Source organism: Christiangramia sp. OXR-203 (assembly GCF_034372165.1).
In the GTDB taxonomy this organism is placed as follows: domain Bacteria; phylum Bacteroidota; class Bacteroidia; order Flavobacteriales; family Flavobacteriaceae; genus Christiangramia.
Genome location: NZ_CP139698.1, coordinates 173014 through 403699 on the forward strand (window position 1 = coordinate 173014; position 230686 = coordinate 403699).

The 230686-nt window shown below is 39.4% G+C and carries 211 protein-coding genes, 1 tRNA gene, 2 pseudogenes and 1 riboswitch (2 of these 215 running past the window's edge); of the genes and pseudogenes, 129 read left to right on the plus strand and 85 right to left on the minus strand.

Going from position 1 to position 230686, the window contains the following annotated elements; translation table 11 throughout:
• The 9 genes in view from T8I65_RS00835 to T8I65_RS00875 are tightly spaced (at most 55 nt apart) and all read left to right on the plus strand, a layout consistent with a single transcriptional unit that may run on beyond the window.
• Positions 1 to 70: the end of a hypothetical protein gene (locus T8I65_RS00835; protein WP_322301629.1), read on the plus strand. 377 nt of this gene lie to the left of the window's left edge; 70 of the gene's 447 nt are visible here — the last part of the coding sequence; its start codon lies off the left edge, out of view; its stop codon occupies positions 68 to 70.
• A 55-nt stretch (positions 71 to 125) separates the two neighbouring features.
• A complete protein-coding gene (locus T8I65_RS00840) occupies positions 126 to 1577 on the plus strand; it encodes an oligosaccharide flippase family protein (protein ID WP_322301630.1) in 1452 nt (483 codons plus the stop codon).
• Between the two features lie 3 nt (positions 1578 to 1580).
• A complete protein-coding gene (gene dut, locus T8I65_RS00845) occupies positions 1581 to 2015 on the plus strand; it encodes a dUTP diphosphatase (RefSeq protein WP_322301631.1) in 435 nt (144 codons plus the stop codon).
• Positions 2016 to 2049: 34 nt separating this feature from the next.
• Positions 2050 to 3060, plus strand: coding sequence for a sugar nucleotidyltransferase (locus T8I65_RS00850; RefSeq protein WP_322301632.1), 1011 nt, complete (start codon positions 2050 to 2052; stop codon positions 3058 to 3060).
• Positions 3061 to 3065: 5 nt separating this feature from the next.
• Entirely contained in the window at positions 3066 to 4430 is a 1365-nt protein-coding gene (locus tag T8I65_RS00855) for a tetratricopeptide repeat protein (protein ID WP_322301633.1), read from the plus strand.
• Positions 4430 to 5203: a DUF4292 domain-containing protein gene (locus T8I65_RS00860; protein ID WP_322301634.1), complete on the plus strand. Its 774-nt coding sequence runs from the start codon at positions 4430 to 4432 to the stop codon at positions 5201 to 5203. Before T8I65_RS00855 ends, T8I65_RS00860 begins: the two co-directional genes overlap by 1 nt.
• Positions 5204 to 5208: 5 nt before the next feature.
• Positions 5209 to 6423 carry a murein hydrolase activator EnvC family protein gene (locus T8I65_RS00865; RefSeq protein ID WP_416173222.1) on the plus strand — a complete coding sequence of 405 codons (1215 nt, stop codon included), beginning with the start codon at positions 5209 to 5211 and terminating at the stop codon, positions 6421 to 6423.
• 52 nt (positions 6424 to 6475) lie between these two features.
• Positions 6476 to 7177: a hypothetical protein gene (locus T8I65_RS00870; RefSeq protein WP_322301636.1), complete on the plus strand. Its 702-nt coding sequence runs from the start codon at positions 6476 to 6478 to the stop codon at positions 7175 to 7177.
• Positions 7161 to 7781, plus strand: coding sequence for a hypothetical protein (locus tag T8I65_RS00875; protein WP_322301637.1), 621 nt, complete (start codon positions 7161 to 7163; stop codon positions 7779 to 7781). The genes T8I65_RS00870 and T8I65_RS00875 overlap by 17 nt, the downstream gene beginning before the upstream one ends.
• On the opposite strand, the gene T8I65_RS00880 is transcribed toward T8I65_RS00875, so the two are convergent.
• Both T8I65_RS00880 and T8I65_RS00885 read right to left on the minus strand, forming a co-directional pair.
• Positions 7778 to 8293, minus strand: a complete 516-nt coding sequence (locus T8I65_RS00880) for an acyl-CoA thioesterase (RefSeq protein WP_141876468.1) — start codon at positions 8291 to 8293, stop codon at positions 7778 to 7780. The genes T8I65_RS00875 and T8I65_RS00880 overlap by 4 nt on opposite strands.
• A 61-nt stretch (positions 8294 to 8354) precedes the next feature.
• A complete protein-coding gene (locus T8I65_RS00885) occupies positions 8355 to 9284 on the minus strand; it encodes an SPOR domain-containing protein (protein WP_322301638.1) in 930 nt (309 codons plus the stop codon).
• A 99-nt stretch (positions 9285 to 9383) separates the two neighbouring features.
• On the opposite strand from T8I65_RS00885, the gene dprA reads away from it, so the two are divergent.
• Positions 9384 to 10487: a DNA-processing protein DprA gene (dprA, locus tag T8I65_RS00890; protein WP_322301639.1), complete on the plus strand. Its 1104-nt coding sequence runs from the start codon at positions 9384 to 9386 to the stop codon at positions 10485 to 10487.
• A 2-nt stretch (positions 10488 to 10489) separates the two neighbouring features.
• On the opposite strand, the gene trpS is transcribed toward dprA, so the two are convergent.
• Positions 10490 to 11458 (minus strand): tryptophan--tRNA ligase, encoded by a 969-nt coding sequence (gene trpS, locus T8I65_RS00895; RefSeq protein ID WP_322301640.1) that lies wholly within the window; start codon positions 11456 to 11458, stop codon positions 10490 to 10492.
• Between the two features lie 73 nt (positions 11459 to 11531).
• Between trpS and T8I65_RS00900 the strand changes: the two genes are divergently transcribed.
• Positions 11532 to 12275 carry a lysophospholipid acyltransferase family protein gene (locus tag T8I65_RS00900; protein WP_322301641.1) on the plus strand — a complete coding sequence of 248 codons (744 nt, stop codon included), beginning with the start codon at positions 11532 to 11534 and terminating at the stop codon, positions 12273 to 12275.
• Here the strand turns inward: T8I65_RS00900 and T8I65_RS00905 are convergent.
• The 4 genes from T8I65_RS00905 to recA form a co-directional block, all read right to left on the minus strand.
• Entirely contained in the window at positions 12272 to 13834 is a 1563-nt protein-coding gene (locus T8I65_RS00905) for a hypothetical protein (RefSeq protein WP_322301642.1), read from the minus strand. The two genes, T8I65_RS00900 and T8I65_RS00905, sit on opposite strands and share 4 nt — an antisense overlap.
• Positions 13831 to 14373, minus strand: a complete 543-nt coding sequence (locus tag T8I65_RS00910) for a sigma-70 family RNA polymerase sigma factor (protein ID WP_322301643.1) — start codon at positions 14371 to 14373, stop codon at positions 13831 to 13833. Before T8I65_RS00910 ends, T8I65_RS00905 begins: the two co-directional genes overlap by 4 nt.
• A 21-nt stretch (positions 14374 to 14394) precedes the next feature.
• On the minus strand, positions 14395 to 14829 hold the full coding sequence (locus T8I65_RS00915; protein WP_322301644.1) for a hypothetical protein: 435 nt from the start codon (positions 14827 to 14829) through the stop codon (positions 14395 to 14397).
• A gap of 84 nt (positions 14830 to 14913) precedes the next feature.
• Positions 14914 to 15930 carry a recombinase RecA gene (recA, locus tag T8I65_RS00920; RefSeq protein ID WP_322301645.1) on the minus strand — a complete coding sequence of 339 codons (1017 nt, stop codon included), beginning with the start codon at positions 15928 to 15930 and terminating at the stop codon, positions 14914 to 14916.
• Between the two features lie 197 nt (positions 15931 to 16127).
• Between recA and T8I65_RS00925 the strand changes: the two genes are divergently transcribed.
• From T8I65_RS00925 to T8I65_RS00950, 6 genes are all read left to right on the plus strand, one after another.
• Positions 16128 to 17159 (plus strand): rhodanese-related sulfurtransferase, encoded by a 1032-nt coding sequence (locus T8I65_RS00925; RefSeq protein WP_322301646.1) that lies wholly within the window; start codon positions 16128 to 16130, stop codon positions 17157 to 17159.
• 205 nt (positions 17160 to 17364) lie between these two features.
• Entirely contained in the window at positions 17365 to 18540 is a 1176-nt protein-coding gene (locus T8I65_RS00930; RefSeq protein ID WP_322301647.1) for a regulatory iron-sulfur-containing complex subunit RicT, read from the plus strand.
• Positions 18533 to 19015, plus strand: a complete 483-nt coding sequence (locus T8I65_RS00935; RefSeq protein WP_322301648.1) for a gliding motility lipoprotein GldH — start codon at positions 18533 to 18535, stop codon at positions 19013 to 19015. Before T8I65_RS00930 ends, T8I65_RS00935 begins: the two co-directional genes overlap by 8 nt.
• A 14-nt stretch (positions 19016 to 19029) precedes the next feature.
• Entirely contained in the window at positions 19030 to 21339 is a 2310-nt protein-coding gene (locus T8I65_RS00940; protein WP_322301649.1) for a penicillin-binding protein 1A, read from the plus strand.
• Between the two features lie 108 nt (positions 21340 to 21447).
• Positions 21448 to 22149 carry a CoA transferase subunit A gene (locus T8I65_RS00945; protein WP_322301650.1) on the plus strand — a complete coding sequence of 234 codons (702 nt, stop codon included), beginning with the start codon at positions 21448 to 21450 and terminating at the stop codon, positions 22147 to 22149.
• Between the two features lie 3 nt (positions 22150 to 22152).
• Complete coding sequence (locus T8I65_RS00950) at positions 22153 to 22809, plus strand: CoA transferase subunit B (RefSeq protein ID WP_295180284.1); 657 nt, start codon at positions 22153 to 22155, stop codon at positions 22807 to 22809.
• 47 nt (positions 22810 to 22856) lie between these two features.
• On the opposite strand, the gene T8I65_RS00955 is transcribed toward T8I65_RS00950, so the two are convergent.
• The 11 genes from T8I65_RS00955 to hemA all read right to left on the minus strand — a co-directional run bounded on the left by T8I65_RS00955 (position 22857) and on the right by hemA (position 32506).
• Positions 22857 to 24005 carry a serine hydrolase gene (locus T8I65_RS00955; protein ID WP_322301651.1) on the minus strand — a complete coding sequence of 383 codons (1149 nt, stop codon included), beginning with the start codon at positions 24003 to 24005 and terminating at the stop codon, positions 22857 to 22859.
• Positions 24006 to 24023: 18 nt separating this feature from the next.
• Positions 24024 to 24494, minus strand: coding sequence for a methylated-DNA--[protein]-cysteine S-methyltransferase (locus tag T8I65_RS00960; RefSeq protein ID WP_322301652.1), 471 nt, complete (start codon positions 24492 to 24494; stop codon positions 24024 to 24026).
• A complete protein-coding gene (locus T8I65_RS00965) occupies positions 24475 to 25605 on the minus strand; it encodes a CNNM domain-containing protein (RefSeq protein ID WP_322301653.1) in 1131 nt (376 codons plus the stop codon). The genes T8I65_RS00960 and T8I65_RS00965 overlap by 20 nt, the downstream gene beginning before the upstream one ends.
• Before the next feature lie 119 nt (positions 25606 to 25724).
• On the minus strand, positions 25725 to 26195 hold the full coding sequence (locus tag T8I65_RS00970; RefSeq protein WP_322301654.1) for a hypothetical protein: 471 nt from the start codon (positions 26193 to 26195) through the stop codon (positions 25725 to 25727).
• Positions 26196 to 26275: 80 nt separating this feature from the next.
• Positions 26276 to 26620 (minus strand): hypothetical protein, encoded by a 345-nt coding sequence (locus T8I65_RS00975; protein WP_322301655.1) that lies wholly within the window; start codon positions 26618 to 26620, stop codon positions 26276 to 26278.
• Positions 26621 to 26682: 62 nt separating this feature from the next.
• Positions 26683 to 27651: a porphobilinogen synthase gene (gene hemB / locus T8I65_RS00980; protein WP_295181584.1), complete on the minus strand. Its 969-nt coding sequence runs from the start codon at positions 27649 to 27651 to the stop codon at positions 26683 to 26685.
• 38 nt (positions 27652 to 27689) lie between these two features.
• The gene (hemF, locus tag T8I65_RS00985; RefSeq protein ID WP_322302815.1) at positions 27690 to 28592 is read right to left on the minus strand and encodes an oxygen-dependent coproporphyrinogen oxidase; all 903 of its coding nucleotides are present in this window, start codon (positions 28590 to 28592) and stop codon (positions 27690 to 27692) included.
• A gap of 52 nt (positions 28593 to 28644) precedes the next feature.
• Complete coding sequence (hemE, locus tag T8I65_RS00990) at positions 28645 to 29670, minus strand: uroporphyrinogen decarboxylase (RefSeq protein ID WP_322301656.1); 1026 nt, start codon at positions 29668 to 29670, stop codon at positions 28645 to 28647.
• Entirely contained in the window at positions 29667 to 30332 is a 666-nt protein-coding gene (locus T8I65_RS00995) for a uroporphyrinogen-III synthase (protein ID WP_322301657.1), read from the minus strand. Before T8I65_RS00995 ends, hemE begins: the two co-directional genes overlap by 4 nt.
• Before the next feature lie 3 nt (positions 30333 to 30335).
• Complete coding sequence (gene hemC / locus T8I65_RS01000) at positions 30336 to 31253, minus strand: hydroxymethylbilane synthase (RefSeq protein WP_322301658.1); 918 nt, start codon at positions 31251 to 31253, stop codon at positions 30336 to 30338.
• Complete coding sequence (gene hemA / locus T8I65_RS01005; protein ID WP_322301659.1) at positions 31250 to 32506, minus strand: glutamyl-tRNA reductase; 1257 nt, start codon at positions 32504 to 32506, stop codon at positions 31250 to 31252. The genes hemC and hemA overlap by 4 nt, the downstream gene beginning before the upstream one ends.
• A 199-nt stretch (positions 32507 to 32705) precedes the next feature.
• Here hemA and T8I65_RS01010 point away from each other — a divergent pair, with 199 nt between their 5' ends.
• The 13 genes from T8I65_RS01010 to T8I65_RS01070 all read left to right on the plus strand — a co-directional run bounded on the left by T8I65_RS01010 (position 32706) and on the right by T8I65_RS01070 (position 46834).
• Entirely contained in the window at positions 32706 to 33596 is an 891-nt protein-coding gene (locus T8I65_RS01010; RefSeq protein WP_141876493.1) for an AraC family transcriptional regulator, read from the plus strand.
• An 87-nt stretch (positions 33597 to 33683) separates the two neighbouring features.
• The gene (gene hemH / locus T8I65_RS01015) at positions 33684 to 34721 is read left to right on the plus strand and encodes a ferrochelatase (protein WP_322301660.1); all 1038 of its coding nucleotides are present in this window, start codon (positions 33684 to 33686) and stop codon (positions 34719 to 34721) included.
• Positions 34721 to 36061 carry an MATE family efflux transporter gene (locus tag T8I65_RS01020; protein ID WP_322301661.1) on the plus strand — a complete coding sequence of 447 codons (1341 nt, stop codon included), beginning with the start codon at positions 34721 to 34723 and terminating at the stop codon, positions 36059 to 36061. The genes hemH and T8I65_RS01020 overlap by 1 nt, the downstream gene beginning before the upstream one ends.
• Positions 36062 to 36122: 61 nt before the next feature.
• Positions 36123 to 39221, plus strand: coding sequence for a VPS10 domain-containing protein (locus T8I65_RS01025; RefSeq protein WP_322301662.1), 3099 nt, complete (start codon positions 36123 to 36125; stop codon positions 39219 to 39221).
• Entirely contained in the window at positions 39222 to 39770 is a 549-nt protein-coding gene (locus tag T8I65_RS01030) for a CopD family protein (protein WP_322301663.1), read from the plus strand. It begins immediately after the preceding gene.
• A gap of 41 nt (positions 39771 to 39811) precedes the next feature.
• Complete coding sequence (locus T8I65_RS01035; RefSeq protein WP_322301664.1) at positions 39812 to 41266, plus strand: sensor histidine kinase; 1455 nt, start codon at positions 39812 to 39814, stop codon at positions 41264 to 41266.
• A gap of 5 nt (positions 41267 to 41271) precedes the next feature.
• The gene (locus tag T8I65_RS01040) at positions 41272 to 42054 is read left to right on the plus strand and encodes an enoyl-CoA hydratase/isomerase family protein (RefSeq protein ID WP_322301665.1); all 783 of its coding nucleotides are present in this window, start codon (positions 41272 to 41274) and stop codon (positions 42052 to 42054) included.
• Positions 42055 to 42160: 106 nt separating this feature from the next.
• Entirely contained in the window at positions 42161 to 43234 is a 1074-nt protein-coding gene (locus T8I65_RS01045; protein ID WP_322301666.1) for a PA0069 family radical SAM protein, read from the plus strand.
• Between the two features lie 63 nt (positions 43235 to 43297).
• Complete coding sequence (locus tag T8I65_RS01050) at positions 43298 to 43678, plus strand: hypothetical protein (protein WP_322301667.1); 381 nt, start codon at positions 43298 to 43300, stop codon at positions 43676 to 43678.
• 11 nt (positions 43679 to 43689) lie between these two features.
• On the plus strand, positions 43690 to 44445 hold the full coding sequence (locus tag T8I65_RS01055) for a PoNe immunity protein domain-containing protein (protein ID WP_322301668.1): 756 nt from the start codon (positions 43690 to 43692) through the stop codon (positions 44443 to 44445).
• A 47-nt stretch (positions 44446 to 44492) separates the two neighbouring features.
• Positions 44493 to 44840, plus strand: coding sequence for a hypothetical protein (locus tag T8I65_RS01060; protein ID WP_322301669.1), 348 nt, complete (start codon positions 44493 to 44495; stop codon positions 44838 to 44840).
• 11 nt (positions 44841 to 44851) lie between these two features.
• Positions 44852 to 45538 (plus strand): PoNe immunity protein domain-containing protein, encoded by a 687-nt coding sequence (locus T8I65_RS01065; protein WP_322301670.1) that lies wholly within the window; start codon positions 44852 to 44854, stop codon positions 45536 to 45538.
• A 48-nt stretch (positions 45539 to 45586) separates the two neighbouring features.
• Positions 45587 to 46834, plus strand: coding sequence for an IS256 family transposase (locus tag T8I65_RS01070; protein WP_322300584.1), 1248 nt, complete (start codon positions 45587 to 45589; stop codon positions 46832 to 46834).
• Between the two features lie 126 nt (positions 46835 to 46960).
• Here T8I65_RS01070 and T8I65_RS01075 read toward each other — a convergent pair.
• Positions 46961 to 47152, minus strand: a pseudogene (locus tag T8I65_RS01075) (HD domain-containing protein); the annotation flags it as partial.
• 195 nt (positions 47153 to 47347) lie between these two features.
• Here T8I65_RS01075 and T8I65_RS01080 point away from each other — a divergent pair.
• Positions 47348 to 48130 (plus strand): Fpg/Nei family DNA glycosylase, encoded by a 783-nt coding sequence (locus tag T8I65_RS01080; protein ID WP_322301671.1) that lies wholly within the window; start codon positions 47348 to 47350, stop codon positions 48128 to 48130.
• Positions 48131 to 48364: 234 nt separating this feature from the next.
• Entirely contained in the window at positions 48365 to 50311 is a 1947-nt protein-coding gene (locus T8I65_RS01085; protein ID WP_322301672.1) for a S9 family peptidase, read from the plus strand.
• A gap of 50 nt (positions 50312 to 50361) precedes the next feature.
• Here T8I65_RS01085 and T8I65_RS01090 read toward each other — a convergent pair whose 3' ends face one another.
• The 3 genes from T8I65_RS01090 to T8I65_RS01100 form a co-directional block, all read right to left on the minus strand.
• Positions 50362 to 51015 (minus strand): HD domain-containing protein, encoded by a 654-nt coding sequence (locus tag T8I65_RS01090; RefSeq protein WP_322301673.1) that lies wholly within the window; start codon positions 51013 to 51015, stop codon positions 50362 to 50364.
• A 2-nt stretch (positions 51016 to 51017) separates the two neighbouring features.
• Entirely contained in the window at positions 51018 to 51749 is a 732-nt protein-coding gene (locus T8I65_RS01095; protein WP_322301674.1) for a lysophospholipid acyltransferase family protein, read from the minus strand.
• Positions 51750 to 51844: 95 nt separating this feature from the next.
• Complete coding sequence (locus T8I65_RS01100) at positions 51845 to 52255, minus strand: BrxA/BrxB family bacilliredoxin (protein ID WP_141876506.1); 411 nt, start codon at positions 52253 to 52255, stop codon at positions 51845 to 51847.
• 182 nt (positions 52256 to 52437) lie between these two features.
• Here T8I65_RS01100 and T8I65_RS01105 point away from each other — a divergent pair, with 182 nt between their 5' ends.
• On the plus strand, positions 52438 to 53172 hold the full coding sequence (locus T8I65_RS01105) for a TerB family tellurite resistance protein (protein WP_141876507.1): 735 nt from the start codon (positions 52438 to 52440) through the stop codon (positions 53170 to 53172).
• On the opposite strand, the gene T8I65_RS01110 is transcribed toward T8I65_RS01105, so the two are convergent.
• Both T8I65_RS01110 and T8I65_RS01115 read right to left on the minus strand, forming a co-directional pair.
• Positions 53169 to 53642, minus strand: a complete 474-nt coding sequence (locus T8I65_RS01110) for a thioredoxin family protein (RefSeq protein ID WP_322301675.1) — start codon at positions 53640 to 53642, stop codon at positions 53169 to 53171. The two genes, T8I65_RS01105 and T8I65_RS01110, sit on opposite strands and share 4 nt — an antisense overlap.
• Position 53643: 1 nt before the next feature.
• Positions 53644 to 55944, minus strand: coding sequence for a TonB-dependent receptor (locus tag T8I65_RS01115; RefSeq protein ID WP_322301676.1), 2301 nt, complete (start codon positions 55942 to 55944; stop codon positions 53644 to 53646).
• A gap of 96 nt (positions 55945 to 56040) precedes the next feature.
• Between T8I65_RS01115 and T8I65_RS01120 the strand changes: the two genes are divergently transcribed.
• From T8I65_RS01120 to T8I65_RS01130, 3 genes are read left to right on the plus strand one after another with little or no spacing between them, the layout of a single operon-like run.
• Positions 56041 to 56697, plus strand: a complete 657-nt coding sequence (locus tag T8I65_RS01120) for a metal-dependent transcriptional regulator (protein WP_322301677.1) — start codon at positions 56041 to 56043, stop codon at positions 56695 to 56697.
• A 1-nt stretch (position 56698) separates the two neighbouring features.
• Positions 56699 to 57520, plus strand: coding sequence for a ZIP family metal transporter (locus T8I65_RS01125; RefSeq protein WP_295180601.1), 822 nt, complete (start codon positions 56699 to 56701; stop codon positions 57518 to 57520).
• A gap of 49 nt (positions 57521 to 57569) precedes the next feature.
• Positions 57570 to 58016 carry a hypothetical protein gene (locus T8I65_RS01130; RefSeq protein WP_322301678.1) on the plus strand — a complete coding sequence of 149 codons (447 nt, stop codon included), beginning with the start codon at positions 57570 to 57572 and terminating at the stop codon, positions 58014 to 58016.
• Here the strand turns inward: T8I65_RS01130 and T8I65_RS01135 are convergent, their stop codons facing one another.
• From T8I65_RS01135 to T8I65_RS01150, 4 genes are all read right to left on the minus strand, one after another.
• Positions 58017 to 58175, minus strand: a complete 159-nt coding sequence (locus T8I65_RS01135) for a hypothetical protein (RefSeq protein WP_322301679.1) — start codon at positions 58173 to 58175, stop codon at positions 58017 to 58019.
• Between the two features lie 35 nt (positions 58176 to 58210).
• Positions 58211 to 60313: a ferrous iron transport protein B gene (gene feoB / locus T8I65_RS01140; protein WP_322301680.1), complete on the minus strand. Its 2103-nt coding sequence runs from the start codon at positions 60311 to 60313 to the stop codon at positions 58211 to 58213.
• 1 nt (position 60314) lies between these two features.
• A complete protein-coding gene (locus tag T8I65_RS01145; RefSeq protein ID WP_026914792.1) occupies positions 60315 to 60545 on the minus strand; it encodes a FeoA family protein in 231 nt (76 codons plus the stop codon).
• A 74-nt stretch (positions 60546 to 60619) separates the two neighbouring features.
• Positions 60620 to 61291, minus strand: coding sequence for an SCO family protein (locus T8I65_RS01150; RefSeq protein WP_322301681.1), 672 nt, complete (start codon positions 61289 to 61291; stop codon positions 60620 to 60622).
• Positions 61292 to 61442: 151 nt separating this feature from the next.
• Here T8I65_RS01150 and rseP point away from each other — a divergent pair, with 151 nt between their 5' ends.
• The 16 genes from rseP to T8I65_RS01230 all read left to right on the plus strand — a co-directional run bounded on the left by rseP (position 61443) and on the right by T8I65_RS01230 (position 77013).
• Positions 61443 to 62759 (plus strand): RIP metalloprotease RseP, encoded by a 1317-nt coding sequence (gene rseP, locus T8I65_RS01155; RefSeq protein ID WP_322301682.1) that lies wholly within the window; start codon positions 61443 to 61445, stop codon positions 62757 to 62759.
• A 232-nt stretch (positions 62760 to 62991) separates the two neighbouring features.
• Positions 62992 to 63065, plus strand: a tRNA-Asn gene (locus T8I65_RS01160).
• A gap of 133 nt (positions 63066 to 63198) precedes the next feature.
• Positions 63199 to 63873, plus strand: a complete 675-nt coding sequence (locus tag T8I65_RS01165) for a hypothetical protein (RefSeq protein ID WP_322301683.1) — start codon at positions 63199 to 63201, stop codon at positions 63871 to 63873.
• Positions 63874 to 63996: 123 nt separating this feature from the next.
• Positions 63997 to 64287, plus strand: a complete 291-nt coding sequence (locus T8I65_RS01170; RefSeq protein ID WP_051119612.1) for a helix-turn-helix transcriptional regulator — start codon at positions 63997 to 63999, stop codon at positions 64285 to 64287.
• A 32-nt stretch (positions 64288 to 64319) separates the two neighbouring features.
• Positions 64320 to 65531, plus strand: a complete 1212-nt coding sequence (locus T8I65_RS01175; RefSeq protein ID WP_322301684.1) for a primase-helicase family protein — start codon at positions 64320 to 64322, stop codon at positions 65529 to 65531.
• A 254-nt stretch (positions 65532 to 65785) separates the two neighbouring features.
• On the plus strand, positions 65786 to 66649 hold the full coding sequence (locus T8I65_RS01180) for a toprim domain-containing protein (RefSeq protein WP_034920060.1): 864 nt from the start codon (positions 65786 to 65788) through the stop codon (positions 66647 to 66649).
• Positions 66637 to 66798 (plus strand): hypothetical protein, encoded by a 162-nt coding sequence (locus T8I65_RS01185; RefSeq protein ID WP_157480502.1) that lies wholly within the window; start codon positions 66637 to 66639, stop codon positions 66796 to 66798. Before T8I65_RS01180 ends, T8I65_RS01185 begins: the two co-directional genes overlap by 13 nt.
• Before the next feature lie 7 nt (positions 66799 to 66805).
• On the plus strand, positions 66806 to 67102 hold the full coding sequence (mbpA, locus tag T8I65_RS01190) for a mobilization protein MbpA (protein ID WP_034920058.1): 297 nt from the start codon (positions 66806 to 66808) through the stop codon (positions 67100 to 67102).
• Positions 67099 to 67965, plus strand: coding sequence for a relaxase/mobilization nuclease domain-containing protein (locus tag T8I65_RS01195; protein ID WP_322301685.1), 867 nt, complete (start codon positions 67099 to 67101; stop codon positions 67963 to 67965). The genes mbpA and T8I65_RS01195 overlap by 4 nt, the downstream gene beginning before the upstream one ends.
• Positions 67966 to 67984: 19 nt before the next feature.
• Positions 67985 to 68431 carry a DUF6730 family protein gene (locus tag T8I65_RS01200; protein ID WP_034920055.1) on the plus strand — a complete coding sequence of 149 codons (447 nt, stop codon included), beginning with the start codon at positions 67985 to 67987 and terminating at the stop codon, positions 68429 to 68431.
• A 701-nt stretch (positions 68432 to 69132) separates the two neighbouring features.
• The gene (locus T8I65_RS01205) at positions 69133 to 70473 is read left to right on the plus strand and encodes a TolC family protein (protein WP_034920053.1); all 1341 of its coding nucleotides are present in this window, start codon (positions 69133 to 69135) and stop codon (positions 70471 to 70473) included.
• Between the two features lies 1 nt (position 70474).
• Positions 70475 to 71530 carry an efflux RND transporter periplasmic adaptor subunit gene (locus tag T8I65_RS01210; protein ID WP_322301686.1) on the plus strand — a complete coding sequence of 352 codons (1056 nt, stop codon included), beginning with the start codon at positions 70475 to 70477 and terminating at the stop codon, positions 71528 to 71530.
• Positions 71531 to 71546: 16 nt separating this feature from the next.
• Positions 71547 to 74705 carry an efflux RND transporter permease subunit gene (locus T8I65_RS01215; RefSeq protein WP_322301687.1) on the plus strand — a complete coding sequence of 1053 codons (3159 nt, stop codon included), beginning with the start codon at positions 71547 to 71549 and terminating at the stop codon, positions 74703 to 74705.
• A 110-nt stretch (positions 74706 to 74815) separates the two neighbouring features.
• Positions 74816 to 75424 (plus strand): TetR/AcrR family transcriptional regulator, encoded by a 609-nt coding sequence (locus T8I65_RS01220; RefSeq protein ID WP_034920044.1) that lies wholly within the window; start codon positions 74816 to 74818, stop codon positions 75422 to 75424.
• A 129-nt stretch (positions 75425 to 75553) separates the two neighbouring features.
• The gene (locus T8I65_RS01225; protein ID WP_322301688.1) at positions 75554 to 75832 is read left to right on the plus strand and encodes a hypothetical protein; all 279 of its coding nucleotides are present in this window, start codon (positions 75554 to 75556) and stop codon (positions 75830 to 75832) included.
• 71 nt (positions 75833 to 75903) lie between these two features.
• Entirely contained in the window at positions 75904 to 77013 is a 1110-nt protein-coding gene (locus T8I65_RS01230) for an adenylate/guanylate cyclase domain-containing protein (protein ID WP_051119611.1), read from the plus strand.
• A gap of 139 nt (positions 77014 to 77152) precedes the next feature.
• On the opposite strand, the gene T8I65_RS01235 is transcribed toward T8I65_RS01230, so the two are convergent.
• On the minus strand, positions 77153 to 78361 hold the full coding sequence (locus T8I65_RS01235) for a site-specific integrase (RefSeq protein WP_034920038.1): 1209 nt from the start codon (positions 78359 to 78361) through the stop codon (positions 77153 to 77155).
• Between the two features lie 487 nt (positions 78362 to 78848).
• On the opposite strand from T8I65_RS01235, the gene T8I65_RS01240 reads away from it, so the two are divergent.
• The 5 genes from T8I65_RS01240 (at position 78849) to pncA (ending at position 85374) form a co-directional block, all read left to right on the plus strand.
• Positions 78849 to 80057, plus strand: coding sequence for a porin (locus T8I65_RS01240; protein WP_322301689.1), 1209 nt, complete (start codon positions 78849 to 78851; stop codon positions 80055 to 80057).
• Between the two features lie 70 nt (positions 80058 to 80127).
• Positions 80128 to 82371, plus strand: a complete 2244-nt coding sequence (locus tag T8I65_RS01245) for an inorganic phosphate transporter (RefSeq protein WP_322301690.1) — start codon at positions 80128 to 80130, stop codon at positions 82369 to 82371.
• 351 nt (positions 82372 to 82722) lie between these two features.
• Positions 82723 to 83217: a hypothetical protein gene (locus T8I65_RS01250; protein WP_322301691.1), complete on the plus strand. Its 495-nt coding sequence runs from the start codon at positions 82723 to 82725 to the stop codon at positions 83215 to 83217.
• 136 nt (positions 83218 to 83353) lie between these two features.
• Positions 83354 to 84763 (plus strand): nicotinate phosphoribosyltransferase, encoded by a 1410-nt coding sequence (locus tag T8I65_RS01255; RefSeq protein ID WP_322301692.1) that lies wholly within the window; start codon positions 83354 to 83356, stop codon positions 84761 to 84763.
• Positions 84763 to 85374 (plus strand): bifunctional nicotinamidase/pyrazinamidase, encoded by a 612-nt coding sequence (gene pncA, locus T8I65_RS01260; protein WP_322301693.1) that lies wholly within the window; start codon positions 84763 to 84765, stop codon positions 85372 to 85374. Before T8I65_RS01255 ends, pncA begins: the two co-directional genes overlap by 1 nt.
• Here pncA and T8I65_RS01265 read toward each other — a convergent pair.
• On the minus strand, positions 85371 to 86147 hold the full coding sequence (locus tag T8I65_RS01265) for a THC0290_0291 family protein (RefSeq protein ID WP_322301694.1): 777 nt from the start codon (positions 86145 to 86147) through the stop codon (positions 85371 to 85373). The genes pncA and T8I65_RS01265 overlap by 4 nt on opposite strands.
• A gap of 201 nt (positions 86148 to 86348) precedes the next feature.
• Between T8I65_RS01265 and gdhA the strand changes: the two genes are divergently transcribed.
• The 7 genes from gdhA (at position 86349) to T8I65_RS01300 (ending at position 96134) form a co-directional block, all read left to right on the plus strand.
• A complete protein-coding gene (gdhA, locus tag T8I65_RS01270) occupies positions 86349 to 87692 on the plus strand; it encodes an NADP-specific glutamate dehydrogenase (RefSeq protein WP_322301695.1) in 1344 nt (447 codons plus the stop codon).
• A 75-nt stretch (positions 87693 to 87767) separates the two neighbouring features.
• Positions 87768 to 88487 (plus strand): DNA repair protein RecO, encoded by a 720-nt coding sequence (gene recO / locus T8I65_RS01275; protein WP_322301696.1) that lies wholly within the window; start codon positions 87768 to 87770, stop codon positions 88485 to 88487.
• The gene (locus T8I65_RS01280; protein WP_322301697.1) at positions 88488 to 90890 is read left to right on the plus strand and encodes a TonB-dependent receptor; all 2403 of its coding nucleotides are present in this window, start codon (positions 88488 to 88490) and stop codon (positions 90888 to 90890) included.
• A gap of 124 nt (positions 90891 to 91014) precedes the next feature.
• Positions 91015 to 94416 (plus strand): isoleucine--tRNA ligase, encoded by a 3402-nt coding sequence (gene ileS / locus T8I65_RS01285; RefSeq protein WP_322301698.1) that lies wholly within the window; start codon positions 91015 to 91017, stop codon positions 94414 to 94416.
• A gap of 3 nt (positions 94417 to 94419) precedes the next feature.
• Positions 94420 to 94803, plus strand: a complete 384-nt coding sequence (locus tag T8I65_RS01290; protein ID WP_322301699.1) for a TraR/DksA family transcriptional regulator — start codon at positions 94420 to 94422, stop codon at positions 94801 to 94803.
• A 105-nt stretch (positions 94804 to 94908) separates the two neighbouring features.
• Positions 94909 to 95490, plus strand: coding sequence for a hypothetical protein (locus T8I65_RS01295; RefSeq protein ID WP_322301700.1), 582 nt, complete (start codon positions 94909 to 94911; stop codon positions 95488 to 95490).
• Positions 95491 to 95528: 38 nt separating this feature from the next.
• The gene (locus T8I65_RS01300) at positions 95529 to 96134 is read left to right on the plus strand and encodes a lipoprotein signal peptidase (RefSeq protein ID WP_322301701.1); all 606 of its coding nucleotides are present in this window, start codon (positions 95529 to 95531) and stop codon (positions 96132 to 96134) included.
• A gap of 2 nt (positions 96135 to 96136) precedes the next feature.
• Here T8I65_RS01300 and T8I65_RS01305 read toward each other — a convergent pair whose 3' ends face one another.
• From T8I65_RS01305 to T8I65_RS01330, 6 genes are read right to left on the minus strand one after another with little or no spacing between them, the layout of a single operon-like run.
• Positions 96137 to 96553: a response regulator gene (locus T8I65_RS01305; RefSeq protein WP_322301702.1), complete on the minus strand. Its 417-nt coding sequence runs from the start codon at positions 96551 to 96553 to the stop codon at positions 96137 to 96139.
• 9 nt (positions 96554 to 96562) lie between these two features.
• A complete protein-coding gene (locus T8I65_RS01310; protein ID WP_322301703.1) occupies positions 96563 to 98017 on the minus strand; it encodes a PAS domain-containing sensor histidine kinase in 1455 nt (484 codons plus the stop codon).
• Between the two features lie 53 nt (positions 98018 to 98070).
• Positions 98071 to 98643, minus strand: a complete 573-nt coding sequence (locus T8I65_RS01315) for a 5-formyltetrahydrofolate cyclo-ligase (protein WP_322301704.1) — start codon at positions 98641 to 98643, stop codon at positions 98071 to 98073.
• Positions 98630 to 99625: a succinylglutamate desuccinylase/aspartoacylase family protein gene (locus tag T8I65_RS01320; RefSeq protein WP_322301705.1), complete on the minus strand. Its 996-nt coding sequence runs from the start codon at positions 99623 to 99625 to the stop codon at positions 98630 to 98632. Before T8I65_RS01320 ends, T8I65_RS01315 begins: the two co-directional genes overlap by 14 nt.
• 3 nt (positions 99626 to 99628) lie before the next feature.
• Entirely contained in the window at positions 99629 to 100501 is an 873-nt protein-coding gene (gene rimK / locus T8I65_RS01325; RefSeq protein ID WP_295178420.1) for a 30S ribosomal protein S6--L-glutamate ligase, read from the minus strand.
• Between the two features lies 1 nt (position 100502).
• Complete coding sequence (locus T8I65_RS01330; RefSeq protein WP_322301706.1) at positions 100503 to 100922, minus strand: ATP-dependent zinc protease; 420 nt, start codon at positions 100920 to 100922, stop codon at positions 100503 to 100505.
• Positions 100923 to 101075: 153 nt separating this feature from the next.
• Between T8I65_RS01330 and uvrC the strand changes: the two genes are divergently transcribed.
• The 12 genes from uvrC to T8I65_RS01390 all read left to right on the plus strand — a co-directional run bounded on the left by uvrC (position 101076) and on the right by T8I65_RS01390 (position 119503).
• Positions 101076 to 102875 carry an excinuclease ABC subunit UvrC gene (gene uvrC / locus T8I65_RS01335; RefSeq protein WP_322301707.1) on the plus strand — a complete coding sequence of 600 codons (1800 nt, stop codon included), beginning with the start codon at positions 101076 to 101078 and terminating at the stop codon, positions 102873 to 102875.
• Entirely contained in the window at positions 102868 to 105096 is a 2229-nt protein-coding gene (locus T8I65_RS01340) for a patatin-like phospholipase family protein (RefSeq protein WP_322301708.1), read from the plus strand. Before uvrC ends, T8I65_RS01340 begins: the two co-directional genes overlap by 8 nt.
• Before the next feature lie 171 nt (positions 105097 to 105267).
• Complete coding sequence (locus tag T8I65_RS01345; protein ID WP_322301709.1) at positions 105268 to 106434, plus strand: homogentisate 1,2-dioxygenase; 1167 nt, start codon at positions 105268 to 105270, stop codon at positions 106432 to 106434.
• 103 nt (positions 106435 to 106537) lie between these two features.
• A complete protein-coding gene (hppD, locus tag T8I65_RS01350) occupies positions 106538 to 107680 on the plus strand; it encodes a 4-hydroxyphenylpyruvate dioxygenase (protein WP_322301710.1) in 1143 nt (380 codons plus the stop codon).
• A gap of 294 nt (positions 107681 to 107974) precedes the next feature.
• Positions 107975 to 108751, plus strand: a complete 777-nt coding sequence (locus T8I65_RS01355) for a DUF3108 domain-containing protein (protein WP_322301711.1) — start codon at positions 107975 to 107977, stop codon at positions 108749 to 108751.
• Between the two features lies 1 nt (position 108752).
• A complete protein-coding gene (locus T8I65_RS01360; RefSeq protein WP_322301712.1) occupies positions 108753 to 109721 on the plus strand; it encodes a tryptophan 2,3-dioxygenase family protein in 969 nt (322 codons plus the stop codon).
• A gap of 4 nt (positions 109722 to 109725) precedes the next feature.
• The gene (locus T8I65_RS01365) at positions 109726 to 110958 is read left to right on the plus strand and encodes a peptidoglycan DD-metalloendopeptidase family protein (RefSeq protein ID WP_322301713.1); all 1233 of its coding nucleotides are present in this window, start codon (positions 109726 to 109728) and stop codon (positions 110956 to 110958) included.
• Positions 110959 to 112590 carry a glucose-6-phosphate isomerase gene (gene pgi, locus T8I65_RS01370; protein WP_322301714.1) on the plus strand — a complete coding sequence of 544 codons (1632 nt, stop codon included), beginning with the start codon at positions 110959 to 110961 and terminating at the stop codon, positions 112588 to 112590.
• Between the two features lie 447 nt (positions 112591 to 113037).
• Complete coding sequence (locus T8I65_RS01375; RefSeq protein WP_322301715.1) at positions 113038 to 115572, plus strand: TonB-dependent receptor; 2535 nt, start codon at positions 113038 to 113040, stop codon at positions 115570 to 115572.
• A gap of 10 nt (positions 115573 to 115582) precedes the next feature.
• On the plus strand, positions 115583 to 117301 hold the full coding sequence (locus T8I65_RS01380) for a hypothetical protein (RefSeq protein ID WP_322301716.1): 1719 nt from the start codon (positions 115583 to 115585) through the stop codon (positions 117299 to 117301).
• A 96-nt stretch (positions 117302 to 117397) separates the two neighbouring features.
• Complete coding sequence (locus T8I65_RS01385; RefSeq protein ID WP_322301717.1) at positions 117398 to 119035, plus strand: Ig-like domain-containing protein; 1638 nt, start codon at positions 117398 to 117400, stop codon at positions 119033 to 119035.
• 33 nt (positions 119036 to 119068) lie between these two features.
• Positions 119069 to 119503, plus strand: a complete 435-nt coding sequence (locus T8I65_RS01390) for a hypothetical protein (protein WP_322301718.1) — start codon at positions 119069 to 119071, stop codon at positions 119501 to 119503.
• 45 nt (positions 119504 to 119548) lie between these two features.
• Here the strand turns inward: T8I65_RS01390 and T8I65_RS01395 are convergent, their stop codons facing one another.
• Entirely contained in the window at positions 119549 to 120604 is a 1056-nt protein-coding gene (locus T8I65_RS01395) for an endonuclease/exonuclease/phosphatase family protein (protein ID WP_322301719.1), read from the minus strand.
• 286 nt (positions 120605 to 120890) lie between these two features.
• Between T8I65_RS01395 and T8I65_RS01400 the strand changes: the two genes are divergently transcribed.
• Together T8I65_RS01400 and T8I65_RS01405 are read left to right on the plus strand one after the other, a co-directional pair.
• Complete coding sequence (locus T8I65_RS01400; protein ID WP_322301720.1) at positions 120891 to 123485, plus strand: TonB-dependent receptor plug domain-containing protein; 2595 nt, start codon at positions 120891 to 120893, stop codon at positions 123483 to 123485.
• A gap of 3 nt (positions 123486 to 123488) precedes the next feature.
• The gene (locus T8I65_RS01405) at positions 123489 to 124868 is read left to right on the plus strand and encodes a DUF5689 domain-containing protein (protein WP_322301721.1); all 1380 of its coding nucleotides are present in this window, start codon (positions 123489 to 123491) and stop codon (positions 124866 to 124868) included.
• Between the two features lie 32 nt (positions 124869 to 124900).
• On the opposite strand, the gene T8I65_RS01410 is transcribed toward T8I65_RS01405, so the two are convergent.
• A complete protein-coding gene (locus tag T8I65_RS01410; protein WP_322301722.1) occupies positions 124901 to 126793 on the minus strand; it encodes a hypothetical protein in 1893 nt (630 codons plus the stop codon).
• Positions 126794 to 126949: 156 nt separating this feature from the next.
• Complete coding sequence (gene mfd / locus T8I65_RS01415) at positions 126950 to 130327, minus strand: transcription-repair coupling factor (RefSeq protein ID WP_322301723.1); 3378 nt, start codon at positions 130325 to 130327, stop codon at positions 126950 to 126952.
• 139 nt (positions 130328 to 130466) lie between these two features.
• On the opposite strand from mfd, the gene T8I65_RS01420 reads away from it, so the two are divergent.
• On the plus strand, positions 130467 to 130868 hold the full coding sequence (locus T8I65_RS01420; protein WP_322301724.1) for a DoxX family membrane protein: 402 nt from the start codon (positions 130467 to 130469) through the stop codon (positions 130866 to 130868).
• A gap of 26 nt (positions 130869 to 130894) precedes the next feature.
• On the plus strand, positions 130895 to 132250 hold the full coding sequence (locus tag T8I65_RS01425) for an NAD(P)/FAD-dependent oxidoreductase (protein ID WP_322301725.1): 1356 nt from the start codon (positions 130895 to 130897) through the stop codon (positions 132248 to 132250).
• Here T8I65_RS01425 and T8I65_RS01430 read toward each other — a convergent pair.
• The 6 genes from T8I65_RS01430 to T8I65_RS01455 form a co-directional block, all read right to left on the minus strand.
• Positions 132247 to 133044, minus strand: coding sequence for a tryptophan-rich sensory protein (locus T8I65_RS01430; RefSeq protein WP_322301726.1), 798 nt, complete (start codon positions 133042 to 133044; stop codon positions 132247 to 132249). The genes T8I65_RS01425 and T8I65_RS01430 overlap by 4 nt on opposite strands.
• Positions 133045 to 133056: 12 nt before the next feature.
• A complete protein-coding gene (pdeM, locus tag T8I65_RS01435) occupies positions 133057 to 133692 on the minus strand; it encodes a ligase-associated DNA damage response endonuclease PdeM (RefSeq protein WP_322301727.1) in 636 nt (211 codons plus the stop codon).
• A gap of 1 nt (position 133693) precedes the next feature.
• On the minus strand, positions 133694 to 134836 hold the full coding sequence (locus tag T8I65_RS01440) for a methionine aminotransferase (protein ID WP_322301728.1): 1143 nt from the start codon (positions 134834 to 134836) through the stop codon (positions 133694 to 133696).
• A gap of 86 nt (positions 134837 to 134922) precedes the next feature.
• Positions 134923 to 135666, minus strand: a complete 744-nt coding sequence (locus T8I65_RS01445) for a succinate dehydrogenase/fumarate reductase iron-sulfur subunit (RefSeq protein WP_322301729.1) — start codon at positions 135664 to 135666, stop codon at positions 134923 to 134925.
• A 59-nt stretch (positions 135667 to 135725) separates the two neighbouring features.
• A complete protein-coding gene (locus T8I65_RS01450; RefSeq protein ID WP_322301730.1) occupies positions 135726 to 137729 on the minus strand; it encodes a fumarate reductase/succinate dehydrogenase flavoprotein subunit in 2004 nt (667 codons plus the stop codon).
• Between the two features lie 3 nt (positions 137730 to 137732).
• Positions 137733 to 138449, minus strand: a complete 717-nt coding sequence (locus tag T8I65_RS01455) for a succinate dehydrogenase cytochrome b subunit (protein ID WP_322301731.1) — start codon at positions 138447 to 138449, stop codon at positions 137733 to 137735.
• 266 nt (positions 138450 to 138715) lie between these two features.
• Between T8I65_RS01455 and T8I65_RS01460 the strand changes: the two genes are divergently transcribed.
• Genes T8I65_RS01460 through T8I65_RS01470 form a run of 3 tightly spaced genes read left to right on the plus strand, consistent with a single transcriptional unit; the run spans position 138716 to position 140433 of the window.
• A complete protein-coding gene (locus T8I65_RS01460) occupies positions 138716 to 139225 on the plus strand; it encodes a DinB family protein (RefSeq protein ID WP_322301732.1) in 510 nt (169 codons plus the stop codon).
• Positions 139226 to 139228: 3 nt separating this feature from the next.
• Entirely contained in the window at positions 139229 to 140146 is a 918-nt protein-coding gene (locus T8I65_RS01465; protein ID WP_322301733.1) for a J domain-containing protein, read from the plus strand.
• Positions 140143 to 140433 (plus strand): chaperone modulator CbpM, encoded by a 291-nt coding sequence (locus T8I65_RS01470; RefSeq protein ID WP_322301734.1) that lies wholly within the window; start codon positions 140143 to 140145, stop codon positions 140431 to 140433. Before T8I65_RS01465 ends, T8I65_RS01470 begins: the two co-directional genes overlap by 4 nt.
• A 1-nt stretch (position 140434) precedes the next feature.
• On the opposite strand, the gene T8I65_RS01475 is transcribed toward T8I65_RS01470, so the two are convergent.
• Together T8I65_RS01475 and T8I65_RS01480 are read right to left on the minus strand one after the other, a co-directional pair.
• Positions 140435 to 140953: a GNAT family N-acetyltransferase gene (locus tag T8I65_RS01475; protein ID WP_322301735.1), complete on the minus strand. Its 519-nt coding sequence runs from the start codon at positions 140951 to 140953 to the stop codon at positions 140435 to 140437.
• 12 nt (positions 140954 to 140965) lie between these two features.
• Positions 140966 to 143824: a VPS10 domain-containing protein gene (locus T8I65_RS01480; protein ID WP_322301736.1), complete on the minus strand. Its 2859-nt coding sequence runs from the start codon at positions 143822 to 143824 to the stop codon at positions 140966 to 140968.
• Positions 143825 to 143941: 117 nt separating this feature from the next.
• Between T8I65_RS01480 and T8I65_RS01485 the strand changes: the two genes are divergently transcribed.
• Complete coding sequence (locus tag T8I65_RS01485; RefSeq protein WP_322301737.1) at positions 143942 to 145234, plus strand: aminopeptidase P family protein; 1293 nt, start codon at positions 143942 to 143944, stop codon at positions 145232 to 145234.
• 87 nt (positions 145235 to 145321) lie between these two features.
• The gene (locus tag T8I65_RS01490; RefSeq protein ID WP_322301738.1) at positions 145322 to 146101 is read left to right on the plus strand and encodes an alpha/beta hydrolase; all 780 of its coding nucleotides are present in this window, start codon (positions 145322 to 145324) and stop codon (positions 146099 to 146101) included.
• 483 nt (positions 146102 to 146584) lie between these two features.
• On the opposite strand, the gene thiL is transcribed toward T8I65_RS01490, so the two are convergent.
• On the minus strand, positions 146585 to 147640 hold the full coding sequence (thiL, locus tag T8I65_RS01495) for a thiamine-phosphate kinase (RefSeq protein ID WP_322301739.1): 1056 nt from the start codon (positions 147638 to 147640) through the stop codon (positions 146585 to 146587).
• A 216-nt stretch (positions 147641 to 147856) separates the two neighbouring features.
• Between thiL and T8I65_RS01500 the strand changes: the two genes are divergently transcribed.
• From T8I65_RS01500 to hflX, 12 genes are all read left to right on the plus strand, one after another.
• Positions 147857 to 148186, plus strand: a complete 330-nt coding sequence (locus T8I65_RS01500) for a HesB/IscA family protein (protein WP_141876569.1) — start codon at positions 147857 to 147859, stop codon at positions 148184 to 148186.
• Between the two features lie 51 nt (positions 148187 to 148237).
• Positions 148238 to 149683 carry a Fe-S cluster assembly protein SufB gene (sufB, locus tag T8I65_RS01505; RefSeq protein ID WP_322301740.1) on the plus strand — a complete coding sequence of 482 codons (1446 nt, stop codon included), beginning with the start codon at positions 148238 to 148240 and terminating at the stop codon, positions 149681 to 149683.
• A gap of 24 nt (positions 149684 to 149707) precedes the next feature.
• On the plus strand, positions 149708 to 150088 hold the full coding sequence (locus T8I65_RS01510) for a hypothetical protein (protein ID WP_322301741.1): 381 nt from the start codon (positions 149708 to 149710) through the stop codon (positions 150086 to 150088).
• Between the two features lie 52 nt (positions 150089 to 150140).
• Positions 150141 to 150890: a Fe-S cluster assembly ATPase SufC gene (gene sufC, locus T8I65_RS01515; protein ID WP_322301742.1), complete on the plus strand. Its 750-nt coding sequence runs from the start codon at positions 150141 to 150143 to the stop codon at positions 150888 to 150890.
• A 46-nt stretch (positions 150891 to 150936) separates the two neighbouring features.
• Complete coding sequence (gene sufD / locus T8I65_RS01520; RefSeq protein ID WP_322301743.1) at positions 150937 to 152250, plus strand: Fe-S cluster assembly protein SufD; 1314 nt, start codon at positions 150937 to 150939, stop codon at positions 152248 to 152250.
• A gap of 20 nt (positions 152251 to 152270) precedes the next feature.
• Positions 152271 to 153509, plus strand: coding sequence for a cysteine desulfurase (locus T8I65_RS01525; protein ID WP_322301744.1), 1239 nt, complete (start codon positions 152271 to 152273; stop codon positions 153507 to 153509).
• A gap of 91 nt (positions 153510 to 153600) precedes the next feature.
• On the plus strand, positions 153601 to 154032 hold the full coding sequence (locus T8I65_RS01530; protein WP_322301745.1) for a hypothetical protein: 432 nt from the start codon (positions 153601 to 153603) through the stop codon (positions 154030 to 154032).
• 37 nt (positions 154033 to 154069) lie between these two features.
• Positions 154070 to 154492, plus strand: coding sequence for a SufE family protein (locus T8I65_RS01535; RefSeq protein WP_322301746.1), 423 nt, complete (start codon positions 154070 to 154072; stop codon positions 154490 to 154492).
• A 1-nt stretch (position 154493) separates the two neighbouring features.
• Positions 154494 to 154817, plus strand: a complete 324-nt coding sequence (locus T8I65_RS01540; RefSeq protein WP_026914726.1) for an iron-sulfur cluster assembly protein — start codon at positions 154494 to 154496, stop codon at positions 154815 to 154817.
• A gap of 9 nt (positions 154818 to 154826) precedes the next feature.
• Positions 154827 to 155339 carry a DUF2480 family protein gene (locus tag T8I65_RS01545; RefSeq protein WP_322301747.1) on the plus strand — a complete coding sequence of 171 codons (513 nt, stop codon included), beginning with the start codon at positions 154827 to 154829 and terminating at the stop codon, positions 155337 to 155339.
• 2 nt (positions 155340 to 155341) lie between these two features.
• Complete coding sequence (locus T8I65_RS01550; protein ID WP_322301748.1) at positions 155342 to 156238, plus strand: DUF3078 domain-containing protein; 897 nt, start codon at positions 155342 to 155344, stop codon at positions 156236 to 156238.
• A gap of 116 nt (positions 156239 to 156354) precedes the next feature.
• On the plus strand, positions 156355 to 157578 hold the full coding sequence (gene hflX, locus T8I65_RS01555) for a GTPase HflX (RefSeq protein ID WP_141879154.1): 1224 nt from the start codon (positions 156355 to 156357) through the stop codon (positions 157576 to 157578).
• On the opposite strand, the gene T8I65_RS01560 is transcribed toward hflX, so the two are convergent.
• On the minus strand, positions 157579 to 158493 hold the full coding sequence (locus T8I65_RS01560) for an oxidoreductase (protein WP_322301749.1): 915 nt from the start codon (positions 158491 to 158493) through the stop codon (positions 157579 to 157581).
• A gap of 75 nt (positions 158494 to 158568) precedes the next feature.
• Here T8I65_RS01560 and T8I65_RS01565 point away from each other — a divergent pair, with 75 nt between their 5' ends.
• Complete coding sequence (locus T8I65_RS01565; RefSeq protein ID WP_322301750.1) at positions 158569 to 159300, plus strand: hypothetical protein; 732 nt, start codon at positions 158569 to 158571, stop codon at positions 159298 to 159300.
• Here T8I65_RS01565 and T8I65_RS01570 read toward each other — a convergent pair.
• Together T8I65_RS01570 and T8I65_RS01575 are read right to left on the minus strand one after the other, a co-directional pair.
• A complete protein-coding gene (locus T8I65_RS01570; protein ID WP_322301751.1) occupies positions 159290 to 160096 on the minus strand; it encodes an NAD(P)H-binding protein in 807 nt (268 codons plus the stop codon). The two genes, T8I65_RS01565 and T8I65_RS01570, sit on opposite strands and share 11 nt — an antisense overlap.
• Positions 160097 to 162385 carry a M20/M25/M40 family metallo-hydrolase gene (locus tag T8I65_RS01575; protein WP_322301752.1) on the minus strand — a complete coding sequence of 763 codons (2289 nt, stop codon included), beginning with the start codon at positions 162383 to 162385 and terminating at the stop codon, positions 160097 to 160099.
• A 155-nt stretch (positions 162386 to 162540) separates the two neighbouring features.
• On the opposite strand from T8I65_RS01575, the gene T8I65_RS01580 reads away from it, so the two are divergent.
• A complete protein-coding gene (locus tag T8I65_RS01580) occupies positions 162541 to 163008 on the plus strand; it encodes a CBS domain-containing protein (protein ID WP_322301753.1) in 468 nt (155 codons plus the stop codon).
• On the opposite strand, the gene T8I65_RS01585 is transcribed toward T8I65_RS01580, so the two are convergent.
• From T8I65_RS01585 to T8I65_RS01610, 6 genes are all read right to left on the minus strand, one after another.
• The gene (locus T8I65_RS01585; protein WP_322301754.1) at positions 163002 to 163433 is read right to left on the minus strand and encodes a DUF4174 domain-containing protein; all 432 of its coding nucleotides are present in this window, start codon (positions 163431 to 163433) and stop codon (positions 163002 to 163004) included. The two genes, T8I65_RS01580 and T8I65_RS01585, sit on opposite strands and share 7 nt — an antisense overlap.
• A gap of 47 nt (positions 163434 to 163480) precedes the next feature.
• The gene (locus tag T8I65_RS01590; RefSeq protein ID WP_322301755.1) at positions 163481 to 163828 is read right to left on the minus strand and encodes a hypothetical protein; all 348 of its coding nucleotides are present in this window, start codon (positions 163826 to 163828) and stop codon (positions 163481 to 163483) included.
• Between the two features lie 49 nt (positions 163829 to 163877).
• Positions 163878 to 164816, minus strand: coding sequence for a hypothetical protein (locus T8I65_RS01595; RefSeq protein WP_322301756.1), 939 nt, complete (start codon positions 164814 to 164816; stop codon positions 163878 to 163880).
• Between the two features lie 36 nt (positions 164817 to 164852).
• Positions 164853 to 165365 (minus strand): hypothetical protein, encoded by a 513-nt coding sequence (locus tag T8I65_RS01600; protein ID WP_322301757.1) that lies wholly within the window; start codon positions 165363 to 165365, stop codon positions 164853 to 164855.
• A gap of 190 nt (positions 165366 to 165555) precedes the next feature.
• The gene (locus T8I65_RS01605) at positions 165556 to 165954 is read right to left on the minus strand and encodes an ExbD/TolR family protein (protein ID WP_322301758.1); all 399 of its coding nucleotides are present in this window, start codon (positions 165952 to 165954) and stop codon (positions 165556 to 165558) included.
• 182 nt (positions 165955 to 166136) lie between these two features.
• The gene (locus T8I65_RS01610) at positions 166137 to 166808 is read right to left on the minus strand and encodes a hypothetical protein (RefSeq protein WP_322301759.1); all 672 of its coding nucleotides are present in this window, start codon (positions 166806 to 166808) and stop codon (positions 166137 to 166139) included.
• 176 nt (positions 166809 to 166984) lie between these two features.
• On the opposite strand from T8I65_RS01610, the gene T8I65_RS01615 reads away from it, so the two are divergent.
• Positions 166985 to 167317 (plus strand): single-stranded DNA-binding protein, encoded by a 333-nt coding sequence (locus tag T8I65_RS01615; protein WP_141876589.1) that lies wholly within the window; start codon positions 166985 to 166987, stop codon positions 167315 to 167317.
• Between the two features lie 10 nt (positions 167318 to 167327).
• Here T8I65_RS01615 and T8I65_RS01620 read toward each other — a convergent pair whose 3' ends face one another.
• Positions 167328 to 168230, minus strand: a complete 903-nt coding sequence (locus T8I65_RS01620) for a histone deacetylase (protein WP_322301760.1) — start codon at positions 168228 to 168230, stop codon at positions 167328 to 167330.
• 40 nt (positions 168231 to 168270) lie between these two features.
• Entirely contained in the window at positions 168271 to 170346 is a 2076-nt protein-coding gene (metG, locus tag T8I65_RS01625; protein WP_322301761.1) for a methionine--tRNA ligase, read from the minus strand.
• Positions 170347 to 170468: 122 nt separating this feature from the next.
• Here metG and T8I65_RS01630 point away from each other — a divergent pair, with 122 nt between their 5' ends.
• Positions 170469 to 171050 (plus strand): hypothetical protein, encoded by a 582-nt coding sequence (locus T8I65_RS01630; protein ID WP_322301762.1) that lies wholly within the window; start codon positions 170469 to 170471, stop codon positions 171048 to 171050.
• A gap of 8 nt (positions 171051 to 171058) precedes the next feature.
• On the plus strand, positions 171059 to 171418 hold the full coding sequence (locus T8I65_RS01635; protein ID WP_322301763.1) for a YraN family protein: 360 nt from the start codon (positions 171059 to 171061) through the stop codon (positions 171416 to 171418).
• Between the two features lie 79 nt (positions 171419 to 171497).
• Here the strand turns inward: T8I65_RS01635 and T8I65_RS01640 are convergent, their stop codons facing one another.
• The 3 genes from T8I65_RS01640 to T8I65_RS01650 all read right to left on the minus strand — a co-directional run bounded on the left by T8I65_RS01640 (position 171498) and on the right by T8I65_RS01650 (position 174842).
• Positions 171498 to 173570: a M13 family metallopeptidase gene (locus tag T8I65_RS01640; RefSeq protein WP_322301764.1), complete on the minus strand. Its 2073-nt coding sequence runs from the start codon at positions 173568 to 173570 to the stop codon at positions 171498 to 171500.
• 146 nt (positions 173571 to 173716) lie between these two features.
• Entirely contained in the window at positions 173717 to 174247 is a 531-nt protein-coding gene (locus tag T8I65_RS01645; protein ID WP_322301765.1) for a nuclear transport factor 2 family protein, read from the minus strand.
• Positions 174248 to 174263: 16 nt separating this feature from the next.
• The gene (locus tag T8I65_RS01650; RefSeq protein ID WP_322301766.1) at positions 174264 to 174842 is read right to left on the minus strand and encodes a hypothetical protein; all 579 of its coding nucleotides are present in this window, start codon (positions 174840 to 174842) and stop codon (positions 174264 to 174266) included.
• A gap of 150 nt (positions 174843 to 174992) precedes the next feature.
• On the opposite strand from T8I65_RS01650, the gene T8I65_RS01655 reads away from it, so the two are divergent.
• Positions 174993 to 175952, plus strand: coding sequence for an NAD-dependent epimerase/dehydratase family protein (locus tag T8I65_RS01655; protein ID WP_322301767.1), 960 nt, complete (start codon positions 174993 to 174995; stop codon positions 175950 to 175952).
• Positions 175953 to 176005: 53 nt separating this feature from the next.
• Here the strand turns inward: T8I65_RS01655 and T8I65_RS01660 are convergent, their stop codons facing one another.
• From T8I65_RS01660 to aspS, 4 genes and pseudogenes are all read right to left on the minus strand, one after another.
• Positions 176006 to 176200, minus strand: coding sequence for a cold-shock protein (locus tag T8I65_RS01660; protein WP_141876598.1), 195 nt, complete (start codon positions 176198 to 176200; stop codon positions 176006 to 176008).
• Between the two features lie 86 nt (positions 176201 to 176286).
• On the minus strand, positions 176287 to 176520 hold the full coding sequence (locus tag T8I65_RS01665; protein WP_322301768.1) for a hypothetical protein: 234 nt from the start codon (positions 176518 to 176520) through the stop codon (positions 176287 to 176289).
• Positions 176521 to 176533: 13 nt separating this feature from the next.
• A pseudogene (locus T8I65_RS01670) lies at positions 176534 to 178302 on the minus strand (chloride channel protein).
• Between the two features lie 56 nt (positions 178303 to 178358).
• Entirely contained in the window at positions 178359 to 180107 is a 1749-nt protein-coding gene (aspS, locus tag T8I65_RS01675) for an aspartate--tRNA ligase (RefSeq protein ID WP_322301769.1), read from the minus strand.
• Between the two features lie 229 nt (positions 180108 to 180336).
• Here aspS and T8I65_RS01680 point away from each other — a divergent pair, with 229 nt between their 5' ends.
• Positions 180337 to 180702 (plus strand): nicotinic acid mononucleotide adenyltransferase, encoded by a 366-nt coding sequence (locus T8I65_RS01680; RefSeq protein ID WP_322301770.1) that lies wholly within the window; start codon positions 180337 to 180339, stop codon positions 180700 to 180702.
• 73 nt (positions 180703 to 180775) lie between these two features.
• Here T8I65_RS01680 and T8I65_RS01685 read toward each other — a convergent pair whose 3' ends face one another.
• Genes T8I65_RS01685 through T8I65_RS01700 form a run of 4 tightly spaced genes read right to left on the minus strand, consistent with a single transcriptional unit; the run spans position 180776 to position 187502 of the window.
• Positions 180776 to 184285, minus strand: coding sequence for an efflux RND transporter permease subunit (locus T8I65_RS01685; RefSeq protein ID WP_322301771.1), 3510 nt, complete (start codon positions 184283 to 184285; stop codon positions 180776 to 180778).
• Positions 184286 to 184291: 6 nt separating this feature from the next.
• Positions 184292 to 185458 carry an efflux RND transporter periplasmic adaptor subunit gene (locus T8I65_RS01690; protein ID WP_322301772.1) on the minus strand — a complete coding sequence of 389 codons (1167 nt, stop codon included), beginning with the start codon at positions 185456 to 185458 and terminating at the stop codon, positions 184292 to 184294.
• 15 nt (positions 185459 to 185473) lie between these two features.
• Complete coding sequence (locus tag T8I65_RS01695; RefSeq protein ID WP_322301773.1) at positions 185474 to 186907, minus strand: TolC family protein; 1434 nt, start codon at positions 186905 to 186907, stop codon at positions 185474 to 185476.
• On the minus strand, positions 186897 to 187502 hold the full coding sequence (locus T8I65_RS01700) for a TetR/AcrR family transcriptional regulator (RefSeq protein ID WP_322301774.1): 606 nt from the start codon (positions 187500 to 187502) through the stop codon (positions 186897 to 186899). The genes T8I65_RS01695 and T8I65_RS01700 overlap by 11 nt, the downstream gene beginning before the upstream one ends.
• A gap of 138 nt (positions 187503 to 187640) precedes the next feature.
• Here T8I65_RS01700 and T8I65_RS01705 point away from each other — a divergent pair, with 138 nt between their 5' ends.
• The 3 genes from T8I65_RS01705 (at position 187641) to odhB (ending at position 192903) form a co-directional block, all read left to right on the plus strand.
• Entirely contained in the window at positions 187641 to 188615 is a 975-nt protein-coding gene (locus T8I65_RS01705; RefSeq protein ID WP_322301775.1) for a polyprenyl synthetase family protein, read from the plus strand.
• A gap of 175 nt (positions 188616 to 188790) precedes the next feature.
• Complete coding sequence (locus T8I65_RS01710) at positions 188791 to 191562, plus strand: 2-oxoglutarate dehydrogenase E1 component (protein WP_322301776.1); 2772 nt, start codon at positions 188791 to 188793, stop codon at positions 191560 to 191562.
• Between the two features lie 48 nt (positions 191563 to 191610).
• Positions 191611 to 192903, plus strand: coding sequence for a 2-oxoglutarate dehydrogenase complex dihydrolipoyllysine-residue succinyltransferase (gene odhB / locus T8I65_RS01715; protein ID WP_322301777.1), 1293 nt, complete (start codon positions 191611 to 191613; stop codon positions 192901 to 192903).
• A 238-nt stretch (positions 192904 to 193141) separates the two neighbouring features.
• Here odhB and T8I65_RS01720 read toward each other — a convergent pair whose 3' ends face one another.
• The gene (locus T8I65_RS01720) at positions 193142 to 193576 is read right to left on the minus strand and encodes a retropepsin-like aspartic protease (RefSeq protein ID WP_322302816.1); all 435 of its coding nucleotides are present in this window, start codon (positions 193574 to 193576) and stop codon (positions 193142 to 193144) included.
• A 107-nt stretch (positions 193577 to 193683) separates the two neighbouring features.
• Between T8I65_RS01720 and T8I65_RS01725 the strand changes: the two genes are divergently transcribed.
• The gene (locus T8I65_RS01725) at positions 193684 to 195261 is read left to right on the plus strand and encodes an NAD(P)/FAD-dependent oxidoreductase (RefSeq protein WP_322301778.1); all 1578 of its coding nucleotides are present in this window, start codon (positions 193684 to 193686) and stop codon (positions 195259 to 195261) included.
• 24 nt (positions 195262 to 195285) lie between these two features.
• Here T8I65_RS01725 and T8I65_RS01730 read toward each other — a convergent pair whose 3' ends face one another.
• Both T8I65_RS01730 and dinB read right to left on the minus strand, forming a co-directional pair.
• Positions 195286 to 198267 carry a DNA polymerase III subunit alpha gene (locus T8I65_RS01730; RefSeq protein ID WP_322301779.1) on the minus strand — a complete coding sequence of 994 codons (2982 nt, stop codon included), beginning with the start codon at positions 198265 to 198267 and terminating at the stop codon, positions 195286 to 195288.
• A 35-nt stretch (positions 198268 to 198302) separates the two neighbouring features.
• A complete protein-coding gene (gene dinB / locus T8I65_RS01735) occupies positions 198303 to 199523 on the minus strand; it encodes a DNA polymerase IV (protein WP_322301780.1) in 1221 nt (406 codons plus the stop codon).
• A gap of 366 nt (positions 199524 to 199889) precedes the next feature.
• Between dinB and T8I65_RS01740 the strand changes: the two genes are divergently transcribed.
• Positions 199890 to 200123 (plus strand): hypothetical protein, encoded by a 234-nt coding sequence (locus T8I65_RS01740; protein ID WP_322301781.1) that lies wholly within the window; start codon positions 199890 to 199892, stop codon positions 200121 to 200123.
• A 209-nt stretch (positions 200124 to 200332) separates the two neighbouring features.
• Here the strand turns inward: T8I65_RS01740 and T8I65_RS01745 are convergent, their stop codons facing one another.
• Positions 200333 to 201352: a hypothetical protein gene (locus T8I65_RS01745; RefSeq protein ID WP_322301782.1), complete on the minus strand. Its 1020-nt coding sequence runs from the start codon at positions 201350 to 201352 to the stop codon at positions 200333 to 200335.
• Between the two features lie 197 nt (positions 201353 to 201549).
• Positions 201550 to 202866 carry an adenosylhomocysteinase gene (gene ahcY / locus T8I65_RS01750; protein WP_322301783.1) on the minus strand — a complete coding sequence of 439 codons (1317 nt, stop codon included), beginning with the start codon at positions 202864 to 202866 and terminating at the stop codon, positions 201550 to 201552.
• Positions 202867 to 202929: 63 nt separating this feature from the next.
• On the opposite strand from ahcY, the gene T8I65_RS01755 reads away from it, so the two are divergent.
• From T8I65_RS01755 to T8I65_RS01800, 10 genes are all read left to right on the plus strand, one after another.
• Complete coding sequence (locus tag T8I65_RS01755; RefSeq protein WP_322301784.1) at positions 202930 to 203574, plus strand: 4'-phosphopantetheinyl transferase family protein; 645 nt, start codon at positions 202930 to 202932, stop codon at positions 203572 to 203574.
• On the plus strand, positions 203574 to 204275 hold the full coding sequence (locus T8I65_RS01760; protein WP_322301785.1) for a geranylgeranylglyceryl/heptaprenylglyceryl phosphate synthase: 702 nt from the start codon (positions 203574 to 203576) through the stop codon (positions 204273 to 204275). The genes T8I65_RS01755 and T8I65_RS01760 overlap by 1 nt, the downstream gene beginning before the upstream one ends.
• A 355-nt stretch (positions 204276 to 204630) precedes the next feature.
• Positions 204631 to 204807: a hypothetical protein gene (locus T8I65_RS01765; RefSeq protein ID WP_322301786.1), complete on the plus strand. Its 177-nt coding sequence runs from the start codon at positions 204631 to 204633 to the stop codon at positions 204805 to 204807.
• 98 nt (positions 204808 to 204905) lie between these two features.
• The gene (locus tag T8I65_RS01770) at positions 204906 to 205166 is read left to right on the plus strand and encodes a YkoF family thiamine/hydroxymethylpyrimidine-binding protein (protein ID WP_322301787.1); all 261 of its coding nucleotides are present in this window, start codon (positions 204906 to 204908) and stop codon (positions 205164 to 205166) included.
• Positions 205150 to 205782 carry a nicotinamide riboside transporter PnuC gene (gene pnuC, locus T8I65_RS01775; protein WP_322301788.1) on the plus strand — a complete coding sequence of 211 codons (633 nt, stop codon included), beginning with the start codon at positions 205150 to 205152 and terminating at the stop codon, positions 205780 to 205782. Before T8I65_RS01770 ends, pnuC begins: the two co-directional genes overlap by 17 nt.
• Positions 205743 to 206315 carry an ATP-binding protein gene (locus tag T8I65_RS01780; RefSeq protein ID WP_322301789.1) on the plus strand — a complete coding sequence of 191 codons (573 nt, stop codon included), beginning with the start codon at positions 205743 to 205745 and terminating at the stop codon, positions 206313 to 206315. Before pnuC ends, T8I65_RS01780 begins: the two co-directional genes overlap by 40 nt.
• Complete coding sequence (locus tag T8I65_RS01785; protein WP_322301790.1) at positions 206312 to 207850, plus strand: DUF4301 family protein; 1539 nt, start codon at positions 206312 to 206314, stop codon at positions 207848 to 207850. The genes T8I65_RS01780 and T8I65_RS01785 overlap by 4 nt, the downstream gene beginning before the upstream one ends.
• Complete coding sequence (gene arfB / locus T8I65_RS01790) at positions 207850 to 208251, plus strand: alternative ribosome rescue aminoacyl-tRNA hydrolase ArfB (protein WP_322301791.1); 402 nt, start codon at positions 207850 to 207852, stop codon at positions 208249 to 208251. The genes T8I65_RS01785 and arfB overlap by 1 nt, the downstream gene beginning before the upstream one ends.
• A 455-nt stretch (positions 208252 to 208706) precedes the next feature.
• Positions 208707 to 209045 carry a hypothetical protein gene (locus tag T8I65_RS01795; protein ID WP_322301792.1) on the plus strand — a complete coding sequence of 113 codons (339 nt, stop codon included), beginning with the start codon at positions 208707 to 208709 and terminating at the stop codon, positions 209043 to 209045.
• A 303-nt stretch (positions 209046 to 209348) separates the two neighbouring features.
• The gene (locus T8I65_RS01800; RefSeq protein ID WP_322301793.1) at positions 209349 to 210707 is read left to right on the plus strand and encodes a sigma-54 dependent transcriptional regulator; all 1359 of its coding nucleotides are present in this window, start codon (positions 209349 to 209351) and stop codon (positions 210705 to 210707) included.
• Here T8I65_RS01800 and T8I65_RS01805 read toward each other — a convergent pair.
• Entirely contained in the window at positions 210697 to 213132 is a 2436-nt protein-coding gene (locus tag T8I65_RS01805; protein ID WP_322301794.1) for a hybrid sensor histidine kinase/response regulator, read from the minus strand. The genes T8I65_RS01800 and T8I65_RS01805 overlap by 11 nt on opposite strands.
• 85 nt (positions 213133 to 213217) lie before the next feature.
• Positions 213218 to 213307, plus strand: a riboswitch (TPP riboswitch).
• A 105-nt stretch (positions 213308 to 213412) separates the two neighbouring features.
• Between T8I65_RS01805 and T8I65_RS01810 the strand changes: the two genes are divergently transcribed.
• On the plus strand, positions 213413 to 215794 hold the full coding sequence (locus T8I65_RS01810; RefSeq protein ID WP_322301795.1) for a TonB-dependent receptor: 2382 nt from the start codon (positions 213413 to 213415) through the stop codon (positions 215792 to 215794).
• A gap of 67 nt (positions 215795 to 215861) precedes the next feature.
• Here T8I65_RS01810 and T8I65_RS01815 read toward each other — a convergent pair whose 3' ends face one another.
• A complete protein-coding gene (locus tag T8I65_RS01815; RefSeq protein ID WP_322301796.1) occupies positions 215862 to 216290 on the minus strand; it encodes a hypothetical protein in 429 nt (142 codons plus the stop codon).
• A gap of 250 nt (positions 216291 to 216540) precedes the next feature.
• On the opposite strand from T8I65_RS01815, the gene greA reads away from it, so the two are divergent.
• The 3 genes from greA to T8I65_RS01830 all read left to right on the plus strand — a co-directional run bounded on the left by greA (position 216541) and on the right by T8I65_RS01830 (position 217923).
• The gene (gene greA / locus T8I65_RS01820) at positions 216541 to 217017 is read left to right on the plus strand and encodes a transcription elongation factor GreA (protein ID WP_141876630.1); all 477 of its coding nucleotides are present in this window, start codon (positions 216541 to 216543) and stop codon (positions 217015 to 217017) included.
• A gap of 100 nt (positions 217018 to 217117) precedes the next feature.
• Entirely contained in the window at positions 217118 to 217513 is a 396-nt protein-coding gene (locus T8I65_RS01825; protein WP_298526621.1) for an HIT family protein, read from the plus strand.
• Positions 217510 to 217923 (plus strand): thioesterase family protein, encoded by a 414-nt coding sequence (locus tag T8I65_RS01830; RefSeq protein ID WP_322301797.1) that lies wholly within the window; start codon positions 217510 to 217512, stop codon positions 217921 to 217923. The genes T8I65_RS01825 and T8I65_RS01830 overlap by 4 nt, the downstream gene beginning before the upstream one ends.
• Here T8I65_RS01830 and T8I65_RS01835 read toward each other — a convergent pair.
• Positions 217920 to 219068 carry a HAMP domain-containing sensor histidine kinase gene (locus T8I65_RS01835; protein WP_322301798.1) on the minus strand — a complete coding sequence of 383 codons (1149 nt, stop codon included), beginning with the start codon at positions 219066 to 219068 and terminating at the stop codon, positions 217920 to 217922. The genes T8I65_RS01830 and T8I65_RS01835 overlap by 4 nt on opposite strands.
• Positions 219069 to 219180: 112 nt before the next feature.
• Between T8I65_RS01835 and T8I65_RS01840 the strand changes: the two genes are divergently transcribed.
• From T8I65_RS01840 to aat, 3 genes are all read left to right on the plus strand, one after another.
• On the plus strand, positions 219181 to 220053 hold the full coding sequence (locus T8I65_RS01840; protein WP_322301799.1) for a flavin reductase family protein: 873 nt from the start codon (positions 219181 to 219183) through the stop codon (positions 220051 to 220053).
• A 7-nt stretch (positions 220054 to 220060) separates the two neighbouring features.
• Positions 220061 to 220432: a DUF3127 domain-containing protein gene (locus T8I65_RS01845; protein ID WP_295178663.1), complete on the plus strand. Its 372-nt coding sequence runs from the start codon at positions 220061 to 220063 to the stop codon at positions 220430 to 220432.
• Between the two features lie 78 nt (positions 220433 to 220510).
• Positions 220511 to 221149, plus strand: coding sequence for a leucyl/phenylalanyl-tRNA--protein transferase (gene aat, locus T8I65_RS01850; RefSeq protein WP_322301800.1), 639 nt, complete (start codon positions 220511 to 220513; stop codon positions 221147 to 221149).
• A gap of 3 nt (positions 221150 to 221152) precedes the next feature.
• Here aat and T8I65_RS01855 read toward each other — a convergent pair whose 3' ends face one another.
• Genes T8I65_RS01855 through T8I65_RS01880 form a run of 6 tightly spaced genes read right to left on the minus strand, consistent with a single transcriptional unit; the run spans position 221153 to position 225145 of the window.
• Positions 221153 to 221755: a DNA-3-methyladenine glycosylase I gene (locus T8I65_RS01855; RefSeq protein ID WP_322301801.1), complete on the minus strand. Its 603-nt coding sequence runs from the start codon at positions 221753 to 221755 to the stop codon at positions 221153 to 221155.
• A 3-nt stretch (positions 221756 to 221758) separates the two neighbouring features.
• A complete protein-coding gene (locus T8I65_RS01860; protein ID WP_322301802.1) occupies positions 221759 to 222472 on the minus strand; it encodes a hypothetical protein in 714 nt (237 codons plus the stop codon).
• Between the two features lie 20 nt (positions 222473 to 222492).
• Positions 222493 to 223209 (minus strand): tRNA pseudouridine(55) synthase TruB, encoded by a 717-nt coding sequence (gene truB / locus T8I65_RS01865; RefSeq protein ID WP_322301803.1) that lies wholly within the window; start codon positions 223207 to 223209, stop codon positions 222493 to 222495.
• Positions 223199 to 223993 (minus strand): undecaprenyl-diphosphate phosphatase, encoded by a 795-nt coding sequence (locus tag T8I65_RS01870; RefSeq protein WP_322301804.1) that lies wholly within the window; start codon positions 223991 to 223993, stop codon positions 223199 to 223201. Before T8I65_RS01870 ends, truB begins: the two co-directional genes overlap by 11 nt.
• 6 nt (positions 223994 to 223999) lie before the next feature.
• Positions 224000 to 224263 (minus strand): DUF3098 domain-containing protein, encoded by a 264-nt coding sequence (locus tag T8I65_RS01875; RefSeq protein ID WP_322301805.1) that lies wholly within the window; start codon positions 224261 to 224263, stop codon positions 224000 to 224002.
• Positions 224264 to 224266: 3 nt separating this feature from the next.
• Positions 224267 to 225145: a cell division protein FtsX gene (locus tag T8I65_RS01880; RefSeq protein ID WP_322301806.1), complete on the minus strand. Its 879-nt coding sequence runs from the start codon at positions 225143 to 225145 to the stop codon at positions 224267 to 224269.
• 167 nt (positions 225146 to 225312) lie between these two features.
• Between T8I65_RS01880 and T8I65_RS01885 the strand changes: the two genes are divergently transcribed.
• From T8I65_RS01885 to ald, 3 genes are all read left to right on the plus strand, one after another.
• Complete coding sequence (locus T8I65_RS01885; protein WP_322301807.1) at positions 225313 to 226242, plus strand: 2-dehydropantoate 2-reductase; 930 nt, start codon at positions 225313 to 225315, stop codon at positions 226240 to 226242.
• 144 nt (positions 226243 to 226386) lie between these two features.
• Positions 226387 to 229200 carry a leucine--tRNA ligase gene (leuS, locus tag T8I65_RS01890; RefSeq protein WP_322301808.1) on the plus strand — a complete coding sequence of 938 codons (2814 nt, stop codon included), beginning with the start codon at positions 226387 to 226389 and terminating at the stop codon, positions 229198 to 229200.
• A gap of 102 nt (positions 229201 to 229302) precedes the next feature.
• Positions 229303 to 230403, plus strand: coding sequence for an alanine dehydrogenase (ald, locus tag T8I65_RS01895; RefSeq protein ID WP_322301809.1), 1101 nt, complete (start codon positions 229303 to 229305; stop codon positions 230401 to 230403).
• On the opposite strand, the gene rimM is transcribed toward ald, so the two are convergent.
• Positions 230400 to 230686, minus strand: the 3' portion of a protein-coding gene (gene rimM / locus T8I65_RS01900) for a ribosome maturation factor RimM (RefSeq protein ID WP_322301810.1). It continues 241 nt past the right edge of the window; only the last 287 of its 528 coding nucleotides appear in the window; its start codon lies beyond the right edge, outside the window; it ends in the stop codon at positions 230400 to 230402. The genes ald and rimM overlap by 4 nt on opposite strands.

Here is a 230686-nt window from a genome sequence, read left to right on the forward strand (position 1 = left end):
TCTGGTATTTGGACAGAATGAGAAAACCAAATTCTACAAGCTTACTGGAATTGTGGAAAAGGAAGAGTAGCCAGAGCGGTTTTGTTATTTAAATTCAGATATTTGTAGCAAACCAACCGGCTCCTTTGAGTACTATAAAAAATCTCTTTAAGCAAACTTTCGTTTACGGCCTTGCTACTGTCTTGCCGAGGATGGTAAGTTTCCTTTTAGTTCCCTTATATACCGATATTTTACCGAAAGAAGAGTACGGTGAAATATCGGTTATTTTTGCTTATTTCGTTTTGATCAATGTCATCCTTGCCTATGGTATGGAAACGGCATTTTTCAGATTTTATAATAAGAGCGAAAATCCCAATAGTGTTTTAAGCACCTCTGGATGGTCCCTGGTGATCACTTCACTGCTGTTTACGTTAGTAGCTTATCTTACCCGCGATCTTATTGTAGAGGTTACCAATATTCCTCTGAAATACATAGAACTTGCGATCTGGATCCTACTTCTGGACGCCCTGGTAATAATTCCGTTTGCCTGGCTGCGTGCTGTGGAAAAACCAATGAGATACGCGATTATCAAGATATTCAATGTTGCTGTTAACCTTGGTCTGAATGTCTTTTTCCTGGTGTACCTTAAAGATCTGGCAGAAGAACATAGCTTCTTCCGAAGTATTTATGTAGAGGATTTTAAGATCAGTTATGTATTTATTTCCAACCTGGTAGCAAGCGGACTTACGCTTTTGCTCATGCTGCCTTTTTACTTCAGAATCTCTTTCACTTTTGATTCGGTACTCTGGCGTAAGATGCTGTCTTATGGATTTCCTATTCTGATCGCAGGAATTGCCTTTTCAGTAAATGAAGTTTTTGATAGAATTCTGCTTGACCGGCTATTACCACAGGATATAGCACGTGAACAAATTGGAGCGTATTCGGCCTGTTATAAGCTTGCCATGTTCATGACTTTATTTGCAACCGCATTTAGATTGGGAATAGAGCCATTCTTTTTCAGCCATTCCGGAGAAGAGAATGCTACTACAACGTATGCCCGTATCACCAACTATTTTGTCATTCTTGGATCCTTGATCCTGCTGGGCGTGATCGTTTTTGCCGATCTTTTAAAGATTTTGATCATTAAAGATTCAGCTTACTGGGAGGCTATGGAAATCGTTCCCTTAATTTTATTGGCGAACCTTTTTCTTGGTATCTACCACAATCTTTCAGTTTGGTACAAGGTAACAGATCGCACGAAATTTGGAGGCTATATTTCTCTGGCTGGAGCTGCCGTGACGATTACTCTCAACCTATACCTTATTCCGAAGATAGGTTATACCGGTTCTGCCATCGCAACACTTGCTGCGTATGGTTTGATGATGATACTTTCTTATTACTACGGAAGAAAATATTATAAGGTTCCTTACGATATGACTCGAATAGGAGCTTACCTTCTGGTATCCATTACCTTCTCAATAATCTCATTTTACTTTTTCCGGGGAAATTATTTCGTGGGAATCCCGTTATTATTGATATTTATGGGTGTCATTTACTATTTTGAAAAAGACCAGATTTTAAGAATTATACAATCCTAAGACATGGAAGTAAGAGTGATCAATAAGTCGGCACACAAGTTGCCGCATTATGAAACCGATTTTTCTGCAGGGATGGATCTTCGAGCTAATATCGATGAGCCGGTAACGCTGAAACCTTTAGAAAGGACCATTGTAAAAACAGGACTTTTTATTGAACTTCCTTTGGGTTTTGAAGCCCAGGTGAGACCAAGAAGTGGTCTTGCGGCCAAAAAAGGGATTACGGTACTCAATGCACCAGGAACAATCGATGCCGATTATAGAGGTGAAATTGGTGTCATCCTTGTAAATTTGTCCAATGAAGCATTTGAGATCCAGAATGGAGAGCGTATTGCTCAAATGGTCATCGCTAAACACGAACAGATCTCCTGGGAAGAAGTAGACATTCTTGGAGAAACTTCCCGGGGCGCAGGAGGTTTTGGAAGCACAGGAAATAACTAGCCCATATTTAAAGAATAATTAAAAAAGCTATAAAATGAAAATTATTGTACCAATGGCAGGTCGTGGTTCACGACTTCGTCCACATACTTTGACTGTACCAAAACCTTTAATTCCTATCGCAGGAAAACCAATCGTTCACCGACTGGTAGAAGATATTGCAAAGGTTCTTGATGAGAAGATCGACGAGGTTGCATTTATCATTGGAGAAGATTTTGGAGAAAAGGTGGAGGAAGATCTTAAAAAGATTGCCGAAAGTCTGGACGCTAAAGGAACGATCTATTACCAGGATAAACCACTTGGAACCGGACACGCGATTATGTGTGCGAAGGAATCTCTTAGCGGTCCTGCGGTGGTTGCATATGCCGATACACTTTTTAAAGCCGACTTTAACCTGGATAAATCTGCAGATGCAGTAATGTGGGTGAAGAAAGTTGAGAATCCATCAGCTTACGGTGTGGTGAAGCTGAATGACAATAACGAGATCACAGATCTTGTCGAAAAACCTGAGGAATTTGTTTCAGATCTTGCGGTTATTGGGATATACTATTTCAAGGATGTAGCAGTTTTAAAAGATGAACTTCAGAATGTTCTGGATGCAAAGCTAACCCGAGGTGGGGAGTACCAGATCAACGATGGGATTGAAGCAATGCGTAAAAACGGACTCCGTTTTGTTCCAGGGAAAGTAGATGAATGGATGGACTGTGGAAACAAAAATGTTACCGTGGAAACCAATGGTAGAATGCTGAATTTCCTTCATCAGGATGGAGAGAAATTAATGGCAGACTCAGTTAAGATCAAAGATTCTGAAATTACCGAACCTTGTTATATTGGTGAAAATGTTGAATTGATCAATGCTAAAATTGGACCTAATGTATCTATTGGGGATGGAACCAAAATTGAAAACAGTACTATCAAGAACAGTCTTATCCAGACCTTTGCTGAAGTAAAAAATGCAAAACTTGATAACGCAATGATTGGAAACTTTGCCAGATTTGATGGTGAATTTACCCAGATCAGCATCGGTGATTACTCCGTTTTAGAATAACTTTTATGCGTACATCCGGGAGCCTACTTCTTATGTTATGGTTTATACTTTCTGTGCAGGCACAGGATGATAAACGTCCATTTGAAGATGTGAACCAGGATGATCTCGGTCTTGTGAATGATGAGTTTCAGGAGCTGTTCTTTGAAGCCCTCAAACAAAAAGGCATCGAGAATTATGAAAAAGCGATCATAGCACTGCGTAAAGCTTCAGAAATTTCTGAAGACAACGCGGTGCTTTATTTTGAACTTGGGAAGAATTATCGGGAACTTCAGCAATTTCCGGCAGCTATTGAAAATTTTCAGAAGGCTACAGCATTAGAACCCAAACGGGAAGCTATACTTGTTTCACTTTTCGAGACTTATGCCGCTACTCGTGATTTTGATAGTGCAATTTCCACAGTGCAAAAGCTTATTAGTTTTGATTCTGATTATAAAGAGGACCTGGCTAATTTGTATTTGCTCAATGAAGATTACGACAATGCATTACAACTTATCGATCAACTGGATCAGGACTTAGGTGCAAATTCCTATCGAAACTCGTTACGCCGGCAGATCTATGCGAGGACCAATAATACCGATGCTCAAATTCAGAATTTAAGGCAAAGTATTGCCGCTAACCCTGAGCTGGAAAAAAATTATCTCAACCTAATTTACATGTATAGTGAGCAGGGTGAGGATGAAGAAGCGTATAATGTTGCCAATGAACTTTTGGAAAGTAATCCCGGTTCTTCTCTGGCTCATCTTGCACTCTATAAATTTCAGCTCGAAAAACAGGAGCCTGAAGCTGCTATTGCTTCCATGGAAATTGTATTTGAAAGTGAAGAAATCGATGCTGAGTCTAAATTCAAAGTGCTCAATGACTTCCTGATTTTTGTACAGGATAATCCTCAATATGAAAACCGTCTGGTAGAAGTTGCTCAAAAACTCACTCAAATCGAGAATACACCGGGTTTGTATGAAAAACTGGGACAATTCTATCTAAAAAAAGCTGATCGGAAAAATGCACTTCGGTATTTTGAACTGGGAATAAAGAAGAATTCTACCAATTTTGAACTTACCAGGAATACACTGTTGTTACAAATTGATCTTCAGAAATATGAAGACGTTAGAGAATTGAGCGCACAGGCGTTGGAAAATTTTCCTTCTCAACCTGTTTTATACCTATTTCAAGGGGTTGCTCTTAACAAACTTGAAAAGTTTGAGCAGGCTGAAAGCAGCTTGAAGGATGGGCTGGATTACCTGGTCGATGATATTAGAATGGAAGCCGATTTCTATGCACAGCTTTCTTTTAGCTATCATGGTATGAATAATGCAGGATTGGCGAATGAATATCGCGCTAAAGCGGAGGAATTACTTAAAGAAATAAATTGATGATTAGAAGAATAGTAACACTGGTATTTATGGCGGTAATTATAGCTTCCTGCGGAAGTTCCCGTCGTGCCGGAAAAATCGTTACAAAGAACACAGAAGCTGTTTCCATTATTAAAAAGCACTATGCTGAAGAAGCCGATTATAAGACCGCTTCCGGGAAATTAAGAGCAGTGTACCAGGACGATGAAAAAACACAATCTGTAAACCTTAGTTTTAGAATGGAAAAGGACAAGGCGATCTGGATGAGTGCGAGTATTCTCGGTTTTCCTGTTGCTAAAGTTTATATCACACCAAATAGTGTGAGCTATTATGAAAAGGTGACTCAGAGTTATTTTGATGGTGACTTCAGGTTAGTTAGTGATTTCCTTGGGACTCCGCTGGATTTTCAAAAACTTCAGAATCTGCTGATCGGGCAGGCGATCTATGATCTTCGTACTGAAGAATATGATTTCACACAATCTCCAAGAGGGTTTCAGTTCGTTCAGGAAGAAGAATCTGCTGATATGAAAAAAATGTTCCTGCTGGATAGTCGTACTTTGAAAGCAGCGGCTCAGCAACTGGCACAGGTTTCAGAAAACAGAAGTCTTACGGTTACCTATTCAGATTACCAGGTGGTAGATGGTATTGTCTTTCCTGAGGAGATTCGTATTATCGCCAATGAAGGAGGAAGCAGCACCAATATTGAAATTACCTACAGAAGCATCAATTTCAATGAGGAAGTTAGTTTTCCTTTCGATATCCCCTCTGGTTACGAAGAAATAAGCTTGAAATGATTAGAATGAAGGCTTCAAATGTATTGATTATTCTACTGCTTTGCTTAGGTGGTATGCAGTTTAGCTATGCCCAAACAGATCGTGAAGAACTGGAAAAAAGGCGTATTCAGCTTAGAAATGAGATCACCAGGATCAATGAGCTTAGAATTTCCAACCAGAAGAAGCAACGCTCGGTGCTTGTACAGGTGGAAGATCTTGGACAACAAATAAAAAGCACCGAAGATCTTATAAAACTAACCAACCAGCAGGCGAATTTGCTCACAAGGGAAATTACGACCAATACGAATAAAATTGGTGCGCTTAGAAAGGAACTGGAACAGCTTAAGGAAGATTATGCCCGAATGATCGAGAAAAGCTACAAGAGCAAGTCTCAGCAAAGCAGGGTGATGTTCTTGCTGTCTTCTCAGAACTTCCTGCAGGCATATAAACGAATTCAGTATATGAAGCAGTATACCAATTATCGTAAACAGCAAGGAGAAGAGATCAAGGCTAATACGATAGAATTGCAACAATTGAATTCCAGGTTGGTTCAGCAAAAAGAAGAAAAGCAGAAACTAATTGCTGAAAATAGAAAAACCAGGGCTCAGTTAGAACAAAATAGAAAATCTCAGCAAGAACTTGTTTCCACGATCAAAAAACGTGAAGGTGAATTTGCGAGTCAGTTAAAAAGCAAACAGAGAGAGATCGACGAAATCGACAGGGCGATCGATCGAATGATTCGCGAATCCATTGCCAATGCAAATAAAGAGAGCGGTTCAAGCTCAAGAAGTACTTATGAACTTACTCCGGAAGCGAAAGCACTGGCGACTGATTTCAATAATAACAAGGGAAAATTGCCTTGGCCGGTGAAATCTGGTGTGGTGACGATGAAGTTTGGAAAACAGCCACATCCTGTAGTAAGTTCGGTAATGGTTAATAACAATGGAGTACGAATTGATACTGATAAAGGTGGAAAGGCGCGTGCTGTTTTTAATGGAACTGTTAGCGAAGTGCAGGCGGTGAAAGGTGCGAATAAAGCGGTGATGGTTAGACACGGTGATTTTATTACGATCTATAACAACCTTGAGAACGTTTTTGTGAAAAAAGGGGACACGGTAAGGACAGAGCAGGAGATAGGAGAGATCGCAACCAGTAGAACTACCGGGAAAACGACTCTGCATTTTCTATTGTATAAGAACGATCAAAAAATGGATCCGGCAGGATGGATCTATAGAATGTAATTTCAACGCAACCTTATGGGTTTGAAAGCATCTAGTGAATAGAATCTAACCTATGAGTTCAGAAAAATTTGGTTACACGCGTGCGTTTATAGTGTTTATGCTACTGTTACTACAGGGATGTACACCTGTTTCTATAGAAAATAATAAACGAATTCTGGTACAGGGAAAATTTGTAACTCCTGAAGGCAATGCTTTACAGGGAATCCGGGTAAGTACAAAAACAGATATCAATGGTTTTTTAAGCCGGGGACAGGGCACACTTTCTGAAGTTGTAAGTGATGAAAACGGTGATATTTCTATGGTCTCTCTGGATGTTGATCCTGAAATTTTGTGCCTGGATATTAAAAATACTTCTAATGATCGAAGGTTGCAGAGTTTTACAGTTTGTGATTCTTCATTCAGCAGGAAGGAAACATTGTTGGATCTTGGTGAATTTGAGCTGAAAGAAATCATAGAAACGAGCATAATCATTCGGCATAATTCAGATGTTTATTATACGTTGAGGTCTGAAGCATCTTCAGTACGAATTGGTATTGAAGATTGGAATGAATTAAGCTCTTACGATGATTTAGACCTGGCTTCGAAATATACAACCCGGGAATCCTTTCTGAGTTCTGAAAATCAGATTGATACTTTAAGAGTCACCACCACTAATAATTCTACTGTTTATTTAAAATTACAAAGCGCTCAGGAAGAATATATTTATGAATTTGAGGTGAACGAAATCGATGAAAGCTATGAGATCGATCTTTAGGCTCATAATAGTGCTGGTTGTTTGTTCAACTGTTTCTTTGAAAGCACAGGAGCAGGACAGCACAAAATTTTCTCCACATCATTTCAATCGTATACAGTTGGATCCGGAACTTAGCATGTTTACAGCAATAGGAGATAACTTTTTAAAGGATGCTTATGATCTCAAAACCGGAACCGGCCTTACTGCCGACTTTTATCTCCATAAGAACTGGTACATAGGAACTCGATTTTTGAATATAAATACGCAGATAGTCAAGCCTGAAAATATTGGTGACATCAAGAACACAAAAATCTTTACATTCGGTGTTCAGGGTGCTTATGTTTATGAATTTACCGAGCGTCTATATCTGGATCTAATTGCTGGATTTGGTTCTACCGGCTATTATCATGATTCAAAATTTGGAACGAACTTTAGAGATTCGGCCACCAGTATTTGGGGGGGGCCAAAAATCAGTTATCGCATCAATAATTTCTTCGGAATATTCCTGGGAAGTGAATTTAGAAGAGATTTTATGAATATTAAAGTCACCGAACAGCTGAATGATTATTTTGGTAACGCAAACTTATTGAGTATAAGAGCAGGGGTGCGGTTTATCACGCACTAATCTTTGTCAAAAAGAGCCTTAAGTTCAGTAGCATCACTAGGTTTCATTTTACCAGCAAGCACAAGACTTAATTGCTTTCTGCGCAAGGCAGCGGCAAATCTTTCTTTTTCAAGATCAGTTTCCGGCTCTAGCTGTGGGATTTGAATTGGAGTTCCGGTTTCGTCTACCGCTACAAAAGTATAAATTGCTTCATTTGCTTTTGTTCTACGACCACTTTCACGGTCTTCCACCCAAACATCAATGAAGATCTCCATGGAACTCTTAAAAGCTCTTGAAACAGCTGCCTCAACGGTTACAACACTTCCTAAAGGAATCGCTTTATTAAAAGCTACGTGATTGACTGAAGCAGTTACTACGATCCTACGACTATGACGTCTTGCGGCGATACTGGCTGCACGATCCATTCTTGCCAGTAGTTCACCACCAAAAAGATTGTTCAGCGGATTCGTTTCACTGGGTAAAACAAGATCTGTAAGTGTAGTACGAGATTCATTAGGTGATTTAGCCTCCATGTAAGATTTTTTGCAAAAATAGGGAGGTTAGCGGTAATTTCGCAGTTAACGAACTATTAAATTACAGTTCCTGAACCAATAACCAGGCTGCATCATTCGTTTTCTTAACCGCATAAAGTTTATTGATCGCCTCTCTTCTGGTTTGATGACTGGAATAAACTACCTGGTGAAGGCCATATTTATTAGATCCTAGTAATCGGGCTTTGAAACCTTCTGCTCTAAGTTCATCAACTTTGGTTTGTGCGTTTTCTTCAACTCGAAATGCTCCTGCAACAACATGATAGTTCCCAGATTGTTTTTCTACTTCGAAAGTAACCGCTGGTAGTGGGTTGTCTATTACAAAGGTTGCCTGTTGTATTTGTTCCTGAAGCTGAGTTTCTGCCTCCTGCTGTTCAGCAATATTATGTTTTGTAACCTGGCTGCTGTAAATGTTAAGTCCGGCAAAACTTGAAACTCCAAGGGCTATTAGGCCAATCGCGGCATATTTCCAAATGGATGATCGCTTGCTTTCAGGAGTGAAAGTAATAGGGGCTTTTTCCTCAAGTTCTGATACCTGTTGTTTGTAAGCCTCTCTATTAACCGGCAAGGCTTTGTAAGTATCCAGACCAAAGGACTGCGTGAGAAAGTTTACATTCGTAACAGGTTCAAATTGCAGTTTATCCTCACTATCCAGGTAAAGCTCTCCAATATTCTCGAGCCTGGCTTTAGAAGCATTTTGTAAAGAAGATTCCAGGTCATATACGTACTCCTGGATCATGTTATTTGCAGTCTGATATTTTACATTCTCGACCTCAGCAATATAATTTGCAAGTAGCCCATCATTTTTGATAAGCTGCCTGTTGAATGAGATCACCTTTTTTGGAGGAAAGAACTCATTGGAATTTTCATCGATAAAAGCTGATTGCTTCTGGGCCAGGAAGGCACCAAAACCGGGAAGAACTACACATTCATAACGGTAAAGCAGGTCCTGTATGTAATTGGAAATATTCATCGAGTGCAAAAATATAGGTTAAAGACAGTTAGTTAAAGTTACCTAAACAAATTTTATTAACAAATGTTTTTTTCTGTAAATTTCGTCAAATTATCCTGAATGGAACCTGATCAACTTTTGTATACCCTGGCACTGCAACATGTTCCAAATCTGGGAGATAGCACAGCTAAAAAATTAATAAGACATTTTGGTTCTGCGGAAAACGTTTTTAAAGAAAAAAAGTCTAGTCTATTGAAAATTGATGGTATTGGGAAGACCAGGATCAGTGAAATTGAGAACCCAATGCATCTGAAGGAAGCTGAAAAGGAACTTGGTTTTATTCACAAGAATAAGATTAGCGTAAGCTATTTCAAAGAAGATAGCTATCCTGAAAAGCTCAAACATTGCCAGGATTCGCCCCTGCTGTTATTTAGCCGTGGAACCATAAACCTCAACAGGAAGCGAATTCTCAGTATCGTTGGGACTCGACAGATCAGTTCACATGGAATCTCCTATTGCGAACAGCTTATAGAAGATCTCGCACCTTTAGAACCGGTTATTATCTCAGGATTTGCATACGGAACCGATATTACGGCTCATAAAGCAGCCATCAGGAATAATCTACAAACCGTAGCCTGCCTGGCTCACGGACTGAACCAGATCTATCCAAAAGCTCATAAAAAGTATATGACCGAAATGGAGGAGAACGGAGGGTTTTTTACCGATTTCTGGAGTAGCGATACTTTTGATCGTAATAATTTCCTGAAAAGAAACCGGATCATTGCCGGCTTGAGCGAAGCTACTGTAGTAATTGAGAGTGCCGAAAAAGGAGGAGCATTGGTAACGGCCGATATTGCTAATTCCTATGATAGAGAGGTTTTTGCTGTGCCGGGTAGACCGGGAGACAAGTCAAGTATAGGCTGTAATGAACTAATTAAAAGTCAGAATGCTAGAGTACTTACTTCCGCAGCAGATATTGCATATATGCTTAACTGGCGGAATAATGAAAATGATCTAAAACCAGTTCAGAAGAAATTATTTATTGATCTTGGAGCAGAAGAACAACTCTTATATGACCAGTTGCAACTTCAGGGAAAAACTGAATTGGATCTGCTGGCACTTCAGTGTAAAATACCAACTTTTAAAACGGCGTCATTATTACTGAGTATGGAATTGAAGGGAGCGGTAAGACCACTCCCTGGTAAGTTATTTGAGATCGCGTAGGCTTAGTAACCTAATTTGGTTCTAACTTTAGCCAGTACTTCATTCGCTACATTTTTAGCTTTTTCTGCTCCAATCGATAGTGCTTTGTCAACTTCTTCCAGATTATTGATATAGTATTCGTACTTCTCACGTGGTTCAGCGAATTTATCCCGAACAAGTTCGAACAATGCCTGTTTGGCGTGACCGTAACCATAGCCACCTGCTTCGTAGTTCTTCCTCATTTCAACTATTTGCTCTTCAGAAGCCATAATCTTATAAAGGGCAAATACATTACAGGTATCAGGATCTTTTGGTTCTTCCAGCGGAGTACTGTCTGTAGCAATTCCCATGATCTGCTTTCTTAGCTTCTTATCGGTCTGGAAAATATTGATCGTATTTTCTTTTGATTTGCTCATTTTCGCACCATCAGTTCCAGGAATGTACATGGTCTCTTCCTGTACATTACCTTCAGGAATTACAAATACATCGCCCATTTTTGCGTGGAAGCGGGAAGCAACATCCCGGGTCATCTCGATATGCTGCAATTGATCTTTCCCTACCGGAACAATTTCAGCGTCATAAAGAAGAATATCGGCCGCCATAAGCATAGGATAGGTAAATAAACCACTATTCACATCTTCAAGACGATCTGCCTTATCCTTAAATGAATGCGCAAGGGTTAGCCTCTGAAACGGAAAGAAACAACTTAGATACCAGGAAAGTTCAGCAACCTGCGGGATATCAGACTGGCGATAAAAAACACTTCTTTCAATATCTAGTCCACAGGCAAGCCATGTCGCTGCTACAGAATAAGTGTTTTGACGTAGGGTCTCGGCATCTTTGATCTGGGTAAGCGAATGCAGATCTGCAATAAAAATAAAGGAATCATTTTTAGGATCATTCGCCATATTAATGGCGGGCATGATGGCACCTAGTAAATTCCCCAAATGCGGGGTTCCTGTACTCTGTACTCCTGTAAGTATTCTTGACATGGACTTTTCGAATTTTCCTGCAAAGGTAAATTTTTTATAGAACTCCTTCCTTTCATTTTACTACTTTTGACGCATGCGATACATCAAAATGGCAGGCATCCTTTTATGGAGAATCTGGTTCTATATTCTCCTGATCGTACCAATTGTGATAATGCTTCCCGTTTTGATCGTTTTCACCACTTCTGAAAAGTTTTACCCTCAGTATTTCGTTTGCTCCCGTATATGGGCAAAATGTATCCTCTACGGAATGGGTTTCTGGGTTAAAGTTAAAGCTGAAGAAATTCCTGAAAAACATAAAAGCTATATGCTGGTGGCGAATCATACCAGTATGCTTGATATTATGCAGATGCTGGTCATTATGAAGCAACCTTTCGTTTTTATAGGAAAAAAGGAACTGAGTAAAATCCCTGTATTCGGATTCTTCTATAAGCGTACCTGTATCCTGGTGGATCGGAAGAACCAGCAAAGCCGGAAAGCTGCATTTCTGGAAGCACAAAGAAGATTAAAACAAGGAAATTCAATTTGCATATTTCCTGAAGGTGGAGTGCCAGATGATCATTCGGTCGTGCTGGATCAATTTAAAGAAGGAGCTTTTAGACTGGCCATTGAACATCAGATTCCAATCGTTCCCATCACATTTCATGATTCGAAAAGAAGATTTTCATATAGATTCCTTTCGGGCAGCCCCGGGAAGTTAAGAGTCAGGATCCATCATTTTATCCCTACCCTTGGCCTTGAAATGACCGATAGAAAGGAAATCAAAAACTCGACTTTCAATATTATTCATGATGAGCTGGTAGATCCTTCGGTTTATTAGAAAGTATAGCTAATCCCTGAGTAAACCCCGAAATTAACTGGACGTACATTATCAACATTATTAAAAGTGTTGACCTGGTATTTCATCATAGGTTCTACGCTAAGGCTTATTTTGTTGCTAATTTCATAATCCACCCCAATCCCAACATTCGTACTAAAACTTGTTTTATTGATATTGGAAGCTGTTCCAAGTTTGGTCCTGGACTCAGCCGTTACAAGATCCACACTGTTCTGGTCAAGGAAAAGTCCACTTGCACCACCAATGAGATTTAGTCCAAAGCGTTCGTCAACCAAAGCGTATTCCACTTCCAGCGGAACTTCGATAAACCCAAATTGCTGATTGATCTCTCCAGGAGTGAATACAGTTGGAGAAATAATACTTCCGTTGCTGTTATCACTATTTCCGCCAAAACTAGGTAGACCACTATCATTAGGAGACTCAACCCTAATTTCGATGTTGTCTTCCGTAGAATTTATATTTTCAAAGCCTGGATTCATTGCCGTTGGGCTATAAGATACATTGGCAATGTTCTGACTCATATTCACTTTGCTGATTCCAGTTCTAATCTTGATATTTTTCGCGATATCATAAGCCAGCTTAACACCGTATGAAAAGGTAACTTCAGCATTCGTGGAATTGTTTGAAAACTGGTTTGAAAGTTCATTTCCATCCCCAAGATTAGCATAGAAAACGGGTGCGGCAAATGTTGACAGACGAAGATTTTTCTGGTTGAGGTTTTCATCCTCCTCGTTTTCTTTATTTTCTTCGGAAGTTTTTGCAGCTAATAACTCTTCGAGTTGGTTTAAGGAAGTATCCTGTAAAATAGCAGTACTTAGCAGTTCATCAGAAAGTTCAGGATTTCTTTCATTCCAGTAGTTTTCGAATATACTTTCTACGGTATTTCTCTTTGCATCTTCATCGGTCAAAGTTATTGCTTCGTTGGTGAGAGATGTAGTTGCTGAGGTACGATATTTATTATTTAAATTATTTTCTTCTGAATTGTTATTACCATTTTCGTGATGAGTATAACGGGAATCTTCTTTTGATCTTTGATTGGTCTGGGATTCATTTCTTCCCGAATCATCTAGATATTCTTGATCTTCAGCTGTGGTATTGCTGTTTTTATCAGCAATTGCTGCATTAGAACTGCTTGTTTCTTCAGAGTTGTTATTAGTTTTTTGTCCGTTATGGTAAGCGGCACCAGATTGTTCTTTTTGATTGTTCTTATCCTCATTCACTATTCTTTCTTCTGAAGGAGATTCCTGATCAATACTTTCATTGTTTTCTGCTCCCGTTTCAATCGATTCGTTCACAAATCCAGGTTCTGAAACTTCCGTAGTGGAAAGATTCATTTTCCAGATTCCCGTGGCTACTAAGGCTAAAATTGCAGCTGCAGCACTAAATTTAAGCCAGAGTGGAATTACCGGCTTTTTAGCAACCGGTGGTGTTCCGGCATCCAGCCGTGCCGATATTTTCTCCCAGTTTCTAGGAGATGGTTCTTTCTCGAAGTCCTTGAACTTCTCCTGAAAGATCCTGTCTATGTTCTTTTTCTCTTTCATGATGATTTCACCGCTTTTGAGTTCTGTACCAATTCAATTTTCTCCTTTAAAGAAGTTCTGGCTCTGGCCAGGTTTGATTTCGAAGTTCCCTCAGTGATACTTAATAAATCTGAAATTTCTTTATGAGAATAGCCGTCCAGCACATACAGGTTAAATACCTGTCTATATCTGTCTGGTAATTCCTGTACACATTGTAAGAGGAAGTCCACGGAAATATTTTCTGTTTCAATTTCTATTTCATCTTCCTGCAGATCTTCTTCGTTGGTAATGCCGTAAACTTTTTGTTGTCTGTGTTGTTGCAGTGATGTGTTGATAAGAATACGTTTCATCCAACCCTCAAAAGATCCTTTATCCTGAAACTGACCAATCTTTTCGAAAATGGTCACAAACCCGTCCTGCAAATTATCTTCCGCCTGTTGATAGTTATCAGAATATTTCAGGCATACCCCAAACAACTTGGGGGAATAGAGCCTGTAAAGCTCTTCCTGAGCTTTTCTTTCGTTTTGCTTACAACGGTAGATGAGGTCTTTAGAACCCACGTATTCATTTTAGGTTAGTAGTTATGACTGCTCCATTACAACAGGAATGGTAACTTCTTCATATATCGCTTCATCTCCATCCTGTCCCTTCCAGAATCTAAAAGTGTAATCTCTTTCTTCATCAATGGTCACCACAAACTTTGTACTTGAAGATGTTCCAATAACATCTCTGGTACAGGAACTATTTTCGACAACAGCGGTAACAACCGAAATGTAAATCTGGCTTCTTTCTTCTGAAGTAGTGCCTGCTCTTCGAGCGTCCACTGCCTGAAAGTTATTACAATCTGATGGAAAGACGAAATCTACTCTTACATCGTAAGTATTACCTAATACGAATTCATCTGGTAGATCGTGACTTGTAATACTTGCTAATTCGTAGGAGGTGATTTGGGAATCATTGTCTACTGAACAATTTATTAGCAGTAATGTTAGGGCTATTACAACCAATTTTCTCATATTCTTATTGCTTTTATAGTAGATGCAATAATTGAGAAATGGTTGCGTAGGTATCAAAAAAAATCCCCGGATGGGGATTTTTAATTAAGCTTCTCTAGCGACCTTGATCGCATCTTTAATTTTGACTTCCAGTTCTTCCATAAGATCTGGATTGTCTTTTAATAAAGTTTTGACTGCATCACGACCCTGTCCAAGTTTCGTGTCTTCATAGCTAAACCATGATCCACTTTTCTTAACGATCTCGTAATCCACACCAATATCAATAATCTCACCGATCTTAGAAACACCTTCACCATACATAATATCAAATTCGGCAGTTTTAAACGGTGGAGCAACTTTGTTCTTCACTACTTTAACCCTAGTCTTATTACCCATTACGTTATTTGCACTATCCTTGATCTGGGTAGATCTTCTAATATCCAAACGAACGGAAGCATAGAATTTCAATGCATTACCACCGGTAGTAGTTTCCGGATTTCCGAACATTACCCCGATCTTCTCTCTTAGCTGGTTGATAAAGATCACCGTACAATTTGTTTTGCTAATAGAAGAAGTAAGTTTTCTAAGTGCCTGCGACATTAATCTCGCATGAAGTCCCATTTTAGAATCACCCATTTCACCTTCGATCTCACTCTTTGGTGTAAGTGCCGCTACAGAGTCAATCACAATAATATCTATCGCACCAGAGCGAATAAGATTATCTGTTATTTCAAGAGCCTGTTCACCGTTATCTGGTTGAGAGATGATCAGGTTATCAATATCAACATCAAGCTTTTCGGCATAAAAACGATCAAAAGCATGTTCTGCATCAATAAAAGCAGCAATACCGCCTTTTTTCTGAGCTTCAGCAATTGCATGTAAAGTAAGTGTGGTTTTACCAGAAGATTCAGGACCATAGATCTCGATCACTCTTCCTCTTGGGTATCCACCTACTCCTAAAGCAAGGTCCAATCCAAGTGAACCTGTAGAAATTGCGTCCACATCTACGACCACCTGGTCGCTCATTTTCATCACGGTACCCTTTCCGTAGGTTTTATCCATTTTGTCAAGGGTAAGCTTTAAGGCTTTTAGTTTCGCTTCTTTCTCTTTATCGTTGCTCATGTATATGTATTAAAATATATCCAATTAAGGTGTGCTAAAATAATATAAGTTTTGTTGTAATACAATAAAAATGTAGGTACAATTATGGAATTATTCCAAATTCTTGGATAAGTTTTGGAATAAGCTCAAATTTTCTCACCTCAGTTAAAAATGTATCTTTGCCGAAATTTTTCTTAACCCTTAAATATTAGTATAGCATGCAACTGTACAATAAATTGAGCGCTAAGGAAAGAGAAGCACTATTAGAAGAAGCCGGTGAAGACAGGCTTACGCTCTCTTTCTATGCTTACGCAAAAATCGGAAACCCCGAACTTTTCAGAAATCATCTTTTTATCGCCTGGGACCAGATGGATGTTCTCGGTAGGATCTATGTGGCTCACGAAGGCATTAATGCCCAGCTTTCAGTTCCTGCCAGAAGGTTCAATGAATTCAAGAAATTTCTGGATGAAATCTATTTCCTGGAGAATGTTCGATTGAACATCGCCATAGAGCATGATATTAAATCCTTTCTAAAATTGAAGGTGAAAGTGCGTAAGAAGATCGTAGCAGATGGTCTTAATGATGATACTTTTGATGTAACCAATAAGGGTGTTCACGTAGATGCTGCGAGATTCAATGAACTAATAAATGATCCAAACACGGTGCTGGTAGATATGAGAAATCATTACGAGAGCGAAATTGGTCATTTTCAGGGAGCGATCACACCAGATGTGGATACCTTCCGGGATTCACTGGATATTATCGAAGAAGACCTAAAAGATCATAAGGAGGACAAGAATCTGGTGATGTACTGTACTGGAGGGATACGTTGTGAAAAAGCAAGTGCTTACTATAAACACAAAGGATTTCAGAATGTTTATCAACTTGAAGGCGGAATTATCGAATATACCCGTCAGGTAGATAATCAGCAACTGGAAAATAAGTTTATAGGTAAGAACTTTGTTTTTGATCATCGACGTGCCGAGCGAATTTCAGAGCATGTGATCGCACAGTGTCATCAATGCGGAAAAGCTTGCGATACGCATGTAAATTGTGCGAACGAAGCTTGTCATCTGCTATTTATTCAGTGTGAGGAATGTGCTGAAAAAATGGATAACTGTTGTTCTATAGATTGTAAAGAGATCCATGCCTTGCCTTATGAAGAACAGAAAGCATTGCGAAAAGGAAAAGGAGCCAGCAACAAGATCTTCAAAAAAGGAAGATCTGAAGTTTTGCGTTATAAGCAATAGCTTCTTCTAAATGGTAGAGCCAATTAATATTGGTATATTTACTGTTGAAAATTTTTATGAACCTCAAGGAGGTACTTTAGGGAATGCCGAATGCCCGGTATAAGGGCTGTGAAGATGAAGGAGATCCTGCACCAGAAAGCAAAGCGCTTAGACAGGATGATGTTTTACAGGCTATCTAAAGCTACGCCCTCAATATATATAACATATGGCTTGCACAAGTTGCTCGACCGGCAAAGACGGTCAGCCGAAAGGATGTAAGAACAACGGAACCTGTGGAACAGACAGTTGCAATAAACTGAGCGTTTTCGACTGGCTTTCAAATATGTCTCTTCCGGGAGGCGTGGAACCTTTTAATATCGTAGAAGTACGTTTCAAAAACGGCCGTAAACACTTTTATAGAAATACTGAAAATCTAAGTCTTAGTATTGGCGATGTAGTTGCTACGGAAGCCAGTCCGGGTCACGATGTAGGACAGGTTAGTCTTACCGGTGAGCTCGTTCGCGTACAGATGAAGAAGAAAAAAGTTGCGCAGGATTCCGAAGAAGTTCTGAAAATCTACCGTAAAGCTTCTCAAAGAGATATCGATGTCTGGCAGGAAGGAAGAGAGCGTGAGGAAAAGATCAAACAACGATCAAGACAGATCGCTATCAGGCTAAATCTTAGCATGAAAATTAGCGATATCGAGTTCCAGGGAGATGGTTCCAAAGCTACTTTTTACTACACTGCGGAAGATCGTGTGGATTTCAGACAATTGATTAAGGAATTTGCACGGGAATTCAATACCCGTATTGAAATGAAGCAGATCGGGCTTCGACAGGAAGCAGCCAGACTAGGAGGAATTGGTTCCTGTGGACGTGAACTATGTTGTTCTACCTGGCTTACAGACTTTAGATCTGTTAGCACTTCAGCAGCGAGATATCAGCAATTATCCCTTAATCCTCAAAAACTTGCAGGACAATGTGGGAAATTGAAATGCTGCCTGAACTATGAATTGGATACTTATCTGGAAGCACTAAAATCTTTTCCAAAAACCGACGTTAAGTTAAAGACCAAGAAAGGAACTGCCGTATGTCAAAAAATTGACATTTTTAAAGGTGCTCTTTGGTATGCTTATGAAGGAGAATGGATGAACTGGCACCAGTTGAGTCCGGAACAGGCCAATAAGATCGTAGCACTGAACAAAAAAGGTGAAGCAGCTACAAGCCTGGAAGAATATGAAACAGAAGTGATCCTGAGCGAAGAAAAATCGAAAGGATTCAATAATTCAGGAGGTGAAGATAGTCTTACGCGTTTTGATAAACCAAAACAGCAACAAAGTAAGAAACGAAATAAGAAAAGAAAGAAACGCAAACCAAACCCTACAAAGTCTAAGAATGCGTAAAGTTTTTTGCCTATTAATTTTTTTTTCAGCACTTGTAGTTGGCTGTGATGAAAAACGGGTTTTTGATGAATACCAGGCGGTACAGAAATGGCATAAAGATTCACTGGTCACCTTTGAACTGGAGGAACTGGACTCTACAAAGGTGTATGATCTTTTTATCAATGTGCGGAACAATAACCAGTACGCTTACAGTAATTTGTTTTTAATAACTGAAATCAGGTTCCCGCAGGGAAAGGTGATTAGCGATACTCTCGAGTATGAAATGGCTCAGCCAGATGGGAAATGGCTAGGTGAAGGTTATGGAGATATCAAGGAAAGTAAACTCTGGTATAAGGAAGATGTGAAATTTGAAGAATCGGGTAATTATAAAGTGAGCATACAACAGGCGATGCGCAAGAATGGTGATGTGGACGGAATCGAAGAACTGGAAGGAATTACCGATATAGGATTCAGAATTGAAATGAACGACAATTAATTTTTAGCATATAAATGGCCGCTACTACCAAGAAAACAAAGAAACCAGCGCATAGTAATCGCAAGTATATCGTAGGTTTCTGGACATTATTCGGAATTGGAATTCTAGCCGGAATTCTAATTTTTCTTTTTGCAGGTTGGGGATTCTTCGGAAAGATGCCTTCTTTTGATGAACTCGAAAACCCTGAAAACAACCTTGCTACCGAGATCTTTTCCGCAGATGGAGAAACCCTTGGGAAATATTACAGTGAGAACAGAACCCCGATCAAATATGAAGATCTGCCAGATCATTTGGTACAGGCTTTAATCGCAACTGAAGATGAACGTTTTTATCAGCATGCAGGAATTGATGCGAAAGGAACCGCCAGAGCTGCGGTTTACCTGGGAACAAGAGGTGGTGCAAGTACTATTACTCAACAGTTAGCAAAACAATTATTTACTGAAGATGTTGCGCAAAATGATGTGGAACGGGTGTTTCAGAAAGTAAAGGAATGGGTAATTTCAACGAGACTGGAGCGACAGTATACGAAGGAAGAGATCATTACAATGTACTTCAATAAATACGATTTTATCTACCAGGCGGTGGGAATTCGTTCCGCTTCCAAGATCTATTTTGATAAGGAACCTTCAGAATTGAAAATAGAAGAGTCGGCAGTTTTAGTAGGAATGCTTAAGAACTCGGCACTTTACAACCCAATGCGAAGACCGGAACTGGTTAAATCCAGAAGAAACCAGGTTTTTGAGCAAATGAATCGTAACGGTTTTATTTCTGAACAGGAAACAGATTCTCTGCAGAAGTTACCAATGAAAATTGAATTTACGCCGGAAGGACATGATGAAGGAATGGCCACTTATTTTAGAGCTTACCTTCAGGGTTTCATGAAAGAATGGATCGAAGAAAATCCAAAACCTGATGGATCTGAGTACAGTTTATATCGCGACGGACTAAAGATCTACACCAGCATTGATTCTAAAATGCAGGAATATGCAGAGAATGCAGTTACCAGCCACATTGCTAACCTTCAGAAATCATTTGATCGCCAGAACGAAAAGAACCCAACAGCGCCTTTCCGCGATATTACAGAAGATGAGGTAGAGTCAAGTATTCAGAATGCAATGAGAGTTTCTGCACGCTGGAAGAAAATGAAAGCACAGGGAAAATCTGATGCTGAGATCAAGAAATCCTTCAAAGAGAAAGCGGAAATGAGAGTTTTTAGCTGGAAAGGAACTATCGATACAGTGATGACTCCGCGTGATTCAATCCTTTACTATAAAGCATTTTTGCAAGCAGGTATGATGTCTATGGTTCCTCAAACCGGCGAAGTAAAAGCCTGGGTAGGAGGAATTGACTTTAAGCATTTCAAATATGAGCACGTTAAGCAGGGGAAAAGGCAGGTAGGTTCTACCTTTAAGCCTTTTGTGTACGCAACTGCAATAGATCAGCTTAAATTTTCACCCTGTGATACCTTACCAAGATCTAAATTTACGATCGAGGCCGGTAAACATGGGAACATGAAAGACTGGGCACCCAGAAACAGTGATAATGAATATTCAGGAATGCTTTCGCTCAAACAGGCGCTGGCGAGATCTGTAAATACCATTACTGCGCGATTGATCGATAAAACCGGTCCAGGACCCGTGATCGATCTACTTGGAAAACTGGGTATTGATACTGAAAATGTTCCTGCAGTACCTTCGATCGCACTGGGAACAGCAGATATCAGTCTTTTTGAGATGGTTTCTGCATACAGCACTTTTGCGAACCAGGGAGTTTATATCAAACCAGTAATGGTAAATCGTATTGAAGATAAAAACGGAACTGTGCTTTATCAAAATGTTCCAGAAACCAGGGATGTTCTTAGCAAAGAAGCGGCTTACGTGACTGTAAACCTATTGGAGGGCGTAACTCAGGGAGGTTCAGGGACCAGACTCCGTAATACCTGGGGAACCACCAATGCATTTTATAAGGATGTGATGACCGGTTATCCTTACGATTTTAAAAATCCGATTGCAGGTAAAACAGGGACCACTCAAAACCAAAGTGATGGTTGGTTTATGGGAATGGTACCAGACCTTGTCACAGGAGTATGGGTTGGAGCAGAAGATCGCGCAGTGCATTTTCCAGGAATACAGTATGGTCAGGGAGCCACCATGGCACTACCAATCTGGGGAATGTATATGAAAGACGTATATGCAAATCCAGATCTTAAAGTTTCCAAAGAAGCTTTTGAAAGACCGGAGAATTTGAGCATAGCAACAGATTGTGATAGCTATAATTCAGATAGTTCAAATGATGATTCGGTTCCAGACGAGCTTGATTTTTAAATAATCTTCAGTAATTCAGTATAATAATTCTGAAATATTCAGGTAAGCCAACTTCAGTCGTTGTATTGACCTTTTAAATTTTGTATTTTCGGATTAAATTCTGAAAAAATGATCATAAAAACGGTTGATAGCGTACAGAAGGCTACAGAAGGTGTAGAAGACGGAATGACTTTTATGCTAGGTGGTTTTGGACTCTGCGGAATTCCGGAGAACGCCATTTCTGAACTGGTACGCCTTAATATTAAAAATCTAACCTGTATTTCTAATAATGCGGGTGTAGATGATTTTGGACTTGGGCAATTACTTCACAAGAAACAGATCGATAAAATGGTCTCCTCATATGTAGGAGAAAATGCTATTTTCGAAAAACAAATGCTCAGCGGTGAACTTGATGTGGAATTAATTCCGCAGGGCACGCTTGCAGCAAGATGTCAGGCAGCACAACAAGGTTTTCCTGCGATCTATACACCAGCAGGTTATGGAACTGAAGTTGCAGAAGGTAAGGAAACCAGAGAGTTTGATGGAAAAATGTACGTACTTGAGGAAGCTTTCAAGGCAGATTTCGCTTTCGTAAAAGCCTGGAAAGGGGATAGAGCTGGGAACCTTATTTTTAAAGGAACAGCCAGAAACTTTAATCCGGTTATGTGTGGTGCGGCGAAGATTACCGTAGCTGAGGTGGAAGAACTTGTCGAGCCTGGAGAACTGGATCCTAACCATATCCATATTCCTGGAATTTTTGTACAAAGAATTTTCCAGGGAAAGGATTACGAGAAGAGAATTGAACAACGTACGGTTAGACAAAAAGATTAAGCGATGGCACTAGATAAAAACGGAATAGCACAACGAATTGCTAAAGAAGTAAAGGATGGGTATTATGTAAACCTTGGAATAGGAATTCCAACATTAGTGGCAAATTTTGTTCGCGATGATATTCAGGTAGAGTTCCAGAGTGAAAATGGAATACTTGGAATGGGTCGTTTTCCCCTGGATGGAGAAGAGGATGCTGATCTTATAAATGCCGGGAAACAGACGATCACTGCCAGACCCGGAGCAAGTTTCTTCGATTCTGCCACGAGTTTTGGTATGATTCGAGGGAAGCATGTAGATCTTACGATCCTTGGAGCTATGGAAGTAGCTGAGAACGGAGATATCGCCAACTGGAAAATTCCGGGGAAAATGGTCAAAGGAATGGGAGGAGCGATGGATCTGGTCGCTTCAGCAGAAAATATTATTGTGGCAATGATGCATACTAATAAGGCTGGAGAGTCTAAGTTGTTGAAGAGATGTTCTCTGCCGCTTACAGGCGTTGGTTGCGTTACTAAGATCGTAACTAACCTTGCGGTGATAGAAGTAACCGATAATGGCTTTAAATTGCTTGAAACGGCACCGGGTGTAAGTGTGGAAGACGTTCAAAATGCTACGGAAGGAAAACTCATCGTCGAAGGCGATATTCCTGAAATGCAGTTATAAAAAAAGCCGGATTTATTCCGGCTTTTTTTATGTTCTAATCGTGAATATCACTGTTTACGATTCCCGATCATCTTGTAGGTCTCGTCTATATAGCGATAGAAATCTTCATAATGTTTATCATCATCTTTGCGAATGAGCTTTTCACCCAGCCTCACGATTACTAGCCTATCTTCAGGAATTATGATCACATACTGTCCTAAAATACCCCGCATATAATAGATATCTTTTCCATTATAATCGCTTAGCCAGAAGCCGTAGCCGTAGTATGGTGAATCTTCGAACCTGGGTTTAGAAAGCTGTTCGATATAGGCAGAATCCAATAGTTGCTCGCCATTCCAGTGGCCGTTATTTAGTAATAATTTTCCAAATTTCCCAAAGTTTCTCGCATTGGTAGCGATACAGCAATATGCTTTCTCCATGGCAGATTCTTTACTGTCCAGTTGCCAGAGCGCATTATCCTTCATTCCCATTGGTTTCCAGAAACTTTCACTCAGGTAATTACTTAGTGTTTTGCCGGTAGCTTTTTCAATGACCATAGCGAGCAATTGTGTATTCCCGCTTAGATATTCAAATTTCTCTCCTGGATTTTTGACTACTTTCAAATCCAAAACCTGCTCCCGAATATCTTTCCCAAAGTAGGCACGGGCAGTTGATGCAAATGGATTGTAATAATTTTCATCCCAGTTTAGCCCGGAAGCCATTGAGGAAAGATCTCCAATTTTAAGTTTCTTGTCAAATTGAGGAAAAAAGTTTTCTACAGGCTGCTCAATATTTTCAAGGTATCCATCCTGAATTGCCTTGTACATAAGTAAGGTAACCACACTTTTAGCCATGGAAAAAGAATTCGTCTGGCTCGCAGCACCATATGCCTGATAATAATTTTCATAGACCAGGCTATCATTTTGAATGATCAAAAATGCCGCGGTCTCCAGTTCTTTGTGCAGACTATCCAGACTTCTGGTTGCTTTGATACTATTATAATCTTTTGCCAGCGGCCATTCCTGAATGTCTTCACCATTTTCTATAATGGCGTTTTCAAAGTAGGGATGATCATCGATAAAAGCAGTTTTGTGTCCGTTCAAATAAGTGGTTTGTACTGCACGCAAAATATATCCATAACCTGTCAAATAGAGGCCTATGGATAGAACAACGATAAATAATGCGATATAAAGGAGGAGCTTGAAAATCTTTTTCATGCTCTGAAAATAGCAAATTTAGAACAGACTTTGCTGTAAAGGTGGGTTTTCCAGATCCAGCAACCATTTCTTACGATGCAAACCGCCAGCGTAACCAGTGAGAGAACCATCACTTCCAATTACGCGATGACAGGGAACAACGATCCAGAGCGGATTCTTTCCATTTGCAGAGGCCACGGCTCTAATTGCTTTCTCATCGCCTAGTTTACGGGATAGTTCAAGATATGATATTGTAGTTCCATAGGGTATATTTCTGAGTTCTTCCCAAACTTTCTTCTGAAAGTCGGTTCCCTTCGGATTCAGTTTTAGATCAAATTGCTGTCTTCGTCCTGAAAAATACTCCTGAAGTTGTAAAATTGCTGTCTGAAGGATTTCAGGTGTTTCGGAAGATTCATCGGTAGAATCATCAACTTTTATTTCCTGAACTCCATTTTCATCTCCTGTGATCGTTGCGATACCAAGTGGTGTTCTAATGCTTACCTGTTTCATCCACATCAGGTTCATCACTATTATCTGAAGTAGAAGAGGTCTCCTGGTCCTGTTTTCTCTGGATGAGTCCGAGGCGTTTTGCGCGTCTTTCCCAGTTCTTTCTGGCAAGTACCTGCATGTCTTCCACACTATCGCTTTCGTCCATGATCTCCAGCCCTAAGAGTGTTTCGATAATATCTTCCATGGTTACAATTCCGGTGGTATTACCAAATTGATCTACGATCATGGAAATATGAGCGCGTTTTTCAACGAAGATCTCAAACAATTCAGGAATAGGCGTATTGTCATTCGTAACCAGAATATCCCTTTTTATGTTACTTAAGGGTTGCTCACCATGTTCATCGATCATCGCTTCAAGAACATCATCTTTCAGAATAAATCCAGAAACGTTATTTGATTTCTCCTTATAGACAGGGATTCTTGAGAATTTCAGGTTCTTATGGTTAGAATAGAAATCGCTTAGACTCATACTTTCGTCCTCTACGATCGCTACTGAAAATGGGGTCATCACATCTTTAGCTTCAATAGATTTAAATACGAGTAAGTTCTTGATAACTGTCGTTTCGCTTTCCTCAAAAACACCTTCTTCTTCTGCAGCATCGGTGATTGCAGCGAATTCTTCACGGCTCATCGTACTTACATGCGCAGATTTTCCGATCAATTTTGTAGTAAGCATCATTAGCCACAAAATTCCCGTGTACTTAAGTGGGAAGATCATGATATTAAGTGCTTTGGCGGTGAAATTACCTAATGATTGCCAGTAGGTAGCTCCAATGGTCTTCGGAATAATTTCAGAAAGTACAAGAATGGCCAGGGTCATGAGCGCTGAAACGATCATCACAGAATTTCCGCCATCACCAAAAGTCTTTTCAGCCTGAACACCCACAAGAATAGCTCCCACGGTATGTGCAATGGTATTTATGGTAAGAATTGCGATAAGCGGCTTATCTATATCCTTCTTTAGATTTGCCAGATCTTTAGCGTAACTCTTTCCTTCCTTTTTCCTAATTTTTATATATGATGGTGTAATACTTAGTAATGTGGCTTCCAGAATGGAGCACATAAAGGAGAAAAATATTGATAATACGGCAAAAATGATCAGTAATCCCATGCACTTTAATAAGTTAGAATGGCTAATTTATGTATTCTCAATTCAAATATTTAAAAAGAAATTATAAAACAAAAAGGTCTTTCGTACTGGAAAGACCTTTCTGGATTTTTGCTGATGGTTTAAGCAGCGATCAAAGGAGTTATTTTCGTTTCCCATTTTCGTGCCTGCTGTAATCGTATTTCAGGAGCAATAATGTCACTACCGGCTTCATCGTAGAAGCATATAGACTTTGTACTTTGCTTTTGCCTGGCAGCGAAATTTAAAGCCAGAAACTGAATTTTCTCTGAATTCCCTGCCTGTAGATCCTGATGCAACTGTATTGTAGCATATTGATTAAGATCAATGATCTCAAAATGATTCTCACTTCCAGCTTTGCCGAAAATTATTTTTTTATTGCTCACGTCCAGTGCTATAATCGTGTTGCCAATCTGTTCAAACTCGTCAATTTTCAGTTTATTTTGAGTAGCAAAATCATAAGCTCGTTGCTTCACTTTTGAGGTTTGAGCGTTACTTTTTAAAATAAGGTATATAATAGGTATTGCGAAAAGAGCCAGAAGTCCCAGCCCTAATATTAGAGATATAGTATCCATATTGATTTAGTATTTAAAATGAAATAAATGGTGCTTTTCAGGTATACAAACCTGAATTAGCGTGATGTAATTCATTCTATTTACCAGAAACTATGGAATGGATAGAGAATTTTCTTCAGGTGAAACTGAAACCTGAAATTTGTGAAAATCTGTAGACCTTCTTTTGCTTCTGAAGGTACCTCATCAAAACTATCATGGCTTCCGAAGAATTTTGAAAAATCGGACTCTTCAGCATTTACTTTTTCAGAGTAAGAAAAAGCTTCATCCGGCAGATATGCATTCTTGTTACTATGCGCCTGATTAAACTGAAATTCATCAGTAGGCTTTATTTCCGAAGAAACTCCGGTAGCATAAACATTCGTACCGCCTAGCAGGAATACCTGAAGCAGTAGTAAGCTTATCCATAAAAATTTACTGGATTTCATATAACAATGTTAAGCCAAAAACTGATTGCAGAAACAGAAGCAGTCTCATATTTTTCTAAAAATCAGGAAATTAATTTCACGGCATCTTTTGCGAAATATGAGGCGATCATATTCGCTCCGGCACGCTTAATAGCAGTTAACTGTTCCAGGATCACAGCGTCGTGGTCCAGCCATCCTTTCTCTGCCGCAGCTTTGATCATGGCATATTCACCACTTACCTGGTAGACGGCAACAGGTACATTTACAGCATTCTTAATGTCACGAACAATGTCCAGATAACACAGACCCGGCTTCACCATCACGATATCTGCACCCTCCTCGATATCCATCAAAGTTTCCTTGATAGCTTCATCCCGATTGGCAGGATCCATCTGGTAGGTTTTCTTATCACCAAAACCTGGAGCAGAATCCAGAGCATCCCTAAACGGGCCATAAAACGCGGAAGCGTATTTCGCAGAATAGCTCATAATGCCTGTGTCATGAAAACCTTCATCCTCGAGTAAAGTTCTCATCTCAAAGATTCTGCCATCCATCATATCACTGGGCGCTACAAAATCTGCACCTGCCTTAGCGTGAGATAAAGCCATCTCTGCCAGGATCGCGGTAGTATCATCGTTCAGGATCTTCCCATCATTTACAATCCCATCGTGGCCATAAGAGGAATATGGATCCAGGGCAACATCTGTCATGATAACCATCTCTGGCGCTACATCTTTCACGGTTTTCACGGCTCTTTGCATCAATCCATCTGGATTTATAGCTTCAGTACCCGCATTGTCTTTTAATTCATCCGGAACCTTTACAAATAGCAAAACCGACTTTAAACCAAGGCTCCATAGTTCTTTTATTTCCTGCTTTAAAAGATCAAGACTATATCTATAATATCCTGGCATCGAAGCGATCTCTTCCTTAACCTGTTTTCCTTCTACCACGAAAATTGGCACCAGGAAATCGTTTGGAGAAATAAAAGTTTCTCTAACCAGTGATCTTACAGATTCGTTCGTACGTAGTCTTCGGTTTCTTCTAAGCATTGTTTCAATTTTTAGTGTTGCTGCAGGCGCAGTATATTTTAAACCCAGTCCACAGGTCTTTCAAGCACCTGAATGAGTTTCTCTTCTTCACTTCCAGGTTCAGGATGATGATCATAAACCCATTGCACGTGCGGTGGAAGACTCATCAGGATACTTTCTATTCTTCCGTTGGTCTTTAGTCCAAATAAAGTTCCTTTATCATGTACAAGATTGAACTCTACGTAGCGTCCACGTCGAATTTCCTGCCATTTTCTATTCTCTTCAGAATAAGGCAAATTCTTACGTTTCTCCACGATCGGGACATAAGCCTGCAAAAATGAATCACCTACATCGGTCACAAAATCATACCAGTCGGCTATTTTCATACGATCATTTTCTTTCAAATAATCGAAGAAAAGTCCGCCTATTCCCCTGGCTTCATTTCTATGTCCATTCCAGAAATATTCATCGCACTTCTTCTTAAAATCGGAATAGAAAGAAAACCCATGAGGATTGCAAGCTTTCTTACAGGTATAGTGAAAGTGTTTAGCATCTTCTTCAAATAGATAATAAGGAGTGAGATCCTGTCCACCACCAAACCACTGGTCGATCACAGTACCGTCTTTCTCATACATTTCAAAATAGCGCCAATTGGCATGAACCGTTGGAACCATTGGATTTTTAGGATGAAGTACAAGGCTGAGTCCGCAGGCAAAAAAGTCAACATCCCCAACTTTGAAATAACTTTGCATGGCCGGAGCCAGTGGACCGTGAACAGCAGAAATGTTCACACCTCCCTTTTCGAATACATTTCCATTTTCGATCACACGGGTTCTACCGCCCCCGCCTTCATTTCTTTTCCAGATATCTTCTTTGAATTTGGCGCCGCCATCGATCTCCTCCAGTTTTGAAGTGATCGAATCCTGCAATTGTTCAATATATCTGTAAAATTGCTCTTTCATGCTCATGAAGACTTTTCTGCTTGGGTTAGATTCTTGTAATTTTTGTATTGGCTTATACACTATATTCCTTAACAGCGTCTACGAAAGCTTTCGCATTATCCACGGGAATATTTGGTAAAATACCATGTCCAAGGTTAGCGATATAACGATCTTTTCCAAAGGCTTTGATCATATCGTTCACCATGTATTTAATTTCGATTGGTTTGGAATAAAGCCTGGCAGGATCAAAATTCCCTTGCAAAGTGATCTGTCCGCCACTTAAATAACGAGCATTTCGCGCATCACAGGTCCAGTCTACTCCAAGAGCAGCTGCTCCAGATTGTGACATATCTTTCAAGGCAAACCAACACCCTTTTCCGTAAGCAATTACAGGAACTTCATCTTTTAAAGCATCGATGATCTGTTGCATATATTGCCATGAGAATTCTTTGTAATCATTAGGCTCCAGCAATCCTCCCCAGGAATCGAAAAGCTGCACGGCATCTACACCGGCTTTTACTTTTTCTTTCAGGTAAGCGATGGTAGTATCAGTAATTTTCTGAAGTAATTTATGCGCAGCGATAGGTTCCATGAAACAGAATCTTTTTGCCTTATCAAAGGTTTTAGATCCCTGTCCCTGTACACAGTAACATAGAATGGTCCATGGAGAACCGGCGAATCCTATAAGTGGTACCTCATCATTTAATTCCTGTTTTGTAAGCTTGATCGCGTCAAAAACATAGCCGAGAGTTTCTTGCACATCTGGTACGATTACCTGTTCCACTTTTGCGGGAGTATCTACTGGATTTGGCAACCACGGGCCAACACCAGGCTTCATCTCCACCTCGATGCTCATTGCCTGTGGAACTACAAGAATATCACTAAAAAGTATTGCTGCATCCGGACCTACCTGGCGAATAGGCATTACCGTAATTTCAGTAGCAAGTTCAGGAGTACGGCAACGGGTGAAAAAGTCGTATTTCTCTTTAAGCTTCATGAAATCAGGAAGATATCTTCCTGCCTGTCTCATCATCCAAACTGGTGGACGTTCTACGCTTTCACCTCTAAGTGCTTTTAAAAAAAGGTCATTCTTGATCATTGCTGATGTTTTAAGTCTTTTCTAAATGTTTTTGCTACCACGGCGATCAGGTTTTCAATGCCGGGAGTTCCCGGAGTCACGATGCTGGTAGTATGTTTTTTAGCTTCGGAAGCTGTAGTATCTCCAATACAAAACGCAATGGAGTCAATCGTATTTTTGCTGGTATAGCTTTTCACACCACTTGGGCTGTAAAATAGAATTCCGTCGTAATCTGAATGAAATTCCTGGATATTCAACGTAGTTTTATAAACCTTAATTTCCTGAAGAGCTATATTTTGCTGCTGAAGTATCTTCGGAAGTTCATCAAGTCTCGAGTGCCCACAGAAAAACTGAAATTCCCGATCAGGATAATTGTGGATGATGTTATTTGCCAGTTCATGAGCATAGGCTGTAGTTTCCAGAACATTATAACCCATCTGCTTCGCCAACATTGCAGTTTTCTTCCCCACACAAAAGCAATTGATGATATTCAAATTTTTTGATCTAATTGCTTTTAGTGAATTCTTGCTGGTAAAAATGGCATTCTGGATAGTAAGTTCTGGTAGATCAAAATTCAGAAATTCTATTTCGATAGCATCATACTCCGCGAATCCAATCCCACTATTTAAAAGTAGTTCCTTCTGGTTGAGTGCTAGTTTTTTCGTGGAAAGTACGGTAGGCATTCATCAATTATTTAAAGCAGTTTTAATATGCTGCATCAATTCACGACCTCCATTATTCAATACCTCCTGAGCGCAGATCGTTCCTAATCCATTTATTTTTGAAACCGGAACGCTTTTTTCGACTTCTATTTTCTTTGAACCATCAAGGCTGAAAAGTGCTCCATGAAAATGAATATGATCATCATGGATTCTGGCTAAGGCTCCAATAGGAGCGGTACAACCACCTTCAAGAACTTTGAGAAATTCACGTTCAATGTGTACACAGATTTGAGATTCCTGGTGGTTTAAAAGAGCTAGTGCTTTACGACTTTCTTCGTCTTTCTCCATGGCCACAATAAGCATCGCACCCTGGGCCGGCGCAGGGATCATCCAGTTTAGGTCAATAAAGTTCTCTGGTTTAATCTCGATACGCTCCAGTCCGGCAGCTGCGAATATGGCACCATTCCAGTCATTATCCTCCAGTTTTTGCATTCGGGTATTAACATTCCCCCGAAGATCCACGACCTCATGATCTGGATATTTGTGCAGCCATTGCGCTTTTCGGCGTAGGCTACCTGTAGCGATCTTTCCTTTCTTGCTTTCCAGAAATTCAGTTCCTTTATGAATTAGAATATCCTTATTGCTCGCTCGTTTCATCACTGCTGCTTCCACAATTCCCTTTGGCAGAGCTGTAGGAACATCTTTCATGGAGTGAACCGCAATATCTACTTCGCCTTTGATCATGGCAACATCCAGAGTTTTTGTAAAAATCCCGGTGATTCCCATTTCATATAAAGGTTGATCTAGATTAAGGTCGCCAGTAGATTTTACAGGAACTAACTCACTTTTATGGCCAGTTCGTTCCAGTGCATTCTGTACGGTGCGGGCTTGCCACATCGCTAATTCACTATCGCGAGTGCCAATTCGAATTACTTTGCTCATTTGCTAACTTCTTCGAGTTGAAAGACTTTGTGGATCAATTCCAGACTTTCATTCGTGGTTTCAGTATCTCCTTTGAGGTGATTTGCAAAATGTTTCATGATCTTCTGGATGATACGATTGCTTACAATTTCAGCATGTTCATCATTAAAATCTGACATTTTTTTGCGCTGGAAATCCAGTTCATCATCCTTCATAGATCTTAGCTTTTTCTTCAAAGCTTTGATCGTTGGTGCAAACTTTCTTGTTTCCAGCCATTGATTGAAGTCGTTTTCAACTTCAGCAATGATCTCTTTTGCCTGCGGAATGAATTGTTTTCTTCTTTCCAGGGTTTCATCGGTCATTTGCGATAAATGATCAAGATGAATCAATTGCACGTTCGGCAATTCTTCAACATCTTCTGAAACGTTCTTCGGAATAGAAAGATCAAGGATCAAAAGATCTTTTTTAGAATAGATAAGTTCTTTGGAAACGGTAGGATTCTGAGCTCCGGTAGCAACGATCAAAATATCACTATTTCTTATCTCTGCCTGGAGATCTGCATAATCCTTAACGATAAGATCAAATTTACCGGCAACCTTCTCAGCTTTATCTTTTGTTCTGTTGATTAAGGTAATATGGTTATTCCGGGTATGTTTAACCAGATTTTCACAGGTATTACGTCCTATTTTCCCTGTTCCAAAGAGAAGAATGTTCTTATCTGAAACGTTCTCTAAATTCTTTAATATATATTGTACAGAGGCAAATGAAACTGAAGTCGCTCCACTTGAGATCTCTGTCTCATTCTTAATTCTTTTACTGGCCTGGATCACAGCATTTACCAATCTTTCCAGGAATGCATTTACCAGTCCGAGCTTTTTGGAACGTACAAAAGCAACCTTTAACTGACTTATAATCTCAAAATCACCTAGGATCTGGCTGTCCAGTCCTGTTCCAACCCTGAACATATGAGTAATCGCCTGTTTGTTCTTATAAACGTAGGCAACCTTCTCAAATTCTTCAACCGTTCCATGAGTATGCTCACAAAGCAATTTGATCAACTGGAATGGATGTTCTGCGAAACCGTAAATTTCAGTACGATTACAGGTGGAAGTTAAAAGAATACCATCGATACCTTCGCGGCCAGCCTGTTTCAACAAATTTTCCTTCGCCTGTTCCGTAAGACTGAAGTGTCCCCGGATCTCGGCATCAGCCTTTTTGTAGCTTAAACCTATCGTATAAAAATGCTTACCTCTTGAAATGTGATAATCTTCCATGTATCGATTTGGAAATACGTTTGCAAAAATAGCAGAAGAGTATTTCAAAAAATAACGCTAGAGGCACTAAATGTGTCGATAGATGATATTTATCAGCTTTTTAAAGTCCGAATCTTCAAAATGCGCTATTTTTGTAGTAAACAAAGCTGTTGTGAATAGATTTGTTTAGACTGATTCTAAATAAATAAATTTTCCGAGGATGGATGAAAGCAAAAAAAATAACGCTGTAAGTATTTCAGAAGAAATCAAGATCGAAGATGGTTTCTATATTTTGAAGTTTCAGAATGACACAGATGAGAATAAGATCATGTCCCGCGAAATAGATAATAGTTTTATTCAATTTCACTTTAATGTGAAGGGAAACAGCAAGTTTCTATTCAATAGCGGGAGTTATGAATTACCACTTCCTGAAGAGAATTCACTTTTACTGTACAATCCTCAGCGCGATCTGCCACTACATTTATCCATGGAAAAGGAGAGCTGGCTGATTTCTTTGGTAATCTCCATTAAGAAATTTCACGCTTTATTTTCTCAGGAAGCAGATTATATCACCTTTTTGAGTGGTGACAATAAGGATAAAAAATACTATAAGGATGCTCAGGTGTCGCCTTCAACCGCGGTGGTATTAAACCAGATCATGAATTTCAATCTGACTCCCAGTATCAAAAACCTTTATTTTAAAGCGAAAGCTTTTGAATTATTAAGTCTATACTTCAATAAAGCGGAAAATCCAGATCTGGAACAATGTCCGTTTCTGAGTGATGAGGAGAATATCAAGAAGATAAGGAGAGCTAAAGATATCGTGATCGCAAGAATGGCTGAACCACCATCCCTGCAGGAACTTTCAGATGAAATTGGACTTAGTCTTAAAAAGCTAAAAGAAGGTTTCAAACAAATTTATGGAGATTCGGTTTATAGCTTTCTGTTCGATTATAAAATGGAATATGCACGTAAGCTTCTGGAAACAGGTGAATATAATGTAAATGAAGTAGGACTGAAGGTTGGTTATAGTACGGCGAGTCACTTTATTGCTGGTTTTAAAAAGAAATTTGGAACCACGCCGAAGAAATATACATTGTCGGTTAGCTAACTGATTATTGAATCATAGAGAACACTAATTATAAATTGGATTTCAATAGACCAGTTAGTATTATTTTTGAGTTGAAAAAGAAAAATTATGAATAAAGGCGTATTGCTGGTAAATCTGGGTTCTCCAGACAGTACCGATCCCAAAGATGTCAAGAAATATTTAGGCGAATTCCTTATGGACGAGCGAGTGATCGATGTGCCATACTGGGCCAGAACACTACTGGTAAAGGGAATTGTATTAAATACCCGTCCTAAAAAATCTGCTGAAGCTTACCAGAAGATCTGGTGGGATGAAGGTTCTCCGCTAATTGTACTTTCAGAAAGACTTCAGAATAAAATTGATGAAAAGACATCTGTTCCAATTGCATTGGCAATGAGGTATGGAACTCCAAATATAAAACAAGGCTTACAGGAATTAAAGGATAAAGGAGTGGACGAAGTACTTCTATTTCCATTGTATCCACAATTCGCCATGGCTACTACTGAAACGATTCTCGTACTGGCGGAAGAGTTACGCAAGGAATTTTTCCCTGAAATGAGCTTTACGACAGTACCACCATTTTATAATCATCCGGATTACGTACGAACATTGGCAAATAGTATTGCTGAAAACCTTGAAGGAAAAGAATATGAGCATTTATTATTTTCCTATCATGGTGTTCCTGAGCGACACATTCGTAAAAGCGATGTTACCAGCTCACATTGTAAGATAGACGGCTCCTGTTGCCAGACGGCATCAACTGCTCACCAGTTTTGTTATCGACACCAGTGCTTTGAAACCACCAGGTTGGTTGCGGAACATTTAGGAATGAAGCCTAATACTTATAGCGTTTCCTTCCAGTCAAGATTAGGATTCGACCCATGGTTAAAGCCATATACAGACAGGACCATTGAAAGATTTGGAAAACAGGGAATGAAGAAGTTAGCCATTGTAACTCCGGCATTCGTTTCAGATTGTCTCGAAACGCTGGAAGAGATTGCCATGGAAGGCGAAGAGATTTTCCATGAAGTTGGTGGGAAAGACTTCTCTGTTGTTCCATGTTTGAACGATCGTGAAGATTGGGTAAAAGTATTATCCAGATGGATCGATGAGTGGGCAACCCAGCAAACTCCGGTTGAGGCTTAATGGCCGTTCGAAATTCTAAAGAACTGTGTGATAAACCCATTGGTAAACTTCTTATTCAACAAGCTTTACCAGCATCTGTAGGAATATTGGTGATGTCCTTGAACATCCTGGTAGATACTATTTTTGTTGGAAACTGGATAGGCCCGATTGCAATTGCGGCCATCAATGTTGTGTTGCCAGTCTCTTTTTTTATTGCGGCTTTGGGAATGGCCATCGGGATAGGTGGAAGTTCGATCATTTCCCGGGCACTTGGCGCAAATGAAGATTCTAAAGCCTTACGAACCTTTGGAAACCAGATCACGCTTACATTGGTTTTATCGATAGGCCTGGTCATTCCGGGATTGATTTTCGTTGATGATCTCATCCCTGCATTTGGAGGAATGGGCGAGATCTTCGATCCTGCAAAGATCTATTATATCATCGTGCTCTGCGGTGTTCCTATGCTGGCGCTTGCTATGATGGGGAACAACGTAATTCGAGCAGAGGGAAAACCCCGTTTTGCCATGATCGCAATGATCATTCCCTCTGTAGTCAATCTTATTCTGGATTATATTCTTATCAATAAGCTGAATATGGGAATGGAAGGTGCCGCCCTGGCAACAACTGCATCCTATTTCTTTTGCATGGCTTATATTATCTGGTTTTTTCTTTCGAAGAACTCAGAATTAAAGATCAGTTTCTCTCATTTCAACATGGATTTTCCTATTCTGAAGGAAATTTCAGCATTGGGAGTTGTTACCCTGGCCAGGCAGGCAGTAGTGAGTGTGACCTATCTTTTAATGAATAACATTCTTTTTAATCTAGGAGGTGAAGAATCGATCACCGTATATGCGATCATTGCTCGGATGCTGATGTTCGCACTTTTCCCGGTACTTGGAGTCACCCAGGGATTCCTGCCCATTGCTGGATTCAATTATGGTGCAGAGAACTTCAGCAGGGTTCGAAACAGTATAAACACTGCAATTTTATACTCTTTCCTCATGGGGCTTTTAATCTTTGCTGGGATCATGATTTTCGCACCGGATATCGTCGCAATCTTTACTACGGAACCAAGTATTCTGGAGCAAACACCTTCAGCAATGCGTTGGGTTTTTGCAGCGATTCCAATTGTAACAATTCAATTAATTGGAGCTGCTTATTTCCAGGCCATCGGGAAAGCTATGCCTGCATTTTTGCTAACCCTATCGCGGCAGGGATTTATTTTTATTCCGCTAGTGCTAATTCTTCCGAAGTACTACGGAGAACTCGGTGTCTGGATCTCTTTTCCAATTGCCGATGTACTTTCTACCATCATCACTGCCTATTTCTTGAATCGTGAGATTCGGCACACGCTCAAGTAAACTTCAGAAGCTTGAAAATTATAGTAAATCCTTATCTTTAAAGCAGACTAAACGATTTTCTATGAACCAATCTCTACTCAGGCTCTCAGTTTTTTTACTGCTCGCCATTCTTTTCAATTCACAAAAACATTTTGCACAGGATAATTCCGAAGAACTTTACGGCGCTCTGGAATATCGTCTAATAGGTCCGTTTCGAGGTGGACGAAGTGCTGCAGTAACCGGTGTTCCCGGCAAGCCAAATCTTTTCTATTTTGGAGCTGCAGGCGGTGGTGTCTGGAAAACAACGAATGGAGGTCGCAGCTGGAGCAATATATCTGATGGTTATTTTGGAGGTTCCATTGGCGCTATTGAGGTTGCTAAGAACGATCCAAATGTGATGTATGTGGGAGGTGGAGAAAAAACGGTTCGTGGAAATGTTTCTTCTGGCTACGGAATCTGGAAAACCGAAGATGCCGGGAAGACCTGGACTTCCGCTGGATTAAAAAACAGTCGGCATGTTCCCAGAATCGTAATACATCCGAAGGATTACAACACTGTATATGCAGCAGTTCTTGGAAATATTTACAAACCTACCGAAGAACGGGGAGTTTATAAATCTACAGATGGAGGTAAGAACTGGCAAAAAGTACTTTTTTCTAATGCAGATGCCGGTGCAGTAGATCTGATTATGGATCCCAACAATCCGCGAGTTTTATATGCGAGCACCTGGAATGTTCAGCGTACACCATATAGTCTTAGTAGTGGAGGAGAGGGATCAGCTTTATGGAAAAGTACAGATAGCGGGGAAACCTGGAAGGAAATTTCAGAAAATAAAGGTTTTCCAAAGGATACTTTAGGGATCATTGGCGTGACTGTTTCCCCTGCAAACAGCGAAAGGGTCTGGGCTATTGTTGAAAATAAAGAAAAAGGAGGCGTTTATCGCAGTGAAGATGCGGGTGAAACCTGGAATTTGATCAATGATGATCGTAGTGTGAGACAACGTGCCTGGTATTATACCCGTATTTATGCCGACTCAGAAGATGAAGACAAGGTATATGTGCTCAATGTGAATTATCATACAAGTACCGATGGCGGTAAGACTTACAGTTCTGCCAATGCACCACACGGCGATCACCACGATCTATGGATCGCTCCGGAGGATCCTCAACGTATGATCATGGGTGACGATGGGGGCGCACAAATTACTTACGATGGTGGGGAAACCTGGAGTACGTACCACAATCAACCGACTTCTCAGTTTTACAGAGTAACTACAGATAATTCATTTCCGTATAGAATATATGCGGCACAGCAGGATAATTCTACGGTTAGAATCAGGCATAGAACAGAAGGTAGAAGTATTGGAGAAGGTGACTGGGAATCTACAGCGGGAGGTGAGAGCGCGCATATCGCCGTAGATCCTGAAAATCCTGAGATCGTTTATGGTGGAAGTTATGACGGATTCCTAACCAGGTACAATCATGAAACCGGGACCGTGCGGAGTATTAGTGTCTGGCCAGACAATCCAATGGGTCATGGAGCCGAAGATCTCAAATATCGTTTCCAGTGGAATTTCCCTATTTTCTTCTCTCCACATGATCCTGATAAATTGTATACCGCGTCCAATCATTTGCATATGACCACGAATGAGGGGGAAAGCTGGGATGAGATAAGTCCTGATCTTACGAGAAATGACAAGTCAAAACAAAAGTCTTCAGGAGGACCTATCACCCAGGATAACACTTCCGTAGAATATTACAGTACTATTTTCGCTGCAGCAGAGTCGCCTTTAAAGGAAGGTTTGCTCTGGACTGGTAGTGATGACGGCCTGGTACATGTTTCGAGAGATGGCGGTGAGAATTGGGAAAATGTAACTCCTAAAGGAATGCCGGAGTGGATGATGATCAATAGCATTGAACCTTCTGTTTTTGATGAAGGCACGGCATATATCGCGGGAACCAGGTACAAACTGGGAGATTTCGCTCCTTATTTATATAAAACGACCAACTATGGTAAGTCCTGGAAAAAGATCACCTCTGGAATTTCTTCGGAACATTTTACAAGGGTGGTTCGTGAAGATCCTGAAAAGCAGGGCTTGCTTTACGCAGGAACCGAAACCGGGATGTATATTTCATTTGATGACGGAGCGAACTGGAAAGCTTTTCAGTTAAATCTGCCAATAGTACCAATCACCGATCTTGCCATCAAAGAAAATAACTTGATCGTGGCTACTCAGGGAAGAAGTCTCTGGATCATCGATGATCTAAGTGTATTACACCAGTTGAACTCAGTTGAAAAGGATCAGGATCATTTATTCAAGCCGAAAAATTCCTATAGAATGGATGGCAGATCCCGGGAAAGTGCTACAGCCGGGACGAACCATCCCGCGGGAGTCATGACCTATTTTTTTCTGAAGGATCCTGAAGGGAAGAAAGTCAAATTAAGCTATTTAAATACTGAAAATGATACTATTCAAAGCTTCTCTTCTGAAGCAAAAAAGAACAAACTGGAAGTAAGTAAAGGAGCCAATCAGCATGTTTGGGATATGCGTGGTGAAGGCGCTGAACGACTTGACGGAATGATCCTTTGGTGGGCAAGTACAGACGCTCCACAAGCGGTTCCCGGAAAATATAAGGTAGTTCTGGAAGTGGAAGATGAGGTGATGAAACAGGATTTCGAGATCCTGCCAGACGCAAATGCCGAAACCGACCAGGCAGGAATGCAAAAGCAGTATGATTTCATTTCCAGCGTGAATAAAACCGTAGACAATGCTCACCAATCCATCAAAAAGATGAGAAAGGTCGATGCACAACTGAAGGATTTTCAGAAGCAGTATAAAAACAATGAGCAGGTAAAACCCTTGCTGGAAAAAGCGAAAACCCTGAGCGAGCAACTTTCAGAAATAGAAAATGCGCTTTACCAGACCAAGAATCGTAGTAACCAGGATCCGCTTAATTTCCCGATAAAACTCACCAATAAACTGGCGCATTTGAACAGTCTCGTAGGAATGGACGATTTTCCACCAACTCAGCAGGATATTGCAGTTAAAGACCAACTTACTGCCAGTATCAACGAAGAATTGAATAAATTTGACCAGCTTTTAGAAGAAGAAGTAAAAGCTTTTAATAAGGAATTTAATGCGATGGATCTTAATTATCTATTCGTGGAGACTGAAGACTAAATGGAGTACTATAATTATATCAAAGCCCTGCACCTTATTTTCGTAATTACGTGGTTTGCCGGGCTTTTTTATATTCCGCGCTTATTCGTATACCAGATCGAAGCTGCTGAAAAGCCAGAACCAGATAGAACAATTCTTGGAGATCAGCTAAAACTGATGGCGAAAAGGCTCTGGTTCATTATTACCTGGCCTTCTGCGATCCTGGCGAGCGCTTTCGCTTTTACGTTACTGGCGATGGTTCCTGGCTGGCTCGAGCAACCCTGGATGCATGTGAAACTTGGTTTTGTAGTGCTACTATTTGCCTATCATTTCAAGACCCATCTAATTTTTAAAGAACTGCAGAAAGGGATTATTAACTGGACTTCAAACGGAATGCGAATCTGGAATGAGGGAAGTACGCTTATCCTGTTTTCAGTAATTTTCCTGGTCATCGTGCGGGATGCTATTAACTGGATCTACGGAGTTCTTGGAATTTTTCTACTCGGGATCATGTTAATGCTAGGGATCAAATTATACAAAAGAATACGCTCAAGGAACCCTAATGCCTGAAATGGTTCGATAATTGTTGCCTTGAAGCGAAGCCTGCCTATATGAAGATGCTTAAATTATCCTTAAGAACTAGAATTTTTATCTCTATGATCCTGTTGGTTCTCGGGGCATCTATTCTAATTTTTGGGGTGACAGTGTACCAATATAAACAGGAAGCTGAAAATTATCACGAAGAACGGCTGGAGCGTAAACAAAGAGCGATCCTTGAAAACATCAAATTTGTACTTGCCAGTACTAGTTATGTAATAGATACCGAAAACATTGGACTTATTTTTGCTGAAAGGGATAAGATCGATGAAATGGCCGAAGTTCATGAAATGCAGATCCATATTTATGATCTCGACGGAAGCCTTATTATCAAATCCAACGAATCATTTTTTAAAGACTCCACTACCGTTAGTATTCCAGAAAGCGTACTAAGTAAGCTGGATGCTACCACTACCAAGCATTATTTGAAGAAAACTGAAGTCAACGGGCAGAAATACCAGTCTTCATACAGTTATATTACCGATGGAAAATTTAAGCCACTGGCAATCCTGTATTTACCATATGTACAGGATGATAGTCTGTTGAACAGGGATTTGAACAATTTCCTGGTACGCATGGCAGAGGTCTATCTTTTTATGCTATTGATAGCCATTATTCTGTCATTCTTTCTTTCAAAATATATCACCAAATCGCTCAAGATCATTTCGGAAAAGATCAATCAGACCAGACTGGACAAACGAAACCAGAAAATCGAACTTTCCAATGCAACAGAGGAGATCTACGCTTTGGTTTCGGCATATAACAGTATGATCGATGAGTTGGAGGAAAGTGCTGTGAAATTAGCCACCAATGAGCGGGAACAGGCCTGGCGGGAAATGGCGAAGCAGGTAGCACATGAGATCAAGAATCCGTTGACACCTATGCGATTGAGCGTACAAAGTTTTCAGCGTAATTTTGATCCGGAAGATCCCGACATTCATCTTAAGGTCGATGAATACAGCGAAACGCTCATTAATCAAATTGATACTATGAGCTCTATCGCTTCGGCATTCTCAAACTTTGCAAAGATGCCGGCACAACAAAATGAAACTTTGAATGTGCCCAAGATCGTGAAGCTGGCACTGGATATTTTTAATGAGAAATACATTGAATTTCAATGTGACCAGGAGGAGATCCTGGCGAAATTTGATCGTACGCAGTTGATTCGGGTAGTGACCAACCTGGTTAAAAATGCTACTCAGGCACTTCAGAATGTAGAAGATCCTCGAATTATGGTGTCGGTCGAAGAGGAGGAGAATACCGTTCTTATTTCGGTTTCCGATAATGGAATGGGTATTTCCGAAGAAAATAAAACGAAGGTATTTGAACCTAAATTCACCACGAAATCAAGCGGAATGGGATTAGGCCTTGCCATGGTAAAAAATATCGTGGAAACTTATAAGGGGACGATTAGCTTTGTTTCCAAACAGAATAAAGGCACTATCTTTAACGTACGATTTCCAAAATAAAGATTATGAGTTATCAGAACATTTTAGAAGAGATTGAAAATGAAATATTAACGATCACAATAGATCGACCAAAGAAGCTGAATGCTCTTAACAGAGAGACGATTCTTGAGCTTCACCAGGCTTTTAAAGCGGCGAAGGATAATGACGAGGTAAAAGTCGTAATTATTACCGGAAGTGGAGAGAAGGCTTTTGTAGCTGGAGCAGATATTAGTGAATTTGCCGACTACTCACCAAAAGAGGGGAAGAAACTTTCAGCAGATGGGCAGGAGAAGTTATTTGATTATGTAGCTAATTTCCCTAAACCGGTCATAGCAGCTGTAAATGGATTTGCTCTTGGTGGCGGACTCGAACTTGCTATGGCAGCTCATTTTAGAATTGCCAGTGATAATGCCAAAATGGGATTGCCGGAAGTATCTCTTGGAGTGATCCCGGGATATGGTGGAACTCAAAGGTTACCACAACTGGTAGGGAAAGGTCGCGCGATGGAAATGATCATGACCGCGGGAATGATCGATGCAAACCAGGCTTTGCAATACAACCTGGTGAATCATGTAACATCTCAGGAAGATTTGATGGAACTGGCCGTAAGCCTGGCTCAGAAGATTATGAAGAATTCCATGGTTGCTATTTCTACAGCGATCAAAGCGATCAATGCCAACTATGAAGATGGTATTGATGGATTTGAGGTGGAAGTAAAAGGTTTCGGTGATAGTTTTGGGACCGAAGATTTCAAAGAAGGAACTTCAGCATTTTTAAACAAGCGTAAAGCCGACTTCCCTAATAAATAAAATACAGGCTCCTATCTAAAAATTTAGATTTGAAGAAGGAGCCTTTTCATTGAATTTTAACTAGGATAAAATCCATTAAAAAGGAATAATTCCATAATTTTGGATTATGAGTTATGAGGATTTTATCAAAGGCAGAGGTGCCCAGAAAAACAGCAGTAATAAGTTTGATGCGCATAGTCATGAAACCAGGGACGACTTTCTAAATTATTGCAATGCGGAAGGGGAAGAAGCGGTTAATTTTAAAACCACAACTATTGAAACCTTTCCCAAGAGCATCGTCAACAAAGTGACGAGTCCCGATGTTGGAATGGACTTTTCACTAAATCCCTATCAGGGCTGTGAACATGGTTGTATTTACTGCTACGCCCGTAATAGTCATGAATTCTGGGGTTATAGTGCCGGTCTGGATTTCGAGCAAAAAATACTGGTAAAAAGAAATTCTGTTGAACTTTTAGAGAAAAAGCTGAAGAGCAAATCCTGGCAGGCGCGACCTATCGTCCTGTCTGGAAATACCGATTGTTACCAGCCAATTGAAAAGGAACTCAAAATTACCAGAAGTTTGCTGCAAACCTTTCTGAAGTACCGGCACCCGGTTGGTATGATCACGAAGAATTCCCTCATTTTACGCGATCTGGATATTCTAAGAGAACTGGCTCAGGACAGGCTTGTACATGTAAATATAAGTATCACCACGCTACAGGAACATACGCGTAGAGTGCTGGAGCCAAGAACCGCCAGCATCAAAAAAAGACTGGAAACCGTAGAGAAACTTTCGGTAGCGAATATTCCGGTGAGTGTGATGATGGCGCCTATCATACCATCAATCAATAATCACGAAATTATGCCGCTGGTTCGAGAAGTGGCTAATCGAGGTGCTCGCGGTGTAGGTTATACGATCGTGAGACTGAATGGAAGCATTGGAGAGATCTTTACAGACTGGATCAAAAAATCCATGCCAGACCGGGCAGATAAGGTTTTAAACCAGATTGCCAACATTCATGGAGGTAGTCTGAATGATAGCAGGTTTGGCACCCGAATGAAAGGCGAAGGCCAGTTCGCGGAGCAAGTAAAGCAGCAATTTAAAATTGCTCGCAAGATGTATCTACAGGATCGTAAAAAGCCCAGTCTAAACTGTAAGTTACATGAGGAATACAAAGACGGACAGACAAAATTATTTTAGACCTTACCGTATTTTCAAGAAATTTGATATGTTCGTCAACATAAAGGTAATTGGGCAGAAGCAGTGGTTGATGTTGAATGGTTTGAAAAAGGTTATACCGCCATACATAAACACAAAATAACCACACTAACAGACAGCCATCAGGGCATAGATCATATTTTCTGGAATCCTAATACCCAAAAATACGCGATTGTAGAAACGAAGTATAACGGTACAAATATGATTACTTTGACAAATGGGACTAGGCAAATGAGTGATGAATGGATTGACAACGGATTAGCAAACAGTAGGTTAAAAGTTGCTTTGGGCAATGATTCACTTTATGATCAAGTTAAAAATAATTATGAGAGGGTTGTAGCGTATGTTTATCCAAACGGCAAGACTGTCTACAAGTATGTTGATGAGTCAGGCTACCCTATAAATCATTATTATCCGGAACTTTAAATATCATGGAAATGGAAAAGTTTGATTTTCAACGAACATTGAATAATTTTAAGGTGATAGACGAAAGCAATCGACATAGTTTAACTCTGGATTTGAGTCCTCACAGATTGAAGTTATATAATTATGCAATATTCGGTATGTGTTTAATGTCATGGATTGCTAGGTATTCAAAAGGAGAAGATATTACCGAATTAAACATTTCATTCGAAGAACTGAATAAAACATTGAAGAATAGATGGAATAAAGAAGCCTTAAAAGTATATGTGGGTAGAAATCGTAAGGAATTAAATGAATTTAAATATGATAATTATGTACATATACTTTGGTTTTTTAGTATCTCTATTCTTTTAGAATCTGAAAAAGGAAGCAAAACGGTATCTACCATAATTAAAGAGTGTGAGGTACAAGACTTGATTTTCAACTATTACATTAATCATGTATTTGATGAAGATCAAAATTTGGTTGAGGAAAGTTATACCCGTTTTTTTATGATTCCTCAAAAATTTAAAAGATTAAGAGAAATCATTTTAGAACAGAATTTAGATACCTGTAAAATAATGATTAAGCAATACTTAAAAAAATACTGGCTTAAGAGTTATAATAAGTATGGAAGTGAAATGGGACTTGAAAGCACGAAAACACAAGAGGGAGGAAAATATTTCTTTGGTTTTTGGGCTTTTGAGGTAGCTGCTGTTGCTAAATTAAAGGGATTTGGAGAAGAGGAGTTTAAACATCTACCCTACTTCCCAACTTTTAATGATAGGTAAAGGTTTTAGGCCTCGCCATTCCATTCGTCATAAAATTGCTTGAAATAGTGTTTCATAAACACAAAGTAACCACACTAACAGACAGCCATCAGGGCATAGATCATATTTTCTGGAATCCAAATACCCAAAAATATGCGATTGTAGAAACGAAGTATAACGGTACAAATATGATTACTTTGAATGATGGGACGAGGCAAATGAGTGATTCATGGATCGATTTTTCACCGGAAGATTCAAGACTATTGGAAGCACTTGGAAATGACGAAAGTTTGTATAAAATTGTTAGGGAAAATTATGAAAGAGTGGTTGCTTATGTATGGCCTGACGGTAAAACTTCCTATAAATATGTTGATGAGTCAGGCTACCCTATAAATCATTATTATCCGGATCTTTAAATATTATAAAAATGGAAAAATTTGATTTTCAAAGCACTCTGGATAATTTTAGTATTTTAAATGAAATCAATATACAAAGCTTAGATAAAGATTTGAGTCCTCACAGGAGAAATCTAAATAATTTTGCAGTCTTCAGTATAGCTTTAAAATCATGGATTGCTAGGTATTCAAAAGGAGAAGATATTACCGAATTAAACATTTCATTCGAAGAACTGAATAAAACATTGAAGAACAGATGGAATAAAGAAGCCATAAAGGTATATGTGGGTAGAAATCGAGAGGAATTAAATCAGTTACATTATGATAATTATGTGAATATACTTTGGTTTTTTAGTATCTCTATTCTTTTAGAATCTGAAAAAGGAAACAAAACGGTATCTACCATCATTAAAGAGTGTGAAGTACAAGATCTGATTTACAATTATTACATTAATAATGTATTTGATGAAGATCAAAATTTGGTTGAGGAAAGTTATACCCGTTTTTTTATGATTCCTCAAAAATTTAAAAGATTAAGAGAGATTATTTTAGAACAGAATTTAGATACCTGTAAAATAATGATCGAGCAATACTTAAAAAAATACTGGCTTAAGAGTTATAATAAGTATGGAAGTGAAATGGGGCTGGAAAGCACAAAAACAAGAGCTGAAGGAAGGTATTTTTATGGTTTTTGGGCTTTTGAGGAGGGTGTAATTTAAACTCTGTCTGAATAGATTTTTTATATTAATATTCAAACAGATTGAAAAATGACACAGGAAGAACTGAACAACATTGAAAAAAAAGCACTTGAACAATTTACGACTGGGAAAAGCCTTTTCGGCAAGGACGGCGCTTTTGCACCGCTGCTCCAAAATTTCCTTGACAAGGCCCTAGAGGCCGAGATGGAGGCTCATCTTGACGATGATGAGCGTCTCAAGGGCAACAAGCGCAACGGCAAGGGCAAAAAGACCCTGAAGACCGGTGTGGGTACTTTCGAGATCAAAACGCCCCAGGACCGCCAAAGCAGCTTCGAGCCCGAGATCGTAAAAAAGCGACAGACCATTTTGGCGGACAACCTGGCCGACAAGATAATCGGCCTCTACGGTCTGGGGATGGGCTATCGGGACATCTGCGCCCATATCAAGGAAATGTACGATACCGAGATCTCGCACAGCGTGCTGACCGATATCACCGATCGGATCATACCCGATATCAAGGCATGGCAGCGAAGGCCATTGGACGTGATGTACTGTATCGTCTGGCTGGACGCCATGCACTACAAGGTCAAGGAGGACGGCAAGGTCCGCCACAAAGCGATCTACAACATACTGGGAATCGACAAAAACGGCCATAAGGACGTGCTGGGCATGTACATCTCGGAAAGCGAGGGGGCCAATTTCTGGCTGCAAGTGCTCACCGACCTGAACAACCGTGGGCTCCAGGACATACTGATAGCCTGTACGGACAACCTGAAAGGGTTCACCGATGCCATCCTGAGCATCTTTCCAAAGACCGATGTCCAACTGTGCATCGTGCACCAGATACGCAACTCGCTCAAGTACGTAGCCTCCAAGGACCAAAAGGAGTTCATGCGCGACCTGAAACTGGTATACAGGGCCAACGGCAAGGAGGAGGCCGAGGACGAACTGCTGGACCTGGAGGAAAAATGGGGCAAGAAGTACCCGGTGGTCATCCAGAGCTGGAACGACAACTGGGAGAACCTATCGAGCTACTTCGCATATTCCGCCCCCATCAGGAAGATTATATACACCACCAACGCCGTAGAGGGGTTCCACAGGCAGGTGCGGAAGGTGACCAAGACCAAGGGCGCGTTCACCAGCGACATGGCCCTTATGAAGCTGATCTATCTGGCGACCATGAACATTCAGAAGAAGTGGACATCGCCATTACAGAACTGGGCAACGACCGCCCAACAATTTTTTATTAAATTTGAGGGCCGCATGCCGCTCGATTTGAGCACAGCCCCTCCGGGGGGTACCCCCCGGAGGGGCTGAGGACCGGACAGAGTTTAAATTACACTCCCCTTTTGAGGTAGCTGCTGTTGCTAAATTAAAGGGATTTGGAGAAGAGGAGTTTAAACATCTACCTTACTTCCCAACCTTTAATGATAGATAAAGGTTTTAAACTTCTCCATTCCACTCCTTATAGAATTGCTGAAGATAGTCTTCCATAAAACGATGGCGATTTTCAGCAAATTTTTTTTCCTGTTTCGGTGTTCATTCGGTCCTTCAGCAACAACAGTTTTTCATAAAAGTGGTTGATAGTTGGAGCTTCGAAGCTGTATATTCTTCCTTGCTCATCTGCAGGTTTGGCACCCGAATGAAAGGCGAAGGCCAGTTCTCGGAGCAGGTAAAGCAGCAGTTTAAAATTGCTCGAAAAATGTATCTTCAGGATCGTGAAAAGCCCAGTCTTAACTGTAAGTTGCATGAGGAATACAAGGATGGGCAAACGAAGCTTTTTTAATTTTTCTGAAATTTCTATTTGTACTAACTTGAAAACAAGAAGCTATGCCAGAATTACCAGAAGTCGCCTATCAGAAATTATATATTGATTCCACCAGTCTTCATCAGAAGATTGTAAAGGTGGATATGGGAACAGATAAGATCTTCCAGTCACCTAAAAAAGAATTCAAGGACAGACTTGAAGGAAACGAGATCAAGGCGGTTTCTCAAATTGGTAAATATCTTTTTCTGGAACTTGAAGAGCACGGTTTTCTGGTAGTTCACTTCGGAATGACGGGTAGAATGGAATTCTTCCAGCATGATGATGTTCATAAACATGCGCAGCTAACACTTACTTTCGACAACGGAGGTAAACTGTCTTTTATTTGTCCGCGGAAATTCGGGAAACTATTTCTTACTGATGACATAGAAAACTTCAGAAAAGAGAAGAAACTGGGACCGCATGCGACTGAAGTTTCAGAAGAAGAATTCATCGAGCTTTTCAGCAACAAAAAAGGCAATGTAAAAACTGCATTGATGGACCAGGCTTTTATTGCGGGTCTGGGGAATTTGTACGTAGATGAGATGCTTTACCAAACGGGAATTCATCCAAAATCAAAAACTGAAAACCTCAAAAAGAAAGATCTCGAGGCTTTGTTCAAAAATATGAACATCATCCTTGAAACGGTGACCAAGAGTAAAACCGAGGGCGAGCAGATCCCCGATTCGTATCTTAGAAATCATCGGGAAGCAGGTGGTGACTGTCCGAATGGGAAGGCTAAGATCGAAATGATAAAAATAGGAGGAAGGAGCACCTATTTCTGTCCGGACTGCCAGGAGATAAGATAATTTCTCAAAATCAAGAATTGATCTACTCTGCTACCAGATTCTGTAGGTCAAAATCCTAATGTTTTATTAGTACTACAGGCCTTCCGAACTTGATTCGGTAATTTTGCAGGAAGACATTCCAGGCATCATTTCATCAAGGTTGAAAATAAGCTTTGTGGGAACATTGAAAATTAAAACGATGTAGGGAATAAATACTAATCCGGGCAGGAATACCCGCGAAAATTATATAAGATCGTGAAAGAAAAACCAGGAAATACCACATTACCATCAGGCAAGGAAGAGCTAGCCAGACTGGCCGCCCTGGAATCTGGGAACTACAAATATTCAGTCGAAGACTACTTCAAAACTCCGGAAGCATTCTCATTTAAATTATCTCCAGATGGAAAATACATTGGATATATGAAACGAAGAGCTTCAGGAGAACGGGATTTATACCTGAAAGAAGTTGCTTCAGAAAAAGAAACATTGCTTAAAAAACAGGAAGAGGACCTTATTCGTGGGTTCGCCTGGGCGAGTAAAGATCGTATTGTCTATATGCAGGACAAAGGAGGCGATGAAAATTACCATGTTTATGGGGTGGATATTTCCGGAGCAAATGATGTAGACCTTACTCCGTATGATGGGGTGCGTGCCAACATCTTATCTTCTTTAAAAGAAGATAAAGATCATATGATCATCCAGATGAATAAAGACAACTTGCAGCAGGAAGAGCCTTATCTATTGAATGTGAATAATGGAGAGATCACAAAACTTTACACAGTAAAAGAAGGTGATGATCCAGTAGCAGGTTACAACTTTGACAGTAAAGGAAATCTTCGTGCAATTACAAAAATCAAGGACGGGGTTAATACTGAATTACTATATAAGATCGATGGTGAATTCAAGCAGTTAAAATATACAGATTTTAGTGATGCCTTCAGTATTTCTTCATTTAATGTAGATTCTGAAAATCCAGATCTTGCTTATGTAGTTTCCAATCTGGATGGTGATAGGACCGAAATACAGATATATGATCTTAAGCAGAATAAGAAGATAGAAACCATATTCAGTAATGAAACATTTGACGTTTCAGGGTTGACGCTGTCGAGAAAGCGTGATTACGAAATTGACTACTTCAGCTACACCGGTGAAAAAACCGTAGTGGTTCCTGTAAGTGAAACCTATAAAAAAATCTACGTAAGACTAAAAAAGGAGTTTGGAGACAAACAATTCTATACAGCTGGCAGAACAGATGATGAAAGTAAATATATGATCGCTGTGACCAGCGATAAGATCGTTGGCGAGTATTACCTGTACGATGTGGAGCAAGACGAAGTAACTTTGCTATATAAGTTATTACCGCAATTAAAGCCGGAGGATATGGCCTCTATGAAGCCGATCACTTTTGAAAGCCGGGATGGCAAAACCATTTATGGATATATCACGCTTCCGCAAGACTATAAAGCGGGACAGAAATTACCACTTATAGTGAATCCTCATGGCGGCCCGCAGGGAATTAGAGATTCCTGGGGTTTTAATCCTGAAGCTCAGCTTTTCACCAGTCGTGGTTATGCTACCCTTCATGTGAATTTTAGAATTTCGGGTGGGTACGGAAAAGAATTTTTAAAAGCTGGGTTTGGCGAAATAGGCCGTAAAGCAATGGATGATGTCGAAGATGGAATAGACTTCGTGATCGATCAGGGGTGGGTAGATAAAGACAAAGTTGCTATTTACGGTGGAAGTCATGGTGGTTATGCGGTGCTTCGCGGAATGACCAAAACTCCTGAGAAATACGCCTGTGGTGTGGATTATGTGGGAGTAAGCAATCTAAACACATTCATGCAAACCATCCCGCCATACTGGGAAAAATACAGGGAGATCATGTACAAGATCTGGTATAATCCAGACAATCCTGAAGAACAGGCTATCATGAATGAAATTTCACCTGCCCTGCATGTGGATAAAATCAAAAGGCCACTGTTCGTAGTGCAGGGTGCAAATGATCCACGGGTGAATATCGATGAAGCAGACCAGATCGTGGAAAGCTTGAGAGCACGCGGAGTGGAAGTGCCTTATATGGTAAAGTATGATGAAGGCCACGGTTTTGGGAAGGAAGAAAACCGACTCGATCTTTACAAAGCCATGATGGGCTTCTTTGCGGAACATCTAAAAGATAAAGAAGTTAGTCCGTTAAAGGGTTAATACTTGCGGAAATTGATTTATTAGAGGTCGATACAGGAATGTGTCGGCCTTTATTTTTTACCATCCCATTCAGCATAAAACTGGTCAAGAAAAACTTTCATAAAAGCGTGACGCTGTTCAGCGATCTTTCTACCGGTAGCCGTATTCATACGCTCTTTAAGCAAGAGAAGTTTCTCATAAAAATGATTGATGGTAGGAGCCAGGGAAGCCTTATATTCTTCCTTGCTCATATTCAGGTTAGGTTTGATCTCCGGATCGTAAAGTGGTCTGTTCTTAAAGCCACCATAATTGAAAGTTCTGGCGATCCCAATAGCTCCAAGTGCATCCAGCCTGTCGGCATCCTGAACGATATCAAGTTCGATAGATCGAAATTGCTGTTGAACATTTCCGCCTTTAAAAGAAATATTCTCTATGATCTTCACGACGTGATCTATGATAGCTTCTGAAACCTTTTGAGTTTCTAAGAAATCTCTTGCCTTCGCCGGGCCAACGGTATCATCTCCACCATGAAATTTAGAGTCGGCAATATCATGAAGTAATGCACCTAATTTCACGACAAGAAGATTTGCTTCTTCTGAAGCTGCAATATTCAGACTATTCTTATAAACTCTTTCAATATGAAACCAGTCGTGACCACCTTCAGCATTTTGCAATGTTTCCTTCACATAAGCGATCGTATGCTCGATCAGCAATTCTTCGGTCATAATCATTTAATATCTGCAATAATGGTTCTTTCAATTTTGGCAATAAGACTTTCAGCATCCATAGAGGATATTTCTATTGGGTCATGTGCTTTTAAGGTCATATTTACGCCAATCCCCATCGGGAAATTTCCGTATTTGAAAAGTTTCCAGGAATTATTGATGGTAATTGGAACTACGAGTGCTTCCGGATTCTTTTTGAAAAGCATCAACATCCCGTTTCTTCGAAATTCCTTGGGTTCTCCAGTTCTACTACGCGTTCCTTCAGGAAATATAACAGCAGATCGTTTTGTAGTTTTTAGATAATCTCCAAATGCCGACATTTTTTGCAGCGATTCTCTTCTGTTCTTGCGATCTATTAGTACTGAACCGCCATGTCTTAAATTGAAGGAAATACTTGGAATACCGTGACCTAATTCTTTTTTACTAACGAATTTTGGATGATGTTTTCTAAAATACCAGATAAGTGGTGGAATATCATACATTCCCTGGTGGTTGGAAACAAAGATCACTGTGCGAACTGTTGGTATATTTGCAGGTTTCTGAATATCGAAAGTAGTTCCCAGAAGATTCAGGCAACGTAAGAGGAAAAGATTGAAGATATCCACGCTTTTTTTATGTGCTTCATATCCTCCAAGTTTCAGGCATACCCACTGGATAGGATGAAAAAGGAGTAAATTCAGAAAAAAGAAGAAATAGAAAATTACCGTAAGCGGGTAAGCAAGAATTTTTTCCATAGGCTATAAAAATACCAAAAATAGCGAAATCTAGAACTGAGGTATAAAAAAACCACGCCGGAAACTGCGTGGTCTTAAATTATATGAGGTGATTCTTAGCAGAACTCGTTATAAGCTCCAATAAGATTTTCAGCGATCATATCTGCAGGGCGACCTTCAATATGGTGACGCTCTAGCATGTGTACTAATTCACCGTCCTTGAACAATGCCATAGATGGCGAAGAAGGAGGGAATGGTACCATAAGATCTCTCGCTTTATCTGTTGCTTCTTTATCTACACCTGCAAAAACAGTTACCAGATTATCTGGTTTTTTGCTATTCTGTAAAGACATTCTAGCTCCCGGTCTTGCGTTCGCTGCTGCACAACCACAAACAGAATTCACTACTACCAGAGTAGTTCCCTTCTTTTCCATAGCCTGCTCAACATCTTCTACTGTGTGTAACTCTTCAAAACCAATACTAGTAAGATCCTCTCTCATTGGTTTTACTAAATCTGCTGGATACATATATCAATTCTTTTTATTAAACTTTATTGAAGCACAAAGGTACCAAATTAAGTTCAGCTTACATATCTCAAATTACTATGTACTAATAGGTTCAGTTTATGACCTGTTCATAGCGAACTCATGAAGCTGATTATAGATTACAACACTAAAATGTTATCTTTGCGGCTAAAGAAAATTGCCCAATGATCAAATGGCTTGCCGCAGTTCTGGGATATATGTACTTCAGGTTTCCCGGTGCTATTCTTGGATTTATAGTAGGTTCCCTGCTGGATAATTACATACGCACCTCTGGTGGTCTGTTTAAATCCATGGCTGGTGGACAAAAGCAAACAGTTTCACCTGGAGACTTTGAACTTAATTTACTTTCCTTAAGTTCCATTGTGATCAAGGCAGACGGGAATGTCTCCCAGCAGGAACTTGATTATGTTCGCGCGTATTTTATACAGGCTTATGGAAAAGAGCGTGCGAATGCCACTTTTCGAACTTTCAACGAAGTAGTTAAGAACAGGCAGGTTTCGGCTTATAATATTTCCAGGTATCTCGCTGCAAGAACAAAGTATCCAACCAGGCTTCAAATTATTCATTTTCTCTTCGGAATTGCCCAGGCCGATGGTCGCGTGAGTGAAGCTGAAGCGGTTATCATTAAAGAGATCGCCGGTCATCTTCAAATTGGAGCCAGAGATTTTGAAAGTATCAAGGCAATGTTCTTTAAAAGCACTAATAGCGCTTATACGATTTTGGAAATCGAGAAATCTGCGACAGACGCTGAAGTAAAAAAGGCTTACCGAACCATGGCGAAAAAATACCATCCAGATAAATTAGGAGACATGGATGAAGCCTATAAAAAAGGAGCTGAAGAGAAATTTAGAAAAGTTCAGGACGCCTACGAACAGATTCAGAAGGAACGCGGACTTTAATTCTCCAGTATTTCCAGGAACTGCTCTTTGTTGAGATATTGAAAATACCTTGCCGTGGCTTTGAAATTTTCATCCAGAAATACCATTGCCGGTAGCGAAAATGGCCTGTTCTTTCGTCTGGCCATGAGCAGAGCGATCTGGTGAACTGGATTTCTTCGGTTTAGTCGTTCATTTATAAACACCTGATCCCCAAAGCGGATAGTATCCTCACTTTCCACATCAAATTTTACTGCGTAATAATCTTTTCTCAATCGCTTCTGAATCACTTCGGAAGAAAAAACTTCCTCATCCATTCTTTTGCAGGGTGCACACCAGTCGGCATAAAAGTCTATAAAAACCGTTTTAGGTTGCTGCAGAAGGGAATCATATAACTGTTCAAAAGTGAGCCATTCTACTTCAGACCTCTTTTGTGCTGAAGTTTCCGCAGAAAGAACAAAGAGTAGAGCAGCAAGGATTACCGAAAACTTCATATTATAAGGATTCTATTTTGAGACCTATGAATACAGAACGCGGATTCCCAGGTCCGTATACGTAATTACTATCACGGTTCTTCCCGATATCAAAATCATCCTGGTAAGCATTGGTCACGTTTTTGACCCCACCAAAGATCTCCATATTGGAATTCACTCTATCCAGTGGAATGTTATAACCCAAACGCAAGCTTAACTCAGCAAAACTGGGCGTGATATTATATTCATCTACATCCTGTCCGGTTCCTTCCCCGGCAAAATGTACAATATCCATCTCTCCTGTATAAACGAGGTTAGCACTTGCATTGAAGCGTTTGCCTGGAGTGTAGGTAAGCGTTGCGTAGCCATAATCGTTTGGTGTACGAAGAAAATCTCTTTTCGCTTCCAGTCCTTCTATGTTTTCAACAGGTTCTTCAAATTTGCTGGATTGTAGTGTGAATCCTGCTTCCAGTTCAAATAGGTAATCAAAATTAGCCCTGGTTTCCAGTGTTAACCCTTTCACAGTAGCGCCCGCACCATTACGTTTTTCAAAACGTTCACCAAACTGATCCTCTCCTAATGGGAATAAATAAAAGGCATCGTTCAGTTTTGTATAAAAACCTTCCAGGGTATAACCCCAGATAAAATGCTCGGTAGCTCGATCGTAATTAATAGATGCAGTGAAACTATTACTTCGCTCTTCGAACAGGTCTTCTGCCAGTGAAATTCTAGAAATTCCGCCGCCGGCAAATGCGATGTGCAGATCTGTGTCAAAAGCCTGCGGAGCACGGAAACCTGTTCCCCATCCCAGTCTAAACTGCGTGGTTTCTTTCAGTTTATACAACAACGAAAGACGCGGACTCACAATTGCATCATCTACCAGATTATGTTTATCGACTCTAAAACCCGAAAGGAAATTGAGATTCTCGGTGACATCCCAGTCATTTTGAAAGAATGCTCCAAAATTTCTGGTCGTTTGATCGATGAGGTAATTGTAAGAAGGGATGATATCGTACACATCATCATATACGAATTCTGCTCCCGTAGTAAGGGTAGTGGTTCCGCCAAGAAAATTGTCGATTCGCTGATTAAATTGTCCACCTCCCTGGTGCGTTTCCACTTCTGAAGTTCCGTAAGGAGGATTGGTAAAAAACTGCTGTTTTTCGATTTCGTCATCTGGAATGATCCCGGTATAATGATCCCGCTTTGTAGATTGACCACCATAATAGAGGATAACCGAACTCTTGTCGTCATTAAAATTTACCTGGTAATCAAGGCTTCCCATTAGAACATTATGAGTTCGCTCTTCACTCTGTTGAGCCAGATATGCGGGGCCTTCCACCATTTCACCACCATAACGGTATTCATACAAACTGCTCAGGCTTAAATTGATCTTGGAATCTTCAGTTGGAAGATAAAAAGCATTAACCCCAAAAGCATTGTCCTTAAGTTCCGGCAATTCAGAATAGTTATCGCCATTCGCATCATATAATTCCCGGGTTCTTCTATTAACGAAAAAATTTGCTCCAGCTTTATAATCCTTGGAGACTACCGTAGCGTTTCCGTTTAGAATATCCTGGTTTGCATCGCCATCAATGTTCTCGAAAGTATAGCTAAGACTGTATGAATTTTTCTTCGGAATTTTGGTAATTACGTTGACTGTCCCACCAATGGCGCTGGAACCATATAACGCTGAAACTCCACCGCGAACAACCTCTATACGCTCGATCATATTTACTGGAATTTGTTCCAGACCATATAAACCGGTTAACGGACTAAAGATTGGACGACCGTTCACCAGGATCTGTGAGTATCCGCCTTGCAATCCATTCATTCTTAGTTGGGTGTAATTACAGGTCTGGCAATCTTTTTCAATTCTCAGCCCCGGCTGAAAGCGCAACCCATCAGAAAGGTCTGTTGCAACGACCTGTTCCAGGGTTTCACTATCAATAAGATTTACGATCACTGGAGAATCTGTACGTCTTTTAGCAGTTCTGGTCCCGGTAACTACAATTTCGTCCAGTCCGTTTGGATCTATTTCCATTTCGATGTTAAGAATCTTTTTTCCCTTTACGAGCTTGATATTCCTGTAAACTGTCCTGTATCCCTGGGACTTTACGATTACCTTATACTCACCAGCAGGAAGCTTCAGGCTATAATCACCATTTTCATCTGCACTTGTACCATAAGATTCATCTGAAGTATAGATACTGGCAAACGCCACGGTACCTTCAGAAGAACTAATGGTTCCGGTGATTTCAGAATCCTGGGAAAAACTGGAAATGGATATAATTCCGAAGAGGAGAAAGGATATTATCCGCATAATTTTTTTACGAAGATATAAAATATATTTAGACGAGACTAAAAAACGGATTTATTAAATTAAAAATGTATTTTTGGTGCTATTAAAATGTTATTTATGTTTAGCTTATCTGAAGAGAATTATCTAAAGGCCATATTTCATCTGCAGAATTCCTATAAAAATGGGGTAAGTACGAATGCACTTGCCGAAGACATGCAAACCAAAGCCTCCTCGGTGACCGATATGATCAAGAGACTTTCAGAAAAGGGCCTGGTGAATTACAGGAAATATCAGGGTGTAAAACTTAGTGAAGTGGGTAGAGCTGCCGCAATAGAAGTGATTCGAAAGCATCGCCTGTGGGAAGTATTTCTCGTGGAAAAGCTCAATTTTAATTGGGATGAGGTGCATGAGGTGGCAGAGCAGCTGGAGCATATAAAGTCTGAAAAGCTAACTGCAGAACTTGACAGGTTTCTGGGATTCCCACAGCGAGATCCACATGGAGATCCTATTCCAGATTCAGAAGGGAACTTTTCCGTAGCTAACCGCGTCTTACTATCTGAACTTGAAACTGAAGAAACCGGGATTTGTGTGGGAGTGAAAGATTCGTCTACAGAATTTTTACAATACCTGGACAAGAATAATATTTCTCTGGGAGCGACCGTAACGGTTAAGCAAAAAGAAGAATTTGATCAATCAATGTTGATCGAAATGGACGATAATGAGTTGATAATCTCAAACCAGATCTCAACCAACTTATATATAAAAACAACTTAGAATGGAAGCATTAATTAGCTATTTCGAACAATTGGATCCGGTACTTGCAGCATTATATGCGACCCTTTTTACCTGGGGGCTTACGGCGTTAGGAGCATCGCTGGTTTTCCTGTTTAAAGGGATGAACCGTGCATTTTTTGATGGAATGCTAGGTTTTACCGGTGGTGTCATGGTTGCAGCGAGTTTCTGGAGTTTGCTGGCTCCAGGAATCGAGATGAGTCCCGGCGAAGGATTTGAAAAGACCATCCCTGCGCTGGTAGGATTTGGGCTGGGAGCACTGTTCATCTTTGGTTTGGATAAGGTACTTCCCCATTTGCACGTAAATTTTAAAATGAGTGAAGCTGAAGGGGTCAAAACTCCGTGGCATAAATCTGTATTATTAACGCTGGCGATCACCCTGCACAATATTCCCGAAGGTCTTGCCGTAGGTGTTCTGTTTGGTGGTGTTGCCGCGGGATTTGAAGGTGCCAGTATTGGTGGTGCGGTTGCATTGGCCATTGGTATTGGATTGCAGAACTTCCCTGAAGGATTTGCAGTAGCCATGCCTTTAAGAAGACAGGGATTGAGCCGATGGAAAAGTTTTAATTATGGTCAGCTTTCTGCGATCGTCGAGCCTTTTGCAGCGGTACTTGGTGCCTGGGCCGTAATGACCTTTGAACCAATTTTACCGTATGCTTTATGTTTTGCTGCGGGTGCGATGATCTTTGTAGTGGTAGAGGAGGTGGTGCCGGAAGCACAGCAGGGAGACTTTACCGATATTTCAACTCTTGGATTTATTGGAGGTTTCATGGTAATGATGACGCTGGACGTAGGTCTCGGTTAGTGTTTTTGCAACAGGTGCTATTTCCGGTCGTCTTTTTTAAAAAGGCAATATGCGATTTCTCATTATTTTTATGGCATTATACATTTCTTTTCAATCTACTGAAAAGCATAAAAATGCTACAACTTCAGAAACAAAAGAACAAAAACCGGAAGTAGAATTAAACATTTTCTCGGCATCATTATGCCTTGGAGATGAGCTTAATTTTGGAGACCGCCGAATAAAATTCAGGGAGATCATTTCAGATTCCCGGTGCCCCAGTAATCCTATTGTTACGTGTATCTGGGCAGGACAGGTGCGAGTAAAAGTAGATGTCTATGAAAAGCGGAAGTTTGTTGGAAGTGTGGAATTTTCAGGTACTCGATCGATTGACCATCTTTTTTCTAATTCGAAAGAATTGAAGATAAGCCTGGTAAATGTCAAACCTTATCCAGTGAATCCCGGTATGATTCCTGCGGAAGATTATATGGTAAGTTTTCGGCTCACCGAAGTAATGTGATTAATCACTACAGCCACAACCGGAAACTCCGCATGCAGACGTGCTATCCTTCTTTTTGGATCCTCCAACAAAGGAAGGCTTCCAGATAAAACGCGTGACCACATAACCCAGAGCTATTAAAAAAGTAATTAAGACCAGTATTTCCTGAAGTATTTCCATATCAATTCAGTCGTTTTATAATTTTAAACTTACTCTTATTTCAGTACCTGGAATGCAATAAGTGCGACTACATAAGCAAAAGCAGTCATGATCACTAATTGTAAAATAGGCCATTTCCAGGTGTTTGTTTCTCGTTTCACTATAGCCAGCGTGCTCATACATTGCATCGCGAAGGCGTAGAAAAGCAACAAGCTTATACCACTGGCAAATGTAAATAATGGACCGCCCAGGACAGGGTTGGTTTCTGCAGCCATTCGGTTTTTGATAGTTTCCTCTTCGTCACTTCCCACACTATAGATAGTTGCAAGGGTTCCTACGAAAACCTCTCTTGCAGCAAAGGAACTTATGATCGCGATCCCAATTTTCCAGTCGTAACCTAATGGAGCAACAGCAGGCTCTATTCCGCGTCCCATGATGCCTATATAGGAATTCTTCAATTTATAAGAAGCAATTGCTTCTTCTACACTTTCATCTTCTATATTCTCGGTGTTCTCATACTGAGCGGTAACGATCTCTTCAGCATTGTTAAAATCATCTCCAGGCCCGTAACTGGCCAGCACCCATAGAATTACAGAAATAGCTAAAATGATCTTTCCGGCGCCAAAAACAAAAGATTTTGTTTTTTCAACCACGTTGATCGCAACATTCTTGGCCATAGGAAGCTTATAATTAGGCATCTCTATGACGAAGTAAGATTTTGTACTGGTCTTCAATATTTTATTCAGTAACCACGAGGAAAAAATAGCCATTCCGAATCCAAGCAAATAAAGTATCATCAATGTTAATCCCTGGTAATTGAAACCAAAGAAACTCTCGTTAGGAATTACGAGTGCTATAATGATGAGATAAACTGGTAATCGTGCGGAGCAGGTAGTAAACGGAACTACCAGAATAGTAATTAGTCTTTCTTTCCAGTTCTCAATATTCCTGGTAGCCATTACTGCCGGAATCGCACAGGCTGTTCCGGAAACCAATGGCACCACACTTTTCCCACTAAGACCAAAACGTCTCATGATCCGGTCCATTAAAAAGACTACCCGGCTCATATAACCCGATTCTTCCAGAATGGAAATAAAGAGGAATAAAAATGCGATCTGCGGAATAAATATAACAATCCCTCCAAGCCCGGGAACGATCCCTTCTGATATTAAACTGGTAAAGGAGCCCGGCGGCAGGGTGTTTTTCGTCCATTCGCTTAGCGAAGCAAATGCGGCATCGATCATATCCATAGGATAGCTCGACCAGCTATAGATTGCCTGGAAAATTAAAAGTAAGATTCCGAAGAAAATAACATAACCCCAGACCTTATGCGTTAGAATACGATCAAAACGAGAACGAAGATCTGTAGCCGCATTCTTGTCTACGGTCATAGTCTCCTTCAGCACACCATTAATGAACTGGTATCTTAAAATTGTTTCTTTTTGCTGAAGCCTCTTCAGGTCACTAACAGATTTTGTGTTAAAATCTGAACTTCGGTTGATCTCACCACGGTTTATATTTCCGAAGTTAACATCCTGGGTGATAACCAGCCAGAGTTTGTATAAAGATTGATTGGGAAAGGTCTTGCGTAAGTTTCCGAAGTATTCCGGATCAATAACAGAGGCATTTACACAGGGATCTACCGTCATGTGCCGGTAATTGATGATCAATTCCTTTAGCTCATCAATCCCCATATTTTTACGGGCACTTACAAGCGCGATCTTAGTTTTTAAGCGTTCTTCCAGTAATTTTATGTCCAGGCTAATCCCCTTTCGATCCATCCTGTCTGCCATGTTGATCGCAAGAATGGTAGGAATTCCAAGGTCTTTGATCTGGGTGAACAACAGCAAATTCCGCTTAAGATTTTCCACGTCGCTTACTACAACGGCAACATCTGGATAATCTTTATCGTTTTTATTGAGAAGCAGTTCTATGACGACATTTTCATCAACAGAACTGGCGTTTAAACTATAAGTACCTGGAAGGTCAAGAATATGAGCTTTTAATCCACGTGGAAGTTTGCAGATCCCTTCCTTTTTCTCAACGGTGATCCCGGGATAATTCCCAACCTTCTGGTTGAGTCCGGTAAGCTGATTGAAAACAGAGGTCTTTCCAGTATTGGGATTTCCTATTAAAGCAACATTAATTTGCTTTCCCATATTAGCCTATTAATTCGATTTCTATAAGCAAAGCGGTTTCTTTTCTTATGGCCAGATGACTTCCATTTATGTTTAAATACATAGGATCATGGAATGGCGCAGTTTGAACAAGTTCTACTTCGTTTCCGGGAAGGCAACCCATTTCGAGCAATTTCAGGGGGACCATATCTGCAGAGAACTCTTTAATGATTCCGCGTTGGCCTCGCCTAAGATTTGCAACCGTCACCTTCATTTTTATTTAGATTGATTTTAAACAAGGCAAAAGTAATGGAATTTGGTCCAATACAAAAGATTAGCCTTAATTAATTAGCGATCCTCTTTCTTCAGTATTTCGATATCGTGCATAAGATCTTCTATGGCTTCTGGCTGGGTACCGTCATAAAAACCTCTAATTTGTTTCTTTTTATCTACCAGCACGAAATTTTCGGTATGAATCATATCGTATTTCCCACCATCGCCGGTGGATTTAGTAGCCAGGTAAGATTTTCGAGCAAGATCATAGATCTGCTTTTTATCACCGGTCACCAGGTTCCATTTTTCATCGAGCACACCTTTTTCTACGGCATATTCTTTTAATACAGGAACGCTGTCTGTTACGGGAAACACAGTATGGGAGAGAAGTAAAATGTCCTCATCATCTTTGATTTTTTCCTGGATCTCAATCATATGATCTGTCATGATCGGGCAAATGGTAAGGCAGGTGGTAAAAAAGAAGTCGGCTACATAGATCTTATCATCATAAAAATCTTCAGTAATAGTATCCCCATTTTGATTTACGAGTTTAAAATCTGCGATCTTATGATATTTTCTAACAAACTGTACAGTAGTATCAACCAGTTCAGCGTTTACCATATCGGGTTGATAAACGGGTAATCGCTCCTCAGGTTTTAGCAGAGTATAAATAACATACATGATGATTACCGAAAGAACAGCCAGTACGATGGCGAACGGTTTATAGCGGGCAAAGAACTTCAGCATTGGCGCAATTTTTTACAAAGTTATGGCCTGAGGCTCAATTAGTCCAATTTCTTCTGCGGAATTTTTCGCGGTTGCTTACTCGATCAAACTAAACTTTTCTAGAAGCTTTTAAAAACTTACTTTTGTGCGATTTAAAATTTGAAGTTAGCTGATGGATCCATTTCTAGTAAAAGCCATACAATTAATATTAAGCCTTTCCCTACTTATTGTTCTCCACGAATTAGGTCATTTTATTCCGGCCAAGTTATTTAAGACCAGAGTTGAAAAGTTCTACCTGTTCTTTGATGTGAAATTTTCGTTGTTTAAAAAGAAATTCGGGGAAACCACCTATGGAATTGGTTGGTTACCGCTTGGAGGATATGTGAAGATTGCGGGGATGATCGATGAGAGTATGGACAAGGAGCAAATGTCCAAACCGCCACAACCCTGGGAATTTAGAAGCAAGCCGGCATGGCAGCGATTAATTATCATGCTGGGTGGTGTAACTGTAAATCTTGTGCTTGGTTTTCTTATTTATATGATGATCATGTTCGTTTGGGGATCTGCTTACGTAGGGCCAGATGAAATGCCAGATGGATTTGCAGTGATCGATGATTTTAAGGAATATGGTTTCGAGGATGGAGACAGGATCCTTGAGGTGAATGGAAATGAGTTCCAGAATAGCCTGGATATCAATAAGCATCTTTTTATGAGAGATGTTCAGAATATTACGGTATTACATCAGGATGGTTCAGAAGAAACTATTGAGGTTCCAGAAGAAATTGGGACACAGATGTTTGAAAAAGGAGTAATGCAGCCATTTGTTCCAATTCAGTCTGCAGTACTTGATACGGTAATTGCAGAGCATGCAGCATCAAAGGCGGGTCTTAAAAAAGGAGACAGTATTATTAGCCTGAATGATGTTGAAATTGGTTACTGGCACGAAATCGCCCCTGCTTCCATTGAAAACAAGGAAAAGGCTATTGAAGTTGTTTTTGAACGAAATGGTGAGATCATGAGCACAGAGGTCACTCCAGATGAAGATGGATATCTGGGTGTTGGGCCAGCCTCAGAGATCGAGATAAAACGCAATAAGTACGGTCTTGGTGAAAGCATAAGCAAAGGTTTTGATTATGGCTATTGGACATTGAGAGATTATGTGTACCAGTTCAAATATGTATTTACAAAAAAGGGAGCTACGCAACTTGGAGGATTTGGAGCTATTGGTGGTTTGTTCCCGGATTACTGGAACTGGTTTGGGTTCTGGAATACCACAGCCTTACTTTCAATTATCCTGGCATTTATGAATATCCTCCCAATTCCGGCCTTGGATGGAGGACATGTGATGTTCCTGTTGTATGAAATGGTTACAGGTAGAAAGCCGAATGATAAGTTTATGGAAATCGCCCAGATGGCTGGTTTCTTCTTATTGATAGCGCTGGTGCTTTATGCAAATGGAAATGATATCTACCGCTGGTTATTTGAATAATCTCTGCGGAAGAATTTATAGATACAAAACAGTCCTTCGGGGCTGTTTTTTTATATAATATCATCTGTAGAAATATAAAATTCATCATTACTGAAAATTTTATAGATCTGTAATTAATTGACTTTCTGAAGGATTCGTAATCGAAGTGAAATTCTTCGAAAAAAATCTGAAATTTGTTTTGACAGCATTTAAAAATTGATTTATATTTGCAACCGCTTTCAAAGCAAAACATTCCTCCTTAGCTCAGTTGGTTAGAGCATCTGACTGTTAATCAGAGGGTCCTTGGTTCGAGCCCAAGAGGAGGAGCTTAGTAAAGACAAGCCATTCAAGAAATTGAGTGGCTTTCTTTTTTTTGTGGGTACAACATAGGTACAACAAATTAAATCTCTTTCTTTATTTTTCTTTTGGCTATATTTAATAGGTTGAAGCAGTTGTTGCCATGGAAAAATTTATTCTTAACGCCGGTAAAGCACTCGCGAGGTGGAGATCAGGAATAGATTATTTCCTGGAGGAGAAAGTACAAGGGAAACCTTTAAACCTAATTCTTTTTATCCTATCTACTTACGCTGTCTTTGTTTTAAGCTTCAGCCTTTTCTTTGGTATTCGTTCTATTATTGAGAACTCCCTCATTTTTCTGATCCTTTTTGGTATCATGCTTTTGATTCTGATCTGGCTGGCCATTTTTCACGAATCAAATAAACATGTTGAAACAGATCGGCATGATTTCCGGGTAGAACCCCTTAAAACGTCCAGGATACGTTTCGAATTGATCAATCTCGACCGGGAGTCTCAGAAACAATTTGTTAGGTTGATTAATGGAAGGCGGGTTAAAGAAAAAATCAATTTTACCATGGGGAATAAAAGCGGCGACTCTGCCAATCACCGTGTCCTCTTTGTTTTGTTTGATGAATTATTTGTAGGAGGGATCCAGGATCTCACCGGAGAACGAAAAAGTAGCTTTTTCAATTTGCTGATGAATTCATTTTTAATGAATCATGAACCGCTCAAAGAAAACACCTTAAAGACTAGTTTTTCCGCCTGGAAAAACGAACAGGAAAAAATCAATTCCCGGAATCAGCGAAAATTGATCAGGCAGGTCCTGGCAAAAGAGTAATTAAAGCGTGATTTCTTTCCTATCTGTGTTATCCTATTGATTTATAGGTATTTACTTTCCTAAGTTTGTCCTGTACAAAATGTAAAAGGCCTTTTACTCATTTTTAATTTTAATGCTATCGTTATGAATGAGCAAAGAGAAGTAGTGGGTTTATTGGAAGATATTAAAGTCTTACTTTCCCACACCAAAAAAGTAATGAATGTGGAGGATCTGGCTCAATATACCGGACTTTCCAAAAGCAAGATCTATAAGCTTACCCATTTAAAGCTTATACCAACCGGCAATAATCCTAACATCCGTCAGAAGTTTTTTGATAAGGATAAGATAGATGCCTGGTTATTGGGTGAGCCGGATGTGTCCGATGAATTCCTGGAGCAGCAGTTTAATCAAAAATTGCTAAAGAACCGGAAGTAGGTTATTAAGTATTAATCCTAAATTTTTTGAAGATGAAAAAGATATCCTATATCAGGGTGGGTACCTGTTACTATAAAATAGTACAAATACCCACCACTACCGGAAATTTTAATGAGACTTTGGTTCCCTGGAATATAGAAACCCTTCGCAATGATCACGGAAAGGCATTTATTGGAACCATAAAAAAGTATGATGGCTTTACCTGCCTTCCCGGACATAAGGAATTTAAACAGGATTGTTACGGATTTTACAACACCTATTCTCCTTTACCGCATATCCCGCAGGAAGGTAAGACCGAAATGTCACTGCGATTCATTGAACATATTTTCGGAAGCCAGATGGAGCTTGGGCTTGACTATTTGCAGCTACTATATTCGAAACCGCTGCAGATGTTACCTATTCTATGTTTAGTATCCAAAGAGAGGGTTACCGGTAAGACCACCTTTCTAAAATGGCTTAAAGCCATTTTTGATAACAACCTGACCTATCTAACCAATGACAATTTCAGCAGCCAGTTTAATGCCGATTGGGCCAACAAACTTCTTATCTGTATTGATGAAGTGTTGTTCAACAAAGAAGAGCTTACCGAACGGATCAAATATTTAAGCACCACCGATTTTAATAAACTGGAAGCTAAAGGCAAGGATAAGCGCGAGGTGGAGTTCTTTAGCAAGTTTATTCTTTGCAGTAACAATGAAGATAACTTCATTAAAATCGATAGTGAGGAAACACGCTTTTGGGTGCTGAAAGTCCCTAGCCTAAAAAAAGAAGAAACACATTTTTTAGAAGATCTTAAAGCAGAAATTCCGGCATTTCTATATTTTTTGGATCAGCGTCAGTTGATCACTAAACACAGCACCAGGATGTGGTTTAGCCCTAAAGAGATAGGTACGGATGCTTTGACAAATTTGATGCAGAATAACCGAAATCGTGTGGAAAAGGAACTGGCTAGCATGCTCTTCAGTCTAATGGAAACTTGTGAAGTGGACGAAATAAATGTTTGCCCCACGGATGCCTTACAGGTTTTAAACAGAACCCGTATTAAAACGGATTTAACGCAATTGCGGCAGATCTTAAAAAAAGACTGGAAACTGAGTAACCAGGATAACTCCCTAAACTATCAGAAGATGATCATGTGGCAGGAAGGAGGTCTGGGATTAACTCCTGCTAAGGGACGTTATTATACTATTACCAAATCTTTTCTGCTGCGGTATTTTAGTGAGGAACAGAAAAGTGATGCATAATTGATGAACCAGCTGAATGACCGGTTTAAAGATCTTTCCGCCAGGAAAATCATCATTCCGGGTAATTCGGAGGATATCACCAAAGAAAGCAGCCTTAGGTATTTCTTTTTTTTGATGAATGATGAGGAAATATAAATAAGACCAGTGATAACAACGCTTTTGGAGGGTCATCACTTTCGCATCGTTTTGTCATCAAAAAAAATGATGCGCAGAAGTATAATGATTTATAGTCATTGAATATTAAAAACAGGCTAATGAAAAAAGAAAAAGAGATTGGTGTGACCTGCGAAAGAGCCCGTAGTATTTGCATCGTGAAAATACTCGCAAAACTAGGGCACTTTCCAAGCAGGATAGCGGAGAAAGAAGCCTGGTTTCTGAGTCCCCTACGGTCAGAAACACAGGCCTCTTTCAAGGTTTCTTTAAAATTGAACCGTTGGTATGACCATGGGCTTGGAAAGGGCGGAAATGGGCTAGATTTAATCGTAGCGATAAAGAACTTTTCTGTTAAACAGGCTCTGGAGTTTCTAGAAGACAATTGTGACTCTTTTTCTTTTCAGCAGCCCATTTTAAAAAAGAGAACTGCTTCTAAAATTGAAGTTTTAAGGACTAGAGAAATCGAACATGAGGCCTTGACCCAGTATCTGGCAAAAAGAGAGATCCCTGTAAAAATAGCCCAGCCTTATTGCAAAGAGGTCTGGTTTAGCTATAGCGGCAAGGAATACTTCGCTATAGGATTAGAGAACCCCCTAGGCGGCTGGGAACTGCGAAACAGCTACTTCAAGGGGTCCAGCTCTCCAAAATCCTATACCTATATCAAAAGGAAATCTAAAACTTTATTAATTACTGAAGGCATGTTTGATTTTTTATCTCTGGCAATATTGGAGGAAGACCTGGTAAAGGCATCAGATATTATCATCCTGAATTCTCTGGCCTTTACCAATAAAATTACGGGACATCTTACTAATTATGAGAACATTCGTCTATATCTCGATAATGATCCCGCGGGAGATCAAGCTACAGCGAAGATTTTAAAACTATTTAGGAGTGCTACCGATGAACGGAATTCCTTCAAAAACTATAAAGACCTCAATGAAAAATTAATGCAATGCAAAAAGTGAAAACAGTATTGGCTACTGAATCTTATACTGAATTTGATGATTTAGCTTGGGTAGGTTCAGGAGGACCAATCGCAGTTGCGGAAGGGAAAGCAAGATGTGTCATTGTCATGACAATCTTGCTTTACTCCCGCAGGTCGCAAAGATTTTAAAAGAAAAATGAAAAGGGAATATATCCAGATACGCTGCTCGATCTACGAGAAAAAGCTGCTCAAAAAAAGAGCGGCCAGGGCTGGAATTTCCCTTTCCGAATACTTGCGATCCACCGCCTTTGAGAGAAATATTGTAGAACGTATAACCCCGGAACAACTGGAAAGCTATCAGATGCTGATACAATACAAAAACAACTTTGCCCGTATTGCCAATATGTTTAAAAAAGGGAACCCTAAGCTAGCCAAAGATGTGGCGGAGCTCGCAGAAGAGATCAGGATGCACTTAAGAAATTTCAGAAAATGATAGGGAAAGGACATGCCATAGCAAGTACCGGGGCCTCCATAGCATATGGCTGGAACCAGGAGAAGAATGCCGAGGTAGTGCTTAAGGAATACCTGGCGGGGGAAAATCCCAAAGAAATTACTGAAGAGTTTAAGATCATTCAATCTCAAAACGAACGCTGCATTAACAACACCCTGAGTTTTGTGGTCAGCCCCACCATCGAAGATGGAAAGGAGCTGACCAAAAGAGAGCTTGAAGATATCGCTAAAAGATTTATAAACGAGATGAACCTGCAAAATAACCAGGCCATTGGCTTTGTACATCGGGATAAAGCTCATACCCATGTTCATATTTACGCCAACCGGATAAGTCTAAAAGGAGAAGTCTATAAAGATAGCTTTATAGGTAAAAGAAGCCAGATCGCAGCAGATAATGTGGCCAAAGAATTAGGGCTAAAACGAGTATGTGAAGTACAGCAGGAGAGATTGCAGGAATTGAAAGTGCAGCGACTGGCCATCAAATATATTAACGACCGGGTACTGGAATCCAGGCCTAAATCTTTGGATGAATATATCGGTAAAATGAAGGACTGCCAGGTAAAGGTAATCCCCTGCATCAATAAGTCTAACCAGTTGCAGGGCTTTCGGTTTGAATATAAAGGAGCCAATCTAAAAGGCAGTGAGGTGCACCGTTCGATGACCGGTGGCCGACTAATTGGAGAAATCAGTCAAAACACAAGTTATTCCAGACTGAAGGAAATCCCTCAAAGCTTAAAGCTGTTAGATAAGACTGTACAAATCAGCTCTAATATGGCCACTAAAATAGCCAAAGACCTGGTGAAACAGGTGATAAAAAAGGCGCTGGATACCGGAATTGGAATATGATATTAAAACTTTATAAATTATGAAAAAACTAGATGAGATCATGGAATTGATGACCGATGAAATGGCCGATTTCAAGCTGGCTATTCTAAAGCTGCAGGAGCTTTCCGGAGAAATTGAGCAAATGAGTATTCCCATAAGTACTGAGGCATTGGATAAAAACCTGAACGCTTTCCTGGAAAAGCAGGAAGAGAATGATAGGTTGAAGGATGACATACTTAAAAGCATTGACCAGAAACTGAAGAATGCCCGGCTCATGCCTAATTATATGCTCTTCCTATTCTGTATTTTCGGAATACTGATGTTAAGCTTATTAGGATATTTTAAATCTTCCGCCACGAAAGCTGGGGATGAAAAGTTTGAAATGTACCAGATGATTAAATCTGAAAGTGAACTCTTTAAAAATTATCTTTCAGAAAATCCTGAAATCAAGAACGAATATTACCAGTGGCTGGAAGCAAATAAGTAGCATTTGTCATGACAATTTACTTGTCGCAAATTATCCTAATTTTTACAGTAAATACTTTGGGAAGCCTTATAAACAGGTAATTATTTACAGTAAATATTGTCGCATAAGTGGTATGCGCCCTATGCTGTTTTTACTCACGCTTAACTTCCCGTACACTATAAAAACAGCACAGGAACCACGCGCAAGATCATGGCAGATATTGGGGCGGGAGATTTAGTAAAAAGTAGGAAAACGAATTCTTTGGAATCTAAGCTCTGGGGTTATGCCACGGCTGATGCTATTAAGGTATTTTCCTTACTACAAAAGTTTTATTAAATATTTCAATTTGACTTCCGAAGTTATTTAATAGCCTCCCAAAGGTCAATATTCTATTTCGATAAAATGCGAATGCAAGTTAATTGTAGTTCTATCAATAGATTCAATAAAATATTAAAAGGCTCAAGAAAACTAATTAGAAATTAAGTTTAACATGTTTCGATTTACTCTCAATTTAATAGAATTATCGTCTTAAATCCTCATTTCTCATCTTACTAAGGAGCCTCCACAATTTTGAAAATAAATTCTGATTCAAGATAAAAATAAGGAAGCTAAATATACCTCCTACCCAGATATCAAAAACTAAAAAACAAAAAAACTTTTATTGTTTTATAGTTTTTTAGTTTTATATTTGCATTCTAAATCACAAAAAAATTGTACCTAATATGAAAAAAATGATAATTGGTTTTCTCTTTGTATATGGGATTACCTTTGGTCAGGAACCCTTGGAGCTCAAACTTTCAGATGCTGTTTCGTATGCCTTAGAGCATAAGGCAGATGCAGCTAAGGCCAGGCTAGATATTACTAACGCCGATGCACAAATCTCTGAGGTCAGGGCCAAAGCTTTACCGAACTTATCGGCTAATGCGGGAACTACCTATAATGCCCTTTTGCAGGAAAATATATTACCCGGAGAAATTTTTGGGGCTCCCGGAGAAAGTATTGCGGTAGCTTTTGGAAGGAAATGGAATTCCACAGCCAATGCACAGCTTTCCCAAACCATATTCAATCAGGCCGTCTTTGTGGGTTTGAAAGCTGCAAAATCTACAAAAGAATTTTATAAGCTTAATGCACAGCTTACCAACGAAGAAATAATTGAAAAAGTAGCAGTTGCTTACTATCAGGTGTTCCAATCAAAGCAGATTCTGGAAAACCTTCAGAATAATTTAGAACTCACAGAAAGAACGGTAGGTATCGTTAAGGGGTTATACGAGAACGGACTTGCAAAAAAGATTGATTATGACCGGAGCATGGTAGCACTAAATAATTTGAAAAGTAATAAACAGCAAGCCATTAATGCAGTAGAATTAAGTGAGAATGCATTAAAATTTATGATAGGAATGTCCATTTCTCAAGAAATAAGATTGCCACAACAAAATTTCCAACCGGAATTTTTACCAGGAATAGAGCTTGAATTTTCCAGTCGTACGGAACTAGAATTACTTAATAAGCAAATTGAACTTTTAAATTTTCAGAAAAAATCAACCCTGGCCGAATATTATCCCTCAGCTTCATTGGTGGCTAACTATGGCTGGCTGGGACAGGGAGATGTTGTTCCTCTATGGAATGGAAAAAACGAAGGTGCTTTTTGGTCAGATTTCAGCGCTATAGGATTAAATATTAGTATTCCTATTTTTAATGGAGGTGCTACCCGGGCAAAGGTGAAGCAGAACCAGGTAGAGATAGAGAAAGCTGAAGAGGATCTTCAAGAAACTGAATTAGCTCTACAGCTTGCCTACGAAAATGCCATCTCACAATTAGAAAACAGCTTTATATCAATTCATACACAAGAACAAAATGTGGAGCTTGCGCAAAAAGTATTGGAAGACACCCAGAATAATTATGAGTTGGGTTTAGCTACTCTTAACGAAATGCTGGATGTTGAAAGAGAACTTGCTGATGCTAAAAACAATTTAACCAATGCCAGGTTAGATTATAAACTAGCGGAAGTAGAGCTTTTAAAATCCCAGGGAAAATTAGACACATTAAACGAAAATAACTTTTAAAATGAAAAAAAAGACAATCATCGCAATAGTAGTGCTATTAGGCGTAGCCGTAGCGTTTTACCTTATCCTACAAAACAATAAGAAAGAGAACGAAAGAGAATTAAGTCTCGTTACACAGGAAAATACAGAAGTAGCAGTGAACACTGCAATTGCAAAAAAAGAAAGAATTGGATCCATGTTTACGGTTAACGGCACCTTTTTACCCACAGCCACTGCAAATATTTCTGCCGAGATCTCAGGACAAATAGGAGCTGTGTATGTTGAAGAAGGTGATGATGTAAAGAAAGGTCAGGTAATAGCGAAACTAATTGGAGATAAAGCAAATGTCAATATGGAGAATGCAAAAGCCAATCTTGATAACGCTGTGTCTAACCTAAACAGATACGAGGCTGCTTACAAAACGGGGGGAGTAACTGCCTCACAGCTTGACCAGGCAAAACTACAGGTAGAAAATGCACGGGCGCAGTATCAATCTGCCCAACTAAATTCCGGCGACACCAATGTACGCTCAAAGATGAGTGGAGTGGTAAATAAAAAAATGGTTGAAGTTGGAATGGTCGTAGCTCCGGGAACATCAATAATAGAAGTAGTAGACATTTCTTTGTTAGACTTAAAAGTAGAAGTAGACGAATCTCTCGTAAGTCAACTTAAGCTTGGAGATTCAGTTAAAGTAACTCCAAGTGCTACCAAAAAAACCATTGACGGTAGGATAACTTTTATCGCTCCGGCCTCTAATGGAGCCTTAAAATTTCCTGTAGAAATTTCTGTAGATAATTCCCAAACAAACTTAAGAGCAGGAATGTATGCTACGGCAATGTTTAACCAAAAAGGAGAGAATAATGTACTTGTAATACCCCGGGAAGCTTTCGTGGGAAGCGTGAGCGACAACCGGGTTTTCGTTATAAAAGAAGGTATTGCATACCTCACAGAAATTAGTACCGGTATTAATTACGGAAACAAGGTGCAAGTAAACAATGGGCTTAATGAAGGAGATGTAGTGGTAACCAGCGGGCAGATTAACCTGACAGATAATACTGCAGTAAAAGTGATTAAATAATAGAGAAGAAAAGAAAATGAAATTAGCAGAAGTATCTATAAAAAGGCCCAGTCTTGTAATCGTGATGCTTGCATTACTTATTATTGGAGGTCTTTTCAGCTATAGTCAATTAAACTATGAGTTGATTCCAAAATTCGAAGTAAAGGTAGTAACCGTTATGACGGTTTATCCCGGGGCTTCACCTGCCGAGGTGGAAAATACGGTATCCCGCAAGATCGAAGATGCTGTTTCTTCTCTTGAGAATATTAAAAAAATACAGACAAGTTCCTTTGAAAGTCTGTCGGTAGTAACCATTCAATTTAATAATGAAGCTGATGTAGATTTTGCGTTGAATGAAGCACAAAGAAGCATAAACGCTATTCGTTCAGATCTTCCGGATGATATTGACGAACCTTCCCTCTCGCAGGTTTCGGTTTCTGATATGCCTATAATGAGTCTGGGAGTTACTGCAGATCTTTCAGAAAATGAATTATATGATTTAATTGATCAAAAAATTCAACCTGCTTTTTCACGTCTTACAGGGGTTGCTCAGGTAAACCTTGTAGGTGGCCAGGAAAGAGAAATTAGGGTGAATTTAGATCCTAACAGGCTTCAGGGTTATGGGCTTACTGTACCAATGGTACAGCAAATAATCACTGCGTCAAACCTGGATTTTCCGACTGGAAATTTAAAAACTAGAGAGAATACTACACTTATTCGTCTTGCGGGAAAAATACAGTCTGTAGATAAGCTTAGAAACCTTACCATAGCTTCACAAAACGGGCAGAACATTAAACTTTCTGATATTGCTGAAATTCAGGATACTCAAAAAGAAGTTGAAAAGATTGCACGTATAAATCGTGATAATACGATCCTGCTCCAGGTTCAAAAGCAAACTGATGCAAATGCAGTGGCCGTAAGTGAACTTGTACAGGAAAATATCAGTGAAATTGAACAGCAGTATGCTGATCAGGGTGTGGATATAAATATTGCCAATGACAATTCTGTCTTTACGTTGGAAGCAGCAAACTCAGTAATAAAAGACCTTTTCATCGCAATAGGTCTTGTGGCTTTCGTAATGTTATTTTTCCTGCATAGTTACAGGAATGCTCTTATTGTAATGGTAGCAATTCCAACATCGTTAATTGCAACCTTTATAGGGATGTGGTTATTGGGATACAGTCTTAACCTAATGAGTTTGCTTGCACTTTCATTGGTTGTAGGTATCCTTGTAGATGATGCCATTGTGGTTATTGAAAACATTCACCGTCATATGGAGATGGGTAAGAACAAAGTACGTGCCGCCTACGATGGTGCTTCAGAAATTGGATTTACAGTAACGGCGATCACTCTGGTGATTGTAGTAGTATTTTTACCAATTGCATTAAGTGACGGTCTAGTGGCCGACATTATTAGACAATTCTGTGTAACTGTAGTTATAGCAACTTTACTGTCTTTATTGGTTTCCTTTACCGTAGTGCCTTGGTTATTTTCAAGATTTGGAAAATTGGAGCTTATAAGCAATAAATCATTCTTTGGAAAAATCATCCATAAGTTTGAAAAAGGTTTGACCTGGTTTACAGAGGAAGTAACAAAAATCCTGAAATGGTCTTTAGATAATAAAGTAAAAACCTTTGTAGTTGTAGCTGGGCTCTTCATAAGTTCAATCGCCCTAGTGGCAATGGGTTATATTGGTTCCAACTTTTTTCCTTCAACCGATAGGGGCGAATTTTTAGTTCAATTGGAAATAGATAAAGACGCCTCCATTGAAGAGACAAATTTTATCACTCAAAAAGCAGAGAATTACCTTTCACAAATTCCTGAAGTAGAAAGACTAATTACCACTGTGGGGCAATCCAGTAGTGGAGGTATGGGAGGTGCACAGGCAACCAATAACAAATCAGAAGTATCGGTTACCCTGGTGGATCAATCTGAAAGAGAGGAAAAAACTAGCGTTATAGCTGCGAGGATAAAACGAGATCTGGAACAAAAATTAGTTGCAGCCGATGTTACTACTGTTTCTGTTGGATTGGTTGGAGTTGAAGCTGCACCTCTTCAAATGACCATAACAGGGAACTCTTTTGAGGAAGCTTTAGCTTATGCAAAAGCTGCTGAACAAGCATTAACAACTGTAGAAGGAGCAACCGAAATTGAAAGTAGTGTTGAGGAAGGAAATCCTGAGATTTCTGTAAATGTAAACAGAGATAAAATGACTTCCCTGGGATTAAATGTTGCTACAGTTGGTCAAACAATGCGTACAGCTTTTAGTGGAAATACCGACAATAAATTTCGAACTGGAAATAATGAATATGATATCAATATTATTTTTGATGAAGCCTCAAGAAACAATATAGAAGACGTGCAAAACATCCAGTTCACCAATAACAATGGAGAATTAATAAACCTGGCACAGTTCGCTGATATTAGTTATGAATCAGGTCCTTCCTTATTAGAGCGTTATGATAGGTCTCCTTCTGTAACTATTTCTGCCCAAACCGTAGGGAAAACCTTGGGAGCAGTAGCGCAGGAATGGGAAGAAAAACTAGCAAATATTGAGCGGCCAAAAGGTGTGGAATGGACCTGGGGTGGAAACATGGAAAATCAAAGTGAAGGTTTTGGAACCTTAGGAATTGCGCTATTGGCTGCTATTATGTTGGTATATATGATTATGGTGGTGCTGTATGATGATTTTATTAAACCATTTATTGTATTGTTTTCCATTCCGCTTTCATTTATAGGTGCATTGTGGGCACTGGCTTTAACTGATCAGAGTTTGAATATTTTTACCATTCTTGGTATCATTATGTTAATAGGCCTGGTGGCGAAAAATGCCATTTTGCTGGTTGATTTTGCTAATCATAGGTTAGCCCATGGAGAAAAGATAAGAACAGCTTTAATCCAGGCAAACCACGCCAGGCTTCGTCCTATTTTGATGACCACAATTGCAATGGTTTTTGGAATGCTACCAATTGCTCTGGCATCTGGCGCAGCAGCGGAAATGAACAATGGTTTAGCCATCGTTATTATTGGAGGCCTATTATCCTCGTTATTCCTTACCCTAGTCATTGTACCGGTGGTTTACCTGATCTTTGTTCGGCTTGAAGAGAAATTCTCTTCTAAAGAAAAACAAGATTATGATAAATTAATGCATGCAGAATACGAGCACCTCAATCCAAAGAGTGAGCTTGAATTCTAGTAGATCAATAGAATCTGGTTACTGATTAAGTAACCAGATTTATTAATCTAATATTTCGATACTTCTATTAAATGTAGATCTTTGAAGAAGTAGCAAAAAATTTAAGAGATATGGAAAAAGATACAGAATTATTAAGTAAGGTTTCCCAGATTTTTCTAAAGAATGGTGCCAAGACTGTGACCATGGACGAGATTGCAAGGGAACTTCGGGTTTCTAAAAAGACACTTTATGAAAAGTATCAAAATAAAGATATACTTCTTGAGGAGGTGTTAAGTTACAGTTTAGAGAAAGTCCTGGAAAAATTGAATGACCTGGATGAAACAATCGAGAATGCCATAGAAAGAATGTTTGCCAGAGATACAGAAATTGAAAAGGCATCAAGAACCAATGATTCCATCTTTCTTCGTCAACTCCTGAAGTATTATCCCCAGATCTTCAATAAACATATGCTATATTTTTCCGGAAAACTTTCGGAAATACTTATGCATAATGTTGAAAGAGGAAGAAGTCAAGGCTTATACCGAAAAGATTTTGATGCCTATTTTTATTCGAAATTATTTTTCCAAATGACTATGAGCTATGATAACACCCCTTATCTGGATAACCAAGAGATAAGCAGGTCCAGGTATCAGGAGGAAGCTCTCTTATTCTATATGAATGCAATTACCACCGAAAAGGGCAAAGAAGTAATGAGAGGTCTTGAAATAAAAAAATTATAACCCCTATCTGGAATTAAATGTTTTAGAAAAAATACTGCTCTGGAAAAATTTCAGCAATACTTCTTCACTGAAAATTATCATTCTTGTTTTTGATTACTAATACACAGCTCATTACTAAATACCATACTTATGAAGCGCTACGAAAAAAATTTAATTTATGAAAAAAAGCTAAGCCTCTGGTCAGGATATCCGGTTAAGATTGAAGATGATTTAGATAGTATCTGTCAATGTGATGTTGATTTTATAGAAATACTTATGCTTTTAGAGAACGCATTTTTAATAAATTTAGTAGAATCTGATAAAACCCGCCAGTATTTTACCACCATAAAGGAATTTATAGATTGGATAGAATCCAGGCCTAAAATGACACCTTCTTTTAAAAGATTTAAGTTAACACCTTGGCCTTAACCCTCCGCTACTAAAATTTCTGTCAGATTCCTTCTCCGTCTATTAATTAGAAAGCTTAAAGAACATTTTTAATGAAACAAAATTACTTATATGAGATTATTCGTTTAAGTTATAGATTTCCATTACTAACTATTATTATCAAACAGGTAATTTTTTGGATCATAGCTTACGGAGTGCTGGGCTTTATATTATATTTTTCAAGTCTTTCAATTTTTGAAGGCACGAATTCCCCATTTACCCTAAGTGTAGCAATGTTAATACTAACAGTATTAATATTTGGTTTTATGAATGGAATCATCCTAGGTATTTTTGAATACTTCTTAAATAAAAAATCCAATTTAAATAACAGCTTAGGTCTCACAATACTTATAGGAAGCTTTGCTTATTTCATAACAATTATGGGTTTGATAAGTTTAACAAGACTTATCATCTTTTGGGTATTGGAATTATTACATATGGATATAGGTTTTGTAGAGGTGATTTTAAGAGATAACTGGATATATCATTATGCTATCCTACTCGTCTACACCTTGTTTATGACCTTAATAATCAGTTTTATCAGCCAAATTGAAAAAATACTTGGTCCTGGCTACCTACTTCCTATTTTATTGGGCTGGTTTAGATATCCGAGAGAAGAAGAACGCATTTTTATGTTCCTGGATCTTTCTAACTCTACAAGAATGGCTGAACAATTGGGTCACATTGCCTACAGTAATCTTATACAGGAATGCTTTCTTGATATTAATAAGATGGTAAAAAAATATAATGCTGAAATATATCAATACGTGGGAGACGAAATTGTTGTAAGTTGGCCCTTGGAGGGCATGAAAGAATATGTGTATATAGAATTCTTCTTTGGGGTTATGGCACTTTTACAGGAGCGTTCAAAATATTACACGGATAAATTTGGTGTTACTCCGTCCTTTAAAGCCGGGGCTCACGTCGGTGTAGTTACCAGAGTTGAGGTAGGAAATATAAAAAGAAATCTTGCCTACCATGGAGACACTTTAAATGTGACTGCAAGATTAGAAGGATTGTGTAAAGAATTAGATAGATCTGTACTTTTTTCAGGCGCACTAATAAAAAAAACAATGGTAGATAAAAAATACAAGGTATCCTCCCTAGGATTTAGAACTCTTAAAGGTAGGGAGGCTAAATTGGAAGTATTTAGTATTAATTAATAAAATACCAATTAGGTAATTAATGTAATCAAAGTTTTACATCAGGACTTTGAGAAAATTCGAATTAAAAAGAGTTTATGACTTTGAAATTGAAGATCGTTTAAGGAAATAATCAGACTTCAACCCTAAAGTAGAATAATTACAACAATACTTCCAGCGCTTTATCCACAACCTGAGTATCTAATTCTTTTAAATATGCCTGGGTTACAGTTAGGTTTTGATGTCCTAAAGATTCGCTAATCACATCAGTTGCAACCCCTTTTTGTTTAAGGCAATTAGCAAAACTATGCCTGGCCACATAACTGCTAACGTTTTTTGTGATCTCACATATTGTAGCCAGTTCCTTTAGATTTTTGTTATAGATCCCTAGCATTTTATGTTTTCGATCTGCAAGTTGGGTAGGAGTATAGTTTTCACGATACAGTAATGGAAATACATATTTATTTCCATACCCATTAATTCGGTAATGGTCAAGAATTTCTCTTACAGGGGGCATTATGGCAATTGAGAAATTTCCTTTGGTTTTAGCCCGGGTGTAATAAATAGCATTTTTTTCCACATCTTTCCATTCGAGACCCATCATGTCGGCAAAGTTCATTCCCCTAGTATAGAAACTAAAAACAAAGTAGTTTCTGGTATCAACTAAATGCGAATGATTACTCAAATCTACATTAACAATGCGCATTATTTCTTCAAAATCCAGGGCACGTTTAAAACCTTTGCCTCTTAAGCCTGAAATTTTATATTTCTTAAAGGGGTATAAACTTTCTTTCACAATTCCGCGTTCTATGGCTTTGTTGAACAATGCCCTTATGGCTCTCATCTTTACTCCAACCCCTCCGTCGGTTCCACCTCTGGACCTTAAGAAAGCATCATATTTACTTAAAAAAGTAGAGTTAACTTCCCGAAAACTAAGTTTTTTGCTCTTATGAAAAATTTGCACCGATGTTTTAGTGTCTTTATAGGACTTTGCGTTTCCTACACGACCGGCGTAAGTCATTTCCTCTACTATTTCATCAAAAAAGGCAAAGACATCATTTTTAACTGGATTGAAGGTAACTCTATAAAGCTTATCAAAATCTTCCAGTGTATAATCGGGGTTTTGAATTTCAATTTCCGCTGCTACCTGGTAAGCCCGATCCTTAATTTTTACCAGTAACCGATTATACTGAAAATGATTTTTCAGCTTTTTGTTAAAGGTTCCTGTTGAAGCTGACCATTCGGAAATCTCCGAACTAAATGGGGTTTTGTAATATTTAGTTTGTCGATCTTTGGTCACACGCAAGAAAATTGGGTACAACCCATCGGTTAATTTCTTTGTTCTCTGTACAATTTTTATAGTAATCATGCGGCTTAAATTGGGTACAACATAGGTACAACAAATGGGCAAATAAAGGTAAATATTGTAAAACTAAATGACAAGGAAAAAGTTGTAAAATACTGATTATCAATACATAAGAAGCTAAATGAAATTATCTGAAACACCATTTTCGCAGCTGTTAATCAGAGGGTCCTTGGTTCGAGCCCAAGAGGAGGAGCAACAAAGCCATTCGTTTTTCGAGTGGCTTTTTTGTTTTAAGTCCGGAAGCTATTTATATTTTCCAAATCCTGTATTAGTACATTGATGTATAGAGAACAATTCCGTATCATCTATAAGTCTGATAAACTACCTTCTCAAAAAGTTTAGTTACGACCAAAGGCCATGCAGTTCTAAGCGCTACAGCATCACAAGCTCAAACTTTTTTGATTAACTTGCCCACCGTGGGCTTAACGTACACGAAACATTAAGTTAACATAAAGCTGCTTTATATCACCCCAAAAAACTATGATACAATTTGATACATATTAGAATCAGCGTGCTTATTTTATGCCTGTTCCTAGCGACAGGACTGGGAGCTCAGGAATTGGGTAATGTGAAGTTTGGTGAAGGTCTGCTGAATTTCACTGCCAGGGATAGTTCCTTTAGTGTGGAGTTTGCTCCAAGATTTCAGTTTAGATCACTTACTACCTGGAATCACAATGGGGAAGAATACATGGATCCAGAACAAAATTTCCTGATTAGAAGAGCCAGGCTAAAATTTGATGGATTCGCCCTTACCCCAAAACTGGTTTATAAGATCGAACTTGGCCTTTCAAATAATGATATTTCCGGAGCGAATCAGTTTACCTCCAATTCGCCGCGGTATATTCTTGATGCAGTTCTTAAATGGCATTTTCATAAGAACTTCGAACTGTGGGCTGGACAAGCCAAACTTCCTGGAAATGTGGAAAGGGTGATTTCTTCAGCCAGTTTGCAGCTAATAGACCGATCTATTCTAAACAGCGCCTTTAATCTTGATAGAGATATCGGACTTCAGCTACACCATAGATTCAAACTGGGAGAAAAATTCGTGATCAAAGAGAAGCTGGCATTTTCGCAGGGAGAAGGACGAAATATTACCAGCGGTAGCCAGGGAGGAATGGAATATACAGGGAGACTTGAGTTTTTGCCCTTTGGTGAATTTCTTGAAAAAGGAGATTATTTCCAGGCAGATCTTGAAAGAGAACCGTCACCTAAACTAATGCTGGGAGCAGTGTACGATATGAATAATGATGCCGTAAGAACTAGAAGTAACCTGGGAAGTTTTATGCTGTTGGAAGATGGGACACTTTATAAAACCGATATCCAAACGTTTTTTCTTGATGCGGTTTTTAAATACCGCGGAATTTCTGTAATGGCAGAATATGCCTATCGTGATGCAGAAGATCCAATTGCCAGGATTCAGGGAGAAAATCAGACAGCTGAGTACAGGGTGCTGGAAGGGCAGGGAATAAATTTCCAAACTGCGTACCTTTTCAAAAGTAATTATGAAATCGCAGCAAGGTATTCAAGAAATGACTATACCGATATTATAGAAGTAGATGATGTAGAGCAATACACCCTTGGGGGATCTAAATATATTGTAGGACATAAACTTAAAGTACAGGCAGATATAAATTATTCGAAGAAGGCTGGAATAGAGGATTTTATCTCATTTAGAACAGGCTTCGAATTTCACTTTTAAAATTAACAATTAGGTAACAGTAAATCCACGATTTGGTTGGATACTTGCACCGCTTTTTAAACACAATAAAATGGAAAATATTTACTTGTTGATGCTGGTTGCATTAGTGGTTCTTGCCATTGCCGATTTGGTGGTTGGGGTTAGTAATGATGCCGTTAACTTCCTGAACTCCGCGATTGGCTCCAAAGCGATCTCATTTAAAACGATCATGATCGTGGCCAGTGTAGGAATCTTTATTGGTGCTGTTTTTTCCAGCGGTATGATGGAGGTAGCCAGAAAAGGTATTTTTATGCCTGGTCAGTTCTATTTTGACGAGATCATGATCATATTCATGGCTGTGATGATCACAGACATTCTCCTGCTGGATTTTTTCAACACGCTGGGAATGCCAACTTCAACAACAGTTTCCATTGTCTTCGAATTACTTGGAGCAGCAGTAGTAATGGCGCTTATCAAGATTGGAGCTTCAGATACTCAAACGCTGGCAGATCTTTCCAACTATATCAATACAGATAAAGCTACCGAAATTATATCTGGTATATTCCTATCTGTAGTGATCGCATTTACCATAGGAGCGCTGGTACAGTGGTTGTCCCGTTTGGTCTTCACCTTCGAATACGAGAAGAAGATCAAGAATTTTGGTTCTATTTTCGGAGGAATCTGTCTTGCAGCCATCAGTTATTTCATCATTTTCAAAGGGATGAAAGGAACCCCTTACTACGATAGTTTTAAAGATGTTCTTTCTACACAGGTTTATACTGTGATCGCAGTTAGTTTCCTTTTCTGGACACTTTTCAGCTATTTGTTCATGAAGATCTTTAAGAAAAGTATCCTCATCTTCGTGATTGCAGTAGGAACTTTTGGTCTGGCACTGGCATTCTCAGGGAATGACCTGGTAAACTTTATTGGAGTTCCAATGGCAGCTTACCACTCCTATGAAGCCTGGGCAGCATCTGGCCAGATCTCTACAGAATTCTCTATGGAAGTGCTACGTGATAAAGTACCGGCAGAACCAATATTACTATTTATCTCTGGAGCTATTATGGTACTTACACTCTGGTTTTCTAAGAAAGCAAAGAGTGTGGCCGAAACTGAAATTGGTCTTTCGAGACAGGGACATGGAACTGAAAAGTTCGATCCAAATATGCTTTCCCGCGCACTTGTAACAGGAACTACAAAGCTTGCCGACACTTTTAGAGTTGTGATTCCAGGCGGAATGCGTAGAAAGATTGGTCGTAGCTTCAGCAAACCCGACGATATACTTGTTGGGGATAAAGCAGAAGAACAACCTGCTTTTGATATGATTCGCGCTGCAATTAACCTTACCGTTGCCGGAGTATTGATCTCTATCGCTACTTCTTATAAATTGCCATTATCTACTACTTACGTAACTTTTATGGTAGCTATGGGAACTTCCCTGGCAGATAAAGCCTGGGGTAGAGAAAGTGCGGTATATCGCGTTGCAGGAGTTTTGAAAGTAATTGGAGGTTGGTTCTTCACTGCATTTAGCGCATTCTCTGCGGCAGGAATTTTAACTTATATTATTTTCCTCGGAAAAGGACCTGCAATTGCTATTCTACTGCTGGCAGCCATAGGTTTACTTGTTAGAAACTATATTTCACATAAGAACAAAGAAACCGCTAAAGCCGATAAGTCTGGCTTGAAGAAATCTGAAAGTAAGACCGTTCAGGGGATCATCCTTGAAAGTGCTGATAATATTTCTAATGTGGTAAGCAGATCCAACAAGATCTTCTCTGATACCTTTGCCGGATTATCCAAACAGGATAAGAAGAAGCTAAAGAAGAGTAAGAAGGGTGTGGAGAAACTTGAGTCTGAGATCGAAGATCTAAGAGACCAGATTTTCTTTTTTATTAAAAGTCTGGATGAAACAAGTGTACGTGGAAGTAGTTTTTATATTTCAATTCTTGGGCATCTTACAGATATCGCTCAATCACTAGAGTATATTTCCAAGAAAAGTTACAAGCACGTGAATAATAATCACAAACCGCTACGATATAATCAGCTTTTAGATCTTAAAGAGATCGATGATATTTTAAGCGAATTACTAACAGAGATCGAAGTGATCTTTAATAACAGGGAGTTCCAGGATATAAGTGGAGTCGTTGCTAAAAAAGATGTAGTGCTGCAGAGGATTTCTGAAAAGATCGAAAAACAGGTGTCAAGAACAAGAACTGAAGAATCCAGTCCTAAGAACACCACCTTGTACTTCAATTTATTATTGGAAACTAAAGATCTAATGAAAGCGATCATGAGTCTTATGGAAGAATACAATTCCAGTTACAAAAAGGTATAAGCCTGTCGTTTTACCATTAAAAAGCCACATTTCTAAATGTGACTTTTTTTGTCTCAAATCTTTTATTTATAGCGTTAAACGTTATAAAAAGCTGATTTATAGTTGAGTACCTGTGTTTGCTGGTTTTCAGTGCGTAAGCTTGCTTAAGATGGTGAAATTATAGAGTTATGGAAAACCGTACAAAGTTTCGCTGTTCACCGATTAATTGCGGTGTTTAGACGGACTCTAAAAGCATTTATTCACAAACTTAAGTTAGTAAAGCACATTCATTCGGTACAGCTGTTCTAATTTTTTAATTTCACCAAACCCCAAACTACTTCGGCTTCAGCTTGCTGTAATCGAATCACAAATATGAAAATTTTAAAGGATGTGTTCCTTGAACACGTCGTAACCCCAACATTTTTAAAATTTAAGACTTCCAGAGTATTTTACCTTTCAATCATCACGATGATGCTGATTTTATTTTCAAGCTGTAACCCCGCTGCGCTTGTAAATCCTGAAAGCTATAGTGACAAATGGGAAAATACCTATGTCTGGTTCTCACCATCAGATCTAAGCACAATTTATGTTTCCGGAAATGGAGATCCTGAAACAGCTTTGCCAGTTCCTAATGATTCAGACTACCTAATAGAATGGAGTAAAAAAGGTGAAGTTTATGAACTTAAGATCACCTCCTATTACCAGGATATTGATTTTGCCTGGTTCGATGGGTACGACGCCGAGGATAATTCCGAAGAAATTCCGTGGATACAGGAAGGAAATACGCTGGAACTGGTAAGTGAAAAACTATTACCTTCTGAAAATGGCAGGTATCGCATTTCCCTTTCAGACGATTTAAAAGATTAAACTACACCAGAACAATCTAAAGCAGAACTTATTTCCTGAGATTAATTTCTCTGTTGATAAACCTGTATTTTAAATTTGGTAAATTTGTGAATTCCGATCTTTCGATTAGCAAATAGATCGAACTCAAGAATTTACTATGAATAAATTTACCGCCACTTATACAGACCAGTACCAGTTGTCCATGGCTCAGGTCTATTTCAAAAAAGGACAGAAGGAGCAGCAGGCTGTTTTCGATTATTATTTTAGAAAACTCCCGTTTAAAAGTGGTTATGCAATCTTTTCCGGACTTGAGGATCTTCTGGAAATCTTGAAGAAGCTTCGTTTTTCTGAAGATGATCTGGAATTCCTAAAGGAACAGGGTTTTGAAAAGGATTTTCTTGAATACTTAAAGGATTTCCAATTCAAAGGAAAGATCTATTCAGTAAAAGAAGGTGATATTGTATTTCCGACCCGGCCGATCTTACAGGTAGAAGCAAGTATTATTGAAGCACAGATTATCGAAACCATTCTTCTCAATTTGCTGAACTTTCAAACACTTATCGCTACCAAAGCAAGCCGTATGCGCTTAGTGGCGGGAGATGCTACATTGCTCGACTTTGGATTGAGACGTGCTCAGGCTAGCGGTGGGTATTTTGCTACTCGCGCTGCCATCATTGGAGGTTTTAATGGTACAAGTAACGTAGTCGCCGGAAAAGATTTTGATATTCCTGTTTCTGGAACGATGGCCCATTCTTTTGTGCAAAGCTATGATGATGAATTGACGGCTTTCAGGGACTTTGCTGAAGGTCGTCCTGAAAATTGTGTATTTCTTGTAGACACTTATAATACTTTAAAAAGTGGTATTCCTAACGCGATAAAGGTCGCAATGGAGATGGAAGAGCGTGGTCAAAAATTACTGGCAGTCAGGCTCGATAGTGGAGATCTAAGTTATTTTGCTAAGGAAAGCAGGAAAATGCTCGATGCAGCGGGCCTTGATTATGTGAAAATAGCAGCTTCGAATCAGTTGGACGAGCATGTGATCAAAAGTTTATTAGAGCAACAGGCTCCCATTGATATCTTCGGAGTGGGAACGAACTTGGTGACCGGCGATCCTGATGGTGCCCTGGATGGGGTTTATAAACTGGCATTTTCCGCAGGTAAACCAAGAATAAAAATTTCAGAAAGTATTATTAAGATCACCCTTCCACATAAAAAACAGGTTTTCAGAATAAAGGATGAGAATGGGAAGTGTATTGGAGCAGATGCAATTGGCCTGTACCATGAAGATAATATTCAGGAAATGCATCATCCATTCGAGCCTTACAAATCCATGAATCTTAAGTATTACAAACTAGAAGCTTTACTAGAACTGGTCATGGATAAAGGAAAGGTGTTACAGAAAAAAAGAAGTCTTAGTGAAATTTCAGAATATAGTATCGCGAGACTTTCAGAATTGCCTATAGAATACAAACGATTTAATAATCCGCATATCTATAAGATCGGGATTAGCGAATTGCTGAAAGAGGAACGGGATCAATTGATCAAAATGCAGAAAAATAAGATATAATGAAAACGCTAGTTCTCATAGATATTCAAAATGATTTTATGCCGGGCGGTGCACTTGCTGTAGAGAATGGTGATGAAATAGTTCCATTGGTAAACGATCTTCAGCAAAAATTTGATCTGGTAATTGCTACCCAGGACTGGCATGCTAGCTGGCATTCCAGCTTTGCCTCAGCTCATGAAAATGCGAAGGTTTTTGATCTTATAAAATTAAACGGACTTGATCAGGTTCTATGGCCGGATCACTGCGTTCAAAATACCAGTGGCGCTGAATTCCATCCAGAGCTTGATACCAATCGTATCGAAACCATTTTTAGAAAGGGAACAGATCTGGCAATCGATAGCTATAGTGGATTTTACGATAATGCTCATTTGAAGTCTACGGGACTCTCAGGTTATCTGAAGGATAAAGGTGTTAAGAATGTTTATTTCGCCGGTTTGGCCGGGGATTATTGCGTAGCCTATTCGGTTCTGGATAGCATCGCGGAAGGTTTTACAACGACACTTATCGAAGATGCAACCAGGGCAATAGATAAAGAAGGTTTTGAAAAAATGAAACTGGAAATTCTTAGAAAAGGTGGAACTATTTTGAACTCTGCTGACCTGGAATTCTAGAAATCCAGGTAATAAATGTATCCTACATTGAACCAGAGTACAAAGTCGTTAAACTTGTTTTGCGGTCCCTGTACATCCAGCCCTTCCAGTTTGTCGGTATCATAATAAGTAGCTCTGGCTTCCAGTTGCAGATCGCTGAATCTACTCAGCCTGTACCGTAGTCCTGCACTTCCAAGAATGGCAAAGGTGTTTCCTGGTTCCAGGAAGAGTCCGTCTTCAAACGTGTTAAAAAGTACTTTAGGACTATCCAATGGTCCAAGATCTGAATACGCTGTAGGCCTGTAATGCACAAAATGTACTCCAAGGGAGATATAAGGAGCGAACAAGTAGCCAAAATCCCTGGCTTTTTTTATTCCTAAAAAATGATATTCAAGAGAGGTTCCTGCTTCAATAACTTCAGTTTCTCCATGCATCGCTCGAAGTTGCTGTCCTCCCAAACTATTTTTTTCTGCCACCGGACCATAATGGTCCAGGTTAGATCTTAGATAATCGATCTCATTTCTAATTCTGAAATATTTAGTAAACCATAAGCTGGAGGGCCTGCAACTACATTCTGGTTTGAAAGCGAAATTCATATAATGTACTAGGCCAACCCCAAAACCACCATTATCCAGATTGTTTTTCACATTCCATCGCTCACCATAATCGGTAAAGAAACCGGCAGGTCCTGCAATGACTCCAACTTCGTTAGAAAAACTAAGCTGTCCCGAAGCATTTTCAGAATAGCCAAGGATAATGATTACGAACAGAAGAAATACCTTATTGAAGTTCATTGAATGCAGCTTGCAACGTTAGCAAATATAGCAAAACTACTTTAACACAATATTTATAAACGGGCCGAGAAAACAGGCTCTGAAAGTAAAAGTTAATTTTATATCAAATGACGGAATGAATCCAGTAATCCTTATAGAATATTTATATTTGCACCATAATTTGGATAAAAAATTTATAATTTAATAATAGCGCCAGTCATTATGGAAAAAAATATCAAAAATTTCCTGGAAAAGGTGTCAACCAGAAACCAGAACGAACCAGAATTTATGCAAGCGGTTCATGAGGTGGCTGAAACCGTAATTCCTTTTATTGAAAAGAATAAAAAATACCAGAACAAGATGCTTCTGGAGCGTATGGTGGAGCCGGAAAGGGTTGTGATGTTTAGAGTGCCATGGCTTGATGATAACGGGGATATTCAGGTAAATCGAGGATTTAGAATCCAGATGAACTCAGCAATTGGACCATATAAGGGTGGTTTACGTTTCCATCCATCAGTAAACCTTAGTATTCTTAAGTTTCTTGCGTTTGAGCAGACTTTCAAAAACAGCCTTACAACACTTCCTATGGGTGGTGGTAAAGGAGGATCAGATTTTGATCCAAAAGGAAAATCTGATAATGAAGTAATGCGTTTCTGCCAGAGCTTTATGACTGAATTGCAAAGACATATTGGAGCTAATGCTGATGTACCTGCAGGTGATATTGGGGTTGGTGCTCGTGAGATTGGATTTTTATTTGGTCAGTATAAGAGAATTCAGAATGAGTTTACGGGAATTTTGACCGGGAAAGGTCTTAGCTACGGTGGATCTTTGATTAGACCTGAAGCTACAGGATACGGGAACGTATATTTCGCTCAAAATATGCTGAAAACCAAAGGAGAAAAGCTAGAGGGTAAAACCATAGTGATCTCAGGTGCTGGAAACGTTGCGCAATATGCTGCCGAAAAAGCAACTCAGCTTGGAGCTAAAGTAGTTACCATGTCAGATTCTGGTGGATTCATCTATGACAAAGATGGTATTGATGCAGATAAACTTCAGTTTATCATGGAGCTTAAGAATGAGAGACGTGGTAGAATTAGTGAATATGTAGATCAATATTCCGGAGCTGAATATCATGAAGGTAAAACTCCATGGAAGATTAAGTGTGATATCGCATTACCGTGTGCAACTCAGAACGAATTGGATAAAGAAGATGCTCAGGCATTGGTCAATAATGGCTGTATGTGTGTAGGAGAGGGAGCGAACATGCCATGTACTCCTGAAGCGATCGAGGTTTTCCATAATGAAAAGATATTGTTCTCACCAGGAAAGGCTTCTAATGCCGGTGGTGTTGCAACTTCAGGTTTGGAAATGTCTCAGAACTCTATGCGTTATAACTGGACTTCGGAAGAAGTAGATAAGAAACTTCATGAGATCATGAATGATATTCATGAGGCATGTGTGGAATATGGTACTACTGAAGATGGTTATGTTGACTACGTAAAAGGAGCGAACATTGCAGGATTTGTAAAAGTAGCAGACGCTATGCTAGCACAGGGTGTTGTATAGTTAAGCATTCGAAATATAAGACTAAAGCCGCTGAAAAGCGGCTTTTTTTATACATTGCTCACAAATTCTTTCAGCATGCTGGTGCATACCAAAGCGATCGTGATCAGTGCTTTAAAATATGGGGAGGCAGATCTTATAGTCAAGCTTTACACGCTGTCTGATGGTCTTAGAACCTATATGCTGAAGGGAGTGCTTAAAAGTCGCCGGGGTAAATTCAAAGCTTCCATGTTCCAAAGTCTTACTCAGCTGGATATCGTAGCCAATCACAAAAATACAGGGAAACTGGAGTATTTGAAAGAAGCAAAAGTGATTGCGAATTATCAAAGCTTGCACACACATCCGGTCAAACAGGCGCTGGTCATGTTTCTGGCTGAAGTTCTCAAAAATAGTATCAGGGAAGAAGAAAACAACGAAGCGCTATTCCATTACCTTGAATATAACCTGCAATATCTTGATGCTGCGGAAAAAGTCGCCAATTTCCATCTGTTATTCCTACTTCAACTTACCAGGTATCTTGGGTTCCAGCCTCAAAATTCTACTTCAGAAGCTGAATATTTTAATATGCTCGATGGAGTTTTTCAGGAAATTCCCACAAACGACTATTGCATAGAAGGTAATAATGTAGTTTTGCTGAAAATGCTATTGGGCACCGAATTTGATGCCTTAGCGAATATAAAATTAAACCAGGCTTCACGCACAGATTTCCTGAAAATGCTTCTTCTTTATTTTGAACTGCATATTGAAGGTTTTCGTAAACCGAAGTCTCTTGGAGTGTTAAATGAAATTTTTGGATAAATGCGGTCAGGACTCTTAGTTCTATTTTTCTTTATTTCTTATTTCCATCTTTCTGCACAGGAGATCAGGATTCTGGATAGCGATACCGGTGAACCAGTTGCCGGGGTGGCCATTTACAATCAGGATCAGTCAAAATATACTATTTCAGATATTGAAGGAGTAGCGATCATCACTAATTTCTCAGATACCGAAGTCATTATTTTTAAGTCGGTTTCCTATAAAGAAGTATATCGCAGAAAAAGAGAGATCCTTCAGAATAATAGTATCGTTGTTCTAGAACCGGGTGAAAATCAACTGGAACAGATCACACTCTCAGCGGCGCGTTTTAAGCTGAAAAAAGACGAAATTCCACAGAAGATCGTGAGCATCGTTCCTTCTGAAATTTTAATGGCGAATCCTCAAACTTCAGCAGATCTGCTGGAAAGTACGGGACAGGTTTTTGTTCAGAAAAGCCAGTTAGGCGGCGGAAGTCCCATGATAAGAGGTTTTTCAACTAACAGACTTTTGCTTACCGTGGATGGAGTTCGTATGAATTCTGCCATTTTCCGAAGCGGGAATCTTCAGAACGTGATCTCAGTAGATCCATTAATGGTAGAGAATGCCGAAGTTATTCTTGGTCCGGGTTCTGTGGTTTACGGGAGTGATGCTATTGGCGGGGTGATGAATTTTTATACACTGCAGCCAGATTTTAGTTTTACCGGTGGCACTTCAGTTTCAGGCTCTATTTATACTCGATTTGCCACTGCTAATAATGAAAATACGGTACATGCAGATGTAAATGTAGGACGTGAAAACTGGGCTTTTAGAACCGGGATCACTTATTCAGATTTTGGAGATCTGAAGATGGGAGAACATGGTCCAGATGACTATCTGCGACCTGAATATGCTGAAAGACAGAACGGTATTGATGTAATGGCGGAAAATCCAGATCCGCTGGTTCAAAAGCCTACAGGATATGACCAGATCAACCTCTTGCAAAAGGTCAAGTATATGCCATCCAAAGACTGGGATTTTAATCTCGGACTTGTCTACTCTCAGACTTCCGATTTTCCGAGGTTTGACCGTTTATACCGCAAGAAAGATGGTGTTTTGCGTGCTGCAGAATGGTATTATGGTCCGCAAACCTGGTTTCTTGGAAATTTAAAAATCAATCATCGCAGCCGTTCAGAATTCTATGATAAAGTTCAGTTTACAGGTGCCTATCAGTATTTTGGCGAGAGTAGAAATGACCGGGATTTCGGAGAGCCTGTCCTTTTTTCTACGGAAGAACATGTAGATGCTTATTCAGCAAATCTGGATTTCGAAAAGTCATTGTCTGAGAGCAAGTTGTTCTATGGTTTCGAATATGTACTTAATTCGGTTGCTTCCGAAGGAGCTTTCAGAAATATTCAGAATGCAGAAACCGGAGATACAGCAAGCAGGTATCCGGACGACTCAAAGTGGCAATCCATGGCGGTATATTCGAGTTACCAGTGGAAAATAAGTGTAGATCTTTCTTTACAGTCGGGATTGCGCTATAATCATATCCTGGTGGACGCAAAATTTGAGGATCGTTTCTATGATTTTCCTTTTGAGGAAGCAAATATTAGCACTGGTGCGCTTACGGGAAGTCTTGGGCTTAACTGGCATCAAAATCATTTTGTAGGTTGGCGACTGGGACTTTCTACCGCTTTTCGTGCTCCAAATATTGATGATATTGGTAAAATATTTGATTCTGAACCTGGATCTGTAGTCGTGCCTAATCCAGACCTGACGTCGGAATATGCCTATAATGCAGAACTTGGAGCCGACTTCAATTTTAGCGATAATCTTCGTTTTGGGCTAACTGCTTATTACACGTACCTCGATGATGCGATGGTTCGAAGAGATTATGATCTGGATGGTGTTACCGAGATCGATTATCAGGGAGAACCAAGTCGTGTACAGGCCATACAAAATGCAGCCAATGCTTATGTTTATGGACTGGAAGCAGGACTGGAAATTGATTTTTCGGTAGCCTTACGTATGAACTCTCAGTTTAGTTATACCTATGGAGAAGAAAATGATGGTGGGGAGTATGTGCCTTTAAGACATGCGGCACCTATGTTTGGAAGTTCACATCTGGTCTGGAACAAGCGAAAATTAAATCTTGACCTTTTTGCTGAGTACAATGGTGAGTTTGACTTTGAAGATCTAGCTCCGAGAGAGCGGGATAAGGCTTATTTATATGCCACAGATTCGAACGGAAATCCATATTCCCCGGCATGGTATACGCTCAATCTTACGGGACAATACAGGCTTAATCCAAATTGGCTGGCTACGGTTTCATTGGAAAATATTACCAACCAACGATATCGTACCTATTCTTCAGGAATTGCGGCAGCAGGTAGAAATTTGATCATAGCCCTAAGCTATAATTTTTAACAACTTCAATGCTTTCATATTTCAGAATTATTTGATCCTAAATGACTATCGTTTTTTAGCGAGGAATCATATCATCTTTTGTTAAAAATCCTTATTTTCGCACATCATTTGAAAATAGGAGAAAATGAGTGCAAAATTCCCTGAATATAAAGGTCTTGACCTGCCTAAAGTGGCTGAAGAAATTCTTAATTACTGGGAAGAGAATGATATTTTCGAAAAGAGTATAAGTTCTCGCGAAGGCAAGGAATCTTACATCTTTTTCGAAGGACCTCCATCTGCAAACGGATTACCTGGTATTCACCATGTAATGGCTCGCTCTATCAAGGATATTTTCTGTAGATATAAAACTCAAAAAGGATTTCAGGTTAAACGTAAAGCAGGTTGGGATACTCATGGTCTTCCTATCGAACTTGGCGTGGAAAAGGAACTTGGGATCACTAAAGAGGATATTGGAACAAAAATTAGTGTTGAAAAATATAACGAGGCATGTAAGAATGCCGTGATGCGTTATACCGATGTCTGGAACGATCTTACCAAAAAGATGGGTTACTGGGTGGATATGACAGATCCATATATCACTTACAAGTCCAAATACATGGAAACTGTTTGGTGGTTGCTTTCAGAAATATATAAGAAGGATCTTATTTACAAGGGTTATACCATTCAGCCATATTCTCCAAAGGCAGGAACTGGTTTGAGTTCTCACGAGCTTAACCAGCCAGGAACTTACCAGGATGTGACCGATACTACGGTAACGGCAATGTTCAAAATAACAGACTCGTCTGCTGCACCGGTTGGCGCTGGGCTGGAAGGGGCTTTCTTGATCGCATGGACTACCACTCCCTGGACTTTACCATCTAACACTGCACTGACTGTTGGACCTAAGATCCAGTATGTAAGCGTAAAAACATATAATCAATATACATTTGAGCCAATCACCATTATCGTGGCAAAAGATCTGGCTGAAAAGCAATTTGATAAAAAATTCACTAAGGTTTCTTCGGAAGAAGAGCTTAAAGCTTATTCTGAAGGTGACAAGAAAATCCCGTTTCTAATAGGCGAAGGTTTTATCGGAAAAGACCTTGTTGAAATAAAATATGAGCAACTACTTGATTATGCTCAGCCAAACGATCATCCTGAAAACGCATTCAGAGTAATTTCAGGAGATTTTGTAACTACTGAAGATGGTACGGGAATCGTACACACCTCACCAACTTTTGGTGCAGATGATGCTTTGGTGGCAAAACAGGCTTCTCCAGAAGTGCCGCCGCTTCTTGTAAAGGATGAGAACGGTAATCTGGTTCCACTAGTAGATCTTCAGGGTAAATTCAGACCAGAGTTAGGAGAATTTGCCGGGAAATATGTAAAAAATGAATACTATGATGATGGGCAGGCGCCAGAAAAGTCTGTAGATGTAGAGCTGGCCATCAAACTCAAAGAAGATAACCGGGCCTTTAAGGTTGAAAAATATGTTCACAGCTACCCAAATTGCTGGAGAACAGATAAACCAATTTTATACTACCCGCTGGACTCATGGTTTATTAAGGTAACTGAGTTCAAGGACAGAATGCATGAACTTAACCAGAACATAAACTGGAAGCCGAAGTCTACCGGTGAAGGAAGATTTGGAAACTGGCTGGCCAATGCAAATGACTGGAACCTTAGCCGTAGCCGCTATTGGGGAATACCATTACCTATATGGAGAACCGACGATGGCAAGGAAGTAAAGGTGATTGGATCTGTAGCGCAATTAAAGGAGGAAATGGCGAAAGCCGTGGAAGCTGGAGTTCTGGAAAAAGATATATTTTCAGATTTTGTAGCTGGTGACATGAGTGAAGAGAACTATGAAAAAGTAGATCTTCATAAGAATGTGGTAGACACGATCACGCTGGTTTCAGATTCAGGAAAACCTATGAAGCGAGAAGCAGACCTTATCGATGTTTGGTTTGATTCTGGCTCTATGCCTTACTCGCAGTGGCATTATCCATTCGAGAATAAGGAAAAAGTAGAAGATGAATGGCGTAAGGCAGATTTTATTGCTGAAGGTGTAGACCAGACACGAGGATGGTTCTATACGCTGCATGCGATCGCAACCATGATCTTTGATGATGTTGCTTATAAGAACGTTGTTTCTAACGGACTTGTACTGGACAAGAACGGGCAAAAAATGTCCAAGCGTCTTGGAAATGCAGCAGATCCATTTGAAACGCTGGCTGTTTATGGACCAGATGCTACGAGATGGTATATGATCTCCAACGCAAATCCATGGGACAACTTAAAATTTGATATTGAAGGAATTGGAGAAGTTCAGCGTAAGTTCTTCGGAACTTTATATAACACCTATTCGTTCTTTACACTGTACGCGAATATAGATGGTTTTACGTATGCTGAAGCAGATGTAGACCTTGACAAAAGACCTGAAATAGATCGCTGGATCCTTTCAGAACTGCATTCACTTATTGAAAAGGTGGACAGGTTCTATGCTGAATATGAGCCAACGAAAGCAACCCGTGCTATTTCAGAATTTGTTCAGGAGAACCTTAGTAACTGGTTTGTGCGTTTAAGCAGAAGACGTTTCTGGAAAGGTGATTACGAGCAGGATAAGATTTCCGCTTACCAGACATTATATACCTGTATGGAAACTGTGGCAAAGCTGGGAGCACCGGTAGCGCCTTTCTTTATGGACAGACTCTTCAGAGATCTGAATAATGCTACAGGGAAGGATACTTCAGAATCTATACATATTGCTGAGTTCCCAGTTTATCAACCAGAATTTGTTGATAAATCCCTGGAGCACAAAATGGAAAAAGCACAGACGATCTCTTCCTTAGTACTTTCACTACGGAAGAAGGAAATGATCAAAGTGCGTCAACCTTTGCAAAGGGTAATGATTCCGGTACTTGATGATGCACAAAAGCATGAAATCGAGGCGGTTGCAGACCTTATAAAGTCTGAGGTTAATGTGAAGGAGATCGAGCTTATAGACGATGCATCAGGACTTCTGGTTAAACAGGTAAAACCTAACTTTAGAGTTCTTGGTCCAAGATTTGGTAAGGATATTAGGCTGATTGTCAATGCGGTGAATAATTTTTCTGCAGAGGACATCGCAAAGATTGAGAGAGAAGGAGAGATCGAATTAAACATTAACGAAAAAATGGTTAATTTGTCACTCGCTGAGGTAGAAATAAGCTCTCAGGATATTGAAGGATGGTTAGTAGCCAGCAGTGGTAATCTAACTGTGGCACTGGATGTTAGTATCAGTGAGGAGTTGAAAAGGGAAGGTGTTGCCAGGGAACTGGTAAACAGGATCCAGAACCTCCGAAAAGATTCAGGCTTTGAAGTGACTGATACAATAGATGTAACCCTACAGAAGGACGGTATGATCGAGGATGCCGTGAATGATAATATAACCTATATTAAAACAGAAACATTAACTGCAAACCTCGAATTTGCAGAGGTGGTGGAGGAAGGTGCAGATGTAGAATTTGATGATGTCACCACTAAAATGTTCATTAAAAAACATTAAGCCATGTCTACAGATGTAAAAGAACGCTACAGCGATGCAGATCTAGCCGAGTTCAAGGCTTTGATCAAATCAAAGATCGAGAAAGCACAGGAGCAGTTGTCTAATTATCAGTCAGCCTATAAGAATGATGGAAATAATGGTACAGATGATACCTCCCCAACATTCAAAGCTTTTGAGGAAGGAAGTGAAACTATGAGCAAGGAAGCGAACTCTCAACTAGCTATTCGCCAGGAGAAGTTTATCCGTGATCTTAAAAATGCTCTTAACAGGATCGAAAATAAGACCTATGGTATTTGTAGAGTCACTGGAAAGTTGATCGCTAAAGAAAGATTGCTTTTAGTACCTCATGCAACCTTAAGCATTGAAGCAAAAAATTTACAACGCTAAACTGATCAAATTAACGTCCGGAGCATTTTTTGTTCCGGACGTTTTTATTTTTACTGAAGGAAGATGTTGAAGAAGTTTTGTTTGCTGTGGTTTTTCTGTTTCAGCATGTCACTACATGCCCAGCGTGACACCCGCGAGATCTTCAATGCTTCAGGAATTGAATCCATCAACATACTTACCAACGAGGTTTTCAAAATTACTATTACCGCTACCAATACAGACAGGATCAGGCTCATTACTCATTCTGAAGGTGAATACTTTAATCTGATTCTTGTTCAAACAAAAGTCGATAACGGTAATTTGAGCATAAAAACGAGCTATCCCCAAGAATTAACCGGAGGTTTTGATAAATTAAGTGCACATAAGGTCTTTTCTTTAGAGCTAGAACTGGAGATTCCAGAGAATCTTGAAATTTCTGTAGATTCTAATATAGCTTCTTTAATTACAACTGGATCCTTTAACCAGTTAACAGCGAACCTTAAAGATGGTTTTTGTGACTTAAGGGATTTTGCAGGAAATGCTACGATTAATACTTACGATGGTAATATTCGGGTGGAAACAGGTTCCGGTCTTGTTGATGCTGAAAGCAGGAATGGAAAGGTGGAGTTACCGAAATATTTACGAGGTAGAAACCCTATAAAACTTAAGTCTATAGACGGCAATATATTGGTGCTTAAAACTAAATAATATTAGTATTTTTGGTGCGTTTCAATTAAAAATAAACCATGTCGCTTAAAAAAGCCGGAATCATCATTTTCCTGATCTTATTAATAGATCAGATCTCCAAAATTTATATCAAAACACATTTTGCTCTAGGTGAAGAGATCGAGGTTTTCGACTGGTTTAGTATTCTTTTTGTTGAGAACGAAGGAATGGCGTGGGGAACCAAGATCCCTGGTGAATATGGCAAGCTAGCCCTCACTCTTTTCAGGCTGGCCGCTATAGTTGGTATTGGTTACTGGTTATGGGATGCAGTTAGAAAGAATGGCTCAAGAGTATTGATCGTTTCAATCGCGCTGATCTTTGCCGGAGCTTTTGGAAATATCATCGATTCTGTTTTCTACGGAATCATCTTTGACGATAGCTACGGCCATGTAGCAAGTTTTTTACCTGAAGCTGGTGGCTATAGTTCAATTTTCTACGGAAAGGTGGTAGACATGCTATATTTCCCTCTGTGGAAAGGTTATTTACCTGGTTGGGTTCCATTCTGGGGTGGAGAATACTTTACATTCTTTGAACCCGTATTTAATATAGCAGATTCAGCGATCAGCGTTGGTGTAGCTTTACTTTTAATATTCAATAAGAAAGCTTTTCCGAAGGAAGAAGAATAAAATCAGGCAGCAGTTTTATCGAAGATCTTTTCGAACTTTTTAAGTTCAATAGGTTTTATGAGATAATCTGTAACCATATTAAATGATTTCACTCTCTCCAAATCCCGAGGGTCTATCGAGGAGCTTACTACATAAAGAGTGATCTTTTTATTCAGGTTGTTCTTGATCTTCAGGAATTCATTTAAAAACTCCCAGCCATCCATTACAGGCATATTAAGATCCAGGAATATGATATCTGGTAGCAAATCTTCATGGGTAACAGAAGACATGGTTTTCTTGAAATAATCCAGTGCTTCCTTACCATTTTTATAGATTAGAAGATTCTCTGATAATTTTTTGATCTCTATGATCTTTTTAACCAAGTTCACGTATATCTTATCATCATCGATGATACACGCTAGTTCTACTTTCTGCCCCATTGTATAGATCTAGAATTTTATTTTAAACGTAGTTCCTATGTCTAGAGTACTACTTACAGATATGGCTCCCCCTAGAGCTTCCACCTGGTTTTTGGTAATGAATAAACCAATACCTTTTGCTTCCTGACTGGTATGATGAAAGGTTCGGTACATTCCAAACATTTTATCACCATACTCGTCGAGATCGATCCCCATTCCATTGTCACTTATCTCGAGAAATTCCTTTTCGTTCTCAATATATGTCTGGATAAAGATGACCGGTTTACGACCAGGTTGTTTGTATCTGATCGCATTCGTGATTAAATTTAATAAAATACTTTCAAGATACTCAGGTATATAGCTAATTTCTTTCAAATCCTGAAACTCAGCGACGATTTTTGCATTTTCCCGATTAATGAGTGATGATATCGATGCCAGAACGATCTCCAGAGCCTCTTCAAATTTAATTTTGACCCGTTTTTTCTTTAGCGAACTTTGAACACTAACGATATTGTTCAGTCTTGAAATCGCAGAATCCAGGTTGCCAGCCACATCATCAACATTGGCAAGTAGATCCAGTTTATCTCTATCTGTCTTGGCCTCTCGTAACAATTCCACAATAAGACTTAAATTGCTACTATGGGATCTTAAATGATGTGAAACGATGTGGGCAAAGTTGAAAAGTCGGGAATTTTGTGAAGCAATGATGTCCAACGAGTTCTGAAGATTCAGTTCATTGTTTTTGTTTTCGTCGATGTTCTGTAAAACTCCCCTTATTCCAATCACTTGCTGATCGTCATCATATACCGGTTTTCCTGTTAGTCGCACCCAGTATTCCCTATTCTGAAAGGAGATCATTTTCAATTCCAGTTTGAAAGGAATCCCGAAGTTCTCACACTTATCAAAGGCAGATTTCATTCTGTTATGATGTTCTTCAGCATAGAAGCTTTCCCGCTTTTCATAAGCAGGTTGAAAATCCCGGGGGCAATCGAGAATTTTCTTGGTTACATCATCCCAGTAAATATTCTTATTGATCGTGTCTACATACCAGCCTCCGGTAGAAGTCATTTCTGCAGTTTCGCGATAGTAGAAGAAATTTTCTTCGATCGTGTACTGGTCCCGCTTGGTCTGGTGTATATTTACAAATAGTAGTACCGCAGTTTCCCTGAAGGAGTTATCCTTGCTTTTTAGATTCTTGCATTCAAACCATCGATACTTTCCATTCCCAAGTTTCAACTTGATCTCAAATTTGAAAGTCTCATCATCAGCGATAAGTTTCTCAAAATGAATTCTGAAATCGTAGCGATAATCGGGATGTAGAATATGATTGATAAAAAATTCAAAACGATCTTCTTCGATCTTAGGATCACCTACAAGATTGCTGAAATGATCTGACCAGCTAATCTCCTTGGAAAAGAGATTGATCTTCCAATAGGCGATATCGAAATCCTGAAGTATGCTGTTTAACTGAAGGTCGCTAAGCATTAGGGTCTTTTGGCAATGTTAAATGTACATTTTTAAGCTAGTTGTAGCAAAAATTATTTTTTCCTGAAATCGTAGATTCTGTTGGGAGTAACGCAATAGTCCAGTGGAATGTCACTTGTATATACATCACTGATCTCATCTACTGGTCCATAGAAAGAAACACCAATTTTAATGATGTCTTTCTTGCAGCGGCTTAAAAAGCGATCGTAAAAACCCTTCCCATATCCAACTCGGTGTCCGCTTTTATCTAATGCCAGAAGAGGAATAAAGACAGCGTCCAGCTGTCGTGCAGCAATCTGGATGCCGTCTACCGGTTCAGGAATATTCCATTGATTCTTAACGATCCTGGTTTGATCTGTTAGTAAGTAATTGATCATTTCACCAGTTTCAAAATCAGATTTGGGAACAATGATCTCTTTGTCTTTTCCCTGTAATACATGTAGCAAATATTCTGTATTTACTTCCTTTTGTTCAGCAATACTTAGGAAAATATGAAAGTATCGTGCATCCCACACGCTTAGTTCAAGACATTTATTCGCGATATCTATGCTCATGCTCTCGATATCTTCCTGAGCAAGCTGACTGCGTAAAAGCTTAAATTTCTTCCTGATCTCAGACTTCTTCATCGAAAAGTGCTTTTGATTGCATGGAAATGTGAAAGATGGCATCACCCTGATATACGATCGGGGATTCATTGATATTAATCACATAACCCTCGCTACTGCTCTTGATCTTATGACTAAATTTACCATAGGGATCGGTAATTGTAGCGATATATTCACCCTTTTCAACATGTTTGCCACAGGGAATCTTGACATGTAGAAGACCACTGTACTTTGCCCGTAACCAGGAACTATTCTCGATAAGAACAGTGTCTCTTTTTACTTCTGGATATTCAAATTTATCATTCAGCATTTCCAGATGACTAAGAATACGCATAGCGCCGTCTACACCCACTTTTGCTACATCTTTATTGGAGTCCAGGGATTTTCCACCTTCGAACAGCAAAACGGGAATTCCTAATTTTGAACAGGTTTCCCGGTAGGATTTTGTGATCGTTTTGGAATGTATGGTAAAAGGAGCGTTGAAGATCTTCGCATATTTAATACTTTGTTCATCGCCTTTTTTAACTCGTATTTGTGGAGCATTGAACCTGGCAGCACCTCCGGTATGGAAGTCCAGGCAAAAATCTGCTATTGGTAGTATTTTCTTTACGAATTGATAAGCGAATCTACTGGCCAGCGACCCATTTTTTGTTCCGGGGAACACACGATTAAGATCACGTCCATCAGGAAATTCACGAGCCATGTTTAAAAATCCGAAGATGTTCACGATAGGGATACAAATCACGGTACCCACTTTAGGTTTGTTGACACCCTTCGAAATGATCTGCCTTACGATCTCAACTCCATTGATCTCGTCGCCATGAATTCCTGCTGTTAGAAGAACAACTGGACCAGGTCTTTTGGAACGCTCAATAATGACCGGCACCTCCACAGATGTGGTAGTGTATAGCTTGGCCATATTAAAATTTATGGTCGCTCTTTTACCCGGCAGTACTTTTTCTCCCAGGATCTCAAGAACATTGTTCTTGTCTATTCGCGGCATATGTTAGACGTTTCGTTCAATATATCTAATGATCGTTTTGGCAATATCCTTTCCGGTTGCTGCTTCAATCCCTTCCAGACCAGGAGAGCTGTTTACTTCAAGTATAAGAGGACCACGACTACTTTGCAGCATATCCACACCGGCCACACCAAGAGCCATTGCTTTCGCTGCCTTGATAGCTGCATTTTCCTCTTCATCTGTTAGCTGAATGATGGATGCTGAACCTCCACGGTGAAGATTCGATCTAAACTCACCTTCTTTACCCTGTCTTTTCATCGCACCTACAACCTGTCCATCTACCACAAAAGCCCGAATATCTGCTCCACCAGCTTCCTTGATGAATTCCTGCACGATTACTCTTGCCTGTAGCCCGTTGAAGGCTTCAATGACAGATTCTGCGGCATTTTGAGTTTCAGCCAGTACGACTCCTAATCCCTGAGTACCTTCTAGCAATTTAATGATCACCGGGGCACCACCAACATGATCCAGAATTTCAGTCACATCTTTCGAATAGTTGGTAAAAACAGTTTTAGGTAAACCAAGTCTTGCTCTCGATAATATCTGTAAACTTCTTAATTTGTCCCTGCTTCTTACCAGCGCCTGTGATTCGGTCGTGGTAAATGTTCCCATCATTTCGAATTGTCTTACTACAGCAGTACCGTAAAAAGTTACCGAAGCTCCAATTCTTGGGATTACCGCATCAGTATCATCCAGGAAATGGTTTTTGTAGTAGATACTTGGTTTCTTCTTTTCAATAACCAGGTCACACTTTGTAGGATCGATCACTTCTACTTCGTGGTTGCGCTTTTTAGCGGCTTCTACCAGTCGGCTTGTAGAATAGAGTCGGGGATTTCTGGATAATATTCTAATCTTCATATTACTTCAGGTTAAAAGAGACATCGATAAGCTCGGTGTCTACAATAAATTTTTTGGTTAAAAACTTTCTTCCAATTAATACCGGATATCGCATTTCCTGTCTGTCTGAAAGCGATAGGGATATTTTAAATACTTTTCCGAAGAGCCTGATATTGGTGCGTACCAGATATCGTTTCTGGATGATCCCGTTACTACTTCTTACAAATACAATGTCGTAATCCTTAAAAATAAAAGCTTTGCCATTATATAAAGGATGTTCAGCATCCAGAAAGGTACAATGCAGTTCATCATCAACTTCTTTGATATTCTCGCAATGTATCGAGGAGCTATAGGCTCCCGTATCAATTTTAATGGCGATGTCGTTGAGGTGTAAAGCAGGAAAATCTGCCTTGTCAAATCTTCCGATCACAATCTTCTCCATAATGCAATATACTAAAATGCCCTAAGTCTGGGAGCTGTGCAAAGTAAACGAAAGATTATACAATATTTTGATACGTAGGGTGATATTCTTAAAATTTACTTCGGAAGCCAAAAAAGGTTTAGTGAGCTTATTTTAATGTTTATTTTTGAGGTAATGGAAAAGCCAGCTCTGGACGTACAATTAAAAACTTTACCCAATAGCCCGGGTGTTTATCAGTATTTCGATAAGAATGGAAAGATCCTTTATGTAGGGAAAGCCAAGAATTTGAAGAAACGGGTGACTTCTTATTTCACCAAGAGACATGATAGCCATCGAATTGGAGTCATGGTCAAGAAGATCCATGAAATAAAACATATCGTAGTTGCTTCAGAAACCGATGCATTGCTCCTGGAAAATAATTTGATCAAGAAACATCAGCCCAGGTTCAATGTAATGCTAAAGGATGATAAGACGTACCCGTGGATATGCATTAAAAATGAGCGGTTTCCACGTGTTTTTCCTACCAGAAAACTGGTTCGTGATGGCAGCGAATATTATGGACCATTTACAAGCTTTAAAACCGTAAATACACTACTCGATCTAATCAAAGGATTATACAAGTTAAGAACCTGTAATTATGATCTTTCCGAAGATAAGATTCAGAATGATAAATACAAGGTCTGCTTAGAATACCATCTTGGTAATTGTGAAGGACCCTGTGAAGCATTACAACCTGAAGAAGAATATAATCGCAATATTGAAGCTATTCGCCAGATCGTAAAAGGTAATTTCAAGGATTCCCTTCAGCGTTTTCGAAATCAAATGAAAGAGCATGCTGAGAATATGGAATTTGAAGATGCTCAGCGAATCAAGATCAAGATCGATGTGCTGGAGAATTATCAATCCAAGTCTACAGTAGTGAATCCACGTATTAATAATGTAGATGTTTTTTCCGTAGTAAGTGATGAAGGTTACGGCTATGTAAATTTTCTCCAGTTATCTCACGGCGCGATCATACGCTCTCATACCATCGAGATGAAAAAGAAGCTGGATGAAAGCGACCTGGAATTGCTGGAACTGGCCATTGTGGAGATCAGGCAGCGTTTCAGCTCAAAATCTACTGAGATCTATGTGCCTTTCAAAGTAGATGTGGGTGAAGACCTTAAGATCACGGTTCCAAAACTTGGTGATAAAAAGAAGATCGTAGAGTTGTCCCAGCGAAATGCCAAGTATTTCAGGCAGGAACGGTTTAAGCAAATGAAGATCATAGATCCAGACCGTCATGTGAACCGTATTATGGCGCAAATGAAGGAAGATCTTAGACTTAGCGAAGAACCGCGGCATATCGAGTGTTTTGATAACTCAAATATCCAGGGAACCAATCCGGTTGCCGCCTGCGTGGTTTTCAAGGATGGAAAACCAAGCAAAAAGGATTATCGAAAATTTAATATTAAAACCGTAGAGGGCCCAGACGATTTTGCTTCTATGGAAGAAGTAGTCTTCAGGCGTTATCGAAGATTGCTAAATGAAGATGAGCCGCTTCCACAATTAATTATCGTTGATGGTGGAAAAGGGCAACTTTCCAGCGGTGTAAAGGCACTGGATACCTTAGGTCTCCGCGGAAAGATCGCCATCATAGGGATTGCAAAACGACTGGAAGAGATCTACTATCCAGGTGATTCCATACCTTTATATCTGGACAAAAAATCTGAATCTCTAAAGATCATTCAGCAGCTTCGAAATGAGGCGCATCGCTTCGGAATTACATTTCACCGGAATAAAAGAAGTAAAACCGCGTTAAATACCGAACTTGAGTCCATTGCCGGAATAGGAGAAAAAACAGTCATTGATTTACTGAAGAATTTCAGGTCTTTAAAAAGAGTGAAGGAAGCAAGCGAAAAGGAACTTGCTGAAGTGATTGGAGCTGCAAGAGCAACCATCGTCTATCAATTTTATCATAAAGAGAATGCGTAAATATCTTTTCATCCTTAGTCTTATCATTTCCTTTGGAGCAAAATGCCAGGAAGAGGATAGGCCAAAGGTTGGACTGGTATTAAGCGGGGGCGGTGCCAAAGGTCTTGCTCATATTGGTGTGCTAAAAACCCTTGAAGAGCAGGGCGTCAAGATCGATTATATTGGAGGCACCAGTATGGGAGCAATCATTGGCGGACTCTACGCTTCCGGCTATTCTGCCAGTGAACTTGATTCTATTTTCAGAACTACACAATTTGATATCCTTATTCAGGATAACCTGCCAAGGCGGGCGAAAACTTTCTACGAAAAGGAGGATTCAGAAAAATATGCGATCACACTTCCTTTTGACAACTTTGATATTTCATTTCCCAGCGGACTTTTTAAGGGTCAGAATATTTACAATTTACTATCAAGACTTACCATTCATGTAAGTGATGTAGAAGATTTTAGCGAATTACCCATTCCGTTTTTCTGTATTGCAGCCAATGTGGAAACCGGCGACGAAGTAATTCTGGATAGTGGATCATTGGCTAAGGCGATTTCAGCCAGTGGCGCGATTCCAACTCTTCTCAGTCCCATAAAAATTGATGGACAGTTATTAACAGACGGTGGGGTTGCTAATAACTACCCAATCGAAGAATTAAGGCGTCGTGGAGCTGAGGTCATTATTGGGGTTGATGTGCAGGATAGCCTTGTTAAGAGAGATAAATTAAGGAGTGTCTTTGAAATTATGAGCCAGATCTCAAATTTTCGTACGATCAATGACATGAAGGAGAAAGCTCCAAAAACAGATATTTACATTAAGCCGAATGTAAATTCTTTCTCGGTCATGGCTTTTGACAAAGGACAGGCGATCATAGATTCTGGAGCGGTGGCCGCAAACAATATGCTAGAGGAACTTAAGGTGCTGGGTAATCCTGATGATAGCTTATTAATTCGTAAGCCGGTTCCAAAGATCGATAGTTTTAATATTAGTGCACTTTCAGTAGAAGGAAATAATACCTACCCACGAGCTTATGTGCAGGGTAAATTAAAGCTTGACTACGAAGAAACATACAATTTCGATGATCTGAATATTGGGATTAACAACCTTTCTGCAACCGGTAACTTTGAGCGCATCAATTACCAGCTAATTCCAGAAGATGAAAATGGCAATTATGCACTTGCCATGCAAATTGAGGAAAGTGAAAACAAAATGCTGTTACGACTGGGATTGCATTATGATGAGCTTTATAAAAGTGGTGCGCTGGTGAATCTTACCCGCAAGAGTTTACTTTTTACCAATGATGTTGCTTCTTTGGATCTTATCGTGGGGGATAACCTGCGTTACAATTTTAACTATTACCTGGATAAGGGTTTTTACTGGAGCTTCGGAATAAATTCTCGCTATAACACTTTTGACAAAGGCTTGCTCTTAAATGGCATCAGGGATCCTGAGGGTATTAGTGAATTTCAGGATATTAGAGAGCTGGAAGTTACGGTGAGAGATTTCACCAATCAGATCTATGTGGAATCACTTTTTCAGCAGGTATTTTCCATAGGTGTTGGGCTGGAACACAAGTATTTGAAGTATAGCAGTAATACGTTTAACGATGCGATCAATCAAAGTCAGGAACTGGTCCTGGCAAATGACCACTATGCCGGCGGCTTTGGATACGTGAAATTCGATTCTTACGATAATAAATACTTCCCCACCAAAGGAGTTCGTTTTGATGGAGACTTTCATATTTACCTGTATTCTTCAGATTATAATAATGATTTTTCGGAGTTCTCGATCGCAAAGGGAAGTTTGGGTTACGCTATCCAGCCTTTTCCCAAATTCACTACGCGAATAAGTACAGGAACTGGTTTTAAGATAGGAAATGATGAAAGCCAGGTACTGGATTTCTTTCTGGGTGGTTACGGGAATGATTTTATCAATAATTTCAAACCTTTCCTGGGTTATGATTTCTTAAGCCTTTCCGCAGATAGTTATATAAAAGCGCAACTGGAGTTTGACTATGAGCTTTTCAGAAAGAACCATATTATCGCCAGCGCCAATATTGCCAATGTTGAAGATGACCTGTACACGACTGGAAACTGGCTAAGCATGCCCGATTATAATGGCTACGGAATTGGTTACGGAATCGAAACTTTTATGGGGCCACTGGAAGCAAAATATTCCTATTCACCCGAGACTAAAGAAAGTTACTGGTTCTTTAGCCTGGGATTCTGGTTTTAGCCGTTAATGGTCTGTAATCATTTTATCATTCTCGTGCCCGGTTTTTACACTAGATTTAAGATTAGTTCGGTAAATTTTCTTGATATTTGTGTAAATCGAAATAAATACTGGAAATAATAACAATCCTTCAATAAATGAATTCATTTTTGATCGATTTTAAAATATAATCACATGCCTTTTTATCATAAACTCGGCAAGATCCCACACAAGCGCCATACGATTTTCAGAAAACCTGATGGAAGCCTTTATTATGAGCAACTTTTTGGAACGATTGGTTTTGACGGAATGTCTTCCAATCTGTATCATGAACATCGCCCGACTCAGGTGAAGGAAATCAAAGGAAGTTACGATGTACGACCGAAGGTTGCGATTGAAAATAACCTGAAATCATACCGTTTAAAAGGTTTCCAGATAACTCCGCATCCGGATTATTTACAGAGTAGAAAAGCAGTTTTGACCAATGTAGATTGTGATATTATTCTCGCTTCCCCTCAAGGTTCTACGGAAGATTATTTCTACAAAAACTCTGATGCAGATGAATTGATTTTCGTGCACAAAGGATCTGGTAAACTTAGAACTCATCTTGGAAACATAGATTTTAAATACGGAGATTATTTACTGATCCCAAGAGGTACGATCTACAAGATGGATTTTGATGATGAGAACAACAGGCTATTTATCGTAGAATCCCGCAGACCGATCTATACTCCAAAACGATACAGAAACTGGTTTGGACAACTTCTGGAACATTCTCCATTTTGCGAAAGAGATTTGCGCCAGCCGCATGAACTGGAAACCAATGATGAAAAAGGAGATTTCCTAATTAAAATTAAAAAGCAGGGAGAAATTTTCGATATGGTCTACGCGACACATCCATTTGATGTGGTAGGCTATGACGGTTACAACTATCCTTATGCATTTTCAATTCATGATTTTGAACCTATTACAGGAAGGATACATCAACCGCCACCGGTACATCAAACCTTCGAGACAGACGCTTTTGTAGTTTGCAGTTTTTGTCCGCGTAAATACGATTATCACCCAGAAAGTATTCCTGCGCCTTACAGTCACAGTAATATAGATAGTGATGAGGTGCTCTATTATGTAGATGGTGATTTTATGAGTAGAAACGATATCGAAGCAGGTCATATATCCTTGCACCCGGCGGGGATCCCTCACGGGCCGCACCCGGGAGCAGTCGAAAGAAGTATCGGCCAGGTAGAAACTGAAGAGCTGGCTGTAATGGTAGATACCTTCAAGCCGTTAAAACTTACTGAAGAAGCGATGAAAATTGCCGATGAGACCTACTACAGGTCCTGGTTAGATGGAGAGCATTAAAAGATGAAAGAAGATTTATCAGCACAGGATAGAGCGATGTGGTAATACTTTGAAATTCGATTTCAAATTTATAACATATTTACATCCTTTAAAATAAAAACCAATGTCAACAGATAGCACATCATTAAATTTAGAAAAAGTAGTTCCTGAAGCGGAAGATTTTCTGCCAATCCTGGGAACAGACTTTGTAGAATTATACGTGGGGAATGCCAAGCAGGCGGCCTATTATTATCAGCACGCTTGGGGTTTCCAGCCAATCGCTTATTCGGGTTTGGAAACTGGTCGTAAAGACAGCGTTTCTTACGTAATGCAACAGGGGAAAATTAGAATTGTTCTTACTTCACCATTGCAGCCGGAAGGTGATATCAATGCGCATATAGACAAGCATGGTGACGGAGTAAAGTTCGTGGCACTATGGGTGGACGATGCGAGAAAGAGCTATGAAGAAACTACAAAAAGAGGGGCAAAATCTTATGTAGAGCCATATGTAATGGAAGATGAAAACGGGAAAGCCGTGATCTCAGGAATCCATACTTATGGAGAAACCATTCACCTTTTTGTAGAACGTAAGGATTATACCGGACCATTTTTACCAGGGTACAGAATTTATAATACCAAAACTCAGGTGCCAGATACAGGTTTACAATTTATCGACCATATGGTTGGAAATGTAGGATGGAACGAAATGGACAAATGGGTGGAATTCTACGGAAAAGTAATGGGCTTTGCCCAGTTGGTATCTTTTGATGATAAAGATATCTCGACCGACTATACCGCGCTTATGAGTAAGGTAATGAGCAATGGGAACGGTAGAATTAAATTTCCTATTAATGAGCCTGCGGAAGGAAAAAAGAAATCACAAATCGAAGAATATATCGATTTTTATAATGGAGCCGGAGTCCAGCATATCGCTTTAGCTACAGATAACATTATCGAAACAGTTACAGCATTAAGAGATAGAGGTGTGGAATTCTTATATGTTCCGGAAACTTACTATGATGATCTACTCGATCGTGTTGGTGAGATCGATGAGGATCTGGAGCCGTTAAGAGAACTTGGAGTACTGGTAGATCGCGATGATGAGGGGTATTTGTTACAGATCTTTACAAAACCAGTTCTGGACAGACCCACTATGTTCTTCGAGATCATCCAGAGAAAAGGTGCTCAATCCTTCGGAAAAGGAAACTTTAAAGCTTTGTTCGAAGCAATTGAAAGAGAACAGGATTTGCGAGGTACATTAAATTAAGATTAAATATCTGCTAAAATTTAAGTGGAAAAATGAAATAAATGACAATCTGGTAAACGTTTAGTTAAAGTTTATTTAAGAGTTGTGGGTAAGGGAGAAATATGAGACTTTTGCACCGCATTTCTGGAGTGGTTACCAGAATTGAATTTTTTTTCATAATTTAAGTTTTAGTTGGTTAATAAGACAAAATTCCCCATCATTAATTTGATGGGGTTTTTTTGTTTTGATACTTTTGGAATAGTAATTGTAATCCACCATACGCCTGAAAATTCTGTTACTTAGACAATTAAACCTATGAGAAATTATATTACAATTACCTTTCTTTTTTTTGTGTTTACCACTGGAAGTATGTTGTCACAAGAGGCATATGGCGAAGGAGAGTGGTTTAAATTCAGAATACATTACGGTTTATTTAATGCGAGTTATGCGACGCTGGAGGTAAATGAAACTAAATTTCAGAATAAACCTGTCTATCATATAAAAGGACGAGGTAGATCTACAGGATTATTAGGTTTATTCTTTAAAGTGGATGATGATTACCAAACCTATATCGATAAGCGAACCGGAAAACCTTATCGCTTTATTCGCGACATTAATGAAGGCGGTTATACGAAGGACCTGGTGATCGACTTTGATCATGATGACAAGAAAGCCCATGTTCTAAATAGAGAGAACAATCAGAAAAAATCATATTCTGTACCTCATAATGTACACGATATGTTATCATCATTTTACTATATTCGCAACCAAATTAAAAACGACGAGTTAGAGCCAGGTGATGAGATGCGTTTAAACATGTTCATCGATGACGAAAACCTCGATTTTAAGCTTGTTTTCCTGGGGCGTGATACGATTAAAACCAAGTTTGGTAAAGTTGCAACCCTCAAATTCAGACCTTATGTACTGGCCGGTAGAGTATTTAAGGAGAAAGAAAGTCTTACTTTCTGGATTAGTGATGATAAGAACAAAATTCCGGTGAAAATTGAAGCAAATCTGGCCGTAGGGTCTTTGGATGCCGATCTTGAAGCTTACAAAGGTCTAAAGCATCAATTTAGTATACAAGTGGATTAATATGGAGATAAAACCCGAAATCGCGGAACGAATTGGAAAGCTTGAAGAAAAGTTCAAAAATTCGGGACAGGATATGGGGTCTTATCTGGATGGTCTCTTATATGACCGCTATCTTTCCTACTGGGATTATATTAGTGTAGATACATTATTAAGTTTACAGAAGACCAATACGCACTTTCCAGATGAGATGATCTTTATCACTTATCATCAAATCACTGAACTATATTTTAAGCTCATCATTCATGAGCAAAAACAGATCATAGAAACTACAACACTCACATCTGCCTATTTCGTTGAAAAGCTGAATAGGATGAACAGGTATTTTAGAATTCTTATCGATTCTTTCGATGTAATGATCAAAGGAATGGAAAGGGAACAGTTTCTGAAATTCAGAATGGCATTACTGCCTGCCAGTGGATTCCAGTCGGCTCAGTTCAGGATGATCGAACTATATTCAACTCCTTTAGAAAATCTTGTCGATTTTAATTTGAGAGATGAATTTACGGTAGAAAACTCTTCCGAAGAACTTTTTGAGAATATCTATTGGAAAAAAGGAGGGATAGATCTGGAAACCGGCGAGAAAACTCTTACGCTTAAGCAATTTGAAAAAAGATATACTCCGCGATTTCTAAGAATCGCGAAGGATGTATACGGAACCACCATATACCAGCGTTACCAGGCTATGCATGAAGATGATCGTCAAAATGAAGATCTTCAACAGGCACTGCGAAACTTTGATGTTAATGTAAATATCAACTGGTTGCTTATGCATATGGGTGCTGCTTACCGATATTTGAGCAAGAAAGACGAAACTATAAAAGCGACAGGTGGAACAAACTGGAAAAAATTCCTGCCGCCAAGTTTTCAAAGAGTTTCTTTCTTTCCCGATTTATGGAGTCAGGAAGAACTGAACGACTGGGGGAAGCAATGGGTGAACCATACATTTAATACTGAAAAACAAAAAGCATAAAAACTTGAAGAAATTAGGCTTATTAGTAATGCTAATGCTGGCAATGACTGCCTGCAATGACGATGAGAAAGAACAGGCCGTTAACGAGGTCGAGACCAAAAAGATTCCTGCGCTCGAGAAACAGTATGGTTTTGTACTGAATGACTTTGAGGTAATAAGGGATACGATAAGGTCTGGTGATAGTTTTGGTTACATCATGGATCAAAATGGCGTGGGTCATGGAAAGGTCTTTGAAGTTGCTGAAAAAGTAAAAGATACCTTTAACCCCGCGAGGATCACTGCCGGTAAAAAGTATATGATCCTCAAAGCAAAAGATTCGGCTAAAACTCCGCAATATTTCATTTACGAAAATGATAAGATCAACTATACGGTAGTATCTATTGGGGATAGTATTTATGCTGAAAAGAAGAAAAGACCCGTTACAGTCAAGCAAAGAGAAGTAAGCGGAGTGATCACTTCTTCCCTTTCAGAAGCGATGCAGGCTCAGGGCTTGAGTAATCTTCTGGTTTACGAACTTTCAAATATTTATCAATGGAGTATTGATTTCTTTAAACTTCAGAAGGGAGATCAGTTCAAAATGGTTTACCAGGAGAAATATATTGACGATACTATTTTCGCCGGGATTGAAAAGGTAGATGCGGCAGTTTTCAAACATTCAGACAGACCATACTACGCCTTTAGTTATATGACCGACAGTATTTCTGGTCAGCCTAGTTTTTATGATGAAGAAGCAAAAGCATTACAAAGCTTTTTCCTGAAAGCTCCGCTCAATTATTCCAGGATCTCTTCAAGGTTTACGAAGAGACGTTTTCACCCTGTTCAGAAAAGATGGAAAGCTCACCTGGGAACAGATTATGCTGCACCACATGGCACGCCGATCGTAAGTACAGCTAATGGAACGGTGATCGCTTCAGGCTATACTTCCGGAAACGGGAATTATGTGAAGGTGAGACATAATGGAAAATATACGACACAATATCTTCACATGAGTAAGCGTGCAGTTAGAAATGGACAAAGTGTAAAGCAGGGCGATGTGATAGGTTATGTTGGAAGTACAGGACTTGCAACCGGGCCACATGTATGTTATCGATTCTGGGTGAACGGTAAACAGGTGGATCCATTTCGCCAGAACTTACCCTCAGCCGAGCATATTACAGACAATCTAAAAGACGATTATTTCAATCATATTGAATCGATTCGGGCAGAACTGGATCAAATTCCCTATAAAAGTATCTAGATGAAAAATATAAATCCAACCACTACCAAAGCCTGGAAGGAATTAGAAGATCATTATAAAGAGATCCAGGTTGAACATATGAAGAATATGTTCAATAATGATGAAGATAGAGCTGAGAAATTCACCATTAAATGGGAGGATTTTTATGTTGATTACAGTAAGAACCGGATGAATGAAACTACCGGGAAATTACTGATTAAGCTTGCTGCTGAATGTGGTTTGAGGGAAGCAATGGATGCATATTTCCAGGGTGATGCTATCAACCAGACAGAAGGAAGACCGGTTTTACATACTGCTTTACGAGCTTCAAAAACCGCAAATGTCCAGGTGCATGGCGAAAATGTAATTCCTGAAGTGCAGGAAGTAAAAGAAAAGATCAGAACTTTTACTGATGAGGTAATCGAAGGAAAACGTAAAGGTTTTACCGGGAAGAAATTTACCGATATCGTAAATATAGGAATTGGAGGATCCGATCTTGGACCGGTGATGGTTGCCGATAGCCTGAAATTCTATCAGAATCATCTGAAATTACATTTTATATCTAATGTAGATGGGGATCATGTACATGATACCATTCAGGATCTAAATCCAGAAACAACCCTTTTCGTGATAGTTTCCAAAACTTTCACAACCATGGAAACTATAAGCAATGCCACTACTGTAAGAGAATGGTTTCTTAAAAAAGCTCCTGAAAAGGAAGTATCCAAACATTTTGTAGCGGTTTCTACCAATCTAAATAAAGTAGAAAGCTTCGGAATCGATCCTGATAATATTTTCCCGATGTGGGATTGGGTTGGAGGTAGATTCTCCTTGTGGAGCGCTGTAGGTCTTTCAGTAGCACTTGGAATTGGATACAACAATTTTGAATCTCTTCTGGAGGGTGCCCGCAAGATGGATGATCACTTCAGAAATACAGATTTCGAAAAGAATATTCCGGTTCAGCTGGCACTAATAAGTATTTGGTATAATAATTTCTTCGGTGCTGAAAGTGAAGCGGTGATCCCTTATTCTCAATACCTGGATAAATTTCCATCGTACCTGCAACAGGCGATCATGGAGAGTAATGGGAAAAGCGTGGACCGCAATGGCGAGAAGGTGAATTACCAGACGGGAACGATCATCTGGGGAGAACCAGGAACGAATTCACAACATGCGTTTTTCCAGTTGATCCACCAGGGAACCAAGCTTATTCCTGCAGATTTTATTGGCTTTAAAGAAAGTTTGTTTGGAGATCAGGCGCATCACGATAAATTGATGGCGAACTATTTTGCTCAAACTGAAGCTCTTCTTAATGGTAAAACTGAGGAAGTAGTGGAAGAGGAGTTACGCTCTATGAGATTTAGTCAGGAAGAAATAGACAGGATCAAATCATTTAAAGTATTTGAAGGTAATAATCCAACGAATACCTTAATGATTCAAAAATTAACTCCGGAAAGTCTGGGTAAACTTATCGCTATGTATGAACATAAGATATTTGTACAGGGCGTTATCTGGAATATTTTCAGTTATGACCAGTGGGGAGTTGAATTAGGAAAACAACTGGCGAACAAAATCCTCTCAGACTTTGAAACTAAGAATTCTGAAGGTCACGATTCCTCAACACAAAATCTGCTGAAGTTTTATATGAATTAAAATTTCAATTAATTACAAATATTAGGAAAGCCTGAAGTCTGGAACTTCAGGCTTTTTTTATTTATGCAAGCTCAAATCAATTTCGAAGATACATATTTGAACCGGCTGGAATGATGCAGATATCTCATTTTTAGAGAAGAGATTGGAAAATTATCTATTTCTAATTTGACAATTTTCGAATGATTTTACCCTTCAAAATTCATTTTAACTAAATATCCTGTGCATATTATTGCCCAGTTTAACGTCTTTAACAATGTCAAGACTAATTTTGAATCATTCCAATTAACATAATATTTTGTTTTCCTCTAATTAGCAGTATATTGCGGCGAAATTTGTTGAAATGTTAAACTTAGGTACGTTAAATATTTTAACATTGAGATAATGTTAGAGAAGAACAATTAGTTTTCTTTTGCATCGAATTTTAAACAAACTCAAACACACAAAAAAATGAGGAAATTATTACTCTTAGCGATGTTCTTAACATCTGCTACGATTTTTGCTCAAGGAACTGTTACCGGTGTGGTAATGGATTCCCAAACATCAGGTCCACTTCCTGGAGCTAATGTAATGGTAGTTGGTACTAACAATGGTACAATGACAGATTTCGACGGAAACTTCACTTTGAAGGTTGCAGAATCTGAAGGTACTATTAAAATTACCTTCGTAGGTTACACTTCTAAGGAAGTAAAATTCAATGTTACTGGCGACACTCAGGATCTAGGACAAATCGTTCTGGGTGCAGATGATAACGCATTGGATGAGATCGTTGTAACAAGTTTCTCACTTGCTATCGACAGAAAAACACCAGTAGCTGTTTCAACTATTAGTGCTGCAGAGATCGAAACCAAGATTGGTAACCAGGAATTTCCTGAAGTGCTAAAATCTACTCCTGGAGTATATGCTAACAAAGCCGGTGGTGGTTTTGGTGATGCAGAGCTTCGTATGAGAGGTTTTGAAGGTGAAAACATCGCAGTAATGATTAATGGTGTTCCTGTAAACGACATGGAAAATGGTCGTGTATACTGGAGTAACTGGGCAGGTCTTTCTGATGTAACCAGAACTATGCAAACTCAAAGAGGTTTAGGTGCTGCTAAAGTTGCTGTTCCATCTATCGCTGGTACGGTAAACGTTGTAACTAAAACTACAGATGCTGAAAAAGGTGGTAGCATCTACGCTGCAACTGGTAATGATGGCTACACTAAGTTTGGTGCTACTGTATCTACAGGGAAGTCTGAAAATGGACTTGCTGCAACAGTATCTGCTTCGAGAACAGTTGGAGATGGTTATGTAGATGGTACTGAATTTATTGGGTATAACTACTTCGTAAACATCGCAAAAGAATTTGGTGAAGATCATGAACTTTCTTTCACTGCTTTTGGTGCACCACAAAGACACGGTCAGCGTCAAAACAGATACACTATCGAAACTTACAGAGAGAGCGAAAGAGGTATCAAATTTAACGGAGACTGGGGTTACTTAAACGGTCAGGTTACTCAAATCGAGGATAACTTCTACCACAAACCACAAATGTCTTTAAACCACTATTGGGATATTAACGAGAATACTGAATTATCTACTGCACTTTACGCTTCCTTTGGAACAGGTGGAGGTGGTGGATGGGCCGGAACAAACAAGTTTGGTCTTGATTCTAAATACAGAGATGGTTACCTACAACCGGTAAATCTTGATCTAATCGTAGATGAGAACATTGAAAGAGGAGCTGATGGTTCTGAAACTATTTTAAGAGCTTCTAGAAACGACCACAACTGGTACGGTGCACTTTCTACTTTATCTACAGATATTACAGATGATATCGAACTTCTTGCAGGTATCGATTTAAGATACTACAAAGGAGAGCACTTCCAGGAAGTTACAGATCTTCTAGGTGGACAGTACTATTTTGACGATTCTAACGTAAACAATCCTGTAAACCTTGCAAAGGTTGGAGACAAGATTAGCTACAACAATGACGGTATCGTTCTTTGGGAAGGTGGATTCCTTCAGGGAGAATATTCAAAAGATGATTTAGATATCTTCGTTTCTCTTGCAGCTTCGAACACATCTTACAAGCGTGTTGATTACTTCAACAACCTTGATTCAGATCCTAACCAGGAATCTGATTACGCACACTTCTTTGGATACCAGATCAAAGGTGGAGCGAACTACAACTTCACTAGAACTAGTGGTGTATTCGCAAACATTGGGTACTTTGAAAGAGCACCATTCTTTGATGCTGTATTCCTAAACTTTGTAAACGACCTTAACCCAGACGCTGAAAATCAAAAGATCTTTAGTACTGAACTTGGATATACTTACAGAAGCTCTGTATTGAGAGCTAACGTAAACGTTTACAGAACTAACTGGAGAGACAGATCTTTGATCTACTCTTATAACAATCCTGATGGTTCTCTTGGTGTTGCAAACATTTTGGGTGTAAATGCAATTCACCAGGGTCTTGAACTTGATTTCGAATACCGTCCTTTCGAGGAACTTTCTATCACAGGTTTTGCTTCTTTCGGTGACTACAGATGGGAAAGTGATGTAACAGGAGTACAAATCTTTGACGAAGAGCAGAATCTTATTGATGAGATCAACCTTTTCATAGAGGATACTAAAGTAGGTGGTACGCCACAAACTACTGCTGGTCTTGGAGTAGACTATGAGTTCCTAACAGATATGAGATTAAGAGCTAACTATAACTACTTCGGTGATTTCTGGTCAGATTTTGATCCGGTAAGCCGTACGAATCCTGATGCTGGTGAGACCTGGAAACTTCCAGATTTTGGAACACTTGATGTAGGTCTTTCTTACGATTTCTCTGTAGCTGGATTTGATGCTGCTTTGAATGCGAACGTTTACAACATTACAGATACAGAATATATTGCTAACGCACAGAATGGTCTTCAGAACAACGCACGTACTGCACTTGTATGGTACGGTTTCGGAAGAACTTACACTGTAGGAGCTAAACTTAACTTCTAAACACAACACGATGAAAAAGACATTTTATGTACTAATGGCTTTTGTAGGTCTGGCTTTAACTAGCTGTGAGCCAATGGAAGACATTCATGACGAGATCGACAACGATCTGGATAGCCAGCTTGCTGTTGCTGAAAGAGATTATGTACTTACTGAGGATGATTATGAAGAACTTGGACAGAACTTTCCAAACTTCGGTTCAGTAGAAGATGCAAGAACTTTGATTCCTTCTTTACTTTCAGACCTATACCCAACTTATGGTGCAGGTTCAATTATTAATGTTGGATTCGATCTTTTCGATCCGCTTAGAGTTCAGGACTATTCAGTATCTAGCTCAGACTACGGTATGATCGATCTTTCTACAGACTATTTCTCTGGAATGGGAGATGTTGCAGATTTTCTTGACGCGAAATATCCACAGGCAGAAGATGGTGAGTATGTTAGACTAACTTACAATATTCTTGCTGAAGAGATCGCTTACGAGCTTTCTGCCGATGATTTTGATGTAATTGGAGACGAACTTGGAGATGTTTATCCAGATCCAGCATCTAGTGCTGCTCAATACAGCAACTTCGATAGAAGATCTGATAGAGACGCTTACTGGAGTAACGATATGATCGTTGAAGCTCTTGGTGTAGCTATTTCTGAAGAATTTGGAGATATCGCCGGTCAGCAGTATAACGTTACTTACGCTATCTATGATGGCAGCTCAGGAACTGAAAGCATGACTGTTCAGTTTGATGGTAATACTTATGTAGCTGTTGGTGGAACTTCTTATGAGATCAGTAGTGAAGATTATGATGCTATTGGTGATGAATTCGCTACTGCATATCCTGGACCAGCTGGAAATGCTGCCCAGTTTGGAAGTTTTGACGTTAGAGAAACTAGCGATAACTACTGGAGCGAAGACATGCTTTTAGAAGCTTTTGCTTTCGTAATTACTAGTGAATTTCCTGCAGCTCAGGATGGAGATCAGTTTGTGTTGACTTACAGAGTTTACAATGGTTCTGTAGCTACTATCGTGGTAAACCTTGTTCTTGACGGTGGTGCTGTCACTATCGATGAAGATGCTTCAGTTTCGACTATTGAAGAAACTAAAGTATTTGCTTACACGAACGGAGACTGGGATGAGCCTTACATGCTACCTGAAAATTCTTATACTGAAGAATTCGGTCAGCGTTTCAGCAACTTCGGAGACGAGGATGAAGCTCTTGCTAAAATCGCGATCTTCTTAGGAAGAGAATTCCCTTACGCTGAAGAAGGTGAATACAAAGCTGTTGCATATCGTTTCTACAACGGTGAAGCGACTGTAACTGAGTACGCCAACTTCGTATTCGAAGGTGGAGACTGGATGGCTATTCCTAGTGTAATTTCAGACGCACTTCAGTTCGGATATGAAGATGGAATGTGGGTGCCAGATAATACCATTAACTATACACTTACTTCTGCTGATTACTCTATTATTGCTGATGCACTTTCAGATAATACTGAACTTTCAACGCAACTTGCAAGTGTAGATCGTTATGGTAACTTCGACCGTCGTCCGGGAGCTAGTGCTTACTGGAATGATGATAATCTTTTATTAGCTATGCAAGCGCTTCTTAATGAAATCGCTCCAAATGCTGAAGAAGGACAGAAGTACTTACTTACTTTTGATATCTATAATGGATCGAATACTACAGAAAGCCTAAGCCTTATTAAAGAAGGTGGAATGTGGGTAATCAACCAGTAGGTTCTAAACTCAATCTATATAAACCTCTTATCTTCACGGTAAGAGGTTTTTTTTTGACTTAAAATGTCAGATATTTGCAGCCACAATACACAAACTATGAAAAAATATACCGGACTTTTTTTGCTGGCGCTCATGTTGGGTTGCTCAGGTGATGATGATTCAACACCAACTCCTACGCCACCAGTTGAAGAAGAAAATCCAGTAGCAACGGCAGATGAACTTTCTGCTGTTCAAAATGAAACTTATACTTTCAACAGAGCTATGCTTCTGGAAAATGATGTGCTTGTGGATAATGCGATCATTACTAGCATAGATACTGAAACTGAAGCAGGAGGAACGATCACAGATAATCGTGATCAAACCTATACTTATGAACCTGCTAACGATTTCACAGGAAATGATACATTTTCTTATACCATCTGCGTACCTGGAGATTCCGATAGATGTTCCAGTGCTGTAGTTACCATTATCGTAGGTGACGCCGGTGAACCAATAGCGGCCGATGATAGTTATACTACCCAGGAAGGTAAAACCTATACTATTAGCAATCACCTTGATAATGACCAGGTGGTAGATAATGCTGAAGTTGCTTCCGTAGAAAGTACAAGTGGTAACGCTACAGTAACGCTACAGGATGATGGAAGTATTTTGTATGAACCAAATTCAGATTTTTCTGGTCAGGATACTTTTACTTACACCTTGTGTGACGATGATGAGACTCCTGGTTGTTCTACTGCCACAATAACAATGACCGTCGAAGACGAAGGTTCACCGGTTGCTTCAGATGATACTGTTGTAATTGAAGCTGGCACTTCCGAAGAAGTGATCACAAAACTTTTGGATAATGATGATCTAACTGATGATGCAACAATTTCTTCATTAGATGATTCGGCAAGTAACGCGACCATCGTTTTGAATAGTGATGGCACAGTTACCTATACGCCACAATCTGGTTTTATGGGAGAGGATACTTTTACATACACCATTTGTGATGATGATGCTGATGCAAGCTGTTCTACAGCTACTGTTACGGTAAATATCGTGGAAGCCGTAAAATTCAATGTTCCTGATGATCTTAAAGCTTATTATTCAGACGCCAGTTTTACTATAGATCCAGACTTGCTGTATTCAGAGCTTTCAGATTTTACGAACGCGCAACACACGAACCGTCTTACATATACAGATCGTCATGATTATCTATATGATGCAGATGCTGCTCTTGATGATGAATCTATGGTAGTGTTGATCTACTCTGGGGAACTTAGACCAGATGATGAATTTCAGTTAGGAGATCTTGACGGTGATGAAAGTTTTAATACGGAACATATTTATCCTCAGTCTCGATTAAACACTGAAGAATCTGTGAGTGACCTTCATTTACTAAGAGTTGCAGATGTAGACATTAATTCTGAAAGACTTAACTACCCATTTACTGAAGGTAGTGGAGAATACAAGCTTGTAGGCGGTGATAGTTGGTATCCTGGAGATGAATGGAAGGGAGATGTTGCCAGAATGGTAATGTATGTTAATCTTAGCTACGGCGATGATTTTGATGAAGTTGGAAATCTTGAACTATTCCTGAAATGGAACCGTGAAGATCCGGTTTCAGCCTTCGAATTACAGCGTAATGATGTGATTGAAGCGGCTCAGGGTAACCGTAACCCATTTATCGATAATCCATTCCTTGCTACTCTTATTTGGGGTGGTGATGCGGCGGAAAATCGTTGGGAATAAACTTTTCAATTAATAATTCTTATATAAAGATATATGTATCAAACAGTTCAATTTATTCACTCCTACTGGGCCTATCTGGTTCTAATAATGCTTTTGATTGCAACCTTCAATGCTATTATTGGTTTTGCGTCAAATAAGGAATACGGTGCGACTAATTTTAGAATCGCATTATTCACCTTGATCGTTTCTCATATACAGTTGCTAATAGGAATAGTGCTTTACTTTACTTCTGGCAACATGGCCAGATGGGAAGGTGGAATGGGAGAAGTTATGGGTAATGATACTACCAGACTTTACCTGGTAGAGCATCCATTAATGATGATCATCGCGATTGCTTTGATCACTATTGGTTATTCCAAACATAAAAAGAAACTTACTTCGAAGCCAAAATTCAAGATGCTGGCTATTTTCTACGGAATTGCTTTTCTCGTAGTATTGTCCAGAATTCCATGGAGTGCATGGTTTTAGTTGAAGAACATCATAAAAAAAGCCCGGTTTTAAACCGGGCTTTTTTTATTCTACAGCTTTTATCAAATACAGGTATACGGGAAAATGATCACTATAACCTGGCTGATAGCCTGAGCTACCATAAGTACGCATAGGATATCCGCGGTACTGGCCACCCTGTGTAATTAGATAAGGAGCGTTGAAAATTCCGGCTTTATAATACTGAAATCCTTCAGAAGTTCTGTTCAATAAGCTTTCTGAAAGATAAAATTGATCGAATAAGTTCCAGGAATCACGATAAGCCAGTGTCCCGCGACCTCTTTTAAGCATGTTTTCCATAGGATTATACAGGTCTCCTTCTTTCAAATCCTGAATTTCGGCTTTAGTTTGTAGGAACTTTTTAAAGCTTTTATTGGTAGGATCATCGTTGAAATCTCCCATTCCAATAATTCTTGCTTTCGGGTCTTCCTGGTAGATGGAGTCAATAATACGTTTATTAAGCATAGCAGCTTTTTCGCGTTTGTAACTGCTTTTTGCTTCACCACCAGACCTGGAGGGCCAGTGATTTACTATAAAATGAGTTTCCTGCCCCATGGCAATTCCGCTAACCACTAATTGGTCTCTGGTATAATCCCTTTTATCCTCATCATAGATCATTAATTTTCTGGCCTGGGAATTCGTTACTACAAATGACTGCGATCGATACAGCAGTGCCACATCGATGCCTCGCTCATCTGGAGAATCGTAATGCACGATCCTGTAATTGAACTGTGCAAGGTTGGGATGTGCGATAAGATCTTCTAAAACCTTCTTATTTTCAATTTCACAAAGACCTATAACCAATGGTGGCTTTTTAGATTCCTGAGTTCCTATTTCAGCAAGCACCCTGGAAATATTCGCTATTTTAACATCATAGCGTTCTTCGGTCCAGTTGTCTTTACCCAGAGCAGTCCTGTCATCATCAAACGTGAGGGTGTCGTCTACGGTGTCGAACAAATTCTCTACATTATAAAAGGCAATAGTTTCAATATGGTAATCTCTCATATTCTGACAATATAGCTTTTCTGAAGTTGTCAGGTATAGCCCAATTACCAAATAAATCGCTGTAATATATTTCTTCAATTTTTTATCATTTTAGACCGCAATTAAAGTACTGGTTTTTTGATTATTACAGAAAAATGATTTAAAATTATTCCATATTTCGACGACGAGGCACTGAATGAATAAAACCTTTTTTTGGGTGTGTCTGTTTTCTTTGGTTTATCAAAGTATATACGCCCAAACTCCGATCATAAATGGTCGGATTATAGACGCAATCACCCAGGTGCCCTTACCCCAGGTTAAAATTGCAAGAGAGAATTCTTTTAATGAGACGTTCTCAGACCCTGAAGGAAAATTTTCTTTGGGAATGGAAAGTATTTCAGAAAATGAAATTATTATTCTAATAACGAGAGCGGGTTATCTTAGTAAACGAATACCTGTAAAGAAGAATGGAATCCTGGAGCTGGATCTTTCCACTATTTCACTTAGTCCAGATTCCAGTCGCGATCTCACATTTCAGAATACGATAAGTCTTTCAGATGTAGATGTCATGGAGGATGAAGCCGACTTTGATAATATTTCAGGTATTCTTCAATCCACCCGGGATGCTTATCTCAGCGCTGCTGCCTTTGATTTTAGTCAGACTTTTTACCGGGTAAGGGGCCTAGGTTCAGAGTATGGCAGCTTAATGATCAACGGAGTTGAGATGAACAAAGCTTTTGATGGCAGACCTCAATGGAGCAATTGGGGTGGTCTTAATGACGTGCAGAGAAACCAGGTTTTTAGTCCAGGGGTATCTCCTTCAGAATATGGTTTTGGAGGTCTTGGTGGTACTACGAATATGATCATGCGTGCATCACGTTTCGCAAGTGGTGGTAGAATTACTGCCTCGGGTTCTAACCGTAGTTATACCGGAAGGCTTATGGCAACTTACGCAAGTGGCGAGAAAAATAATGGCTGGTTTTATGCATTTTCTATAGGACGCCGTTATGCAAGTGAAGGTTATATGGAAGGAACTCCGTTCGACGCAAACTCTATTTACCTGGGTCTGGAAAAGATCATTAATAAGGAGCATGCACTTAATTTCACTGCGATCTATACGCCAACACTTCGTGGGAAATCTGCTCCACTCACAGAAGAGGTTGTTGAAATTAAAGGAAAACGTTACAATCCATACTGGGGTTTCCAAGAGGGTATGATTCGTAATAGCAGGATGAAAGAGATCAAGGAGCCAATTTTTATGCTTAATCATTTCTGGAATCCTTCTGAAAATATACAAGTCAATACTAATTTATCTTACCAGTTTGGTGAAGTATCTAGCACCCGAATAGATTATGGAGGGACTAGCTTTGTTGATTTTGATTCGCAACGCACTTACCTGGGTGGAGCTTCGAATCCAGATCCAGTTTATTACCAGAAATTACCAGGATATTTCCTGAGATTTGAAGGATTCGAAGATTTTCAGAAAGCTTATCTCTCGGCAAATGAATTGAGAAATAATGGACAGCTCAACTGGGCAGACATTTATGAAGCCAATGCCAATCCCGATGCTTTGTACGCTCTGGCGGCAGATGTCAATCAGGATCAAAGTTTGATTGCTAACAGTATATTGAGCTGGCAATTATCTTCCAGTCTGCATCTAATTACTAGCTTCAAAGCTTCATCTCTTAAAAGTCATAATTTTGGCAGGATCGAGGATCTCTTTGGAGCATCCAGTTTTCTGGACGTAGAGGTGTTTTCAGATTTTTCTCAGAATGACCTGCGCAATCCGGATCGAAAAGTTATAGAAGGGGAGGGTTATAAGTATGATTATAACTTAGAGGCTCAAACAGCTGAAGTTTTTGTTCAGCTTCAAAAGCAATGGAGAAGTATGGAAGTTAGTATCTCCGGGCAGGTTTCGACCTCAAGCTTCAATCGTTTTGGGAATTACCAGAATGAAGAGTTCACGGCCAATTCTTATGGTAGATCAAAGGATATCGATTTTCTTACTTCAGGTATAAAAACGAATTTACTTTATAAATTTTCTGGACGCCAAAGCCTGGAATTTAATCTGGCAGCCTTTTCTAAGGCACCATTGCTGAAGAATATATTTGTAAATCCACGCCAGAATAACGCTATTGCTCCCCAGGTTTCCGAAGAAATAATTACTGCTTCAGACCTTAGTTACCGCTATCGTACCAATCTTTTCAACTTTAGAATGACCGGCTACGTCCAGCACATAGCGAATAGCACCGAAGTTTCTTTTTATTATACAGATGGGTTGTCGGGCCTTGGTAGAGAGAATTCTACCGCTTTCGTTCAGGAGGTACTAACCAATATGGATAAACAATACCTTGGAGTTGAACTAAGTTCAGAATACCAGGTAACATCAACGATGAAGCTGAAACTGGCTGGAGGAAGCGGGCAGTTTTTATACAGCAACAATCCTGCTCTTAGCTTGTTCTCCAGTTCTTTTGAAGATTTGAATTATGAGCAATCATTCCTGAAAGGCTATCGCTTACCGGGTGGTTCGCAATCTGCCTTTCAGCTAGCTTTCGAATATAGAGATCCTGCATACTGGTGGTTCGGTATTTCACAAAATTACTTTACCGGCGCATTTATAGATGTGAGTCCGCTGAATAGAACCTCAAATTTTCAAAAAGATTACGATGGTTTGGAGATCGTGGAATACGATGCGGAAGTAGCAAGAGAATTATTACGGCAAGAGCAGTTTGATCCCTATTTCCTCACCAACATCATTGGGGGTAAAAGCTGGAGAATTAAGGATAAATATCTTGGTTTATTCGCTAGTATAAATAACGCACTCAATACCAATTTTAAAACCGGAGGTTACGAGCAGGCGCGGAATGCTAATTATAGAACTTTAAAAGTGGATAGGGATCGGGAGGTTCCAATCTTCGGAAATAAATACTGGTATGGGAATGGCACCAGTTATTTTGTGAATTTAAATCTTAGATTTTAATATATGAATAAAATATTTTTTATCATTTTTTTACTGGCTATGACTTTTCAAGCTTGTGTGCCAACAGATGATTTTGAAGTTCCAGAACTTGTAGAGGACAGTATATCCATAGATGGAAATTTCACCAGTATTGTAGCAGTGAAGGGTAATTACAAAACAGAAACTGGTGAGATTCATAATTTCAGGGATACCGATACATGGTTTGAAGCATATGTTATTAGTGATGATTCTGGAGGTAACTTTTATAAAAAGCTCGTTTTACAGGATAAGGCTCAAAATCCTCAGTCTGGAATTCAAATTCTGGTTGATGACAATTCCCTGCATCAAACTTATAACTTCGGAAGAAAAGTTTATGTAAAGCTCGACGGTCTTAGTCTTGGATTTAATAATGGAGTTTTGCAACTAGGTATTCAGAATAGGGGAGATGTGGTGGCAATTCCTTCTTCATTAATAGATGATTTTATTGTTAGATCTGAAATCACTTCTGAAATCATTCCGAAGAAACTTTCAATTTCTGAGTTTTCAGAAGAAACTAATAACCTATATGTAGAAGTGCATGACATCCAATTTGATATTAACCTGGTGCGTGAAGCAGAGAATTTTTCGTTCGCTTCTCATAGGTACGATGAGTATGATGGTGAAAGACAATTGGAAAGTTGTACAACCGGCGAGACCGTATTTTTAAGTACGAGCACCTATGCTAATTTCAGATCTTTGATGCTGCCCACAGGTTCCGGGAATATCAAAGGAGTTCTTAGCCGCAATTATTATGACGAACATTTTGTTCTAATTGTAAATGATCCAACCGCTCTCGATTTTTCCGGTGAGAGATGTGATGACCAGTTTTTCAAATGTGATTCTGAAGGTGATATTAGTAGAAATGTGGTCACGGAAGAGAATTTTGATGGTGTAACTTCCAATACAACACTTGCTGCCAGAAAATGGACCAATATCAATGTGAGTGGAGGGGAGAAACGCTTTACACCTACGATGGTAAACGGCAATCGTTTGTTGCGAATCTCTGCTTATAATACATTAGAGAATCCACTGGAAGCATGGCTGGTGTCCCCGGTGATCGATATCTCCAGTACCAGAGCGAATCTTGTGACCTTTGATCTGCTGGCTTCGTATGATAACGGCATGTTTTTAAAAGTGTATTTCACTCAGGATTTTACTGGTGATCCCAGAACTACGGATTGGAAGCTACTTGATGCTGCGATACCTTATGGACCATCAGGAGGTTCTGGTAATGTCTTCAAAACTTCAGAAATCGATATATCCTGTTTGCAGGGAAAAATTTGGATTGGATTTAGATATTTGGGAGCCGCTCCAGATAAAACTACTACGTATGATCTCGATAATTTCAGAGTTATGAGTAATTGAAGCAGGGTATCTTAATTTTCCCGAAGTAGCTTCTAATTAAAGAGCACTGTTCTGGGCTTACCTAAATTGAAATTCTGGAAACCGAAATCATTAGTTTCAATAGAATTTGTTTTGAAGATATTAAGTCCCTGTCCTGGAATTTCAGGATAGAAAGAAAAAGATAGCTGAAAGTTGCTGAAAACCAGATAGTCGTTTCGAATAATAAATCCAACACCGATGGAAGAATACAGGTCATTCTTACCGAAATTAGAGTTCTTCAGTATGCCGGCGGTATAATTCAAAAAAGGGTTTAATCTAAATCCAAAAAGATCCCAGGGCGAGTAGAATTGAGTTTGTAGTTCCAGTACATACTTTTCGGTTCCAGTAAGATCACTGTCAAAACCTGCGATTCGCGCCCCGGTGGTTCTCCGGTAGTCACTTCCATAACTACCATTAAATCTATTGTGCTCATCTATGCTCAAACGGTCACCTATGGAATTCATTCTATCCACCCCGATAATGAACTGAGGTTTTATAAACTGTCTCATTTTCCATTTTTCGCCTAGTCCAATGAGGTTTGTAAAATAATTAGCCTGGAAAGAATAAGCGGTTTGTTCGGTTTTTGAACCATTGAAGTAACTACCAGCTTCAAAGTTGGTACTTATATATCCCCAGTCGAAATAATTTCCAAAGGAAGCTCTGGCGCCCAGGTACATCCTAGTTTGCTGATTCTTATTCTGGAATCCGCCGGTTAAAGCATATACTTTTCCTACCGGGACATCTTCAGTAATACCATCATTAAAGATATATTTATCCTGAACGAATTGTCTCGAAGATATTCCAATGCTGGCCAAATATCTTGTCTCGTCTGCAAAAAAATTGATACTATCATATGCAGCCGTAGGGGACTCTTTAAAATTTACATCCAGAAAACCAAGGCTGGTAATAAGATTTGTACTTCGTTCCTTTTCAGAATTTCCCTTGAAAAGGCGATACGAATGCCCAATCCAGTAATCTTGAGAAATATATTTAAAGTTTTGATCTGCAAATTCTAAAGCCGAATTTGGTAATTCTACCTGTCTGTATTGTTCATCTACATAGAATCCTGCAGCCCATCTCGTAAAAGGAGAATAAAATTCTCTTTCTATGAATATACTTTTACGATAGAATTCATTGAAGTCGCTTTGGTACCGAATCTCTCCAGTTATAAAGGTGTTTTTAATGTTCGGAACCCGGTAGATGCCAGAGTAGGCATTTTTTCCATCACTCAGCCTGTTCGCAAAGCTAAAATTAAGCTGGTGTCCAATCCCTACAATATTATATTCTTTAAGAGTCACCTTGTTCTCATTTGTAGAAAACACGCCCTGGGGTGTAAGACTCCACGAATCCAGAGCCAGGATCTTTATATCTACAGAATCAGAATTTTTTATAGGATGAGCAGTAATTTTTACTTCTCTAATATATTGCTGTGAACGCAGTAACCTCTCAGATTCATCCAATAGCAAAGTGTCCAGATGATCGTTCTCATCCAGTAAAAGAAAATTTCGAATAGCAAAGTCTTTAGACTTTATATGAATTTGATTCCCTGTTCTTTCAACCCAACTATTGGCAGTTTCTGTAGAATCTGTAAAGGAGAAACCAAAAGGATCTTTTGTCTCTATGATAACATGTCTAATGGGTCTTCCTTCAAGTTCCGAATAGTCCCTGTACTGCTTTTTTACTGGCTTTTTCGGTTTTTTAGTAGTGGACTTGAATAATAACTGATGAACTCTTTTAGTGATCTTGCGCTTTTCTGAAAATCGTTCTAATCGATCATATATATTCGTTGTATCCTTTTTTTCAGACTTCTCAGTTTGTTCGCTCTTTTCAGTTTTCTCATTTTCCTGCGCCTGAAGCTGAACGCTAAAACAGAATATAGTACAAACAGACCATAGAATTTTAATCATGATCTTTTGGGAAAGTATGGAATGTTTGGGGTTATTCAACAAATTAAATCAAACCTCTTAAGAAATTTTCTACTGGATTTTTAGTGTCACGAAGTCAATCAAGGTCAAAATCATGCTGCCTCAATATTATGAAATCTAATTTGTTCTGTGCAAGCTTTACGCCAATTCTTCTTTCTTCTCTCTAAAATCCAAAGGCTCAAGTACTTTCAGAGCTTTATTGATAGAATTTATCCTGTCAAAAGTAAGTAACAGTCGTAGTCCATTTCGGGTTTGTTTCTCCTTCATGGTGCAGTTTTGCTTGTGTGTTTGCACATATTGCAGAACCTTCGTGAAGTTAGCAGTTTGATAGAACCTTGAATTTTGATCTGCTATAAAATAACCAACCATTTTATTCTTTTTCAAAACCACTCTTTCAAGTCCTATTTTGGTGGCGATCCATTTGATTCTTACAGAGTTTAGAAGATCAACTGCTTGTGTAGGTAACTCGCCAAACCTGTCTTCCAGCTCTGCTTCAAATTTAAGCAGTTCTTCTTCCGTAGAAAGCTCGTTAAGTTTAGTATATAGATTCAGTCTCTCTGCGATATTGTTGATATAATCATCAGGGAACAGTAATTCGAAATCGGTGTCGATCTGTGTATCCTTGACGAAATCTTTCAATTCCACATCTTCGGTTTCAGCATAAAGATCACGAAATTCGTTTTCTTTTAATTCCTCGATTGCTTCGTTCAGTATTTTCTGATAGGTGTCAAATCCAATATCGTTGATAAACCCGCTCTGGTCTCCTCCAAGAAGGTCACCAGCGCCACGAATTTCAAGATCCTTCATGGCAATATTAAATCCGCTTCCTAGATCAGAGAACTGTTCCAAAGCTGTGATCCTCTTACGCGCATCTTCGGTCATCACAGAGTATGGCGGAGTAATAAAATAACAGAATGCCTTTTTATTGCTACGTCCAACCCGGCCACGCATCTGGTGGAGATCTGATAATCCAAAGTTATTCGCGTTGTTGATAAAGATCGTATTAGCTTCAGAAACATCAAGTCCGCTTTCAACGATCGTAGTAGATACCAGCACATCAAACTCCCCATTGATGAAGCTCAGCATTAATTTCTCCAGTTTCTTCCCTTCCATTTGCCCATGTCCAACACCAATTTTAGCATCTGGAACCAGTCTCTGAATCATCCCGGCAACTTCTTTGATATTCTCTACCCTGTTGTGAATAAAGAAAACCTGTCCGCCACGCTGAATTTCATAGGAAACGGCATCACGAATGGTTTCTTCAGAAAATCGAATAATATTTGTTTCAATTGGATAACGGTTCGGGGGCGGAGTGGTGATCGTAGAAAGATCTCTCGCCGCCATCAAGCTGAATTGTAGCGTTCTTGGAATTGGCGTCGCGGTTAGAGTAAGAGTATCTACGTTTTCACGAATCGTTTTCAGTTTATCCTTTACAGCAACACCAAATTTTTGTTCCTCATCAACGATTAAAAGTCCGAGATCTTTGAATTTAACGGCCTTACTTACTAGCTGGTGTGTACCAATAATAATATCTACTTTTCCATCAGCAAGATCTGCCAGCGTCTCCTTACGCTCTTTCGCAGTTCTAAACCTGTTCAAATAATCAATCCTTACCGGGAAATCTTTCAATCTTTCAGAGAATGTCTGATGGTGTTGAAAAGCAAGGATGGTGGTAGGAACCAGGATTGCCACCTGCTTGTTGTTGTCTACTGCTTTGAATGCAGCACGAATCGCGATTTCCGTTTTTCCGAAGCCAACATCCCCGCATACAAGCCTGTCCATAGGTCTTTCACTTTCCATATCCTCCTTTACCGCTGCCGTGGCCGAGCTTTGATCTGGCGTGTCTTCATACATAAAAGAAGCTTCCAGTTCATGCTGAAGATAAGAGTCGGGATCGTATTTAAAACCTTTTTCGAGCCTGCGTTTCGCGTATAATTTTATAAGATCGTAAGCAATATGTTTTACACGTGCTTTGGTCTTTTTCTTCAGGTTTTTCCAGGCATTACTACCCAGTTTATAGATCTTAGGCGGTTTCCCGTCTTTCCCGTTAAACTTCGAAATTTTGTGTAGCGAGTGAATGCTCAGGTAAAGAATATCGCGTTCGCCGTAGATCAATTTGATCGCTTCCTGTTTCTTTCCTTCTACATCGATCTTCTGGAGTCCGCCAAATTTCCCAATTCCGTGGTCAATATGCGTTACATAATCACCCACCTCAAGATTCGTAAGTTCCTTAAGCGTGATCGCCTGTTTCTTGGCATACCCGTTTTTCAGATTAAACTTATGGTAGCGCTCAAAGATCTGGTGATCGGTATAGCAAACCATTTTAGAATCTTCATCGATAAAACCCTGAAATATGCTAAAAACAGGGGTCTGATAATCTACCTTTTGATCCTGATCTTCCAGAATGTCATTAAACCTGCGTGCCTGCTGATCGCTTACACAACAGATAAAATTCTTATAACCTTCTTCCTGATTTTCTACCAGGTTTTCAATAAGTAGATCGAACTGTTTATTAAAGGAAGGTTGCGGTTTGGTATGATATTGAATTTCAGTTTTAGGCTTAAGAAATGCCGTATTGCTCAGTTCTACCGCGGTAAAATCCAGTAGTTGCTTTTTTATAAGCTCGCCATCTGCAAATAATTCTGAAGGTTGACTGTGTTTTACTTCTTCGGAAAGTTTTTCAAAAGCTTCTTTAGCTTTACTGAAGAGCTTGTCTGCCTGGGCAGAAAGCAGGTCCAGATTTTTTATGAATACAGCGGTATCTGCTGAAATATATTTCAGAAAACTTTCCCTGATCTCGTTGAGTTGTTTATTCTCAACATTGGGCATTACCGAAATCTTCTTTTTCTTATCTGTAGAAAGCTGGGTTTCGACATCAAAAGTCCGGATACTGTCTACTTCATCCCCAAAAAATTCTATTCTATAGGGCTCATCATGACTAAAGCTGAAAACATCAATAATCCCACCTCTCACTGAAAACTCACCAGGTTCTGTAACGAAATCAACTCTTTTAAACTGATATTCAAAAAGGACTTCATTTACAAAATCGATCGAAAGCTCATCGCCTACAGATATTTTCAGAGTACTTCTATCCAGTTCTTTACGCGTAACTACTTTTTCAAAAAGAGCATCTGGATAGGTAACAATGATTGCTGGTTTTTTTCTGGAGTTAATTCGATTTAGAACTTCAGCTCTTAGTAGCACATTTGCATTATCAGTCTCCTCGATCTGGTAAGGTCTTCTATAAGAACCGGGATAAAAAAGCACATTCTTTTCACCCACCAGTTGCTCAAGATCGTTCAAATAATAGGCTGCTTCTTCCTTGTCATTAAAGATCAGTAAAAACGGTCGTTGCACATCTCTGAAAGCGCCCGCTACCACGAAAGACAACGCAGAGCCGACAAGTCCCTTTAGATGAATATTAGACGTTTTATTTTCAGAATAGGCAAGGGCATTTTGCAATTCCCGTTGTTGTGGGGATTGTGCAAAATTCTGGGCGATAAGTTTTGTACTCATTAACGCAAATATAAATTCAAGCAGACTGCCTTACAACCAGATGACACATTTTTAACGATTAAATAGCATACCTGGGATTTTACCAAATTGATAACACAAGAACCGCCATGCATTCTATAACTTCCCCTTAAAATTATGCATGGACCATAAAAAGCTTGCTTACTTTTTCGCCAGGATCACGCTGGGAGTAAATTTCAGCATCCATGGGTTGGTTCGGCTGCCAAAACTTCAAGGCTTTGCTGAAGGAATAGTTGAAGGTTTTGAGGGGAGTATGCTTCCAGAATTTATGGTCATCCCCTTCGCTTACGCAATTCCGATCTTGGAATTAATTTTGGGAATAATGCTTTTGCTAGGAATCTATACAAATAAAGCGCTGGCAGCTTCAGCAATATTAATGATCGTTCTAATTGCCGGTAGTGCTTTTAAGGAAGACTGGGGAGCTGTTAGCACCCAGATGTTGTATGCTCTATATATCTTTTTCCTGATCTTTTTTCAGGAGAATAATTCGTGGAGTCTTATAGCTAACAAGAAAACGAAATAGAAAATTACAAGTAGAGAAATATAATTATGGGAATCGAAAAATTTGATGTTTTTGTTATTGGAACCGGGACTGCCGGGAAAAGCGTGGCGAAAGAATGTGTAGAGGCTGGGTTAAAAGTTGCGATTGCAGACAATCGTGAATTTGGAGGAACCTGTGCAAATCGCGGTTGCGATCCCAAAAAAGTTCTTGTGGGTCTTACAGAAATACTGAACAGGTCTCAAAATATGTTAGGTAAGGGTATCGAGAAGATGCCAGAATATAGCTGGAAGGAGCTTCAGGATTTTAAGAAAAAATTCGTGGACGCTGTGCCTGCCGCTACCGAACAGGATCTTGAAGCATTGGGTATTAAAATGTATCATCAATCTCCAAAATTCCTGGATGAATCCATGATTTCAGTAGAAGGGAAGACTGTAAAATTTGATAAACTGGTCATTGCAACTGGGATGAAACCTTTAGAATTGCCTATTCCAGGAAGGGAACTGGCTATTAATAGTGATGACTTTCTGGAATTGAAAGAGTTACCTGAAAGCATGATCTTTATTGGTGCGGGATATATTGGGATGGAGTTCGCTCATATTGCTGCCAGATGCGGAGTAGAAGTGACAATCGTGGATAGCGAAGAATCCCCTTTGAGTAACTTTGATGAGGATATGGTTAAATACCTGAAGGAATCTTCAGAAGAGCTGGGGATTAGATTTGTTATGAACGCCAGGGTAGAGGAGATGGAGAAGCTCCAGAAGAATTTAAGAGTCGTAGCAGATCAGAATGGTAAAAAGCTTGAGCTCAAAGCCAGATGTGTTGTAAATGCAGCTGGCCGTGTGCCATCTATTGATGAACTGGAATTAAAACAGGGGAACGTAGATTTCTCGAAAAGAGGTGTACTGGTCAATAAAAATCTGCAGAGTATTTCAAATCCAAATGTTTATGCCTGTGGAGATGTTTCTGCGAGTGAAGGCTTACCACTAACGCCACTTGCATCCCAGGAGGCACGTGTTGTTACCGCCAATATTATGGATCTTGAAAGACCGCATGAATATGATTATCCACCACAACCTTCTGTTGTATTTACACTTCCTAATGTTGCTTCCGTAGGCTTAAGTGAAAAGCAAGCGAAAGAAAAAGGTTATGATTTCCGGGTGAAGATGAACGATGCCAGTGACTGGTTTAATTCAAAACGGATTAACGATAAAGTTTATGCCTATAAAACACTGGTAGATAACGAAACCAACCTGGTTCTGGGTGCTCACCTGGTTAGTAATGAAGCCAGCGAAACTATCAATATGTTCGTTATGGCGATGTGTGGAAAACTGGACTGCGCAACTTTAAAAGGTATGATTTTTACGTATCCAAGTTGGTCCAGCGACATTAAATCGATGATTTAAAATTTTTCACCCTTCATCATTCGGTATAATGGCTGCTTTTTTCTATTCTTAAATCCGTGGTAGGAAATATTTAAAAGGATAAGGAGAGCACCTGCAGCTGCTGAGTAGGCGATCACATCGTATTGACCTATCTGTTTAGCATAGATACCGATAAGCGCCCAGACTCCTACAGCGGCAAATTCGCGCATATTTCGGTTGTAGATCATGGTGATATTAAGAGCTACTGTAATCAGGATCATTAAGAGCGTCCATTGAACTTCGGAAAGGAAAGCTCCATCCCAGCCAATCTCTGTTAACCAAGCCGCGGTATTGGCAATTGCTGCTACTGCGATCCATCCTGAATATAAGCAAATTGGCCACCAGTAAAATGCGATGATCTTAAATGGTGGATCTGTTAGCTCCATTTCGGTATTGATGATGATCTTGCATAATTTTGCCAGAATCAGGAACATTATAACAACAGAAAGTCCCGGGAAGTCATACAGCCAGGCAAGGCTCCATAGACAAGTACCGATATTCGCAACAATAAACCAAAATTTAGTCCTTTTAATGAACTTTGTGTGTTCTCCATTGCCAAAGGCCTGAATAAGCATATAAACAGAAAAGACTATTAGAGAAAGGAATATCACACCCCAGATTGAAAAAGCATATCCGGCCGGAGTAAAAAGGTTACTGTATTTATCACTCATTTCTCCAATCGTTTTACCATTGATCTCACCTGTTTGGGTGTAATAGGTGAAAGCGATGGTGATGATAACAGAAATAAAATTGGCTACAGCTAGTTTCTTGACCATAAGAATTAGGTTTTATTGAATGGGAATCACTTCTTTACCGGTTATAGCGAATATACGATCTCCATCTTCAGGTTCCATAAAATAATTCCCGGTAAATTCTCCAAAAGCGGGGAAGATCATCTGGTTAGTGCTTTTGTAAAAACACGGTAATTTCAGCATTTGTCTGCCGAAACCAAATAATTTATAGCCCGGGTGAACGTGTCCGCACAAATTGAATAAACCATCATGCTCTTCAGGATGATGGGTCAATATGAACTTTTCAATTTTCAATTCCTGATAGATCTGTATGCCCAGTTCCTGGTAACGTAACGGAGAAATTATATCATGGTTTCCAGCAACCAGGTGAACCTGATTATCGATGGAAGTAATCCATTCTTCAAAAATTTTCCATTCCATATTAAGTGAAGAATGGAATAGATCGCCAAGAAAAATGATGTGCTCAGGATCAAAGTCTTTTCGTATTCTATCTAGCCTGTCGAAATTTTCTACGATCGCCTGGTAGGGCACTGCACTTCCATGCTTCCTGAAGTGCGATACTTTTCCAAGATGAACATCTGCCACTAACAGGATCTCCTGTTCCGGCCAGTACGCAACACCTAGCGGGTGCAGCACGAAGTCCTGTCCAAGAATACGAATGTTGATGTTCATATTATAGTGAGCATAAAATTTCAGCTGCTTTTTCTAATGTTTCATTTGTTTTAGCGAAGCAAAAGCGAAGCTGAGAATGGTCCTTTTCGTCTATATTGAATACTGAAACCGGGATAGCTGCAAGTTGGTGTTCCTTCACCAGTCTCTCAGCAAAATCGGTATCTTTTTCCGTAGTAATTTCTGAAAAATCCAATAGTTGAAAATAGGTGCCATTAGATGGTTCACTTCTAAATTTTGAACCTGAAATAAGCTTTAAAAAAGTATCTCTCTTTTCCTGGTAAAACCCTGCAAGATCAAGATAATGTTCCGGTTGCTTCAGGTATTCTGCATAGGCGCGTTGCATAGGATGATTTATAGAAAAAGTGGTAAGTTCATGGATCTTCCTGATCTCTTTCATCAATTCTTCAGGAGCTACACAATAACCAGTTTTCCATCCGGTATTATGAAAGGTCTTTCCAAAGGAGCCACAAACGATACTTCTTTTCGAAAGTTCCGGAAACCTGGAAGCACTTTGGTGTAGCCTTCCATCAAAAATCAAGTGCTGGTAAACCTCGTCACTCAATAGTATGATATTAGTATCCTTCAGAAGTTTTTGCAATTTCAGCATATCTTTTTCGGAAAGTACTGTGCCCGTTGGATTATGCGGAGTATTTATGATGATCATCCTGGTACGATTCGTAATGGCTTTGGTAACTTCTTCCCAATCGACCTTATAATCACTGCCTTTCAACTGGATCTGTACAGGGATACCTCCTGCTAATTGAATTGTTGGCTCATATGAGTCGTAAGCCGGCTTCAGCACAATGACTTCGTCGCCTTTCTGTACAAATGCAGTAATGCTATTGTAAAGCGCTTCTGTCGCTCCTGAAGTAATGGTTATTTCGGTTTCCGGTTTATAGTATTTTCCGTAGAGATCATTAAATTTCCGGGAAATCATTTCTCTCAGTTCCAGCACTCCAGCATCTGGCGGATACTGATTGTAACCATCTTTCATTGCTTTGGTCACCAGATCTTTAAGTTTATGATCGGTTTCAAAATTAGGAAAGCCCTGGGAGAGATTGATCGCTTCGTATTGATTCGCCATTTTACTCATCACAGAAAAAATACTGGTTTTGCTTCCGGGTAATTTCGATTCCAACTTCATAGACTTTAATTCAATTACTGATTTTAAGGTATAAAAAATCCCGAACTATAACAGTCCGGGATCTCTATTTATGTTGATACAAAGGTTTATTTAACCGATGCTTTCAGATAATCTCTGTTCATTCTCGCGATGTTCTCTAGAGAAATTCCCTTAGGACATTCGATCTCGCAGGCACCTGTATTTGTACAGTTACCAAATCCTTCTTTATCCATTTGCTCTACCATGGCCAGCACTCTACGGTCTGCTTCAACTTCACCTTGAGGTAATAGTGAGAACTGACTTACTTTTGCTGAGGTAAATAACATGGCACTTGCGTTTTTACAAGCGGCAACACAGGCGCCACAACCAATACAGGTCGCAGCATAGAAAGACATATCTGCACTTTCTTTATCTACTGGAATAGAGTTAGCATCCTGAGTGTTTCCTGAAGTATTTACAGAAATATACCCACCAGCCTGCTGAATTCTGTCAAAAGAGGTGCGGTCTACTACAAGATCCTTTATTACCGGAAATGCTTTAGCTCTAAATGGTTCGATCACAATCGTATCGCCATCCTTGAATTTTCTCATGTGCAACTGGCAGGTGGTCACACCACGATCTGGACCGTGAGGTTCTCCATTGATCTGCAGGTTGCATGAACCACAAATACCTTCTCTACAGTCATGATCAAATGCTACAGGCTCGTCACCCTTAGCGATCAACTGTTCGTTAAGCACGTCCATCATTTCCAGGAAAGACATATCCGCAGATATATCGGTAACCTGGTATGTGGTCATTTTTCCTTTAGTTTCGGCGTTTTTCTGGCGCCATATTTTTAATGTAAGGTTCATACTTTTAGTATTGAATAATTAGAAATGAGATTGTTCGAAACGAATCCCAGATCTCAAATCTATTTATAACTCCTTGTTTTTACTTCGATATCCTCGTAATCAAGTTCCTCCTTATGTAGTATTGCATCGGCCGGTTTTCCGGTGTATTCCCATGCAGCTACGTACATAAAGTTCTCGTCATCTCTTAGTGCTTCTCCTTCTTCGGTTTGATGCTCTTCTCTAAAGTGACCACCACAGCTTTCTTCCCTGTGTAATGCATCCTTAGCGAACAGTTCTCCAAGTTCAAGGAAATCTGCTACACGACCTGCTTTTTCAAGTTCAGCATTCATTTCATTTGCGGTACCTGGTACTCGAACATCTTTCCAGAATTCTTCTCTCAAAGCCTGAATTTCAGAAATGGCTTCCTTCAATCCGGTCGCATTTCTTGCCATTCCCACTTTATTCCACATGATCTTTCCTAAGATCTTATGGAAATGATCTACAGATTTTGTTCCCTTGGTATTGATCAGTTTTTCCAGTTGAGCTCTAACTTCATTTTCAGCTTCTTCAAATTCAGGAGTATCAGTTGGGATCGCTCCGGTTCTGATATCTTCTGAAAGTGCATGGCCAATGGTATAAGGAAGTACAAAATATCCATCTGCAAGACCTTGCATCAAGGCTGAAGCTCCCAGTCTGTTGGCTCCGTGATCTGAAAAGTTAGCTTCCCCAATCGCGAAACATCCTGGAATTGTAGTTTGTAAATTATAATCAACCCAAACACCACCCATGGTATAATGTACCGCAGGATAAATCATCATTGGAGTTTCGTAAGGATTCTGATCTACGATCTTCTCGTACATCTGGAAAAGGTTACCATATTTGGCTTCCACAACTTCCTTACCTAATTTCTTAATATCGTTATCTGATGGATTATCGAGCTTTCTGGTAGTAGCTTCCTCTTTACCATATCTCATGATAGCAGAGCTAAAGTCCAGATAAACTGCTTCTCCAGTTTTATTTACCCCAAAACCAGCATCGCAACGTTCCTTAGCTGCTCTGGAAGCAACATCACGCGGCACCAGGTTACCAAAAGCTGGATATCTTCTTTCCAGGTAATAATCTCTTTCTTCTTCCGAAAGTTCGGTCGGTTTTTTCTTACCGGCACGAATTGCTTCAGCGTCTTCTTTTTTCTTCGGAACCCATATTCTACCATCATTCCGAAGTGATTCAGACATCAACGTCAATTTTGACTGGTGATCTCCTGAAACCGGAATGCAGGTTGGGTGAATTTGGGTAAAGCAAGGGTTTGCGAAATAGGCTCCTTTTTTATGGATTTTCCAGCTAGCTGTTACGTTACTTCCCATTGCATTGGTGGAAAGGAAGAATACGTTTCCATATCCCCCTGAAGCAATTACAACTGCATGTGCAGAATGCCTCTCCAATTCACCAGTAACCAGGTTTCTGGCAATGATTCCTCGAGCTTTTCCATCTACTTTTACAACATCAAGCATTTCATGCCTGTTGAAAGTCTGGATCTTTCCACGGTTGATCTGGCGGTTCATTGCTGAATATGCTCCAAGCAATAATTGCTGCCCGGTTTGTCCTTTCGCATAAAAGGTTCTTGATACAAGAACTCCACCGAAAGAACGGTTATCCAACAGTCCACCATATTCACGTGCGAAAGGAACTCCCTGCGCCACGCACTGGTCAATAATATTCCCAGAGACTTCTGCCAGTCGATAAACATTGGATTCTCTCGAACGGTAATCACCACCTTTGATGGTATCATAGAAAAGACGGTAAACAGAGTCACCATCTCCCTGATAGTTCTTTGCTGCATTGATCCCTCCCTGAGCTGCGATCGAGTGAGCTCTACGTGGAGAATCCTGGTAGCAAAATGTTTTTACGTTATATCCAAGTTCTGCAAGCGTTGCTGCTGCGCTTCCCCCGGCCAGTCCTGTACCCACTACGATCACGTCTATATTACGTTTATTCGCAGGGTTTACAAGATTGATATCGTTCTTATGATTAACCCACTTTTCTGCCAATGGGCCTTTAGGTGCATTTGATTCAAATATTCCCATAGCTTAAATTTTTTCTAGTACAAAGTGAATATAAAAAGGAATAACAGCGAATGCGAGCGGTACTAATACTGCAAAGGCATATCCTGTTTTTCGAATAAATCCATTGTACTTTGGATGATTAACACCAAGTGATTGAAATCCACTTGAGAACCCGTGTGACAGGTGAAAACCTATTGCCAGCATCGCTACTGCATAGGCGATCGCCCAGAGTAAACCATATTGTGCATCCTGAAAGGTTTTGATCGTCAGGGTATAAAGATCTTTAACTTCCTCGCCATTTGCTGTGGTGTAATAAGTATCATCAAGACCTCCAAACTTCATTTCTGCCCAGAACATGGTCATATGAATTACAATGAACGCAAGAATAACAGTTCCAAGGATTCCCATGTTTCTTGAAGACCATTTACTGTTGGTAGATGGTTTAAAGTTTACATATCCCTGTGGTCTTGCCTTACGATTGTGGATCGTTAATAACAATCCATCGATTGCATGAAAAATGATACTAATGTACGTTACGTAGGATAACACTTTAACCGCAGGATTGGTTGTCATGAATAACGCGTATTCATTAAACTGGTCTCTTGCCATTTCACTAACTGGTAGTAGAAGTTGCAGATTTCCAAATAAGTGACCTACTAAAAACAGGCACAGAAAAAGGCCGGTGAAAGCCATCCAATATTTTTTTGCCAGTGATGACTTTAAAAGCGCAGATTTCGCCATAAATGTTTAGAATTATTTTTATATAAGTGCAACAAAAATACGCTTCATTCTAATTTTTAACAAGCTTTCCAAGTCTTTTTCCTGTCTATTTAGACTTAATTTAAAGTACTTTATAATTTGTTGAATCTTTGAAATACAGCGGCTTCCCGAAATTCATTTTCAACGTTTGTTGAATTCAATTTTGGCATGAGTCTGAGGGTTTTAGCAAAAGCTTAACTGAGGCTCCATATCAAAATTTTGTAATTTCACTTTTCACTGAAAAGTTTATGAAAGAAAGAACCGAGAAATTAATTCAGAAACTATCCGAAACATTTGAGGGAGACCCATGGTTTGGGCAATCCCTGATGCGAAAACTGGAGAATGTACCCTACATCATCGGTTATAAAACCTGTATTCCTAAATCACATAGCGTCGCTGAGATTGTCGCCCATCTAATTTGCTGGAAGAAATTTGTGTACGAAAAACTAAAGAATAATGAAGATTTTGATATTTCCATAGATTCTGAAATGGACTGGCCAGAGATTAAGATCCATAGCAAGGAAGAATGGGAAGAACTAAAAAGGAATCTGGTTGCAGCACAATGTCGCATTTATGAAGCATTACACGAAAAACCTGATGATTCTTATCTCTCTACTAAGGTAAGCGGTCGTGATTATGATATGGAATACCTTATTCTGGGAATCCTTCAGCATGATATTTATCATCTTGGACAAATAGGTTTGATAGAAAGTCAGTTAAATAAAACCGAATCAGATAGCGGTGTATTTAAAGCATAATACATGGATTTTATAGATTATTATAAATTACTGGAACTGGAGAGATCTGCTTCACAGGCTGATATTAAAAAGGCCTATCGAAAGCTTGCCAGGAAATACCATCCCGATCTTAATCCAGATAACAAGGAAGCCCAGATTAAATTTCAGCAGATCAATGAAGCGCATGAAGTTTTGAGTGATCCTGAAAAGCGTAAGAAGTACGACGAATATGGGAAAGACTGGAAACATGCAGATCAATTTGAGGAAGCTAAACGGCAGCAACAGGCCTCAGGTGGATTTGGTGGTGGTTTTCAGGGTGACGGCCAGCAATCATATTCCGGAAATTTTGAAGATGATACCTTTTCAGACTTTTTTGAGCAAATGTTTGGTGGGAGAGCAAGAGCGCAGGGTGCCAATAGAGGCGCACATTTTAAAGGCATGGATTTTAATGCAGAGCTACAATTGCGCTTAAGTGAGATCTATAAAGATCAAAAGCAAACGCTTACCGTAAACGGTAAATCTATAAGACTTACAATTCCCGCGGGTGTTGAAAACGGTCAAACGATAAAGATAAAAGGACATGGTGGCCCAGGAGTACAGGGTGGTCCAAAAGGAGACCTGTTTATAACGTTTCAGGTTTTAAATGATACAGACTTCCGCAGAGAAAAAGAACATCTATATGCTACAGAAAATATCTCGTTAACCACTGCGATTCTTGGAGGAGAGATAAAAGTGAAAACATTTGATGGTGAGGTGAAGTTAAATGTAAAGCCTGGAACCGAAAATGGTAGTAAAGTGAAATTGAAAGGAAAAGGTTTTCCAAAGTATAAAAAGAAGGATCAGTTTGGAGATCTTTTTATTACTTACCAGGTTGATATTCCGAAGAATTTGACCGAAGAGCAAAAGGAGCTGTTTCAGAAACTTAAAAACACGGGCTTATGAAAGAGGAAGATTTAATCCCAGCAGAGGAGATTTGTATTCGTTACCAGGTGGAAAGGCAATTTGTTACATCTCTTAAGGATAGCGGAATCATTGAGATCGTGACGGTGCAGGAAACTGAATATATACATTGCGATCATCTGGCTCAATTCGAAAAGATGCACAGGTTGCATGAAGAGCTTGAAATAAACATACAGGGACTTGAAGCGATTAGTCACCTGTTAGGAAAAGTAGAGCAATTGCAATCTGAGAATATTAGGCTTAAAAACAGGCTGGGTCTCTACGAATAGTTTATAGCTGAATTTGGTAAAGCATAAGTTCTGCAGGATCCTTCGGAATTTTAATGTTCTCTATGTGCTCAAAACCCAGTTTCTCTAATAACTTTTGTGAACCCGTATTATCAAGTCTGGTAATTGCCTGTAAAGCTTTCAAGCTGAAGATATTTTTAGCTGCTTTAACCAGCGTGGTAGTAGCTTCAGAAGCATAGCCTTTTCCCTCGTATTCTGGAAGAAAAGCGAAACCCAGATCAATCTCCTGAAGGCCTTCCCGATCATATAAACCACAGGCGCCAATCTTTACATTATCTACTTTTCGAATCACACAATAATTAGAAAATCCCAGTTTATATAATTGCGGCAGCATCCTGTCTTTAATATAATTTCTGGCATCTTCAATATTACGCAGATTGCGATCTCCAATATACTGAAGCGATTTGGGAGAATTGTAAAGCTGGAAAATAAAAGCAGCATCATGCAGAGACATAGGTCTCAACAATAATCGCTCAGTTTCAAAGCTTCGAAATTCTCCCAATTAGCCAGGTTTTTATTTTACTTCAAAAGTAGATTCTGTAGTGGAGCCGTTCAGTTCGAGAATCATTTTATAAGAGCCTTTTGGAATATAGAATTTCTCGTCCTCAGCTTTAGAAATACTGGTTTTATCGTCCTGCTTTTCTAGTTTTTTAGCTGAATCTTCTGTAATACTAAGATCATAAGAACCAGTATTGAAGCCTTTGTCTGCCTCGATATCCATCGATTGCAGGGTAGTTCCATCTTCAGTCTGTATCTTTAATTTTCCATTTCCTTCCTTCGAAGTATAATAGGTAAATCCAAGTTCAGGAGTATAAGGATCCATCCATTTGCTATAGGAATTCCCCCATCTGTTACTGAACCTGATCTCCTTTTCCGAAGAAATAGTTAGCGCAGATTTGATATCGTCCATATTCATCGCTGCAATTGCGGAAATATCTGCGATATAAAGGGATCGACCATGAGTTCCCACAACCAGATCCTGTTCTTCTTCCTGAACTCGAAGATCGTGAACTGCTACATTAGGAAAATTGGTGCTAAATGCCTGCCAGCTATCTCCACGATCCAGGCTTACATAAAGTCCATTATCTGTTCCTAAAAAAAGTACATTCTCATTGGATGGGTCTTCCCGAATCACATTTACAGATGATGTTGGTAAATTCGCGCTGATGTCTTTCCAGTTCTTTCCGGAATCTTCAGAGACATATACATAAGGCTTAAAATCATCAGATCTGTAACCATTTAAACTGGCATAAACACGATCCTTAGAATGTTCAGAAGCGATCACACGCGAAACCCAAAGGTCCTGCGGAAGATCGGAACTCAGTAGTTTCCAATCTGCGCCGGCATTGTCACTTCCGTAGATATAACCATCATCACTTCCTGTATAAAGTTTTCCGAATTGAAATGGAGATTCAGAAATTGTAGCCAGAGTTCCATAAGGTACATTTCCATCTTTGCCACCACCGGTTAAATCTTTGGAAATACTGGTCCAGCTTTCCCCCTGATCCATACTGCGCATCAACTTATTTCCACCCATATAAAGGATGTCCTGGTTATGAGAAGATAGAAGAATGGGCGTTTGCCAGTTGTAGCGATAAGGACTTTCGCCCAACTCGTGTTTTGGATGTATATAAAGACGCTCGCCAGTTTCTCTGTTTATTCTAAAATAATTTCCAAACTGAAAACCGGTATAAACGATATCAGAATTTCTGGAATCGATCTCCACCTGCATTCCATCACCACCCATAATACTTTTGTAATTATAGTCTCCTGAAGCGGCCCATCCATTGCTTTCAGTGTTCGTGTGTGGTCCAACCCATACGCCGTTATCCTGAAGCCCGCCATATACGTTATACGGCTTTTCATTGTCTACATTGACCGTGTAAAATTGCCCAACTGAAGGTGAATTGTTTTTCACCCAGTTTTCACCATCATCATAGGAAATATTGATTCCGCCGTCATTCCCGTCGATTAGATGTCCGCTTTTTTCTGGGTTGATCCATAAAGCATGGTGATCTGCATGTACATTTTGAGCATCGATAGAAGTAAAGGTTTTACCTCCATCTTTGGATTTTAGGATAGGCACTCCATATATATAGATCGCATTTTTATCCTGAGGATCCACATGTACCATCCCAAAATAATAACCATAACTATAATAAAGATCATCAAGGTAATCCTCATGGGTGATCTTCCAAGTCTTCCCGGCATCTGTACTTTTATAGACCTGGGCTCCAATTACGGGCGTATCAAAAAGTTGAGTATTGGCATCTTCCAGGTACGTGGCCAGATCCTGCGGTTTTGCCTCATCTTTCCGGATCATTTCCTTTACTTTCTCTGCGGAATATTTTTTCTGAAAATCATTAGATCGCAGGTAAGTTTCTAATTCTTTATCATCAAGCTTCAGAAAAGCAGATTTCTTCATATTTCTGAAATCATCTTTTTTAAGTCCGCTTTTATCTGAAGATTTTTTGTCTTCAGACTTTCTTCGATCCTGATTATCTACTATCGCGTAGATCGTATTGGAATCGTAGACAGAAAGACCAATTCTTCCTACTCCGTCGCCTGTTGGAAATCCGGAAGCTTCCGTAGAGATCTTTGTCCAGCTATCCCCGGCATCGGTACTTTTATAAATTCCACTGTTTTTACCACTTTCTCTAAAATCCCATGCTTTACGATCCTTGTCCCAGGCAGCCGCGTACATTTCGTTGTAGTTTTGAGGATTTACGGCCACATCGATGATCCCGGTTTGCTCATTTATGAAGAGGTTTTTGTTCCAGGTTTTTCCACCATCTGTAGTTTTATAGATCCCTCGTTCATTGTTCGAGGAGTAGAGGTGACCAGTTACACCCACTACCACTTCATCAGGATTTTCAGGATTAATTAGAATTCGACTGATATGATGTGAATCTGGAAGACCCATGAATTCCCAGGTTTCTCCCTGGTCTGCCGACTTCAATAAACCTATCCCGGCGTAGGAAGAACGGGAAGCATTCACCTCACCGGTTCCAACCCAGATCGTACCAGAATTCCAGTCTACAGCGATATCGCCAATATTTTGCGAAGGACTGTTGTCCATCACCGGCATAAATGAAATCCCGTTATTATTAGTGTACCAAAGACCGCCGGTTGCATAAGCTGCATAGAATTCGGTTGGATCTTCGGGATTCACCGCAAAATCTGTGATTCGTCCACTCATTACGCTAGGTCCAATATTCTGGAGCGGAATGTTCTTTACGATGGATTGCTGGTGAAGTTCCTGTTTTTGTTCGAAGCCTTTTTGTAAAGCTTCTCCGCTAGTAGCAGTTTGTTGTGCAATAATAGGAGAGATCCCTATCAAAAAAGCACCAAGAAAATGGTAAGTTCTTTTCATAATTTATTTTGTAATGCTTAAAAATAGCAAAACCCGCGCATACCCAAAATTTTAAACGCCTTTAATGGCTTTTGGAGTCAAATCCCTTAATTTTGAAGAAATTGAAAAATACTGTTTATGAAATATGATCGAATAGATTCGAAACTCTTTATAAAGAACCGTAAGAACTTTATGGACAAGATGAAGTCTAAAAGTCTGGCGGTTTTTAATTCAAATGATATTTATCCAATTGGGGCAGACAGCACGATGCCATTTCAGCAAAACAGAGACCTCTTTTATTTAAGTGGAGTAGATCAGGATGAGAGTATCCTGGTCCTGTTTCCAGATGCTCCGGAAGAGAAGCACAGGGAAATCCTGTTTCTGACTGAAACGAATGAACATATTGCGGTTTGGGAAGGAGCTAAACTTACTAAAGAAGATGCGTTTGATGTGAGTGGTATTCGCACAGTTTACTGGATGAAAGACTTTGAAAAAGTATTTTTTGAAGTAATGACTCAGTGCGATACGGTATACTTAAATACAAATGAGCACTATCGCGCCAATCATGATACCCAGACCAGGGATGATCGTTTTATCAAGTGGTGTAAGGATAAATATCCTGCTCACCAGGTGGCGAAAGCTAACCCGATCCTGCAAAGGCTAAGGTCTGTCAAAGATCCTATCGAACTTGATCTAATGCAGAAAGCATGTAACATTACTGAAAAAGCTTTCCGCAGAACTTTAGGTTTTGTAAAGCCTGGAGTTTGGGAATACGAGATCGAAGCGGAGTATTATCATGAAATGATTCGTAACAGGTCCAAAGGTTTTGCATATACACCAATTATCGCCAGCGGTAACAGTGCCAATGTTTTGCATTACGTTGAAAATAATAGACAGTGTAAAGCGGGTGACCTTATCCTTCTTGATACAGGAGCAGAATATGCTAATTATTCCAGTGATCTAAGTAGAACCATTCCAGTTTCAGGTCGATATTCAGATCGCCAGAAGGAGGTTTACAATGCTGTAAATAAGGTAAAAAAGGAAGCAACCAAAATGCTGGTTCCGGGAACTATGTGGAAAGAATATCATGTTGAGGTTGGTAAGATGATGACTTCTGAATTACTTGCGCTGGGACTTCTGGACAAAGCAGATGTTCAGAATGAAGATCCAGACTGGCCGGCATACAAGAAATATTTTATGCACGGTACTTCCCATCATATCGGGCTGGATACTCATGACTACGGAATTTTGACAGAACCTATGGAAGCAAACCAGGTATTTACCGTAGAACCGGGAATCTACCTTCCTGATGAAGGCTTCGGAATTCGTCTGGAAGATGATGTAGTGATCCAGGAAAAAGGAGAGCCTTTCAATCTAATGGGAAATATCCCGATCGAGATCGAAGAAATCGAGGAGATAATGAATTCTTAGAAAAGTATTTAGAAACTGAAGTTTAGAAATACCGTGAATACCAGACTGCAAATCCTGGGATTCACGGTATTTTAATTTTACACTATTATGAAACTACAATATAAAGACAACGAGATAATTTATACGATTACAGGAACTGGAAACACGAACATTCCTTTGGTCTTGCTCCATGGTTTCTTGGAAGATATGACAATCTGGGATCAGTTCATTGAAGGCCTGGGAGAGGAACGGCAAATTATTTGCATAGACTTACCCGGTCATGGAAGGTCAAAAGATTTTTCAGGATCGCATAGTATGCAGGAAATGGCAAATATTGTAGCTGCTGTTCTAAAAGATATTGGAGTACAACAAGTTAGCCTAGCAGGTCATAGTATGGGTGGCTATGTTGGTTTGGAATTCCTCGATAATTTTCCTATGATGTTGAAAGATATCATGTTGATAAATTCTACACCTGCTGAAGATACTGTAGAACGAAAAAAAATTCGGGACAGATCTATAGATATTGTGGAGACCAACAAGGATGCTTTTATAAGTATGGCAATTTCCAATTTGTTTTCTGCGGAAAGTCGGGTAGTTTTTAAGGATGAAATTGATCGCTTAAAACAAGCTGCTTACAGGCTGAATATTGAAAATATACAGCAAACGCTGAAAGCGATGCGAGATCGAAAAGATCATACTGCAAGTTTGAAAAAATTTAAAGGAGGTAAGATGATTGTTGCCGGTGAGGATGATACGCTAATCGAAATTGCTGATATTCAGAAGATGGCAAGAACAACGAATTCAGATTTGATCATTCTTGAAAAGGGTCATAATTCCTGGATGGAAATGTCAGAAAAATTATACAAAACCATGCTTTTTATCGATTAATTTAACCTTTTAATCGAAACATTAACTTTTTTTTATACTTTAGAGTCTTAGAAATCAGAAATTTATACACCTATGAATAAAAAACACTTTAGCTCGTTCTCTATTACAAAGGTTCAATGCAACTTGTTTAGTCATAAATTAAAAGTTTCTAAAAACATCACGAACCATGTTCACGAATACCAATGCTGCAGATGCGGCATGGAAATGACCGATACGGCTGACGGACTACTCGCAAGACTTACACCAAAATTCAAAGAAACCAACGCCTATCTGGCAAAAATCCATCAGAAACGACAGCAGGCTTTTTACGCGGAAGCTTCTTAGCAGTTTCAGTTTAGTTCGCTGCTACTTCTGATCTGTATTTTTAGAATATCTCTCTTTCTGGCTAAATCAAGATAAAAATACTGTATTGACTTGTTCAATAATAGCCTGTACCCAACCAAATAAGATGATAACATACTGGCCGAAAAGCCGTTTCGGAAATTAATCTTCTTCCTTATCCATTGAATTCCAACCTCTGGCGATTAGTGGTAATTTTTGATTTGCGCGGGTCACCAGGTGCATGCCTTCATTTTCTTCAGTCATATGACCTATTACCGTTAGATGCGGGTTTCCTTTGATCTTATCGTAATCTTCCTGCGCAATGGTAAATAATAATTCGTAATCTTCACCACCGCTTAAAGCGATCGTAGTACTATCGATGTTGAATTCCTCACAAACTGAGATCACAGCAGGATCCAGCGGAATCTTCTCCTCATAGAGATTGGCGCCTACTCTTGAATTCTTGCAGAGGTGGATGATCTCAGAGGACAAGCCATCACTGATATCGATCATAGAATTTGGCTTTACACCAAGATCGCTCAGAAGCTTAGCGATATCCTTTCGGGCTTCAGGTTTTAATTGTCTTTCAATAAGATAGGTGTACTGCTCAAGATCTGGCTGAGAATTTGGATTCGCTTTAAAAACCTGTTTCTCACGCTCCAGTACCTGAAGACCCATATAAGCAGCTCCAAGATCACCGGTTACCACGAGAAGATCGTTAGGTTTAGCACCATCCCTGTAAACAATATTCTCCTTTTTGGCATGACCAATTGCCGTAACGCTGATCATAAATCCCGATGTAGAAGAAGTGGTGTCTCCACCAATAACGTCGACATTATAAACTTTCGATGCTAATTGTACACCGGCATAAAACTCTTCCAGCGCTTCTACCGGAAACCTGTTCGATACAGCGATAGAAACTGTGACCTGGCTCGCAGTGGCATTCATTGCATAGATATCAGATAAATTAACCATCAGGGCTTTGTAACCCAAATGTTTTAGTGGCATATAAGCAAGATCAAAATGAACACCTTCAATCAAAAGATCTGTGCTTATTACGGTTTCTTCAGCATCAAATTGCAGAACAGCAGCATCATCTCCAATAGCTTTTATCGTAGAATCAAGTTTTGGACTAAAATGCTTGGTTAAGTGTTCGATCAAACCGAATTCACCTAATTCTGAAAGGTTCGTCTTACTTTCCTGACTATTATCAAACATGCAATGAAAATTTAGACTGCAAAAATACAAGAATAAAATGCAATTCAGAAGAAAGCATGAAAAGCTTCTGAAGCCGCAGAAATATTGCCTTGGTGACTACTGGAATTTCGATCGAAGACTTCTATGATTCAATTCTTAAAACATATTCCTAGTCTATGGTAAACCGCTTGTTTTATAGTATATTTGCACTCAATTTAGAATTAATCTTTATAGCTTATGATTAAAGTTAGCGAAGAGGCTAAAAAGAAAATTTCCGTCCTCATGACCGAAGAGGGTTTTAATGCTACGGCAGACTATGTTCGGGTTGGAGTGAAGAGCGGAGGATGTTCTGGTTTGTCTTATGAACTTACGTTCGACAATAGCCAGGCTGAAGGCGATAAGGTCTTCGAAGATAACGATGTAAAGATCGTTGTTGACAAACGCAGTGTACTTTATCTGGCTGGAACTATTTTAGAATATTCCGGAGGATTAAATGGAAAAGGTTTTGTTTTTAACAACCCGAACGCACAAAGAACCTGTGGATGCGGTGAAAGTTTTTCACTGTAAAAATTATGTATCGGTTACTACCGATCTTTAATTTAATTAGAATTACGAAGAATGGCATATACTGAAGACGATTTAAAGAAAGAGCTCGAAACCAAGGAATACGAATACGGATTTTATACAGATATAGAATCTGATACTTTTCCTGTGGGCTTGAACGAAGATATCGTAAGAGCAATATCCAAGAAAAAGGAAGAGCCGGAGTGGATGACGCAATGGCGTCTGGAAGCTTACCGGGAATGGGAGAAAATGGAAGAGCCGGACTGGGCTAATGTAAATTACCCAAAGCCAGATTTCCAGGCGATCTCATATTACTCAGCTCCAAATAAGAAACCGAAGTACGATAGTCTTGATGAGGTGGATCCGGAATTACTTGATACCTTTAAAAGGCTGGGGATTTCTCTTGATGAGCAAAAAAAATTAGCCGGTGTTGCAGTTGATGTAGTAATGGATTCAGTTTCTGTAACTACTACTTTTAAAAAGACGCTTGCTGAAAAAGGAATTATTTTCTGTTCTATTTCTGAAGCGATCAAGGAACACCCAGAACTTGTTAAAAAATATCTTGGAACCGTGGTTCCGCAGAAGGATAATTTTTACGCTGCCCTCAACTCGGCAGTATTTAGTGATGGTTCTTTTTGTTACATTCCAAAAGGTGTTCGATGCCCAATGGAACTATCCACATACTTTAGAATAAACCAGGCAGGAACCGGGCAGTTTGAAAGAACACTGGTTGTTGCAGATGAGAGCAGTTATGTAAGTTACCTGGAAGGTTGTACTGCACCATCCCGTGATGAGAACCAGCTGCACGCAGCAGTCGTGGAGCTTATCGCTTTGGATGATGCTGAGATCAAATATAGTACGGTACAAAACTGGTTCCCTGGAAATAAAGAAGGAAAAGGTGGAGTTTTCAATTTTGTAACTAAACGTGGACTTTGTGAAAAAGGGGCGAAGATTTCCTGGACTCAGGTAGAGACAGGATCAGCAGTTACCTGGAAATATCCAAGCTGTATTCTGAAAGGTGATAATTCGGTAGGAGAATTTTACTCAATTGCTGTGACCAATAATTTTCAGCAGGCAGATACCGGAACTAAGATGATTCATCTTGGTAAGAATACTAAGAGTACGATTATCTCAAAAGGTATTTCCGCAGGAAAATCTCAGAACTCTTATCGTGGTCTGGTACAGATCAATGGTAGAGCCGAAAATGCCCGTAACTTCTCACAATGTGACTCCCTTTTAATGGGGAATGAGTGTGGAGCTCATACCTTCCCTTATATTGAGGTTAAAAATAAATCTGCTCAGGTAGAGCACGAGGCTACAACCAGTAAGATCGGTGAAGACCAGATCTTCTATTGTAACCAGCGTGGTATAGATACTGAAAAAGCAATCGCATTGATCGTAAATGGTTTCAGTAAAGAAGTATTGAACAAACTTCCTATGGAATTTGCAGTAGAGGCTCAGAAATTATTAGAGATCTCGCTGGAAGGTTCAGTAGGATAATTGATTCTGAAGACAACTTGATCGATGAGAAGGTTTTTTGAAATAATGATCGTGGCTATTTTGTTCGTATCCTGTCAGGATGATGAGCAAAAGGAACTGAATACCGAACCTGTAACTTCTAATGTTCAGGATAGTCTGGAAGTGCTTCAGGGAGACTATGTGTATGTAGCTGATGCTGCTGTACTACGAGGAGAGAATTTCGTTTACGGTGTTAAACAGGATTCCGTTGCAATGCTACTTTCAGAAAAAGTAAGCGATCTGAAATCTGATGATTTTGAGATGATCCCGGTTCGTGTTAGAGCCAAGATCAAGGCCAATCCAAGATTGGAAGGCTGGGATGAGATCATCGAAATTAAGGAGATCCTGGAAATTTCAGGCGCCAGTTTTTCAGATTCAATAGAATAAATAAAAATAGAATATCAAACAGTCTGCTTCGGCAGATTCAGAAATAACAGACATGCTTAAAGTAAAGAATTTACACGCCAGTATTGAAGATAAAGAGATCCTGAAAGGAATTAACCTGGAAATCAAACCAGGAGAGGTTCATGCGATCATGGGGCCAAATGGTTCCGGGAAAAGTACCCTTTCTTCAGTAATCGCAGGAAGAGAAGAGTATGAAATGACTGAAGGTGAAATGATGTTCGAAGGGGAAGACCTGAACGAACTTGATCCTGAGGAAAGAGCTCATAAAGGAGTGTTCTTATCATTCCAATACCCTGTGGAAATTCCTGGTGTCTCTGTAACCAATTTTATTAAAACAGCGATCAACGCTCAAAGAAAGGCACACGGGCAACCGGATATGCCTGCGAATGATATGCTGAAAATGATTCGTGAGAAATCTGAAATGCTGGAAATCGACAGAAAATTCCTTTCCAGATCATTGAACCAAGGTTTCTCAGGAGGAGAGAAAAAACGTAACGAAATCTTCCAGATGGCGATGCTTGAACCAAAATTATCTATTCTTGATGAAACAGATAGCGGACTTGATATCGATGCTCTGAAGATCGTTGCAAATGGCGTGAACAAACTTCGCTCTAAGGATAACGCGGTATTGCTTATTACGCATTACCAGAGATTGCTTGATTATATCGTGCCAGACTACGTACATGTATTGGTGGAGGGAAAGATCGTAAAGTCTGGAGGAAAAGAACTTGCTTACGAACTGGAAGAAAGAGGATACGATTGGGTAAAGCAGGAAACAGTTTAATACTCGAGTCGAGAAATTGAATTGTTGAACTAGAAATTAGAATGTAATGGAATTGAAAGATAAATTGGTCTCGTCATTTTTAGCCTTTGAGGAAAATCTGGACCCGAACGAAAATCTGGATACTTTAAGAAATGAAGCGATCAAAAATTTTGAAAAGCTTGGTTTTCCTGGTAGAAAGGACGAAGACTGGAAGTATACCTCACTAAATTCGGTATTGAAACATGACTATAGTGTTTTTCCGAAGAAAGAAGATGCGATCGAGTATCGTGATATCAAGAAATATCTTATCCATGATATAGATACTTATGACCTGGTTTTCATCGATGGGATCTATTCTTCTCATCTATCGCAGACCACACACGATAAGATCGATGTATGTTTGATGTCTGCTGCGCTCAACAAGGACAAGTATAGTGCGGTAATTGAAAATTACTACAATAAAGTTGCTCCAAAAACAAGCCTCAATTCGCTGAATACAGCATTTGCCAGAGAAGGAGCTTTTATATATATACACAAGAACACTCAGGCAGATAAGCCTATACAGATCATTAACTTTGCTACTGGAAATGAGTCTGCTCTAATGTTGCAGCCTAGAAACCTGGTAGTTGTGGATGAGAATTCACATGTGCAGATCATCGAAAGGCACCAAAGTCTTACAGATCACCCGGTGCTTACCAACTCTGTTACCGAGATCTTTGCTGATAAAAGAGCAATTGTAGATTATTATAAGATTCAGAATGATAAAGCTTCAGCGTCTTTAATTGATAATACGTTTATCAATCAAAAATCTGAAAGTCACGTTTCTGTACATACATTCTCTTTTGGAGGGAAACTTACCAGGAATAATTTGAACTTCTACCAGAATGGAGAACGTATCGATTCTACCATGAAGGGAGTTACCATCATTGAGGACAAGCAGCACGTAGATCACAACACACTGGTTCATCATATCGAGCCTAATTGTGAAAGTCACCAGGATTACAAAGGAATCTTTGAGGACAAATCTGTTGGGGTTTTCAATGGGAAAGTTGTTGTAGAGAAGGAAGCTCAGAAGACGAACGCTTACCAGTCTAATAACAATATCCTTGCAAATGATAAGGCGACGATCAACTCAAAGCCACAATTAGAGATCTTTGCAGATGATGTACGCTGCAGCCACGGTTGTACAATCGGGCAGCTTGATGCAGAGGCTTTATTCTATTTGCAGTCCAGAGGTATTCCGCGTAAGGAAGCCAGAGGATTACTTATGTACGCATTCGCGAATAACGTACTGGAAAGTGTAAAGATTCCAGAAGTTAAGAAGCGTATTAACAAGCTAATCGCCAGTAAACTTGGAGTCGAACTAGGTTTCAATTTATAAATCAATAAAACTATACGAGGATGAGTCAGTCAACTCAGGTCAGAAAAATAGATGTTGAAACGATCCGTCAGGACTTTCCAATTCTTGGACGTGAGGTGAATGGCTATCCATTGGTTTATTTCGATAATGCTGCGACTGCACAAACACCTAAGCAGGTGATGGATGCTATTGTAGATTATTATTCGAATTATAACGCCAATATTCATCGTGGAGTTCATGCGCTTTCTCAGGAAGCGACAGATAAGTATGAGCAGGCCAGAATAAAAATTCAGCAACATTTTAATGCTGAACATGCTCACGAGATCATTATGACCTCTGGTACAACACATGGGATCAACCTTGTGGCGAATGGTTTTTCTACTTTACTGAAGTCTGGAGATGAAATCCTGGTTTCAGCAATGGAGCATCATTCGAATATTGTGCCCTGGCAAATGCTGGCTGAAAAGACCGGTGCTAAGCTGAAGGTTATCCCGATGAACGAGAAAGGAGAACTGATTCTTTCTGAATACAGAAATCTGATCAGTGATAGGACAAAACTTGTCTTTGTAAATCATGTTTCCAACGCCCTTGGAACCGTAAATCCAATTAAAGAGATTATCGATATCGCTCACGAAGCAGGTGCTGCGGTCTTAATAGATGGAGCCCAGGCATCGCCGCACATCAAAGCCGATGTTCAGGAGCTTGATATCGACTTTTATGTAGTTTCAGCGCATAAGATGTGCGGACCTACAGGTGTTGGAATGTTATATGGTAAACAGGAGTGGCTGGAAAAATTACCTCCTTACCAGGGTGGTGGTGAAATGATCGCTACAGTAAGCTTTGAAAAAACGACCTATGCTGGTTTGCCGCACAAATTCGAAGCGGGAACGCCGAACATTTGTGGTGGAATAGCTTTTGGAGCAGCCCTCGACTATATGAACTCTATTGGCTTTGAGGAGATCGCTTCTTACGAAGATGAATTACTTCAATATGCAACAAGAAGGCTGAAAGAGATCGAAGGAATGAAGATCTATGGGGAAGCTGCCGAGAAGACGGCGGTGATTAGTTTCAACGTAGAGGGATTACATCCATACGATATTGGAACGCTATTAGATAAAATGGGAATTGCTGTTAGAACAGGGCATCATTGTGCACAACCGGTAATGGATTTTTTCAAAATTCCCGGAACAGTAAGAGCATCCTTCGCATTTTACAATACGAAAGAAGAAATCGATACATTCATGGAAGCGTTGAAAAAGGCTTTGATGATGTTACAGTAATCGCGAACCTTCCTAATCAAATACAATATATTTAAAAGAGGCTCCAACATGGTGCCTTTTTTCGTAATATGCTTTATCCAAAATCCCAATTATGAAACTTTCAATACTATCTTTTATTCTAATGTTTTTCACTATTAATGACTGTTCTAATGAAGGTCAGGAAGAAATCAAATCTGTAAGCTATAAAACTTATACACGCGGATCTTCTTCCACTTATATGATCACTTCGGAAGAGATCAAAGTAAAAAGCACTGGAGTGGATGCAAAGGAAAATTCAGAAGCAATCTCAAAGCAAGATTGGGAGATGATCACTTCGGAAATTAAAAAAATCGATACAGCTAAACTGGAAGATCTTGAGGCGCCAACAGAGTCCAGAGCAAGTGATGCAGCTGCCCATGCTGAACTAAGTCTGATCATTGGAAATTCTGAATTTAATTCTTCCACCTTTGATCATGGGAATCCCCCTGAGGCTTTAAAACCATTGGTGCAGACTATTTTAAGATTGGCAGAAAATGTTGAATAGCAGGTTAGCATGTCGTACTTTTGTGCAAAATTGAGTTATGACGATTCAGGAAAAACAGAATGAAGTAATTGATGAGTTTGCAATGTTCGACGACTGGATGCAGCGTTATGAATATATGATCGAACTTGGGAAATCACTTCCGCTAATAGACGAAAAATATAAGATCGAAGAGAATCTTATAAAAGGATGTCAAAGTAAAGTCTGGGTTCATGCAGAGCTTGACGGTGATCGTTTGTTATTCACCGCAGATAGCGATGCGATCATTACCAAGGGAATTGTTGCGATCCTGATAAGAGTATTTTCAGATCAACATCCCTCTCAGATCATTGAAGCAAACACTCAGTTTATTGATGAAATTGGTCTAAAAGAACATTTGTCTCCAACCAGAGCAAACGGACTTGTAAGCATGATCAAACAATTAAAAATGTATGCTTTGGCATATCAAACACAATTGAATTAAGATGGAGCAGGAAATAAATACACAGGAATTGGGAGAGAAGATCGTTACAGTCTTAAAGACGATCTATGATCCGGAAATTCCGGTAGATATCTACGAATTAGGTTTGATCTATGACGTGATGGTATCTACAGATTATGACGTAAAGATATTAATGACGCTCACTACGCCTAACTGTCCGGTGGCAGAAACCCTTCCACTAGAAGTGGAAGAGAAAGTAAAGTCTCTGGATATGGTAAAAGATGCTGAAGTGGAGATCACTTTTGATCCACCATGGAGCCAGGATCTTATGAGCGAAGGAGCAAAACTTGAGCTGGGACTGCTCTAAATACACTTTATGGCTGAAGAAATCGTAAATAGAATCGCCGAAAGTAAACTGGTGACCTTTAATCTTGAAGATTTTTATCCAAAAGGGGAGCGTGTCGTTTTTGATATTAGTGACTGGTTACTCGAAGGCTTTGTGCTAAGAGAGAAAGATTTTAGAGAACAGGCGAAAAACCATGACTGGCAACAGTATAAGGGTGCTTATGTTGCCCTTGTATGTTCTACAGATGCGATCGTACCGTCATGGGCTTTTATGCTGGTAAGCTCATACCTGCAGGGTGTTGCTAAAAAGACCATTATTGGAGACCTGGAAAATTTGGAAAGTCATCTTTACCAGGAAGTGATCGATCGTCTGGATGTTAGTGATCTGGAAGATAAACCGGTAATAATCAAGGGATGTTCCAACAAACCAGTTCCAAAGAATGCTTATATAATGATTATGCAGAAACTACAACCCGTAGTTAAAAGCTTAATGTATGGAGAGGCTTGTTCTTCAGTTCCGCTCTATAAAAAACCTAGAAAATAGTAATGAAGAAAGTTTTATTCACAGCCGTTGCGTTGTTTTTATTTGGATCCTCCTTTGCACAGGTAGAAAATGACTCTATCCCACCCAATGGATGGCAAAAAGAAGGAAATGTTCAGTTATTATTTAATCAATCTGCCTTCAACAAAGAATGGACAGGCGGTGGAACTTCCAGTATCGCTGGAAATCTTACTGTAGATTACCAGTTCAATTATCGTAAAGATGATTTCACCTGGGACAATAGAATTCTCGGGAATTACGGACTTACGAAAGTAAAAGACGATGAATTTGAGCGCAAAACGAGTGACCGGCTCGAATTGAACAGTATCGCAGGGAAGCAGATAGAAGACAGGAATTTTTATTATTCATGGTTTTTAAACTTCAGAACTCAGTTTGCTAAAGGTTATGAATTTTCCGAAGATGCTGAAACCGGAGAAGCTATTAGAACTGAAACCACTCATTTTCTATCACCAGGTTATTTACAAACCGGTCCTGGGATGATGTATAAGAAAGGTGATAATTTTATGGTTAATCTAGCTCCGGCAACGGCAAGATTGATCTTTGTGGACAGTGACTTTACAAGCCGTGCAGGTTATGTAGATGGTGATTACTTTGGAGTGGATGAAGGAAAAAGTACCAGGTTCGAACTAGGCGCGGCACTTACCGGTTTCTTAAGCTATGAGATCCTTGAAAATGTTGAAATGGAGCATTCACTAGCTTTGTATTCTAATTATCTTGAGAACCCGGAGAATGTTGATATTGATTATTTGCTGAATCTGAACATGGGAATCAATGATTACCTTTCTGCCAACCTGATATTCCAGGCGATCTATGATGATAACGCTGTTGGAGCATTCCAGATTCGTGAAGTATTTGGAGTTGGTATCAACTTCGGATTCTAGAGAAAACCTATAGATTTATGAAAAGCCCGTGAACTTCACGGGCTTTTTCAGTTAAATTTTTGTTGAAGTATGGCGGCTTCGAATGCGGAAGCCATCTAATGATTATCTTTGTATTTATGATTGAAAAAACCGACCTGTCCTTTGAAAAAGCTGTTCTTGTAGGTATAGTTACCAAAGATCAGAACGAGGATAAACTTGAAGAATACCTGGATGAGCTGGAGTTTCTAACTTTCACCGCTGGTGGTGAAGTGCAGAAACGTTTTACACAGAAGATGGACATGCCGAATCCTAAGACTTTTATTGGAACCGGTAAGATGGAAGAGGTGCGTGAATTCGTGGCAGAACATGAAATTGGTGCTGTGATCTTTGATGACGAACTTACACCAGCTCAGCAGAAGAACATTGAAAAAATACTAAAAGCTAAAATTCTGGACAGGACTAACCTGATCCTTGATATTTTCGCACAGCGAGCAAAGACCAGTTACGCCCGTACGCAGGTGGAACTGGCGCAATATGAATACTTATTGCCAAGACTTGCCGGTATGTGGACTCACCTTGAGAGACAGCGTGGTGGTATTGGTATGCGTGGTCCCGGGGAAACAGAGATCGAAACCGACCGTCGTATCGTTAGAGATAAAATATCTTTACTGAAGAAAAAACTGGAAACCATCGATAAGCAGATGGAAGTACAGAGAGGTAACAGAGGACAGCTGGTTCGTGTAGCTCTTGTAGGATATACCAACGTAGGGAAGTCTACGTTAATGAATGCGATTAGCAAAAGTGAAGTTTTTGCTGAAAATAAATTATTCGCCACGCTGGACACCACGGTAAGAAAAGTGGTGATTCGAAACCTGCCATTTCTGTTAAGTGATACCGTAGGTTTTATTAGAAAACTGCCTACTCAGCTAGTGGAATCTTTTAAATCTACACTGGATGAAGTTCGTGAAGCAGATCTTCTCCTGCACGTAGTGGATATTTCTCATGCAAATTTTGAAGATCATATCGCTTCTGTTAATCAGATTCTTACTGAGATCGAAGCTTTAGGCAAACCAACCATTATGGTCTTCAATAAGATCGATGCTTACGAGCCTGAAGAGATCGAAGAGGATGATCTTGTAACCGAGAGAACTTCCGCGCATTATACGCTAAAGGAATGGAAGAAAACCTGGATGAATAAAATGGGCAATAACGTGGTCTTTATTTCGGCTACCGAAAAAGAGAATTTTGAACACTTTAGGAAAAGAGTATACGAAGCCGTTCGTGAAATTCATATCACACGTTTTCCATACAATAATTTCCTTTACCCGGAATATGATAAATACGGCGAGACTAAAGAATAGTTAGCTTAAAAATTTTATCCCGGTAAGATCTTCAGAAACAGCCCATAATTTTGCGGCTGTTTCTTTGTTTTTAGCCTGCCTGGCAATTTCAGCTTCTGCAGGCTTCCCTTTCATTTCTCTGAAACCATCAGGCCCAATATAGCTGCCACCAGACAATTCTTTATCTAAAGCTGCCTTGAGTGTAGGTTGCGCCCCTTTTTCCGCAGAATGAGAGATGAATGGTTGGAAGGGTTTGGCGATAAGCATAAGCCATCCCGGCAAATGTCGCATCAGTTCAGTAGAAGAAACACCTGGATGAGCGGCTAGTGAACTTACGTGGCTTAAAGAATTAACTTTTAGTCTTCGTTCCAGTTCCAGACTAAAGATAAGACAGGCAAGCTTGCTCTGCCCATAAGCTTTGAATTTTGAATAGGAGTTTTCACTCTGCAGATCATTAAAATCAATTTCAGCATTTTTGTGAGCGATAGAACTTAAGGTCACGATCCTGGAACTTTTCGAAGTAGTCAATTGTTCTTTTAATAAACCAGTAAGTAGAAAATGGCCTAAATAATTCACTCCTAATTGAAGCTCAAAATCATCTTCGGTTCTTTGATAAGGAGGCATCATCACACCAGCGTTATTTATCAGAAGATTAAGTTGATCATTTTTAGTTTTAAATTCTGAAGCAAAGGATCTTACCGATTCCAGACTTGCAAGGTCTAGTTCCTGTATCTCCAAATTAGCGTTTCCATTCCAGTTCATAATTTGTCTCCGGGCATCTTCAGCTTTTTCCAGGTCTCTGCAGGCCATGATCACCTTGAAGTCTTTCGCCGCAAGCGCCTTTGTAGTTTCGAAGCCCAGGCCGGCATTCGCTCCTGTTACAATTGCCGTTGGTTGTTCGTTACTAGATGTTTCTGAATACTGAAATTCGTTCATGGACGGTTTTTTTGATGCTACGGAAGGATTTTTTGAATCAATTATTTCTTATTTTTAAAAGATACAATGTATATCATGAAAAGTCTTCTACTCCTCTCAATTTTAGTATATAATTTGAATATGCAGGCTCAATCCCTTCAGGGTTCCTGGAAACTTGCTGCGGAAAATGGCAAGGCAGTGACCGGCAAAGAGGTAATTCGTATTTATGCTGATTCCTATTTTACTGAAGGTGCTAAAGATCCAGATTCCAATGAATTTCTCTGGGCACGTGGCGGGGAATATCATAAGAAAGACGATCAGGTTCGAATTGATTTTGACACGAGACAGGAAAAACCTTCAGCAGAATTAATTGCACATAAGATCCAATTCGAGGAGGAGAACAGTTTCAGTATAAAGCATGGCGAAACCATTCAGAAATGGATAAGAGTGTCAGGAAATAAAAATGAATTATCTGGAAATTGGGTGATTACGGGTAGAGAGAGAAATGGTGAAATGAACCGAATGACACCGGGTGATCGCAGAACTATCAAAATGCTTGGTGGCGATCGTTTCCAATGGGTAGCATTTAACTCGGCAACTGGAGAATTTTTTGGTACCGGCGGTGGAACTTATATTGCAAAGGATGGAAAATATGTAGAGAATATTGAATTTTTCTCCCGGGATGCCAGTAGAGTGGGAGCGAGTCTCGATTTTAATTTTAAAGTCGAAACGGCAATTGGATACATTCAGGAAAAAGTTCCAAGGGTGATCCTATTAAAGAGATCTGGTCACCGTATGCTGAAGCCTATTCCAAGAACTAATAAATAGAATGCTCGAATTTGAAATTCAGCTCATTTTGAAATCTAACTGAACTTACTATTTTACCTTCTGAAGATTTCTCATTGCTGAAATGAGGTGCTTCCAGTTCCCTATCCTGGGCTATTTTCGTATAATAATCTTCACGTGTAGGATGGTCTGGGTGTACCAGGTTAAATATACCATTGGTAGCAGGTTTCTCGATTAAAGCAATAATTGCTTTGATGCAATCACGACGATGTACGAGATTTACCGGGGCTTTTGGAGAACTAAGATCCTTTTTGCCAGAAAGCTGATTCACAGGATGACGATCATCACCTATCAAACCACCAAAACGTAGAATTTCAGTTTTAAAGTTTTCATTATTCAGCAACAATAATTCGGCATTACGTAACTGAACGGCTATATTGGAAGAATTATCGGTTTCAGTATTTTCATTGACCTCTGGAAAACCAGGTTCATTTTTATAGACAGAGGTCGAACTCACGAAAATGATCCTTGGACAATAACTTTTCTCCAGGTAAGGAACGATGGTTCTAACTTTCGAAACGAAGTCTGCTTCAGGATTTTTTCTAAGCCCGGGAGGGATATTCACGACAATACAGTCAGACTTGGATAGAAAAGACCTGATGTCTCCCTGTATTCCTTTTTCATACAATTTGATCGTGTAGGGAACGAGTCCGGCGGCGTGAAGATCACCAAACTTTTCATTTCTGGTAACTGAAGCTTTTACCTCATGGTTCAAGGCTCTTAATTCTTTTCCAAGCTCAAAACCAAGCCATCCACATCCTAAAATCGCAATCTTCATTTATTCCTTTATTCTTATGGTTTTCTTTAAAATTGTAGCATCATTCAAAACGAATGGCCGTGGAATCATATCCTTCGGTCTTTTTTCAAGCTTTAAATCTTCGTTATCGAAGAGATCGTAAGCCGATTCGTAAAGTACAAATTCTGGCTCATCTTCTGGTGCTATTGCGAATTCAATTCTCAAAGTATCCCGGTTTGACGCGTAATAAGTAAGAATTCGTTCTTTCCAGCGCTGCGTATGCATATTAAAATATTGTTGTCCTAATTGTTCATTTTCAGCTTTAAGATCGTTTACTCTAAACTCCTTAAAATCCACATCCTGGATTTCATATAATTCCAGGCGGTTTATGTCCCGATTTGGTGCGATCTTTAAGGAATAGGACTTCAAATTCGTTAATGTGTCGGTTTCGAGTTCTTCCAGTAGAATTGCAGGTTCAGGAATATAAACATCCGGAGCGCTGGATTTTCTTCGGAAATTACTGCCGTATTTACTGCTGAAATTGGATTCTGTCCCTGAATTTTCTGTGCCTACAGGAAAATAAGAGCTCGTCCAGGAATCTTCCATTTCATCATAACTATACCAGAAATTAGTTTGCTGGTCGAGATCCTTCAGATACACCAAACTATTAGGTTTAGGTCTTTCCGAAGAAAAGTCTGAGTAATAATGCGCTGTGAAAAGTAAAATATTAAAAACCAGAAAGCTTAAAACAGCAAATGACTTGAGTTTCCTGAAGTATCCAAAAAGCGGCAGCAGGAATAGAAACACCAAACTTACCAGAATTGCGGTGATGAAAAGGGTTTTAAGACCCAATGCGACCGGTAAACTCCAGATGAAAGGTAGAAGTAAAATAATAGCGGGAAAGCTCAGTAAGACCATTAAAATGCGGTTTGGTCTCTTTTGTCTTACCATTACAAAGAGTTGCAATAGTCCGAAGAATACAGGAATGATAAAATATGCAGCTCCTTTAAGATATATAGCAACTAGTGTACAGATCACCAGCCATAATGTAAGTGGCGCTATAAATATGGAAGCTTTATGTGAATGTTTGCGAAACCAATGGTAGGTTATAAAACTAATTGACAGGGAAAGAAAGATGATCAGGGCTATGTACCAGTAGCCGTTGTACGTAAACCCATGTTCCATTTCTGAGTATTCCGGGTAAATAAATAGACAGAACTGCCAGAACGCCCAGCTTAGAAAACCTGATAACCCAATGCTCATTAACATGGGTAAGAAGCCTTTAAATATTTCAGTAATACTCAGGCGGTCTCTTCGAATTCCGTAGATGACAAGGATGACGAAAATCGCCATGGCAACGATCAACATGGGCAAGATCCAGTCGAAAGGATATTTTACGAACTCCCCAAAAGGCAAATTGAAATATATAAGATCCCTGTCACTGGATAAATTTTTAAGATCTGCTTCGCTAAAATGGGCAAGCAGCGGCAAAAGATAGCTACCTTGATGAGCCAGGGTTTCGGGATCCAGATTTCTGGGAGTATCCTTCGCCGTATGATAGTCAAAATGATCATCTATAAAAGCGAAATTAAACCCGCTAATATTACCCTTTTCACGCAGGACGGTAAGATCTGTGTCGTTTGGAAGCATTTTATAAATACTGTAGGCTAGAGAGTTGCTAACTGGGTATTCGACCTTAACATCTGCAAAAGCTTCAATCAACTTGGCATTCTTGCCGTTAGTTTCCAGTAGCATAAATGGATTTCCACCGCTTCCCCTTGCTTCAAAATTAAGTGCTACCTGTACATCTTTCGCCCACGGATGATCCCTAACAAAGATTTCTGCGCCTATTAAACCAATTTCCTCTGCATCTGTAAAGAGCAAAATAATATCATTCTTAGGTTGAATTTCCCTTTCGCGGAATGCCCTGATACTTTCCAATATGGTAGCCACACCACTTCCTGCATCACTCGCACCTGGCGAAGAATGTGTAGCGCTGTCGTAATGAGTCATTAATACCAACGCATCACCATCTCCAGAACCTTTAATTCTTGCAAGGATATTTTGGGGTTTGCTTAAAATAGCACTGGAATTGAGAAAATAATCTTCCTGAGTTTGTACTTCCAGACCCATTTTCTGCAATTCCTGTACGATATAGTTACGAACTTTTGGATGCTCACTGCTCCCAACATAATGTGGTTGCTGTGCAATAGCTTCCACATGCTGGAAAGCTCTTGAAGTTGAATATTGATCTAAAGGAATTTCTTCGGAAAGCCTGGCCTGGGGAGCATCGAAATTAAAACTTAGCCAAACTGCTACAAAAATCAGCAAGAAAGCTATTAAGCCGGAAAATTTAGAGTTCATGCAATGAGGATCAAAGTTTTAAAGTTAATTAAGTTTTTGAAATATGAATAACAGAATAACTGTCATACGTAACAAATCGAAAAACCTTATATTTAAGTAATTGGTAATCAAATAAATAAATTATGGGTATTAAAAGTTTTATGGGTAAACGAGCGGAGCCTGAAAAGCCTGCAGAAGTTCCAATGCTGGTAAGAGATTATATGACCGAGAAGCTTATCACCTTCAGGGAGAATGAAAATATCATGGATGTCGTAGAGAAATTAATTAAACATGGTATCTCCGGTGGCTGTGTGGTGAATGACAGGAATGAATTGCTGGGAATTATTTCTGAAGGCGATTGTATGAAACAAATTTCTGACAGCAGGTATTACAATATGCCAATGACAGATCTCACGGTTGGGAAACGTATGATTAGTAATGTAGAAACTATAGATGGAAATATGAATGTTCTTGATGCCGCGAAGATCTTTATCGAAAAGAAATTCCGAAGATTTCCTATTGTGGAAAATAATCAGTTAATAGGTCAGATTTCACAGAGAGATGTTCTTAAAGCTGCTCTAAGATTAAAATCACACACCTGGAGTTATTGATCTTTTCTTCTAATTTCTGCCTTTCTCATAGGCATACCATCGATCAGGCTGAATAATTTTTCGGTTTGAACAATTTCTTGTTGCCTTAGTTTAATGCCTCCATCCAGTCCAAGGAGGAACACTTCAAATTTAGTTTTAGTGGAAATTTTTAGTTCGTCTTTTAAGGATGAACTTACCCATTCTGAATTTTCAGGAAAAATTGTTTTGTATTGATTTTTCTGAGCCTGGATTAGTATTAGTTTTCTTTCTGAAAGCTCTTTTGGTTCTTTCGTAAGTAATTTTAATTGCTTTGATACAAGATCTAATTCAGTTTCATTAGAATACACAACAATGATTCGATTTTCCCATTGGTATTGTTGCAGATCCTGCGCTTTTGAAGTCATTCCGTAGAAAATTAAAATAATGAGAAATGTGAGATTCCGCATATATCAAAAGTTAATCTTCTTTATTTGATCTTAAGTATAATAAAATTTCAATTTCTTCTCACCAATGCGTAAAAGTCATTTTCAAGCGGCAGATACCCCATATCATACACAAAGAAGTATTGCTTTCCAGTTTTGGTAGTATAAACGCTGGTGAAAAATTCAAAGTTAAATCCTCTAGAAAGTAATTTAGATTTAGCAACCGAAGTTTTATCACCGGGATTTAATTCCTGAAGTATCCGATAATTTTTTCGCAGCGAGTTATTCGTATTCCTGATGAGGTTACTTGCATCTTTATTCATCCTGTTGTGATATGCATTACGGCAATAATCACTACAGAATTTTTTATCTGTTCTTCCAACGATTTTTTCGTTGCACTCCTCGCAAGTCTTTTGCATAGGGAAATATACTAAAAAGCTTTTTTATATGGCTCAACACCATTGTTTTCTAGTAGAAAAGATGCGTATAATAGATGGGCATCCATACATCCTCATAGGTGCTTTTTGTAAAAATGGTTTCAGTTTGATCAACATTAATGTTTATATCGGTCTCGGTTACTGCAGAGGTATTCAGACTTATTTTCCATTCGTTATCATTCAGCTTTTCACCAACAATCTCTCCCTGTTCTACAAATGTAATATTAGCAATGCTCCCAGAAATACCTGTTACGACCTTATATTCTGAAAAGTTATCTGAATTAATCAAAAAATTGTTAGCATTTGGATCTACTTCAAAATATACGATGCGAGTAATTTCGTCGTCTACGGCTTCGGGAATAGGATCTTCATACTGAAGCAATTTGAAAACCAGTTTATTACCTGGCTTTACGTCCATCTCGAGATCGTTAGTATCTGGAATAGCATCAATCTGAAGTCTTGAGTTTTCGAAGAATGCATGGTAATTTTCAAGACTTTCATCAGTAGTTAAATGTGGACGGACAGATCGTTCAATAACATGAATATCATTCGTTTCGTCATACATATATTCCGCGCCTTCAATACTTAAATCTGTTATCGCGGTCGAAGGACAGCAACCTTCCGTAATAGCTTCTCCTTCTACCGAAAATGTAAATATTTCTTCATCTGCATACATCACCGAAAAATCAGCATCATTAAAAGTATAAATTACAAGAGTTTTCTGTTCATTCTTTTCAATAACCTGGAAATCGGCATCAAGATTATTAGAAGTTTCAACTACGGTTATCCCTTCAGAAGATGCTATGTTGTCAAAGATGTTTTCACCGGTATTGCTATCTATGATTTGAAAGTTTAAATCGGCATACCCAGCATCACAAATTGTTGCTGAACAGTCCTCATTATCATCTGTACCGCAGGATTGTAAAAAAGCTAAACTAAATAGTAGAAAATATGTTGTAAGAGATCTCATAAGATAGGTTTATTCTTAGTTGGTAAATAGTAAGATTTATTGCGGCTGAAATATTCCAGAATCCTCAAATTTTATACTTTCAGCAAATTCTTCTTCCCCTTCATTAATGGTGATATCTGCGGTTACATCGAAGCTTATATTCCATTTCATATTACCGATCTTTTGTGCAGTGATCTCACCAGATGTCGCTCTTCTGAAATCTGTAACAGGACAAAAGCAGGAACGTCTTAAATAGGTGTTGCTGACATCAAAATCATTGGTAGTTAGCTGAAAATCTTCAGTATTTGCAGCAAGTTCAAAATATAAATACTTATCCACACCGCTATCTGCAAGTTCTGGATCTGATGCTTTACTATAAGTATATTCAAAAACCAGCTGATCTCCATCAATAACTTCAACAAAAGTACCGAAGTCATTTTCACTGATTTTCAAGGCTGAATTTTCATGTACGATATATTCGACCGATTCTTTGATTCCTGTAGCGTCATCAGATTTATCACAGGACATTAGAATGATGGAAAGGAAGAGTAGAAGGCTATTTCTTTTCATAATTGAAGTTTGTAATTATTAGATGGCCATTTTCTGAAATGGTTGCGTTTAATCTGTGAAACAATCATGATTTCAGACTACGTGGTAGGAGAATGCTGCGCAGTTTTGGATTAGTAGCCTTCAATATTTATCTCAAATTATCACAGTTGCTGACTACTGCGAAATGAGTGCTCTGATCGTCAGTTTATTATTAATTTAAACTATTTATATCTATAGATTCAAACCAGTTTTTTCCATCGATGTTCATTTCTACAGTATCGAGCAAATATCTTTCCCGGCGGATATTATCACTATAAGCATTGCTCAACTTCTGATCCAGATCGATCAATTTGGCCATAGGTAGATTCTTATCTGCGAAAATTCTATATACGATCTGCTGATCAATTCTGAATGGTTTGTTTCTCACAATTTCTGAAACTTTTTGTTCAATATTTTCAATTTCAGTTCTTTCAGTTTCGACATAATAAGTTTCTTCAGCATTAATAAAGATATTGACATAAAACGGCTGGGTTTCCTGAGCTGAAGCTTGAGAAAGCATCTGACTTCCGAAGAAAGTGAACAGGCAGATAAGAATAGACTTGTGTATCATAAGGTTGTTGGATAGTTGGTTAGAGTTGATTATGAGATAATTATTATGGTGCTAAGTTTATCCGTTATCAAAATTTGCTATCAGAAATGAGTATTCATCTGGTCCATTATTCGTGTTTCTAATTTCTAAAATACATTTTTATGCAAAATCTCTCATTTGACCGGAAAGATGTTGGAAGTTTTTCACGTTATCCACTCTCTAATTTGAAATTCGCCTATAGTATCATTTTCTTTAGTGAGTAAATAATAATGGGTGCCACCGGACGAATTACCACTGCGGAATTTTATTAAATATTTACCTACTTTTATTTTGCTAGCCTTGTGCTTTGATACTTTATCATACGCAGAAAATTGTAATTCCTTCAGAACTAAGAAATTTAAATGATAAGATTTGAACGTTAGACTATCACGTTTTCCTTTCTCTATCTGTACAAGTTCCTTTTCCAATTTTTTTAACCGATCTAAATTCCATGATTCCTCTCCAGAATTTTTAATATCATTTTCAATTCTTTGCATTACATCACTTAAGCAATAAGAGAAAATCATATTTTCTTGTGTTATGAATAGCTTTTGAGAACAATTTATCGTGTCCATTTCTCTAGTTGACCAAACGCTTGTCATGCTAAAACTACTATCATAATTATCATCGGAAGTTCCTTTGAGGTCAATATGATCTTCAAAAATTGTGTCACCACTATATCTGTATATAACTTTAAGACTATCTGCAAATAATTTGGTTTCAGTTCTATTAGATTTTACTTCTTTTTTGATTTCATGTTGAACTTTATCATCGTCTTCGTGCGATTTACATCCTATAAAAATTAATACGATCAAAATTCCAGTAAGTATTCTCATCCCTGTTTAAAAATTATTAAAAAGTGTTCTCGAATATAATTTATACGTTTTCAAATGCTTACAAACGAAAGTAAACAACTACAAGTGCTTTACGACCGATTAGTCTTTGCTCTTCACTACATCTTTGTCCTGTTGAAATGAACGAATGATTTTCAACTGCAATAAAATCTTTAGTTATGAGCACTTTAAGAAACACAGTACAATTGATCGGGCATGTAGGGAATGAGCCTGAAATCGTAAACCTTGAATCTGGAAAGAAATTAGCCAAATTTTCGGTAGCCACCAATGAAAGTTATAAGAATTCAAAAGGTGAGAAAATAACTGATACACAATGGCACAATATCGTTGCCTGGGGCAAAACCGCTGAACTGGTTGAAAATTACGTTCCGAAAGGGAAAGAAATCGGAATCGAAGGAAAACTAACCAGCAGAAGTTACGAGGATAAAGATGGAATTAAAAGATATGTAACTGAAGTAGTTTGCCAGGAGCTCTTGCTACTCGGTAAATAGTAGATAGTTCTTAAAAATAGATCTGCTGGGCAGCTCTATAAGTGTTGGCGTGAGCTTCGATGATATATTTGATCTCTTTTGAATAACCACCGCCCATGCTGCACTCCACAGGAATTTGAAGATCGTGGCAGGTTTGTAATACGAACCTGTCACGTTCTTTACATCCTTGTATGGTACAGGAAAGTCGGCCAAGTTTGTCGGTTTCTAAAATATCCACTCCACAGAGGTAGAAAATAAAATCGGGTTTTGTTCTTTCTATAAGTTCTGGAAGAACTTCTTTTAGCTGCTTGAGGTAAGCTTCATCACCTGTGGCATCCGGGATTTCAATATCCAGGTCAGAAGTTTCTTTTCTAAAAGGGTAGTTTCCCTTTCCATGCATCGAAAATGTGAATACAGAATCATCATTTTGAAAAATCTCAGCTGTACCATTTCCCTGATGTACGTCCAGGTCTACGATCAGAATTTTTTGAGCCAGATTTTGATCTTGTAGATATCGGGCGGCGATTGCCTGATCGTTCAATAAACAGAATGCTTCAGCTCTATCTGAAAAAGCATGGTGAGTTCCACCAGCTATATTCATGGAAACACCATATTCAAGTGCATAATTGCAGGCATCGATCGTTCCCTGTGCAATAACTTGTTCTCTATCCACAAGTTCCTGTGAAAGTGGAAATCCTGAAACTCTGATCTCTTTTTTGCTAAGATCCAGATTTTTCAGTCTCTCAACATAGGTTGCAGTATGGGCTCTTAAAATCAAACTCTCATCGATGAGGTCAGGCTTAAAAAAATTCTCATCCTCACAGGTGCCTTCATGCAATAATTGCTTTGGAAGCAGATCATACTTTTCCATAGGAAACCTGTGACCTTCTGGCAATGGATGTTTATAAATGGGATGAAAGGCAATTTTGAGCATAAAAAAAGCCTGGAAAGTAATTTCCAGGCGATTTGAGTTTTTAATTTATCGTGATTCCGTTGGAGACATTATCCTCATCAGGATTCACAAAAACAAGTTTTCCTTCTTTGTTTTCGGTCATCAGGATCATTCCTTCGCTTTCAACTCCGCGTAATTTTCTGGGAGCAAGGTTTACCAGCACAGTCACTTTTTTACCTATAATATCTTCTGCTTTAAAATGTTCAGCAATACCGGAAACTACAGTTCTCTGGTCAATTCCAGTATCAACTTTAAGAATCATTAGCTTTTTGGTTTTGGCCATCTTTTCAGCTTCTATAATAGTTCCAACACGCAGATCCATTTTAGTGAAATCCTCAAAAGTAGCAATCTCTTTTTGCGGTTCAGCTTTCTGATTTTCCATTTCGTTCGCTGCTTTGGTAGCTTTTAATTTTTCCAATTGTTGCTCCATTTGTTCATCTTCTATTTTACTGAAAAGTAGTTCCGCTTTTCCAATTTGATGACCTGCAGGAATTAATGCTTCCCGGGTACCAATAATGTCCCAGTCTGGGGTAGTGGAAGTATTCTCTCCAGTTTGATTCAGCATCCGCTTTAATTTAGCGGAAGTGAATGGGAGGAAAGGTTCGCTGATAATACTGAGTGCGCTGGCAATTTGAAGTGCCACGTACATGATCGTTTTAACACGATCTTCATCAGTTTTAATTTGCTTCCATGGCTCTTCATCAGCCAGGTATTTATTTCCAAGTCTGGCCAGATTCATCAATTCACCCTGAGCTTCACGAAAACGGTATTTTTCAATTGAACTCGCGATTACCGATGGATATGCTTTTAATTCAGCAATGGTCTGTTCATCCACTTCAGTATACTCTCCCGGCTGCGGAATTATTCCGTCGTAATATTTGTTGGTTAACACCACTACGCGGTTAATAAAGTTTCCGAAGATAGCGACCAGCTCATTATTGTTTCTCGCCTGAAAATCTTTCCAGGTAAAATCGTTGTCTTTTGTTTCCGGAGCATTTGCAGTCAACACATAACGCAATACATCCTGTTGATCTGGAAAATCCTGCAGGTATTCATGTAGCCATACCGCCCAGTTCTTTGAAGTTGAAAGTTTTTTACCTTCAAGATTCAGAAATTCATTTGCGGGCACATTTTCTGGTAAAATATAATCACCATGAGCTTTCAGCATTGTTGGGAATATGATACAGTGAAAAACGATGTTGTCTTTCCCAATAAAATGAACCAGTTTGGTGTTTTCATCTTTCCAGTAAGGTTCCCAGTCTTTTCCTTCTCGCTCTGCCCATTCTTTAGTAGAAGAAATATATCCAATGGGAGCGTCGAACCAAACATAGAGCACTTTGCCTTCGCCACCTTCCACTGGAACTGGGATTCCCCAGTCAAGATCTCTGGTTACCGCGCGGGCTCTTAAACCATCGTCGATCCAGGATTTCACCTGACCATAAACGTTGCTTTTCCAGTCAGCTTTGTGTCCTTTCAGGATCCATTCCTTTAGAAAATCTTCATATTGGTCCAATGGTAAAAACCAGTGTTTAGTTTCTTTTAAAGTTGGAACGGCACCGGTAATAGCAGATTTCGGATTAATAAGATCTGTTGCATTCAATGAAGTTCCGCAGTTTTCACACTGGTCTCCATACGCTTCTTCATTCCCGCATTTTGGGCAGGTTCCAGTTACAAATCTATCGGCTAGAAACTGGTTTGCCTCAACATCATATAATTGTTCGGTAGATTCTTCAATAAATTTACCATCCTCATACATCTTCTTAAAAAAGTCTGAAGCGGTTTTATGATGAACATCACCTGAAGTCCTGGAGTAGTTATCGAAGGTAATTCCGAAGTCTTCAAAAGAGGTTTTGATGATCGCATTGTACTTGTCTACTACATCCTGCGGACTCACACCTTCTTTCTTGGCCTTGATCGTAATTGGCACACCGTGCTCATCACTTCCACAAACAAATGCTACATCATGTCCCTGCATTCGTAAAAATCTGGAATAAATATCTGCAGGTACATAAACGCCTGCTAGGTGTCCAATATGAATAGGCCCGTTCGTATAAGGTAAAGCCGCTGTGATCGTAAATCTCTGAGGATTTTTGCTCATTAGAATAAGTAAATTTTTAAGAGCGGTAAAGTTAAGCAAAGACGTTCGAATACGCGTTAAATTCTTGTAAAAGCGGAACCTTGTGGAGCTTATCTGTATACTTTTACTACAAAAAACTTCAAATGCGTAAAATTCTAGCCGTTGTTGGTCTACTGGCCATAGTTTCCTGTAATAGTAATAAAGCTGTAACTGGCTCTAAGGATATTTATAGTCTTGAAAATTTAAGCCGAATGTCTTCGGAAGATATTTCGCGAAATTACCCACAATCCAACATGGAAGAAGGAGTGGATGAATTTGAGGAAGGAACCGAGACTAAACCTTATAGTATACTTTTTCCTGAAACTGAAGACGAGGTTTTGATCACCTGGCAAACTGAAGAGAAGAAAAAGGTGAGTTCTATTAACTATTCCGGGCAAGGAAGATGGGCCATTGCTCATGGAATTAAGGTTGGAATGAGCCTGGATGAACTAAATAAACTAAATGCCAGACCAGTGTCTTTTTACGGTTTTGGATGGGATTATAGCGGAGCTGTAGACTGGAATGGTGGAAAACTTGCGAAATCCGGAATTGGTGTTTTCCTGAAAACAGATAAGGATATTCCTAATAAATTCTATGGTGATAAGATCGTAAAAGCCAGTAAAGAAGAAATTGATGCTCTTGAACTTCAGGTAGGATCTGTGATGTTGATGAATGAGGTGAACTAGGTTTACGAATGGCCACTCATAATGATCTGGGTAAAAAAGGGGAGGAGTTAGCAGTACAGTTTCTTCTGAAAAACAATTACGAGATCCTGGAGCGTAATTTCAGATACCGTAAAGCTGAAGTAGATATCATTGCCAGAGAAGCTGATACTTTAATAGCGGTCGAAGTAAAATCTCGAAGCTCCGTCTATTTTGGGAATCCTGAAGACTTTGTGAAACCTGCACAGATCAAATTACTTGTGCAAGCAATGAATTACTATTCGGAAAAGCATGATACAGATCTGGAGATCAGGTTTGATATTATAGCGATCACAAAATCTGGATCCAATTACGAAATTGAACATATTACCGATGCTTTTCTGCATTTTTAAAGGCTTCTTATTAGTTAGGTAATAAAAAAAAAGCCGGTCGAAAGACCGGCTTTTTTAATGCAATAAATTTCAGAAGCTGTTACCAGATTCTTACTCTATCTTCAGGTTTTACATACATCTTATCACCTTCTTCAATAGTAAATGCATCATACCATGCATCGATATTCTGTAGTGGTACATAAGCTCGGTACATTCCAGGAGAATGAGAATCGGTTTTGATCCTGTTTCTCATCGCTTCATCTCTCATTTTGGTTCTCCAAACGGTAGCCCAGGAAAGGAAGAACCTCTGTTCTGGAGTAAATCCATCTATTTTACCAGGGTTTTCATTGTTTTCAAGGTGAATTTGTAATCCATCGTAAGCAGCGTTCACTCCTCCAAGATCACCGATATTTTCACCTAAGGTGAATTTTCCATTAATGTAGACACTGTCCAATACTTCAATAGCGCTGTATTGCTCCGCCAGGTCATTTCCTAAAGTTTCAAATTCTTCAAGATCTTTCTCAGTCCACCAGTTGTTAAGGTTTCCTTCAGCATCAAATCTTGCACCGCTATCATCAAAACCGTGTGATATCTCATGACCTATTACAGCGCCAATTCCACCATAATTGACCGCAGCATCTGCTTTATAATCGTAGAATGGTGGTTGTAGAATTGCCGCCGGGAATACGATCTCGTTATAACGTGGATTGTAGTAAGCATTCACTGTTTGTGGTGACATAAACCATTCACCCTTATCGACTGGCTGTCCAAGATCCGCCATGTTCTCTGCAACTCTCCATTTTTGAGCGTTCAGCATGTTCTGGAAATAAGACCCTCCTTCTTCAGGTGAGGTGATTTCTAGATCTGCGTAATCTTTCCACTCATCAGGATATCCAATCTTTACATTGAAAGTACTAAGTTTTTCAAGCGCTTTCTTCTTGGTATCCTCGCTCATCCAGCTAAGATTATTGATTCTATTCTCATAAGCTTTCAGGATGTTGTCCACCATTTCCTGAGCTTTTTTCTTCGCTTCTGCCGGGAAATGTTCTTCAACATAAAGTTTTCCAAGAGCTTCACCTAAAGTCCCATTGATAGAACTAAGAGCTCTTTCATTTCTAGGACGTTGTTCTTTTGCTCCCTGAAGTGTTTTACTGTAAAATTCCCACTTTTCAGTTTCGAGATCTGTAGTAAGTGCGCTTGCAGCTCCGTTAAAAAGATCCCATTTTAAATAGGTTTTCCAGTCTTCTACAGAATTTTCAGCAATGATTTGCTGTAATGCTTTCATATATTTTGGCTGGGAAACGATGATCGTATCAAGATCCTTTGCACCAATCCCATCAAAATAAACTTTCCAGTTCATAGCCGGAGTCATCTTTTGCAACTCGGCAACGGTCATTGGGTTATAGGTATTTCGGGCATCACGACGTTCTACTTTATCCAGTTTTGGCTCAGCAAGTCTGGTTTCAAACTTCAGGATCGTTTCAGCAGCATTTTTCGCTTCTTCTTCTGAATAGTCAAGATACTGTAGCATATCTGCGACGTAAGCTTTGTATTTCGTTCGGGTTTCCTTGGAATCTGAATCATTCTGAAGATAATAATCTCTTTCAGGTAATCCCAGACCAGAAGGGTTCAGGTAAGCAGCGTTCATATCAGAATTTTTGCTGTCTGCACCAACACCAAAGCTGAAGAATCCGGCACTTCCGTATTCGCTCATTTCAACTAGGAAATTTTGAAGATCTTCTTTGTTCTGGATAGAATCGATCTTTGCCAGGTAAGGTTGTACCGGCTCAATTCCCTGCTCATTTCTGGCAACAGTATCCATGATACTTTTGTAAAGATATACAGCTTTTGCCTGGTCTGTTGAAGCATCAAGACGATCGCTTGCAGCCATTTTTTCCAGAAGACCAAGAGCATCCTCATCGGTTCTTTGTCTTAATTCGTCGAAACTTCCCCAACGGGTTCTGTCTCCAGGAATTTCTGTACTATCGAGCCAGCGTCCATTTACATAGCGAAAGAAATCTTCTTTAGCAGTTGTAGATGTATCCATGTAAGCAAGGTTGATACCATGGATCTTATCATCTTTTTCCTCAGTTCTTTTTTCGTCATCATTACAGGCGGTAAACATTCCTGCGCTGAGAACAGATAAAAACAAAATTCTGTTTATTCTTTTCATTGTTCTAGTTAAGAATTATAAAATAATCTGGCTAATGTAGCAAAACGGTCAAAATAATTCATAATTCAGCCTCGCCGAATTGAGAACAACCTACTGAAAATTAATAATTAAGATTGATGTTAATTCTTATCTATTCTGAAAAGAAACTATTTGTTTTTCAATTCTGAAATCAGATTCTTATCGAATTGGGATTTTAAACTGGTAAGTTCATCTACATTTTCATTAGGCACTGCGATGGAAAGTACGTAATGATGAATCTTCCATTTACCATCTTCTTTAGCAACTACTCCAGAACCTCTGCAAATTCCCATTTGGGTGTCCAGAAGTTCATCAAACCAGGCAATTTTTGAGTTCTGGTGTACATAAATATTTCTTTGAATCGAAGTGAAATTCCATGCTTTGCCTGAGTCAAAATATGGTTTAGCGAACTTTTTAAATTCTTCCGCAGTCCAGTTTTCAGTAGCATCAGTCCCAATAAATATGGCATCATTAGTCATTAGACCAAAGTATGTTTTGAATTCAGTATTGGCGGCAGCAAGATACCAGCTGTCCAGCGTTTCACTTACTCTTTCACTGATCGCTGTCTTATTTTTTTCTGGATCCTTTACCTGTGCATGCAATGGCAACACGGTGAGAAATGCGAAAACGAATAGAAATTTTAAAGCTGAATTTTTCATTGGTCGAATATTTGTTTTAAGATACTACATTTTCAACGGTATCTTCAGTTACTGTTGAATCCATTTCTCTTTCCAATCTTTCAAATTCATCCAACTCCTTCTCAAAATCTTCAAGAGTTTTCAGAAATAATTCATTCATCTGAAGTTTGAGATTATTGAATTCCAGGTAGATCTCTTTGGCTGTACGATCAATATCCTTTACATCTGGTTGTTGTTTATTAGAATACTGCTCCAATAGACTTGCTTTTGTCTTTAAGACATTCAATCTGGCTTCCACAGGAACCGCTCTAAGACTATCAGGCAGAGAAATGCTAAGTGAATTCATGATCTGGGAAATCGCCGTAGCATTATTCATGACCTTACGAGTCGTAGTATTTTCAAGTTTCTTTACTTCATTTTGAGCAGTGATAAATTCCAGCCAGTTGGAAGCATATTTCTTTGCTTCCGGTTCAAGATCAAAACCGCGAGTATCTATATCGATCTTCTTATCATAGGATATGCTGTCATTTGTTTCGTTGCTATTCTGGCTATCTTCTGCTTCAGATTTGCAGGATATCAAACAAAGAAATATTATAACGAATAGAGGGAATTTCATAAGTGATAATTAAATGAACAAAGTTATCCATAATTCTATGAATGAAGTAACTGATTTTCTATTACAGAATCCATAGCGAATAGCGTCAAGAAAAAGCTAAGATTGCGAAATCCTCTGTATAATTAAATATATTTGCACAAAATTTAATTTATGGCCGAAAAGATATTAATTATCGGTGCTTGCGGACAGATTGGAACCGAACTTACGCTGAAATTGAGAGAGATTCACGGGAACGACCAGGTGGTCGCCAGTGATATTCGTGAAGGAGTAGATGAGTTGATGCAATCAGGTCCATTTGAGATCCTGAATGCTACCGATGAGGTTCATATAAGACAGATAATAGAGACCTATAATATTAAGGAAGTTTACCTGATGGCTGCGATGCTTAGCGCCACTGCAGAAAAAGCTCCTAAGAAGGCCTGGGACCTTAATATGAATTCACTTTTCCATATTCTTGATATGGCTAAGGAAGGTATGATCGATAAGATCTTTTGGCCTTCCAGTATTGCTGTTTTTGGACCAACTACCCCAAAGGACAATACTCCGCAAATTACTGCAATGGAGCCAACCACGGTTTATGGAATTAGTAAGCAAACTGGCGAACGCTGGTGTGAGTACTATCATCAAAAATTTGGTGTGGACGTTAGAAGTATCAGGTATCCTGGTATCATTAGTTATAAAACCCTTCCAGGTGGTGGAACTACAGATTATGCGATTGAGATTTTCCATGAAGCCTTAAAGCAAAATGCCTATACCAGTTTTCTGGATAAAGATGCGGCATTACCAATGATGTATATGGATGATGCGATCAAAGCTACAGTGGAAATTATGCAGGCTCCTTCGGAAGCTATTAAAATAAGATCATCTTATAATCTTGCTGCGATAAGTTTTACGCCTGAAATATTAGCGGCAAACATTAGTAAACACCTACCGGATTTTAAAATATCTTATGATCCAGATTTCAGACAGGCTATTGCGTCGTCATGGCCTTCAAGCATTGATGATTCGTCGGCAAGACAGGATTGGGGATGGGATCACGAATTCGATCTTGATAAGATGACCGAAACCATGCTAAAAGGAGTAGGACAAACTACAGAGCAAACCCATTAAATAACAAAAGCCGCTTTACAGCGGCTTTTTACTTTTTTGATTGGAAAAACCAATTACTCAACGATGCGAACATCTGTTGCGTTAACTCCTTTTTTCCCTTCAGTTTCTTCGTATTCTACTCGATCGCCTTCCTGAATAGTTTCACCATTCAAACCGGTAATGTGTACGAAAATGTCTCTTTTGGTGTCGTCGTTTGTAATGAACCCATAACCTTTAGATTCATTGAAAAATTTTACTGTGCCTTGCATAATAATAAAAATTAATAAAGAACAAACATAACAGTAAAATTTTTAGAATCTACTGGAAATCAGAATTTTTTGGATTTTTGTAACTTTTAAAGTCGATCAATTCCCTTATCCCGCATTTTTTTCATGTTCTTTTCTGAAAGGGTATAATCTTCTAATTTCTTACCTCTCCATCTCACCACAAGGAAAATTGGCATTAGAATAAAGGCACTTGCCAGCACGGCAATTCCTATGATCCTGTCGCCGGTAAGCGTATCATCATTTAACCTGAAATAGAATCCTACTCCTACGGCTATTAGAATAGCTATTACCAGTATTCTCATAAATATCTTCATACTATACAGTAACTTCAATTAATTTTTGCCTGTAAGCAGTTAACAGTTTTGATTTGGAGATAAACCCGATATATTTTCCTTCACGAACTACAGGTAAGTTCCAGGCATTACTTTCCTGGAATTTTAGCATGATCTCCTTCATTCGGTCGTTCTCAATGTCTATAATTTCCGGAGCCTGTTGCATGATCTCCTGCACCTTGACTTCATCATATAATTTTTCATTGAACATGATAGATCTTATATCATCCAGTAATATAATACCCATAAAATTTTGATTTTCATCAATAACGGGGAAAATATTACGTGAGGATTTCATCACAGGTTCATATCAATTTCCAGGGCAATAAAATTCTTTTCTACTACACGACTAATGTTCATAAGGGTCAAAACCGTCTGATCTTTGTCATGCGTTAACAGGTCACCGCGTCTTGCCAGTTCCATGGTATACACAGAGTGAGGTTCAAACTTAGTGGTGATCAAATAAGAAATAGCCGCAGTGATCATTAGCGGTATAAAAAGTTCGTACCCATGGGTAAGTTCAGCAATAAGAAAAATAGCAGTAAGTGGTGCATACAGTACTCCGGCCATAAGACCCGCCATTCCTACCAAAGTAAAATTACTCACAGAGATCTCATTCTTAAAGATACCAAGATTGTTCACGACCAGTGCGAAACAGTGTCCCATAGCGCTTCCCATGAACATTACTGGAGCAAAGATCCCTCCAACGCCACCGGCGCTAAAAGTTAACGCTGAAGCGATGATCTTAAAGATCACCAGACCTGCAAGCAAAATGATTACCACCCAGATATTCTCAAGGTAAGCGTTGAATAGATTTGTGCCCAGGGCTTCAAGATAGTTTTCCTGCAAAAGGTTGTTGATCACATTATAGCCTTCACCATATAGTGGAGGTATAAAATAGATAAGAACTCCCAGCCCCAATCCGGCAAAAATGAGCCTGACAAAAGGTGAGGTTATTTTAGCGAGCAGTTTGGTAGTACCGAAATAGATACGTGAAAAGTAAACTGAAAATGCTGCGGCTACGACTCCCAGAACCAAATAGTAAGGCACTTCAGAGATTGTAAATTGGTCCTCTAAAGTGAATGGTAAAATAATCTGACTTCCGAAGAAAAAATAGGAGGTAAGTATGGCAGATACAGAAGCAATGAGTAGCGGTAGGAGGGACGCCAGTGTTAGATCAAGGCTGAAAACCTCTATTGCGAAAATGATCGCTGCAATTGGAGCTTTGAAAATGCTGGACATTGCGCCCGCTGCGGCACATCCAATGAGTAAGGTCCGGGATGCCTGATTCATCAAAAATATTCGCGAAATGTTCGAACCCAGCGAAGCACCGGTCGCTACGGTAGGTCCTTCCAGTCCAACTGACCCTCCAAAACCAACTGTAATAGGTGCTGTAATTAGGGATGCATACATCTGGAATCTTTTCATGATCCCCTTCTTACGGGAGATGGCATATAAAGTTGTCGGTATTCCATGCCCAACCTTCTGGCGAAGTATAAATTTGATGATAAGGAACACGATCAAAAGACCAAGTACCGGAAATATAAAGTAGAATGCATCGTGATAATTGGCCACAAATTCTCCTTCCAGTAAACTCTGGATTAGATGCGTGAGGTTTTTGATCATCACCGCAAAGAGCCCGGCAACAAATCCAATAACCGCGCTTAGGAACATGAGAAACTGTCGATGAGAAAGATTCTTCGATTTCCAGTTTAGGAATCTGTGCAATAAGGTTTTGCTGATATTTGCCACCGCTAGTTAATTACCGGATGAAGATAAAAAATCCCGCAATACGCGGGATTAATTATTTATGATTTCAACTGTAGATGTAAATCTGTGAGTTGTTGTTCATCGAGTTTCGCCGGAGCATCGATCATCACATCTCTTCCAGAGTTATTCTTTGGGAATGCAATGTAATCCCGAATACTTTCCTGTCCGCCAAGAATAGCTACCAGTCTGTCGAATCCAAACGCAATCCCACCATGTGGAGGTGCTCCATATTGGAAGGCATCCATAAGAAAGCCAAATTGCTCTTCAGCCTCTTCCGGAGTGAATCCAAGGTATTTGAACATTTGCGACTGAGTTTCTTTGTCATGTATTCTAATAGAACCACCACCAATTTCATTTCCATTAAGTACAAGATCATACGCGTTGGCACGAACCTTCCCAGGGTCTGTTTCAAGTAGCGCAAAATCTTCTTTCTTCGGACTTGTAAATGGATGGTGCATGGCGTGGAATCTTTCTGTATCCTCATCCCATTCAAGAAGAGGGAAATCTACTACCCACAAAGGTGCGAATTCATCAGATTTTCTAAGTCCCATTTCATTACCAAGATGCATTCTTAATGCGCTTAACTGGCTTCTTGTTTTATCGGCATCACCAGCCATCACCAGGATAAGATCCCCTGGGTTGGCTGAAGAAGCTTCAGCCCAGGCTTTCAGTTCTTCCTGAGAGTAAAACTTATCTACAGAAGATTTTAGACTGCCATCTTCATTATATTTTGCCCAAACCAATCCTGTGGCACCAATTTGAGGTCTTTTAACCCATGAAATAAGTTTATCAATTTCCTTACGGGTAAAAGAAGCTGCGCCCGGAACGGCTATCCCAACCACAAGTTCCTGTTGATCAAAAACATTAAAACCTTTATTCTTGGCTACATCATCGAGCTCAGCAAACTCCATCCCAAAACGGATGTCTGGTTTGTCATTCCCGTATTTACGCATAGCGTCTGCATAAGTCATTCTTGGGAATTCTTCCACTTCTACGTTGCGAATTTCCTTCAGCAAATGCCTGGTTAAACCTTCAAATATATTCAGGATATCTTCCTGTTCCACGAATGCCATTTCGCAATCGATTTGTGTAAATTCAGGTTGACGATCTGCTCTTAGATCCTCATCACGAAAACATTTTACGATCTGGAAATACTTGTCCATTCCGCCTACCATGAGCAACTGCTTAAAAGTTTGCGGTGATTGTGGAAGTGCGTAGAACTGACCTTCATTCATTCGGCTTGGTACCACGAAGTCACGGGCGCCTTCAGGAGTGGATTTAATAAGGTATGGAGTTTCCACCTCAATAAAGCCAGCATTAGAAAGATAGTTTCTTACCTTCATTCCTACCTGGTGGCGGAACATTAATTTATTCTGAACTGGTTTTCTACGAATATCCAGATAGCGATATTTCATTCTTAGATCTTCACCACCATCGGTTTCATCTTCAATAGTAAAAGGTGGTGTTTTTGAAGTATTCAAAATTTTGAAATCCTGTACCAGTAATTCGATCTCCCCAGTAGGTATGTTCGGGTTTTTTGCTTCACGCTCGATCACTTCACCTGTTACCTGGATCACGAATTCACGGGCAAGATTTCCTGCTTGTTGCATTAATTCTTCAGAAGAGCGCTCTTCATCAAAAATCAATTGCGTAAGACCGTAGCGATCACGAAGATCTACCCAAATCATAAAACCTTTGTTCCTTACTTTTTGTACCCATCCAGAAAGGGTTACTGTATTTCCTATATGTACGGCATTAAGCTCGCCGCAGGTATGACTTCTGTACATGAATTCTTTTAATTTTGAATGGGCACAAAAGTAAGAAGTTAAACAGTTTTACTGAACCTTTTCTACATCTAAATTCATTTAAAGTTGCCTGATATTAACTTAGGTCCTTTATATAAGCCTCTGTTTAACAGGTGAATAGATATACAATGTAAACTTAATGTTACGTAAATGCAACTTTAAGGTAAATTTTCGCTATATTTGTGATGTTAACGTTAATACCGAAAGAGAAATGAAGACTTTGAAAAATATTTTAGTAGCAGCAGTCCTGGCGACAGGAACGCTTGTAATGGCGCAGGATAATGATCCAAAACCCGCTTTTGAGAAGCAGGGTGAATTAATTAAAGGAACATTTTATTATGAAGATGGAAATATTAAACAGGAAGGTACGTACAAGGACGGAAAACTCCACGGAGAATGGATTTCTTACAACAAAGACGGTGAGAAGACGGCCATCGCCAATTACGAAAATGGCCAAAAAGATGGAAAATGGTTCTTCTGGACTGAAGATAAACTTACTGAAGTGGACTATAACAATAGCGTAATTGCTAGTGTGAATAGCTGGAAGAGTGAAAGCTCACTTGTTAGTAATGACTAATAATATTCAGTATGAATAAAAAAAACCCGAGGCGAAAGCTTCGGGTTTTTTGTTTGCATTTGTATCAACTTACCTAGTTCGTAGTTTCGATCCTGTTTGAAGTTTCAACTTCTTCCGAAGAGCTTCTTTTAGAATGAACCCACATTTTGATCCTTATCGCGATATAGAACAATAAAGGAACAATGATTAAAGTAAGGAAGGTCGCTACGATTAAACCGTAGATCACTGTCCAGGCCAGAGGTCCCCAGAATATCACATTATCTCCACCAAAGTAGATGTTTGCATCAAACTCACTGAATAAACTGAAAAAGTCAAGGTTAAGTCCAATCGCCAGTGGAATCAAACCAAGAATGGTTGTGATCGCCGTTAGCAATACTGGTCTCAAACGTGCTTTTCCAGATCTAATGATCGTTTTCAAGAGTTCGTCATGCGGAAGGTATTCAGATTCTGGTATGCCAAGACGCAGTTTCTTTCTGTCAATGAGGAGCTGTGCATAATCGAGCAAGACCACCCCATTATTTACCACGATACCCGCGAGAGAAATAATTCCCATCATCGTCATCATGATAACAAAGGCTGAACCGCTAATTACAATTCCTCCAAATACTCCAATAAAGCTCAGGAAAATAGCGATCATGATGATCAATGGTTTCGAGATAGAATTAAACTGGAAGATCAGGATCAGGAATATAAGTCCCAGTCCGCTGAAAAATGCACCCACAAGGAACGCCTGTTGCTTGTTTTGCTCTTCGATCTGCCCGGTATAATCTACTTTGATCTCATCTGGCACACCATCAAAATTCCTCATTTCATTCTGGATTTGCGCAACGGCTGCACCAGCATCTGTATATCCCGGAGATAATACAGAATAGATCGTAACCACTCTTCTGGTATCCCTGTGCTTGATCGCACTAAACCCAGATTTATTACTTTTCGTAGTTACTGCTGAAACCGGTATTTCCCTTAACTGACCTTTATTATTTCTGAAAGTGATCGTTTGGTTAAACAAGGCGCTGTTATCATATCTTGAATCCTCGTCAAATCTTACATAAATATCATAATCTTCGCCACCTTCTTTGTAAACACCAGCTTTTGTTCCAAAGATCGAATTTCTAAGTTGTTGTCCAACCTGTCCAGCGCTTATCCCCAGTTCACCAGCTTTTTCCCGGTCAACTTCAACAACCATTGAAGGTTTGTCCTTGTTCACATCGATCTTCAGCTCATCTATTGCAGGAATGTTCTTTGTATTAATATATTCACGCATTTGCTCTGCAGTGGCGATCAATTGATCATAATCTTCACCTTCCAGTTCAATATTAATAGGAGGACCGGCAGGAGGACCATTCTGATCTTTTTCTACGGAAATCAAAACTCCCGGGTAAACTCCATCCAGAGATTCCTGAACCTTTTGTCTTAAAACTTCACTATCCTTGCCACGACGGTATTTGTATTCCCTCATGGATGCAGTGATCTTACCTTTATGAGGCATTTCTGCCGCAGAGCCTCCATCGGTTTGTGGATTCCCGGCACCTTCACCAACTTGTGATACGGCACTTTCTACCATATAATTGTAGCCATCATCCATATACTCATCACTGTTGAGTACTTTGTAAACCCTTTCTTCGATCTCTTTCGTGATCGCGTTGGTCTTTTCAATATCGGTTCCTTCCGGGTATTCGATATAAACAATGATCTGGTTAGGCTTATTATCAGGAAAGAACTCAACTTTGGTTCTTTGAGATCCCAGAGAAGCTCCAAAACCTACAAAAGCAATGATCAACATTAAGAAAGTAGCTCCAACGATCCAGTAAGGGCGTTTATTCTTAAACGAAGCGGTAAGGCGTCTTTCATACCAGTTCTCAAGTTTCACCAAAGAACTTTTCTGAAATCTATTAGCCATCTTCCGCAGAAACAACCTGTAGATCCATACCATGATCGCGGTAAAGATCATAAGTGATCCCAGTGCAGCGTACTGACCACCAAATAAAAATATAGCTAAGCCAATTACGGCAATAATTAAAGAAACCCTGATGATGGTTTTCAATGGCATATTTTTATCCTCTGTTCTCATATATTGAGAAACCAGAACCGAATTGAAAAATATAGCGACGACCAGTGAGGAGCCCAGTACGACAGATAGTGTAATGGGGAAATATATCATGAACTGTCCCATTAATCCCGGCCATAATCCTAACGGAATAAAGGCGGCGACCGTAGTTGCTGTAGAGATAATAATAGGAAATGCAATTTCACCAATACCTTCTTTCGCTGCATCCACCCGGCTCATTCCTTCTTCATCCATGAGTCGGTAGACATTCTCGACCACTACGATCCCGTTATCTACAAGCATTCCAAGTCCCATGATCAATCCGAATAGGATCATCGTGTTCATGGTGTACCCTAATTGGTTCAGGATCATTAAAGACATGAACATGGACATTGGGATTGCAAAACCAACAAAGAGTGCATTCTTAAATCCTAAGAAGAACATAAGTACGGTTACCACCAGGATGATCCCGAAAATGATATTGTTTACAAGGTCATCTACCTGACCAATGGTCTTTGAAGATTGGTCATTAGTAATACTTACATTCAGGTTCGTTGGAAATACTTCAGCTTTTGCTTTCTCAACGATAAGCTCGATCTGCTCTGCAGCAGCAACCATATTCTTCCCTGATCGTTTCTTTACATCCAGCATCACCACTTGCTCACCAAACTCACGGGCATAGGTGGTCTTTTCTTTTTCCTGAAAAGTAATATCAGCGATATCCTTCAGGTAAACATCATCACCATCTTCAGATTTTACTACGAAATTGTTCAATTCTGAAGGTTCTTCGATTTCACCAAGGATTCTAATAGTTCTTCGCTGTCCGCTGGTTACGTAATTACCCGCACTCATGGTCATGTTTCCATTTGCTATAGCACTGGTAATATCATTGAAACTAACCGAGGAAGCCATCATTTTATAGATATCCACAGCTACTTCAATTTCTTTATCCTGAGCTCCACGAATATCTACTTTTTTAATTTCAGGTAGATTTTCGATCTCATCCTGCAAGTATTCTCCAAATTCCTTCAGCTTCATTACCGGGTAATCTCCGGAAATATTAATATTCAGGATTGGAATTTCTTCAGAAAGACTCAATTCGAAAACATTCGGTTCTACCTTAGCGCCATTAAAGGTTGGCCAGTCTTCGCCTGAAGTTTCAGAATCTATTTCATCCTTTACCTTTTGCTTTGCTAGTTCCACCGCAATTCCCTCGTCAAATTCCACGACGATCATAGAATAGTCTTCCTGGGAAGTTGAGGTGATCTCCACCACATTACTTACCGTCTTCAACTTATCTTCCAGAGGATTAGTAAGTAACTTCTCTATATCTTCCGCAGTATTCCCGGGATATATTGAGCTAACGTAGATTTTCGTTTCTTTTACTTCAGGAAAACTTTCCCGAGGCATACTGAAATAAGCCGAAATCCCGAAGAACAGAATAAGGGCCATCGCCACATAAATAGTGGTTTTGTTCTTTATTGCCCAGGACGAGAGCGCAAACTCCTTGTCCAGATTGTTTTTTTCTTTCGCCATAACTGCTTAGTAATTCATGATTTTGACGGTTTGTCCTTCTTTCACACTACGTGCACCATCCTCAATGATCAGGTCACCATCCTTCAGGCCTTCAAGTACTTCAATAGAATCTCCCTGAGATTTCCCGGTTTTTACGATCACTCTTTTAGCGACCGCTTTTTCACCTTCCACCTGGTCTAAAACATATAAGTATTGTTCACCGTCAGCATTTTCAGAAAGAATGTTCTGCGGGACCAGAATGGCATTTTCACTGGTGTAATCGTTAATCTTTACTCTTGCCGTAAGGTTTGGTTTGATCTCTTTCTCCTTATTTGGAACATCGATCTCGGCAGTAAAAGTTCGGTTGTTAGGATTTATGTAACTACCTACTTGCTTTACCTTTGTATCCACAGTTTTTCCAAGTACCGGGAAGGTCACTTCTACCGGCTTGCCCTGGGTCACATTGGAAATATAATTCTCTGGCACATCAGTCTTGATATACATGTCATCAAGGTTTACGATTCTAAGAATCTGTGTTTGTCCAGGTGAAACAACATTTCCCTGCTCTGTAATGATCTCATCTATGGTTCCTGAAAAAGGTGCGCTTACAACGGATTTTGAAAGCTGACTCTTCATTTGTTTTACGGCATTTACCTGTCCTTCATAATTGGATTTTGCCTGTAAATATTCGATTTCACTACCAATTTGCTGCTTCCAGAGACGTTTTTGTCTTTCAAAAGTCGTCTTAGCCAGGTCTAGCTGAATTTCCATTTGCGCAAGTTGCTGACTCAATCCACCATCATCTATCTTCGCCAGAGTCTGTCCTTTAGAAACTTTCTGACCTTCTTCAACATAGATCTTCTGAAGAATTCCGCCCATCTCAGCGTTCAAAACCACATTTTTTCTGGTTTCCACGCTTCCTTGAAGTTCAAGGAAATGATCGAAATGTTCAGCCTCTACAGCAAAGGATGTTACCAGCGGTATATTTCTCTCTGGGTTGATCTCCTTCAGTTTGGAATCAAGTTTTTTAATTTCAGTTTCCAGCTCAGATTGTTGAGCGGTAAGTTCATCTCTTTTCTTCTGAATAGTTTCTATATCATTGCTTTCCAGAATTTCTTCCGTAGATTTTTCTGAACCACCTCCGCAGGCAGCTAGCAAAGTACTGAACGATAAAATATATACTAGTTTTCTCATTTTCTGAAGTTGTTTCTAATTATCTGATGTATAAGTACGGGTGTCTAATAGGTTTTCAAGTTCCACTTTTGCAGTGATCACCTGTAACATGGCCTGTAAATAATTTTGCTGTGCAGTGTATAACTGTCGTTGCGCTTCACTAAGCTCAAAACTGCTGGCGATACCCTCGAAGAACTTGATCTGGTTCTTGTTTTCGATTCGTTCTGCCAACTCGAGGTTTTTAGTAGCATTTTTATAATTATCAAGGCTAAACTGGTATTCGCTTTTAGCACTGTTGATATCACTTTTAACCTGGCTTTCAGTTTGTTCGAGATCCAGCATCGCCTGTTCATACTCAAGTTTACGCTGCTGAGTTTTCGCACTTCGCATTCCGCTGCTGAAAATTGGGATATTAAGACTCACTCCTAATATAGACTGTCCAAAATATTCCTGATTCCCGTTTAAAAAAGTAAAGTCATTACTAAATCCCTGGTAACCGTAATTCACAAAGGCGCTTAAGGTAGGTAGCGCTTTCGCCTGCTGTAGTTTAACCTGGATATCTGCAGCTTCTGCTGTGTTCTTGGCAATGCGATAATCAATATTTTCTTCTACCGGAATTGTCTCAGAAAGTAGGGATAGATCGAAATATTTAAGCGCCAGTTCATTTAGATCATCGGTCGCAACAACCTTTTTCTCTACTGGAATTCCGAGGCTAATGTTGAGCATATCATAGGCGATATCCAGCATTCTTCGGCTTCTGGCAAGATCATTTTCAAGGTTGAGTTTAGTGATTTCCAATTGCTCTACATCTTCCTGTTCCGTTAGACCGTTTTCAAAGATCTTCTGGGTATCATTAAAATTTTTCTCAACGTTCCCGAGATTTTTCTCAAAGATCTTCACACTTTCTTCCGCCAGTAAAACATTTCCGTAGGCATTGATAATACCTTTCTTGATCTCAAGGTCTGTCTTGGTCTTGGCATTTTTAGAAATTTGAAGCAGCGTTTTAACAGATTGAATTCCTACTATATAGGAGCCATCGAAAATTAACTGGTTCCAGGTAGCTGTGGCATTTACGCTTTGCTGAGTCCCAAATTGTACCGGGATAAATCCTTCAGGCGAATTTACAGGGACATCATTCCTGTTCACATTATCGAAATATTGCTCGACAATGTCCACCGTGCTTTGAGTATTATCGAAGGCGCTCGCTGGCAATAGAGTGACTGGTTGTTTTAAATAGTTCTGGTAATCTATGCCAGCACTTACTTGCGGTAATCCCTGGGCGATAATTTCCCATTTTTGCTGAAGAGCGATCTCCACATCTTTTTGTGCTATTTGTGACTGATAATTATTTTCCAGTCCAAATTCTATCGCTTCCATCAGGGAAAACTGATAGGTCTGGATCGTATCCTGCTGTGAGAAACTTTGCAGGCCTAAGGCCAGCATCATCAAAATTAATATTCTACTTTTCATCTAACTCAATTAAATCTTCTAAAGTTTTTAATCCTTTTGCGGTGCAGATAGCACGCAGGTGATATTCCAGGAAATGATCCATCAGTGCCGGCTGAGTATATTTTTCAGGAGAAAATAGATCTGTATCCTTAATTCCCATAATCCCTACAAAATGTATTCGGCTTATAAAATCTATATTGATATCCTCGCGGTAATAACCACTTTCGATCCCACGCTTAAGGTTATCCTGCATGCAGCTTTCTAAAAGCTCATACTGTTTATCCTTAAGGCTCTCATAGACTTTTGGGTAATATTTCTGAAGCTGAAAATGGGGTGAGGTTTTCTCTCCTTTTAGGTTCTGTGCGATATAATGCTTGATATCGTAATTTTCCTTAATCGGATTCTGATTTTTATCCTGAATGGCGCCAATCCCGCAACCCATCGTCTGGATCACCTGTAAACTCGCCGCAGCTACCAGTTTATTCTTGGTAGAAAAATGCGCATAAATGGTTTTCTTAGAGATCCCAATGCTTTCCGCAATGTCATCCATGGTTACACTTTTAAAACCATAGGAAAGAAACATCTCTGCGGCACTATTTAAAATTTTCTCCCTCACTTCATGTAAATTTGGTGCAAAAGTAAACCTAGGAAACTTTAGAAACAAAAAAAGTTTCTTCAGTTTACGTTTATTTAACATTCGCTTAAAATTTGAAATAGGCTCAATTATGGTATTTTAGCGCAAAAATTTCAATACATGCTTACCATTGCGGAATACCGAGAGGCCATCGTCGATTATCTTCATCAAAAGATACAGGTCAAAGAACCGGTAAATCTTTACGAGCCAATGGTTTATATTTTAGAACAGGGAGGTAAACGTTTAAGACCTGTACTCGTTCTAATGGCAGCTGAAATTTTTGACTGCAATCATAAAAAAGCCCTAGATGCCGCCCTGGCTATAGAGGTTTTTCATAATTTTTCTCTTGTTCATGATGATATTATGGACGATGCACCGATTCGAAGAGGTAAGAAAACAGTGCATGAAAAATGGGATATCAACACGGGAATCCTTTCCGGAGATGCGATGCTTATCAATGCATACCAGTTATTCGAAAACTACGAAGGGGATGTGTTTAAGGAGCTATCAAAACTGTTTACCAAAACAGCTATTGAAGTTTGTGAAGGTCAGCAGTACGATATAGATTTTGAAACCCGCGATAACGTGAGTATCGAGGATTATCTCTTGATGATAGAATACAAAACTGCGGTCCTGGTAGGAGCTTCTCTGCAAATGGGAGCTATTGTAGCTGAAACTTCGGCTGCATGCAAGTCGGCGATCTATCAATATGGAAGATTACTTGGTATTGCCTTTCAGCTTCAGGATGATTACCTGGATGCTTTTGGGGATCCGGCTACATTTGGGAAGCAACCTGGTGGTGATATCATCGAAAATAAAAAGACATTTCTCTATTTAAAAAGTCTTGAACTGGCAAGTCCCGGTGAAGCCAGACAACTGGAACACTTATATTCCATTAGTCCTATGGAAAATACAGGAAAGATCGAAGCGGTCAAAAACCTGTTTGAAAGCAGCGGTGCAGCAGAACTTACCAGAAAGGAAATTGAGAAGTATACAGACATGGCTTTCAAGGTTCTGGACAGGATAGATATGCCTGAGGAGAAGAAAAGACCTTTGAAAAGTTTCGGGGGAATGCTTATGGACAGACAGGTATAAGTTTTATTACCTGCAGTTTTCGGTGAAATCTACTTCCCAAATTATTGAATTTCAGAGGGTGTTAAAATTCTTATAATCTCATAGAGAATTATCATAATGCCTACAAGCTGTTTTTTTTAAATATTGTATTTTTGCTAATGTTTTTAAGAACAAAAGAAACTGTTGTTTCAATTTTATGGAAAAATTTTCATTTCTAAATGCCGCTCATACTGCATACTTCGCAGAACTTTACGATCAATATTTAAAATATCCTGATAGTGTAGAGCCCAGTTGGAGGGCTTTTTTTCAAGGATTTGACTTCGGAATGCAACAAGATGGCGTTTCTGAAGATGTATTGGATGAAGCTCCTGTAGATTTTTCAGAAGGTGAGATACCGACACACGTAGTTAAAGAATTTCAGGTAATTCGATTAATTGACGGCTATCGTACCAGAGGGCATTTATTCACCAAAACAAACCCTGTAAGAGAACGTAGAAAATACGTACCAACTCTAGATATAGAGAATTTCGGACTTGAGAAAAAAGATCTGCAGACTACTTTCAATGCAGGTGATATTCTTGGAATTGGACCTTCAAGCCTGGAAGAAATCATAAAACACCTGGAAATGGTGTATTGTGACTCTATCGGGATCGAGTATATGTATATTCGAAAACCTGAAGAGATCGAATGGATTCAGAATCGTTTAAATGTAAACGACAACCATCCCGATTTTGACGCGACCCGCAAGAAGCAGATCCTCAAAAAACTTAACGAAGCAGTTTCGTTTGAAAATTTCTTGCATACTAAATATGTTGGGCAGAAACGATTTTCACTGGAAGGTGGCGAAAGTTTGATCCCGGCACTGGATGCACTTATCGAAAAAGCTGCTGAATTTGGCGTGGAAGATTTTGTAATGGGAATGGCTCATCGTGGTCGTCTAAATACCCTAACCAATATCTTCGGAAAGAACGCAAAGGATATCTTCAGTGAGTTTGATGGAAAGGATTACGAACAGGACATATTCGATGGTGACGTTAAATACCACCTTGGCTGGACATCCTGTCGTACTACAGATAGTGGAAAAGATATCAATATTAATATAGCTCCAAACCCTTCTCACCTTGAAACCGTTGGCGCGGTGGTAGAAGGAATTTCGAGGGCAAAAATGGATCGCAGATATAATGGAGATAACTCCAAGATTTTACCGATCCTGGTTCATGGTGATGCTGCAATTGCCGGTCAGGGACTTGTGTACGAACTGGTACAGATGGCTAATCTGGAAGGTTACCAGACAGGTGGAACCATACATATCGTAGTAAATAACCAGATTGGTTTTACTACTAATTATTTGGATGCGAGAAGTTCAACGTATTGTACAGATGTGGGGAAAGTAACTCTTTCACCCATCTTACATGTAAATGCAGATGATGCAGAGGCAGTTGTACACTCCATTTTGTTCGCTTTAGACTTCAGAATGAAGTTCAAAAGGGACGTATTTATAGATTTATTGGGTTATAGAAAATATGGGCATAATGAAGGTGATGAGCCACGTTTTACTCAGCCAAAACTATATAAAGCAATATCTAAGCACGAGAATGCCCGGGATATATATGCTGAAAAGCTGAAGGAAAGTGGTGTCATCGACGATAATTACCTTAAGAAGTTAGAAGAAGAGTATAAAGCTTCTCTTGAAGAGAAACTCGAAGATTCCAGGAAAGAAGAAACCACCCGCATCACTCCATTTATGCAGGATGAATGGGAAGGTTTCGATAACGTTCAGGAAGATGAGATGATGAAGGAAATCGATACGACCTTCGATCTTGAAAAACTTGACAAGGTTGCCACGGCAGTTTCAGAATTACCGGAAGGCAAGAAGTTCATGAGAAAGATCCAGAAGATCATCGATGGACGAAAACAAATGTACTTTGAGGATAATAAGCTGGACTGGTCAATGGCCGAGCATTTAGCTTATGGATCTCTAATGACCGAAGGTTATAATATTAGAATTACCGGGCAGGATGTGGAACGTGGAACGTTTTCACACCGTCACGCGGTAGTTAAAGTTGAAGATAGTGAAGAAGAGATCATTCTTCATAATAATATAGAAGACAGGGATGGAGATTTCTTTATTTACAATTCCCTGTTGTCAGAATACGGAGTAGTTGGTTTTGATTATGGTTACGCCATGGCAAGTCCGACAACATTGACGATCTGGGAAGCACAATTTGGAGACTTTGTGAACGGTGCACAGATCATGATCGATCAGTATATTTCTGCTGCGGAAGATAAATGGAAACTTCAGAATGGTTTGGTGATGTTATTACCTCACGGTTATGAAGGCCAGGGAGCAGAGCACTCTTCAGGTAGAATGGAAAGATTCCTTCAGCTTTGTGCGAAAGACAATATGTATGTGGCAGATATTACGACTCCTGCGAACATGTTTCATATGCTTCGGAAGCAAATGAAAGCGAAATTCAGAAAACCGCTGATCATTTTTACTCCAAAAAGTTTACTACGTCATTCTAAAGTAATTTCTACAAAAGAAGAATTTGCGACTGGTTCATTCCAGCCAGTTCTTGATGATCCAGATGCAAAAGCAGATTCAATAAAAAGCCTGGTATTCTGTACCGGGAAGTTTTACTATGACCTGCTGAAGTTTAAGGAAGAGAATGATCGTGATGATGTTGCCCTTGTGAGAATCGAACAATTGTTCCCACTCCCGGTGAGCATCATGAAAGAAGTGATCAGTAAGTATAAGAATGCCGAAGATGTGGTTTGGGCACAGGAAGAGCCTAGAAACATGGGAGCATATGGACATATGTTACTTCATTTTGAAGAAGCAAGACAGTTTAGAGTATGTAGTCGTAAATTCTACGGTGCACCTGCTGCAGGTAGCTCGGTAAGATTTAAGAAGCGTCATGAAAAAGTGATCGCCAGCGTATTCGACAAAGATTTAAAAGAAGATTAATAATAAGAACCAATTTCCTGATTTCAGGAACCAAAATAAATTACAATCATGGCCTTAGAAATGAAAGTTCCTTCACCCGGCGAATCGATTACTGAAGTTGAAATAGCTCAGTGGTTAGTCGAAGATGGTGATTACGTTGAAAAAGATCAGGCAGTAGCCGAAGTGGATAGTGATAAAGCAACCCTGGAACTTCCTGCAGAAGCTAGCGGAATTATTACTTTGAAAGCTGAAGAAGGAGATGTGGTAGAAGTTGGAGAGGTAGTTTGTCTAATTGATACCGATGCTGCAAAGCCTGGTAGTGATGATAAGGAGGACAGTGAAAGCAAAGACGACAAGTCTGCTGAAACTGAAGAAAAAGAGCGCCAGGAAAGTACGGAAGATAAGAAGGACAGTGATAAAGCAGCTGCTAAGACTGAAGAGCCTTCAAAATCAAGTACTCCAAGCCAGAAACAGGATGATACTTACGCAACTGGAACTCCTTCACCAGCTGCTAAAAAAATTCTTGACGAAAAGGGGATTGATAGTAAAGATGTAAAAGGTTCTGGAAGAGATGGTCGAGTAACTAAGGAAGATGCGGTAGAGGCAAAAGCTTCTATGGGATCTCCTGGAAAAGGAACCAGAGGGGAAGAGCGTAAGAAAATGTCAATGTTCCGTAGAAAACTTGCGGAACGTCTGGTAAGTGCTAAGAACGATACGGCAATGCTGACTACTTTTAACGAAGTAGATATGTCTCCAATTTTTGCACTAAGAAAGAAATATAAAGAAGAATTTAAAGAGAAGCATGGGGTGAGTCTTGGCTTTATGTCATTCTTTACGCTTGCGGTGATCCGTGCGCTAGATGAATATCCTGCAGTAAACTCTATGATTGATGGGGATTACCAGGTAAGCTACGATTATAAAGATATTAGTATTGCAGTTTCTGGTCCAAAAGGACTTACAGTACCTGTAATTAGAAATGCTGAAAATCTTAGTTTCAGAGGGGTCGAGTCTGAAGTGAAAAGGCTTGCGATCAAAGCCAGAGATGGTAAGATCACTGTGGATGAAATGACCGGTGGTACTTTTACCATTACTAATGGTGGAGTATTTGGATCTATGTTATCAACTCCAATTATCAATCCACCTCAATCTGCTATTCTTGGAATGCACAACATTGTGGAAAGACCTGTTGCAATAGATGGTCACGTTGAAATTAGACCAATTATGTATGTAGCATTGTCGTACGATCACAGAATCATTGATGGTAAAGAGTCTGTTGGATTCCTTGTAGCTGTTAAAGAAGCACTGGAAAATCCTGAAGAACTATTGATGGACGGAGATATTAAGAGATCACTGGAATTGTAGTAAAAATCTTTGGTAGAAATAAAAAAGGGTACGCGTTAGCGTACCCTTTTTACTTTAACGAAATTAAAACAAAACTAACAACCTGAATATATTCAAGCCCAGTACGGCAACAACTAAAATTGTCATAATATAAAAGACCAGTTGTGAAGATATTCGAAGTTTAATAACGTAAAGATTATTGGTTAGATTACTTCAAATATAGAGCGATGTCTCTTTCAGCAAAAGGGTGTTTTTCCCCTTATTTGAGAAATAAGGCCTTGCCTTTATAATCGATAACAGCTTTACCTTTTTTCAGAATATCGGCTCCTATGATACCCTGTACCTTTTCAGCTTTATGATTTTCGAGCGCCTCATTTACGTGTTTAAGGTCGAAAAGAACCAGGTCGATCTTTTTCTTTTTCCAGTCTCCAATCTGTACTATATTTTTCGCTGAAACCTGGGTTAACATATTGGTAGCTCCTGCACCAGCCGCTTTAATATCACTATCTTCTGAAAGTAGATCAAAATGTTCGATCGCATCTATACCCACACAGGTGCTGGAAGCGCCAGTGTCCAGTATAAAATTACCTTCAATATTATTGATCTTCGCTTTTAGTTCGAAATGATTGGTTTTGGTGTATTTTAATTTGATACGATGATATCCTTTTTCCTGAAGCAACTCTCTTAAAGACATTCTTTTTTCCACAAATATATGATTCTTGAATATAGCGGGAAACTGCAAGACTTTCAATCATTACTTAAATTCAGATTTAGAAAAAATACATACTATCTTTGGAGCCTATGAGCACACTGGTTCAAATTACAGCTTTACCCCGGGAACTTGAAGATCATCATTTGCTTCTGAACAGGGCAATTAAGAAATCGAATATCAGAAAGGATGATATAGGAGACTGGAGAATTAGAAAGCGTTCTATCGATGCCCGGAAAAAACCGGTGAAACTGAATCTGCAGATCGAGATCTGGAAACACGGTGAAGAAAGAAGTACGAGATCATCTTTGTCTCTTCAGGATGTTTCCGAAGCAAAGGAAATAGCAATTATTGGTGCTGGTCCTGCTGGATTGTATGCAGCATTACGAGCAGTGGAAGCGGGCTTGAAACCTGTGGTTTTTGAACGTGGAAAAGATGTAAGAGCCAGAAGACATGACCTTGCCAAGATTAATAAAGAGCAAACTGTAAACCCGGAATCTAATTATTGTTTTGGAGAAGGTGGCGCCGGTACATACTCAGATGGGAAATTATATACGCGCTCGAAGAAACGTGGAAATGTATTGAAAGCCCTGGAGTGGTTCGTGGAATTTGGAGCAGATCCTGATATTCTTGTGGATGCACATCCGCATATTGGAACGAATAAATTACCTAAGATCATCACCGCTATGCGAGAAGCGATCGTGGATGCTGGAGGAGAAGTACATTTTAACTCTAAGCTAACCGATCTAAAGTTAGAGAGTGATAAGATCACGGCCATTGAGATCAATAAGGAGAAGTGGTTGCATTTTGATGAGGTAATTCTGGCGACGGGACACTCGGCCAGGGATATATTTTACCTGCTACATGAACGAAATATTAAGATAGAAGCCAAGCCTTTCGCGCTGGGAGTTCGAATTGAGCATCAGCAAAAACTGATTGATCATATCCAGTATCACGGGGATGATGAAAATCCTTATTTACCTCCAGCTTCGTACAGTCTGGTAGAACAGGTAGATGGACTTGGTGTGTATTCTTTCTGTATGTGTCCGGGAGGTATTATTGCTCCGTGTGCTACAGAACAGGAAGAAGTGGTAACCAACGGCTGGAGTCCAAGTAAGCGAAATAATCCATATTCCAACTCAGGAATAGTAGTAAGTATAGAACCTACAGATCTGCCGGGTTATACAGAGAATAATCCATTTGTTTGTCTTGACTTTCAGAAGATGGTGGAAAGAAATTGTTGGGAAGCGGCTGGCAAAACTCAGCAGGTTCCTGCGCAGCGTATGAAGGATTTTGTAGAAGGAAGGTTGTCTTCAGATTTCCCGAAAACTTCTTATCAGCCTGGAATAGTAAGCGTTGATCTTAATAAAGTATTACCAGATCTAATAGCTAAAAGACTACGAAAAGCCTTTGTGAAATTCGGTAAAAGGCTGAAAGGTTATTATACGAACGAAGCCGTTTTACATGCTCCGGAAAGTAGGACTTCTTCACCAATTCTAATTCCGCGTGACCCGTCAACACTGGAACATTTAGAAGTAAAAGGATTCTATCCCTGTGGAGAAGGAGCCGGATATGCCGGAGGAATCATTTCCGCAGCTATAGACGGAATCAACTGTGTCGATGCGATTGCGAAGAAGTATGCAGCAACACAGGCAGGCGGTAGCGAATAAGTTGTTGCAGTTTCTACTACATTTCTAGACTGCAAACTTAAAATTATTTCCCACGAGTCTGGGATCGGTTTGTGTAGCCTGTCTGGTGAGAGTTTTGATGCTAATGGAGATATATCCAAGATTGGAAACCACTTCACCATAACACAGATAAATTCCCTTAGTTCTTATAGGATACTTTTCAGCTATTAAAGGGAAAAGAACCACATCAAATATCACTCCTTCAGGATCATAGAATGTGCCGAAATACATGTATTTACCATTTGAAGTCCCGGTTTTTTTAGAATTTACCAGGTTACCATAGATCTCTATGTTTTTCCCGATATGATCTTTTAACTGCGAAGCTGTAACCACATTTTGCTTTAGAGGATCTTTCAGTAATTCAAAATGACTGCATAGCGGAAATCCCAGAAGTTCCATCTGGTCGTAGGCTTCGATCATTTTGGAAGCTTCAAATTCCGGCAATTCAAAATCTTTATGCTTCGGTTTAAAAAGTAGCGGCTGATTCGTTTTTGGTTTATTCCTGTCCAGTTTAAAATAAGCTTTCCATAAAAGTTCGTGTTTGTCTATTCCGGTAAACCTAAAGGCGTTGATCTTTAGTAACAAGCTAAGTTGTTCAATAGAGATCTGGATACGGTCTATAAAATCATCCAGTGACCTAAATTCTCCAAAAAATTGCCTGTTTTCCAGTATTTGCTGAATAGTTTTTACTTCCAACTCCTTTATATATCCAAAACCCAGGTAGACGTTTTTTCCGTAGATCACATTGGGGTGATCACTTTTATTAATACACGGAGCGTGAATCGTACCGCCCCATCGTCTTATTTCCTGAATATAGGTCTGCAGATCATAAAAACCACCTCCATTGTTGATCGCTGCCACCATAAACTCAAGCGGAAAATATTTCTTCAGGTACAAACTCTGGTAACTTTCCACCGCGTATGAAGCCGAGTGTCCCTTCGGAAATGCATAGCCGGCAAAGGAAGAGATCTGTTCCCAGACTTCATCGATCAGTTTTGGTTTGTAACCTTTATTATTACAGTTCTCGCGGAAGGTATTCTCGATCTTTTCCATTTGCCCCCGGGAAGTTTTTTTTCCGCTCATCCCTCTTCGTAATACATCTGCATCATCCAGGCTCAAACCGGCAAAATGATAAGCGACTTTCATTACATCTTCCTGGTAAACCATCACGCCATAAGTGTCGGGCATGATCTCGTACATTACCGGGTGCGCTTCCTTTCTTTTTTCAGGAAAGCGATGTCTTAGAATAAATTCATCCTTCATACCAGCGCTGGAAATTCCTGGTCTAATTACAGAACTTGCTGCAACCAGGTTAAGGTAATCCCTGGTTTGTAGTTTTGTAAGTAAACCTCGCATGGCAGGAGATTCCACATAAAATACTCCCATACAATCGCCAGTGGTGAGCAATTCGTTGATCGCTGGATCTTCCTTAAAAGCTTTGATGTTTTCGATATCCTCTAATTTAGCATCTGGCTGATTCTGTTTTACGATCTCGATGGTATCGGTGATTTTTGAGAGTCCGCGTTGGGCAAGAATATCAAATTTATGAATGCCTACTTCTTCAGCAATGTTCATATCGATCTGTATCGTCCGGAAGCCTTTGGGAGGTAAAAACGTAGCGGCATAATTATGCACCGAATCGTCCAGGATCAAAATTCCACCGGAATGAACACTTAAATAATTTGGGAAACCTTCTATAAGTTTGCTATACCTAATTACCAGTTTCTCCAGATGATCCAAGTTGTCATAGGAATAGAATCCAGAAGCGAGCTTATCGATATTTTCTTTAGGCAAACCAAAAACCTTCCCGAGTTCACGGGCTACTGCACGCTGTTTAAAGGTAACATAGGTGCCCATAAGCGCAGTATTTTTATAAGTTCTGAAGATATAATCTGTGATATCATTACGGTCTTTCCATGAAAAATCAAGGTCAAAATCTGGCGGAGATTTCCGGTTAGGATTTATAAAACGTTCAAAATAAAGATCGAGTTCTATAGGGTCTACATTGGTGATTCCAAGAATATAGGCAACAACCGAATTCGCACCGCTCCCACGTCCTACAAATGGATAATTCTGCGAACGAGCATAGTCCACAATTCCCAGGTTGATAAGAAAATAAGAAACAAACTCAAGCCTGATGATAGATTCCAGTTCTTTTTCAACCCGCGTATAAACTTCCCGATTTGCTTTTGGGTATTTCTCGGGAAGTTTTTCATAGGTGAGCCGCCGGATCATATCTGCATCCTCTTCGATCGTATTTCGGTAAATCTTTAAATTTCGGTTCTGTCCTTTCCCAAAGTCATAATGCACCTTGCAAGCGTCCATAATTTGTTGTGTATTCTCCAGAATATGAGGGAAATCCTCAAAAGCGGCTTCCATTTCCTGCCTGGGATACATTTTATGTGAAGCTTTTCCCTGTTCTGATTCCGGAAGCTTGCTTAGCAGCAAATTATTGTCGATCGCCCTGAGTAAGCGATGTGCATTAAAGTCTTTTTTATTCCGAAAGCTCACCGTTTGTAAAATAACCAGTTTATCCTTCAGATTTATGTATTCTGAAAATCTTAATTTCCCGATCTCCTCTTTGGAAACTCCTATATATTCATTGCTTCTGAAATTTTTACGTTTTTGTTCTACCACTTTTCCGAAGGGATAAATGATAAAACAATCAGGTAGTTGTGGAGCTACCGTTTCAAAATCTTTTTTTTCATGCAGGTGATTAGAAAGATGATCGTTTAGTTGAAGGAAGCCAGCATTTTTTTTCGCCAGTCCAATATATTGTTGCTCAGCAGCATTTCTAAAGTCAATTCCCAGAACCGGTTTGATTTTGGTTCCATTGGTAAGCCTCAGGAATTCGAGGCAGGCTGAAGTATTATTGATGTCTGTAATAGCGAACTGCCAGATATCGTTGGAGTAGGCGAGCTCACACAACTCCCTGATGGGAAAAGTCCCATATCGCAGTGAATAGTATGTGTGGCAGTTTAAATACATCAGTTAATCTTTTTATACTTCAGAATAGATTATCATTATTGTTTTCTATGTGCAAGAACGATAGGTGGCTCCCCGTTAAAAGGATTCTTCATTCTGCCGATGGTTTTCGCATCCATAGCAGCAGCACGCATCACCGCATGTTCACCAAAGCGATTTTTGATCTTATCCAGAGAATTGTAGAGATTCAGCATATCTTCAGAATCATCAAAAAGATTGATCTGGTAGTGACCTCCCACGAGTCCGCTAAATTTCACCCCGATCAACCTGATGAGCAAGCGCCTGCTGTATAATTGTTTAAAAAGCTCCTCGACCTTAGGAATTAGGATATGATCTGCACTGGTATATGGGATGCTTACCTGTTTGCTGTAAGTTTGAAAATCTGAATACCTGATCTTTACACTCACTGTGGAAACGAGCTTATTTCCCCGGCGAAGCTGATAGGCGAGACTTTCTGCCATGGCTACTAGCGTACCATGCAAACGGATCATATCGATAGTGTCCCTGTTAAAGGTTCTTTCAGTTGAAATAGACTTGCGCTCGTGAAACGGAATGATAGGAGGATTGTCGATCCCGTGAGCACGTTTCCATATAGTACGGCCATTCTTACCCAACACGCTCTCTAAAACCTCTACAGGCATCTTCTGAATCGTCTCAATTCTGCGAACGCCGAGGTTTAATAATTTCTGAAAGGTTTTATTTCCAATCATCGGGATCTTGTTCACTGCAAGTGGAGCAAGGAATGTTTTTTCTGAACCTGCTTCGATCACTTTCTGGGCATAAGGTTTGCCTTCGCCGGTAGCAATTTTAGAAACCACTTTGTTAGTGGAAAGTCCGAAGGAAATAGGTAAATAAGTTTCCTTTTTGATAGTTTCCTGAAGTTCTTTAGCGAACTGGGTGATTCCGAAAAATCTATCCATTCCCGTGAGATCTGCATAAAATTCATCTACGCTGGCCTTTTCAAAAGAAGGAACTTTGCTACGAATAACTTCGGTTACCTCATGGGAGAATTTCGTGTAAGTGGAAGCATTCCCTTTGATAACGATAGACTGTGGGCAGAGTTGCCTGGCCACTTTCATGGACATTCCGGAATGTACTCCAAACTTGCGAGTCTCATAACTGCATGCTGCTACTACGCCGCGATCTCCCAGACCACCTACAATAAGGGGTTTATCATTCAATTTAGAATCCAGACGCCTCTCTGCGGAAACAAAAAAGGTGTCAAGATCCAGATGTATAATTGATTTCTCTAACTTCATAATAGGAATAAATCCATTAAATAGGAATTATTCCAAAATTATGAATTTAATCTGGTTTATGATGTTGAGGGAGCGTTAAAAAGAAATGGAAATTTGAAATTGAATGGGGATATAGAGCTGGAAGTTAATCTCAAATGAAAAAATATTATCTAAAATTGATTTCTCAGTTTTCAATATTGAAATTGCCTCAGTAATATGATAATTTGTGTAATAGAGATTTGTTATTATTTAAATTTTTTTAATTGGGTTTATCGTTAAATATTTTTCATTTATCGATCTTTCATGTCAATTCTAATGATATATCACACTTTTAGAGTGTCAATTATGAATTTTTCGTAACTTAATAATTCATTAATACTCAGGATTATGAAAAGTTCTTCAGGAAAACGCGGACTCATAAAAAAATATGCTACAGATTTTATCTTTTCTGAAAAAACCAGGTTTGTCCTTGACGGTATTGGTTTTAGTAATTCTTCAGAACAACCTGGATCAAAAATTATAAAATTCAGATTTGATAATTCAGACTCAGATAAAGCAACCAAACCTGTCTTTCGTTGTATCTATAAAATGATGAGAAAATTCAATCTATCCTTAAACTAAGCGCTTTTATATATAAGTGTAGGATACTGTCATAAGCACTAATGTAATGAAAGCCCGTATCAGAGAAGCAAGTTTCCAGGACTGGTTAAATGGTCAGAATGTACTTTCTGAAGAAACTGCGATAGTGATTCCTGAATAATCTTTCGGAATTGAAAACAAAAAGCCCGGTCATAATGACCGGGCTTTTCTTTTGAAACTAAAAAACTAAATTAGTCTTCAAAATATACTGCAGATACTCCAGAAAGCATATTATTTACAGCTGGAGTTGCATTTCCACTTGCATTTGACGCATCGTCAAAAGACAATACTCTACCGCCACCATTAGCAAGTTCAGCAACGTAGATCATATCAGAATCTGCATCGTACGCAACATTTACCGGGTTACCCAATAAAGTAGCTGCTCCAGAAATTCTCATTTGATCTGAAAGAGCTAAAGTTCCAGCATCCATGGTATTATTAAATTTACTGTCAAAGTCAGTAATTACATGAAGTCCACCATCAGAATCTGATCCTGCATCTCCAATATCTGTAAGTACCATCGTTCCATTATCATAGTCTAAACCATGAGTTCTCACGATTCCTTCTACCATAACAGTTTTTGTAGCGCTTACCATTCCATCTGTATTATTAGAAAGGAAATTATCAAAACTAGCAAGCATGTTTGTAGTATCTACAATCGCATACAATGTGTTTCCAACAAACTCGATACCCCAAACTTTAAAGTCTACGGTTATTGTGTTTCTTAATGTAAAACCGTTGTCTTCTTTGCTATAGATATAAAATCTACCATCTGCAGTGGTGTCATCTCCATCAACATCAGCATTATCTGCTACTACGATAAGGTCACCATTCACAGCAACATCTCTAGGGCTCATTAGATCACTAGAGCTCATAAACTCTGCAGATACTGTAGACATAGATCCATCCCACATATCAACATCTCCATAATACTGAAGTTGTTTTGGATCCCTGGAAGCTACGATTAAAGAACTGTCATCTTCATTATAAAAAATTCCCTCAGCATCTTTGGAGGAAGTGTTCACCGTATAAGAAGTACCATAATCAAGATTGTACTGTACTACAGATCCAGAATGTGTGGTAGCATATAACATTGCAGAATCCATTTCCACAATATCATCAGTCATGTCATCATCATCATCTGAGCATGAGGTGAATCCTAACATAGCGGACATCGCTATAAATAATAAAGGTTTTTTCAAAATTTTCATAAGTAACTTTTTTATTGATTATTGTTTACGGTAATACTTACGAAACATACCAACTGCGGTTTTCTGAACTGAAGCTTTTAACTCAGGATTAGGCTTTTTAACTCAGGCTTGTTAAACTGAAATTAAAATAGGAACCGAATTAACAAAAAAAAGCCTCTGCGAGAGCAGAGGCTTTTGAATCAACAGGTGATTACTTTCTAGTACCTGTAGTATTCTGGCTTGTAAGGTCCTTCTACCGTTACACCAATATATTCTGCCTGATCCTGTTTAAGTTCAGTCAATTCAACCCCAATTCTTTCAAGGTGAAGTTTTGCAACTTTTTCATCAAGATGCTTAGGTAACATATAAACTTCGTTCTTATACTGATCAGTATTATTCCAAAGTTCCATTTGTGCCAGGGTCTGGTTCGTGAATGAATTACTCATTACAAAACTAGGATGTCCAGTTGCACAACCTAAATTCACTAAACGACCTTCAGCAAGAAGGATGATATCTTTCCCGTTAATAGTGTATTTGTCAACCTGTGGTTTGATCTCTACTTTAGAGTTTCCGTGGTTATCATTTAACCATGCAACAGCGATCTCATTATCAAAGTGACCAATATTCGCTACGATTGTTTTGTCTTTCATCGCCTCGAAATGCTCTCCACGTACGATGTCTTTATTTCCGGTAGTAGTGATAACGATATCTGCTTTAGGAAGCACAGTTTCAAGTTTCTTCACCTCGAAACCATCCATTGCTGCCTGTAATGCACAAATTGGATCAATTTCAGTAACAGTTACGATAGAACCAGCACCTTTAAAAGATTGAGCTGTTCCTTTTCCAACATCTCCATATCCACATACAACAACTCTTTTACCAGCTAACATAACATCTGTAGCACGACGAATCGCATCTACTGCACTCTCGCGGCAACCGTATTTGTTATCAAATTTAGATTTAGTTACAGAATCGTTTACATTAATTGCCGGCATTGGCAATGTTCCGTTCTTCATTCTTTCGTAAAGTCTATGAACTCCTGTAGTTGTTTCTTCTGAAAGTCCTTTAATTCCTTCAGCTAGTTCAGGGTATTCATCAAGGACCATATTGGTAAGATCTCCACCATCATCAAGAATCATATTAAGTGGCTTACGATCCTCTCCGAAGAAAAGTGTTTGTTCGATACACCAGTTGAATTCTTCCTCGGTCATTCCCTTCCATGCATAAACAGGAATACCGGCGGCAGCAATAGCAGCAGCAGCATGATCCTGCGTAGAAAATATATTACATGAGCTCCAGGTAACATCTGCTCCAAGTTCTACCAAAGTTTCGATAAGAACTGCAGTCTGGATCGTCATATGTAAACAACCCGCAATTCTGGCACCTTTTAAAGGCTTGGATTCCCCAAACTCTTTACGCAATGCCATAAGTCCCGGCATTTCAGCTTCAGCAAGTTCAATTTCAAGACGGCCATATTCGGCAAGCTCAATATCTTTGACTTTATAAGCGGTATACGGTACTGTTTTAGTTGACATATTATTATATTTGAATATTAGCAATTTTAATGTCGCAAAAATAGGGAAAAGCTTAGAAAATATATGCCTCTTTATAAAACAATAACAGTTGATGAACGTACTAAAGTCTTCATTTGGAAGGTAGAAGAGTCTTTTGATTGGCTGGCGAATGGGATCAATCTTACTGCACATTGTCAAAAAAGAGTAGACGGTATGAAATCTGAAATTCACCGTCGTGGATTCATGAGCATTAGACATTTAATGGCCGAAGCAGGGTATACAGATCATGATCTTTATTATGACGATCTGGGGAAACCGCATCTTCGTGATGACAGGTATATCTCCATTACTCATTCGTTCAATTTCACCGCGATCATTATCAGTAATCGCGACGTGGGGATCGATATTGAAAAGCAACGGGAAAAGATCCTGAAGATCGCTAATAAGTTCACTCCGCTAAACGAATATCATACGTTGGCGAATGAAGAGGCTTTGATAAGAAAGCTTACCATAGTATGGGGTGCCAAGGAATCTGTTTATAAATTGATCGCTCGCCCTGGAGTTGGTTTTCTACAGCATATTAATGTGACTGACTTTGATTTCGACGATTCGAAAACAACAGCTCATGTAAGATATCATGAACTGGATTCCTGGTATAATATCGATTTTCTGGAATTTGAGAATTTCACCTGTGTTTATGCACTTTCTTCTATTGGAAAAATCAAGTAATGCCCGAAGTACTTAGCTATTTGCAGGATATACAGCAAGCTTTTGTAGAGAACAGAAAGTTACTTGCGATCCTGATAGATCCCGATAAATTTTATGAGAAACAGGTTGATAATTTCTTTCAAAATCTACCTTGTGAAACAACCCATATTTTAGTTGGAGGCAGTACGGTGGAACATGGAAGAACCTGTGCCGTGATCTCAGCGATCAAGCGGGTGAACAGGCTTCCGGTGATACTTTTTCCTGGTGATTCTTCTCAAATCTCTTCGGAAGCAGATGCGTTACTTTTTCTAAGCCTAATCTCGGGTAGAAATCCTGAATTTTTAATTGAGCAACAGGTTCGCTCTGTGGAGAAGATCAAAAGTTCAGATCTTGAAGTGATCCCTACTGGTTATATTCTTATTGATGGTGGCAGGGAAACTTCAGTTCAAAAGGTAAGCAAAACCGTTCCTATCAATCAGAAGGAGGTGAAGCTTGTCGTGAATACCGCACTGGCAGGACAATATTCGGGAAAACAATTGATTTATCTCGAAGCTGGAAGTGGCGCAGAATACCCGGTTTCTTCGGAAATAATCAAGGCTGTGTCTTCCAATCTTGAAATCCCCTTAATTGTTGGTGGAGGTATTCGTACGCAACAGCAAATGCAAAATGCTTATAAATCTGGTGCCACGATGGTGGTCATGGGAACTGCTTTTGAAAAATAGTCTTTCGTTATTAAATTAATGAAACTTCTGAAAATCTGGATTGTTTCAGTTTTCTATTTCTTCGGAAGCGCACTTCGACAGGCTCAGTGCAACAACTTGTTTCAGATTTTCTGCTGTCTAAGTTTGTATTATTGTACCGGTAATTAGTCATATCTTCTAAAGACCGCACTTCGACAGGCTCAGTGCAGCAACGATATGGCCCATTTTTTGAAAATAAATGCTATATTGGAGAATACAGATAAGTATAGGGCTATTTTAGAAATTTTTATTACTTCTGAAGTAGGCTCTTCAACATGCTACGTGCAACAAGATGTGACAGAAATTTTATCATCAAAATTGAATCTAAATTAAGTCTATGAAAAAAATGACCTTCCCAAGATCTATTCTGTATAGCTTCCTAGGAGGAGTAGGAGTGATCTACACATTTCGTGAAATTCAATTTTATGATACTGCATATATCACTCAGTTTTTGATTTGTAGTGCATTGTTCGTTTTAGGGGTCTCATTTCAGGTAAAATATTGGGCAAAATGATAGTCAAACTCTTTAATTTTCATGAAAATTAGAAAAAAAGTTTAAGGCTTCCTTCAAAGCTTTTGATAATAGCTAACTTTGGAATACAAACCGCTATTATGAACATTTCAGTAGAACTTACGCTAACCCCAATTCAGGATGATTACGAACCGGCGATCATTAATTTTATAAAAAAAATGCGTGATTCCGGACTCACCGTAAAGGAAAACCTTCTAAGTACTCAGGTTTACGGTGATTATGATGAGGTTATGGGTCTGCTCAATAAAGAGATCAAAAATGCCTTTGAAGCGATAGACCGCGGACTTATGTACGTGAAAATTGTAAAATCTGATCGCTCCGACTATGCAGCCGATTTTTGATTACCTGTTTAGTCAGTATTCAGAATATCCTACGCTTTTTATAATTCTGGAGATCATTGCTGTGATTTTCGGTTTTCTTTCCGTCTGGTATTCCAAGCAAAATAATATCCTCGTTTATCCAACTGGTATTATAAGCACGATGATCTTTGTGTACTTGCTGTGGCAATGGGAATTGCTTGGGGATATGATGATCAATGCCTATTACTTTTCCATGAGCATCTATGGCTGGTATGTATGGACGAGGAAAGTAGATGATGAACACTTTACGCCAATTACTTCTACCACCAGAAAAGAAAAAATACTTTCGGTAGTAATTTTCACAGGAACACTGCTCTTTGTATTTGGTATTTATGAATGGTTCGATAAATGGAATAACTGGACCGCTTATATAGACACGGTCACTACAGCGATATTCTTTGTGGGAATGTGGCTTATGGCCCGTAAGAAGATTGAAAACTGGATCTACTGGATCATTGGGGATATAATTTCTGTGCCGCTATATTTTTATAAAGGCCTAACTTTAACCAGCTTACAATATCTTTTATTTACCATAATTGCCATTTACGGTTATCTAGCATGGAAGAAAAACTTGCGCAACGACCTTCGTCCTGCCTGAAAATAGTCTTGTTCGGCCCTGAATCTACCGGGAAAACAACGCTGTCAGAAGATCTTTCCAAATACTATTCTGAACCCCTGGTGCCGGAATTTATGCGGAAATACCTTCAGAAAGTATGGGATCTCCAACAAAGAATTTGCGAGCCTCAGGATATCTTACCTATCGCAAGAGGACAGATGCAATTGGAAAATGAGAAGTCCAGACAGGCAGACAGGCTTTTAATATGTGATACCGATCTGCTGGAGATAAAGGTCTATTCTGAAGCTTACTATGATAATTTCGTCGACCCACAACTTCTTAAACATGCGTTAAACAACGAATACGCTCTCTATTTTTTAACGTATATTGATGTTCCGTGGACGCCAGATGATCTAAGGGATAAACCTCACGACCGTGAGGGAATGTTTCAGAGATTTCAGCAAACGCTCGATGAATATCAAAAACCTTATATGATTCTGAAAGGTGATCGGGAAACCCGATTAAATTCCGCAGTTAAAAAAATTGACCAACTATTAAAAACTCATAACCAGTGAATTTTAGCGAAAAAGATATCCTTCAAATCAAGGAAAAAGGTATAAGTAAAGATGAAGTAGAAGACCAGATCGCCATTTTCAAACGAGGCAACCTGAAAGTAAATATTACCGAAGCTGCTACGGTAGGAAAAGGAATTAGCAGGATTGAAGCTGCTGAAAAACATGAATTGATAGATTTTTACAATTCAGAAAAATCTAAATACAGTATTCTTAAGTTCGTGCCGGCATCTGGTGCAGCTTCCAGAATGTTCAAGGCTTTGCATAACTTTTCCGAAGAGTTCGATCCAGAAAATGATGAGTTAAGAGAATATCTTGATAAAAAAGGTGATGCAGATCTTCAAAGATTCTTTAATCATGTAGATAAATTGCCTTTCTATAATCATGCGGTGAACAAAGCGAAAAAGAACCATCCAGACTATGAGAATCTTTCCCACGATCATCAGCATTCCATCCTGGTACACACGATTCTCGATTCAGATGGGCTCTATCTCAGTGATTTACCAAAAGGCCTGGTTCCATTTCATAAATACGACACTCATATTTCCACGGCTTTTGAAGAACATTTATTCGAAGCCGCAAAATATATTGCTGTAGATGGAGTTGCCAGACTTCATTTTACGGTAGCTGAAGGAGATCGCGAGAAGTTTGAAGCTGAATGGAATGATGTTGGAGAACGTGTAGAGAAGGCTACAGGGGTTAAATTCGAGATCCATTATTCTTACCAGGATCCAAAAACAGATACTATTGCGGTCACTGGCGAATTTGAGCCATTTAGAACTAAGGAGGATACCTTATTCTTTAGACCCGGAGGACATGGCGCGCTCATCGAAAATATGAATCAGTTAGATGCAGATATCGTATTTGTAAAGAATATCGATAATGTGGTTACTGAAGATAAAGTACAACAGGTGGCCGACCATAAGAAATTACTGGGAGGAAAACTGTTGAAGGTTCAGACTAAAGTATATGAGTACCTTGAAACCCTGGACAAAGGAAATGTATCTCATGAAAAACTGGATGAGATCCAGACATTTCTGAATGATGAATTATTCGTAAAATCTGGTAGTGACGGCGATATGTTCGTGGAAAACCTGAAACACAAACTTCGTAGACCATTGCGGGTTTGCGGGATGGTTAAGAATGAAGGTGAACCAGGCGGAGGTCCTTTCCTTGTGAAAGATAGCGACGGGAATACATCTCTACAAATAATTGAAGGAGCACAGATCGATAATGACAATCCCGAACAGGCTAAAACAGCTCGTGAAGCTACACATTTTAATCCGGTGGATATTGTTTGCGGACTCAAAGACCACAAGGGTGAAGCTTATGATCTTAATGAGTATGTAGATGAAGACATGAGTTTTATTGCAGATAAAACAAAAGATGGTAAGGAGTTGAAAGCTTTAGAGAGACCTGGTTTATGGAATGGTGGAATGGCACGCTGGAATACGATCTTTGTAGAAGTTCCTGTGGAAACCTTTAATCCTGTGAAAACCGTTTCAGACCTGCTAAAGGATTCTCATCAACCAGCTTAATGGATCAACATCAAATTGAAACAGAGCTTGAATTTAAAGCTGTAAGAAGTTCTGGTCCTGGTGGGCAACATGCTAATAAGACATCTACAAAAGTGGAACTTAGTTTTCATGTTGAGAATTCCATAGGACTTTCAGAAGCAGAAAAAGGCAGAATCCGAAGGAAGCTTGAAAACAGGATCAACCGCGAGGGATTTTTGAAGATGTCGAGTGAAGATTCCCGGAGTCAGCATTCCAATCGCGAGATCGTCATTCACAATTTTCTGGAATTGATAAAATCGGCACTTAAAAGACAGAAACCTCGAAAGAAGACAAAACCAACCCGGGCGTCAAAACTGAAAAGATTGCACTCTAAAAAGAAAAGATCAGAGATCAAGGCAAATAGAAAAGATCCTTTGAAGTGAATGTGGGTATTAAATCCTCAGTTTTTCTGTAGATTCCACGTAATTTCTTGAATTGGCATTGAATTTAAATTTGTCTATTAATCTTTTATGTCACTGGTATGGTGGGTTTTAAAGGAGCTGAAGGGAGTTTTGAAGTTTTGGTATAATTATTACTATTAAGTAGATAGGTTAGTATTGGGAACAAAATGAGTTACACTTAATTTATTTTGTTTTATAATTTAGATTTTCGGATTGAAAGGGCTCCCTCGGGAGCCCTTTCTGTATTTAAGTACCTCTAAAAAATGACTCTGATTTTCTACACTCATTTCCTAAAAATCACAGAATATCTACATAATTAAGTGTGAAATAAAATTAAGTAAAGCATCGAATCTATTGGTTATTAGTTCCTTCCGTAGAATTGATTCAATTTGGTATGATTTTGACTCTATTCTTTACATAACCACAAAACAATCATTATGAAAAAGTTTATTTTAAGTACAGCAACCATTGCAGCTTTATTTTTAACTACAGGAAATCTACACGCACAGGATGAAGAGATAGAAGTGGAGACCGAAGTGGAAATGGAACAGGAAACTACGGAATTTGAATCTATCGATGTGATCTCATTACCACAGAATATCAAAGATGCTGTATTGACCAACTATAATGGTGCAGTAGCTAGTGAAGCATGGGTAATGACCAAAGAGGATGAAACTAAGGTTTACAAACTGAATCTGGATGTAAAAGGTGAGCAAGAGCAAGTTTTTATAGATTCTGATGGAAACTGGCTTAAAGAAGATGAAACTGAAAAATAGAACTTGTCTGATCAATGAGAACCCAACTCAAGGCATATTGGATCTTATATGAAGTTTGAAAACTTGAAATTTATAGAAATGGTAGCAGCCCAGCTGCAACAACCATAACAACTAACACCAGATCCATTTCTATAAATTTTAAAGTTCATGACGCAGATCTGATCAAATGGAAACCAGTTACTTGCAAAATTTAAATTTTGCAGGCTACCTAAGGAGGCTTTTTCGAAGCCTCTTTTTTTATGCTTTCTTTTAAAACCATATGAGTTAAAGATTCTTACCTTTGCAGCTCACTAAAGCTATTCTATGTCTAAAGTTCTGGTCGTTGAAGACGATGTTGCCTTCGGTACTATGCTCAAAACCTTTTTAGAGAAAAGGGAGTATAAAGTCGAGCTGGTATTTTCTGCAGCTGAAGCATTCAATAAGATTGAAAAAAGCAACTTTGAACTTGTGCTTACAGATGTTCGTCTACCAGATCATGATGGCCTTGAGATCCTGAAAAGGGTTAAAGCTAAGGACATCGCTACTCAGGTGATCGTAATGACAAGTTATGCTGAAATCAGTATGGCTGTAAATGCAATGAAAGAAGGTGCATTCGATTATGTATCCAAGCCATTTCGACCTGAATCTATATTACAAACCATAGAAAACGCCTTGCGTACTAAGGTGGTAGCACCAAAAGAAGTTGCCGCGAAACCCGCAAAGAAAGCCAGCAAATCCAGTTCAACAACACAAAGACTTGATCTTGTAGAAGGCGTTAGTGAACCTTCCCGAAGACTTGCAGATTATGTGGAACTGGTATCCCCAACAAATATGTCGGTTTTGATCACCGGTGAAAGTGGTACGGGAAAAGAGCAGGTGGCAAAGAGCATCCATCTGGAAAGTAAAAGACGTGATGCGCCTTTTATCGCCGTAGATTGTGGAGCGATCCCAAAAGAGATAGCTTCCAGTGAATTCTTTGGTCATATTAAAGGTTCCTTTACTGGCGCGATAAACGATAAAACCGGTCACTTTGAAGCCGCTAACGGCGGAACATTGTTTCTTGATGAAATTGGAAATCTTAGTTATGAACTTCAGGTACAGTTATTACGTGCGCTTCAGGAAAGACGTGTGAAGCCTGTTGGAAGTAATAATGAAATAGAAGTAGATATTCGCGTGGTAACAGCAACCAATGAAGATCTCTCGAATGCAGTAAAAGAAGGTGATTTCCGTGAAGATCTTTACCATAGGCTAAATGAATTTTCAATAAAGATTCCGGCTCTTCGTGAGCGTAAAGAAGATTTGATGCTTTTTGCGAACCATTTTCTTGATGAGGCGAATAAGGACCTGGAGAAAAATGTGCTTGGCTTTACAGATAAAGCAATAGATGCTTTTAAGAACTATAACTGGCCTGGTAACCTTCGTGAACTTCGGAACATGGTAAAAAGAGCAGTATTGCTCACCCAGGAAGATCTAATTCCGCTAAAAGTTTTACCTCATGAGATCGCGACTTCCAGTCGTTCTACGGAAAATGATTACGGTCTGTTCAAGAATAAGAATGAAGAACAACTAATTCTTGATGCTCTTGAGAAAACCGATGGTAATAAAAGCAAAGCCGCCAGAATGCTTTCTATAGATAGAAAGACGCTTTATAATAAGCTGAAGCAGTACGGTATCAAACTATAATTTGCGCCTCGATATCTTTTATTAGCTTTTCAAGATTTTCCTGAAGATTCACGAATTTAGTCTCATCTACAGTTTTTCTTTCTTCTAACTTTAGTAGATCCGGCGTTATGGTATGTGCCTGCATTTGTCTAAGCATGGGTAACATTTTATGAGCAGTTTTGCCTAATTCATCCTCGTTCTGACTTTCCCATGCCGATTTCAACTGTTCCATACTTTCTTTTGTTCCCTCGATAAAGGCGCGAAGTATTTCTTTAAAGGCATCATCATCTTTACCAGCAAATTCATAAATTTCAGAAAGATCGTAAAGTACTGTTTGTAGCTCTGTAGATTCTCCCTGCACATTACTGGAAATTGGTTCTTTATGTTCCAGATCCAGCACTTCAGCAATGGTTTCTTTTAAAGTTGCAGATTTATATGGTTTCAGTAACTTTTCATCGAAACCGGCATCCATATAGACTTGTTTCTCAAGATCTGTACGACCCGATAAAGCGATTACGGGTAGATGCATGATCTCATCGGTGCCGCGAATAGTCTTAATTAGTTCAAAACCATCCAGCACTGGCATTTGAATATCGGTGAGAATAAGATCATATTCTTTCCCATTAATCTTTTCCAGCGCGATCTTACCATTTGCAGCAGTATCAATTTCGAAACCCATAGATCTGGATAGTTCTACGGTAAGGGATAATTGTCCAGGTTCGTCATCTACTACCAGCGCTTTTAGTCCTGAAGCAGCATAATTCTTCTCGATTTTCTTTTCTGAAGATTTCTTCAACTTTTTACCTGAAGGCTGATATTTCTCGACTGGAATTTCAATGATAAATTCACTTCCCATCCCGGGTTCACTTTCCACTCTGATGTCACCTTCTAATAAATGCGCCAGTCTTTTCGTGATGGCAAGTCCAAGACCGGTACCGCCAAATTTCTTCTCAATACTATTATCTTCCTGGGAGAATTCCTCGAAAATACTATCCTGTTTTTCTTTTGAGATCCCGATCCCGGAATCTTTGACTCTTAATTCAAGAATTTCTCTGTTCTTCTTCGGTTTTACGAGATTTGCAGAGATGACAATGCTTCCTTCTTCAGTAAATTTCCAGGCATTTGAGATCAGGTTCGCCAGGATCTGTTTAATTCTGAAAGGATCACTTACCAGCTGCATTTTTGCTTCAGGAGCAACAACTATTTTAATACTTACATTTTTGGTCCTTTCCGCAGGAATAATATTATTTACAGTATCCTCGATCAATTTGCCGGGGTGGAAAGCTAGTTTTTCTATCAGCATTTTTCCCGCTTCGAGTTTGGAGAGATCCAGCAAATCATTGACCAGTCTCAGGATAAATTCTGAAGATTTTTTGATCTGCTTTAAATAATATGCTTGCTTTTCATCAAGATCGGTTTTCTGTATAAGATCTGTATATCCCATGACGGTTGTCAATGGGCTTCGAAGATCATGAGTGATCGCAGCCATGAACTGCTCTCTACTGGCCAGTAGTGATTCTGCAAAATTCTTGGCCTCTTCCAGTTGCACCCTGTATCGCTGACTTCTGGTAATATCACCAATAATATTAATGATAAAATAAAGGATGATCAGGATAATAATACAGCTCCCAATTAGAATGATCGTGGAAGTTTTGTCCAGCATATTCTGAAAAGTCTCTGCTCGTTCCAATGAATTTTTTCGTTCGCTTTTCTCTAAATTAGATAGCAAACCCTGTAATTGCTGATTCAGGATCATATCATTATTGAGTAACTCATTTTCCTTCTGAACCACCTCATTTTGAAACTGTCGGTTAGCAAATTCAAGGTCGGTTAATACTCTCTTGACAGATTTGACCAGCGAATCCAGACGCTGAGTAGTAATATTTTCGGCATTATCTTCTCTCGAATATTCCAGCCACTTTACCAGTACATCCTTTTGATAAGATTTTAAATTCCTGAATCTGTTCTCGTAATTATAATCCTTGAAAGACTGGTCGATATTCCGAAGTTCCCCAAGAGCTTTCCGGTAATAATTGGTATTCCTGTCGGTATCTCGCAAAGCAACCAGCTCCTTCAGGTTTTCTGTCTTTTGTTCCAGAAGTTGGTAAATACTATCTGCTTCGTCTTCAAAATCAAGTTGAGTGTAACTTGTCTCCAGTTCGTTGATCTTGAATTTTATACTATCAATTTGAGAGTTGTAAAGTTGTAGCTCTTCCTCATTCCCGGTTTGTATCAAACGCCGGCTTGTATTTTCAGATTCATTCAGGTTGGTGGAAATCTCAGATACCAAAATGAGCTGCTGTGTATTTTCAGTATTCGTCTGGGCAATTTCAGAATAGGTGAGCACCTGGTTATAAATATACCAGACAGCAAGCCCGGCGAGAATGGAAACAATCACATATCCTGCAACAACCTTTACTGTTAAAGAGCGTTTCGTATTTAGCATAAAATTCCTGTGTGCTTAAAAATCTTTATTCCCAATTTTCCTCAAATGTATTGCATTTCTAAAAAAGCATATTACATTTGCGGCATAATCTCATAAGGGGTGCCTTCACGGGCTGAGATCATACCCAATGAACCTGGGCAGGTAATGCTGCCAAGGGATACGCACGAAAGTGCGGTGTATGTACTCCTGTTATTGCCATATTGGTAATCTCAGGATTTTTTATTTTATAACTAAATCAGGAAAGAATAATTGCCCCTTTTATTCGTAGAAAATTTTGCGAATGAAACATTTATTATCTTTTGTGGCGCTGCTGGCAATTTCTGTTCAGGCCTATGCACAGGATTACAAAATCAGTGGTATCGTAACTGAAAATGGAAATCCTATCGATGGAGCTTCAGTTTATCTACAAAGTACAGGCTCTGGAACTTTGACCAACGAAAAAGGTTACTACGAACTTGAACTTTCAGAAGGAAATTATACGGTTATCTTTTCCTTCGGAAATCAAAGAAGTAGAACTGTAAATCTAACCGAAGACACGACTTTAAATATTGATCTTGCCGGAGCGCAGGAATCTCTGGATGAAGTATTTTTATCTTCTGTGAGGGTGACCGATGAATCTCCAATTACCTATAGCAATTTAAGTAACGAAGAAATTGCCGACAGGAATCTTGGACAGGATATCCCGGTACTTATGAGCTATATGCCCAATGTGGTTACCACAACCGATGCCGGGAACGGTGTTGGATACACGGGAATTCGTGTTCGTGGTAGTGATGCAACAAGGGTGAATGTAACCATCAACGGTGTGCCTTATAATGATTCTGAAAGTCAGGGAACTTTTTGGGTGAACCTGGGAGATTTTGCTTCTTCCGTAGAAAATTTACAGCTACAGCGTGGTGTGGGAACATCAACCAATGGAGCAGGTGCCTTTGGGGCGAGTCTTAACATCCTTACAGATGCTTACAAAGAAGAACCTCAGGGAGAGATCGCGAACAGTATTGGTTCTTACAATACTTTTAAACATACCGTAAAATTTAGCACTGGTCTTATTAATGATCATTTCAGTTTTACTGGACGTGCTTCAAAAATTAGAAGTGATGGTTATATAGACCGGGCAAGTAGTGATTTAAAATCGTACTTTCTACAGGGATCTTTCGTAGATGATAATACACTTATTAAAGCACTTACTTTTGGTGGTAGCGAAAGAACATACCAGGCCTGGTATGGTATCGATGCTGAAACACTTGAAAATGACCGCACATTTAATCCAGCAGGAATCTATACCGATGAAGATGGAAACACGAAATTCTATGACGGGCAGACAGATAATTATAAACAGGATCATTACCAGTTACTATGGAACCAGGATTTTGGGTCTAACTGGTCTACAAATCTTGCACTTCACTATACCTATGGTCGTGGATATTACGAGGAATATGAAGAAGATGCAGATCTTCAGGAATTCGGACTTCCCTTATTCATGTCTAACGGAGAGGAAATTGCATCTTCAGATCTTGTAGGGACCAAATGGCTGGATAATCATTTCTACGGAACTGTTTTTAGCGTGAACTATGAAAATACAAACTGGGATCTTACGCTTGGTGGAGGATGGAACAAATATGAAGGTGATCATTATGGCGAGGTAATCTATACCAGATTTGCTAGAAATAGTGACCCTTACGAACCATACTATTTCAATCAGGCAGATAAAACCGACTTCAATATCTACGGAAAAGCAAACTTTGCGATTACTGAAAAACTTGGAGGTTATTTAGATCTTCAGTTAAGAACGGTGAACTATGAAACCGACGGACTTCTGGATGACCAGACTCGATTTTTAAACGATGATAACTTTAGTTTCTTTAATCCGAAGGCTGGGTTAACCTATCAATTGAATGAAGGTGACCAGTTCTACCTATCCTATGCACGTGCTCATCGTGAGCCAAGTCGTGGTGATTACGAAAATGGAGATCCGGAACCTGAAGAATTGAATGATTTTGAACTTGGATGGAGACATCAAAGCACCAATTTCGTTTTGAACACAAACCTTTATTATATGGATTATCAAAACCAGCTCGTGCTTACCGGTGGGCTTGATGATGTTGGGGCGTTTATTCGCCAGAATAGTGGAAATTCCTACCGACTTGGATTAGAGGTAGATGCAACAGTTAGAGTGACTGACAACTTTAATATTCGACCAAATGTTGCCTTAAGCCGAAATAAAAATGTGGACTTTGTTTCCCCGTTCGATGGAGAACTGGTAGCCTATGGAGATACAGATATTTCATATTCACCTGAGATAGTCGCTGCGAACATGCTGGATTACTCACCGGTGAACGGGCTCGAACTTAAATTTCTCTCTAAATATGTTGGGGAGCAGTTTATGAGTAATGTAGAAGCAGAAAATTCTAAACTGGACAGCTATTTCGTGAACGATTTTAATGTGCAGTATACCTGGGAAAAAGCCTGGATGTTTCGTGAGATCGTACTTACAGGGCTGGTAAATAATATATTTGGAGAAGAATACGTGTCTAACGGGTATTATTATACCTATGATATTTCCAGCGATACTAATCCATCTGGAGTGCAAACCTTTGATGGAGCTGGATATTATCCACAGGCAACAACAAACTTCTTACTTGGACTTACATTGAAGTTTTAAACCAATTTTAATGCATTTTTAGCAGCCTTCTTTTCAAATTGTAGGGGTTTGAAGAGAAGGCTTTTTTTTAGTTGAAGATCTGCAGTACGTTGCCAGACCGCTCAACTCTATATGGTTTCATACCGTATTCACCTTCTCCTTCTGAAAGTTGTCCTGTGATCACATTATAAGAATTATCATCACAATTACAGTTTGCGATCACACCATTCAGTGTCATTGCAGAACAGGATCTTGGCGGGTGGTTTGGATCACTTAGTTCAAAAGCTACAAATTGATCATTGTTAATATTGTAAATAACAACACCTTTTACTCCATAATTGTAGGTCGCGTAAGCGTTTCCTGGAAACTGAAGATCGTTGTATTCAGGTAAAGATAAATTTACCTGAAACCTGAAATTTAGATCTGCGAGATTTGGGTTGTTGTTAAACGAATCATCAGACCCGGAACAGGCTGTAAGTAGTACATAAATTGGAAATAGACTAAGTAGTTTCTTCATATAAATTGAATTCAGTCGAAAATAATATAATTGCTCCAAAAGATTAAATTTCTTACATTTGTTCAAAGAAATCCCGTAATTCATGGGATTTTTTTAATTAATAATGCAATAGTTTGAACCCGGAGCACTAAAAATTTGTAGATCCGGGCTTTTCCACGTCGTGGAACCATAAAAATTACCAGATCATTAAGCTATTAATTCCGCAATCTAACCCTGGGTTATTTCCGCGGAATTTTAAAACGATAAAGTTATGAGTAAAGTATCTTATTACACCCCTGAAGGGTTGAAAAAACTTAGAGATGAGCTCAACCAATTGAAAGATGTTGAGAGACCAAAAGCGTCAAATGCTATTGGTGAAGCGAGAGATAAGGGAGATCTTAGTGAAAACGCTGAATATGATGCTGCCAAGGAAGCCCAAGGATTACTGGAATTGAAAATTTCCAAACTGGAAGAAGTTATGGCTAACGCACGAGTGATCGATGAATCTCAACTGGATACTTCCAAAGTGCTAGTGCACTCGCATGTAAAAATTAAAAACCAGACCAACGGAGCAGAGATGACTTATAAGCTGGTTGCACAAAGCGAAGCCGATTTAAAATCTGGAAAGATCTCTGTAGATTCTCCAATTGGTAAAGGTTTACTTGGAAAAAAAGTAGGCGATACTGCTGAAATTCAGGTGCCCAACGGTACAGTTACCTTTGATGTGATCGAGATCTGGAGAGAGTAACAGTTCATTACAGTTAAAATATGATCCTTTTCTTTCATCTTATTTTTAAGATTTGAGAAAAGGATTTTTTAATTTTAAGGCAAACCAACCATACTAAATTATGTCAACCTTATTTACAAAAATCGTTAGAGGAGAAGTACCAGCTTATAAAGTAGCAGAGAACAGTCAGTTTCTTGCATTCCTCGATGTGAATCCAAACGGGAAAGGTCACACGCTCTGCATTCCGAAAAAGGAAGTGGATAAGATCTGGGACCTTGAGGAAGAGATCTACCAGGAATTAATGCGTTTCTCCAGAAGTGTTGCTCTTGCACTTGAGAAGACCGTTCCCTGCAAAAGAGTGGGAATGGCCGTTATTGGACTAGAAGTGCCACATACCCATGTACATCTTATTCCTTTAAATACTATGGATGAAATGAACTTCTCCAACAAAGTGAAAATGACTGAAGAGGAATTTCAGGAACTTGCAGAAAAAATTCATGCGAACGTAGAGTTGTGAAAGAAATCGCAGATTATAAACTGAGCCTGGAACTCAGGATAGACTGGAGCGATCTGGATATGTATCAGCATGTGAATAATATCACGTTCATGCGCTTTATGCAAAGTGGTAGAGTCAATTTCTGGGAAGCAACCGGTATCCACGAGTTCTATCAGAAAACAAATAAGGGAACCATGCTGGTGTCTACGAATTGTGATTTCAAGCGGCCTTTACACTATCCGGGAATTGCACGAATTTTGACCAGGTTGGATAAGGTAGGAAATAGTAGCTTCTCCATAAGACACTTGATAGTGAACAATGAGAATCAGATCTGTGCCGAAGGACTGGATACAGTAGTCTGCTATGATTTTGATAAGAACTGCACTTTCCCGGTTCCAGATTGGTTAAGGAAAAAGATAAGCCAGTATTAGATCTTTTTAAGACTTATCTGGAAGGTCGTGCCTTTTCCAATCTCACTTTTAGCAACCTTGATCTTACCCTGGTGATATTCCTCTATAATTCTTCTGGCTAAAGAAAGACCAAGTCCCCAACCACGTTTTTTGGTGGTTTGTCCGGGCTCGAAGATCACTTTAAATTTGTTCTTGTCGATGCCTTTTCCTGTATCTGTAATGTAGATATGTGCCTGCTTCATATCCTGCTTGATCTCGATCAAAAGCTCTCCTTTTCCACGCATGGCATCTATTGCATTCTTAACCAGGTTTTCTATGGTCCAGCTATAGAGTTGTTCATTAAGCATAACCCAGATTGGTTGCCTTGGAGTCTGAATGCTGAAATCAATTAGATTGGAACTTCTCAATTTCAAATAGTCAAAACTTTCCCGGGTAGCTTCTACAATATTTATCTCCTTCAGATTTGGTGCTGATCCAATTTTCGAAAATCTTTCAGTAATGGTCTGTAAGCGGTCGATATCCTTTTCCATCTCCTTGATATAAGAAGGATCCACATCTTCAGATTTTAAAATTTCCGTCCACCCGATTAAGGAGCTCAGCGGAGTCCCGATTTGATGGGCAGTCTCCTTGGCCATACCCGCCCACAACTTGTTCTGTTCACTATTCTTTGTAGTTGTATAAAAGAAGTAAACGACCCCAATAAACAGAAAGCCTATAAGAGTAAGACCAATAGGGTAGTATTTGAGTTTATTAAGTGCGGGTGAATTTCCGTAGTATAAATTCTGGACCTGCCCTTCTCCAAGATCTACTGCAATTGGTTCGTTTTCCTCTTTAAGCTCAATTAGATATTCTTCTAATCTTTCGCGATCTTCCAGGATCACAGGATCAATATTCGTCGTGTAGGCGATCGCTCCATCTTCATTGGTATGGATGATGGGAATCGTAGTGTTGTTATTCAGGATCTCAAGGATCAGGCTAAGATCAGCATCTTCGGGAGCTGCACTTAGTTCTTCCTGCGCCTGCGCCCAGATATTCATTTTAGCTCTTTCGTCTTCCTTAAGCCGTTGAAAAAAGATACTGGTGTTCCAAAGGACCAACGCGGTAACCACAAGACAGGAAAGAATGATAAACCAGCGATTGAAGCTGCGTTCGTCGGGTAGATTCATGTATTACTACGGCTTTATAGAATAAATATAAGCGTTTTAAAATGATTTTTATTGTAATGCTTTGGCTTTTCATTCCCTCTACATTTCTTTATCTTTGGCGAAAATAAAGTATATGTTCAGTATAGAGCCAAAAGATATAGGTACAGGTAAATTACATCAGTATTTACTTGGGTCTATTGGACCAAGACCTATTGCTTTTGCAAGTACCATTGACGAGGAGGGGAAACCTAATTTATCTCCTTTTAGTTTTTTCAATGTTTTTGGGGCGAATCCTCCGGTTCTTATATTTTCTCCTGCCAGAAGAGGACGGGACAATACCACCAAGCATACTTTTGAGAATGCAAAAAAAGTAGATGAGGTGGTGATCAATGTTGTAAATTACGACATTGTTCAGCAAATGTCGCTTTCAAGTACTGAGTATGAAGAAGGTGTAAATGAGTTCGAGAAAGCCGGGCTTACAATGCTGAAATCTGATCTGGTGAAGCCATTTCGTGTGGCAGAATCTCCGGTTCAAATGGAATGCAAGATCGTTGATATCATTGAAACCGGAACTGAAGGTGGAGCTGGAAATCTTGTGATCTGTCACGTGGTCAAGATCCATGTAAAGGAAGAAGTTCTGGATGAAAACGGTTATATCGATCAATATAAAATAGACCAGGTAGCCCGTATGGGTGGCAATTGGTATTCAAGAGCCAGAACAGGGATGTTCGAAGTTCCTAAGCCGCTTTCCACTTTAGGAATTGGGGTAGATGCAATGCCAGAAGAGATTAGAAACAGTAAAGTTCTAACTGGTAATGATCTTGGGAAACTTGGAAATGTAGAATCCTTGCCAGATGAAGCCGAAATTCAGGATTTTAAGAAACACGAAGCTGGAGTGGCTGAATTAGTTGAAAACAAGGATCAGGAGAAAATTCATAAACAGGCACAGCGGTATCTTGAACAGGATGAGCCGATGAAAGCCTGGAAAATATTATTAGCAAAATAGAGATAAAATGGAAGTACAGGGAAAAATCAAATTAATAGGAGATACAAAGACCTTCGGAAATAATGGGTTTCAGAAGAGAGAAATGGTTGTGACGACAGAGGAGCAATATCCTCAGCATATCATGATCGAATTCGTTCAGGATAAATGTAGTCTTCTGGATGCCTTTAAAGTAGGTCAGCCAGTAAAGGTTGGCATCAACCTTAGAGGTAGAGAATGGGTGAGCCCACAAGGGGAAACTAAATACTTTAATTCTGTACAGGGTTGGAGAATTGAGAACCTTGCCGCTCAACAGCCGTCTGGAGGTAACGTACCACCACCAGACCAGTTCGAGCCAGCAAGTGATTTGAACGAAGAGGATTATGACGATCTGCCTTTCTAAGGAGAAGTCTTATAAAAATTAAAAGTCCGGTGATTATTTCATCGGACTTTTTTAATTTCATTAAACAATTTTAAGCGCGTGTATTTTATAAGTCCGGACCAAAAATTTCCTCCAGTAGAGCTGGCAGATGAAGACGGTTTTCTAGCAGTTACCCGGGAACTTAGTATTGATCGAATACTGGAGGCTTATCACTTAGGGATCTTTCCTTGGTATAGTGAAGGCCAGCCTGTTTTATGGTGGTCGCCAGATCCCAGAATGGTACTATTTCCTGAAGAGCTGAAGGTTTCGAAAAGTATGCGTCCTTACCTGAATCAAAACAAATTTCAGATAACTTTCAATCAGGATTTTGAAGCGGTCATCGATCACTGCGGAAAAGTTTTCAGAAAAGGTCAGGATGGTACCTGGATCACTCCGGAGATAAAGAGATCTTACCTGGAGTTACATCGAATGGGAATAGCCATTTCAGCTGAAGTATGGGATGATCATACTTTGGTTGGAGGTTTATACGGAATTTATCTTCGGGAGAAAAAACTATTCTGCGGTGAAAGTATGTTTGCCAATGTGAGCAATGCGTCCAAGTTTGGATTTATAAAAATGGTCCGGAAGCTTCAGGAAGAAGGTATACAACTAATAGATTGCCAGGTGTATACAGATCATCTTGCCAGCCTGGGAGCACGGGAAATTCCGAGAGAAGAGTTTTTTGGTTATCTAAAGTAGCGACTAATAGTTTTCAAGTTTCATCTTTTCACCAAGTTTCCGGATCTCATCATAACGAAAACAATCGATTTCATGGTCATTGACCATTCCGGTTGCCTGCATATGTGCATAGATCACTGTGGAGCCGGTAAACTTAAAACCGCGTTTCTTCAGGTCTTTTGATAACTGGTCGCTGATATCTGTAGTCGCAGGTGCTTCCTTATAATTCTTTACTTTATTCTGTATTGGAGTGCCATCCACAAAGTTCCAGATATACCTACAAAAACTGCCAAACTCATCCTGAATTTTGATGAATTGTTGTGCATTATTCACGGTGGCTCTAATTTTCAATTGGTTCCGGATGATTCCGGCATTTTCCATTAGTTTCGTGATCTTAGGTTCTTTATATAAAGCGATCTTTCTATAATCGAAATCATCAAATGCTTCCCTGAAATTATGCCTTTTTCTTAATACTGTGATCCAGCTCAATCCCGCCTGAAAGGTTTCAAGAGTAAGAAATTCAAATAAATTATGGTCATCAAGCACCGGAACTCCCCATTCCTGGTCATGATAGGCTTCATAGAGCGCATCTCCTTCACACCAACCACATCGTTTTGGTTCTGCCATAGTTTAAGATCTAAAATAATAGGTGATGGTTCCCGGCTGCTCGTTCTTGCCAGCAAGCTTACTAAACCTGGCTCCTGCTGCATATTCCATAGCTCTTTCAACCAGACATTCATTACCTGATGTAGAACTGCCTTTATTCAGGCTGGTGTCAATAACAAACCCATTCGCATCTACACTAATGTTGATCACGATCTTACCTGCAACGTCGCAGGTATAAACAGGATTCGGAATCTTAACTGCACGACGGCCCTTTAGGGAAAATGAAATACTGCTATAATCATACACTGCCGATTTTTGTGAGCTCTCTTCAGAGGAATCATCACCGTTCGAAGCATCTTTGTTCCTGTCAGCAGTTTTTTTATTAACCTGGTAATTTCCCTCGCCCTGGGTATCTTCGCTTTGCTCGGCCTCCTGTCGGGCACTATTCTTCTGGAAAATTTCGTCCAGCTTGTTCTTCATTTCTGCATCCCGGGCTTCCTTATCTTCATTGTAAGCCTTGTTGGTCTGGACGTTTCTTCGGGGTTGCTTAGGTTGCTCTTCCTGTTCTTCAGGTTCCTCTTCCGGAGCCTTTTCCTTCTGAAATTGCTCAAGATCCACGAGCATTTCTCCAGCTGCTTTTTTCTGGTTGGCCATGTTGAGATTATACAGCGCCAGGAATAGCACAGCAAATAGCAGGGAAGTAATGATTAGAGCTTTGTGTTTGTCGAAAAAATCCATGGATTAGAGTTTCCTCTATCTTAAATGTTCTCCCGTGAAGGTAAGAATTTTTCGAAAGATTCGATATCCATGGCATTTTCTACCGAATATTCTCCTATGCCGGTTCTTCTCAATGCTGAAAGATGTGCTCCACTGTCTAAAGCCATCCCAAATTCGTGAGCCAGGCTACGAATGTATGTTCCTTTACTACAAACTACTCTGAAGTCTATGTCTGGAAATTTACTAAAGTCAATATCAAAAGCGTTTATTTCGATCTCTCGTTTTTTGACTTCAACTTGTTCACCTTCCCGGGCATATTCATAAAGTCGCTTTCCATCCTTTTTCAAAGCTGAAAAGACCGGTGGTGTCTGTTCGATCTTTCCAATAAATTTTCTACTGGTTTCCAGCAACTTTTCTTCAGTAATGTGAGAAGTTTCGAATGTTGCATCAAATTCAGTTTCGAGATCAAAAGAAGGTGTCGTTGCACCAAGACTAATAGTTCCCATATATTCTTTGATCTGTCCCTGTAGATCGGGAATGGTTTTGGTAAACTTTCCTGTGCAAATAATCAAAAGTCCGGTAGCCAGCGGATCTAAAGTTCCAGCATGACCAACTTTGATTTTCTTGATATTACAGCTTCTTCTAATGAGCCATCTTACTTTGTTCACCAGCTGGAAAGAAGTCCAGCTCAATGGTTTGTCAAATAGCAGTACCTGTCCGGCTTTAAATTCTTCCGCAGTAAATTGTTTATTGAGCATACGCAAAAATAATCGCTGCGATTCCCACTACAAAACAATAGATGGCAAACCAGGAAAGCTTGCTTTTTTTAACAAGAGTGATCATCCAGGTGCAGGCAACCAATCCGGCGATAAAAGCCGATATGAAACCTACCGCAAGTGCTGTTAGGTCTGTGGAACTGGAAGTTAATTCTCCGCCTAAAAGATCCTTAGCTATCTTTCCGAAGATGAGAGGCACTACCATTAAGAATGAAAATCTAGCAGCTTTCGTTTTGTCGTTTCCAAGCAAAACAGAAGTTGAAATAGTTGCTCCACTTCTTGAAATCCCTGGTAGCATAGCGATCGCCTGAGCAACTCCAATTACAAATGCATTGGAATAGCTTACCTTTTTTCCGGTATCTTTCGCTTTATCTGCAAGCCATAAAAGCAATGCAGTCACAAGTAGCATAAATCCAACAAATAATATATTTCCTCCAAAAAGCGCTTCAAGCTGTTCTTCAAAAAGTAATCCTACTATAACAGCAGGAAGCATAGAAATAATAATCTTCAGTGAAAACTGGGTTTCTTCGTTCCATTTAAAACTGAATAGACCTCTTAAAATTTCAAAAACATCTTTTCTGAAAATTACCAGGGTGCTTAATGCGGTAGCAAAGTGGAGTACTACGGTAAATAGTAGTGATTCTTCAGGTACACTGGTATCCCCAAGAATAGCTTTTCCTAATTCTAAATGTCCGCTTGAGGAAACTGGTAAAAATTCAGTAAGTCCCTGGATGATCCCGAGGATCACCGCATCTAATAGATCCAAATTCGTTTATTTTTTATGAGGGTTCAACAGGATGGCATAGACTTCTATTGCAAAGCCAATTAGAACGAGGGCCGGTGCAAGTCTAATACGTTGAAAGTTGTAAATAGCATCATTAAATTCGTTCGGATCTTCGCTGCCACCACCAGACATTAATATGAAGCCAAGTGCAATCACGGCAAGACCAATGAACATGAACATATAGTTTCTTTTTCCGAAAACGAATCCGGTATTAAAACTTCCTCCCTGGTGAATTTCTTTCTCTTTTTTCATGGTCTAATAATAAAGTTCATCTGTTTTAAGATTCAGAAAACGAGATGTAGCGAAATAAGTGCTTATCCAGGTAATGATGATACCCATCAGGAAAATTCCGGAGAATAGTATCACTAGCATTTTTACATCTCCCAAAAGATTCAATTCCTGAAAACTGTTGTTGAGATAGAATAGCACTGCTGCCATTCCAATAAGAGCGAGAATCGCCCCAATAAGACCCAATTTTACACTTTGCCAGATAAAAGGTCTGCGTATAAAACCTTTGGTAGCGCCAACCATCTGCATGGTTTTGATGATAAATCTTTTTGAATAAACAGCCAGCCTGATACTAGAGTTTATAAGCAGGACGGCAATAAAAGTGAAAACCGAACTTGCGATCAATACCCAAAGGCTTATCTTCTTAACGTTATCATTCAGTAAAGCGATAAGTGGTTTATCATAAACGACCTCATCTACAAAATTCTTGGATGTAAGATCTGCTGCGATTTCATCTACCTGTTCCGAAGAAACGAAATCGGCATTCATATAAACATCAATAGAATTTTGCAGTGGATTATAACCCAGGAATTCCATGAAGTCCTCCCCAATTTCTTCGCTATGTGCAGCAGCAGCATCTTCCTTACTTACATACGTCGTAGTCTTGGTATAATCTGCCATCGCCAGGCTCTTTTTCAATTGCTCGATCTCTACTTCCTTGGCGGTATCTTTAAGGTACACGGTAAGCGCTATCTGTTCTTTAAAATGATCTGCCACTTTCTTGGTGTTCAAAACCAAAAGTCCCAGCATTCCTAATAGAAATAAAACCAGTGCAATACTAATCACAACAGAGAAATAGGAGGATATGAGTCGGCGTTTTTGATACCTTTCAAAAGATGTGGTCATATAGTGACTTCAGATTTTTTGTAAAAATAAGAAAGTTCAGCTTTCTCAATATTTAAAACGTTTAAACTTTTGAAAATATTGGATGTATAAAGTTGTGAAGTTTTATTGCTTGAACCAGCTGATTTTCAGGTTAAACCGAAATAAGTACATTTGAGTAAAAGACGTTTATGAAAATCTTAGTTTACGGAGCAGGTGGAGTTGGCGGTTACTTTGGAGCGAGACTTGCAGAATCGGGTAACAAAGTGAGTTTTATTGCTCGTGGAGAACATCTGCGGGCGATCAAAAAATCAGGCTTGCAGCTGGAAAGCATCAATGGAGATATTACTGTGCATCCAGAGTTCGTAACCAGTGATATTGATGAAGTTGACACTCCAGATCTTATACTATTAGGAGTTAAAAGCTGGCAACTTCCGGAGGTTGCTTCAGAATTGAAAAAAATTATTTCCAGAAATACGATCGTGCTGCCATTACAGAATGGAGCTGATAATTATGAAAAACTCACCGAAATACTTCCGAAGGAAAACGTACTTGCGGGTTTATGTTTTATCGTGAGTTATATTGAAAAACCCGGGAAGATCAAACATGCCTCTTTTGAGCCCAGGATCGTCTTTGGGGAAGCAGATAATAGCCGATCTAAACGGATTTTAAAGATTAGTACTTTATTTTCGGAAGCTAAGATCGATTATCTCAATCCGGAAAATATTCAATTGGAGATCTGGAAAAAGTTTCTTTTTATCTGCACCATCAGTGGAATTGGTGGGCTTACGCGCGTAAGTATCGATAAGATTAGAAATAGTGCATATTTGCTAGATCTTATGAAACAAACTTCTGCAGAAATTAGATCGGTTGCTAATGCCAAAGATATTCCGCTGAATAATGAGCATATTGAGAAGGCCTTTCAGATCATCGAAAATCAGCCGAAAGGAACTACAGCTTCCACTCAAAGAGATATTATGGAGGGAAAACCTTCAGAAATCGAAAACTTTAATGGTTTTATCGTTAGGGAAGGTGAGCGACTGGGAATTAAAACGCCGGTGAACAAAATGATCTATGAATGCCTGAAGCCCATGGAAGAGCAGGCTAGAAAAACCCTTTAAGTGTTCCTTATTAGCTCTAGAAAAGTCCTTTAAAATTGTATTTTTGCATCCGTATAAAAATGGCAGGAGCGATCCCGCCACCTGTGCTTTGGGGTTTTGAACATCCCCGGGCTGTTCACAAGAATTTAGTTAAGCAGATATCACATGAGTTACCACTTTAATAAGATCGAGGAAAAATGGCAGAAATACTGGGCGCAAAACCAGACTTTCAAGGCTACCAACAACACCGATAAACCAAAATATTATGTGCTGGATATGTTTCCTTATCCTTCTGGAGCAGGTTTACATGTAGGGCATCCATTAGGCTATATTGCTAGTGATATCTATGCTCGATACAAGCGTCACAAGGGATTTAACGTATTGCATCCCCAGGGATATGATAGTTTTGGGCTTCCGGCAGAGCAGTACGCGATCCAAACGGGTCAGCATCCTGCGTTGACAACTCAAAATAATATTGCCCGTTACCGGGAGCAACTTGATAAGATCGGGTTCTCCTTTGATTGGAGTCGCGAAGTGCGTACCAGTGAGCCAGATTATTACAAATGGACTCAGTGGATCTTTATCCAGTTATTCGAGAGCTGGTATGATCTGGAAGCTGAAAAGTCCAGACCGGTATCTGAACTTATCGATATCTTTTCTTCGGAAGGGAATACAAGGGTGAATGCTGCCTGTGATGCAGATATTGCTGAATTCTCTGCGGAAGAATGGAATCGTTATTCTGAAGATGAAAAAGAGCGAGTATTATTAAAATACCGACTTACCTACCTCGCTGAAACTGAAGTGAACTGGTGCCCGCAACTGGGAACGGTTCTCGCTAATGATGAGATCGTAAATGGTGTTTCTGAAAGAGGAGGCTACCCGGTAATTCGTAAAAAAATGACTCAGTGGAGCATGAGAATTTCAGCTTTTGCTGAAAGATTGCTACAGGACCTAAATAAACTTGACTGGACCGAAAGTCTGAAGGAGAGTCAGCGTAACTGGATCGGGAAGTCTGTAGGTGCTCAGGTTGCTTTTAAAGTAATGAACAGCGATGCAGAATTTGAAGTTTTCACTACCAGACCTGATACCATTTTTGGAGTCAATTTTATGACACTTGCTCCGGAACATGAGCTCGTTTCTAGGATCACTACGAATGATCGTAAGGAAGAGGTAGAGGCTTATATTGAAGCCACAGCAAAAAGGAGTGAACGTGAACGAATGGCAGATGTGAAGACCATTAGTGGTGCTTTCACCGGAGCTTATGCAGAACATCCTTTTACGAAAGAGCCCATTCCAATCTGGATCGGGGATTATGTACTGGCAGGATATGGAACCGGAGCTGTAATGGCCGTTCCTTGTGGAGACCAAAGAGATCATGATTTTGCAAGACATTTTGATTTGCCTATTACTAATATTTTCGAAGATGTAGATGTTTCCCAGGAGGCATATGCAGGGAAAGAAGGAACGGTGATCGCAAACTCAGATTTTCTTAGCGGGCTGGAATATAAAGAAGCGCTTAACCGTGTTATTCTTGAGCTTGAAAAAACAGGTCAGGGTTATGGTAAGACGAATTACAGACTTAGAGATGCCGTCTTTAGCCGACAAAGATACTGGGGAGAGCCATTTCCTGTTTACTACGTGAATGGACTGCCAAAAATGATAGATCTGGAACACCTTCCATTAAGGTTACCAGAAGTGGAGAAATATCTTCCTACCGAAACCGGTGAACCACCTTTGGGGAATGCTACTAACTGGGCATGGGATACTGAGAAAAATGAGGTAGTTTCTAATGATAGGATTAATAATTCCACAGTATTTCAGTTGGAATTGAATACCATGCCGGGATGGGCTGGAAGTAGCTGGTATCTTTTTAGATATATGGACGCTGGGAATCCTGATACTTTCGTTTCCGAAGAGGCACAGCAATACTGGGAGAATGTGGATCTTTACATTGGTGGTAGCGAACATGCTACGGGTCACTTATTGTATTCCAGATTCTGGACCAAATTTCTTAGCGATCGTGGGAGACTTACGGTAGAGGAGCCATTCAAGAAATTGATCAACCAGGGAATGATCCTGGGAACCAGTGCTTTTGTATACAGGCTTGAAGGAGAGAATGTATTTATATCAAGTACCCAAATCAAGGGAAACAACGTTCAGCCAATTCATGTGGATGTTTCATTGGTAAATTCCTCAGATGAACTTGATATAGAAGGATTCAAAAAGTGGAGACCTGAATTCGCAGATGCTAAATTCGTGCTGGAAGATGGGCGTTACATTGTTGGTAGGGAAGTGGAGAAAATGTCCAAGTCTAAATACAATGTGGTGAATCCAGATGAGATCTGTGAACGATACGGTGCAGATACTTTAAGAATGTATGAAATGTTCCTGGGGCCGCTCGAACAGGCAAAACCATGGAATACAGCGGGAATTACCGGTGTACATAATTTTCTGAAGAAATTCTGGAAGCTTTTCCATAATGAAGAGCAATTCGTCGTTACTAACGATAAAGCTTCAGCAGACTCACTAAAGACATTACATAAGACAATTAAAAAAGTAACAGAGGATATTGAAGACTTTAGTTTTAATACTTCAGTTTCTACATTTATGATCTGTGTAAATGAGCTTACTGCTCAAAACTGTAACCAAAGAGAGGTACTTGAGCCATTAGCTGTGCTAATTTCGCCATACGCACCTCACATTGCCGAAGAGCTCTGGGAAAAACTTGGTAATACCGAATCTATATCCACTGCGGAATACCCGGTTTTTGAAGAGAAATTTCTTGTGGAGAGCACGAAGAACTACCCCGTTTCCTTTAATGGTAAGATGAGATTTACCATGGAACTACCTATGGATATGTCCAGAGAGGAAATTGAAAAGAATGTTCTTAACGATGACAGGACTAAAAATCAATTGGATGGTTCTACCCCTAAAAAAGTCATAGTTGTTCCTGGTAAAATTGTAAATATAGTAATGTAGCCCCTTTAAAATTATCAGTTATAGATGTGAAATGTTATTTATAGCATTTTATACCCCTGTTTTTATTTTCTTTACTATTTTTCGGAAACAAATTTATCTACCATGAAAATTGGAATTCCGAAGGAGATCAAAAACAATGAAAACAGGGTGGGCATGACACCTGCCGGAGTGCTCGAACTTTCGAAGAAAGGTCATGAGGTCTATGTGCAATCAACTGCTGGTGATTCCAGTGGTTTTGATGACAAAGACTATCATGCTGCAGGTGCTACGATACTTCCATCCATAGACCGGGTTTACGAGGTTAGCGATATGATCGTAAAGGTCAAAGAACCGATCGAACAGGAATATGGTTTAATTAAAGAAGATCAGATAGTATTTACGTACTTCCATTTTGCTTCCAACCAGGACCTTACGGAAGCTATGATGCGCAGTAAATCTGTGTGTATAGCTTATGAAACAGTAGAGGATAAGGATGGTACTTTGCCATTGTTGACTCCTATGAGTGAAGTAGCAGGAAGGATGGCAATTCAGCAGGGAGCCAAATATCTTGAAAAGCCTGTGCAGGGTAAAGGTTTGTTACTTGGAGGTGTACCGGGTGTTCCGCCTGGGAAAGTACTAGTGCTGGGTGCAGGTGTAGTCGGAGTTCAGGCGGCGAAAATGGCAGCTGGATTAGGAGCGCAGGTGACCGTTCTTGATGTGAACATGAATAAATTAAGGTATGTGAACGATATCATGCCTAGCCACGTGGTAACTGAATTCTCTAATGAGTATAATATTAGAAAACACTTAAAAACTACAGATCTTGTGGTTGGTGGTGTGCTAATCACAGGTGCGAAAGCTCCAAAACTGGTTACCAGAGATATGCTAAAGACCATGCAACCGGGGGCGGTGATCGTGGATGTAGCGGTGGACCAGGGAGGTTGTATCGAAACTACGAGGCCGACTACGCACGAAGACCCTGCTTATATTATTGATGATATCGTACATTATTGTGTGGCCAATATGCCTGGAGCTGTCCCTTATACTTCTACGCTTGCGTTAACGAATGTCACACTACCTTATATTCTCAAACTGGCAGATGCAGGTTGGGAAAAGGCATGTGCTCATGATCCATTCCTTGCTAAGGGACTTAATATTGTAAATGGAGCTATAGTCTATGATCCAATACTGGAGGCGTTTGGATGGGATGAAACCTATGCCTAGCTAAGGTAAAGGTCTACCAGACCTTCGGGGGTGATAACTTTGATCTCCTTGTTCTTTTTGTCCACCTTCTCGATAAACTCATCATTCATTGGGACTAGAATCTGTTTGCCATCTTTATCAATTTCGAACAGCGCCTGGGCTGTAGTGTCGTTGATGGAAACGATCTTTCCAATATTCCCGTATTGTTGATCGATAACATCAAAACCTATGACCTCATGGAAATAGAATTTATCGTCGGGAAGCTGAGGTAATTGTTCAAGAGGCAGGTAGAGTTCTGCGCCAA

Coding starts and splice junctions, on each gene's coding strand:
- T8I65_RS01795 (WP_322301792.1), top strand. CDS start 208,707: ATGAAAAAGTTTATTTTAAGTACAGCAACCATTGCAGCTTTATTTTTA.
- T8I65_RS00945 (WP_322301650.1), top strand. CDS start 21,448: ATGATCATAAAAACGGTTGATAGCGTACAGAAGGCTACAGAAGGTGTA.
- T8I65_RS01660 (WP_141876598.1), bottom strand. CDS start 176,200: ATGCAAGGCACAGTAAAATTTTTCAATGAATCTAAAGGTTATGGGTTC.
- sufB (WP_322301740.1), top strand. CDS start 148,238: ATGGCATATACTGAAGACGATTTAAAGAAAGAGCTCGAAACCAAGGAA.
- T8I65_RS01590 (WP_322301755.1), bottom strand. CDS start 163,828: ATGCAAAAGACTTGCGAGGAGTGCAACGAAAAAATCGTTGGAAGAACA.
- T8I65_RS01490 (WP_322301738.1), top strand. CDS start 145,322: ATGAAACTACAATATAAAGACAACGAGATAATTTATACGATTACAGGA.
- T8I65_RS01035 (WP_322301664.1), top strand. CDS start 39,812: ATGAAGATGCTTAAATTATCCTTAAGAACTAGAATTTTTATCTCTATG.
- T8I65_RS01095 (WP_322301674.1), bottom strand. CDS start 51,749: ATGGAAAAAATTCTTGCTTACCCGCTTACGGTAATTTTCTATTTCTTC.
- T8I65_RS01610 (WP_322301759.1), bottom strand. CDS start 166,808: ATGAGAATACTTACTGGAATTTTGATCGTATTAATTTTTATAGGATGT.
- T8I65_RS01310 (WP_322301703.1), bottom strand. CDS start 98,017: ATGCTTAGCGACCTTCAGTTAAACAGCATACTTCAGGATTTCGATATC.
- T8I65_RS01800 (WP_322301793.1), top strand. CDS start 209,349: ATGTCTAAAGTTCTGGTCGTTGAAGACGATGTTGCCTTCGGTACTATG.
- T8I65_RS01740 (WP_322301781.1), top strand. CDS start 199,890: ATGAAAAGTTCTTCAGGAAAACGCGGACTCATAAAAAAATATGCTACA.
- T8I65_RS01730 (WP_322301779.1), bottom strand. CDS start 198,267: ATGTATTTAAACTGCCACACATACTATTCACTGCGATATGGGACTTTT.
- T8I65_RS01665 (WP_322301768.1), bottom strand. CDS start 176,520: ATGAGAATACTGGTAATAGCTATTCTAATAGCCGTAGGAGTAGGATTC.
- T8I65_RS01280 (WP_322301697.1), top strand. CDS start 88,488: ATGCGGTCAGGACTCTTAGTTCTATTTTTCTTTATTTCTTATTTCCAT.
- sufD (WP_322301743.1), top strand. CDS start 150,937: ATGGAATTGAAAGATAAATTGGTCTCGTCATTTTTAGCCTTTGAGGAA.
- T8I65_RS01690 (WP_322301772.1), bottom strand. CDS start 185,458: ATGAGAAAACTAGTATATATTTTATCGTTCAGTACTTTGCTAGCTGCC.
- T8I65_RS01055 (WP_322301668.1), top strand. CDS start 43,690: ATGGAAAAGTTTGATTTTCAACGAACATTGAATAATTTTAAGGTGATA.
- T8I65_RS01145 (WP_026914792.1), bottom strand. CDS start 60,545: ATGAAGGTGACGGTTGCAAATCTTAGGCGAGGCCAACGCGGAATCATT.
- T8I65_RS01070 (WP_322300584.1), top strand. CDS start 45,587: ATGACACAGGAAGAACTGAACAACATTGAAAAAAAAGCACTTGAACAA.
- T8I65_RS01885 (WP_322301807.1), top strand. CDS start 225,313: ATGAAAATCTTAGTTTACGGAGCAGGTGGAGTTGGCGGTTACTTTGGA.
- aspS (WP_322301769.1), bottom strand. CDS start 180,107: ATGTACAGAAGTCATACCTGCGGCGAGCTTAATGCCGTACATATAGGA.
- gdhA (WP_322301695.1), top strand. CDS start 86,349: ATGGAAAAAAATATCAAAAATTTCCTGGAAAAGGTGTCAACCAGAAAC.
- T8I65_RS01080 (WP_322301671.1), top strand. CDS start 47,348: ATGCCAGAATTACCAGAAGTCGCCTATCAGAAATTATATATTGATTCC.
- ahcY (WP_322301783.1), bottom strand. CDS start 202,866: ATGTCAACTAAAACAGTACCGTATACCGCTTATAAAGTCAAAGATATT.
- T8I65_RS01445 (WP_322301729.1), bottom strand. CDS start 135,666: ATGAACCTTACATTAAAAATATGGCGCCAGAAAAACGCCGAAACTAAA.
- T8I65_RS01020 (WP_322301661.1), top strand. CDS start 34,721: ATGGCCGTTCGAAATTCTAAAGAACTGTGTGATAAACCCATTGGTAAA.
- T8I65_RS01440 (WP_322301728.1), bottom strand. CDS start 134,836: ATGAAGTTGGAATCGAAATTACCCGGAAGCAAAACCAGTATTTTTTCT.
- T8I65_RS01340 (WP_322301708.1), top strand. CDS start 102,868: ATGCGTAAATATCTTTTCATCCTTAGTCTTATCATTTCCTTTGGAGCA.
- ald (WP_322301809.1), top strand. CDS start 229,303: ATGAAAATTGGAATTCCGAAGGAGATCAAAAACAATGAAAACAGGGTG.
- T8I65_RS01040 (WP_322301665.1), top strand. CDS start 41,272: ATGAGTTATCAGAACATTTTAGAAGAGATTGAAAATGAAATATTAACG.
- T8I65_RS01640 (WP_322301764.1), bottom strand. CDS start 173,570: ATGAAAAGAATAAACAGAATTTTGTTTTTATCTGTTCTCAGCGCAGGA.
- T8I65_RS01135 (WP_322301679.1), bottom strand. CDS start 58,175: ATGGAAATACTTCAGGAAATACTGGTCTTAATTACTTTTTTAATAGCT.
- T8I65_RS01125 (WP_295180601.1), top strand. CDS start 56,699: ATGGAAGCATTAATTAGCTATTTCGAACAATTGGATCCGGTACTTGCA.
- T8I65_RS01025 (WP_322301662.1), top strand. CDS start 36,123: ATGAACCAATCTCTACTCAGGCTCTCAGTTTTTTTACTGCTCGCCATT.
- T8I65_RS01605 (WP_322301758.1), bottom strand. CDS start 165,954: ATGATACACAAGTCTATTCTTATCTGCCTGTTCACTTTCTTCGGAAGT.
- T8I65_RS00850 (WP_322301632.1), top strand. CDS start 2,050: ATGAAAATTATTGTACCAATGGCAGGTCGTGGTTCACGACTTCGTCCA.
- T8I65_RS01400 (WP_322301720.1), top strand. CDS start 120,891: ATGGAAAGTATTTCAGAAAATGAAATTATTATTCTAATAACGAGAGCG.
- T8I65_RS00995 (WP_322301657.1), bottom strand. CDS start 30,332: ATGCCTACCGTACTTTCCACGAAAAAACTAGCACTCAACCAGAAGGAA.
- T8I65_RS01875 (WP_322301805.1), bottom strand. CDS start 224,263: ATGAAAAAAGAGAAAGAAATTCACCAGGGAGGAAGTTTTAATACCGGA.
- T8I65_RS01645 (WP_322301765.1), bottom strand. CDS start 174,247: ATGAAAAATTCAGCTTTAAAATTTCTATTCGTTTTCGCATTTCTCACC.
- recO (WP_322301696.1), top strand. CDS start 87,768: ATGCTGGTGCATACCAAAGCGATCGTGATCAGTGCTTTAAAATATGGG.
- T8I65_RS01410 (WP_322301722.1), bottom strand. CDS start 126,793: ATGATTAAAATTCTATGGTCTGTTTGTACTATATTCTGTTTTAGCGTT.
- T8I65_RS01250 (WP_322301691.1), top strand. CDS start 82,723: ATGAAAATTTTAAAGGATGTGTTCCTTGAACACGTCGTAACCCCAACA.
- T8I65_RS01130 (WP_322301678.1), top strand. CDS start 57,570: ATGCGATTTCTCATTATTTTTATGGCATTATACATTTCTTTTCAATCT.
- T8I65_RS01545 (WP_322301747.1), top strand. CDS start 154,827: ATGGCTGAAGAAATCGTAAATAGAATCGCCGAAAGTAAACTGGTGACC.
- T8I65_RS01360 (WP_322301712.1), top strand. CDS start 108,753: ATGGAGATAAAACCCGAAATCGCGGAACGAATTGGAAAGCTTGAAGAA.
- T8I65_RS01680 (WP_322301770.1), top strand. CDS start 180,337: ATGAAGACTTTGAAAAATATTTTAGTAGCAGCAGTCCTGGCGACAGGA.
- T8I65_RS01215 (WP_322301687.1), top strand. CDS start 71,547: ATGAAATTAGCAGAAGTATCTATAAAAAGGCCCAGTCTTGTAATCGTG.
- T8I65_RS01760 (WP_322301785.1), top strand. CDS start 203,574: ATGCCCGAAGTACTTAGCTATTTGCAGGATATACAGCAAGCTTTTGTA.
- T8I65_RS01620 (WP_322301760.1), bottom strand. CDS start 168,230: ATGCTCAAAATTGCCTTTCATCCCATTTATAAACATCCATTGCCAGAA.
- T8I65_RS01720 (WP_322302816.1), bottom strand. CDS start 193,576: ATGTCTTTAAGAGAGTTGCTTCAGGAAAAAGGATATCATCGTATCAAA.
- T8I65_RS01425 (WP_322301725.1), top strand. CDS start 130,895: ATGGGAATCGAAAAATTTGATGTTTTTGTTATTGGAACCGGGACTGCC.
- T8I65_RS01455 (WP_322301731.1), bottom strand. CDS start 138,449: ATGGCGAAATCTGCGCTTTTAAAGTCATCACTGGCAAAAAAATATTGG.
- T8I65_RS01550 (WP_322301748.1), top strand. CDS start 155,342: ATGAAGAAAGTTTTATTCACAGCCGTTGCGTTGTTTTTATTTGGATCC.
- T8I65_RS01580 (WP_322301753.1), top strand. CDS start 162,541: ATGGGTATTAAAAGTTTTATGGGTAAACGAGCGGAGCCTGAAAAGCCT.
- T8I65_RS00875 (WP_322301637.1), top strand. CDS start 7,161: ATGAGATCGATCTTTAGGCTCATAATAGTGCTGGTTGTTTGTTCAACT.
- T8I65_RS01780 (WP_322301789.1), top strand. CDS start 205,743: ATGGAAGAAAAACTTGCGCAACGACCTTCGTCCTGCCTGAAAATAGTC.
- T8I65_RS01565 (WP_322301750.1), top strand. CDS start 158,569: ATGAAAAGTCTTCTACTCCTCTCAATTTTAGTATATAATTTGAATATG.
- T8I65_RS01485 (WP_322301737.1), top strand. CDS start 143,942: ATGAAATATGATCGAATAGATTCGAAACTCTTTATAAAGAACCGTAAG.
- T8I65_RS00865 (WP_416173222.1), top strand. CDS start 5,209: ATGAAGGCTTCAAATGTATTGATTATTCTACTGCTTTGCTTAGGTGGT.
- T8I65_RS01405 (WP_322301721.1), top strand. CDS start 123,489: ATGAATAAAATATTTTTTATCATTTTTTTACTGGCTATGACTTTTCAA.
- pgi (WP_322301714.1), top strand. CDS start 110,959: ATGAAAAATATAAATCCAACCACTACCAAAGCCTGGAAGGAATTAGAA.
- T8I65_RS01235 (WP_034920038.1), bottom strand. CDS start 78,361: ATGATTACTATAAAAATTGTACAGAGAACAAAGAAATTAACCGATGGG.
- T8I65_RS01810 (WP_322301795.1), top strand. CDS start 213,413: ATGAAACATTTATTATCTTTTGTGGCGCTGCTGGCAATTTCTGTTCAG.
- T8I65_RS01220 (WP_034920044.1), top strand. CDS start 74,816: ATGGAAAAAGATACAGAATTATTAAGTAAGGTTTCCCAGATTTTTCTA.
- T8I65_RS01815 (WP_322301796.1), bottom strand. CDS start 216,290: ATGAAGAAACTACTTAGTCTATTTCCAATTTATGTACTACTTACAGCC.
- T8I65_RS00950 (WP_295180284.1), top strand. CDS start 22,153: ATGGCACTAGATAAAAACGGAATAGCACAACGAATTGCTAAAGAAGTA.
- T8I65_RS01635 (WP_322301763.1), top strand. CDS start 171,059: ATGGCCACTCATAATGATCTGGGTAAAAAAGGGGAGGAGTTAGCAGTA.
- T8I65_RS01500 (WP_141876569.1), top strand. CDS start 147,857: ATGATTAAAGTTAGCGAAGAGGCTAAAAAGAAAATTTCCGTCCTCATG.
- T8I65_RS01685 (WP_322301771.1), bottom strand. CDS start 184,285: ATGGCGAAAGAAAAAAACAATCTGGACAAGGAGTTTGCGCTCTCGTCC.
- T8I65_RS01615 (WP_141876589.1), top strand. CDS start 166,985: ATGAGCACTTTAAGAAACACAGTACAATTGATCGGGCATGTAGGGAAT.
- dinB (WP_322301780.1), bottom strand. CDS start 199,523: ATGAAGTTAGAGAAATCAATTATACATCTGGATCTTGACACCTTTTTT.
- T8I65_RS01460 (WP_322301732.1), top strand. CDS start 138,716: ATGAAAGAAAGAACCGAGAAATTAATTCAGAAACTATCCGAAACATTT.
- T8I65_RS00885 (WP_322301638.1), bottom strand. CDS start 9,284: ATGAATATTTCCAATTACATACAGGACCTGCTTTACCGTTATGAATGT.
- recA (WP_322301645.1), bottom strand. CDS start 15,930: ATGAGCAACGATAAAGAGAAAGAAGCGAAACTAAAAGCCTTAAAGCTT.
- T8I65_RS01570 (WP_322301751.1), bottom strand. CDS start 160,096: ATGAAGATTGCGATTTTAGGATGTGGATGGCTTGGTTTTGAGCTTGGA.
- T8I65_RS01770 (WP_322301787.1), top strand. CDS start 204,906: ATGAACATTTCAGTAGAACTTACGCTAACCCCAATTCAGGATGATTAC.
- T8I65_RS01510 (WP_322301741.1), top strand. CDS start 149,708: ATGAGAAGGTTTTTTGAAATAATGATCGTGGCTATTTTGTTCGTATCC.
- mfd (WP_322301723.1), bottom strand. CDS start 130,327: ATGAGTACAAAACTTATCGCCCAGAATTTTGCACAATCCCCACAACAA.
- T8I65_RS01655 (WP_322301767.1), top strand. CDS start 174,993: ATGGCCGAAAAGATATTAATTATCGGTGCTTGCGGACAGATTGGAACC.
- hppD (WP_322301710.1), top strand. CDS start 106,538: ATGTCAACAGATAGCACATCATTAAATTTAGAAAAAGTAGTTCCTGAA.
- T8I65_RS01535 (WP_322301746.1), top strand. CDS start 154,070: ATGACGATTCAGGAAAAACAGAATGAAGTAATTGATGAGTTTGCAATG.
- T8I65_RS01045 (WP_322301666.1), top strand. CDS start 42,161: ATGAGTTATGAGGATTTTATCAAAGGCAGAGGTGCCCAGAAAAACAGC.
- T8I65_RS01200 (WP_034920055.1), top strand. CDS start 67,985: ATGAAAAAACTAGATGAGATCATGGAATTGATGACCGATGAAATGGCC.
- T8I65_RS00955 (WP_322301651.1), bottom strand. CDS start 24,005: ATGAAAAAGATTTTCAAGCTCCTCCTTTATATCGCATTATTTATCGTT.
- T8I65_RS00960 (WP_322301652.1), bottom strand. CDS start 24,494: ATGAAACAGGTAAGCATTAGAACACCACTTGGTATCGCAACGATCACA.
- hemE (WP_322301656.1), bottom strand. CDS start 29,670: ATGATCAAGAATGACCTTTTTTTAAAAGCACTTAGAGGTGAAAGCGTA.
- hemA (WP_322301659.1), bottom strand. CDS start 32,506: ATGGAAGATTATCACATTTCAAGAGGTAAGCATTTTTATACGATAGGT.
- T8I65_RS01110 (WP_322301675.1), bottom strand. CDS start 53,642: ATGAAGTTTTCGGTAATCCTTGCTGCTCTACTCTTTGTTCTTTCTGCG.
- T8I65_RS01840 (WP_322301799.1), top strand. CDS start 219,181: ATGTTCAGTATAGAGCCAAAAGATATAGGTACAGGTAAATTACATCAG.
- trpS (WP_322301640.1), bottom strand. CDS start 11,458: ATGTCAAGAATACTTACAGGAGTACAGAGTACAGGAACCCCGCATTTG.
- T8I65_RS01630 (WP_322301762.1), top strand. CDS start 170,469: ATGCGTAAAATTCTAGCCGTTGTTGGTCTACTGGCCATAGTTTCCTGT.
- T8I65_RS01480 (WP_322301736.1), bottom strand. CDS start 143,824: ATGAAAAGAACTTACCATTTTCTTGGTGCTTTTTTGATAGGGATCTCT.
- T8I65_RS01295 (WP_322301700.1), top strand. CDS start 94,909: ATGTCACTACATGCCCAGCGTGACACCCGCGAGATCTTCAATGCTTCA.
- T8I65_RS01385 (WP_322301717.1), top strand. CDS start 117,398: ATGAAAAAATATACCGGACTTTTTTTGCTGGCGCTCATGTTGGGTTGC.
- T8I65_RS01205 (WP_034920053.1), top strand. CDS start 69,133: ATGAAAAAAATGATAATTGGTTTTCTCTTTGTATATGGGATTACCTTT.
- T8I65_RS01230 (WP_051119611.1), top strand. CDS start 75,904: ATGAAACAAAATTACTTATATGAGATTATTCGTTTAAGTTATAGATTT.
- T8I65_RS01010 (WP_141876493.1), top strand. CDS start 32,706: ATGGATGAAAGCAAAAAAAATAACGCTGTAAGTATTTCAGAAGAAATC.
- T8I65_RS01695 (WP_322301773.1), bottom strand. CDS start 186,907: ATGAAAAGTAGAATATTAATTTTGATGATGCTGGCCTTAGGCCTGCAA.
- T8I65_RS01755 (WP_322301784.1), top strand. CDS start 202,930: ATGCCTCTTTATAAAACAATAACAGTTGATGAACGTACTAAAGTCTTC.
- T8I65_RS01150 (WP_322301681.1), bottom strand. CDS start 61,291: ATGCTGAAGTTCTTTGCCCGCTATAAACCGTTCGCCATCGTACTGGCT.
- T8I65_RS01100 (WP_141876506.1), bottom strand. CDS start 52,255: ATGTATCCAGCAGATTTAGTAAAACCAATGAGAGAGGATCTTACTAGT.
- T8I65_RS01300 (WP_322301701.1), top strand. CDS start 95,529: ATGTCGCTTAAAAAAGCCGGAATCATCATTTTCCTGATCTTATTAATA.
- T8I65_RS01530 (WP_322301745.1), top strand. CDS start 153,601: ATGAAACTTTCAATACTATCTTTTATTCTAATGTTTTTCACTATTAAT.
- arfB (WP_322301791.1), top strand. CDS start 207,850: ATGGATCAACATCAAATTGAAACAGAGCTTGAATTTAAAGCTGTAAGA.
- T8I65_RS00900 (WP_322301641.1), top strand. CDS start 11,532: ATGCGATACATCAAAATGGCAGGCATCCTTTTATGGAGAATCTGGTTC.
- T8I65_RS01765 (WP_322301786.1), top strand. CDS start 204,631: ATGAAAAAAATGACCTTCCCAAGATCTATTCTGTATAGCTTCCTAGGA.
- T8I65_RS01345 (WP_322301709.1), top strand. CDS start 105,268: ATGCCTTTTTATCATAAACTCGGCAAGATCCCACACAAGCGCCATACG.
- rimK (WP_295178420.1), bottom strand. CDS start 100,501: ATGAAGATTAGAATATTATCCAGAAATCCCCGACTCTATTCTACAAGC.
- pdeM (WP_322301727.1), bottom strand. CDS start 133,692: ATGAACATCAACATTCGTATTCTTGGACAGGACTTCGTGCTGCACCCG.
- T8I65_RS01880 (WP_322301806.1), bottom strand. CDS start 225,145: ATGACCACATCTTTTGAAAGGTATCAAAAACGCCGACTCATATCCTCC.
- T8I65_RS01305 (WP_322301702.1), bottom strand. CDS start 96,553: ATGGGGCAGAAAGTAGAACTAGCGTGTATCATCGATGATGATAAGATA.
- dprA (WP_322301639.1), top strand. CDS start 9,384: ATGGAACCTGATCAACTTTTGTATACCCTGGCACTGCAACATGTTCCA.
- T8I65_RS00870 (WP_322301636.1), top strand. CDS start 6,476: ATGAGTTCAGAAAAATTTGGTTACACGCGTGCGTTTATAGTGTTTATG.
- T8I65_RS01290 (WP_322301699.1), top strand. CDS start 94,420: ATGTCTACAGATGTAAAAGAACGCTACAGCGATGCAGATCTAGCCGAG.
- dut (WP_322301631.1), top strand. CDS start 1,581: ATGGAAGTAAGAGTGATCAATAAGTCGGCACACAAGTTGCCGCATTAT.
- hemB (WP_295181584.1), bottom strand. CDS start 27,651: ATGCTTAGAAGAAACCGAAGACTACGTACGAACGAATCTGTAAGATCA.
- uvrC (WP_322301707.1), top strand. CDS start 101,076: ATGGAAAAGCCAGCTCTGGACGTACAATTAAAAACTTTACCCAATAGC.
- T8I65_RS01650 (WP_322301766.1), bottom strand. CDS start 174,842: ATGAAATTCCCTCTATTCGTTATAATATTTCTTTGTTTGATATCCTGC.
- T8I65_RS01090 (WP_322301673.1), bottom strand. CDS start 51,015: ATGACCGAAGAATTGCTGATCGAGCATACGATCGCTTATGTGAAGGAA.
- T8I65_RS01225 (WP_322301688.1), top strand. CDS start 75,554: ATGAAGCGCTACGAAAAAAATTTAATTTATGAAAAAAAGCTAAGCCTC.
- T8I65_RS01595 (WP_322301756.1), bottom strand. CDS start 164,816: ATGAGATCTCTTACAACATATTTTCTACTATTTAGTTTAGCTTTTTTA.
- T8I65_RS01835 (WP_322301798.1), bottom strand. CDS start 219,068: ATGAATCTACCCGACGAACGCAGCTTCAATCGCTGGTTTATCATTCTT.
- odhB (WP_322301777.1), top strand. CDS start 191,611: ATGGCCTTAGAAATGAAAGTTCCTTCACCCGGCGAATCGATTACTGAA.
- hflX (WP_141879154.1), top strand. CDS start 156,355: ATGATTGAAAAAACCGACCTGTCCTTTGAAAAAGCTGTTCTTGTAGGT.
- T8I65_RS00935 (WP_322301648.1), top strand. CDS start 18,533: ATGCGTAAAGTTTTTTGCCTATTAATTTTTTTTTCAGCACTTGTAGTT.
- T8I65_RS00965 (WP_322301653.1), bottom strand. CDS start 25,605: ATGGGATTACTGATCATTTTTGCCGTATTATCAATATTTTTCTCCTTT.
- metG (WP_322301761.1), bottom strand. CDS start 170,346: ATGAGCAAAAATCCTCAGAGATTTACGATCACAGCGGCTTTACCTTAT.
- T8I65_RS00925 (WP_322301646.1), top strand. CDS start 16,128: ATGCAACTGTACAATAAATTGAGCGCTAAGGAAAGAGAAGCACTATTA.
- T8I65_RS01210 (WP_322301686.1), top strand. CDS start 70,475: ATGAAAAAAAAGACAATCATCGCAATAGTAGTGCTATTAGGCGTAGCC.
- T8I65_RS01855 (WP_322301801.1), bottom strand. CDS start 221,755: ATGGCAGAACCAAAACGATGTGGTTGGTGTGAAGGAGATGCGCTCTAT.
- T8I65_RS01725 (WP_322301778.1), top strand. CDS start 193,684: ATGAGCACACTGGTTCAAATTACAGCTTTACCCCGGGAACTTGAAGAT.
- T8I65_RS01185 (WP_157480502.1), top strand. CDS start 66,637: ATGCAAAAAGTGAAAACAGTATTGGCTACTGAATCTTATACTGAATTT.
- T8I65_RS01380 (WP_322301716.1), top strand. CDS start 115,583: ATGAAAAAGACATTTTATGTACTAATGGCTTTTGTAGGTCTGGCTTTA.
- thiL (WP_322301739.1), bottom strand. CDS start 147,640: ATGTTTGATAATAGTCAGGAAAGTAAGACGAACCTTTCAGAATTAGGT.
- T8I65_RS01355 (WP_322301711.1), top strand. CDS start 107,975: ATGAGAAATTATATTACAATTACCTTTCTTTTTTTTGTGTTTACCACT.
- T8I65_RS00880 (WP_141876468.1), bottom strand. CDS start 8,293: ATGGAGGCTAAATCACCTAATGAATCTCGTACTACACTTACAGATCTT.
- T8I65_RS01320 (WP_322301705.1), bottom strand. CDS start 99,625: ATGCCGCGAATAGACAAGAACAATGTTCTTGAGATCCTGGGAGAAAAA.
- pnuC (WP_322301788.1), top strand. CDS start 205,150: ATGCAGCCGATTTTTGATTACCTGTTTAGTCAGTATTCAGAATATCCT.
- T8I65_RS01245 (WP_322301690.1), top strand. CDS start 80,128: ATGGAAAATATTTACTTGTTGATGCTGGTTGCATTAGTGGTTCTTGCC.
- T8I65_RS01195 (WP_322301685.1), top strand. CDS start 67,099: ATGATAGGGAAAGGACATGCCATAGCAAGTACCGGGGCCTCCATAGCA.
- T8I65_RS01450 (WP_322301730.1), bottom strand. CDS start 137,729: ATGGGAATATTTGAATCAAATGCACCTAAAGGCCCATTGGCAGAAAAG.
- T8I65_RS00930 (WP_322301647.1), top strand. CDS start 17,365: ATGGCTTGCACAAGTTGCTCGACCGGCAAAGACGGTCAGCCGAAAGGA.
- T8I65_RS01030 (WP_322301663.1), top strand. CDS start 39,222: ATGGAGTACTATAATTATATCAAAGCCCTGCACCTTATTTTCGTAATT.
- T8I65_RS01805 (WP_322301794.1), bottom strand. CDS start 213,132: ATGCTAAATACGAAACGCTCTTTAACAGTAAAGGTTGTTGCAGGATAT.
- T8I65_RS01525 (WP_322301744.1), top strand. CDS start 152,271: ATGAGTCAGTCAACTCAGGTCAGAAAAATAGATGTTGAAACGATCCGT.
- T8I65_RS00940 (WP_322301649.1), top strand. CDS start 19,030: ATGGCCGCTACTACCAAGAAAACAAAGAAACCAGCGCATAGTAATCGC.
- T8I65_RS01705 (WP_322301775.1), top strand. CDS start 187,641: ATGCTTACCATTGCGGAATACCGAGAGGCCATCGTCGATTATCTTCAT.
- T8I65_RS01430 (WP_322301726.1), bottom strand. CDS start 133,044: ATGGTCAAGAAACTAGCTGTAGCCAATTTTATTTCTGTTATCATCACC.
- hemF (WP_322302815.1), bottom strand. CDS start 28,592: ATGAAAGAGCAATTTTACAGATATATTGAACAATTGCAGGATTCGATC.
- T8I65_RS01420 (WP_322301724.1), top strand. CDS start 130,467: ATGGACCATAAAAAGCTTGCTTACTTTTTCGCCAGGATCACGCTGGGA.
- T8I65_RS00975 (WP_322301655.1), bottom strand. CDS start 26,620: ATGAAATCCAGTAAATTTTTATGGATAAGCTTACTACTGCTTCAGGTA.
- T8I65_RS01375 (WP_322301715.1), top strand. CDS start 113,038: ATGAGGAAATTATTACTCTTAGCGATGTTCTTAACATCTGCTACGATT.
- T8I65_RS01115 (WP_322301676.1), bottom strand. CDS start 55,944: ATGCGGATAATATCCTTTCTCCTCTTCGGAATTATATCCATTTCCAGT.
- leuS (WP_322301808.1), top strand. CDS start 226,387: ATGAGTTACCACTTTAATAAGATCGAGGAAAAATGGCAGAAATACTGG.
- T8I65_RS01170 (WP_051119612.1), top strand. CDS start 63,997: ATGAATGAGCAAAGAGAAGTAGTGGGTTTATTGGAAGATATTAAAGTC.
- T8I65_RS00855 (WP_322301633.1), top strand. CDS start 3,066: ATGCGTACATCCGGGAGCCTACTTCTTATGTTATGGTTTATACTTTCT.
- T8I65_RS01860 (WP_322301802.1), bottom strand. CDS start 222,472: ATGGATTTTTTCGACAAACACAAAGCTCTAATCATTACTTCCCTGCTA.
- T8I65_RS01465 (WP_322301733.1), top strand. CDS start 139,229: ATGGATTTTATAGATTATTATAAATTACTGGAACTGGAGAGATCTGCT.
- sufC (WP_322301742.1), top strand. CDS start 150,141: ATGCTTAAAGTAAAGAATTTACACGCCAGTATTGAAGATAAAGAGATC.
- T8I65_RS01175 (WP_322301684.1), top strand. CDS start 64,320: ATGAAAAAGATATCCTATATCAGGGTGGGTACCTGTTACTATAAAATA.
- T8I65_RS00905 (WP_322301642.1), bottom strand. CDS start 13,834: ATGAAAGAGAAAAAGAACATAGACAGGATCTTTCAGGAGAAGTTCAAG.
- feoB (WP_322301680.1), bottom strand. CDS start 60,313: ATGGGAAAGCAAATTAATGTTGCTTTAATAGGAAATCCCAATACTGGA.
- truB (WP_322301803.1), bottom strand. CDS start 223,209: ATGCTCAATAAACAATTTACTGCGGAAGAATTTAAAGCCGGACAGGTA.
- T8I65_RS00915 (WP_322301644.1), bottom strand. CDS start 14,829: ATGAGAAAATTGGTTGTAATAGCCCTAACATTACTGCTAATAAATTGT.
- T8I65_RS01065 (WP_322301670.1), top strand. CDS start 44,852: ATGGAAAAATTTGATTTTCAAAGCACTCTGGATAATTTTAGTATTTTA.
- T8I65_RS01540 (WP_026914726.1), top strand. CDS start 154,494: ATGGAGCAGGAAATAAATACACAGGAATTGGGAGAGAAGATCGTTACA.
- T8I65_RS01315 (WP_322301704.1), bottom strand. CDS start 98,643: ATGAAGAAGTCTGAGATCAGGAAGAAATTTAAGCTTTTACGCAGTCAG.
- T8I65_RS01255 (WP_322301692.1), top strand. CDS start 83,354: ATGAATAAATTTACCGCCACTTATACAGACCAGTACCAGTTGTCCATG.
- T8I65_RS01560 (WP_322301749.1), bottom strand. CDS start 158,493: ATGAACGAATTTCAGTATTCAGAAACATCTAGTAACGAACAACCAACG.
- rseP (WP_322301682.1), top strand. CDS start 61,443: ATGGATCCATTTCTAGTAAAAGCCATACAATTAATATTAAGCCTTTCC.
- hemH (WP_322301660.1), top strand. CDS start 33,684: ATGAATAAAGGCGTATTGCTGGTAAATCTGGGTTCTCCAGACAGTACC.
- hemC (WP_322301658.1), bottom strand. CDS start 31,253: ATGAGCAAAGTAATTCGAATTGGCACTCGCGATAGTGAATTAGCGATG.
- T8I65_RS01710 (WP_322301776.1), top strand. CDS start 188,791: ATGGAAAAATTTTCATTTCTAAATGCCGCTCATACTGCATACTTCGCA.
- greA (WP_141876630.1), top strand. CDS start 216,541: ATGAGTAAAGTATCTTATTACACCCCTGAAGGGTTGAAAAAACTTAGA.
- T8I65_RS01390 (WP_322301718.1), top strand. CDS start 119,069: ATGTATCAAACAGTTCAATTTATTCACTCCTACTGGGCCTATCTGGTT.
- T8I65_RS01745 (WP_322301782.1), bottom strand. CDS start 201,352: ATGAAAATTTTGAAAAAACCTTTATTATTTATAGCGATGTCCGCTATG.
- T8I65_RS00970 (WP_322301654.1), bottom strand. CDS start 26,195: ATGGATACTATATCTCTAATATTAGGGCTGGGACTTCTGGCTCTTTTC.
- T8I65_RS01330 (WP_322301706.1), bottom strand. CDS start 100,922: ATGGAGAAGATTGTGATCGGAAGATTTGACAAGGCAGATTTTCCTGCT.
- T8I65_RS01120 (WP_322301677.1), top strand. CDS start 56,041: ATGTTTAGCTTATCTGAAGAGAATTATCTAAAGGCCATATTTCATCTG.
- T8I65_RS01845 (WP_295178663.1), top strand. CDS start 220,061: ATGGAAGTACAGGGAAAAATCAAATTAATAGGAGATACAAAGACCTTC.
- T8I65_RS01600 (WP_322301757.1), bottom strand. CDS start 165,365: ATGAAAAGAAATAGCCTTCTACTCTTCCTTTCCATCATTCTAATGTCC.
- mbpA (WP_034920058.1), top strand. CDS start 66,806: ATGAAAAGGGAATATATCCAGATACGCTGCTCGATCTACGAGAAAAAG.
- T8I65_RS01470 (WP_322301734.1), top strand. CDS start 140,143: ATGAAAGAGGAAGATTTAATCCCAGCAGAGGAGATTTGTATTCGTTAC.
- T8I65_RS01585 (WP_322301754.1), bottom strand. CDS start 163,433: ATGCGGAATCTCACATTTCTCATTATTTTAATTTTCTACGGAATGACT.
- T8I65_RS01265 (WP_322301694.1), bottom strand. CDS start 86,147: ATGAACTTCAATAAGGTATTTCTTCTGTTCGTAATCATTATCCTTGGC.
- T8I65_RS01105 (WP_141876507.1), top strand. CDS start 52,438: ATGATCAAATGGCTTGCCGCAGTTCTGGGATATATGTACTTCAGGTTT.
- T8I65_RS01180 (WP_034920060.1), top strand. CDS start 65,786: ATGAAAAAAGAAAAAGAGATTGGTGTGACCTGCGAAAGAGCCCGTAGT.
- T8I65_RS01825 (WP_298526621.1), top strand. CDS start 217,118: ATGTCAACCTTATTTACAAAAATCGTTAGAGGAGAAGTACCAGCTTAT.
- T8I65_RS00860 (WP_322301634.1), top strand. CDS start 4,430: ATGATTAGAAGAATAGTAACACTGGTATTTATGGCGGTAATTATAGCT.
- ileS (WP_322301698.1), top strand. CDS start 91,015: ATGAGTGCAAAATTCCCTGAATATAAAGGTCTTGACCTGCCTAAAGTG.
- pncA (WP_322301693.1), top strand. CDS start 84,763: ATGAAAACGCTAGTTCTCATAGATATTCAAAATGATTTTATGCCGGGC.
- T8I65_RS01165 (WP_322301683.1), top strand. CDS start 63,199: ATGGAAAAATTTATTCTTAACGCCGGTAAAGCACTCGCGAGGTGGAGA.